This window comes from Escherichia sp. E14S1 (assembly GCF_004211995.1).
Classification (GTDB): domain Bacteria; phylum Pseudomonadota; class Gammaproteobacteria; order Enterobacterales; family Enterobacteriaceae; genus Escherichia.
Genome location: NZ_RHJQ01000003.1, coordinates 288,358 through 498,954, shown reverse-complemented (window position 1 = coordinate 498,954; position 210,597 = coordinate 288,358). Strand labels below are relative to the sequence as shown.

At 50.5% G+C, this 210,597-nt stretch carries 207 protein-coding genes, 1 tRNA gene, 4 other RNA genes and 3 pseudogenes (1 of these 215 only partly in view); 97 read left to right on the top strand and 118 right to left on the bottom strand.

Annotation, left to right across the window (positions count from 1 at the left end; all coding sequences use genetic code 11):
* The first annotated feature begins 176 nt into the window (after positions 1 to 176).
* From D9734_RS04705 to D9734_RS04690, 4 genes are all read left to right on the top strand, one after another.
* Positions 177 to 308: non-coding RNA, RtT sRNA (locus tag D9734_RS04705), on the top strand.
* Positions 309 to 355: 47 nt separating this feature from the next.
* Positions 356 to 487: non-coding RNA, RtT sRNA (locus D9734_RS04700), on the top strand.
* 47 nt (positions 488 to 534) lie between these two features.
* Positions 535 to 666, top strand: a non-coding RNA gene (locus D9734_RS04695) — RtT sRNA.
* Between the two features lie 46 nt (positions 667 to 712).
* Positions 713 to 851: non-coding RNA, RtT sRNA (locus D9734_RS04690), on the top strand.
* Between the two features lie 16 nt (positions 852 to 867).
* Here D9734_RS04690 and D9734_RS04685 read toward each other — a convergent pair.
* The 12 genes from D9734_RS04685 to narK all read right to left on the bottom strand — a co-directional run bounded on the left by D9734_RS04685 (position 868) and on the right by narK (position 16,555).
* Positions 868 to 1,959 carry an acyl-CoA desaturase gene (locus D9734_RS04685; RefSeq protein ID WP_130205705.1) on the bottom strand — a complete coding sequence of 364 codons (1,092 nt, stop codon included), beginning with the start codon at positions 1,957 to 1,959 and terminating at the stop codon, positions 868 to 870.
* The gene (locus D9734_RS04680; protein ID WP_130205703.1) at positions 1,946 to 3,070 is read right to left on the bottom strand and encodes a sterol desaturase family protein; all 1,125 of its coding nucleotides are present in this window, start codon (positions 3,068 to 3,070) and stop codon (positions 1,946 to 1,948) included. The genes D9734_RS04685 and D9734_RS04680 overlap by 14 nt, the downstream gene beginning before the upstream one ends.
* Positions 3,063 to 3,665: a phosphatase PAP2 family protein gene (locus D9734_RS04675; RefSeq protein WP_130205701.1), complete on the bottom strand. Its 603-nt coding sequence runs from the start codon at positions 3,663 to 3,665 to the stop codon at positions 3,063 to 3,065. Before D9734_RS04675 ends, D9734_RS04680 begins: the two co-directional genes overlap by 8 nt.
* Positions 3,662 to 4,948 carry a F390 synthetase-related protein gene (locus tag D9734_RS04670; protein ID WP_130205699.1) on the bottom strand — a complete coding sequence of 429 codons (1,287 nt, stop codon included), beginning with the start codon at positions 4,946 to 4,948 and terminating at the stop codon, positions 3,662 to 3,664. The genes D9734_RS04675 and D9734_RS04670 overlap by 4 nt, the downstream gene beginning before the upstream one ends.
* Complete coding sequence (locus D9734_RS04665) at positions 4,945 to 5,751, bottom strand: MBL fold metallo-hydrolase (RefSeq protein WP_130205697.1); 807 nt, start codon at positions 5,749 to 5,751, stop codon at positions 4,945 to 4,947. Before D9734_RS04665 ends, D9734_RS04670 begins: the two co-directional genes overlap by 4 nt.
* Positions 5,729 to 6,745, bottom strand: a complete 1,017-nt coding sequence (locus D9734_RS04660; RefSeq protein ID WP_130205695.1) for an NAD(P)-dependent oxidoreductase — start codon at positions 6,743 to 6,745, stop codon at positions 5,729 to 5,731. The genes D9734_RS04665 and D9734_RS04660 overlap by 23 nt, the downstream gene beginning before the upstream one ends.
* A complete protein-coding gene (locus D9734_RS04655) occupies positions 6,742 to 7,749 on the bottom strand; it encodes a 3-oxoacyl-[acyl-carrier-protein] synthase III C-terminal domain-containing protein (RefSeq protein WP_130205693.1) in 1,008 nt (335 codons plus the stop codon). Before D9734_RS04655 ends, D9734_RS04660 begins: the two co-directional genes overlap by 4 nt.
* Positions 7,750 to 7,984: 235 nt before the next feature.
* The gene (narI, locus tag D9734_RS04650) at positions 7,985 to 8,662 is read right to left on the bottom strand and encodes a respiratory nitrate reductase subunit gamma (protein WP_001160110.1); all 678 of its coding nucleotides are present in this window, start codon (positions 8,660 to 8,662) and stop codon (positions 7,985 to 7,987) included.
* The gene (gene narJ / locus D9734_RS04645; RefSeq protein WP_130205691.1) at positions 8,662 to 9,372 is read right to left on the bottom strand and encodes a nitrate reductase molybdenum cofactor assembly chaperone; all 711 of its coding nucleotides are present in this window, start codon (positions 9,370 to 9,372) and stop codon (positions 8,662 to 8,664) included. The genes narI and narJ overlap by 1 nt, the downstream gene beginning before the upstream one ends.
* Positions 9,369 to 10,907 (bottom strand): nitrate reductase subunit beta, encoded by a 1,539-nt coding sequence (gene narH / locus D9734_RS04640; RefSeq protein ID WP_046082940.1) that lies wholly within the window; start codon positions 10,905 to 10,907, stop codon positions 9,369 to 9,371. Before narH ends, narJ begins: the two co-directional genes overlap by 4 nt.
* Positions 10,904 to 14,647, bottom strand: a complete 3,744-nt coding sequence (locus D9734_RS04635) for a nitrate reductase subunit alpha (RefSeq protein ID WP_130205689.1) — start codon at positions 14,645 to 14,647, stop codon at positions 10,904 to 10,906. Before D9734_RS04635 ends, narH begins: the two co-directional genes overlap by 4 nt.
* 516 nt (positions 14,648 to 15,163) lie before the next feature.
* A complete protein-coding gene (narK, locus tag D9734_RS04630; protein ID WP_130205687.1) occupies positions 15,164 to 16,555 on the bottom strand; it encodes a nitrate transporter NarK in 1,392 nt (463 codons plus the stop codon).
* A gap of 338 nt (positions 16,556 to 16,893) precedes the next feature.
* Here narK and narX point away from each other — a divergent pair, with 338 nt between their 5' ends.
* Together narX and narL are read left to right on the top strand one after the other, a co-directional pair.
* Positions 16,894 to 18,690 carry a nitrate/nitrite two-component system sensor histidine kinase NarX gene (gene narX / locus D9734_RS04625; RefSeq protein WP_130205685.1) on the top strand — a complete coding sequence of 599 codons (1,797 nt, stop codon included), beginning with the start codon at positions 16,894 to 16,896 and terminating at the stop codon, positions 18,688 to 18,690.
* Positions 18,683 to 19,333, top strand: coding sequence for a two-component system response regulator NarL (gene narL, locus D9734_RS04620; RefSeq protein ID WP_000070491.1), 651 nt, complete (start codon positions 18,683 to 18,685; stop codon positions 19,331 to 19,333). Before narX ends, narL begins: the two co-directional genes overlap by 8 nt.
* On the opposite strand, the gene D9734_RS04615 is transcribed toward narL, so the two are convergent.
* Entirely contained in the window at positions 19,334 to 20,728 is a 1,395-nt protein-coding gene (locus D9734_RS04615) for a YchO/YchP family invasin (RefSeq protein WP_130205683.1), read from the bottom strand. It abuts the gene before it with no gap.
* Between the two features lie 184 nt (positions 20,729 to 20,912).
* Between D9734_RS04615 and ychN the strand changes: the two genes are divergently transcribed.
* Positions 20,913 to 21,266 carry a DsrE/F sulfur relay family protein YchN gene (gene ychN / locus D9734_RS04610; protein WP_064528737.1) on the top strand — a complete coding sequence of 118 codons (354 nt, stop codon included), beginning with the start codon at positions 20,913 to 20,915 and terminating at the stop codon, positions 21,264 to 21,266.
* A 51-nt stretch (positions 21,267 to 21,317) separates the two neighbouring features.
* On the opposite strand, the gene chaC is transcribed toward ychN, so the two are convergent.
* Together chaC and chaB are read right to left on the bottom strand one after the other, a co-directional pair.
* Entirely contained in the window at positions 21,318 to 22,016 is a 699-nt protein-coding gene (gene chaC / locus D9734_RS04605) for a glutathione-specific gamma-glutamylcyclotransferase (RefSeq protein ID WP_130205681.1), read from the bottom strand.
* Positions 22,017 to 22,173: 157 nt separating this feature from the next.
* Positions 22,174 to 22,404, bottom strand: coding sequence for a putative cation transport regulator ChaB (gene chaB / locus D9734_RS04600; protein WP_130205679.1), 231 nt, complete (start codon positions 22,402 to 22,404; stop codon positions 22,174 to 22,176).
* Between the two features lie 268 nt (positions 22,405 to 22,672).
* Here chaB and chaA point away from each other — a divergent pair, with 268 nt between their 5' ends.
* From chaA to D9734_RS04585, 3 genes are all read left to right on the top strand, one after another.
* Complete coding sequence (gene chaA / locus D9734_RS04595) at positions 22,673 to 23,773, top strand: sodium-potassium/proton antiporter ChaA (RefSeq protein WP_064528732.1); 1,101 nt, start codon at positions 22,673 to 22,675, stop codon at positions 23,771 to 23,773.
* Between the two features lie 408 nt (positions 23,774 to 24,181).
* Complete coding sequence (locus D9734_RS04590) at positions 24,182 to 24,289, top strand: type I toxin-antitoxin system toxin Ldr family protein (RefSeq protein ID WP_064528728.1); 108 nt, start codon at positions 24,182 to 24,184, stop codon at positions 24,287 to 24,289.
* Between the two features lie 426 nt (positions 24,290 to 24,715).
* Positions 24,716 to 24,823 (top strand): type I toxin-antitoxin system toxin Ldr family protein, encoded by a 108-nt coding sequence (locus tag D9734_RS04585; protein WP_016265910.1) that lies wholly within the window; start codon positions 24,716 to 24,718, stop codon positions 24,821 to 24,823.
* A 149-nt stretch (positions 24,824 to 24,972) separates the two neighbouring features.
* Here the strand turns inward: D9734_RS04585 and kdsA are convergent, their stop codons facing one another.
* The 6 genes from kdsA to hemA are packed head-to-tail and all read right to left on the bottom strand — an operon-like array spanning position 24,973 to position 30,277.
* Entirely contained in the window at positions 24,973 to 25,827 is an 855-nt protein-coding gene (kdsA, locus tag D9734_RS04580) for a 3-deoxy-8-phosphooctulonate synthase (protein ID WP_000811058.1), read from the bottom strand.
* 35 nt (positions 25,828 to 25,862) lie between these two features.
* A complete protein-coding gene (gene sirB1, locus D9734_RS04575; RefSeq protein ID WP_001764444.1) occupies positions 25,863 to 26,672 on the bottom strand; it encodes an invasion regulator SirB1 in 810 nt (269 codons plus the stop codon).
* Between the two features lie 3 nt (positions 26,673 to 26,675).
* The gene (gene sirB2 / locus D9734_RS04570) at positions 26,676 to 27,068 is read right to left on the bottom strand and encodes an invasion regulator SirB2 (RefSeq protein ID WP_130205677.1); all 393 of its coding nucleotides are present in this window, start codon (positions 27,066 to 27,068) and stop codon (positions 26,676 to 26,678) included.
* Positions 27,062 to 27,898 (bottom strand): peptide chain release factor N(5)-glutamine methyltransferase, encoded by an 837-nt coding sequence (gene prmC / locus D9734_RS04565; RefSeq protein WP_130205675.1) that lies wholly within the window; start codon positions 27,896 to 27,898, stop codon positions 27,062 to 27,064. The genes sirB2 and prmC overlap by 7 nt, the downstream gene beginning before the upstream one ends.
* The gene (prfA, locus tag D9734_RS04560) at positions 27,898 to 28,980 is read right to left on the bottom strand and encodes a peptide chain release factor 1 (RefSeq protein WP_130205673.1); all 1,083 of its coding nucleotides are present in this window, start codon (positions 28,978 to 28,980) and stop codon (positions 27,898 to 27,900) included. Before prfA ends, prmC begins: the two co-directional genes overlap by 1 nt.
* 40 nt (positions 28,981 to 29,020) lie before the next feature.
* Positions 29,021 to 30,277 (bottom strand): glutamyl-tRNA reductase, encoded by a 1,257-nt coding sequence (gene hemA / locus D9734_RS04555; RefSeq protein ID WP_130205671.1) that lies wholly within the window; start codon positions 30,275 to 30,277, stop codon positions 29,021 to 29,023.
* Positions 30,278 to 30,490: 213 nt separating this feature from the next.
* Between hemA and lolB the strand changes: the two genes are divergently transcribed.
* The 4 genes from lolB (at position 30,491) to dauA (ending at position 34,867) form a co-directional block, all read left to right on the top strand.
* Complete coding sequence (lolB, locus tag D9734_RS04550) at positions 30,491 to 31,114, top strand: lipoprotein insertase outer membrane protein LolB (RefSeq protein WP_130205669.1); 624 nt, start codon at positions 30,491 to 30,493, stop codon at positions 31,112 to 31,114.
* Complete coding sequence (gene ispE, locus D9734_RS04545; RefSeq protein WP_130205667.1) at positions 31,114 to 31,965, top strand: 4-(cytidine 5'-diphospho)-2-C-methyl-D-erythritol kinase; 852 nt, start codon at positions 31,114 to 31,116, stop codon at positions 31,963 to 31,965. The genes lolB and ispE overlap by 1 nt, the downstream gene beginning before the upstream one ends.
* Positions 31,966 to 32,115: 150 nt before the next feature.
* Entirely contained in the window at positions 32,116 to 33,063 is a 948-nt protein-coding gene (gene prs, locus D9734_RS04540) for a ribose-phosphate diphosphokinase (RefSeq protein WP_001298109.1), read from the top strand.
* Between the two features lie 124 nt (positions 33,064 to 33,187).
* Positions 33,188 to 34,867: a C4-dicarboxylic acid transporter DauA gene (dauA, locus tag D9734_RS04535; RefSeq protein ID WP_130205665.1), complete on the top strand. Its 1,680-nt coding sequence runs from the start codon at positions 33,188 to 33,190 to the stop codon at positions 34,865 to 34,867.
* 59 nt (positions 34,868 to 34,926) lie between these two features.
* Here the strand turns inward: dauA and ychH are convergent, their stop codons facing one another.
* The gene (gene ychH / locus D9734_RS04530; protein ID WP_064528711.1) at positions 34,927 to 35,205 is read right to left on the bottom strand and encodes a stress-induced protein YchH; all 279 of its coding nucleotides are present in this window, start codon (positions 35,203 to 35,205) and stop codon (positions 34,927 to 34,929) included.
* A gap of 277 nt (positions 35,206 to 35,482) precedes the next feature.
* Here ychH and pth point away from each other — a divergent pair, with 277 nt between their 5' ends.
* The 3 genes from pth (at position 35,483) to D9734_RS04515 (ending at position 37,641) form a co-directional block, all read left to right on the top strand.
* Positions 35,483 to 36,067, top strand: a complete 585-nt coding sequence (gene pth / locus D9734_RS04525) for an aminoacyl-tRNA hydrolase (RefSeq protein ID WP_000152933.1) — start codon at positions 35,483 to 35,485, stop codon at positions 36,065 to 36,067.
* Between the two features lie 116 nt (positions 36,068 to 36,183).
* Complete coding sequence (gene ychF, locus D9734_RS04520; protein WP_000505866.1) at positions 36,184 to 37,275, top strand: redox-regulated ATPase YchF; 1,092 nt, start codon at positions 36,184 to 36,186, stop codon at positions 37,273 to 37,275.
* 189 nt (positions 37,276 to 37,464) lie between these two features.
* Entirely contained in the window at positions 37,465 to 37,641 is a 177-nt protein-coding gene (locus D9734_RS04515; protein WP_165383448.1) for a hypothetical protein, read from the top strand.
* 37 nt (positions 37,642 to 37,678) lie between these two features.
* Here D9734_RS04515 and dhaR read toward each other — a convergent pair whose 3' ends face one another.
* Positions 37,679 to 39,598: a dihydroxyacetone kinase operon transcriptional regulator DhaR gene (dhaR, locus tag D9734_RS04510; protein WP_130205661.1), complete on the bottom strand. Its 1,920-nt coding sequence runs from the start codon at positions 39,596 to 39,598 to the stop codon at positions 37,679 to 37,681.
* A 227-nt stretch (positions 39,599 to 39,825) separates the two neighbouring features.
* Here dhaR and dhaK point away from each other — a divergent pair, with 227 nt between their 5' ends.
* The 10 genes from dhaK (at position 39,826) to D9734_RS04460 (ending at position 51,550) form a co-directional block, all read left to right on the top strand.
* Positions 39,826 to 40,896, top strand: coding sequence for a dihydroxyacetone kinase subunit DhaK (dhaK, locus tag D9734_RS04505; protein ID WP_130205659.1), 1,071 nt, complete (start codon positions 39,826 to 39,828; stop codon positions 40,894 to 40,896).
* A 10-nt stretch (positions 40,897 to 40,906) separates the two neighbouring features.
* Positions 40,907 to 41,539: a dihydroxyacetone kinase subunit DhaL gene (gene dhaL / locus D9734_RS04500; protein WP_130205657.1), complete on the top strand. Its 633-nt coding sequence runs from the start codon at positions 40,907 to 40,909 to the stop codon at positions 41,537 to 41,539.
* A gap of 10 nt (positions 41,540 to 41,549) precedes the next feature.
* Positions 41,550 to 42,968 (top strand): dihydroxyacetone kinase phosphoryl donor subunit DhaM, encoded by a 1,419-nt coding sequence (dhaM, locus tag D9734_RS04495; RefSeq protein WP_130205655.1) that lies wholly within the window; start codon positions 41,550 to 41,552, stop codon positions 42,966 to 42,968.
* A 121-nt stretch (positions 42,969 to 43,089) separates the two neighbouring features.
* Entirely contained in the window at positions 43,090 to 44,787 is a 1,698-nt protein-coding gene (locus D9734_RS04490; protein WP_130205653.1) for an alpha,alpha-trehalase, read from the top strand.
* A 336-nt stretch (positions 44,788 to 45,123) separates the two neighbouring features.
* A complete protein-coding gene (locus D9734_RS04485) occupies positions 45,124 to 46,146 on the top strand; it encodes an iron ABC transporter substrate-binding protein (RefSeq protein WP_130205651.1) in 1,023 nt (340 codons plus the stop codon).
* A complete protein-coding gene (locus tag D9734_RS04480) occupies positions 46,146 to 47,126 on the top strand; it encodes an iron ABC transporter permease (RefSeq protein ID WP_130205649.1) in 981 nt (326 codons plus the stop codon). The genes D9734_RS04485 and D9734_RS04480 overlap by 1 nt, the downstream gene beginning before the upstream one ends.
* Positions 47,123 to 47,881 (top strand): ABC transporter ATP-binding protein, encoded by a 759-nt coding sequence (locus tag D9734_RS04475; protein ID WP_130205647.1) that lies wholly within the window; start codon positions 47,123 to 47,125, stop codon positions 47,879 to 47,881. The genes D9734_RS04480 and D9734_RS04475 overlap by 4 nt, the downstream gene beginning before the upstream one ends.
* 9 nt (positions 47,882 to 47,890) lie before the next feature.
* Positions 47,891 to 48,703: a class I SAM-dependent methyltransferase gene (locus D9734_RS04470; protein ID WP_130205645.1), complete on the top strand. Its 813-nt coding sequence runs from the start codon at positions 47,891 to 47,893 to the stop codon at positions 48,701 to 48,703.
* Positions 48,700 to 49,554 (top strand): ModD protein, encoded by an 855-nt coding sequence (modD, locus tag D9734_RS04465; protein ID WP_130205643.1) that lies wholly within the window; start codon positions 48,700 to 48,702, stop codon positions 49,552 to 49,554. The genes D9734_RS04470 and modD overlap by 4 nt, the downstream gene beginning before the upstream one ends.
* Positions 49,555 to 49,579: 25 nt before the next feature.
* Positions 49,580 to 51,550 carry a TonB-dependent receptor gene (locus D9734_RS04460; protein ID WP_130205641.1) on the top strand — a complete coding sequence of 657 codons (1,971 nt, stop codon included), beginning with the start codon at positions 49,580 to 49,582 and terminating at the stop codon, positions 51,548 to 51,550.
* A gap of 49 nt (positions 51,551 to 51,599) precedes the next feature.
* On the opposite strand, the gene D9734_RS04455 is transcribed toward D9734_RS04460, so the two are convergent.
* Positions 51,600 to 51,854, bottom strand: a complete 255-nt coding sequence (locus tag D9734_RS04455) for a GlsB/YeaQ/YmgE family stress response membrane protein (RefSeq protein WP_000511315.1) — start codon at positions 51,852 to 51,854, stop codon at positions 51,600 to 51,602.
* A 198-nt stretch (positions 51,855 to 52,052) separates the two neighbouring features.
* Between D9734_RS04455 and D9734_RS04450 the strand changes: the two genes are divergently transcribed.
* On the top strand, positions 52,053 to 52,787 hold the full coding sequence (locus D9734_RS04450; RefSeq protein WP_130205639.1) for a flagellar brake protein: 735 nt from the start codon (positions 52,053 to 52,055) through the stop codon (positions 52,785 to 52,787).
* Position 52,788: 1 nt separating this feature from the next.
* On the opposite strand, the gene emtA is transcribed toward D9734_RS04450, so the two are convergent.
* Entirely contained in the window at positions 52,789 to 53,400 is a 612-nt protein-coding gene (emtA, locus tag D9734_RS04445) for a membrane-bound lytic murein transglycosylase EmtA (RefSeq protein ID WP_130205637.1), read from the bottom strand.
* Positions 53,401 to 53,499: 99 nt separating this feature from the next.
* Here emtA and ldcA point away from each other — a divergent pair, with 99 nt between their 5' ends.
* Together ldcA and D9734_RS04435 are read left to right on the top strand one after the other, a co-directional pair.
* Positions 53,500 to 54,414, top strand: a complete 915-nt coding sequence (ldcA, locus tag D9734_RS04440; protein WP_130205635.1) for a muramoyltetrapeptide carboxypeptidase — start codon at positions 53,500 to 53,502, stop codon at positions 54,412 to 54,414.
* Positions 54,415 to 54,508: 94 nt separating this feature from the next.
* Positions 54,509 to 56,245 carry a potassium/proton antiporter gene (locus tag D9734_RS04435; RefSeq protein WP_130205633.1) on the top strand — a complete coding sequence of 579 codons (1,737 nt, stop codon included), beginning with the start codon at positions 54,509 to 54,511 and terminating at the stop codon, positions 56,243 to 56,245.
* A gap of 56 nt (positions 56,246 to 56,301) precedes the next feature.
* On the opposite strand, the gene dadX is transcribed toward D9734_RS04435, so the two are convergent.
* Together dadX and dadA are read right to left on the bottom strand one after the other, a co-directional pair.
* Positions 56,302 to 57,372, bottom strand: a complete 1,071-nt coding sequence (dadX, locus tag D9734_RS04430; protein ID WP_130205631.1) for a catabolic alanine racemase DadX — start codon at positions 57,370 to 57,372, stop codon at positions 56,302 to 56,304.
* A gap of 9 nt (positions 57,373 to 57,381) precedes the next feature.
* Positions 57,382 to 58,680 (bottom strand): D-amino acid dehydrogenase, encoded by a 1,299-nt coding sequence (gene dadA / locus D9734_RS04425; protein ID WP_130205629.1) that lies wholly within the window; start codon positions 58,678 to 58,680, stop codon positions 57,382 to 57,384.
* Positions 58,681 to 59,009: 329 nt separating this feature from the next.
* On the opposite strand from dadA, the gene D9734_RS04420 reads away from it, so the two are divergent.
* Entirely contained in the window at positions 59,010 to 60,542 is a 1,533-nt protein-coding gene (locus tag D9734_RS04420; protein WP_130205627.1) for a SpoVR family protein, read from the top strand.
* 51 nt (positions 60,543 to 60,593) lie between these two features.
* Here the strand turns inward: D9734_RS04420 and fadR are convergent, their stop codons facing one another.
* Complete coding sequence (gene fadR / locus D9734_RS04415; RefSeq protein ID WP_130205625.1) at positions 60,594 to 61,313, bottom strand: fatty acid metabolism transcriptional regulator FadR; 720 nt, start codon at positions 61,311 to 61,313, stop codon at positions 60,594 to 60,596.
* Positions 61,314 to 61,534: 221 nt separating this feature from the next.
* Here fadR and nhaB point away from each other — a divergent pair, with 221 nt between their 5' ends.
* Positions 61,535 to 63,076 carry a Na(+)/H(+) antiporter NhaB gene (gene nhaB / locus D9734_RS04410; protein ID WP_130205623.1) on the top strand — a complete coding sequence of 514 codons (1,542 nt, stop codon included), beginning with the start codon at positions 61,535 to 61,537 and terminating at the stop codon, positions 63,074 to 63,076.
* Positions 63,077 to 63,221: 145 nt separating this feature from the next.
* Positions 63,222 to 63,752, top strand: coding sequence for a disulfide bond formation protein DsbB (dsbB, locus tag D9734_RS04405; RefSeq protein ID WP_130205621.1), 531 nt, complete (start codon positions 63,222 to 63,224; stop codon positions 63,750 to 63,752).
* Between the two features lie 45 nt (positions 63,753 to 63,797).
* Here the strand turns inward: dsbB and umuC are convergent, their stop codons facing one another.
* The 5 genes from umuC to D9734_RS04375 all read right to left on the bottom strand — a co-directional run bounded on the left by umuC (position 63,798) and on the right by D9734_RS04375 (position 68,756).
* On the bottom strand, positions 63,798 to 65,066 hold the full coding sequence (umuC, locus tag D9734_RS04400) for a DNA polymerase V catalytic protein (RefSeq protein ID WP_130205619.1): 1,269 nt from the start codon (positions 65,064 to 65,066) through the stop codon (positions 63,798 to 63,800).
* Positions 65,066 to 65,485 (bottom strand): translesion error-prone DNA polymerase V autoproteolytic subunit, encoded by a 420-nt coding sequence (locus D9734_RS04395; protein WP_130205617.1) that lies wholly within the window; start codon positions 65,483 to 65,485, stop codon positions 65,066 to 65,068. The genes umuC and D9734_RS04395 overlap by 1 nt, the downstream gene beginning before the upstream one ends.
* Before the next feature lie 1,709 nt (positions 65,486 to 67,194).
* Positions 67,195 to 67,641: a YcgN family cysteine cluster protein gene (locus D9734_RS04385; RefSeq protein ID WP_205712811.1), complete on the bottom strand. Its 447-nt coding sequence runs from the start codon at positions 67,639 to 67,641 to the stop codon at positions 67,195 to 67,197.
* Between the two features lie 90 nt (positions 67,642 to 67,731).
* The gene (locus tag D9734_RS04380; protein ID WP_130205613.1) at positions 67,732 to 68,391 is read right to left on the bottom strand and encodes a fumarylacetoacetate hydrolase family protein; all 660 of its coding nucleotides are present in this window, start codon (positions 68,389 to 68,391) and stop codon (positions 67,732 to 67,734) included.
* 71 nt (positions 68,392 to 68,462) lie between these two features.
* The gene (locus D9734_RS04375) at positions 68,463 to 68,756 is read right to left on the bottom strand and encodes a YcgL domain-containing protein (protein WP_130205736.1); all 294 of its coding nucleotides are present in this window, start codon (positions 68,754 to 68,756) and stop codon (positions 68,463 to 68,465) included.
* A 125-nt stretch (positions 68,757 to 68,881) separates the two neighbouring features.
* On the opposite strand from D9734_RS04375, the gene minC reads away from it, so the two are divergent.
* The 5 genes from minC (at position 68,882) to D9734_RS04350 (ending at position 71,820) form a co-directional block, all read left to right on the top strand.
* On the top strand, positions 68,882 to 69,577 hold the full coding sequence (minC, locus tag D9734_RS04370; RefSeq protein ID WP_130205612.1) for a septum site-determining protein MinC: 696 nt from the start codon (positions 68,882 to 68,884) through the stop codon (positions 69,575 to 69,577).
* A gap of 23 nt (positions 69,578 to 69,600) precedes the next feature.
* Positions 69,601 to 70,413 carry a septum site-determining protein MinD gene (gene minD, locus D9734_RS04365; RefSeq protein ID WP_000101043.1) on the top strand — a complete coding sequence of 271 codons (813 nt, stop codon included), beginning with the start codon at positions 69,601 to 69,603 and terminating at the stop codon, positions 70,411 to 70,413.
* 3 nt (positions 70,414 to 70,416) lie between these two features.
* Positions 70,417 to 70,683, top strand: coding sequence for a cell division topological specificity factor MinE (gene minE / locus D9734_RS04360; protein WP_001185664.1), 267 nt, complete (start codon positions 70,417 to 70,419; stop codon positions 70,681 to 70,683).
* Positions 70,684 to 71,136: 453 nt separating this feature from the next.
* Positions 71,137 to 71,481, top strand: coding sequence for a YMGG-like glycine zipper-containing protein (locus D9734_RS04355; protein WP_130205610.1), 345 nt, complete (start codon positions 71,137 to 71,139; stop codon positions 71,479 to 71,481).
* Between the two features lie 3 nt (positions 71,482 to 71,484).
* Entirely contained in the window at positions 71,485 to 71,820 is a 336-nt protein-coding gene (locus D9734_RS04350; RefSeq protein ID WP_074399524.1) for a YmgD family protein, read from the top strand.
* Between the two features lie 56 nt (positions 71,821 to 71,876).
* Here the strand turns inward: D9734_RS04350 and D9734_RS04345 are convergent.
* The 4 genes and pseudogenes from D9734_RS04345 to D9734_RS04330 all read right to left on the bottom strand — a co-directional run.
* A pseudogene (locus D9734_RS04345) lies at positions 71,877 to 72,020 on the bottom strand (autotransporter outer membrane beta-barrel domain-containing protein); the annotation flags it as partial.
* A 48-nt stretch (positions 72,021 to 72,068) separates the two neighbouring features.
* The gene (gene ymgF, locus D9734_RS04340; RefSeq protein ID WP_130205608.1) at positions 72,069 to 72,287 is read right to left on the bottom strand and encodes a cell division-associated protein YmgF; all 219 of its coding nucleotides are present in this window, start codon (positions 72,285 to 72,287) and stop codon (positions 72,069 to 72,071) included.
* A gap of 130 nt (positions 72,288 to 72,417) precedes the next feature.
* Positions 72,418 to 73,941 (bottom strand): cyclic diguanylate phosphodiesterase, encoded by a 1,524-nt coding sequence (locus tag D9734_RS04335; RefSeq protein WP_130205605.1) that lies wholly within the window; start codon positions 73,939 to 73,941, stop codon positions 72,418 to 72,420.
* A 253-nt stretch (positions 73,942 to 74,194) separates the two neighbouring features.
* A complete protein-coding gene (locus tag D9734_RS04330; RefSeq protein WP_130205603.1) occupies positions 74,195 to 74,596 on the bottom strand; it encodes a DUF302 domain-containing protein in 402 nt (133 codons plus the stop codon).
* Positions 74,597 to 75,050: 454 nt separating this feature from the next.
* On the opposite strand from D9734_RS04330, the gene D9734_RS04325 reads away from it, so the two are divergent.
* The gene (locus D9734_RS04325) at positions 75,051 to 75,380 is read left to right on the top strand and encodes a YkgJ family cysteine cluster protein (RefSeq protein ID WP_130205601.1); all 330 of its coding nucleotides are present in this window, start codon (positions 75,051 to 75,053) and stop codon (positions 75,378 to 75,380) included.
* Between the two features lie 405 nt (positions 75,381 to 75,785).
* Here D9734_RS04325 and D9734_RS04320 read toward each other — a convergent pair whose 3' ends face one another.
* Entirely contained in the window at positions 75,786 to 76,502 is a 717-nt protein-coding gene (locus tag D9734_RS04320) for a YebC/PmpR family DNA-binding transcriptional regulator (protein ID WP_130205599.1), read from the bottom strand.
* 331 nt (positions 76,503 to 76,833) lie between these two features.
* On the opposite strand from D9734_RS04320, the gene D9734_RS04315 reads away from it, so the two are divergent.
* A complete protein-coding gene (locus D9734_RS04315) occupies positions 76,834 to 77,175 on the top strand; it encodes a DHCW motif cupin fold protein (protein WP_130205597.1) in 342 nt (113 codons plus the stop codon).
* 188 nt (positions 77,176 to 77,363) lie between these two features.
* Here D9734_RS04315 and icd read toward each other — a convergent pair whose 3' ends face one another.
* Positions 77,364 to 78,614: an NADP-dependent isocitrate dehydrogenase gene (gene icd / locus D9734_RS04310; RefSeq protein WP_000444487.1), complete on the bottom strand. Its 1,251-nt coding sequence runs from the start codon at positions 78,612 to 78,614 to the stop codon at positions 77,364 to 77,366.
* Positions 78,615 to 78,785: 171 nt separating this feature from the next.
* Here icd and rluE point away from each other — a divergent pair, with 171 nt between their 5' ends.
* From rluE to roxA, 8 genes are all read left to right on the top strand, one after another.
* The gene (gene rluE, locus D9734_RS04305; protein ID WP_130205595.1) at positions 78,786 to 79,439 is read left to right on the top strand and encodes a 23S rRNA pseudouridine(2457) synthase RluE; all 654 of its coding nucleotides are present in this window, start codon (positions 78,786 to 78,788) and stop codon (positions 79,437 to 79,439) included.
* A gap of 9 nt (positions 79,440 to 79,448) precedes the next feature.
* Positions 79,449 to 79,910, top strand: coding sequence for a phosphatase NudJ (gene nudJ / locus D9734_RS04300; protein ID WP_130205593.1), 462 nt, complete (start codon positions 79,449 to 79,451; stop codon positions 79,908 to 79,910).
* Positions 79,911 to 79,963: 53 nt separating this feature from the next.
* Positions 79,964 to 81,070 carry a tRNA 2-thiouridine(34) synthase MnmA gene (gene mnmA, locus D9734_RS04295; RefSeq protein WP_001353282.1) on the top strand — a complete coding sequence of 369 codons (1,107 nt, stop codon included), beginning with the start codon at positions 79,964 to 79,966 and terminating at the stop codon, positions 81,068 to 81,070.
* 35 nt (positions 81,071 to 81,105) lie between these two features.
* On the top strand, positions 81,106 to 81,747 hold the full coding sequence (hflD, locus tag D9734_RS04290) for a high frequency lysogenization protein HflD (RefSeq protein ID WP_001297479.1): 642 nt from the start codon (positions 81,106 to 81,108) through the stop codon (positions 81,745 to 81,747).
* A 3-nt stretch (positions 81,748 to 81,750) separates the two neighbouring features.
* Complete coding sequence (purB, locus tag D9734_RS04285; RefSeq protein WP_130205591.1) at positions 81,751 to 83,121, top strand: adenylosuccinate lyase; 1,371 nt, start codon at positions 81,751 to 81,753, stop codon at positions 83,119 to 83,121.
* A gap of 162 nt (positions 83,122 to 83,283) precedes the next feature.
* Positions 83,284 to 83,955 carry a two-component system response regulator PhoP gene (gene phoP / locus D9734_RS04280; RefSeq protein WP_130205589.1) on the top strand — a complete coding sequence of 224 codons (672 nt, stop codon included), beginning with the start codon at positions 83,284 to 83,286 and terminating at the stop codon, positions 83,953 to 83,955.
* The gene (phoQ, locus tag D9734_RS04275; RefSeq protein ID WP_130205587.1) at positions 83,955 to 85,415 is read left to right on the top strand and encodes a two-component system sensor histidine kinase PhoQ; all 1,461 of its coding nucleotides are present in this window, start codon (positions 83,955 to 83,957) and stop codon (positions 85,413 to 85,415) included. The genes phoP and phoQ overlap by 1 nt, the downstream gene beginning before the upstream one ends.
* A 75-nt stretch (positions 85,416 to 85,490) precedes the next feature.
* On the top strand, positions 85,491 to 86,612 hold the full coding sequence (gene roxA, locus D9734_RS04270) for a [50S ribosomal protein L16]-arginine 3-hydroxylase (RefSeq protein ID WP_130205585.1): 1,122 nt from the start codon (positions 85,491 to 85,493) through the stop codon (positions 86,610 to 86,612).
* 48 nt (positions 86,613 to 86,660) lie between these two features.
* Here roxA and pepT read toward each other — a convergent pair whose 3' ends face one another.
* The gene (gene pepT / locus D9734_RS04265) at positions 86,661 to 87,887 is read right to left on the bottom strand and encodes a peptidase T (protein WP_130205583.1); all 1,227 of its coding nucleotides are present in this window, start codon (positions 87,885 to 87,887) and stop codon (positions 86,661 to 86,663) included.
* A gap of 249 nt (positions 87,888 to 88,136) precedes the next feature.
* On the opposite strand from pepT, the gene potA reads away from it, so the two are divergent.
* The 4 genes from potA to potD are packed head-to-tail and all read left to right on the top strand — an operon-like array spanning position 88,137 to position 91,948.
* Complete coding sequence (potA, locus tag D9734_RS04260; protein ID WP_130205581.1) at positions 88,137 to 89,273, top strand: spermidine/putrescine ABC transporter ATP-binding protein PotA; 1,137 nt, start codon at positions 88,137 to 88,139, stop codon at positions 89,271 to 89,273.
* On the top strand, positions 89,257 to 90,114 hold the full coding sequence (potB, locus tag D9734_RS04255; protein WP_060773672.1) for a spermidine/putrescine ABC transporter permease PotB: 858 nt from the start codon (positions 89,257 to 89,259) through the stop codon (positions 90,112 to 90,114). The genes potA and potB overlap by 17 nt, the downstream gene beginning before the upstream one ends.
* Positions 90,111 to 90,905, top strand: coding sequence for a spermidine/putrescine ABC transporter permease PotC (gene potC / locus D9734_RS04250; RefSeq protein ID WP_000580316.1), 795 nt, complete (start codon positions 90,111 to 90,113; stop codon positions 90,903 to 90,905). Before potB ends, potC begins: the two co-directional genes overlap by 4 nt.
* A complete protein-coding gene (gene potD / locus D9734_RS04245) occupies positions 90,902 to 91,948 on the top strand; it encodes a spermidine/putrescine ABC transporter substrate-binding protein PotD (RefSeq protein ID WP_130205579.1) in 1,047 nt (348 codons plus the stop codon). The genes potC and potD overlap by 4 nt, the downstream gene beginning before the upstream one ends.
* A 241-nt stretch (positions 91,949 to 92,189) precedes the next feature.
* On the opposite strand, the gene cobB is transcribed toward potD, so the two are convergent.
* The 5 genes from cobB to lolC are packed head-to-tail and all read right to left on the bottom strand — an operon-like array spanning position 92,190 to position 97,104.
* Positions 92,190 to 93,011 carry a Sir2 family NAD+-dependent deacetylase gene (gene cobB, locus D9734_RS04240; protein ID WP_096938882.1) on the bottom strand — a complete coding sequence of 274 codons (822 nt, stop codon included), beginning with the start codon at positions 93,009 to 93,011 and terminating at the stop codon, positions 92,190 to 92,192.
* 15 nt (positions 93,012 to 93,026) lie between these two features.
* The gene (gene nagK, locus D9734_RS04235) at positions 93,027 to 93,938 is read right to left on the bottom strand and encodes an N-acetylglucosamine kinase (protein ID WP_130205577.1); all 912 of its coding nucleotides are present in this window, start codon (positions 93,936 to 93,938) and stop codon (positions 93,027 to 93,029) included.
* 28 nt (positions 93,939 to 93,966) lie between these two features.
* A complete protein-coding gene (lolE, locus tag D9734_RS04230) occupies positions 93,967 to 95,211 on the bottom strand; it encodes a lipoprotein-releasing ABC transporter permease subunit LolE (protein WP_042003467.1) in 1,245 nt (414 codons plus the stop codon).
* Positions 95,211 to 95,912 carry a lipoprotein-releasing ABC transporter ATP-binding protein LolD gene (lolD, locus tag D9734_RS04225; RefSeq protein ID WP_001033695.1) on the bottom strand — a complete coding sequence of 234 codons (702 nt, stop codon included), beginning with the start codon at positions 95,910 to 95,912 and terminating at the stop codon, positions 95,211 to 95,213. Before lolD ends, lolE begins: the two co-directional genes overlap by 1 nt.
* Positions 95,905 to 97,104: a lipoprotein-releasing ABC transporter permease subunit LolC gene (lolC, locus tag D9734_RS04220; protein ID WP_130205575.1), complete on the bottom strand. Its 1,200-nt coding sequence runs from the start codon at positions 97,102 to 97,104 to the stop codon at positions 95,905 to 95,907. Before lolC ends, lolD begins: the two co-directional genes overlap by 8 nt.
* A 261-nt stretch (positions 97,105 to 97,365) precedes the next feature.
* Here lolC and D9734_RS04215 point away from each other — a divergent pair, with 261 nt between their 5' ends.
* The 3 genes from D9734_RS04215 (at position 97,366) to ldtC (ending at position 103,117) form a co-directional block, all read left to right on the top strand.
* A complete protein-coding gene (locus D9734_RS04215) occupies positions 97,366 to 98,436 on the top strand; it encodes an acyltransferase family protein (RefSeq protein WP_130205573.1) in 1,071 nt (356 codons plus the stop codon).
* A gap of 127 nt (positions 98,437 to 98,563) precedes the next feature.
* Positions 98,564 to 102,010 carry a transcription-repair coupling factor gene (mfd, locus tag D9734_RS04210; protein ID WP_130205571.1) on the top strand — a complete coding sequence of 1,149 codons (3,447 nt, stop codon included), beginning with the start codon at positions 98,564 to 98,566 and terminating at the stop codon, positions 102,008 to 102,010.
* 144 nt (positions 102,011 to 102,154) lie between these two features.
* Entirely contained in the window at positions 102,155 to 103,117 is a 963-nt protein-coding gene (gene ldtC / locus D9734_RS04205; RefSeq protein WP_165383267.1) for a L,D-transpeptidase LdtC, read from the top strand.
* An 81-nt stretch (positions 103,118 to 103,198) separates the two neighbouring features.
* Here the strand turns inward: ldtC and bhsA are convergent, their stop codons facing one another.
* Positions 103,199 to 103,456: a multiple stress resistance protein BhsA gene (bhsA, locus tag D9734_RS04200; protein WP_000800147.1), complete on the bottom strand. Its 258-nt coding sequence runs from the start codon at positions 103,454 to 103,456 to the stop codon at positions 103,199 to 103,201.
* Positions 103,457 to 103,696: 240 nt separating this feature from the next.
* Between bhsA and comR the strand changes: the two genes are divergently transcribed.
* Positions 103,697 to 104,329 (top strand): TetR family copper-responsive transcriptional repressor ComR, encoded by a 633-nt coding sequence (gene comR / locus D9734_RS04195; protein WP_130205569.1) that lies wholly within the window; start codon positions 103,697 to 103,699, stop codon positions 104,327 to 104,329.
* A gap of 62 nt (positions 104,330 to 104,391) precedes the next feature.
* Here comR and D9734_RS04190 read toward each other — a convergent pair whose 3' ends face one another.
* The 22 genes from D9734_RS04190 to yceD form a co-directional block, all read right to left on the bottom strand.
* Positions 104,392 to 104,931 carry a glycine zipper 2TM domain-containing protein gene (locus D9734_RS04190; RefSeq protein ID WP_064528599.1) on the bottom strand — a complete coding sequence of 180 codons (540 nt, stop codon included), beginning with the start codon at positions 104,929 to 104,931 and terminating at the stop codon, positions 104,392 to 104,394.
* A gap of 209 nt (positions 104,932 to 105,140) precedes the next feature.
* Positions 105,141 to 106,445, bottom strand: coding sequence for an NADH-quinone dehydrogenase (gene ndh / locus D9734_RS04185; protein WP_130205567.1), 1,305 nt, complete (start codon positions 106,443 to 106,445; stop codon positions 105,141 to 105,143).
* A 397-nt stretch (positions 106,446 to 106,842) separates the two neighbouring features.
* On the bottom strand, positions 106,843 to 107,385 hold the full coding sequence (ycfP, locus tag D9734_RS04180) for an alpha/beta hydrolase YcfP (RefSeq protein WP_130205565.1): 543 nt from the start codon (positions 107,383 to 107,385) through the stop codon (positions 106,843 to 106,845).
* Between the two features lie 22 nt (positions 107,386 to 107,407).
* A complete protein-coding gene (gene nagZ, locus D9734_RS04175) occupies positions 107,408 to 108,433 on the bottom strand; it encodes a beta-N-acetylhexosaminidase (protein WP_130205563.1) in 1,026 nt (341 codons plus the stop codon).
* 10 nt (positions 108,434 to 108,443) lie between these two features.
* Positions 108,444 to 109,268 carry a thiamine kinase gene (thiK, locus tag D9734_RS04170; RefSeq protein ID WP_130205561.1) on the bottom strand — a complete coding sequence of 275 codons (825 nt, stop codon included), beginning with the start codon at positions 109,266 to 109,268 and terminating at the stop codon, positions 108,444 to 108,446.
* Positions 109,249 to 109,890, bottom strand: coding sequence for a penicillin-binding protein activator LpoB (lpoB, locus tag D9734_RS04165; protein ID WP_130205559.1), 642 nt, complete (start codon positions 109,888 to 109,890; stop codon positions 109,249 to 109,251). Before lpoB ends, thiK begins: the two co-directional genes overlap by 20 nt.
* Before the next feature lie 13 nt (positions 109,891 to 109,903).
* Complete coding sequence (locus D9734_RS04160; RefSeq protein WP_130205557.1) at positions 109,904 to 110,281, bottom strand: YcfL family protein; 378 nt, start codon at positions 110,279 to 110,281, stop codon at positions 109,904 to 109,906.
* A 2-nt stretch (positions 110,282 to 110,283) separates the two neighbouring features.
* The gene (gene hinT, locus D9734_RS04155) at positions 110,284 to 110,643 is read right to left on the bottom strand and encodes a purine nucleoside phosphoramidase (RefSeq protein ID WP_054445830.1); all 360 of its coding nucleotides are present in this window, start codon (positions 110,641 to 110,643) and stop codon (positions 110,284 to 110,286) included.
* Positions 110,644 to 111,141: 498 nt separating this feature from the next.
* On the bottom strand, positions 111,142 to 112,575 hold the full coding sequence (ptsG, locus tag D9734_RS04150) for a PTS glucose transporter subunit IIBC (protein ID WP_000475698.1): 1,434 nt from the start codon (positions 112,573 to 112,575) through the stop codon (positions 111,142 to 111,144).
* Between the two features lie 294 nt (positions 112,576 to 112,869).
* Positions 112,870 to 113,667: a metal-dependent hydrolase gene (locus D9734_RS04145; RefSeq protein ID WP_130205555.1), complete on the bottom strand. Its 798-nt coding sequence runs from the start codon at positions 113,665 to 113,667 to the stop codon at positions 112,870 to 112,872.
* 10 nt (positions 113,668 to 113,677) lie between these two features.
* The gene (holB, locus tag D9734_RS04140) at positions 113,678 to 114,682 is read right to left on the bottom strand and encodes a DNA polymerase III subunit delta' (RefSeq protein WP_130205553.1); all 1,005 of its coding nucleotides are present in this window, start codon (positions 114,680 to 114,682) and stop codon (positions 113,678 to 113,680) included.
* A complete protein-coding gene (gene tmk / locus D9734_RS04135) occupies positions 114,679 to 115,320 on the bottom strand; it encodes a dTMP kinase (RefSeq protein WP_130205551.1) in 642 nt (213 codons plus the stop codon). Before tmk ends, holB begins: the two co-directional genes overlap by 4 nt.
* Positions 115,310 to 116,332, bottom strand: a complete 1,023-nt coding sequence (yceG, locus tag D9734_RS04130; RefSeq protein ID WP_130205549.1) for a cell division protein YceG — start codon at positions 116,330 to 116,332, stop codon at positions 115,310 to 115,312. Before yceG ends, tmk begins: the two co-directional genes overlap by 11 nt.
* Before the next feature lie 2 nt (positions 116,333 to 116,334).
* On the bottom strand, positions 116,335 to 117,144 hold the full coding sequence (gene pabC, locus D9734_RS04125; protein WP_130205547.1) for an aminodeoxychorismate lyase: 810 nt from the start codon (positions 117,142 to 117,144) through the stop codon (positions 116,335 to 116,337).
* A gap of 119 nt (positions 117,145 to 117,263) precedes the next feature.
* The gene (gene fabF / locus D9734_RS04120; protein ID WP_130205545.1) at positions 117,264 to 118,505 is read right to left on the bottom strand and encodes a beta-ketoacyl-ACP synthase II; all 1,242 of its coding nucleotides are present in this window, start codon (positions 118,503 to 118,505) and stop codon (positions 117,264 to 117,266) included.
* Positions 118,506 to 118,594: 89 nt separating this feature from the next.
* Positions 118,595 to 118,831: an acyl carrier protein gene (acpP, locus tag D9734_RS04115; RefSeq protein ID WP_000103754.1), complete on the bottom strand. Its 237-nt coding sequence runs from the start codon at positions 118,829 to 118,831 to the stop codon at positions 118,595 to 118,597.
* A gap of 210 nt (positions 118,832 to 119,041) precedes the next feature.
* The gene (gene fabG / locus D9734_RS04110) at positions 119,042 to 119,776 is read right to left on the bottom strand and encodes a 3-oxoacyl-ACP reductase FabG (RefSeq protein ID WP_001008542.1); all 735 of its coding nucleotides are present in this window, start codon (positions 119,774 to 119,776) and stop codon (positions 119,042 to 119,044) included.
* Positions 119,777 to 119,788: 12 nt separating this feature from the next.
* Positions 119,789 to 120,718 carry an ACP S-malonyltransferase gene (gene fabD / locus D9734_RS04105; protein WP_130205543.1) on the bottom strand — a complete coding sequence of 310 codons (930 nt, stop codon included), beginning with the start codon at positions 120,716 to 120,718 and terminating at the stop codon, positions 119,789 to 119,791.
* 15 nt (positions 120,719 to 120,733) lie between these two features.
* Positions 120,734 to 121,687: a beta-ketoacyl-ACP synthase III gene (fabH, locus tag D9734_RS04100; protein ID WP_130205541.1), complete on the bottom strand. Its 954-nt coding sequence runs from the start codon at positions 121,685 to 121,687 to the stop codon at positions 120,734 to 120,736.
* Positions 121,688 to 121,754: 67 nt separating this feature from the next.
* Positions 121,755 to 122,825, bottom strand: a complete 1,071-nt coding sequence (plsX, locus tag D9734_RS04095; RefSeq protein ID WP_130205539.1) for a phosphate acyltransferase PlsX — start codon at positions 122,823 to 122,825, stop codon at positions 121,755 to 121,757.
* An 80-nt stretch (positions 122,826 to 122,905) separates the two neighbouring features.
* Complete coding sequence (gene rpmF, locus D9734_RS04090; RefSeq protein ID WP_000290727.1) at positions 122,906 to 123,079, bottom strand: 50S ribosomal protein L32; 174 nt, start codon at positions 123,077 to 123,079, stop codon at positions 122,906 to 122,908.
* Positions 123,080 to 123,130: 51 nt separating this feature from the next.
* On the bottom strand, positions 123,131 to 123,652 hold the full coding sequence (yceD, locus tag D9734_RS04085) for a 23S rRNA accumulation protein YceD (protein ID WP_001174481.1): 522 nt from the start codon (positions 123,650 to 123,652) through the stop codon (positions 123,131 to 123,133).
* 198 nt (positions 123,653 to 123,850) lie between these two features.
* Here yceD and yceF point away from each other — a divergent pair, with 198 nt between their 5' ends.
* Complete coding sequence (gene yceF, locus D9734_RS04080; RefSeq protein WP_064528833.1) at positions 123,851 to 124,435, top strand: 7-methyl-GTP pyrophosphatase; 585 nt, start codon at positions 123,851 to 123,853, stop codon at positions 124,433 to 124,435.
* A gap of 111 nt (positions 124,436 to 124,546) precedes the next feature.
* On the opposite strand, the gene rluC is transcribed toward yceF, so the two are convergent.
* Positions 124,547 to 125,506 carry a 23S rRNA pseudouridine(955/2504/2580) synthase RluC gene (gene rluC, locus D9734_RS04075; protein ID WP_024191859.1) on the bottom strand — a complete coding sequence of 320 codons (960 nt, stop codon included), beginning with the start codon at positions 125,504 to 125,506 and terminating at the stop codon, positions 124,547 to 124,549.
* A 572-nt stretch (positions 125,507 to 126,078) separates the two neighbouring features.
* On the opposite strand from rluC, the gene rne reads away from it, so the two are divergent.
* From rne to D9734_RS04055, 3 genes are all read left to right on the top strand, one after another.
* Positions 126,079 to 129,264, top strand: a complete 3,186-nt coding sequence (gene rne, locus D9734_RS04065; RefSeq protein WP_130205537.1) for a ribonuclease E — start codon at positions 126,079 to 126,081, stop codon at positions 129,262 to 129,264.
* Between the two features lie 132 nt (positions 129,265 to 129,396).
* Positions 129,397 to 129,690, top strand: coding sequence for a DUF1778 domain-containing protein (locus D9734_RS04060; RefSeq protein ID WP_130205535.1), 294 nt, complete (start codon positions 129,397 to 129,399; stop codon positions 129,688 to 129,690).
* Positions 129,687 to 130,178 (top strand): GNAT family N-acetyltransferase, encoded by a 492-nt coding sequence (locus D9734_RS04055; protein ID WP_130205533.1) that lies wholly within the window; start codon positions 129,687 to 129,689, stop codon positions 130,176 to 130,178. Before D9734_RS04060 ends, D9734_RS04055 begins: the two co-directional genes overlap by 4 nt.
* Positions 130,179 to 130,276: 98 nt before the next feature.
* On the opposite strand, the gene flgL is transcribed toward D9734_RS04055, so the two are convergent.
* From flgL to flgB, 11 genes are all read right to left on the bottom strand, one after another.
* The gene (flgL, locus tag D9734_RS04050) at positions 130,277 to 131,230 is read right to left on the bottom strand and encodes a flagellar hook-associated protein FlgL (RefSeq protein ID WP_130205531.1); all 954 of its coding nucleotides are present in this window, start codon (positions 131,228 to 131,230) and stop codon (positions 130,277 to 130,279) included.
* An 11-nt stretch (positions 131,231 to 131,241) separates the two neighbouring features.
* Positions 131,242 to 132,885: a flagellar hook-associated protein FlgK gene (gene flgK / locus D9734_RS04045; RefSeq protein WP_130205529.1), complete on the bottom strand. Its 1,644-nt coding sequence runs from the start codon at positions 132,883 to 132,885 to the stop codon at positions 131,242 to 131,244.
* A 65-nt stretch (positions 132,886 to 132,950) separates the two neighbouring features.
* Positions 132,951 to 133,892: a flagellar assembly peptidoglycan hydrolase FlgJ gene (gene flgJ, locus D9734_RS04040; RefSeq protein ID WP_130205527.1), complete on the bottom strand. Its 942-nt coding sequence runs from the start codon at positions 133,890 to 133,892 to the stop codon at positions 132,951 to 132,953.
* Positions 133,892 to 134,989: a flagellar basal body P-ring protein FlgI gene (gene flgI / locus D9734_RS04035; protein WP_130205525.1), complete on the bottom strand. Its 1,098-nt coding sequence runs from the start codon at positions 134,987 to 134,989 to the stop codon at positions 133,892 to 133,894. The genes flgJ and flgI overlap by 1 nt, the downstream gene beginning before the upstream one ends.
* Before the next feature lie 11 nt (positions 134,990 to 135,000).
* Complete coding sequence (locus D9734_RS04030; protein ID WP_130205523.1) at positions 135,001 to 135,696, bottom strand: flagellar basal body L-ring protein FlgH; 696 nt, start codon at positions 135,694 to 135,696, stop codon at positions 135,001 to 135,003.
* Positions 135,697 to 135,739: 43 nt separating this feature from the next.
* Complete coding sequence (gene flgG, locus D9734_RS04025) at positions 135,740 to 136,522, bottom strand: flagellar basal-body rod protein FlgG (protein ID WP_130205521.1); 783 nt, start codon at positions 136,520 to 136,522, stop codon at positions 135,740 to 135,742.
* Positions 136,523 to 136,693: 171 nt separating this feature from the next.
* Positions 136,694 to 137,449: a flagellar basal-body rod protein FlgF gene (gene flgF, locus D9734_RS04020; RefSeq protein ID WP_130205519.1), complete on the bottom strand. Its 756-nt coding sequence runs from the start codon at positions 137,447 to 137,449 to the stop codon at positions 136,694 to 136,696.
* 19 nt (positions 137,450 to 137,468) lie between these two features.
* Complete coding sequence (gene flgE / locus D9734_RS04015) at positions 137,469 to 138,674, bottom strand: flagellar hook protein FlgE (RefSeq protein WP_130205517.1); 1,206 nt, start codon at positions 138,672 to 138,674, stop codon at positions 137,469 to 137,471.
* A 24-nt stretch (positions 138,675 to 138,698) separates the two neighbouring features.
* Entirely contained in the window at positions 138,699 to 139,394 is a 696-nt protein-coding gene (gene flgD, locus D9734_RS04010) for a flagellar hook assembly protein FlgD (RefSeq protein WP_064528545.1), read from the bottom strand.
* Between the two features lie 11 nt (positions 139,395 to 139,405).
* Positions 139,406 to 139,810 carry a flagellar basal body rod protein FlgC gene (flgC, locus tag D9734_RS04005; protein ID WP_001196460.1) on the bottom strand — a complete coding sequence of 135 codons (405 nt, stop codon included), beginning with the start codon at positions 139,808 to 139,810 and terminating at the stop codon, positions 139,406 to 139,408.
* 3 nt (positions 139,811 to 139,813) lie between these two features.
* Entirely contained in the window at positions 139,814 to 140,230 is a 417-nt protein-coding gene (gene flgB, locus D9734_RS04000) for a flagellar basal body rod protein FlgB (RefSeq protein WP_130205515.1), read from the bottom strand.
* A 153-nt stretch (positions 140,231 to 140,383) separates the two neighbouring features.
* Between flgB and flgA the strand changes: the two genes are divergently transcribed.
* From flgA to flgN, 3 genes are all read left to right on the top strand, one after another.
* The gene (gene flgA / locus D9734_RS03995) at positions 140,384 to 141,043 is read left to right on the top strand and encodes a flagellar basal body P-ring formation chaperone FlgA (RefSeq protein WP_130205513.1); all 660 of its coding nucleotides are present in this window, start codon (positions 140,384 to 140,386) and stop codon (positions 141,041 to 141,043) included.
* A 74-nt stretch (positions 141,044 to 141,117) separates the two neighbouring features.
* The gene (flgM, locus tag D9734_RS03990) at positions 141,118 to 141,411 is read left to right on the top strand and encodes a flagellar biosynthesis anti-sigma factor FlgM (RefSeq protein WP_130205511.1); all 294 of its coding nucleotides are present in this window, start codon (positions 141,118 to 141,120) and stop codon (positions 141,409 to 141,411) included.
* A gap of 4 nt (positions 141,412 to 141,415) precedes the next feature.
* On the top strand, positions 141,416 to 141,832 hold the full coding sequence (flgN, locus tag D9734_RS03985; protein ID WP_130205509.1) for a flagella biosynthesis chaperone FlgN: 417 nt from the start codon (positions 141,416 to 141,418) through the stop codon (positions 141,830 to 141,832).
* Positions 141,833 to 141,871: 39 nt separating this feature from the next.
* Here flgN and murJ read toward each other — a convergent pair whose 3' ends face one another.
* The 4 genes from murJ to rimJ form a co-directional block, all read right to left on the bottom strand.
* The gene (gene murJ, locus D9734_RS03980) at positions 141,872 to 143,407 is read right to left on the bottom strand and encodes a murein biosynthesis integral membrane protein MurJ (RefSeq protein ID WP_130205507.1); all 1,536 of its coding nucleotides are present in this window, start codon (positions 143,405 to 143,407) and stop codon (positions 141,872 to 141,874) included.
* 108 nt (positions 143,408 to 143,515) lie between these two features.
* Positions 143,516 to 144,439 carry a Gfo/Idh/MocA family oxidoreductase gene (locus D9734_RS03975; protein WP_130205505.1) on the bottom strand — a complete coding sequence of 308 codons (924 nt, stop codon included), beginning with the start codon at positions 144,437 to 144,439 and terminating at the stop codon, positions 143,516 to 143,518.
* Between the two features lies 1 nt (position 144,440).
* Positions 144,441 to 145,088 carry a YceH family protein gene (locus D9734_RS03970; protein WP_130205503.1) on the bottom strand — a complete coding sequence of 216 codons (648 nt, stop codon included), beginning with the start codon at positions 145,086 to 145,088 and terminating at the stop codon, positions 144,441 to 144,443.
* A gap of 10 nt (positions 145,089 to 145,098) precedes the next feature.
* Positions 145,099 to 145,683 carry a ribosomal protein S5-alanine N-acetyltransferase gene (gene rimJ, locus D9734_RS03965; protein ID WP_130205501.1) on the bottom strand — a complete coding sequence of 195 codons (585 nt, stop codon included), beginning with the start codon at positions 145,681 to 145,683 and terminating at the stop codon, positions 145,099 to 145,101.
* A 235-nt stretch (positions 145,684 to 145,918) separates the two neighbouring features.
* Between rimJ and mdtH the strand changes: the two genes are divergently transcribed.
* The 10 genes from mdtH to D9734_RS03915 all read left to right on the top strand — a co-directional run bounded on the left by mdtH (position 145,919) and on the right by D9734_RS03915 (position 153,343).
* Positions 145,919 to 147,127 (top strand): multidrug efflux MFS transporter MdtH, encoded by a 1,209-nt coding sequence (gene mdtH, locus D9734_RS03960; protein ID WP_130205499.1) that lies wholly within the window; start codon positions 145,919 to 145,921, stop codon positions 147,125 to 147,127.
* Between the two features lie 63 nt (positions 147,128 to 147,190).
* Positions 147,191 to 147,838, top strand: coding sequence for a glutaredoxin 2 (gene grxB / locus D9734_RS03955; RefSeq protein WP_130205497.1), 648 nt, complete (start codon positions 147,191 to 147,193; stop codon positions 147,836 to 147,838).
* Positions 147,839 to 147,971: 133 nt separating this feature from the next.
* A complete protein-coding gene (locus D9734_RS03950; protein ID WP_064528527.1) occupies positions 147,972 to 148,532 on the top strand; it encodes a lipoprotein in 561 nt (186 codons plus the stop codon).
* Between the two features lie 105 nt (positions 148,533 to 148,637).
* Entirely contained in the window at positions 148,638 to 149,684 is a 1,047-nt protein-coding gene (gene pyrC, locus D9734_RS03945) for a dihydroorotase (protein ID WP_130205495.1), read from the top strand.
* A 73-nt stretch (positions 149,685 to 149,757) separates the two neighbouring features.
* Positions 149,758 to 150,003 (top strand): DNA damage-inducible protein I, encoded by a 246-nt coding sequence (gene dinI, locus D9734_RS03940; protein WP_001217771.1) that lies wholly within the window; start codon positions 149,758 to 149,760, stop codon positions 150,001 to 150,003.
* Between the two features lie 284 nt (positions 150,004 to 150,287).
* On the top strand, positions 150,288 to 150,542 hold the full coding sequence (bssS, locus tag D9734_RS03935; RefSeq protein ID WP_000414435.1) for a biofilm formation regulator BssS: 255 nt from the start codon (positions 150,288 to 150,290) through the stop codon (positions 150,540 to 150,542).
* A gap of 114 nt (positions 150,543 to 150,656) precedes the next feature.
* Positions 150,657 to 151,775 (top strand): N-methyl-L-tryptophan oxidase, encoded by a 1,119-nt coding sequence (gene solA / locus D9734_RS03930; RefSeq protein ID WP_130205493.1) that lies wholly within the window; start codon positions 150,657 to 150,659, stop codon positions 151,773 to 151,775.
* Between the two features lie 47 nt (positions 151,776 to 151,822).
* Positions 151,823 to 151,936, top strand: a complete 114-nt coding sequence (locus D9734_RS03925; protein WP_001253741.1) for a YceO family protein — start codon at positions 151,823 to 151,825, stop codon at positions 151,934 to 151,936.
* Between the two features lie 261 nt (positions 151,937 to 152,197).
* Positions 152,198 to 152,764 carry a cytochrome b gene (locus tag D9734_RS03920; protein ID WP_130205491.1) on the top strand — a complete coding sequence of 189 codons (567 nt, stop codon included), beginning with the start codon at positions 152,198 to 152,200 and terminating at the stop codon, positions 152,762 to 152,764.
* Between the two features lie 3 nt (positions 152,765 to 152,767).
* Entirely contained in the window at positions 152,768 to 153,343 is a 576-nt protein-coding gene (locus D9734_RS03915) for a YceI family protein (protein ID WP_064528519.1), read from the top strand.
* Positions 153,344 to 153,384: 41 nt separating this feature from the next.
* Here D9734_RS03915 and D9734_RS03910 read toward each other — a convergent pair whose 3' ends face one another.
* Positions 153,385 to 154,437: a rhodanese-related sulfurtransferase gene (locus D9734_RS03910; protein WP_130205489.1), complete on the bottom strand. Its 1,053-nt coding sequence runs from the start codon at positions 154,435 to 154,437 to the stop codon at positions 153,385 to 153,387.
* A 223-nt stretch (positions 154,438 to 154,660) separates the two neighbouring features.
* Here D9734_RS03910 and lpxL point away from each other — a divergent pair, with 223 nt between their 5' ends.
* The 3 genes from lpxL (at position 154,661) to D9734_RS03895 (ending at position 157,436) form a co-directional block, all read left to right on the top strand.
* Entirely contained in the window at positions 154,661 to 155,581 is a 921-nt protein-coding gene (lpxL, locus tag D9734_RS03905; RefSeq protein WP_130205487.1) for a kdo(2)-lipid IV(A) lauroyltransferase, read from the top strand.
* A 171-nt stretch (positions 155,582 to 155,752) separates the two neighbouring features.
* Positions 155,753 to 156,979, top strand: coding sequence for a multidrug efflux MFS transporter MdtG (gene mdtG, locus D9734_RS03900; protein ID WP_130205485.1), 1,227 nt, complete (start codon positions 155,753 to 155,755; stop codon positions 156,977 to 156,979).
* Between the two features lie 82 nt (positions 156,980 to 157,061).
* Positions 157,062 to 157,436 carry a MysB family protein gene (locus D9734_RS03895; protein ID WP_130205483.1) on the top strand — a complete coding sequence of 125 codons (375 nt, stop codon included), beginning with the start codon at positions 157,062 to 157,064 and terminating at the stop codon, positions 157,434 to 157,436.
* On the opposite strand, the gene D9734_RS03890 is transcribed toward D9734_RS03895, so the two are convergent.
* From D9734_RS03890 to mdoG, 3 genes are all read right to left on the bottom strand, one after another.
* A complete protein-coding gene (locus D9734_RS03890) occupies positions 157,437 to 157,664 on the bottom strand; it encodes a YceK/YidQ family lipoprotein (protein WP_130205481.1) in 228 nt (75 codons plus the stop codon).
* Between the two features lie 172 nt (positions 157,665 to 157,836).
* Entirely contained in the window at positions 157,837 to 160,380 is a 2,544-nt protein-coding gene (gene mdoH, locus D9734_RS03885; RefSeq protein ID WP_130205479.1) for a glucans biosynthesis glucosyltransferase MdoH, read from the bottom strand.
* On the bottom strand, positions 160,373 to 161,908 hold the full coding sequence (gene mdoG, locus D9734_RS03880; RefSeq protein ID WP_130205732.1) for a glucans biosynthesis protein MdoG: 1,536 nt from the start codon (positions 161,906 to 161,908) through the stop codon (positions 160,373 to 160,375). Before mdoG ends, mdoH begins: the two co-directional genes overlap by 8 nt.
* A gap of 393 nt (positions 161,909 to 162,301) precedes the next feature.
* Here mdoG and mdoC point away from each other — a divergent pair, with 393 nt between their 5' ends.
* Positions 162,302 to 163,459, top strand: a complete 1,158-nt coding sequence (gene mdoC / locus D9734_RS03875) for a glucans biosynthesis protein MdoC (protein ID WP_130205477.1) — start codon at positions 162,302 to 162,304, stop codon at positions 163,457 to 163,459.
* Positions 163,460 to 163,466: 7 nt separating this feature from the next.
* Here mdoC and clsC read toward each other — a convergent pair whose 3' ends face one another.
* The 6 genes from clsC to csgB form a co-directional block, all read right to left on the bottom strand.
* Positions 163,467 to 164,948, bottom strand: a complete 1,482-nt coding sequence (clsC, locus tag D9734_RS03870; RefSeq protein WP_130205475.1) for a cardiolipin synthase ClsC — start codon at positions 164,946 to 164,948, stop codon at positions 163,467 to 163,469.
* On the bottom strand, positions 164,890 to 165,423 hold the full coding sequence (gene ymdB / locus D9734_RS03865) for an O-acetyl-ADP-ribose deacetylase (RefSeq protein WP_130205473.1): 534 nt from the start codon (positions 165,421 to 165,423) through the stop codon (positions 164,890 to 164,892). Before ymdB ends, clsC begins: the two co-directional genes overlap by 59 nt.
* Positions 165,424 to 165,517: 94 nt before the next feature.
* Entirely contained in the window at positions 165,518 to 165,829 is a 312-nt protein-coding gene (locus D9734_RS03860; protein WP_130205471.1) for a type 1 fimbrial protein, read from the bottom strand.
* 117 nt (positions 165,830 to 165,946) lie between these two features.
* Complete coding sequence (gene csgC / locus D9734_RS03855; RefSeq protein WP_130205469.1) at positions 165,947 to 166,279, bottom strand: curli assembly chaperone CsgC; 333 nt, start codon at positions 166,277 to 166,279, stop codon at positions 165,947 to 165,949.
* 58 nt (positions 166,280 to 166,337) lie between these two features.
* Positions 166,338 to 166,796, bottom strand: coding sequence for a curli major subunit CsgA (csgA, locus tag D9734_RS03850; RefSeq protein WP_000771421.1), 459 nt, complete (start codon positions 166,794 to 166,796; stop codon positions 166,338 to 166,340).
* A 40-nt stretch (positions 166,797 to 166,836) separates the two neighbouring features.
* Positions 166,837 to 167,292: a curli minor subunit CsgB gene (gene csgB / locus D9734_RS03845; protein ID WP_130205467.1), complete on the bottom strand. Its 456-nt coding sequence runs from the start codon at positions 167,290 to 167,292 to the stop codon at positions 166,837 to 166,839.
* A 757-nt stretch (positions 167,293 to 168,049) separates the two neighbouring features.
* Here csgB and csgD point away from each other — a divergent pair.
* Genes csgD through csgG form a run of 4 tightly spaced genes read left to right on the top strand, consistent with a single transcriptional unit; the run spans position 168,050 to position 170,392 of the window.
* A complete protein-coding gene (csgD, locus tag D9734_RS03840; protein ID WP_064528493.1) occupies positions 168,050 to 168,700 on the top strand; it encodes a biofilm master transcriptional regulator CsgD in 651 nt (216 codons plus the stop codon).
* 4 nt (positions 168,701 to 168,704) lie between these two features.
* Complete coding sequence (gene csgE, locus D9734_RS03835) at positions 168,705 to 169,094, top strand: curli production assembly/transport protein CsgE (RefSeq protein ID WP_130205465.1); 390 nt, start codon at positions 168,705 to 168,707, stop codon at positions 169,092 to 169,094.
* 22 nt (positions 169,095 to 169,116) lie between these two features.
* Entirely contained in the window at positions 169,117 to 169,533 is a 417-nt protein-coding gene (gene csgF / locus D9734_RS03830) for a curli production assembly/transport protein CsgF (RefSeq protein WP_130205464.1), read from the top strand.
* Positions 169,534 to 169,558: 25 nt separating this feature from the next.
* Complete coding sequence (csgG, locus tag D9734_RS03825) at positions 169,559 to 170,392, top strand: curli production assembly/transport protein CsgG (RefSeq protein ID WP_130205462.1); 834 nt, start codon at positions 169,559 to 169,561, stop codon at positions 170,390 to 170,392.
* A 61-nt stretch (positions 170,393 to 170,453) separates the two neighbouring features.
* On the opposite strand, the gene D9734_RS03820 is transcribed toward csgG, so the two are convergent.
* From D9734_RS03820 to ghrA, 4 genes are all read right to left on the bottom strand, one after another.
* Positions 170,454 to 170,945, bottom strand: a complete 492-nt coding sequence (locus D9734_RS03820) for a DUF1097 domain-containing protein (RefSeq protein ID WP_130205460.1) — start codon at positions 170,943 to 170,945, stop codon at positions 170,454 to 170,456.
* 101 nt (positions 170,946 to 171,046) lie between these two features.
* On the bottom strand, positions 171,047 to 171,601 hold the full coding sequence (gene ycdY, locus D9734_RS03815; RefSeq protein ID WP_130205458.1) for a molecular chaperone YcdY: 555 nt from the start codon (positions 171,599 to 171,601) through the stop codon (positions 171,047 to 171,049).
* Between the two features lie 22 nt (positions 171,602 to 171,623).
* Positions 171,624 to 172,361 (bottom strand): zinc-binding phosphatase, encoded by a 738-nt coding sequence (ycdX, locus tag D9734_RS03810; RefSeq protein ID WP_130205456.1) that lies wholly within the window; start codon positions 172,359 to 172,361, stop codon positions 171,624 to 171,626.
* Positions 172,362 to 172,415: 54 nt separating this feature from the next.
* Positions 172,416 to 173,354 (bottom strand): glyoxylate/hydroxypyruvate reductase GhrA, encoded by a 939-nt coding sequence (ghrA, locus tag D9734_RS03805; RefSeq protein ID WP_130205454.1) that lies wholly within the window; start codon positions 173,352 to 173,354, stop codon positions 172,416 to 172,418.
* Positions 173,355 to 173,587: 233 nt separating this feature from the next.
* On the opposite strand from ghrA, the gene D9734_RS03800 reads away from it, so the two are divergent.
* From D9734_RS03800 to D9734_RS03785, 3 genes are all read left to right on the top strand, one after another.
* A tRNA-Ser gene (locus D9734_RS03800) sits at positions 173,588 to 173,675 on the top strand.
* 784 nt (positions 173,676 to 174,459) lie between these two features.
* The gene (locus tag D9734_RS03790) at positions 174,460 to 174,837 is read left to right on the top strand and encodes a DUF1878 family protein (protein ID WP_130205450.1); all 378 of its coding nucleotides are present in this window, start codon (positions 174,460 to 174,462) and stop codon (positions 174,835 to 174,837) included.
* Between the two features lie 209 nt (positions 174,838 to 175,046).
* On the top strand, positions 175,047 to 175,907 hold the full coding sequence (locus D9734_RS03785) for a hypothetical protein (RefSeq protein WP_130205448.1): 861 nt from the start codon (positions 175,047 to 175,049) through the stop codon (positions 175,905 to 175,907).
* 113 nt (positions 175,908 to 176,020) lie between these two features.
* Here the strand turns inward: D9734_RS03785 and phoH are convergent, their stop codons facing one another.
* From phoH to putP, 5 genes are all read right to left on the bottom strand, one after another.
* Entirely contained in the window at positions 176,021 to 176,809 is a 789-nt protein-coding gene (gene phoH, locus D9734_RS03780; protein WP_167850467.1) for a phosphate starvation-inducible protein PhoH, read from the bottom strand.
* A gap of 631 nt (positions 176,810 to 177,440) precedes the next feature.
* Positions 177,441 to 178,712, bottom strand: coding sequence for an iron uptake transporter deferrochelatase/peroxidase subunit (gene efeB, locus D9734_RS03775; protein WP_130205444.1), 1,272 nt, complete (start codon positions 178,710 to 178,712; stop codon positions 177,441 to 177,443).
* A 5-nt stretch (positions 178,713 to 178,717) separates the two neighbouring features.
* A complete protein-coding gene (gene efeO, locus D9734_RS03770) occupies positions 178,718 to 179,845 on the bottom strand; it encodes an iron uptake system protein EfeO (RefSeq protein ID WP_130205442.1) in 1,128 nt (375 codons plus the stop codon).
* A gap of 57 nt (positions 179,846 to 179,902) precedes the next feature.
* Positions 179,903 to 180,733, bottom strand: coding sequence for an iron uptake transporter permease EfeU (gene efeU, locus D9734_RS03765; protein WP_000497942.1), 831 nt, complete (start codon positions 180,731 to 180,733; stop codon positions 179,903 to 179,905).
* Between the two features lie 312 nt (positions 180,734 to 181,045).
* Positions 181,046 to 182,554 (bottom strand): sodium/proline symporter PutP, encoded by a 1,509-nt coding sequence (putP, locus tag D9734_RS03760; RefSeq protein ID WP_113409538.1) that lies wholly within the window; start codon positions 182,552 to 182,554, stop codon positions 181,046 to 181,048.
* Positions 182,555 to 182,975: 421 nt separating this feature from the next.
* Here putP and putA point away from each other — a divergent pair, with 421 nt between their 5' ends.
* Positions 182,976 to 186,938: a trifunctional transcriptional regulator/proline dehydrogenase/L-glutamate gamma-semialdehyde dehydrogenase gene (gene putA, locus D9734_RS03755; protein WP_130205440.1), complete on the top strand. Its 3,963-nt coding sequence runs from the start codon at positions 182,976 to 182,978 to the stop codon at positions 186,936 to 186,938.
* Positions 186,939 to 186,977: 39 nt separating this feature from the next.
* Here putA and rutR read toward each other — a convergent pair whose 3' ends face one another.
* Positions 186,978 to 187,616 carry an HTH-type transcriptional regulator RutR gene (rutR, locus tag D9734_RS03750; RefSeq protein WP_000191701.1) on the bottom strand — a complete coding sequence of 213 codons (639 nt, stop codon included), beginning with the start codon at positions 187,614 to 187,616 and terminating at the stop codon, positions 186,978 to 186,980.
* Between the two features lie 260 nt (positions 187,617 to 187,876).
* On the opposite strand from rutR, the pseudogene D9734_RS23475 reads away from it, so the two are divergent.
* Positions 187,877 to 188,131: pseudogene (locus D9734_RS23475) on the top strand (solute carrier family 23 protein); the annotation flags it as partial.
* 250 nt (positions 188,132 to 188,381) lie between these two features.
* Here the strand turns inward: D9734_RS23475 and D9734_RS03740 are convergent.
* Complete coding sequence (locus D9734_RS03740) at positions 188,382 to 188,555, bottom strand: general stress protein (RefSeq protein ID WP_001273658.1); 174 nt, start codon at positions 188,553 to 188,555, stop codon at positions 188,382 to 188,384.
* Positions 188,556 to 188,931: 376 nt separating this feature from the next.
* Here D9734_RS03740 and wrbA point away from each other — a divergent pair, with 376 nt between their 5' ends.
* Together wrbA and D9734_RS03730 are read left to right on the top strand one after the other, a co-directional pair.
* Complete coding sequence (gene wrbA / locus D9734_RS03735; RefSeq protein WP_130205438.1) at positions 188,932 to 189,528, top strand: NAD(P)H:quinone oxidoreductase; 597 nt, start codon at positions 188,932 to 188,934, stop codon at positions 189,526 to 189,528.
* Between the two features lie 20 nt (positions 189,529 to 189,548).
* Complete coding sequence (locus D9734_RS03730; protein ID WP_001143120.1) at positions 189,549 to 189,776, top strand: YccJ family protein; 228 nt, start codon at positions 189,549 to 189,551, stop codon at positions 189,774 to 189,776.
* Positions 189,777 to 189,994: 218 nt separating this feature from the next.
* On the opposite strand, the gene agp is transcribed toward D9734_RS03730, so the two are convergent.
* Together agp and D9734_RS03720 are read right to left on the bottom strand one after the other, a co-directional pair.
* The gene (gene agp, locus D9734_RS03725) at positions 189,995 to 191,236 is read right to left on the bottom strand and encodes a bifunctional glucose-1-phosphatase/inositol phosphatase (RefSeq protein ID WP_130205436.1); all 1,242 of its coding nucleotides are present in this window, start codon (positions 191,234 to 191,236) and stop codon (positions 189,995 to 189,997) included.
* Between the two features lie 149 nt (positions 191,237 to 191,385).
* The gene (locus D9734_RS03720) at positions 191,386 to 192,819 is read right to left on the bottom strand and encodes a gluconate:proton symporter (protein ID WP_130205434.1); all 1,434 of its coding nucleotides are present in this window, start codon (positions 192,817 to 192,819) and stop codon (positions 191,386 to 191,388) included.
* Positions 192,820 to 193,091: 272 nt separating this feature from the next.
* Between D9734_RS03720 and D9734_RS03715 the strand changes: the two genes are divergently transcribed.
* From D9734_RS03715 to cbpM, 5 genes are all read left to right on the top strand, one after another.
* Positions 193,092 to 194,006, top strand: coding sequence for a LysR family transcriptional regulator (locus D9734_RS03715; protein WP_130205432.1), 915 nt, complete (start codon positions 193,092 to 193,094; stop codon positions 194,004 to 194,006).
* A gap of 50 nt (positions 194,007 to 194,056) precedes the next feature.
* Entirely contained in the window at positions 194,057 to 195,310 is a 1,254-nt protein-coding gene (locus D9734_RS03710; RefSeq protein WP_130205430.1) for a D-amino acid dehydrogenase, read from the top strand.
* Entirely contained in the window at positions 195,307 to 195,663 is a 357-nt protein-coding gene (locus D9734_RS03705) for a RidA family protein (protein ID WP_130205428.1), read from the top strand. The genes D9734_RS03710 and D9734_RS03705 overlap by 4 nt, the downstream gene beginning before the upstream one ends.
* Before the next feature lie 213 nt (positions 195,664 to 195,876).
* Entirely contained in the window at positions 195,877 to 196,797 is a 921-nt protein-coding gene (gene cbpA, locus D9734_RS03700) for a curved DNA-binding protein (RefSeq protein ID WP_130205426.1), read from the top strand.
* Positions 196,797 to 197,102, top strand: coding sequence for a chaperone modulator CbpM (cbpM, locus tag D9734_RS03695; protein WP_130205424.1), 306 nt, complete (start codon positions 196,797 to 196,799; stop codon positions 197,100 to 197,102). The genes cbpA and cbpM overlap by 1 nt, the downstream gene beginning before the upstream one ends.
* 163 nt (positions 197,103 to 197,265) lie before the next feature.
* Here the strand turns inward: cbpM and torD are convergent, their stop codons facing one another.
* From torD to torC, 3 genes are read right to left on the bottom strand one after another with little or no spacing between them, the layout of a single operon-like run.
* The gene (gene torD, locus D9734_RS03690; RefSeq protein ID WP_130205422.1) at positions 197,266 to 197,865 is read right to left on the bottom strand and encodes a molecular chaperone TorD; all 600 of its coding nucleotides are present in this window, start codon (positions 197,863 to 197,865) and stop codon (positions 197,266 to 197,268) included.
* On the bottom strand, positions 197,862 to 200,396 hold the full coding sequence (gene torA / locus D9734_RS03685; RefSeq protein WP_130205420.1) for a trimethylamine-N-oxide reductase TorA: 2,535 nt from the start codon (positions 200,394 to 200,396) through the stop codon (positions 197,862 to 197,864). Before torA ends, torD begins: the two co-directional genes overlap by 4 nt.
* Positions 200,396 to 201,565 carry a pentaheme c-type cytochrome TorC gene (torC, locus tag D9734_RS03680; RefSeq protein WP_130205418.1) on the bottom strand — a complete coding sequence of 390 codons (1,170 nt, stop codon included), beginning with the start codon at positions 201,563 to 201,565 and terminating at the stop codon, positions 200,396 to 200,398. The genes torA and torC overlap by 1 nt, the downstream gene beginning before the upstream one ends.
* A gap of 131 nt (positions 201,566 to 201,696) precedes the next feature.
* Between torC and torR the strand changes: the two genes are divergently transcribed.
* The 3 genes from torR to D9734_RS03665 all read left to right on the top strand — a co-directional run bounded on the left by torR (position 201,697) and on the right by D9734_RS03665 (position 206,311).
* Positions 201,697 to 202,389 carry a two-component system response regulator TorR gene (torR, locus tag D9734_RS03675; RefSeq protein ID WP_130205416.1) on the top strand — a complete coding sequence of 231 codons (693 nt, stop codon included), beginning with the start codon at positions 201,697 to 201,699 and terminating at the stop codon, positions 202,387 to 202,389.
* A gap of 32 nt (positions 202,390 to 202,421) precedes the next feature.
* Positions 202,422 to 205,166 (top strand): TMAO reductase system sensor histidine kinase/response regulator TorS, encoded by a 2,745-nt coding sequence (gene torS / locus D9734_RS03670; RefSeq protein ID WP_130205414.1) that lies wholly within the window; start codon positions 202,422 to 202,424, stop codon positions 205,164 to 205,166.
* Positions 205,167 to 205,237: 71 nt separating this feature from the next.
* Positions 205,238 to 206,311: a 4Fe-4S binding protein gene (locus D9734_RS03665; RefSeq protein WP_130205412.1), complete on the top strand. Its 1,074-nt coding sequence runs from the start codon at positions 205,238 to 205,240 to the stop codon at positions 206,309 to 206,311.
* Positions 206,312 to 206,359: 48 nt separating this feature from the next.
* On the opposite strand, the gene D9734_RS03660 is transcribed toward D9734_RS03665, so the two are convergent.
* The 4 genes and pseudogenes from D9734_RS03660 to cspG form a co-directional block, all read right to left on the bottom strand.
* Positions 206,360 to 206,533, bottom strand: a complete 174-nt coding sequence (locus tag D9734_RS03660) for an addiction module toxin, GnsA/GnsB family (protein WP_130205410.1) — start codon at positions 206,531 to 206,533, stop codon at positions 206,360 to 206,362.
* Positions 206,523 to 206,758, bottom strand: a pseudogene (locus tag D9734_RS03655) (cold-shock protein). Before D9734_RS03655 ends, D9734_RS03660 begins: the two are co-directional and overlap by 11 nt.
* Positions 206,727 to 206,915 carry a cold-shock protein gene (locus D9734_RS03650; RefSeq protein WP_130205730.1) on the bottom strand — a complete coding sequence of 63 codons (189 nt, stop codon included), beginning with the start codon at positions 206,913 to 206,915 and terminating at the stop codon, positions 206,727 to 206,729. The pseudogene D9734_RS03655 and the gene D9734_RS03650 overlap by 32 nt, the downstream one beginning before the upstream one ends.
* Positions 206,916 to 206,925: 10 nt before the next feature.
* Positions 206,926 to 207,138 (bottom strand): cold shock protein CspG, encoded by a 213-nt coding sequence (gene cspG / locus D9734_RS03645; RefSeq protein WP_000066493.1) that lies wholly within the window; start codon positions 207,136 to 207,138, stop codon positions 206,926 to 206,928.
* Positions 207,139 to 207,424: 286 nt separating this feature from the next.
* Here cspG and cspH point away from each other — a divergent pair, with 286 nt between their 5' ends.
* The gene (gene cspH, locus D9734_RS03640) at positions 207,425 to 207,637 is read left to right on the top strand and encodes a cold shock-like protein CspH (protein ID WP_130205408.1); all 213 of its coding nucleotides are present in this window, start codon (positions 207,425 to 207,427) and stop codon (positions 207,635 to 207,637) included.
* On the opposite strand, the gene D9734_RS03635 is transcribed toward cspH, so the two are convergent.
* From D9734_RS03635 to appC, 4 genes are all read right to left on the bottom strand, one after another.
* Positions 207,625 to 208,935, bottom strand: coding sequence for an AppA family phytase/histidine-type acid phosphatase (locus D9734_RS03635; protein ID WP_130205406.1), 1,311 nt, complete (start codon positions 208,933 to 208,935; stop codon positions 207,625 to 207,627). The genes cspH and D9734_RS03635 overlap by 13 nt on opposite strands.
* Before the next feature lie 81 nt (positions 208,936 to 209,016).
* Positions 209,017 to 209,109: a cytochrome bd-II oxidase subunit CbdX gene (gene cbdX, locus D9734_RS03630; protein WP_032161491.1), complete on the bottom strand. Its 93-nt coding sequence runs from the start codon at positions 209,107 to 209,109 to the stop codon at positions 209,017 to 209,019.
* A 12-nt stretch (positions 209,110 to 209,121) separates the two neighbouring features.
* Positions 209,122 to 210,258 (bottom strand): cytochrome d ubiquinol oxidase subunit II, encoded by a 1,137-nt coding sequence (appB, locus tag D9734_RS03625; RefSeq protein ID WP_130205404.1) that lies wholly within the window; start codon positions 210,256 to 210,258, stop codon positions 209,122 to 209,124.
* Between the two features lie 11 nt (positions 210,259 to 210,269).
* A protein-coding gene (appC, locus tag D9734_RS03620) for a cytochrome bd-II oxidase subunit 1 (protein WP_130205402.1) crosses the window boundary here: on the bottom strand, positions 210,270 to 210,597 show its final stretch. 1,217 nt of this gene lie beyond the right edge of the window; only the last 328 of its 1,545 coding nucleotides appear in the window; its start codon lies off the right edge, out of view; it ends in the stop codon at positions 210,270 to 210,272.

Here is a 210,597-nt window from a genome sequence, read left to right as displayed (position 1 = left end):
GAATCCTTCCCCCACCACCATTACTTTCAATAATCCCTGAATTCCCACACGAATCCGTAACTGAATATTCTGCCCATACGGGGAAGGACGAGAAGCTTCGACTAAGGTTCGAATCCTTCCCCCACCACCATTACTTTCAATAATCCCTGAATTCCCACACGAATCCGTAACTGAATATTCTGCCCATACGGGGAAGGACGAGAAGCTTCGACTAAGGTTCGACTCGAGCGCCAGCGAGAGAGCGTTGCCGCAGGCAACGACCCGAAGGGCGAAGCGTGCAGCGCTGAGTAATCCTTCCCCCACCACCATCACTTCCTGATAAAAACTCATTTCAAACATATCGATATCGTTTCATATTCTGCCCATGCGGGGAAGGATGAGAAGCTTCGACCAAGGTTCGACTCGAGCGTCAGCGAGAGAGCGTTGCCGCAGGCAACGACCCGAAGGGCGAAGCGCGCAGCGCTGAGTAATCCTTCCCCCACCACCATCACTTCCTGATAAAAACTCATTTCAAGCTTATCGATATCGTTTCATATTCTGCCCATACGGGGAAGGATGAGAACCTTCGACTAAGGTTCGACTCGAGCGTCAGCGAGAGAGCGTTGCCGCAGGCAACGACCCGAAGGGCGAAGCGCGCAGCGCTGAGTAATCCTTCCTCCACCACCATCACTTCCTGATAAAACTCATTTCAAGCTTATCGATATCGTTTCATATTCTGCCCATACGGGGAAGGATGAGAAGCTTCGACCAAGGTTCGACTCGAGCATCAGCGAGAGAGCGTTGCCGCAGGCAACGACCCGAAGGGCGAAGGGCGAAGCGCGCAGCGCTGAGTAATCCTTCCCCCACCACCATCTCTTAATTCGTTTCTCAATCTATCTGCGCCTCCCCCATTCGCCGTAAAAACTGCTGCTGTAGCCTCAGCAAATCCGCTAACGTCAATAACTGATAATCCAGACCTTGCTGGCTGGCAATTTGCGCGATAATGCGGCTTAACGCTGGATAATGGCGATGATGCCAGTGAGGAAAAAGATGATGGGTAAGATGCAAATTAATTCCGCCCAGCCAGTAGCCAAGCCATGCAGGTTGCGGCGTCCAGTCAAAGGTAGTGGCGAAGGTATGCGCCAGCCGGCCCACGGCCATTTTGCCCTCTTCTGGCGGTAACTGCGTATGCCCCTTCGCCCAGTGCGTTCCGATAATCAACATCACAAAGATCAATGACGCCAGCAGCTGGCTAAGCAGATAAGTCAGCACGATGGTCATAAAACCAAATTCAGACAGTAGCCAGGGAAGTATCAGACAGAGCGCACAATGCGCCAGTTTCCCAGCTAAGAAATATCCCCAGCCAGCAAAACCTCGCAGGGCCAGGTGCCGTGTTACCGGCGTAAACCCGGCGCGATCGAGCCAGTCCACCACCCAGATATACCAGGGAAAGGTGAGCGCGGCGACCAGCGGCCAGTAGCGATGTTGCTGGCGCATAAAAGGTCGCCACTGCTGCCACGGAGTCTGGCGAAGAATGCCATTTTCTGCAGTATCCGGATCGTAAAATTCAATATTGGTAAAGCCGTGATGAAAGCGAACGTGGCGCACCCGCCAACAGTCCGGATCAAGCCCCATAGGAATTGCAACCCACCGGTTAAGCCACGCATTGGCCTTTTTACCGCGCAAAAACGCATCATGCGACGCGTCATGCACCACATTGACCGCTAACAGCATGGCGCAAAACATCATCGCCAGATACCACAACAGATACAGCCCCCACTGGCTTTGAGACAACGCCAGTGCATAACAGCACAGACAGGCAATAATCAGTGCCGCCATTTTGGTGAATGCCCAGCCGTCGGCATAACGATGATCGCCTGCTTTTGCGAGGTACGATTTCGTGCCATTCTGCAACTGTTTCACCAGTTGCGGATCATCAGCAGGAAAAATGATTAACCTGTCGGGCTTAAACAGGTTCATAGTGTTTCCTTAGCGACTTACGTCCTACACCGATTAGGAATAACACGCAATGGGCCAGCAAAATGCCCGCTAATCCCTTCCAGAGCAGAGTGCTCCACGAACACATATATAGAATAAAATAGAGCAGTGACAACGTCACAGAGCACCACAAAATCATACCCCAACGCTGCCCGTCGCTCATGCCCCCCAGCGCAATGGAGCCTGCCACCAGTAAAACAAATAATACGGCTTGCTCACTGGTAATAAACTCGATGCCATAGCCATATTGTTGAATGTAGCCAAGCACCAGCATAAACAGCAGAATCACCCCTGCCCCCACTGCCCACGCGGAACTTTGGTAACGACGTTCAATCGCTTTGCCAAATGAGCGAAAGCCCATTAAGCGTAAAAACGGCAGGTTACTCTCGCGCATCGGGTTACAGGACAAGCGGCTATTTTTTACGCCATAGGCCACGTCATGATCCGGCCCGGCACTCCAGGAACCGAAAAGTTTATCCCACAACAAAAAGGTGCCACCGTAATTGGTATCGGCATATTGCTTTTCATTCAGATGATGGACGCGATGATGCGAAGGCGTGATCAGCACTTTTTCCAGCCAACCCAGTTTCGGCGTTAGCGCGTTATGGTTAAAAAATTGCCAACCATAGTGAATAATAGAAACCGCCAAAAAGACCTGCAATGGCACACCAAGCATCGCCAGCAGCATAAAAAACGGGATTGAGGTTAACGAGGAATACCACGAGTTCCGCACGCCTAATGACAGGTTGTAGTGTTCACCCTGATGATGCACCACATGTACCGCCCACAGCGGGCGCATTTCGTGATGCCAGCGATGCAGCCAGTAAAAGCCGAAATCCCACGCAAGGATAGTAAACAGCCACAGCAGGATCACCGGCGCATTATCAAACAGTCCAAGGCTGAAGTGATTGACCAGCAGGCCATAGCAGAGCACTTCCAGGCAGCGAAATAACCACAGCATCATATGACCGGAGTTGATATTAAAAATAACGTCCAGCCAGTCCACTTTTTGCCGCCCGGTGAATTGCAACACGCCCGCTTCGGCTAACACCAACAGCACCATCGATATGATGGGAAACAGTAAATCACTCATATTGCGTCTTCCTTTTCTCGCATGTTGCGCATATCCAACCGCAAATCGACGCCAGCAACGCGCCGCCTACTAAATCGATAAATAAATGTCTGCGTAATTGCAGAATCGAAAAGGCGATAGCTATCGCCCAAACCACGCTCATTAGTGTTAGCCAACGGCTCCCCTTTTTGGCAATTGCCCATACCGCCAACAGCGTGAGCGCGGCGTGTAAGGAGGGAAAACAGTTCTGACTTGAGTCAATGGCGATCAGCCCATTTAGAGCCCCCGCAGATATCCCCGACTGAGCAAACGCGGGATATTGCATGGTTGTGGGCCAGAGTAGATAAAACACGCCTGCCACCAGCGCCGAAAGTTGCATTGCGCGGACAAGCCAGCGCAGGTGGCAAAGTGGCGTGGATAAATAACCTAACGGCACAATTAAAAAAAACGAGAGATATAGCCACACGGCTGAGGGCGAAAACGCAATCATGTTATCAATTACTGAAGGGGTTAATTGATATCCCTCACCTTGCAGGGAGTCGCTAAAGTTGTAGATAACCCCAACGGTTCCCCAGCCAAGCAGCATCTGTTTCAGGCGTAGCGGTAGATTGCTCATTCACGCCCCCACTGACGCACAATCCGCCGCCGCTTGGCAGCAAAAGCGACGGGCACCGTTTGCGATTCCAGCGACCAAATTAATTGCCCGACTGCGATATCCTGGCGTATAAACAAGGCATTCAACGCCTCCCGGCAATGCTCCAGCATCCACAGCTCACAATCTGCTATTAGCGTCAGCCGTGCTGCCCCGGTTTGTAGCAGGCGATAATCAGCGGTTAGCGGCAGCGTCATCGCCAGCACCCGACTACAGGCATCGGCAAATACGGTCTGAATATCGCCAGATCTTGTCGGCAGTTGCAGTTGATCGTCCTGCCGCCCTTCGATACGCGCAATCGCCATTGTCGCACTGCCACAAGGGCATGGCTGTTCGCTTGCCACCAGCACATCATCAAGTCGATAACGCACCACCGGCTGCGTGGTGCGGGTAAAGTCTGTGACGATCGGCACGAAACGGTGCTCATCCAGCCATTGCGGTTCAATGTGAACAAATTCTTCGTTGAGATGTAACGTGCCACACCGGCAGGTAGAGGCGAGAAAGCCTTCTGTCGCCTGATAGATTTCGCCCACATTGTTGAACACGCTTCGCAGTAATTCCCGATCCTGCGGCTCCAGAACTTCCGCCACCGAAATCACTTTTTTGACCTTTAGCGTTAGCTCTCCGGCAATCACCGCCAGCGCCAGTGCGCGTAATACCTGAGCTGGCGCGACAATAATCGTGGGCGCTCGCTGTTCCAGTTGTTTGAGTTGCGCCTGAAATGGCGCCAGCAGATCGTAAAAGTCGAGACTTAACCAGCGGTTATTCACGCTTTGATAGAGGTTGTTGTCCGCGCGCAAAAACAGTGCCACCCGCTCTCTGGCAAATAAACCGTCGGGCAACACTTTTGCCAGCACACCGGCGGCCCAAATCTGTTGTTCGTGCGGGCTAACCACGAAAAGTCCACGACGCCCGGATGTACCTGATGAAAGCCCAACGCTAAACTTGCCCACGCTGGGTTTGAAATCACGACTCTGCTCACTGCGCATTGCACAGGCGAGAAGCTCGTCGCGCTTTAAACCCGCGGTATTCATCTCATCGAAATGCGTCATCATTAATGCTTTGTCCATCAACGGCCACTGGTTAAACGGCAACGCCAGATAACGCTGAAACCACGGGCTTTTAGATAAGACATTTTGCCGGAACGAATGCAGCCTTTTTGCCTGCCAGTATTCCAGCGCCTGGCGATCGGTGAAATGCAGCCTGCGGGTACGAAAGTAGCGCCAGAGTAAAGCCAAAGGGATCATAAATCCCCCTCGTGGCACAACCGAATGTCCACTGCGCCGTTTTGCCAAAGCTGATGTAATTGCCCAAGCGTGCGGTAGTAGGCGCGGCTGTCGGACATAACCAGATGCGCCAGTGGTGAAGGCCCGCGCAGTTCGCGGTAGTTAGCTGGTGCCCATGCCGCATCCCCAGCCAGTAAAGTCCAGCCATCGTCTGTTTGCACAAACGCACCGATATGTCCGCCAGCATGTCCGGGAAGCGGCACGAGGATAATTTCGCCATTGCTTTCTGGCAGCAAATAGCCACTCTCAAACGGTGCCAGTTCAGGAGGCATATTCACCGATGCGAAACTTTCAATAAAACGCAGTGAGGATTCAAAATTCTCCGGGATCAACCCTGGTACAAAGGCCTGACGCAGTGCGGCTATGCCACGCAGCGTTCTTACCTGCTGCCAGCCTTCACCGGAACAGATACAGGCGACTTCAGGGAAATCGCGCAGGCCAGCAATATGATCGGCGTGAAAATGCGACAGAATAATCGCATCAACATCTTTTGCCGCCAGTCCGTGTGCGGAAAGTTGCCGCACCAGCGCCTGTTGCGGATCAAAATAAACCGGCGTGACCTGGCGATAAAGACGAAATACGCCGGATTTCGTGTAATGTTCAAACCACGAAGAATAGCCGGTGTCCCACAGCCAGCGTTTCTCCCCCACTTCCAGCAGCCAGGCGCGGGCGGGGAATTTACACACTTTAAGCCCAGCCCCTTTCAGCGCAATACAGCTAATATGGGTACACCAGCCCGTTTCAAATGCGGTTATATTTGCCATGTTCCCTCAACCATTGTCCCGTGATTGCAATACCTTGCTCCATCGAAAAGCGCGGGTGATATCCCAACTCTGTAATGGCCTTTTGCGCACTCAGCGTCATATCAAAACAGAGTGTTCCGGCGCTGTAACGTGTGATAACAGGTTCCTGATTAACGCATTTCCCGTACAGCTCCAGGCCGCGCGCGACCAGAGAAAGCAATGGCCAGGGAACGGTAGCAATTCGGTAGCTCAATCCCAGTTGTTGGCGCAGCAAGGCGTCAAGCATTACAGATAATTTCTGCGGCTGATGATTGCTGATGTTGTAAATACTGCCTGAGCATAAGCCTTCAACTTGCGTTGCCAGTTGCATGGCATACACCACGTTTTGCACGAAAGTGAGATCCAATAACGCTTCCCCCCCGCGCGGCAAACGCAAGCTGCCGCGCCCCTGTTGCAGTTGCTGCATCAGACGAGGAACAATTACCTGGTCATGAGGACCAAACAAACCACGGGGACGCAAAAGAATAAACGTCGTGGCAGGATATCGAGAAACAGCGCCAGCAATAGCCTGTTCAGCGGCATATTTACTGCAGGCGTAATGACTGGAAAATGCTCGCGCAAGACAGGTTTCTTGCAGGTCATAGTGATGTTGAAAATCAAAGTAAACCGCAGGCGTGGAGATATGGATAAACCGGGGAATGTTCAGCCTGCCTGCCGCCTGTGCCAGGGTGTGGGTCGCTTTGACATTGGCAAGCCAGAACGCCGTTTTGTCGCCCCAGGGCGAAGACTTTGCCGCACAGTGCCAGACGGCATCGCAACCCTCCATCAAGCGGGCGCAGTCATCCTCAGTTGCCTCGGTTAAATCGAGAGCCACAAACTGTGCACCTGCGCTTGCGAGAACTTTGCCAATCTCACGATTTCGCCCTGTTGCTACAACCGACACACCCGATTGCAACAAATATTGCACGGCATTTCGCCCGAGGCCGCTGGTCGCCCCTGTTACGAGGATCTTCACGGTAAAAGCACCATGCCAGCCAGCGTTAACCCCGCCGCCGTGCCAATCAACAGCGCAGGTTTATCCGCAGTAAAACGACCGCTAATTACCGCTTCATGCAGCGCTGTGGGTATAGACGCAGCAACCTGATTGCCGTAGAAGCGGTAGACATCAATAAGCGCAGATTCCGGCACTCGCAGCCGTTTACGCATATGTTCAAGGGAAAGATGACTAGCCTGATGCGGAACGACCGTAACGATATCAGCCAGTTGCAGGCCGCTTTTTTGCAGTAAGCGCGAAAAATAATCTTCAATAAGTGAAGAGGCAAAACGAAACAGCGGTTTCCCCTGCATATGAAAAAGAAAGTCGCTGTCACTCACACCAGAACGAGGATTACGCCGCGTGCCGCCCGCACGAATTTCACACAGCTCGCTGCCTTCGGGATACATTTCGATCAGGCTGGCGATAATCCCGCTGCGACCATCGCCCCGCTCGACAATCGCGCACGCCGCGCCATCACCAAAAATGAGTGACGACTCTTCATGATTCCAGTCGATGCCGCGTGAAGCAATATCTGCCGAGACGATAGCAATGCGCCGATATGCTCCACAGTTTAATAATCCGGCAGCAACTTCCAGAGCGGAAATAAAGCTGACACAGCTACAGTTGATATCAAATCCGGCAACGCCTGCGGGCATAGCAGCGGCTTTAAGAATATGAATTGCGCTGCAGGGTAATGCCTGTACGGCAATGGCTGACGCACAAATTAACAGATCAATATCAGAAGGTTTTAAGGCAGCCGATGCTAACGCATTATGCAACGCTTCTGCCGCCAGTTCGGCCTGGCTGGCGTCGTTGCTGGCAAAATAGCGCCAGCAAATGCCGGAACGTCGCTCAACGTAGCCCGCAGGTTTATTTAACTGAACATCCAGTTGTTGAGAGGTAATTTTATCAGGTGGTAAGGCGATCCCCGTGGCGATTATTTTTAATGCCGCAGAGATCGTCGAGTGATTAGGTTGATCCACGGTCAGTGCTCCTTCACTGCTCCATAGGTGGGCCAATCATATAGATGAGGTTCGTTTCTCTACAATCTGAAATATCGACAATGTGTAACTGATGATTTCAGCAGGCTGACAACGTGCGTTACGTTATGCCGGATGCGGCGTGAACGCCTTATCCGGCATACATATCACGTAATATCAATGAATTGTACGACTCTGTAGGCCTGATAAGCGCAGCGCATCAGGCACTATGTCGTGCTTAGTGGCGAGCGCGCACCAGCTGATACTTACGTGTCAGATACTCCACCGGTACGCTCCAGATGTGCACCAGACGCGAGAACGGGAACAGCAGGAATAACGTCATCCCCAGCACCAGGTGCAGACGGAAGATAAACGCGACACCATCAAGATGTTGAGAAGCGCCACCGTGGAAGGTCACTACCGACTGCGCCCAGCCAACCAGTTTCATCATCTCGCTACCGTCCATATGCTGAGCGGAGAACGGAATGGTCAGCAGGCCCAGCGCGCACTGGATAACGAGCAGCGACAGGATCAGGATATCCGCTCCGGTAGTGGTTGCACGCACGCGAGGGCTGAACAGGCGGCGCTTCAGCAACAGCACGCCGCCAATCAGACACAGCACGCCGCTGGCACCACCAGCAAACATCGCCATTTTTTGTTTCACTTCGATCGGCAACCACGCTTCATACATCCAGTGCGGCGTCAGCATACCGAAGAAGTGGCCGACGAAAATCCCCAGAATGCCGATATGGAACAGGTTCGACGCCAGGTTCATTCCTTTACGGTCCAGCATCTGGCTGGATGCCGCGCGCCAGGTGTACTGCCCGTAGTCATAGCGCAGCCAACTACCAATCAGGAAGACCGCCCCGGCAATGTACGGGTAGATGTCAAAGAAGAACATATTCAGGAATTGCATTAGTGCTGTCCTCCGGTGGTGATATTCAGATATTGCGGCGCGACGGCACCGGCAAAGCGACGCTGATGAGCAGTGATTGCCGAATCACCGCAGCCTTTGTCAGCAAAGAATTTAACCTGCTCTTCTTCCCAGACAGCATCCAGCGCCTGCGGCGTATCGTCGCGCGCTTCATCGGCAATTTTTTCCGCCACTTTGTCGCTGTCGATAGCGGTATTCGCCAGTTTCAGCAGCAGATCAAACAGCACTGCATAACGGCTTTCACGCTGTTGCAGACGCGCGCTCAGCAATGCCAGAATCGGCGCGATATCTTTCAAACCTTCCACGGCTTCGCTTTGCGGCAGCTGCGCCAGATATTCCAGATACAGCGGCAGATGGTCCGGCAATTCGCGGCTGTTTAACTGCAAGCCGTGCTGCTCGTACTGCGCCAACAGGTCAACCATTGCCTGACCACGATCGCGGGATTCACCGTGAACATGTTCGAATAGCAACAGTGACGTGGCGCGACCACGGTCGAACAGTTCGCTGTACTGCGCCTGGGCATCCAGCAGATCCATCGCCGTTAAATCGCGCAGGAAAATGCCCAGCGCATGGGCATCTTCTTTCGACAAATTTTCCGACGCGGCAATCGCCTCGAACATCTCCTGTTGATGCTGCCATAAGGCAGCATCCGGATATTCAAGGAGACGCGATACAATCACGAGTTCGATCATGGATGCGGCTCCGTTTTGCTGGTCACATCGATGGCATCGATACGACGGCTGTTGAACAGATTGAATTTGGTATCTGAACCGTGGCAGCCGTCACCAAAGGTAAAGCCGCAGCCATTTTTCTCCGGGAAGGCTTCCCGCGCCAGTTCACGATGACTGCTCGGCACCACAAAGCGATCTTCGTAGTTAGCAATCGCCAGATAACGATACATTTCCTGCGCCTGGGCTTCGGTCAGACCGACCTCTTCCAGCGCACGGGTATCAACTTTACCGTCAACGGTTTCAGCACGTTTGTAATGACGCATCGCCAGCATGCGTTTCAGCGCACGCAGTACCGGTTGGGTGTCGCCTGCGGTCAGCAGGTTCGCCAGATACTGTACCGGGATACGCAGGCTTTCGACGTCTGGCAAAATGCCGTTGCTGCCCAACTCGCCAGCGTCTGCCGCAGACTGAATCGGAGACAGAGGCGGCACGTACCAGACCATCGGCAAGGTGCGATATTCCGGATGCAGCGGCAGCGCCAGTTTCCATTCCATCGCCATTTTATAAACCGGCGACTGCTGCGCAGCTTCAATAACGCTCAGCGGGATACCATCTTTAATCGCCTGCTCGATGACCTTCGGATCGTTCGGATCGAGGAACACGTCCAGCTGACGCTGGTAGAGATCTTTTTCGTTCTCGGTGCTGGCCGCACGTTCAATGGCGTCCGCATCGTACAGCAGCACGCCGAGATAACGGATACGACCGACACAGGTTTCTGAACACACCGTCGGCTGACCGGCTTCAATACGCGGATAGCAGAAGATGCACTTCTCAGACTTACCGCTCTTCCAGTTGAAGTAGATTTTTTTGTATGGGCATCCGGTGATGCACATACGCCAACCACGGCATTTGTCCTGATCGATCAGGACGATGCCATCTTCTTCACGCTTGTAAATCGCACCGCTCGGGCAGGTCGCCACACATGCCGGGTTCAGGCAGTGTTCGCACAGGCGCGGCAAATACATCATGAAGGTGTTTTCGAACTGGCTATACATCGCCTTCTGGATGTTGTCGAAGTTCTTGTCTTTCGCCAGTTTGTCAAACTCGCCGCCCAGGTCATCTTCCCAGTTCGGCCCTTTTTCGATTTTCGCCATCCGTTCGCCGGTAATCAGCGAACGCGGACGGGCAATCGGCTGCGATTTGCTGCCTTCCGGCGCGGTATGCAGGTTCTGATAGTCAAAATCAAACGGCTCGTAATAATCGTCGATACCCGGCAAATGCGGGTTAGCAAAGATTTTACCCAGCAGCATGGCGCGGTTACCCATGCGCGGTTGCAGTTTGCCGTTGATTTTACGGATCCAGCCGCCTTTGTATTTTTCCTGGTTTTCCCAGTCAGTCGGGAAGCCCTGGCCCGGCTTGGTTTCCACGTTGTTGAACCACGCGTATTCCACGCCTTCGCGGCTGGTCCAGACGTTTTTACAGGTAACTGAACAGGTGTGGCAGCCGATGCACTTATCGAGATTCAGCACCATGCCGACTTGTGAACGAATTTTCATTTTACGCTCTCCTGTACCTGGTCATTGCCTTCGCCATCTAACCAGTCAATGTTCTTCATCTTACGCACTACAACAAACTCATCGCGGTTAGAACCTACAGTGCCGTAGTAGTTAAAGCCGTATGCCAGATGGGCATAGCCTCCGATCATATGCGTCGGTTTCGGCGTGATACGGGTGACCGAGTTATGGATACCACCACGCTGTTGGGTAATTTCCGAACCAGGCAGGTTAACGATACGTTCCTGCGCGTGGTACATCATGGTCATCCCTGCCGGAACACGCTGGCTGACAACCGCACGGGCAGTCAGTGCACCGTTGCTGTTGAAGACTTCAATCCAGTCGTTATCGGCGATACCCAGATCTTTGGCATCGGCTTCACTCAGCCAGACCACCGGACCACCGCGACCTAAAGTCAGCATCAGCAGGTTGTCGCTATAGGTGGAGTGGATCCCCCACTTCTGGTGCGGCGTCAGGAAGTTGAGCGCTTTTTCCGGATTACCGTTGGATTTCTGGCCCATCACTTCTTTCACCGAACGGGTGTCAATCGGCGGACGATAAACCAGCAGGCTTTCACCGAAATCACGCATCCACTGATGATCCTGATAAAGCTGCTGACGACCAGAGAGCGTGCGCCACGGGATCAGCTCGTGAACGTTGGTGTAACCGGCGTTGTAAGAAACGTGTTCATCTTCCAGACCAGACCAGGTCGGGCTGGAGATAATTTTGCGCGGTTGTGCCTGAATATCGCGGAAGCGGATCTTCTCGTCTTCTTTATTCAGCGCCAGATGCGTATGGTCACGACCGGTAAATTCGCTCAGGGCAGCCCAGGCTTTCACGGCTACCTGACCGTTGGTTTCCGGTGCCAGCGTCAGGATCATCTCTGCCGCATCAATGGCGGTGTTCAGCATCGGCTGGCCTTTCGCCGGACCTTCCGCTTTGGTGTAGTTGAGCTTACGCAGCAGATCCATCTCGCTCTGGGTGTTCCAGGCAATCCCTTTACCACCGTTACCGATTTTCTCCATCAACGGACCGATTGAGGTAAAGCGTTCGTAAGTTGCCGGATAATCGCGCTCTACGACCATAATGTGCGGTGCAGTTTTACCGGGGATCAGGTCGCATTCGCCTTTTTTCCAGTCTTTCACATCCAGCGGCTGCGCCAGTTCAGCGGCAGAGTCGTGCTGGATCGGCAGCGTGACGATGTCGGTTTCTTTACCCAGATGACCGACGCACACTTCGGAGAATTTCTTGGCGATGGCTTTGTAGATTTCCCAGTCACTTTTCGCTTCCCAGGCCGGATCGACCGCCGCAGACAGCGGGTGAATAAACGGATGCATATCCGAAGTATTCATGTCGTCTTTTTCGTACCAGGTCGCCGTCGGCAAAATGATGTCGGAATAGAGACAGGTGCTCGACAGACGGAAGTCCAGCGTCACCACCAGATCCAGCTTGCCTTCCAGACCGTTGTCCTGCCAGTCCACTTCTTCCGGCTTCACGCCGCCCTGCTGCCCCAGATCTTTACCCTGGATACCGTGTTCTGTCCCCAGCAGGTACTTGAGCATAAACTCATGACCTTTACCGGAAGAACCGAGCAGGTTAGAACGCCAGATGAACAGGTTACGCGGGTGGTTTTTACCGTTTTCTGGTTGTTCAGCCGCAAAACGGATGGAACCGTCTTTCAGGGATTTCACGGTGTAATCCACCGGATTCATCCCGGCTTTTTCTGCTTCGCGAGCGATAGTCAGCGGGTTAGTGCCTAACTGCGGTGCAGACGGCAGCCAGCCCATGCGTTCCGCACGAACGTTGAAGTCGATCAGATGTCCGGTGTAGCGGGATTTATCCGCCATCGGCGACAGCAGCTCTTCCGCAGTCACGGTTTCATAACGCCACTGGCTGGAGTGGTTATAGAAGTAAGAGGTGCTGTTCATGTGACGCGCCGGACGCTGCCAGTCAAGGGCAAACGCCAGCGGCTGCCAGCCAGTTTGCGGACGCAGTTTTTCCTGACCTACGTAGTGCGCCCAGCCGCCGCCGCTCTGACCAATACAGCCGCAGAAAATCAGCATGTTGATCAGACCACGGTAGTTCATATCGAGGTGGTACCAGTGGTTCAGACCCGCACCGACGATAATCATCGAACGACCGTGCGTCTTGTCAGCGTTATCAGCAAATTCACGGGCAATACGGATAATCTGGCTGCGAGAAACGCCAGTGATCTGCTCGGCCCACGCCGGAGTGTAAGCTTTCACATCGTCGTAGCTGGTTGCGCAGTTAACGTCGTTCAGACCGCGTTCCAGACCGTAGTTTGCCAGCGTCAGATCATAAACGGTGGTCACCAGAGCGGTGCTACCGTCGGCCAATTGCAGGCGTTTTACCGGCAGTTTGTGCAGCAGAATGTTTTCCAGCTCCACTTTGTTGAAGTGTTCCGTGCCGTCGCCGCCAAAATACGGGAAGCCCACTTCAGCGATCTCATCCTGGCTACCCAGCAGACTCAGTTGCAGCTCGGTTTCTTCGCCGGTTTTACCGTCGCGCTGTTCAAGATTCCATTTGCCCTTCTCGCCCCAGCGGAAGCCAATAGAACCGTTCGGCGCAACCATTTCGCCATTGGTATTAAAGGCGACCGTTTTCCATTCCGGATTGTTTTCCTGGCCCAGCGCATCCACCAGATCGGCAGCGCGCAGCATACGACCCGCAGCGTAGTAACCGTCGCGCTCTTCCAGCATCACCAGCATCGGCATGTCGGTGTAGCGACGCACATAGTCGGTGAAATACTGGCTTGGATTGTCGAGGTGGAATTCACGCAGCATTACGTGGCCCATCGCCAGCGCCATTGCCGCATCGGTGCCTTGTTTCGGTGCCAGCCAAAGATCGCACAATTTGGCGATTTCAGCGTAGTCCGGCGTTACGGCAACAGTTTTGGTGCCTTTGTAACGCACTTCAGTAAAGAAGTGAGCATCCGGGGTACGCGTCTGCGGCACGTTTGAACCCCAGGCGATGATGTAGCTGGAGTTGTACCAGTCAGCGGATTCCGGAACGTCAGTTTGCTCGCCCCAGGTTTGCGGAGACGCAGGAGGCAGGTCGCAGTACCAGTCGTAGAAGCTCAAGCAAGTACCGCCAATCAGCGAGAGATAGCGCGCACCCGATGCGTAAGAAACCATCGACATTGCCGGAATTGGCGAGAAGCCAGCGACACGGTCCGGGCCGTAGTTTTTGATGGTGTAAACGTTAGAGGCGGCGATCAGTTCGTTCACTTCCTGCCAGGAGGAACGAACAAAACCACCGCGTCCACGCGCCTGCTTAAAGCTTTTCGCTTTATCGGCGTCTTCAATGATAGAAGCCCATGCCTCAACCGGATCGCTATGCAGCGCCTTCGCTTCACGCCACATTTTCATCAGGCGTTTGCGCATCATTGGGTATTTCAGGCGGTTGGCGCTATAGAGATACCAGGAGTAGCTGGCACCGCGTGGGCAACCGCGAGGTTCATGGTTTGGCAGGTCCGGACGGGTGCGCGGATAGTCAGTCTGCTGGGTTTCCCAGGTCACCAGACCGTTTTTAACGTAGATTTTCCAGCTACAGGAGCCGGTGCAGTTTACCCCGTGGGTAGAGCGGACGATTTTGTCATGCTGCCAACGCTGGCGATATCCATCCTCCCAGTCACGGTTGGTATTGAGAAGCTGGCCATGCCCATCGGCAAAGGTTTCGCCCTTCTGTTTGAAGTAGCGAAACCGGTCCAGGAATTTACTCATCGGTTTTCTCCTGTGGGAGCCTGTCGGCTCTCTGATAAATCGACATTGCTAATGTTTAAAGGCAAGGTAACGCTCTGAAACAACGTGGGAATTGATAACGATCAAGAGTGGTGGGGATGAAAAATAAAGTAAATTCCTAAGATACTCCTTAAGGGTAATTAATAATTTATATCTAACAGACTGTAAATTAATGGTTTTTATGCTATCTCACATTTATACATTTCGGATTTTTATACAGGTGGGTATTAAGGAGTATCCCCCATGGATGACATATTAATGGTGCTTAATTGACGCAATTGAAAATAATTATCGCCCTAAAAATATGTTGTAACTAAATGACAAATAAAAAAAGCGCGACATTACGCCGCGCAAAGGATAATCAAATATTTTACTCTATATAATTCGAGTTACAGGAAGGCGGCAAGTGAATGAATCCCAGGAGCTTACTAAAGTAAGTGACTGGAGTGAATGAACGCAGCCGCAGCACATGTAACCCGAAGTATGACGAGTAACGATTTATTTTTTAGAATGCCGACCGTATACCGCCCAAGTAATCACCACGCAGGCGATATAGAAAATCAAAAATACTTTCATTGCACCGACTGGCGAACCCGTTAATGCCAGTGAGCTACCGAACGCTTTCGGGATAAAGAAGCCACCGATAGCGCCAATCGCAGAGATGAAACCCAGCGCCGCCGCTGTGTCGGTTGCCGCTTCACGCATAGCACGTTCGTCAGAACCCCCTTCTGCTTTCACACGATCCATCGTCAGTTTACGGAAGATCACGGAAATCATCTGGAAAGTGGAACCACTACCCAGCCCAGCTGTCAGGAACAGCGCCAGGAAGACCGCGAAAAACGCCATGAAGCTTCCGCCCTGCCCGTCAGTCGGTAAGGTGAGGAACAGCAAGCCACTGAAAATCGCCATCAGCACGAAGTTCACCAGCGTGACACGGGTACCGCCAAGACGGTCAGACAATGCACCACCAGCAGAACGCGCCAGTGCGCCAATAAACGGTCCGAAGAAGGCGTAGTGCAGAATCTGCACGTCCGGGAACTGCGTTTTTGACAACATGGCAAAGCCCGCAGAGAAACCGATGAAGGAGCCGAAGGTTGCCAGATACAGCAGACTCATAATCCACAGATGCCCACGTTTGAGTACCGGTAACTGCTCCTTGATGGAGGCTTTCGAGGTAGCAAGGTCGTTCATGCCAAACCATGCCGCGATGGTGAAGATGGCGAGGAACGGCACCCATACCCAAGACGCGTTCGCCAGATACAGCTCGGTGCCATCAGGCTGTGTTACACCCTGGCTACCAAATGCAGCAAAAATTGACAGTGATACCACCAGCGGAGCAACCAGCTGCATGACGCTGACACCCATGTTGCCCAGACCACCATTCAGGCCCAGCGCGCCACCCTGCTTCTGCTTCGGAAAGAAGAAGCTGATGTTTGCCATACTGGAGGCGAAGTTCGCGCCAGCAAAGCCGCACAGCAGAGAGATGATGATGAAGACGCTATAAGGCGTGGAGGTATCCTGAACGGCAAAACCCAGCCAGACGCAAGGAATAATCAGAATACCGGTGCTGAATGCCGTCCAGCGACGACCACCGAAGATTGGAACCATAAAGGAGTATGGAACACGTAATAATGCGCCAGAAACTGAAGGTAGCGCAGTCAGCATAAATAGCTGATCGGTCGTAAAATTAAAGCCGACTTTCGGTAGGTTCACCGCAACGGCACTGAATAACATCCATACGCAAAACGCCAGAAGCAGGCAGGGAACGGAAATCCACAGGTTACGGCTGGCGATGCGTTGACCGCGTTGTTGCCAGAACGCAGGATCTTCCGGTCGCCAATCTGTAATGACTGCTCCAGTAGCCCTTTCGGGGGCGGATGAGTGACTCATAGACACCTCTGATACTCGTTTCGATGTCTGCCACCTTAGTGTCTGTAGCCAAAGGCAATTTGATGTAAATCAAACGACAATATAACTTTATCTATCATTGATATTTATCATTACCCATAGTGAGTACAGAGATTTCATAAAAATTTTGAGATTTTTCACGACACTGTAAAATCCCTACCCTTACTGACGTAAAGCGACTAACCACACGGCAAATAAGGAGTAACTCTTTCCGGGTATGGGTATACTTCAGCCAATAGCCGAGAATACTGCCATTCCAGAATGTATCGTCACATTCATTAAGGTTATTGCTCATTCAAAGCCTGAAGGAAGAGGTTTATATGCTTAAACGTTGTCTCTCTCCGCTCACCCTGGTTAATCAGGTTGCGCTGATTGTTTTGCTTTCTACCGCCATTGGACTGGCGGGGATGGCAGTTTCTGGCTGGCTGGTGCAAGGCGTTCAGGGCAGCGCCCATGCGATCAACAAAGCGGGATCGCTGCGCATGCAAAGTTACCGTCTGCTGGCGGCTGTGCCATTAAGCGAGAATGACAAGCCCTTAATCAAAGAGATGGAACAAACGGCATTTAGCACCGAGTTAACTCGTGCGGCAGAACGAGACGGGCAACTGGCGCAATTACAGGGGCTACAGGATTACTGGCGCAATGAATTGATTCCTGCGCTGTTGCGTGCACAAAACCGCGAAACGGTGTCGGCAGACGTCAGCCAGTTTGTTGCCGGGCTTGATAAGCTGGTTTCTGGTTTCGATCGCACCACCGAAACGCGTATTGAGACAGTTGTGCTGGTCCACCGGGTAATGGCGGTCTTTATGGCGCTTTTACTGGTGTTTACCATTATCTGGCTGCGAGCGCGTTTGCTTCAACCGTGGCGACAATTACTGGCAATGGCCAGCGCTGTCAGTCATCGCGATTTTAGTAAGAGAGCGAATATCAGCGGACGAAACGAGATGGCGATGTTGGGGACTGCACTGAACAATATGTCTGCTGAACTGGCGGAAAGTTATGCCGTGCTTGAGCAGCGGGTACAGGAGAAAACTGCCGGACTGGAGCATAAAAATCAGATTCTCTCTTTTTTGTGGCAGGCCAACCGCCGTTTGCATTCCCGCGCTCCGCTGTGTGAACGCCTGTCGCCTGTGCTTAACGGTCTGCAAAATTTAACCTTGTTGCGTGATATCGAACTACGGGTATATGACACGGAAGATGAAGAGAACCATCAGGAGTTCACCTGTCAGCCAGATATGACTTGCGATGATAAAGGCTGCCATCTCTGCCCACGCGGCGTTTTACCCGTTGGCGATCGCGGCACTACGTTGAAATGGCGGTTAGCGGATTCTCATATGCAGTATGGTATTTTGCTGGCTACCCTGCCGCAGGGGCGTCATCTTAGCCATGATCAACAACAACTGGTGGATACCCTGGTTGAACAGCTCACCGCCACGCTGGCGTTGGATCGCCATCAGGAGCGCCAGCAGCAGTTGATCGTGATGGAAGAGCGTGCCACCATTGCGCGCGAACTGCATGATTCTATTGCTCAATCGCTCTCTTGCATGAAAATGCAGGTAAGTTGTTTACAGATGCAAGGCGACGCGCTGCCAGAAAGCAGCCGCGAACTGTTAAGCCAGATCCGTAACGAACTGAATGCGTCCTGGGCGCAGTTGCGTGAGTTACTCACCACATTTCGTTTACAGCTCACCGAACCAGGATTACGTCCCGCACTGGAGGCGAGCTGCGAAGAGTACAGCGCCAAATTTGGCTTCCCGGTGAAGCTGAATTACCAATTGCCGCCACGTCTGGTGCCTTCACATCAGGCAATCCATCTGTTGCAAATTGCCCGTGAGGCATTAAGTAACGCCCTCAAACATTCGCAAGCAAGTGAGGTGATGGTTACGGTGGCGCAAAACGATAATCAGGTAAAACTGACCGTTCAGGATAATGGCTGCGGCGTGCCTGAAAATGCCATCCGCAGCAATCACTACGGCATGATAATAATGCGCGACCGTGCGCAAAGTTTACGAGGCGATTGCCGCGTCCGCCGTCGTGAATCAGGTGGCACCGAAGTGGTGGTCACCTTTATTCCCGAAAAAACTTTCACAGACGTCCAAGGAGATACCCATGAGTAATCAGGAACCGGCTACTATCCTGCTGATTGACGATCACCCGATGCTGCGAACTGGCGTAAAACAGCTTATTAGTATGGCACCAGATATCACCGTGGTTGGCGAAGCGAGTAATGGCGAACAGGGTATTGAACTGGCGGAGTCTCTTGATCCCGATCTGATCCTGTTAGATCTCAATATGCCCGGCATGAACGGTCTGGAAACGCTGGATAAACTGCGCGAAAAGTCCCTCTCCGGCCGTATTGTGGTGTTCAGCGTCTCTAACCATGAAGAGGACGTGGTAACCGCATTGAAACGCGGTGCAGATGGCTATCTGTTAAAAGATATGGAGCCAGAAGATTTACTGAAAGCATTGCATCAGGCTGCCGCTGGCGAAATGGTCTTAAGCGAAGCGTTGACCCCTGTTCTGGCCGCCAGCCTGCGCGCTAACCGCGCTACGACTGAGCGTGATGTTAACCAGTTAACACCACGTGAACGCGACATTCTAAAACTAATAGCCCAGGGCTTACCGAATAAGATGATTGCCCGTCGCCTGGACATCACTGAAAGCACGGTTAAAGTGCATGTGAAACACATGCTGAAAAAAATGAAGCTCAAATCTCGTGTAGAAGCTGCGGTATGGGTGCATCAGGAACGTATTTTCTGATTACGGTTCCCAGATCGGTTCGTCGTTCGACATTGCGTCGAAAGGTTCGGCAAGCGTTAGCGTGATCTCATTGGAGGAGACACGCTGCCCCTGGTTATCCTCCACCACTACCGACAATCGCCATTGATTGCTCGCCCCTTCCCCACTTTGCCAGTCCGGCATGATCAACGTCCAGCCATCCGCACTATTGGCTGTCGCTCCCGATGTCAGACTTAACATCTGCGTATCTCCCTGCCAGATCAATTGCCGAATACCGTAATGACTGCGAATTTGTAATTTCAGTGGCACGGTTTCACCAGGTTTAAGATCCCAGGGCGGTGTCGCCAGAAACACCGTTAAGGTTTTACGCTGCCGATACTCAATAGTCGGCAGATTATTTCGCTGCGGATTGTCATAGCGACTACCGCGTAGCGACTGGCTTTCAGCAACTTCGCCAGCAGAAAGCTGTTTGTTGAGCGGCACGCCAAAACGGTAGTTAATATTCAGTCCGAGGTTATTTTGCCTTTCTCCACTTTCCCCCTGTTTATGCAGGGCGGTTACTGTAACGAGTGGGACAGGTGTGTAATTTAGTCCAAGACTCAAGGCGACGGGATTGTGATAACCCGTGCCGGTGTTAAACAAATCAACACTCTGACCAAAATATTGTTCGAGGCTAACGCTGGTGTTGATATGCTGGTAAAACGGCATCCGCATCCGGGCCGTCAAGTCGTAACCACGCGCCATTCGTTGCTCGAGCGTGGCGGTCTGTTCACGCCAGGAGGCAAAAGGCTGGTAATAGTTTGCTGACAACCGCAAATATTCCCCCCACGCTTCGGCACCGAAACCTGCTCGCTGGAGATTTTGATCCAGCAAGTTGTCATAAAAAGTGTTATATCCCACCAGCCAGTTGCCACGCGCCCAGCGTTGGCCTGCGCCAAGGTTACTGACCAGACCATCATCCTGCTGAGTGAGCCCAATCTGGCTCCATGTAAGATAACGTTCGTTATCCTGTAGCGGTACAAACCAGCTCCCCCGGCTACCTGTAAAATGTCCTTCGTTATCCACTTTGACGTCGACACTGGCGTTCCCCCACGGCGATAGCCAGGATTCCACGTGCTGATTGACCTGCTGGCTAAGCGCATCGCGGACTTTTCCCAACGCAAAAGCTCTCGCCTGCTCGCCAGTGTCCTGGCCTTTATCAGTCATACTGGTTTCACCAAAATCTTTCACAATTTCAGCAAAATGTTTTTCACCGTCATGATTTTCCGCTGCCATTCCTAAGTCAGGAAGACCGTCACTGTCGTTATCAAAAGGATTTGCCGCTTGCTGTTTAAAAGAGGACTGTGCGCTAGCTATACCGCCTGCCAGCAGCAAGAGTAAACAAATTGCGATAATGCGGGGGACGAAACGGCTCAAAACGTCAGTAATTTCCAATAAAAATGAACAGCTACAGCTTTATAGAATAACGATTACTGGTAATTTTTCTTGTACTTTTGCATGCTTTATGACAAATCCTAAAAAATGTGTCGGATTGGTCAGACAGCACACAAGCTGTAAGATAGAAACTGAACATCTAATTCCCTGAATACAGGAGTAAATAATGCAAAGAATCGTGATCGTTGCCAATGGCGCCCCCTACGGGAGCGAATCCTTATTTAACAGCCTGCGGCTGGCCATTGCGCTACGAGAGCAGGAAAGCTACCTGGATCTGCGTCTATTCCTGATGTCTGATGCGGTCACTGCCGGATTGCGCGGACAAAAACCTGGGGAAGGCTATAACATTCAGCAAATGCTGGAGATCCTCACGGCGCAAAATGTGCCAGTGAAATTGTGCAAAACCTGCACCGATGGTCGTGGCATCAGCACACTTCCACTGATTGATGGAGTGGAAATTGGTACTCTGGTAGAACTGGCGCAATGGACGCTGCTTGCCGATAAAGTGCTCACATTTTAACGTAAGTATGGGGCGCTCAAGATAATAGAGATGCCCCACTGCTAAAATGTTTTATCGGGCAAACCCGGGCCGTAACACACCATCCGGGAAATTTTCCGCCAGAAGTTTTTTCACCGACACCAGTAAATCACTCAGCCCGTCATCCTGCATCCCCAGTTTGTTAAGCGCTTGTTCCAGGGAAAACAAGTACTGTGCGTTGGTTCCCAATGGCCCACTCGCCGCAGCAATCAACGGGGCAATCACCTGAGCGCGGGTATCGGATTCATACTCAGGATGACGCGGGTCCATAATGAACACCAGCGCATTGACGGTGCGGCCATCGTCAAGATGAAGCTGACACCAGGACGGCAGATAGCAGCCAGTAATCATCTCACGCTTCCACAGTAAGGTCAGCTCCTGCTCCAGGGACTCTTCCGGCAGACGATACGCAACGCCCGTGGTACGCCCGCCCTCTTTCAGTGCAAGCATCCTCCCCGGCTGGTGCGCAGTTCCCCGCCCGGCAGTAAGCCGCAAACAGAAAGCGCGATGCCACCCAACCAGCGTACCGGTGCACGACTCGGTAAACTCCAGCGCCGGATTCCACATTAATGATCCATAGCCGAAGATCCACACCGGCCCCTCATCAGGTCGACAAGCCAGCGTCGCCGCCAGCGAGGCCGCCCGTTGTTCTGCCGACCATAAGAGTGATTCTTCAATGGCACCAAATGCCGTTTTACAATCGGCATTCATCAAGAAATCACGCGTTATCACCTTACACCTCCGCCACTGCATACTTCCCTGCGACAACTTTTTGGTGTCTTCCGGACATTTTTACTGCTCATTTTGAAACCACTATTGGGACAATATGCAATCCACAGACCACTTGCAAGGCAACACCGCACGAATAGCTTTAACTTGCCGCTGAGTTTTACGATGTTTTATGCCATTTATCATCATCGCCTTTGGCATATTCATGTTTCACCGCAGCCCAAGTTACTTTATGTGCGGTCTCTTCGCGACTGGCATCATCACGCCGGTCTTCTTTATCTTTATATTGCTCCCAGGCGCTGTTGAATGCTTCTTTATAGATATCCTGGGCATGAGTGGGTAAAACGTGTTTTACGCTTTCCGGCAGGTCGCTTTTCGTTTTATACGGCATTGTTGACTCCTTTATTAAAATTGAACATTAAGTGTGGTCAACAATATCCCCTCTTGCCAAAACATAAGAATTCTCAGGTCAGACTCTTCTTAAGAGACGCGAATACAAACATTGTCTAAACACGTAGCTTATTTTTATGCTCCGAAGAGTAAAAAAACGACTACGGGGTAAAATTTCGTAAAATGTTACCGACATCCTGACACTTTCTGTTATTTTTCCTGCCTATTTATTACATTTCCGACAAATTCATCTGCAAAGGATAACCATAATGACAAATGCTCACGAGGCGGTAAAAACCCGCCACAAGGAGACTTCGCTTATTTTCCCGGTTCTGGCGCTGGTAGTGCTGTCCCTGTGGGGAAGCAGTCAAACACTACCAGTGGTTATTGGCATCAATCTTCTTGCTCTTATTGGTATTTTAAGCAGTGCTTTTAGTGTTGTCCGTCATGCGGACGTACTAGCCCATCGTCTGGGTGAACCTTACGGTTCGCTTATTCTTAGCCTTTCCGTCGTTATTCTTGAAGTCAGTTTGATTTCAGCATTAATGGCGACCGGCGATGCAGCGCCGACGTTAATGCGAGATACGCTCTATTCAATCATTATGATTGTTACCGGCGGACTGGTTGGTTTTTCATTACTGCTGGGTGGCCGTAAATTTGCTACCCAATATATGAATCTGTTTGGTATTAAACAGTATTTAATTGCTCTGTTCCCATTAGCCATAATCGTGCTGGTATTTCCGATGGCGCTGCCTGCGGCGAATTTTTCGACCGGTCAGGCGTTACTTGTGGCATTAATTTCCGCAGCGATGTACGGCGTATTTTTGCTGATTCAGACCAAAACGCATCAAAGCCTGTTTGTCTATGAACATGAAGATGACAGCGATGATGACGATCCGCATCATGGCAAACCGTCTGCTCATAGCAGCCTGTGGCATGCCATCTGGTTAATTATCCATCTAATTGCCGTTATTGCGGTCACCAAAATGAACGCCAGCCCGCTAGAAACATTGCTCACCAGCATGAATGCGCCGGTGGCCTTTACCGGTTTCCTGGTAGCGCTATTGATTCTGTCGCCGGAAGGTTTAGGCGCGTTAAAAGCAGTTTTAAGCAACCAGGTCCAGCGCGCGATGAATCTGTTCTTTGGCTCGGTATTAGCGACTATTTCGCTTACCGTACCTGTTGTAACGCTTATCGCCTTTATGACGGGTAATGAATTGCAGTTTGCTCTGGGCGCACCAGAGATGGTGGTAATGGTAGCCTCTTTGGTACTGTGCCATATTTCATTTTCAACTGGCCGTACCAACGTGCTCAACGGCGCGGCGCATCTGGCACTGTTTGCAGCTTATTTAATGACAATATTTGCCTGACATTTATATCTCCTCCGATGGCGGAAATCGGAGGAGATAATAAAAATTATCTGCTTATAGTATTTCTTCATACTACCTGAACAGATCGTTAATCAGATTTGCGAGCCTGTACCACAACCTGCACGAAACCACTGCAACAGCTGATGAAAAGCCGGAACGCGTACAGCATTGCGCACATTTCAGGGATGAAGTGAATATAAATTGAGCCGTAGTATCCACACCAAGCCGGAGTTATCCGGTGAGGCGCAATGTTGTGGGGGCTTTATCCCTGGCGGCATTGGTTGCTGGAAAGAGAAAACCCCCGCACGTTGAGAGGTCAAACCTGACAACAGAACGGGGGCTAATCTTGAACCAGAACAATTCAAGAATAGCCGCGAAATGTTGTCATTACAACAAAAAGGCGGTTATATGACGCTCGCGCAGTTTGCCGTGATTTTCTGGCACGACCTGGCAGCACCGATCCTTGCGGGAATTATTACCGCAGCGATTGTCAGCTGGTGGCGTAGCCGGAAGTAAGGTGAAAACGGGCGTCAGGCTGCCGTAATGGCAATATGCGCCCGAAACCGGCCACAGGGTTAACAGCCTGCGGCCTTTTTTGTATTTATCTCTTCCACAAGTAGACACTGGCAACCAGATCTGGAAGCTCATCCAGTGCACTCATGAAACGACTGCAACAGCTGATGAAAAGCCGGAACGCGAACAGCATTGCGCACATTTCAGGGATGAAGTGAAGATGAATTGAGACGTAGTATCGACACCAAGCCGGAGTTATCCGGTGAGGCGCAATGTTGCGGGGGCTTTATCCCTGGTGGCATTGGTTGCTGGAAAGAGAAAACCCCCGCACGTTGAGAGGTCAAACCTGACAACAGAACGGGGGCTAATCTTGAAACCAGACACTTCAAGAATAGCCGCAAAATGTTGTCATTACAACAAGGCGGCTATATGACGCTCGCGCAGTTTGCCGTGATTTTCTGGCACGACCTGGCAGCACCGATCCTGGCGGGAATTATTACCGCAGCGATTGTTGGCTGGTGGCGTAGCCGGAAGTAAGGTGAAAACGGGCGTCAGGCTGCCGTGATGGCAATGTGCGCCCGAAACCGGTCGCAGGGGTAACAGCCTGCGGCCTTTTTTGTCTTCTTTGACCATGAAAAAAGCCCTATCGTATAACGATAAGGCTTTTGTTTTCAAAGCAGAAAAGATTACTTGCTGGTATCCAGTTCTTCGAAACCTTTAACCAGATCATCAATCGCTTTCATCTGCTTGAGGAACGGCTCCAGTTTAGCCAGCGGCAGCGCGGATGGACCGTCACATTTCGCATGTTCCGGATCCGGATGCGCTTCAATAAACAGACCAGCCAAACCTACAGCCATACCGGCACGTGCCAGTTCGGCAACCTGGGCGCGGCGACCACCAGAAGCTGCACCAAACGGATCGCGGCATTGCAGTGCGTGGGTAACGTCGAAAATTACCGGGGAGTTGCCAGAGACTTTCTTCATTATGCTGAAGCCCAGCATATCAACGACCAGGTTGTCGTAACCGAAGTTAGCGCCACGGTCACAAAGAATCACTTTATCGTTGCCGCCTTCTTTGAATTTATCAACGATATTACCCATTTGGCCTGGGCTCACGAACTGTGGTTTCTTGACGTTAATTACCGCGCCAGTCTTCGCCATTGCTTCCACCAGGTCAGTCTGGCGAGCAAGAAACGCTGGCAACTGAATAACATCTACCACATCAGCAACAGGCTGTGCCTGGCTTGGCTCGTGAACGTCAGTGATAATTTTTACGCCAAATGTCTGTTTCAGTTCCTGGAAGATTTTCATCCCTTCTTCCAGTCCTGGTCCACGATAAGAGTGGATGGAGGAACGGTTGGCTTTGTCAAAAGAGGCTTTGAACACGTAAGGGATACCCAGTTTCTGGGTTACGGTTACGTAGTGTTCGCAAATGCGCATCGCCAGATCGCGAGATTCCAGCACGTTCATACCACCAAACAGCACGAACGGCAGGTCATTTGCTACGTTGATGTCGCCAATGCTAACCACTTTTTGTTTCATAGGATCGCCTTAATCTTAAGTAAAGTGTCGATTAATTAATGCAGCACAATATGTTTATGCGCGATGTTGTTAATTTGCGCACGTATCATTTCGCTGATCGGGTCTTCCGGACACTGTTCAACGAAATAATTTAAATCATTCAACGCAACGTGTTCGCAATCCAGTTGCGCGTAAATCAACCCACGATCGCGAATTTCATACGGATCTTCTGGGTTAAATTGTAATAAGGCCTCGCTGGTGCGTAATGCCAGTTCCATCTGATTTTCTTCCATCAGCGACGCTTTCAGCGTATCCAACAGTTTACGGATAACCTCAATGTTATCGGCTTCATCCAGGTCTTCATAAAACAGTTCCGCAGACGGGCTGATATTTCCCTTTAACCACACATCCAGCATATGTTCGCTTAATGATTCACCGTTAAAAGGGTTAATCAGCCAGATTTCTCCGTCCGGGCATTCTATGCGCAATATAAGCTGCGTTGGGAATATCACCGGCAATAGTGGCAAATCGAGACGATTAGCAACCCACAATAAAACGGCGCCTAACGATACCGCACTGCCCTGCCGATTTTTTAGCACTTGATCAAGCCATAATGCATCGGAAAGACGATAAACACCACGTGAGGCTTTAAACCCCCATTCGCCGTAAAACAGCGCGATTAATTTTTCCAGCTGCTCTTCTAATGGCAGAAGCTGGCTAATTTCTTCCTTCGCCAGACTAACGAGACGCTCCAGTTCGTCGTAGACATCTTGCGAGGGAAAATCGCGGCGGATTGCTTCGCAAGCCAGGATCATGCCTTCGCACAATGGTGCTTTATTAAATTCGAAATCAGCTAACGATCTCATGACTTACCCCAGTAACGGTACTTTTGTGGTGGCGAGTTTAATGATGATGTACAGCACCACCAGCGCCAGCGGGAAGGCAATAATGCGCGCCTGCTGACTGTGCATCCGACGATAATCGAGTGCAATAAAACCCAAAACGATATAAATGATAACTCCAAACAGCTTTTCAGTCAGCCATTCAGCCTGCCCGGAAAATGGCAGGATGTGCGCTTTAGCCATCAGCGCGATGCCGCTAAGCAATAACACCGTGTCGACAACCGGCGGCACAATGCGCGTCCAACGAGCGAATGCCAGCGGACGCTCCTGGTAACGTAGCCAGAATCGTAGGGTTAAGAGCCCAACAGAAAGCGCAATGCTAATGAGATGAACGCTAAGCAGCGTAGTAAAACTTAACATCGATAATAGCGACCGAGCGTTACACGCTCGTTATCACCATAGTCCCGACAGGTTTCGACTTCATGATATCCCGCGTGGATAAATGCCTGTCGCACAGCTTCGCCCTGCTGCCAGCCATGTTCCAGAAGCAGAAAACCGCCGGATGCCAGCGCGTTACGCGACTGTTCGATGATATGCACGATGTCTGCCATTCCGCTGTCTGCCGCAACCAGCGCAGTGAGTGGCTCAAAGCGAACATCGCCTTGTTGAAGATGTGGATCCTGCTCGTCGATATACGGCGGATTGCTGACAATCATCGTAAACTGCTGCCCGGCTAGCGCGCTAAACCAGTCGCTTTGCAGGATGTGGATATTTTTGATTGCCAGATTTTGCGCATTGCGCTTCGCAAGAGCGATAGCGTCAGGCATTCGGTCAACCGCCGTAACATCGCAATCCGGGCGTTCGCTGGCCAATGCCAGTGCAATTGCCCCTGTGCCAGTTCCAAGATCGAGAATGCGGCAAGGTTGTTCAGGCAATCGCGCCAGTGCCTGTTCCACCAGACATTCCGTATCCGGGCGCGGAATTAAGGTCGCTGGCGAAACAAATAACGGCAACGACCAGAACTCACGCACACCGGTTAAATGAGCAATAGGTTCACCGGCACGGCGACGGGCTAAAAGCGCGTCGAGTTGCTCACATTGCTCTTCAGTCAACTGCGTTTCACCAAAGGCGAGAATATAAGTGCGCCCCTTGCCGGTAACATGCTCCAGCAGGATTTCAGCATCGCGCCGCGGGCTTTCGCTCGCCTGAAGTTGGCTTATTGCTTCACGTAACCAGTGTTGATATTCCATTATTCCTGCTCGGACAACGCCGCCAGTTGGTCGGCCTGATGTTCCTGGACGATCGGTTCTATCAGCATATCCAGTTTACCTTCCATTACTTCATCCAGACGGTAGAGCGTCAGGTTGATGCGGTGATCGGTAACACGCCCCTGCGGGAAGTTATAGGTACGGTTACGATCGCTGCGATCGCCGCTACCCAGCAAGTTGCGACGGGTGGAAGCCTCTGCCTGCTGGCGTTTTGCCATTTCCGCCGCATGGATACGAGCACCGAGCACTGAAAGCGCCTTCGCTTTGTTTTTATGCTGCGAACGTTCGTCCTGACATTCAACAACAATACCGGTCGGCAAGTGAGTAATACGAATTGCCGAATCGGTGGTGTTGACGTGCTGACCACCTGCGCCTGAGGAACGGAAAGTATCGATACGCAAATCTGCCGGGTTGATATCCGGTAGTTCCGCTTCCGGCAGCTCTGGCATTACCGCTACGGTACAAGCAGAAGTATGAATACGCCCTTGCGATTCCGTCGCAGGAACACGCTGCACGCGATGGCCGCCAGATTCGAATTTCAAACGTCCATACACACCATCACCGCTAATTTTGGCGATGATCTCTTTATAACCGCCATGTTCACCCTCGCTGGCGCTCATGATTTCTACACGCCAGCGGCGGGCTTCGGCGTAGCGGCTGTACATACGGAACAGATCGCCAGCGAACAGCGCCGCTTCATCACCACCAGTTCCGGCACGCACTTCAAGGAAGGCGTTACGTTCGTCATCGGGATCTTTTGGCAGCAAAAGAACCTGTAACTGTTGCTCCAGTTGCTCGCTTTTTTCTTTAGCTTCACGCAGCTCATCCTGCGCCATCTCGCGCATTTCCGGATCGTCAAGCATCATCTGCGCGGTTTCAATATCTTCCTGAACCTGTTGCCAGTCGGTGAAACAGCGCGAAACATCACTTAACTGCGCATATTCACGTGATAATGCGCGAAAACGTTCCTGGTCGGCGATGGTTTGCGCATCACCCAGCAGTGCCTGAACTTCTTCATGGCGTTCATGCAGGGCTTCCAGTTTGGCAACGATAGAAGGCTTCATAGGCGTAAATGCACCCTGTAAAAAAGAAAATGATGTACTGCTACTCCAGCCCGAGGCTGTCGCGCAGAATATTCAGGCGTTCGTTATCCCCGTCACGGGCGGCCTGTTGAAGTGATTTCGTTGGCGCATGGATCAGGCGGTTAGTCAGTTTCCATGCCAGATCCTGCATTATGGCTTGCGCGTCGCCGCCCTGTTCCAGGGCAGCTAACGCTTTGGCGGTTAACTCATCGCGAACTTGTTCAGCCTGGCTGCGATAATCGCGAATGGTTTCGCTGGCGCTTTGTGCGCGTAGCCACGCCATAAATTCGCTGGTTTCCTGAGCAACGATAGTTTCCGCCTCAACTGCGGCGGCTTTACGTTGCGCCAGGTTGTGCGAAATAATGCTTTGCAGATCATCAACGCTGTAAAGGTAGGCATTCGCCAGTTTGCCAACTTCTGGCTCAACATCGCGTGGAACGGCAATATCGACCAGCAGCATCGGTTGGTTGCGACGACTTTTTAATGCGCGCTCCACCATGCCTTTACCGATAATCGGCAACGGGCTAGCGGTGGAACTGATGATGATATCGGCTTCACACAGACGCTCGTCGATATCGCTCAGGGCAATCACTTCCGCGCCGACTTCATCTGCCAGAATTTGGGCACGTTCGCGAGTACGGTTGGCGATAATCATCTTCTGTACTTTGTGTTCGCGCAGATGACGTGCCACCAGCTCGATGGTTTCGCCCGCGCCAACCAGCAATACGGTCACCGTAGAGAGCGATTCAAAGATCTGCCGCGCCAGCGTACAAGCCGCAAATGCAACAGATACTGCACTGGCGCCAATATCCGTTTCAGTGCGAACGCGTTTCGCCACGGAGAAAGATTTCTGGAACATACGCTCCAGTTCGCTGGCCTTCATATGGCCTTTTTGCGAATCGGCAAAGGCTTTTTTTACCTGGCCGAGGATTTGCGGCTCGCCCAATACCAATGAGTCCAGGCCACTGGCAACACGCATTAAATGGCTGACTGCGTCGTTATCCTGATGCCAATAGAGGCTATTACGCAGATCTTCTTCGTTGAGATTATGGTAATCGCACAACCAGCGAATGAGCGCCTCTTGCAGGTTATCCTGCTCTTCAACGCTAAGATAAAGTTCTGTGCGGTTACACGTCGACAGCACCACGCCGCCCTGCACCATCGGCTGCGCAAGCAGGCTGTCCAGCGCCTGATCGAGCTTATCCGGCGAAAACGATACACGTTCTCGCAGCGATACAGGTGCCGTTTTATGGTTGATACCGAGTGCTAAAAGGGTCATGTCTGCGGGAAATAATACCAACGTTGATATGGTTAGTCTACTCGCATCATACAGGATGCGCGGGATCAATAAAAGAGAGCGCCCCCTTTTGGAGTAATTGCCTAAACCCGTTAGATTCTGGCAATTAAGACAACTTGAACATAGACGATGGCTGACGGTAACGCTAGCATTAAGGGTTATAACTGCAACGTATCTCAAGGACTTGTCATTATTATGCCCCTGCCCGATTTTCGCTTTATCCGCCTGCTACCGCTGGCTGCTCTCGTGCTCACGGCCTGTTCCGTTACGACGCCGAAAGGTCCGGGCAAAAGCCCGGATTCGCCACAGTGGCGTCAGCATCAGCAAGACGTGCGCAACCTGAATCAGTACCAGACACGCGGTGCGTTTGCCTATATTTCTGACCAACAAAAAGTGTATGCCCGTTTCTTCTGGCAGCAAACTGGCCAGGATCGCTACCGTCTGCTGCTGACTAACCCATTGGGCAGCACTGAGCTGGAGTTGAATGCCCAGCCGGGTAATGTGCAGTTAGTGGACAATAAAGGCCAGCGTTACACCGCCGATGACGCCGAAGAGATGATTGGCAAATTGACCGGAATGCCGATTCCGCTCAACAGTTTGCGCCAGTGGATTTTAGGTTTGCCAGGTGATGCAACCGACTACAAACTGGACGACCAGTACCGCCTGAGCGAAATTACCTATAGTCAGAACGGTAAAAAATGGAAAGTGGTATACGGCGGTTATGACACTAAAACGCAACCTGCGATGCCTGCCAATATGGAACTCACCGAAGGCGGTCAGCGCATCAAGTTAAAAATGGATAACTGGATAGTGAAATAATGCGGACTCAGTGGCCCTCTCCGGCAAAGCTTAATCTGTTTTTATACATTACCGGTCAGCGTGCGGACGGCTACCACACGCTGCAAACGCTGTTTCAGTTTCTGGATTACGGCGACACTATCAGCATTGAACTTCGCAACGATGGGGAAATCCGCCTGTTAACGCCAGTTGAAGGTGTGGAACACGAAGATAACCTGATTGTTCGCGCGGCACGGTTGTTGATGAAAGCAGCCGCCGCCAGTGGGCGTCTTCCGAAAGGAAGTGGTGCAGATATCAGCATTGACAAGCGTTTGCCTATGGGTGGTGGTCTGGGCGGTGGTTCATCCAATGCCGCAACAGTTCTGGTAGCTTTAAATCATCTGTGGCAATGCGGACTGAGTGTTGATGAGTTGGCAGAAATCGGTCTGACGCTGGGCGCAGATGTTCCGGTTTTTGTCCGTGGTCATGCTGCTTTTGCCGAAGGGGTCGGCGAAATATTAACGCCGGTGAATCCACCAGAGAAATGGTATCTGATTGCGCACCCTGGCGTGAGTATTCCTACACCAATGATTTTTAAAGATCCCGAACTCCCGCGCAACACGGCGAAAAGGTCAATAGAAACGTTGCTAAAATGTGAATTCAGCAATGATTGCGAGGTTATCGCAAGAAAACGTTTTCGCGAGGTTGATGCGGTGCTTTCCTGGCTGTTAGAATACGCCCCGTCGCGCCTGACTGGGACAGGGGCCTGTGTCTTTGCTGAATTTGATACAGAGTCTGAAGCCCGCCAGGTGCTAGAGCAAGCCCCGGAATGGCTCAATGGCTTTGTGGCGAAAGGTGTCAATCTTTCCCCATTGCACAGAGCCATGCTTTAAGCCGGGCAAGCTGAGTTTCGGTGACAACGTCACCTTGTTCCAGACGTTGCATCGCGCTCTTTAATACACCGCCTGGAAAGAATATTGCCTGGCCCGCACAGTTTTCGGCAGATTCTTTCCACCAATGGACGCATGCCTGAGGTTCTTCTCGTGCCTGATATGAAGCTTTTTGCTGGTAACGCCACCCCGGAACTAGCACAACGTATTGCCAACCGCCTGTACACTTCACTCGGCGACGCCGCTGTAGGTCGCTTTAGCGACGGCGAAGTCAGCGTACAAATTAACGAAAATGTACGCGGTGGTGATATTTTCATCATCCAGTCCACTTGTGCCCCTACTAACGACAACCTGATGGAATTAGTCGTGATGGTTGATGCCCTGCGTCGTGCTTCCGCAGGTCGTATCACCGCTGTTATCCCCTACTTTGGCTATGCGCGCCAGGACCGTCGCGTCCGTTCCGCTCGTGTACCAATCACTGCGAAAGTGGTTGCAGACTTCCTCTCCAGCGTCGGTGTTGACCGTGTGCTGACAGTGGATCTGCACGCTGAACAGATTCAGGGTTTCTTCGACGTTCCGGTTGATAACGTATTTGGTAGCCCGATCCTGCTGGAAGACATGCTGCAGCTGAATCTGGATAACCCGATTGTGGTTTCCCCGGACATCGGCGGCGTTGTGCGTGCCCGCGCTATCGCTAAGCTGCTGAACGATACCGATATGGCAATCATCGACAAACGTCGTCCGCGTGCGAACGTTTCCCAGGTGATGCATATCATCGGTGACGTTGCAGGTCGTGACTGCGTACTGGTCGATGATATGATCGACACTGGCGGTACGCTGTGTAAAGCTGCTGAAGCTCTGAAAGAACGTGGTGCTAAGCGTGTATTTGCGTACGCGACTCACCCGATCTTCTCTGGCAACGCGGCGAACAACCTGCGTAACTCTGTAATTGATGAAGTCGTTGTCTGCGATACCATTCCGCTGAGCGATGAAATCAAATCACTGCCGAACGTGCGTACTCTGACCCTGTCAGGTATGCTGGCCGAAGCGATTCGTCGTATCAGCAACGAAGAATCGATCTCTGCCATGTTCGAACATTAATCGAACCCGGCTCAAAGACCCGCTGCGGCGGGTTTTTTTGTCTGTAATATCCATTTGTATGACCTATGCCTCCTTCACCTGCCATTTAGTTGACAGATGATGCGCTCACGGATGAAACATTATTGTGAACAAAATATTTTCCTCACATGTGATGCCTTTCCGCGCTCTGATCGACGCTTGCTGGAAAGAAAAATACACTGCCGCACGGTTTACCCGTGACCTGATTGCCGGGATAACCGTTGGGATTATTGCTATTCCTCTGGCGATGGCGTTGGCAATTGGCAGTGGTGTGGCTCCTCAATACGGTTTATATACCGCTGCCGTTGCGGGGATTGTCATAGCTCTGACGGGTGGGTCGCGCTTTAGCGTTTCCGGTCCGACTGCAGCATTTGTAGTAATTCTCTATCCCGTTTCGCAACAGTTTGGACTGGCAGGCCTGCTGGTTGCGACGTTGTTGTCGGGGATCTTTTTGATCCTGATGGGTCTGGCGCGCTTTGGTCGTCTGATTGAATATATTCCGGTTTCCGTCACCTTAGGTTTTACCTCGGGTATCGGGATCACCATCGGTACCATGCAGATTAAAGATTTTCTCGGTCTGCAAATGGCTCATGTCCCGGAACATTATCTACAAAAAGTCGGCGCATTATTTATGGCGCTGCCGACCATTAATGTGGGTGATGCTGCGATTGGTATCGTGACACTGGGCATTCTGATTTTCTGGCCACGTTTGGGTATTCGTTTACCTGGTCACCTTCCGGCCTTGCTGGCTGGTTGCGCGGTGATGGGGATTGTTAACCTGCTTGGCGGACATGTTGCTACCATCGGGTCGCAATTCCACTACGTTCTGGCCGATGGTTCTCAGGGTAACGGTATTCCGCAACTGCTGCCGCAACTGGTGCTGCCGTGGGACCTGCCTAATTCAGAATTCACACTAACCTGGGATTCTATTCGCACTCTGCTGCCTGCGGCATTCTCAATGGCAATGCTCGGGGCAATCGAATCTCTGCTCTGCGCCGTCGTACTGGATGGTATGACCGGGACTAAGCACAAGGCGAATAGTGAACTGGTCGGTCAGGGGCTGGGGAATATCATCGCTCCATTCTTTGGTGGTATTACCGCTACTGCTGCCATCGCACGTTCTGCCGCTAACGTCCGTGCTGGGGCAACTTCCCCTATCTCGGCGGTGATCCACTCTATTCTGGTTATTCTCGCCCTGCTGGTACTGGCACCACTGCTCTCCTGGCTGCCGCTTTCCGCCATGGCGGCCCTGCTGTTGATGGTGGCGTGGAACATGAGTGAAGCGCACAAAGTGGTCGACTTGCTGCGTCATGCGCCGAAAGATGACATCATCGTCATGCTGCTGTGTATGTCACTGACCGTGCTGTTTGATATGGTTATTGCCATCAGCGTGGGGATTGTTCTGGCATCGTTGCTGTTTATGCGCCGTATCGCCCGTATGACTCGTCTGGCGCCGGTGGCAGTAGACGTTCCTGATGATGTGCTGGTCTTGCGTGTTATTGGCCCGCTGTTTTTCGCGGCGGCTGAAGGTCTGTTCACCGACCTGGAATCACGTCTGGAAGGAAAACGGATTGTTATTCTGAAGTGGGATGCCGTTCCGGTGCTTGATGCCGGTGGTCTTGATGCGTTCCAGCGTTTTGTGAAGCGCCTGCCTGAAGGGTGTGAACTGCGCGTGTGTAACGTGGAATTCCAGCCTCTGCGTACAATGGCCCGATCCGGTATTCAACCGATTCCGGGACGTCTGGCGTTCTTCCCGAATCGCAGCGCAGCGATGGCTGATCTGTAAGAAAGGCATTAAATTGACCAGTCAGCGCAAACTGACTGGTCAGCAAACTACTTTAGTTGTTAGCTATGACGGCGATTATCGCTACGGCGGCAACGTTTGTCATAGTGGCGAACCCACCAGTAACGGTCGCACACCTGTTCATGCCCGCCAACACGGGCTCCCGCCAGCCAGAGAATGGCACCGACGAAAATACTCAGCACTGCACCGTGTGCGAAATACTGGGGCATATCAAACTGTGGTAATTGGTTGAGGATTGAATACCCCACGCCGACCACCATCACCACCAGACCCAACCCCATAAGCACGTTACCGAGTAACGAAGCGTTTTTGCGTTTCATGTGTCACCTCCGGAACTTTCTGGGTTGTAACAGGGAATACCCCTCTTCCTTATGTGTAAAGTATAGACAACACCCTGTGGCTTATGTGCGGGCGTGATCACAATTACAACCCTTATTTCAACAAAACTTTACAAATAACCGTCTGAACACCTTGACTTTCTAATAGTCGATACTGGCAATTATTATGTTATCTGCGTTTAACACGCTGTTTTTTGTCAAGCGGGGCCGCAACCAGTAAACTACGCGCCAGTTATGTACTCACTCAGGACAAAAAAACGTGACGATTAAATTGATTGTCGGCCTGGCGAACCCCGGCGCTGAATACGCCGCAACGCGACATAATGCTGGCGCCTGGTTCGTTGACTTACTGGCGGAGCGTTTACGCGCTCCCCTGCGCGAAGAGGCTAAATTCTTTGGTTATACCTCGCGAGTTACCCTCGGAGGCGAAGATGTCCGCCTGTTAGTCCCGACTACATTTATGAATCTCAGCGGCAAAGCCGTCGCAGCGATGGCCAGTTTTTTCCGCATTAATCCGGACGAAATTCTGGTTGCTCACGACGAACTGGATCTGCCTCCGGGCGTCGCCAAATTTAAATTGGGCGGTGGCCACGGTGGTCACAATGGACTGAAAGACATCATCAGTAAATTGGGTAATAACCCTAACTTTCACCGTTTACGCATAGGAATCGGTCATCCGGGCGATAAAAACAAAGTTGTCGGGTTTGTGTTAGGCAAACCACCTGTTAGTGAACAGAAGTTAATTGATGAAGCCATCGACGAAGCGGCGCGTTGTACTGAAATGTGGTTTACAGATGGTTTGACCAAAGCAACGAACCGATTGCACGCCTTTAAAGCGCAATAAGTCGTTGTCTGCGGCATTTTTGCCGAGTGCCGTGTATAATAGGCAAAGTTATTTCCATTTCTGCAATCTGTTTGTGATAACAGGTTGATTATTAAGATATTAAGGTGATTTAAATCATGGGATTCAAATGCGGTATCGTCGGTTTGCCCAACGTCGGGAAATCTACCCTGTTCAACGCGCTGACCAAAGCCGGTATTGAAGCGGCCAACTTTCCATTCTGTACCATCGAGCCGAACACGGGCGTCGTACCAATGCCTGACCCTCGCCTGGATCAACTGGCTGAAATCGTAAAACCGCAGCGTACGCTTCCCACGACCATGGAATTTGTCGATATCGCCGGTCTGGTAAAAGGCGCGTCGAAAGGTGAAGGTCTGGGTAACCAGTTCCTGACCAACATTCGTGAAACCGAAGCGATCGGCCACGTTGTTCGCTGCTTTGAGAATGACAATATCATTCACGTTTCCGGCAAAGTTAACCCGGCGGACGATATTGAAGTTATCAATACCGAACTGGCGCTGGCGGATCTCGACACCTGCGAACGTGCGATTCACCGCGTACAGAAGAAAGCCAAAGGTGGCGATAAAGACGCGAAAGCCGAGCTGGCGGTACTGGAAAAATGCCTGCCACAGCTGGAAAACGCAGGCATGCTGCGCGCGCTGGATTTAAGCGCTGAAGAGAAAGCGGCGATTCGTTACCTGAGCTTCCTGACGCTGAAACCAACGATGTACATCGCCAACGTCAACGAAGACGGTTTTGAAAACAACCCGTATCTTGACCAGGTGCGTGAAATCGCGGCGAAAGAAGGTTCTGTTGTGGTTCCGGTTTGTGCTGCTGTTGAAGCTGACATTGCCGAACTGGACGACGAAGAACGTGACGAGTTTATGCAGGAACTGGGGCTGGAAGAACCGGGCCTGAACCGTGTGATCCGTGCCGGTTATAAACTGCTGAACCTGCAAACTTACTTCACCGCTGGGGTGAAAGAAGTGCGCGCATGGACCATTCCGGTTGGTGCAACTGCACCACAGGCTGCTGGCAAAATCCACACCGATTTTGAAAAAGGCTTTATCCGCGCACAAACCATCTCGTTTGAGGACTTCATCACTTACAAAGGTGAACAAGGTGCGAAAGAAGCGGGCAAAATGCGTGCAGAAGGTAAAGACTACATCGTTAAAGATGGCGATGTGATGAACTTCCTGTTCAACGTCTAATTCCGCGTAATATCCTGGCGGTTAATAACGAGCCATTATGTGAGTCGCACATAATGGCTTTTTTACGCCTGCTACGCTGCTTCTTTCAATTCTGAGTTACCGAAACCCATAATCAGACTCCTGGCAATATTAACAATGCGGCTTTTATGTGATAACAATCACAGTGCATTAACCGTTCAAGAGTTTGTCATGAAAAAAACATTTACCTTCAGTCTGTTAGCAATTGTCTTTGCGAGCCTGTTAAGTGCTTGTGTTCCTCACCATCATCACCGCCACAACGATGGCCCGCGAGGTCCTGCGGCTTCCGGTAAGCCAATGCCACCTTCAAATGGTGGGCCAAATCATGGCAGTCATGGTCGCTATTAATTAGCAAGTCATACGCGGGAGAGTGCCTACTTTCCCGCTATCCACGGCGCTTAAACTGACTCGCATCAATGCCGTATTGCTTCATTTTTCGCCACAGCGTAGTGCGACCAATCCCGAGTAAAACCGACATTTCCTGAATACGTCCGCCAGTAACCTGGGCCGCGTTAATAATCGCTTCTTTTTCAACTTCCGCGAATGACAGACTGGTAGAAAGGCGTGTAGCGCTGGCATCATCTGTCGCCTGTTCAGTAAACAGGTGTTCCGGCAAATCACTGACACGAATGCGTCCGTTTTCGCTACTCAGCGCAAGATTCTCGATGACGCTGTAAAGTTCAAAATCATTGCCAGGCCATGCGCAAGAAACCAGGCGAGTAAGCGCATCGTCATCAATTTTCAGACGCGTAGAGAAGCGTTTTTCAAGACTGCGTAATTTGTTATTCACCAGCGCCGGAATACTGTCGCGCCGCATCCGCAAAGGAGGGATGGTAATTTCAAATGCATGAAGCGCGTAATAAAGCTGGCGACTAAAGCGATTCTGCTCCACCAGCATCGCCAGATCCGCTGTTGTAGTGGCAATCACTTTGACATCAATGGGTATTAAACGCCGCGCATCCAGTCTTGTGATGACGCCTTGTTTGATGACCTGGAGCAACGCAGACTGTAACTCTGCCGCCAGATATTCAATCTTTTCAAGGAACAACGTGCCGCCATGTGCCAGTTCCAGCCGACTCAGACGACCATTTTCATTCTCCGTGCGATCGCCACCAATAAATTCTTCCGCCAGCGCCGCATCGCCATATAACTCGCAATTAACCGCGATATAGGGACCCGCCGCACGCTCGCTTTCATTGTGAATGGCCTGGCTTAACAGTGCTTTGCCAACGCCTTCTTCTCCACAGAGTAGCACCGGGAAACTGCTGCGCGCCGCCTGGCGGCCAAAATGGATCAACCGGCGGGTTTGCGGATCGTCCTGTGGCATATGAGCAAAGGTATGGCTGACTTTTCCTAATTGACTGGTCATCAACTGCCGCATCTGTTCTACCGGATGGAGCAACAGAATAAAGCTGGTCCCTTGCGTTTCAATTATCGGTTTAAGGGTAATGACCGCATCAATAAACTGGTGCTGACTTTCAAAAGTCGCTTCCACATGTTTGAGGGGATGAGCTTGCTTTATTGCCTGTTGCAATACGGTTGGTAGCGTTAATAGCTCAGTGATCGCCCTTCCCTGACTTGCCGTCGCGTCCAGACACAAAACACGCGCCGCCTGGGCATTGATAAATTGCAAATTACCCTGCTCATCCCAGCTAATCACGCCATCGTCCATACTTTCCAGCAAGGCGTTAAGCTGATTTAAATGCCGGTTTGTTTCAGCCAGTAAACTGTCTGTCAGCAGTAAATTTCCTACCTCGCGCGCAATTGCCAGCGTCAACGGCAAATCGGCTGCGGTGGTTTGCTCAACCGGACATGCCAGCGCTATCGTTCCCGTTAATCGGCCCTTGCTGTCAAACAGTGGCGTTGCGCAAAATGCCCAATCCCATAGCGCCTGCTTGAAATGTTGATCGGCCATCGTTTTCACTGCCTGACCGGAGATAGCCGCTAACGATAGCGCACAAGTACCAATAATTCCCTCTGCGCAATACGTGCCGTCATTGAATCCCAGGACACTAAGCTGGTGCAACGTTTGCGGATCGCCATAACGACTAAGGATGCAGGCGGTTTCATCAAGGATGAACAGTCCGCACGCCCGCGATTCCATATATTCCCAGGCATCTTCCAGTGCCGCTTGCCCGAGAGCAAGCATCGCTTCCTTACGCCGATAGATAGAAGCAAATGTCACGCCCCGAGCCTGATGCGGTACGCTCCATGACTCCCGTTTCATCAGCTTGCGGCATCGCTCCCAGGATGCTGCTATCAAGGGAGATACGCTCTGTTGCTGGTTGTTAAAACCGTCATTCATATTTGCTGCCCTTATGACAAAAAGGTGTTCCGCATCGCAAATTTACTTATCCAGATTCGGCATTGTTCCGTTATGGAACATTTATTAAAGCATATGTTTCATTATGAAACATAATTTGGGTTAATTTTCTTTTCCCTTCCCTGATGCACAATGGATTTACCGGCAGTCAGTGGTCGCCGTGTCGTTGAACATCATCCATGCCCTACCCTAATTGCTGGAGCAAAATAATGAAAAAATTGATCAATGATGTGCAAGACGTACTGAACGAACAACTGGCGGGACTGGCGAAAGCGTATCCTTCGCTGGCACTGCATCAGGATCCGGTGTATGTCACCCGAGTCGATGCGCCAATTGCAGGAAAAGTGGCGTTATTGTCGGGCGGCGGCAGCGGACACGAACCCATGCACTGTGGTTATATTGGCCAAGGTATGCTCTCGGGGGCGTGTCCGGGCGAAATTTTCACCTCACCGACGCCCGATAAAATTTTTGAATGTGCCATGCAAATCGATGGTGGCGAAGGTGTACTGCTGATTATCAAAAATTATACCGGCGATATTCTTAACTTCGAGACAGCGACCGAATTACTGCACGATAGTGGCGTAAAAGTGACCACCGTGGTCATTGATGACGACGTTGCAGTAAAAGACAGTCTTTATACCGCCGGGCGGCGCGGCGTTGCCAATACAGTATTAATTGAAAAAATTGTTGGCGCAGCGGCAGAACGCGGCGACTCGCTGGAGGCTTGTGCACAACTGGGGCGTAAGTTGAACAATCAGGGCCACTCTATTGGTATCGCCCTCGGTGCCTGTACCGTTCCTGCTGCAGGCAAACCTTCTTTTACGCTGGCAGATAATGAAATGGAATTTGGTGTCGGCATTCATGGTGAGCCGGGTATTGACCGCCGCCCCTTCTCCTCTCTTGATCAAACTGTCGATGAAATGTTCGACACGCTGCTGCAAAATGGCACATACCACCGCACGCTGCGCTTCTGGGATTATCGACAAGGTAGCTGGCAGGAAGAGACGCAAACTAAACAACCGCTTCAGTCTGGCGATCGAGTGATTGCGCTGGTCAACAATCTTGGCGCGACACCGCTTTCTGAACTGTATGGCGTCTATAACCGCCTGACCACGCGTTGCCAGCAAGCTGGCTTGACTATCGAGCGCAATTTAATCGGCGCGTACTGCACCTCACTGGACATGACCGGTTTTTCCATCACCTTACTGAAAGTTGATGACGAAACGCTGGCGTTATGGGACGCCCCGGTCCACACCCCGGCGCTTAACTGGGGTAAATAAGGAGATAACCATGTCACTGAGCAGAACTCAAATTGTTACCTGGCTCACTCGCTGTGGAGAAATTTTCAGCAAAGAGAGCGATTATCTTACCGGGCTGGATCGTGAAATCGGCGACGCTGACCACGGGCTAAATATGAATCGTGGCTTTAGCAAAGTGGTGGAAAAACTCCCTGCCATCGCGGATAAAGACATCGGTTTCATTCTCAAGAATACCGGCATGACGTTGCTTTCCAGCGTCGGCGGTGCCAGCGGCCCACTGTTCGGTACGTTCTTTATCCGTGCGGCACAGGCAACTCAGGCACGTCAAAGCCTGACGTTGATAGAGCTTTATCAGATGTTCCGTGATGGCGCAGACGGCGTAATCAGCCGGGGGAAAGCAGAACCCGGCGATAAAACCATGTGCGATGTCTGGGGGCCGGTGGTTGAGTCGTTACGCCAGTCCAGTGAGCAAAACCTTTCTGTTCCGGCGGCGCTCGAAGCCGCCAGTAGCGTCGCGGAATCCGCCGCACAAAGCACGATTACGATGCAAGCCCGCAAAGGCCGCGCCAGTTATCTCGGTGAACGCAGTATTGGTCACCAGGATCCTGGTGCAACCTCCGTGATGTTTATGATGCAAATGTTGGCGTTAGCCGCAAAAGAGTAAGGAATTGGTGATGGTAAACCTGGTCATAGTTTCACATAGCGCCCGACTGGGAGAAGGTGTCGGTGAATTAGCTCGCCAGATGTTAATGGGCGATAGTTGTAAAATCGCCATTGCCGCAGGAATTGACGATCCGCAGAATCCCATCGGTACAGATGCCGTCAAAGTGATGGAAGCCATCGAATCCGTTGCCGATGCCGACCATGTGTTGGTCATGATGGATATGGGTAGTGCGTTATTGAGTGCAGAAACCGCACTGGAATTGCTGGCGCCAGAGATCGCCGCGAGAGTACGTTTGTGCGCTGCACCGTTGGTCGAAGGAACGTTAGCAGCCGCCGTTAGCGCAGCCTCGGGAGCGGATATCGACAAAGTCATCCATGACGCCATGCATGCGCTGGAAGCCAAACGAGAACAACTGGGTTTACCATCATCCGCTACTGAAATCTCCGACATATGCCCCTCGCACGATGAAGAAGCCCGTTCTCTGGCAGTGGTGATTAAAAACCGTAACGGACTCCACGTCCGTCCAGCCTCCCGACTGGTCTATACCTTATCGACATTTAATGCAGACATGTTGTTGGAGAAAAACGGTAAGTGCGTAACACCGGAGAGTATTAACCAGATTGCGCTGTTACAAGTCCGCTGTAACGATACGCTGCGCCTGATTGCAAAAGGGCCAGAGGCTGAAGAGGCGTTAGCCGCTTTTCGCCAGTTGGCTGAAGATAACTTTGGTGAAATGGAAGAGATAGCACCGCCAACTCTGCGTCCAGTTCCGCCTGTCACAGGCAAAGCCTTTTATTATCAACCTGTTTTATGCACAGTACAGGCAAAATCATCACTGAGCGTGGAAGAAGAACAGGAACGGTTACGCCAGGCAATTGACTTCACGTTGTTAGATCTGATGACGTTAACGGCAAAGGCAGAAGCAAGCGGGCTCGACGATATCGCAGCAATTTTTTCCGGCCACCATACACTATTAGACGATCCTGAACTGCGGGTAGCGGCAAGCGAACTCCTTCAGCATGAACATTGCACGGCGGAGTATGCCTGGCAGCAGGTTCTTAAAGAACTTAGCCAGCAATACCAGCAGATTGATGATGAATATTTGCAGGCTCGCTATATTGATGTGGACGATCTTCTGCATCGCACCCTGCTCCACCTGACACAGACAAAAGAAGAACTCCCTCAGTTTAGCGCGCCGACCATTTTACTGGCGGAGAACATTTATCCCTCCACGGTACTTCAACTGGATCCGACAGTCGTTAAGGGCATCTGCCTTAGTGCCGGAAGTCCGGTATCCCACAGCGCTCTAATTGCCCGTGAACTGGGTATTGGCTGGATTTGTCAGCAGGGAGAGAAGCTGTATTCGATTCAACCTGAAGAGACGCTAACGCTGGATGTAAAAGCACAATGCTTCAGGCATCAGAGTTAAATTAGATTTGTCTGTCAGTTCGCAGAAAAAGATTTCAATCATGCTCTTACGGCGATCCTGAACTAAGGTTTTCTGATACTTGAATACCGTTTTGTTCGGTATCGCCAAAGGAGAATGATTGATGAAACCACTTGTCCCTCGTCGCTCGCAGAAAGTGGCGTTAATACCTGCTGCCGTATTATTGTGTGCCACCGCGCTATCTGCACAGGCAGAAGAAACACCGGTGACGCCACAATCGCCTGATATTTTGTTAGGCCCTCTGTTTAACGATGTGCAAAACGCCAAACTTTTTCCTGATCAAAAAACTTTTGCCGATGCCATTCCTAACAGCGATCCATTAATGATCCTCGCAGACTACCGGATGCAGCAGAATCAGAGCGGGTTCGATCTGCGCCATTTCGTTAACGTCAATTTCACCCTGCCGAAAGAGGGAGAAAAATATGTGCCTCCAAAGGGGCAGTCACTGCGCGAACACATTGACGGACTTTGGCCGGTGTTAACCCGTTCTACCGAAAGTACCGAACAATGGGATTCTCTGTTGCCGTTGCCGAAGCCCTATGTCGTGCCGGGAGGTCGTTTTCGCGAAGTGTATTACTGGGACAGTTACTTCACCATGCTGGGGCTTGCCGAAAGCGGTCACTGGGATAAAGTGGCGGACATGGTGGCAAACTTTGGTCATGAAATAGATACTTATGGGCATATTCCAAACGGTAACCGCAGCTATTATTTGAGCCGATCGCAGCCGCCCTTTTTTGCCTTGATGGTAGAGTTACTCGCGCAACATGAAGGTGACGACGCGTTGAAACAATATCTGCCGCAACTGCAAAAAGAGTACGCGTACTGGATGGACGGTATTGAAAACCTGCAGGCCGGGCAACAGGAAAAACGCGTTGTTAAACTCAAGGATGGCACTATTCTTAACCGCTATTGGGATGACCACGATACGCCACGTCCGGAGTCGTGGGTAGAAGATATTGCCACCGCCAAAAGTAATCCGAACCGCCCTGCCACTGAAATTTACCGCGATCTGCGTTCTGCCGCCGCGTCTGGCTGGGATTTCAGTTCACGCTGGATGGACAACCCGCAGCAGTTAAATACGTTACGCACCACCAGCATCGTACCGGTCGATCTCAATAGTCTGATGTATAAGATGGAGAAAATTCTCTCCCGCGCCAGTAAAGTCGCCGGGGATAACGCGATGGCCAGCCAATATGAAACGCTCGCCGATGCCCGTCAGAAAGGGATCGAAAAATACCTGTGGAACGATCAACATGGCTGGTATGCCGACTACGATCTGAAGAGCGATAAAGTACGCAATCAGTTAACTGCCGCCGCCCTGTTCCCGCTTTATGTCAATGCAGCGGCAAAAGATCGCGCGACCAAAATGGCTGCTGCCACTAAAACACATCTGTTGCAACCAGGCGGACTGAACACCACATCGGTTAAAAGTGGACAGCAATGGGATGCGCCAAATGGTTGGGCTCCCCTGCAATGGGTCGCGACAGAAGGGTTGCAAAACTACGGGCAGAACGAGGTGGCGATGGACATTAGCTGGCACTTCCTGACCAATGTTCAGCACACTTATGACCGGGAGAAGAAGCTGGTCGAGAAATATGATGTCAGTACCACCGGAACAGGTGGCGGCGGTGGCGAATACCCGTTGCAGGATGGCTTTGGCTGGACCAATGGCGTCACGCTGAAAATGCTCGATTTGATCTGCCCGAAAGAACAACCGTGTGACAACGTTCCGGCAACGCGTCCGACCGGTAAATCAACCACACAGCCGGTTAAACAAAAAGAAGCGGAACCTACGTCTTAACTTTGCTGTATATCGGGCAATGCCATTGCGCGCATAAAATTGGCATTGCTCTTTTTTTCCACGAAAAACCAAACATCGATTATTATACGATCTATGTCTTAATTTTCTTATATCAGAGAAGATATTAATTTTACATTATCAATTTATTAATCATTACTCTTCTATTTATATTTTTCGCCACTCACGCATTCTCCCTGACAATTTTCTTGTTGAACAAAGCGTTGTTTAGCAAATAAGCAGATCATTCTGTTTCTTTAGACAAATCTTGACATCAAACATGATCTTTATCGATATATATGTAAATATATAGCGGTTTTAATTGTCAGGATATTACTTATGTCACTAACCAGACGGATGTTTACGCAGGCTCTTGCGTCTACCTTGTTCCTGCATCATCTGCCGTCCTTTGCACAATCAGTTAAATTCTGGGCCTCATTGACGCTTCCTGAAGCCAAAAAAATTACGCGTATTGTCAGTGCCGGTGCGCCTGCCGATCTGCTTTTGCTGGCTGTCGCGCCAGAAAAACTGGTCGGTTTTTCTTCTTTTGACTTTGCTCGCGAGGCGGCAATTCCATTAACTCCGGCAATACGTCATTTACCTAAACTTGGACGACTCGCCGGGCGTGCCAGTTCGCTTTCAATGGAAGGGCTTATGGCATTGCAGCCCGATTTGGTCGTTGATTGCGGCAATACGGATGAAACCTGGCTCTCCCAGGCACGGCAGGTTAGCGAACAGACACAAATCCCCTGGTTATTGCTTAATGGGAAACTGGAGCAATCGGCAGAACAGTTAACAACGCTGGGCAAAACATTAGGCGAAGAGCACCGCACCGCAGAACAAGCCAATCTCGCCAGCCGCTTCGTCGGTGAAGCTCAGGCATTCTCCACCTCACCCGCAGCTAACCTCCGCTTTTATGCTGCGCGCGGTCCCCGAGGGCTGGAAACGGGCTTACAGGGTTCGTTGCATACCGAGGCGGCGGAATTATTAGGTTTGCACAACGTCGCGCAAATCGCCGATCGCCACGGCCTGGCACAGGTTTCCATGGAAAATCTACTGCGCTGGCAGCCGGATATTATTCTGGTTCAGGATGCTGTGACTGCAAACTTTATCCGTAACGATCCTCTCTGGCAGGGCGTAAAAGCCGTTGCGGAACATCGCATCTTGTTTTTGAGTGGCTTGCCTTTCGGCTGGCTGGATGCCCCGCCGGGAATCAACCGTCTTCTGGGATTGCGCAGACTCCACGCCTGGCTGGATCCCGCAGTCAACAGCCAGTTTAAAAACGATATGCAACGTTACGCTCAACTGTTCTGGCATTGCCCATTAAGTGACGCCGACTATCAAAAAATGGTGGCGAGCTAATGAGAACCGCGAACGGATGTATTCTGCTGCTGGCAGCTATCAGTATCACTTTTGCCGCTGTAAATGGGGCTTATCATCTCGATATGCAGCAACTGCTGGCGCTAATTCTTCGTCAAGAAGATATTCCTGTGCAGGAACAAATTGTCTTCTGGCAAATCCGCGTGCCGCGCATTCTGGCGGCGTTGTTACTGGGCGCTGCGCTGGCAGGCGCCGGAACCACCTATCAGGGGATGTTTCGTAATCCCTTAGTTTCACCGGATATTTTAGGCGTCTCCGCCGGTGCCGGACTTGGTGCCTGCGCTGCAATCCTGTGGGGATTATCGATAGCTTACATCCAACTCTATGCATTTTTCGGCGGTCTGCTGGTGGTCGCAGGCGTCTGGCTGATTACATGTCGGGTGACTCGTCACGATCCGGTGCTCACGCTGGTGCTGGTCGGCATTGCGTTAGGAACGCTGTGTGGAGCGGGGATATCGCTAATTAAAACGCTGGCCGATCCCTATACCCAGTTGCCCTCGATTACCTTCTGGCTACTCGGTGGCCTGTCTACGGTGACCTTACGCGACCTTTACTACGCGGCACCGCTCATTCTGGCTGGCTCTGTTCCTCTGCTATTCCTCCGCTGGCGCATGAATTTACTCACGCTTTCTGATGACGAAGCCCGCTCGCTGGGGCTGAATGTTGCACGTCTGCGATTAGGATTGATTGTCTGCGCCACACTAATCACCGCCAGCACGGTAGCAATAGCGGGCATTATTGGTTGGGTTGGTCTGGTCGTTCCGCACATTGCTCGCTTGTTGACCGGTCATAACCATCAGCAACAGTTGCCCATGGCAATGTGTACTGGCGCGATTCTGCTCCTGCTTACCGATACGCTGGCGCGCAGCATTGGGACAACAGAAATCCCGCTCGGCATTCTGACCGCTTTTGTTGGCGCACCGTTTTTCCTGCTTTTGTTGTTACGCGGAGGTCGCCAGTGACTTTGCTTGCCGTCCGTCATGCGTCTCTGGGTTACTCCCGCCATCCGGTGCTAAGTGACGTTTCCTTCGCCCTGTCACAAGGAACAATTTGTTGTCTGCTTGGCGCCAATGGTTGCGGCAAAACCACACTCATGCGCTCCATTCTTGGCGTTATTCCGTTATTAAAGGGCGAGATCTTACTGGATAGCATCCCTGTTCATACACTTAGCCATCGCCAGCGCGCGCAAGCAATTGCCTGGGTACCGCAGGCGCACGACGGTATTTTTGCTTTCAGTGTGCTGGATATGGTGTTGATGGGCCTGGCCCCCACCATGGGCGCTTTTTCCGTTCCCGGTAGGCAAGAACGCCTGAAAGCAACGGAACAACTGGAAAAGCTGGGTATTTTGCATCTGGCGACAAGACGCTGGAATACCCTTAGCGGTGGTGAACGCCAGCTGGCTTTAATCGCCCGTGCACTCGTCCAACAACCGCGCTTGTTGTTACTGGATGAGCCCGCCTCCAGCCTCGATTTCGGTCATCAGATCCAACTTCTGGACACGCTGGCGCAGCTAAAAAATAACGGCATGACAATGTTAATGTCGACTCACCATCCGCTCCATGCCAACGCCATTGCCGACAGCATTATCCAGGTAGAGCCAGATGGACGAGTAACACAAGGCTTACCGACCGAACAGTTAACAACGAACAAACTGGCGGCCCTGTATCGGGTTTCTGCCGACCAAATTCATCATCACCTCTCTGCAATTAGCCGCTAAGGAACAATCATGCTCATTGATGATATTGATTTTGCAGACCTTTATCTGCAGCAACTCAAACTAGCTCACCGCACAGAAAAAACGCCCGATCACTGGGATCAACGGGCGGAGAAAATGGCTGAAAATTGTGCCTCGCCAACGGACAGCTACCTGCAACAACTGATCGCTAAAATTGACCTGCAAGGCGCGCAGACCTTATTCGATATGGGCTGCGGACCAGGCACCGTATCGCTGGCGCTGGCTGACAAACTCACTACGATTTATGGCGTTGATTACAGTCAGGGGATGCTGAACGTTGCCGCCCGCCGCGCCGCCGCGCTGAAGGCAGACAATGTCCACTGGATCCAGCGCGCCTGGGAAGAGGACTGGAGTGACCTGCCACGCTGCGATATTGCCGTGGCTTCCCGATCCACACTGGTGGCTGATATGCGCCAGGCAATGAGCAAACTGAATAATCAGGCACGGCTGCGCGTCTACACCACCCATCTGGTCAGCACCTCGTTCGTCTCCCCGGCCATTCAGCGGGCGGCAGGTCGGGAAGTGATCGAATTACCCAACTATATCTTTGCGCTCAACGTCCTGTATCAAATGGGAATTTATGCTCACGTCGATTTTATCCGTGGACAAAATTGCCAACAGGATAACAGCACCTGGGAACGTTTTGAGCAGAACGTCAGCTGGAGTCTTGGCGCGCTTAACGACGATGAGCGTGAACGGTTATATCGCTGGTATCAACAACAAGATGCTCGTGCCCTCGCCCCTGCCAGCCGCGACTGGGCGCTCATCTGGTGGGATAGCGTGCCGCCGGAGGCACTGCGATGATCTTCATTTCTCAGGCACAAATCGATGCGTTACTTCTGGAAGATATCCAGGGCGGTGACCTGACCACGCGGGCATTAAATATTGGACACCAGCCTGGCTATATTGCGTTTTTTCACCGCCAGGGCGGCTGCGTCAGCGGCGTTTCTGTCGCGTGTAAGATGTTAACCACGCTGGGGTTAACCATTGATGACGCGGTCAGCGACGGTTCACAAGCGGATGCAGGTCAGCGGCTGATCCATGCCCACGGCGACGCTGCTGCGCTTCATCAGGGATGGAAAGCGGTCCAGAACGTACTGGAGTGGAGTTGCGGCGTCTCAGATTATCTCGCTCAAATGCTGGCGTTGCTTCGTGAACGTTATCCTGACGGCAATATCGCCTGCACCCGAAAAGCTATCCCTGGAACCCGGTTGCTGGCAACACAAGCTGTCATTGCCGCTGGCGGGCTGATTCACCGTGCCGGATGTGCGGAAACTATATTATTGTTCGCCAACCACCGTCATTTTCTTGCTGACAATCAGGACTGGTCGGGCGCAATCGCCCAGTTACGTCGCCACGCCCCCGAGAAGAAAATTGTTGTTGAAGCCGACACGTCTGAAGAGGCTATCGCCGCGTTACGTGCGCAACCAGACGAACTTCAGCTCGACAAATTTAGTCCGCAGCAGGCAACTGAAATTGCGCAAATAGCGCCGTCGCTGGCTCCCCACTGCACGCTGGCTCTGACCGGCGGAATTAATCTGACGACACTCAAAAATTACCTCGACTGCGGCATTCGCCTTTTTATTACTTCCGCGCCTTATTACGCGGCACCGGCTGACATCAAAGTCAGTCTGCAACCCGCAGCCTCTTTTTAATTCTTTGTTAAACGGAATTTATTCTATGAGACTCAAAAAACGTTATCTCTGCACAGCACTATCACTTGCCTTTACCCAGCAGGCCGTAGCGGCTCAGGAGAGCGACACGCTGACCGTATGGTCCAGTCCGGTATCATCGACGACGACCACCGTTCTCGATCACCCCACCATGAAGGCCCTGGATAAGCAGAATGTCGCTCAGGCATTAAGCGTCGTCCCTGGCGTAGTGCTGCAAAAGTCAGGCAGCCGCAACGAAGAACAGGTCAAAGTTCGTGGTTTTGATAGCCGTCAGGTACCGGTCTATTTCGACGGCGTGCCGATTTATGTTCCCTATGACGGCAACCTCGATCTGGCGCGGATTCTGACCAACAATCTGGGCGCGGTCGAAGTTTCCAAAGGGTATTCGTCGCTGCTTCAGGGGCCTAATCAGATGGGCGGTGCCATTAATATCACCACCCAGAAGCCAACGAAACCTCTGGAAGCAAATCTGGGATATCGCCAGGGATGGAGCCGTAGCCAGGACAATGCCTACGATATGCATGCTTCATTTGCCGCCAGCAGCGATCTGGGGTATTTGCAAGTCAGCGGTAGCCAGCTAAAGCAGGATTTTCTCGGCCTGCCGCATGGTGTAAATAACGATATTGCAGGCAAACACGGCAAGATGATTAACTCATCGGCTGATGATAAACGCGGCATTGTGAAGCTCGGTTTTACACCGCGTGAAAACGATGAATACACACTGACTTACATTAAGCAGGATGGTGAAAAAGATAACCCGCCATACAGCGGAAACAGTGGTCAGAAATCACGCTACTGGCAGTGGCCGGAGTATGATAAAGAAAGTTTTTACTATCAGGGAACGACCCAGCTAAACGAGCGTTTTACTTTGAAAAGTCGGCTGTATCGCGACACCTTTGAAAATACGCTAATGATGTACAACTCGCTGGCTGATTTGAAAAATAAAAAAGGCAGCTACAGCCATTATTCCGATTACAGCGACGGTGCCGGGTTACAACTGGCAGCCGATGTGCGTGAAAACGATCTGCTGTCGTTTGCCGTTAACTGGAAAGATGACGTACACCGGGAAAAAGGTGCGCCGCACGCCGCTTACGATCGCTATGAAGATCGCACCTGGTCGCTCGCCAGTGAATATCAATGGGCTGCCGCCGATAATGTCGATGTCGTGGCTGGAATCAGCTATGACTGGCGCGATAGCGTAGAAGCGAAAAAACATGAGAACGATGGCAGCATCACCCATTATGACGACAACAATCAGTCAGCTTTTAACTGGCAGGTGATGGGGAAATACCACTTTGCCAATGAAGACACGCTGGCGCTTTCGTACTATGACCGCACACGCTTTCCGACGCTGAAAGAACGCTATACCACGTCCAAACCAGCGTATAACCAGATAGCGATTGTTAACCCGCAGCTCAAACCGGAACGCGCGCGCGGGGTAGATTTAACCTGGAATGGTGCCTTCACGCGCGACTGGGGATTTGAGGTCAGCGTTTACTATAATCGGGTGAGTGATGCCATCCTCTCGCACAATATCGATGCCGATACCATTCAAAACCAGAACAGCGGCACGGTGGATTACAGCGGTCTGGACGCCGGTATTAAGGGGAAAATCAGCAATATACTGGATGTAGGGTTGAGCTACGCCCTGATCCACGCTGACGCTAAACGCAAAGACATCGGCAAGATAACCGATCTGCCAACGCAGACAATGACCGCATGGATGACTCTCAAACCGTGGGAGCCGTTAAGCGTAACACTGTCGGAAGAGGCGCGTTCCTCCAGCTACAGCAACAGTGACGGTTCACAAAAAGCCGCCGGTTTTGCGGTGACCCACATTCGAGCCGATTACGCCTTAGGTCATGGCTTCAGCGTCAATGCGTCGGTCAATAACCTGTTTGATACCCAATATGCCTACAGTGAAGGGTTTATTGAAGAAGGTCGCAATTTCTGGGCAGGTGTCGAGTATACGTTCTGATGTGAAAGCGGATAGCGGCATCTGTATCGCTATCCGCCTTATGAAAATCTTATTCTCTTCGCAGGAGGCGGAATACGCCCAGAACGAGAATAGCTCCCACTACCGCCACCAGGAAGCTGTGCAGATTAAAACCGCTGATGGAGCCGCCAATGCCAAACATGGTCGCCAGCCAGCCGCCGACCACCGCACCGACTATCCCGAGAATACAGGTCAGGAAAAATCCACCACCATCACGCCCCGGCATGATTAGCTTGGCGATAATGCCGGCTATCAGGCCAAAAATAATCCAGGCAATAATTCCCATGTTCAGGCCCTCGTTTCTATGAACAGGACGCAAGAAATGCTTACGTCAACGCTCTAAGTATAGGCAAGGGTAAGTTTGATGTTGGGCGTCTGGCGGTTGATTTGCAGCCAATATGTAAAAAAAATTCTCATTTGTATAAAGTTTTGTTAATCGCTACCGATAAACCAAAGACAGTTTGTCGGTCAGGAGTTTTTCCGCGTGAGTCACTACCATGAGCAGTTCCTGAAACAAAATCCTTTAGCAGTGTTGGGCGTTTTACGCGATTTGCATAAAGCCGCAATTCCCTTGCGTATCAGTTGGAGTGACGGTCAATTGATCAGCAAAATACTGGCAATAACCCCGGATAAACTGGTGCTGGATTACGGCAGTCAAGCAGAAGACAACAATGCAGTGCTTAAGGCGCAGCACATTACCATAACCGCCGAAACTCAGGGTGCGAAAGTCGAGTTTAGTGTTGAACAATTACAGCAAAGTGAATACCTGCAGCTTCCGGCCTTTATTACCGCACCACCTCCCGCGCTATGGTTTGTGCAGCGACGCAGATATTTCCGCATCTCCGCCCCGCTCCATCCGCCTTATTTTTGCCAGACCAAACTGGCGGATAACAGCACGTTACGTTTTCGCCTGTATGATTTGTCGTTAGGCGGCATGGGCGCATTACTGGAAACGGCAAAGCCTGCCGGATTGCAAGAAGGCATGCGCTTCGCACAGATTGAAGTCAACATGGGACAATGGGGCATTTTTCACTTTGATGCCCAGTTACTGACGATCAGCGAGCGTAAATTGATTGATGGTAAAAATGAAACCGTCTCCACTCCCCGTCTGAGCTTTCGTTTTCTTAACGTCAGCCCGACGGTGGAGCGGCAATTACAGCGAATTATTTTCTCACTGGAGCGGGAAGCCCGTGAGAAAGCGGACAAAGTACGCGACTGAGTTACATTGCGTCCAGAGCCTGCTCGAGTTTATAGATATAGCGTGGAGCCTGCGGCGCGGGGTGATTTCTCGCGACGTGATCGAGGAACTCGTCAGCGTCCAGATCGTTGATTTTGCTGATCGCCTTTTTCCGATCTGAGGAGAAAGTCCGTAGCAGTGCGCCTGCCCCGTTAGCGTATGACACTACCAGCGCATATTGCAGTACTTTCGGATCTTCAATACCTGCCAGCGGGCCGGTTTCCAGAATATTCAGGTAAGCTGCCCCCATTGAGATATTACGCTCTGGATTTTTCAGCTCACTGGTCGTCGGCTCACCACTCCAGCCCATACGGCGATAAACATCGCGTCCGGACGTGGAGGCTTTTAACTGCATCAAACCAATGGCATTCGATTTACTCACCGCGTTCGGGTTACCGCCCGACTCGATAGCGATAATCGCCGTGATCAATTGTGGATCGACACCCCAGGCAGCACCGGCTTTCTGACTTATTGGCATCCACTTCATTGCACGTTGTACCGGAACTTTCGCGTTCCACGGAGGATTCGTATAGTCATGTTTTGATGAACAACCCGCTAATAACACAATCAAAAAGGCAAACCATCTCAATTTCACTTCATCTATCCTTATAGCCTGGAATCGCCGTTGAGGTGACAACGGCACACCTAAGCGGCATGATATACAATTCGTTTCTGTTGTCAGCAAGGAATTGCCATGTCTCAGTTTCACTTAATCGCCCCGTCGGGTTACTGCATTAATCAGCACGCCGCGCAGCGCGGTATTCAACGCCTGATGGATGCGGGTCATCAGGTCAATAACGTAGAGGTCATTGCCCGTCGCTGTGAGCGGTTTGCAGGTACGGAAACGGAGCGTCTGGCGGATATTAATTCCCTTGCAGGGCTGACATCACCCAACACTATCGTACTGGCGGTTCGCGGCGGTTACGGCGCCAGCCGCTTACTGGCGGATATTGACTGGCAGGCGCTGGTTGCTCGCCAACAACATAATCCGTTGCTGATCTGCGGGCATAGCGATTTCACAGCCATCCAGTGTGGACTGCTGACCCAGGGTAATGTCATCACCTTTAGCGGCCCGATGCTGGTGGCGAATTTTGGCGCGGAAGAGCTGAACGCCTTTACCGAGCACCATTTCTGGCTGGCATTACGCAATGAAACATTCACCATTGAATGGCAAGGGGAAGGCCCGACGTGTCGGACCGAAGGCACGTTGTGGGGAGGCAATCTCGCGATGCTGATTTCGCTGATTGGTACGCCGTGGATGCCGCAAATTGAGAACGGTATTCTGGTGCTGGAAGATATTAACGAGCACCCTTTCCGCGTCGAACGTATGCTGTTACAGCTCTATCATGCCGGAATTTTACCGCGTCAGAAGGCGATTATCCTCGGTAGCTTCAGTGGTAGCACGCCCAATAATTATGACGCGGGTTACAACCTGGAGTCGGTGTACGCGTTCTTGCGTTCCCGCCTGTCTATTCCACTCATAACTGGCCTCGATTTTGGTCATGAACAACGCACAGTTACGCTGCCGTTGGGCGCACATGCCATCCTTAATCACACCCAGGAAGGCACACAGTTGACGATTAGTGGTCATCCTGTTCTTAAAGTGTAAAAAAATCACGTTTCAGGGCTAAGTAAAACGCTGTTTCTGCCGCTAATATGGTAGGGTTTATATAAGAGACAGCGTAATCAGGAGTAACCGACCGTTGGATGCCACAACAATAATTAGCCTTTTCATCTTAGGATCCATCCTTGTCACCAGCAGTATTTTACTTAGTTCATTTTCTTCCCGTCTTGGCATTCCCATTCTGGTTATTTTTCTGGCGATCGGCATGCTGGCGGGGGTTGATGGCGTCGGCGGCATCCCGTTTGATAATTATCCTTTTGCTTACATGGTAAGTAACCTCGCGCTGGCGATTATTTTGCTCGACGGCGGGATGCGTACCCAGGCCAGTTCATTTCGCGTGGCGTTAGGTCCGGCGCTGTCACTGGCGACGGTGGGCGTGCTGATTACTTCTGGTTTAACCGGCATGATGGCGGCGTGGCTGTTTAATCTCAATTTGATTGAAGGCTTATTAATCGGCGCCATTGTCGGTTCCACGGATGCCGCTGCGGTATTTTCTCTGCTTGGCGGCAAGGGGCTTAACGAACGTGTTGGCTCGACGCTGGAAATTGAATCCGGCAGTAATGATCCAATGGCGGTCTTTCTGACCATTACCCTGATTGCGATGATCCAGCATCATGAGAGCAATATTAGCTGGATGTTCATTGTCGATATTCTGCAACAATTTGGTCTGGGCATTGTAATAGGTCTTGGTGGCGGTTATTTACTGCTGCAAATGATCAACCGCATCGCCCTGCCCGCCGGATTATATCCATTGCTGGCATTAAGCGGCGGTATTCTGATTTTCTCATTAACCACTGCGCTGGAAGGTAGCGGTATTCTGGCGGTGTATCTGTGCGGTTTTCTGCTGGGTAATCGCCCTATTCGCAACCGCTACGGCATTCTGCAGAATTTCGACGGCCTCGCCTGGCTGGCGCAGATCGCCATGTTCCTGGTGCTTGGGCTGTTGGTTAACCCAAGCGACTTACTGTCTATTGCCATTCCAGCGCTCATTTTGTCCGCATGGATGATTTTCTTCGCTCGTCCCCTTTCGGTATTTGCCGGATTGCTGCCGTTCCGTGGCTTCAATTTGCGCGAGCGCGTATTTATCAGTTGGGTCGGGCTGCGCGGCGCGGTGCCAATTATCCTGGCGGTGTTCCCGATGATGGCGGGCCTGGAGAATGCACGGCTGTTCTTTAATGTCGCCTTCTTCGTGGTTCTGGTTTCGCTGTTGTTACAGGGAACGTCGCTCTCGTGGGCGGCGAAAAAAGCCAAAGTGGTGGTTCCGCCCGTCGGACGCCCGGTATCACGCGTTGGCCTTGATATTCATCCGGAAAACCCGTGGGAACAGTTTGTTTATCAGTTGAGTGCCGATAAATGGTGCGTGGGCGCGGCGCTGCGCGATCTGCATATGCCAAAAGAGACGCGTATTGCGGCACTATTTCGTGATAACCAATTGCTTCATCCCACTGGCAGCACCCGACTGCGTGAAGGCGACGTCTTGTGCGTGATTGGTCGGGAACGCGATCTCCCGGCGCTCGGTAAACTGTTCAGCCAGTCACCGCCAGTCGCGCTGGATCAACGCTTCTTTGGTGACTTCATTCTTGAAGCCAGTGCCAAATATGCCGATGTGGCGCTGATATATGGTCTGGAAGACGGTCGGGAGTATCGCGATAAACAGCAAACGCTGGGGGAAATTGTCCAGCAATTGTTAGGCGCGGCTCCGGTTGTCGGTGATCAGGTGGAGTTTGCCGGGATGATCTGGACGGTGGCCGAGAAAGAAGATAATGAAGTGCTGAAGATTGGCGTTCGGGTAGCGGAGGAAGAAGCCGAATCTTAAGTTTGATCCGTCTTGTATCGCCGGATACGACGCTGGTCGCATCCGGCTACAACAAGTTACACCGTCACAACAGGCACACGTAACGCCAGCGCGCACATCAACTCATAGCCAACGGTTCCGGCAGCGGCGGCGACATCATCAATTTTGATCTCTCTGCCCCACAGCTCAACCGGTGTACCAATACCCGCCTGCGGGCAAGGCGTTAAATCGACCGCCAGCATATCCATCGAGACAGTCCCTACCGTCATGGTGCGTACGCCGTCGACTAAAACCGGCGTACCGGTTGGCGCATGACGCGGATAACCGTCAGCGTATCCGGCGGCAACAATGCCAATTCGCTGTTCATCGCGCGCGGTATAGCGACCGCCATAGCCCACACGATCTCCCGCTTTTAGCGTCTGGATACCAATAATCTCGCTGCTTAACGTCATTACCGGACGTAATCCGGTATTGGCGATATCGCGCCACTGACCGGACGGCGATGCACCATACAAAACAATCCCCGGACGCACCCAGTCAAAATGCGCTTCCGGATGCCACAGCGTCGCCGCCGAGTTAGACAACGAGCGTCGACACTCAAGCCCTTCCGCCGCCTGGTCAACACGCGCCATCGCCTCGGTAATCCCATCAGGATGCTCGGCCTCGGCAAAATGCGACATCAGGGTCATTTCGCCAACATTCGCCATCGCCCGCAGTTGCTGCCAGACGGTGGACACGCGATCGGGCAGGAAGCCCAGCCGATTCATTCCACTGTTCACTTTAAGATAAATATCCAGTGGTGCTTTTAGTCGCGCGTTTTGCAACGCTTTGAGCTGCCAGTTACTGTGAACGCAGGTAGTCAGGCGATACTGGTCATAAATCTCCAGATCCTGGGCGTGGAAAAAACCTTCCAACATGAGGATCGGCCCTTTCCAGCCGCGCTCACGTAGGGTAATGGCCTCTTCCAGATTAAGTAAGGCAAAGCCATCAGTCGCCCCGAGCGCACTCCAGATACGTTCAATACCATGCCCATACGCGTTCGCTTTTACCACCGACCAGACGCGCGCATGCGGCGCGGCCTGGCGGACAATGTTCAGATTCTGTTTTAATGCCTGTAGATCGAGGCTGGCCTGTATCGGTCTGGTCATCTCGATTCCTTAGCTGTGCGCGCCATGTAAATGGCCCGGGCGTGATGGCGTAAATCCACGGCTGTAGCGCGCTACGCTTAAATCCTCATACGGGATAGCGGGCGTGCGCCCCGAGAGCAGATCGCTTAACAGCTGACCGGAACCGCAAGCCATCGTCCAGCCGAGCGTACCGTGACCGGTATTCAGCCACAGATTTTTAAAGCGTGAACGACCAACAATCGGCGTGCCGTCTGGCGTCATCGGGCGCAGACCGGTCCAGAAAGTAGCCTGCTCGACATGACCACCGCGCGGATAGAGATCGCGAACGACCATTTCCAGCGTTTCACGACGCGGCTGTAACAGTTCAGTGTTAAAGCCAACAATTTCCGCCATTCCGCCAACGCGGATGCGGTTATCGAAACGGGTAATGGCGATTTTGTAGGTTTCATCCAGAATGGTGGATACCGGCGCGCCATCTTCCTGCGCTATCGGAATGGTCAGGGAATACCCCTTCAGCGGATATACAGGAATATCAACAATGCCTTTAAGCATCGCCGTCGAGTAAGAACCAAACGCCATCACATACGCATCGGCCTTAATCACTTCATCACCACACTTCACGCCATAGATTTGTTCGCCGTCACAAAGCAGCTGATCAACTGGCGTATTAAAGCGGAATTTAACCCCTGCCTGCTCCGCCATCCGCGCCAGATTCTGGGTAAACAGCTGGCAGTCTCCGGTTTCGTCATTGGGTAACTGCAGACCGCCAGTCAGTTTGTGCGCCACTTCTGCCAGCGCGGGCTCCACCTCCGCCAGGCGGCTGGATTCCAGTAATTTGTACGGCACACCAGCATCTTCCAGTACGGCGATATCGCGAGTGGCATTTTCATACTGTTGTTCGGTACGGAACAGTTGCAGCGTCCCGCCCTGCCGACCTTCATACTGGATATTTGTCTCTGCGCGTAATGCTTTCAGGCAATCACGGCTGTATTCCGCCAGGCGCACCATCCGCCCTTTATTTTCCATATAGTGGCTGGTGTCGCAGTTACGTAACATTTGCCACATCCATTTCAACTGGAACTGCGTACCGTCGAGACGAACGGCCAGCGGCGCATGGCGCTGAAACATCCATTTAATCGCTTTTAAAGGCACGCCTGGTGCTGCCCACGGCGCGGCATAGCCGGGGGAGATTTGCCCGGCATTCGCTGCGCTGGTTTCAAGAGCCGCCCCCGGTTCCCGATCAATGACGGTGACCTCATGTCCTGCCTGATTCAGATACCAGGCGCTGGCAACGCCTACCACACCACTTCCCAGTATGACAACTCGCATAGCCACTCCGATAACGGTAGATACAGTAAAAGAATAATAATCTAATTACATCTTGATAACTCAGTTGAAAATATTATTCAACATATGGGTTTTTTATGGTGAGCCAGCTCACATCTCCCTGACACAGCGGGAATATGCTGTCTTTGGCATCTCCTGCTGAACGTGCTTTTTATCCAGCAGAAAATTCCGTTGAGAAGCTAATTATTGGCACTCCGATAATAAGAAATCGCAAAGAAAAAAATTCTCCGGCGACGCGGTTTTTAACAGGTGTTCTATGCTTGAAATGAGGAGCTCCACACAGAGAGCGCCGACAACAATGAGGTGCGCGTATGGCGACGATCGATTCTATGAATAAGGACACCACACGTTTGAGCGATGGACCCGACTGGACGTTCGACCTGCTGGATGTTTACCTTGCAGAGATAGACCGGGTGGCGAAACTCTATCGGCTGGATACCTACCCGCACCAGATTGAAGTGATCACTTCGGAACAGATGATGGATGCCTACTCCAGCGTCGGCATGCCGATTAACTATCCGCACTGGTCATTCGGTAAAAAGTTTATCGAAACCGAACGTCTGTATAAGCACGGTCAGCAAGGGCTGGCCTATGAAATTGTCATTAACTCTAACCCGTGCATCGCTTACCTGATGGAAGAGAACACCATTACCATGCAGGCGCTGGTGATGGCACACGCCTGCTATGGTCACAACTCTTTCTTCAAAAACAATTACCTGTTTCGCAGCTGGACCGACGCCAGCTCCATTGTCGATTACCTGATTTTTGCCCGTAAATATATTACCGAGTGCGAAGAGCGTTATGGCGTTGATGAAGTAGAAAAGCTGCTGGACTCCTGTCATGCCCTGATGAACTACGGTGTAGACCGTTACAAACGTCCGCAAAAAATCTCTCTCCAGGAGGAGAAAGCCCGGCAGAAAAGCCGCGAGGAGTATCTGCAAAGTCAGGTCAACATGCTGTGGCGTACCCTGCCGAAGCGCGAAGAAGAGAAAACAGTCGCCGAAGCGCGCCGCTATCCTTCCGAGCCGCAAGAAAACCTGCTTTATTTTATGGAGAAAAATGCCCCACTGCTGGAATCATGGCAGCGTGAAATCCTGCGCATCGTGCGAAAGGTGAGCCAGTATTTTTATCCGCAAAAACAGACCCAGGTGATGAATGAAGGCTGGGCGACCTTCTGGCACTATACCATCCTTAACCATCTGTACGATGAAGGAAAAGTGACCGAACGCTTTATGCTGGAGTTTTTGCACAGCCACACCAATGTGGTTTTCCAGCCGCCCTATAACAGCCCGTGGTACAGCGGAATAAATCCGTATGCGCTTGGTTTCGCCATGTTCCAGGATATTAAACGAATTTGTCAGTCGCCAACGGAAGAAGACAAATACTGGTTCCCGGATATCGCCGGTTCTGACTGGCTGGAAACATTGCATTTTGCGATGCGTGATTTCAAAGATGAGAGTTTTATTAGCCAGTTCCTGTCACCGAAAGTGATGCGTGATTTCCGCTTCTTCACCGTGCTGGATGACGATCGCCATAATTATCTGGAGATTTCCGCTATTCATAATGAAGAAGGTTATCGGGAGATCCGTAACCGGTTATCGTCGCAATATAACTTAAGTAATCTGGAGCCGAATATTCAGATCTGGAACGTGGATTTACGCGGCGACCGTTCACTGACGCTGCGCTACATTCCGCATAACCGCGCTCCGCTGGACCGGGGGCGTAAAGAGGTGCTGAAGCATGTGCATCGCCTGTGGGGATTTGATGTGATGCTCGAACAGCAAAACGAAGACGGCAGCGTCGAGTTGCTGGAACGTTGCCCGCCGAGAATGGGTAATCTGTAAAAACAACAAAAAACCCCTCGTTTGAGGGGTTTGCTTTTTAAACGGAAGGGATTATCGCCCCTGAATGGCTAAATCACCTGGCAGATTTTTCTGCATCCGGTGCCATATCTCGCCACTCTCATGCCCATAGCGGCGCACTGTTTCGTAAACCTGATCATGCGCGCCTTCAGTGCACAATGCCGATAGCTTGTGATAGAAGCCCAGTGCCAGACTGCGCGCCTCCGGATTAGCGAAATAGTGACGACCAATTCGCGTATACAGCCCTTTCATCCCGTTAATGATCAGACCGTAAATTGGGTTACCGGAAGCAAACGCCAGACCGCGGAAAATGTTGTAATCCAGATCAGCAAAGGCGTCGGCGTGATCGGCCACTTCATTGGCGGTTGCCAACACTTCTTGCGCTTTATCAGGATGCTGACGAAACGCGGTGCGAATAAAAATGGTTGAAATATTGGTACGCACCGACAGCAAATTATCGATGAGTTGCGGCACACTTTCGTGATCCAGTCGCGCCAGCGTCTCAAGAATATTCAACCCGGAGGTTTCCCAGAAATTATTCACCTTCGTCGGTTTGCCGTGTTGAATAGTCAGCCAGCCGTCTCGCGCCAGGCGCTGCAACACTTCGCGTAACGTAGTACGCGTTACGCCAATTAATTCTGAAAGTTCACGTTCTGCGGGCAAAATAGTCCCGGGAGGGAAGCGGTTATTCCAGATACTTTCAATAATGTACTCTTCCGCGAAACCCGCCGGGCTTTGCGCCTTAATGACCATAGTGAGATTTCCATAACACAGCAAAACAAAGTTGCACTCATCATACCAGAGGGCTAATCACGCTGATAGCAGACAAAAAGAAGAAAAAAGGGATCAAGGCTTCATTTTCTGCATCTCTTTCTCCTTGATCATCAATACTTGCCTCACTCCTGCCCGACCGTTAAGCTTTGCGCTTAAACATAAAAACATCATTGATTATTACTAAGGTAAGGGAAACCATCATGGAAATCTCCTGGGGCCGCGCGTTATGGCGCAATTTTTTAGGCCAGTCACCCGACTGGTACAAACTTGCCCTCATCATTTTTTTAATTATTAACCCGCTCATTTTTCTCATCAGTCCTTTTGTTGCTGGCTGGCTGCTGGTAGCGGAATTTATTTTCACGCTGGCAATGGCCCTGAAGTGCTATCCGCTACTGCCAGGTGGTCTGTTGGCTATCGAAGCCGTATTTATTGGCATGACCAGCGCAGGACATGTTCGGGAAGAGGTGGCTGCAAACCTTGAGGTTTTGCTGCTACTGATGTTTATGGTTGCGGGGATCTATTTTATGAAACAGCTATTGCTGTTCATTTTTACCCGCTTGCTGTTAAGCATTCGCTCCAAAATGCTGTTGTCGCTCTCTTTTTGCATTGCGGCAGCATTTCTCTCCGCGTTCCTTGATGCCTTAACCGTCGTGGCGGTGGTGATCAGCGTCGCTGTCGGTTTTTATGGTATTTATCACCGCGTAGCCTCTTCCCGCACGGAAGATACCGACCTGCAAGACGACAGCCATATCGACAAACATTACAAGGTGGTGCTGGAGCAGTTCCGTGCTTTTCTACGTAGCCTGATGATGCACGCGGGCGTCGGTACCGCATTAGGCGGCGTGATGACTATGGTAGGCGAACCGCAAAACCTGATTATCGCCAAAGCCGCTGGCTGGCATTTTGGCGATTTCTTTCTGCGCATGTCGCCGGTAACCGTTCCGGTCCTGATCGGCGGCATGTTAACCTGCCTGCTGGTGGAAAAAATGCGTTGGTTTGGCTACGGTGAAACACTGCCGGAGAAAGTCCGCGAAGTGCTGCAGCAGTTTGACGATCAAAGCCGCCAACAGCGTACCCGCCAGGATAAAGTTCGCCTGATTGTCCAGGCCGCCATCGGCGTCTGGCTGGTTATCGCGCTGGCACTACATCTGGCAGAAGTTGGCTTAATTGGTTTGTCTGTGATCATTCTGGCGACATCACTGACCGGTGTGACTGATGAACACGCTATCGGCAAAGCCTTCACCGAATCACTTCCGTTTACCGCATTGTTGACGGTCTTTTTCTCGGTAGTTGCGGTGATTATCGACCAGCAATTGTTCTCGCCAATTATTCATTTTGTCCTACAGGCATCGGAACACGCCCAGTTGTCACTGTTCTATATTTTCAACGGCCTGCTGTCATCCATTTCGGATAACGTCTTCGTGGGGACGATTTATATCAACGAAGCGAAGGCAGCTATGGAGAGTGGCGTTATCACCCTGAAGCAATACGAGCTGCTGGCGGTCGCTATTAACACCGGGACCAACCTGCCCTCCGTCGCCACGCCGAACGGCCAGGCAGCATTCTTGTTCCTGCTGACCTCCGCACTCGCGCCATTGATTCGTCTCTCTTATGGTCGCATGGTGTGGATGGCCCTGCCTTATACCCTCGTACTGACTCTCGTCGGACTGCTCTGCGTCGAGTTTACTCTTGCCCCTGTAACCGAATGGTTTATGCAAATGGGGTGGATAGCAACGCTTTGATAACAACTTACCGGGCATATTTATGCCCGGTTTGCCTTTTCGCCCGATAATTGTTCAATTACATCCTATTTTTGCTCCCTCCTGGTGGCGCAACGAATGAATTGGTTTAAACTGCGCATTCGATGCATATTGCAGGGAAATTATTATGTTGCGATTTTTGAACCAATGTTCACAAGGCCGGGGGGCGTGGTTGTTAATGGCGTTAACCGCTCTGGCACTGGAACTGACGGCGCTGTGGTTCCAGCATGTGATGTTACTAAAACCTTGCGTGCTCTGTATTTATGAACGTTGTGCGTTATTTGGCGTTCTGGGCGCTGCACTCATTGGCGCCATCGCCCCGAAAACTCCGCTACGTTATGTAGCAATGATTATCTGGTTATACAGTGCGTTCCGCGGTGTACAGTTAACTTACGAACACACTATGCTTCAACTCTATCCCTCACCGTTTGCGACCTGTGATTTTATGGTTCGCTTCCCGGACTGGCTGCCGCTGGATAAATGGGTGCCACAAGTGTTTGTCGCCTCTGGCGATTGTGCCGAGCGTCAGTGGGAATTTTTAGGTCTGGAAATGCCACAGTGGTTGCTCGGTATTTTTATCGCTTACCTGATTGTCGCTGTGCTGGTGGTGATTTCCCAGCCGTTTAAAGCGAAAAAACGTGATCTGTTTGGTCGCTAATCAATTCGGCGCTCCTGCGGGAGCGTCTTTTTCCTGCCGCTATGTTTATTTGACCCGCAGTAAATCAGAACTTCGCGTTGTATAACGTGGTGAAAGCATGGCTCGCTTCATCTGCCATTGTTGCTGGATCCCCTGCCCGGCAAAATAGAGTGTTCCCCTGCCATCCTTAGCATTCAGCATATCCATTACCGCCATCAATTGTTCACTACCGGGACGCGGTGCGTTGTCATCGAACAAATTTAGCTGCGACACTCCCTGACTGAAAAAATCGCCCAGCATCACGCCCGCTTTTTGGTAGCGATGGCCCGCTTGCCAGATGGTGTCCAGAGATCGCGTAGCCGCGTTAATAATGTCTCTGCTGTCCTGGGTAGGCGTCAGCAGTTTTACCGACGCACTATTACCGTAATAGGATTCATTGAGCGCAAATGGCGACGTTTTAATAAACGTGGAGATAAACCGACAATATTGATGTTCACTGCGGAGTTTTTCTGCCGCCCGGGCGGCGTAACTACAAATGGCCTGCCGCATCGATTCATAATCCGTGATACGTTCGCCAAACGAGCGGGAACAGATAATTTCCTGCTTCGTCGGTGCAAACTCTTCCAGCTGCAAACAGGGTTCGCCGCGCAGTTCACGCACCGTTCTTTCGAGCACGACATTAAAATGTTTACGGATAAACCGGATATCAGTATCCGCCAAATCCAGAACGGTTTTGATACCCATCGCGTTCAATTTTTTGCTGATGCGCCGTCCAATTCCCCAGACTTCATCTACGGGTAAAGCGGCCATTAATTTACGCTGGCGTTCCAGATTAGATAAATCCACCACCCCACCGGTCTGCCGCTGCCATTTTTTTGCCGCATGATTGGCAAGTTTTGCCAGCGTTTTGGTCTGAGCGATACCCACCCCCACGGTGAGATGCGTTCGTTGCAGTACCGTTGCGCGAATTTCTCTGCCAAAGTCAGTGAGATCGCGGCAGTTACGTACCCCCGTCAAATCGCAGAACGCTTCATCAATACTGTAAATCTCCACGCGAGGAGATAGCTCTTCCAGCGTCGACATCACCCGATTGCTCATGTCTGCGTAAAGCTCATAATTGCTGCTAAAGCAGACAACGCCACAGCGACGAAACAGCTCTTTTTGTTTGAACCAGGGATCGCCCATTTTAACGCCCAGCGCCTTTGCCTCAGCGTTTCGGGCAATAACGCAACCGTCATTATTCGATAGCACAACCACCGGTTTACCCCATAAGTCAGGGCGAAACACCGCTTCACAACTGGCATAAAACGAGTTCACATCGCAAAGGGCAAACATCAGCGCATCGCCTTTATTACATGGACAACTACGCCAAAGACATCCAGCGTATCCTCGCTGCCGAGGGTAATCGGCGAGTACGCGCTATTCATGGGAATAAGCTGTACCGTCGGGCGCAACTGCAATTTTTTCACCGTAAACTCGCCATCGACAGCAGCGATGACGATATCACCGTGGCTGGCGGTAATAGCGCTATCGACAATCAATAAATCACCGTCACTAATCCCACCGTCAATCATGGAGTCTCCGCTCGCTTTGACGAAGTAAGTCGCGCTGGGATGCTGAATAAGCAATTGATTCAGATCGATACGCTGTTCAACGTAATCCGCTGCCGGTGAAGGAAAGCCACACTGAACAAGATCGCTAAATAGCGGAAAAGTCACAATTTCGCGGAGATCCGCAGGCTTGATAAACAACATAATAATCTGCCTGAAGTTATACTGTTTTTATATACAGTAGTCTGTTCTTACCAGCAGATCAATACTGATTCAGGCTATCAATACCTGTCGCTGCGTAGGCTGATCCTTAAGGATTGCCGCCCCACTGTTAACCGTCTGAACGCGGTATGGATATGTCGGTAAGCATTACCTAAAAATACGGTTAATTTTATAGTTTAAACCTTTTTTAGTTATTAGTAAGATACCTGTGCTTCCAAAAAAGCTGGGAAATTCAACGACTCTTGGAAATTTTTGGACCTTGTCCCGCGGCTACAATCCGACAGCCGCGTTTCTTTTTACTATCTAACCCACCGTAAACCTACGGGCCTTGCTCTACGGCTCATCCTGTACCCGTGTGATCCTGGCCACGTAATGAATGGACAGCAGTGAGTTATCCGGTTACGACATCAACCAGTTCTTTGGTTTCATCACTTTGGACTCTGCCCACCACAATAAATCTGAGAAGATGGACAACGAGAGCAATAACACAGACCATAAATAAGCCTCAAAAAAAATAATAAAAGAAGCCATTTGTTTTATTAACAACGAGGATTTAATGATCAATAGAATTACAGATGTTTTAGTTAATGGGATATCTTCGATATTAAAATGATATAAAGAGTAGTTATTATTTTCCTGACACATTGTTCCCGGTGGCTGCCTTCAAGATGGTCATTGATAATGATCAAGTCAATAATATCTTCCGATATTTATATTTTTATCGTGAAGCGTTTTTACTATAGCCCTAAAGTTTATCGATCAGCTAAAGATACGTTACCATGGATTAACAGTATGAATAGAGTTTTTTCAGCACGGCGTGATATTAATCACGCCAGAGTTGGATAATGAAAGCAATATGACAGACAAAAAATTAATGCAGGACTTTTCCATGAGTGGGGGGGAGTTGCGTAACGTTGGGTATTTACGCTCAGGAAGATGGGGGTATTTATTATGTTGAAAATCATAGGGTAGATCAGGATCTTGCTGTGGCCTATCCTGCTCAGGCAGTAGCATTCTACGGCGAATCCATCGCCTGATGGCGCTTCTTTGTCCACTGTCATTTGCATTATTGTAGAGTAAACATAGACTGGAATTGAACAATCTCACGTAATCAGAATCACCCATTCTCAGTTTCAACCTCCAGTGCATAGCGCTAAATAAAGCTAACAATATAAAAGGACTTTATGAATTTTTCACATATTCTACAAGCATATTCACGAGTATTTTTCTATCAACTACCTGTAGCTCGGATATATAACGACGTCGTTTGATGTCCGAATTTACCGTCTTTCATTTTATACCCACCAGAACACCTGAGTAGAATAAGCATGCATGTTCAGGCAGTCTAATGAATGTGTCCATTGGTTACGGCATTTAAATTATTGTCATACCGTAGATTATCTTTTTTCGCGTGCTGCAATTTACTTAGAAACAGCGATGACGCTCTCACTTTTTAGCTCGAAAATTTTTTGCAGGATTCAGGATTAATACGTCAGCCCACCAGTACAAAATATTTCATACTTCCAATATACCGCCAGCCCAAACTTCATCGTGGCACTCTGGCGACACGTCTGGGAAATCGGTTCATTTCGTCCCGGGTAGCAAATCGCTAATACACTGTGCGCCAGACCTTGTTATTGATGACCAGAAAACCGCAAGGACCATTTTCGCGGCGGTTTGACTGATGCGGATTATTGCGCCCAGTCAGGTTTATTTAAGATATGGTCCTGCCAGTCAATCACTTCCGACTCTTTCACCGCGATATGGCGCACTGAAATGCGTTCGCCATGCATGGCTGCTTTTGAACCGGTAAGTAGCGGATGCCACGCAGGTAAATCTTTACCCTCCGCCAACAAGCGATAAGCACAAGTCATCGGTAGCCATTCGAACGTGGGCAGATTTTCACGAGTTAATTTAATGCAGTCGGGTTCAAACTCGAAGCGGCGTTCGTAGTTCCGACATTGACAAGTTTTAATATTGAGCTGACGGCAGGCAACGTTAGTGAAGTAGATTTCGTCGGTGTCTTCATCCATCAGTTTATGCAGGCAGCACTGACCACAACCATCACACAACGACTCCCATTCTGCATCGCTCATTTCGTCCAGGGTTTTACTTTGCCAGAAAGGTATATCGCTCATCAGGTGTTCCACCATTACGTTAAAACGCACCTTATAACCAGTCTGGCACGGCGATGCAAGCTTTGCCGCCCCTTTCAGGCGGCAAAAGTATTACAAAACGCGAGTTGTCAAAGAATGACCGCCGAAAGTAACCGTCAATTCATCGCCACTGTGCAGCGGACCAACACCATCAGGCGTGCCTGTCAGCACAACGTCACCGGCCTTAAGGGTAAAAAACTTGCTCATATAAGCAATCAGTGGAACGATTTTGTGGATCATGTCCGCAGTCGTACCTTGTTGGCGTTGTTCGCCGTTTACACTTAGACCCAGCGACGTATTTTGTGGATCACCGCTGAACTCTGCTGCAGGAATAAACCCGGAAAGTGGACACGAGTTATCAAACCCTTTGGCCTTTTCCCACGGCTGTCCGGCTTTCTTCATTTTTCCCTGAACATCACGTAATGTCAGATCGAGCGCCACACCGTAACCTGCAATAGCTTTGCGCACATGCTCTTCCGTGGCCTGACGTAGCGTCGCGCCAATCAACACCGCCAGTTCAACTTCATGATGAACCGAGCCGAAATTAGAGGGGATAGCCAGGGGCTGGCGCAGATCACACAGTGCCGTTTCAGGTTTAATAAACAACACGGGCTCTTCGGGCACTTCACTCCCCATCTCTTTAATATGTTTGGCATAGTTACTGCCAACACAGACGACCTTACTCACCGGATAATCCAGCAGCGCACCTTGCCAGTTGTGATGTTGATACATAACGTTCCTCTCACTTCATCGTGGTTCTTAAAACCCGCTCCAACGAATATGATGCCACCGCCGGATATCGGTTATTTGTCAGTACTGTCTGTATTTTTCGCCATCACAGAAAGATGTTGTTTAAGCAAATCCTCAGGTGGTGGTGGTAACTGGAGATAATAACCTTGCTCGGCTAATGCCTGTTTAACTTTCTCAATATCGGCATTTACCAGTTTTTTCCGCCCATCCAATGGCAGAATCATCGCGAGTTGAGGTTGGCCAAACCCTTTCATCAGCTCCTCTGGAACACGCGAAAAATCGTCTTTTTTTTCGACATATAAATAGGTCTGGTCACGTTTGCTACTTCGATAGATCACACAAAACATAATTTTACTCTGAATAAATGTGGGGGTGACTTGCCTCAATATAATCCAGACTATAACATGCCTGATAGTCTTCGTAATATCATCGCTCGCTGATGATGATAATTAGCTAATTGAGTAAGGCCAGGATGTCAAACACGCCAATCGAGCTTAAAGGTAGCAACTTCACCTTATCCGTGGTTCATCTGCATGAGGCAGAGCCTAAGATTATTCATCAAGCGCTGGAAGACAAAATCGCTCAGGCCCCGGCATTTTTAAAACATGCACCCGTCGTACTCAATGTCAGTGGCCTCGAAGAACGGGTCAACTGGTCAGCAATGCACAAAGCTATCTCAGCAACTGGCTTGCGGATAATTGGCGTCAGCGGTTGCAAAAATGCGAAACTGAAAGCTGAAATAGAAAAGATGGGGCTACCAATCCTGACTGAAGGAAAGGAAAAAGCGCCACGTTCAGCTCCCGTTCCCCAGGCTCCAGCGCAAAATACGATCCCGGACACAAAAACACGTTTAATAGATACTCCTGTACGTTCCGGTCAGCGCATTTATGCTCCACAATGTGATTTGATTGTTACAAGTAATGTAAGTGCAGGAGCAGAATTGATCGCAGATGGTAACATTCATATCTATGGCATGATGCGCGGTCGTGCGCTGGCCGGGGCAAGTGGTGACCGGGAAGCGCAAATATTTTGTACTAACCTGATGGCCGAACTAGTATCTATTGCTGGTGAATACTGGCTGAGTGATAAAATCCCAGTAGAATTTTATGGCAAAGCGGCACGGCTGCAATTAGTCGAAAACGCTTTGACCGTTCAATCGTTAAATTGATCCCTTTTTAACAAGGAATTTTTATGGCACGCATTATTGTTGTTACTTCGGGGAAAGGGGGCGTTGGAAAGACCACCTCCAGCGCGGCCATCGCCACTGGTTTGGCCCAGAAGGGAAAGAAAACTGTCGTGATCGATTTTGATATCGGCTTGCGTAACCTCGACCTGATTATGGGTTGTGAGCGTCGGGTCGTGTACGATTTCGTCAACGTCATTCAGGGCGATGCAACTCTAAATCAGGCGCTAATTAAGGATAAGCGTACTGATAACCTCTACATTCTCCCGGCATCGCAAACTCGCGATAAAGATGCCCTCACCCGCGAAGGGGTGGCCAAAGTTCTTGATGACCTAAAAGCGATGGACTTTGAGTTTATCGTTTGTGACTCACCGGCGGGTATTGAAACCGGTGCATTAATGGCTCTTTATTTCGCTGATGAAGCCATTATTACCACGAACCCGGAAGTCTCATCAGTTCGTGACTCTGACCGTATTTTAGGTATTCTGGCGTCGAAATCACGTCGCGCAGAAAACGGCGAAGAACCCATTAAAGAGCACCTGCTGTTAACGCGCTATAACCCTGGTCGCGTGCACAAAGGAGACATGCTGAGTATGGAAGACGTGCTGGAAATCCTGCGCATCAAACTCGTCGGTGTGATCCCAGAGGATCAATCCGTATTGCGCGCCTCTAACCAGGGTGAACCGGTCATTCTCGACATCAATGCCGATGCGGGTAAAGCCTACGCAGATACCGTAGAACGCCTGTTGGGTGAAGAACGCCCTTTCCGCTTCATTGAAGAAGAGAAGAAAGGCTTCCTCAAACGCTTGTTCGGAGGATAAGTTATGGCATTACTCGATTTCTTTCTCTCACGGAAGAAAAACACGGCCAACATTGCAAAAGAACGGCTGCAGATTATTGTTGCTGAACGTCGTCGCAGCGATGCAGAACCACACTATCTGCCGCAGTTGCGTAAAGATATTCTTGATGTCATTTGTAAATACGTACAAATTGATCCCGAGATGGTAACCGTACAACTCGAGCAAAAGGATGGCGATATTTCCATTCTTGAGCTTAACGTGACCTTACCAGAAGCAGAAGAGCTGAAATAAGCTGTATTAGCTCAAACCTGATCTGACAGTTACCGGTTGTTTATACTGGTATCTGTCAGATTGCATTTGGTCTAAATTTTGTTCTCCCCTTCTATTGTCAGCTCAAATCGCCGCTAATTCACACTATTGCCACCAGAGCGAAATTACTTATCCTGCCTTTTTTGATAAATATTTTTTACATTTAAATCACACAACAATATTGATATTTCAGATCGCATAACCTTTACAATACCATGTTAACACCTGATGACATTTCTTGAAGAAAATATTTCAAATCAATGAGTTAATCCTTATTTAAGATTATTCCCATTCAAGCATAAAACACAATTACTATTATACCATTCGCGCTCATTTTGAATTATCTGAATAATAGCGAGCGTTCTTTAGTTAAGTGAATATTAATTAAAGACGAAATTATTGTGTGTGCAACTTACTTAATACCGGACATCTAAGTTGAAGAAAAAAATACTCGCCTTCGGGCTTATCTCAGCATTGTTCTGCTCCGCACCAGCAATGGCGGATATGAATCGCACCACGAAAGGTGCGCTGTTAGGTGCAGGCGTAGGTTTACTGACTGGCAATGGCGTTAATGGTGTGCTGAAAGGCGCTGCTGTGGGCGCTGGTGTTGGTGCAGTAACTGAAAAAGGTCGTGACGGTAAAAATGCCCGCAAAGGTGCGAAAGTGGGTGCTGCCGTTGGTGCAGTCACTGGCGTGTTGACCGGCAATGGTCTGGAAGGCGCGATTAAAGGTGCTGTAGTTGGCGGCACAGGTGGTGCCATTCTGGGTAAAATGAAATAAGGAATGATGATGAAAAAATTTGCATTATTGGCTGGTCTGTTTGTTTTCGCACCAATGAGCTGGGCGCAGGACTACAATATTAAGAACGGTTTGCCAGCAGAAACCTATATTACTTGTGCTGAAGCCAACGAAATGGCAAAAACTGACAGCGCACAGGTTGCAGAAATTGTGGCTGTAATGGGTAACGCCAGCGTTACGAGCCGTGATTTAAAGATCGAGCAATCTCCGGAACTCAGTGCCAAAGTGGTAGAAAAACTGAACCAGGTTTGTGCTAAAGATCCGCAAATGCTGTTAATTACCGCCATTGATGACACCATGCGTGCCATTGGCAAAAAATAATCATTAATGCAGTACCGCGCCGATTGATTCGGCGCGTTTTTTAGCAGGCGAAGGAATCAGAACTTATATTTAAATCCCACCATAACTGCGGTGTCATTGTAGCCATTATCACCGAGTTGAACGCCAACATTTCCCCAGACGCTGGCCGCTGGATTCAGATTGCCATTTACGCCAAGTTTAATTTCCCCCAGATTACGCGCACTGCCAGCAACTCATTTAGCCGTTTTCTGACAGTGATAACAGAAGGATTAATGCTGATCCCTATGGCTAACGAGTTTTTCCCTTAACCGATTAACCACATTGATCGCCAACCAAACCAACGCATTTAGCAAATTTATAGTAACAAGCACTTCTCCCAGCCAGGTGCTGGGTTTGGCAAAAAGGATAACCAGGAAAGTGATTAGCATAAATGCAATGGAGAAAATGATATATAAAGTAAAATAATCCAGATTATTACTCTTGTTCATGCTACTGATGGTAATCCTGTCAAAAATTTCAGACAATTATAGCAAACAAAATAATGAACAATAGTAACAAGACGAAACGAGCTAATTAGCTGTCTATAATTACGTCACCTCACGCTCAGGCGATCATTTTTCACTCAACCACCACTTTCACCTTCGGTTTTGAGAGAATAATTTTGACCAGCTCAATATATGTCACCGGTTTATAGAAATAGTATCCCTGTTGGAACGTGATGTTGTTTTGGTTCAGGTAATCGAGCTGCTCCTTCGTCTCAACACCTTCAGCGACAATACTGATAGAAAGTTTGCGCGCCAGATCCAGCACGCAGTCCAGAATCCGGGTGGAATCGGGATCTGCGTTGACCCGCCCGACGAAGCTGTGATCAATCTTAATATAATCAATATGTAGATCATGGAGATAAGAAAGCCCCGAGTATCCAGTACCAAAATCATCCAGTGCGATGACAAAACCATTTTCATGCAAAATGTTTAGTCGCTGGACCAGACTTTCATCAACATGCAAAGGCTCACGCTCAGTGACTTCAAGCACGAGATTCAAATCACGGCGCGTGAAGCTGTCCTTGTATTTCAGGCATTCTTCAACAAATGTCGGCGAAATAATATGCGAGGCGCTGAAATTTATCCCAACGTGAAAACCTTCTGGCAGTTTACTTTCGATCGCATTCATTTGTTTGGCGACCTGGCTCATCAAACTTTGGGTGAGCGGAACTATCAACCCTGATTTTTCAGCAAGAGGAATGAAAGCCGCAGGAGAGATATATCCTCCCCGAGGGTGTTTCCAGCGGGCAAGGACTTCCACGCCACGTAACGTCCCTTCCAGCCCATTTACCACTGGTTGATAAAAAGGCACAATTTCACCGTTATGTATTGCCCGCCGCAGGATCTCTTCCGGTGTTGCGCTTTTGTTGAAATATTTATCAAGCAGGAAGACAACGGCGCAGGAAATCAACAAAATGAATATCAAAATCCCCAGACCTTTATCGATAAGTCTGCTAAAGCTAAATAGAGGCGGCTGGTTATAAATAATACTGAAATGATATTTTGTGGAACTGACTCGCCCAGAAAAATGATTTTTACCATTGAGAGCTGTCACATCTCCCGACGGGCCAATAATGCTACCGCCAACGAGTAAAGTATATTTCGCCCCCTTCAACGGCACATTGAGCGCGCCACGAATATGTTGATCGCTAATAGTCACCAAAACTCGGGTATCTGCGAACTGATTCTGATAAAGCAAAATGGGCATTTTATTAACAGTATCGATTGCCGGAGCTAGCAGTAAATTGCTTTCAGGAATCACGGGTATACGTGATAGCAGTACGCGGTTCCCCGGCAGTGAAGTACACCAGACCGCATCTTGTTTGAGAATGATGATCGTACGCAGATGTGGCTTGAGCGCTGCTTCTGTACCTAGTTGATATTGTTCATCCAGATCACACCCTTTTCTGGCTATTTCCCGTACCGTTTGAATCGCCTGTGACGCTTCCTCAAGTATATAATTGATATTGTTTGCGGCATATCTCGCCCCTGCCAGGCTCTCCGCTTTTGCGGAATACCAGAGCTGGATGTTCAAAATAGAGACGCCGGTAATAAACAGGCAAACCGCAGCGAGGATAGGGATAAGTGTATTGCGCATCTGCGTGTCCCTGACAACAGGTTAATAGAGGGGGTTGACATTCATTCGCTCAATCTGGCGTCTACAGAGAGCATGGTCGAGAGAATCAGAAATATCCACGCATCAGATGAAATTTTGCCCAACATGCCGCAAGTCTTTCAATGACTGATGAAAAACTAATGTCCGCGCTGATCAATGGGTCTTTAAGCAGACAAGAGGCATGGGGTAATAATTCGGGAACAAAAATATAGGTTGAGCACGTTTCTGTTTAGCTTTAACCTTCGCCTTTATACATATGTGAATCAATAGGTTGAATGCATTTCTGTACCAGCAATTCCAGCTTTTTCAGCGTTTGTATCGCCGTTGAGTCAAGTCCATAACATTTCAATTCTTCTGCCGAATGAAATCTAACGTTGACCTGACCTCCGGGCAGCTGGCGAAGGAGTACCCTGAAAGGTAAATCCAGAGCGAGGTCTGGATGTTCCAACATCAAAGGCGTTCCCTTTTCAGGATTACCAAATACCAGAACAGTCGTTGGCGGCATTACAAGACCTGCATTACTGGCAGCTTTCGCGTGGTCAAACTCGCCAAATAAAACCAGACCATTATTTGATACCGCCTTAAGAAGACGTGTTCTGGTATGCTCGAAGTCAAATGCACTATTGAATTGAATCATAACGTTTTTACCATTAACACAATAATCAATGTGAACGATGAGACAACCGTAATATAAATACAAAATATTATAACCTGAGCTTGCTCATATTTTTGAACATCAGAGAAATAACATTTTCTGATGAGTCCCTTTAATCAACCAGAATTAAAACAATCACAATATCCACTATGCTTATAAAATCATCCTATAGTAACAAGATAATGTAGACTCTGATTCCATAAAGCACTCCCTTCCTAAACCCTGTAGTTACAAATTGTAAAGATTAATTTACTCTGTTTATATTTTGACTATCTGGTTATATCTCAGTGGATATGTAAAATTAATAACAGCTGGTGATCATTCAGTAGTTGACTATAGAAAATTCACCAGCCGGTCACAGACACGCATCTTTACAGGGCGTGTCTGCATTTTTTGTTATGATGTATTGTGATGTATATAGTAGTACTGGTGAATTATGAGCAATCTGAATCCATGCCTGGCGTGTGGTGCCTGTTGTGCATTTTTCCGCGTCTCTTTTTACTGGGCCGAAGCAGATGATGCAGGCGGCACTATCCCGGCTCATCTTACTGAGCAAATATCCCCTTACCACCGATGTATGAGCGGTACTAACCAGAAGGATCCACGTTGTGTCGCCCTGGCAGGAACGCCTGGAAAAAACGCATGTTGCACCATATACAAGAATCGCTCATCGACATGTCGAGAATTCGCCATGTCTGGCGAGGATGGGAAGATTAATGAGGCATGTAATCGCGCCCGCGCAAAATATGGGCTGCCTCCAATTTAAAAAGCACTTTTCATTTTTAATGGGCGCTATAAAACTGCGTATCCATGATTATATTCTGATGTAACATGCCCATTGCCCGAGTATCAAGAATACCATGCCATATGTTCCTGGTACCGGGCAACGTTTTGGTGAAAACTGCCATTTTAAAAATTCAGTTCTTGATGATCATTCTTGATATTTTACGTAACAATCAACAGGCATTACATTCTGATATTTCGACTGTAAACCATTATGTTTTTCGCGCAATTCCCACCCATCGAATGATCCTTTGCCGTTAATCATTAGATAGTTAAAATCAGTAATTTCGATTAGTCTTATTTTTTAGATGAGAGTCTTTTTATATGCTTTTAAACATTCTTTAAGAATAAGAAATCTGCCATAAAGACAGATTTCTTTAATTTATAATTAGAGATTTGCAACGTTATGATATACTTTTTGAACATCGTCGTCATCTTCGAGGGCATCAATAAGTCCTTCAAAGATTTCTAAATCTTCTGGTGAAAGCTCAACTTCTGATTGAGCAATCATTTCTAATTCTGTTGTTGAGAACTCAGTAATTCCAGCTGCTTTTAGAGCTGCAATTCCTTTATGAAGGTCTGTAGGCTCAGTATAAATAACGATGTTTCCTTCTTCTTCGGTCACATCACGGACATCCACTTCAGCTTCAAGCAAAATTTCAAAAATACGGTCAGGGTCAGTTCCTTTAAATACAATCACGCCAGTATTGTCAAACATATAGCTGACAGAACCTGCCGCGCCAATGTTACCGCCTTTTTTATTGAAAATTGTACGAACGTTAGCAATCGTACGGTTAACGTTTGAAGTCAACGTTTCAGCGATAATCATTGAACCATTGGGTCCAAAGCCTTCATAACGTCCTTGTACGAACGTTTCGTCTCCGCCACCTTTGGCTTTATCAATAGCTTTATCAATAACGTGTTTTGGAACTTGCGCCTGCTTCGCGCGTTCAATAACGAACTTTAAAGAAGTGTTTAATTCTGGGTCTGGTTCACCTTGTTTAGCCGCAGCATAGATTTCCACACCGAATTTTGCATATACTTTAGACGTTGCCCCGTCTTTAGCCGTTTTTTTAGCTACGATATTGGCCCATTTACGTCCCACTGGAATAATCTCCTCGAAATTTATTTACATCAATAACAGGTTGATAACCTGCGATTTTCGTCATATTATATCATAACATGAAAAAATTCGTCTATGAGAATTAGAAATAAGATAAATGTATAGCGACAGTTTAATTCTCCATTATTTAAATAATGTTACCAGATTATTTTTCGGATTTAGTTTTAGCTTTTTACCCTTAATTATTGAAACGCTATAATAATACCTAAGGCAAAAATAATGTGTTGATATATAAATTATTTTTTCTTATGTTAATGTTAATTCATTCCAACCTAGGCTCAAGCACTCTTTCTTAACAACGAAAGGCCATAAAATGAATATCGAAGCATTTGCTTTTGGCACCACCAACTGGGGTGAAGTCGAAAAAACAGAACATCCCGGGGAAACAGGCATGGCCTACTGGCGCACACAATTTTTTGGTCACAAGCCGAACCAAATCCGTGTGCGAATGGTTGAATATACCCCAGGTTACCTGGCGGATCATTGGTGCAGTAAAGGTCATATCCTTTTATGCTTGGAGGGAGAACTCGAAACACTGCTCGCAGATGGCCGCAAATTCACTTTAACTGCGGGGATGAGTTATCAGGTTGGTGATAACGCAGAGCCACATCAGTCCAGAACGGAGACAGGAGCAAAACTCTTTATTGTGGACTAAAGGATTCGTCGTTGTTGCGATTGCGACGTCCGATTCTGGCACAGAATTGGAACCTGGCAGTAGAACAACCATCTGACCATCCCCCAACTACCTGGGGGTTTTGATAACTTATTTTGATAACCGTTAGCATCCTGGCAAAAATAACGGGAGCGTTACGCTCCCGTTAATGAATTTAATAAATTACCGAATTACATGTTCTTGATGATCGCATCACCAAACTCTGAACATTTCAGCAGCTTAGCGCCTTCCATCAGACGTTCGAAGTCATATGTTACGGTCTTCGCGTTGATTGCGCCTTCCATACCTTTAACAATCAGGTCTGCGGCTTCAGTCCAGCCCATATGGCGCAGCATCATCTCAGCGGAGAGGATGATAGAGCCTGGGTTAACTTTGTCCTGACCGGCATATTTCGGCGCAGTACCGTGGGTGGCTTCAAACAGGGCGCATTCGTCACCGATGTTTGCACCAGGGGCGATACCGATACCGCCAACCTGCGCTGCCAGGGCGTCAGAAATGTAGTCACCGTTCAGGTTCATACAGGCGATAACATCATATTCAGCCGGACGCAGCAGGATCTGTTGCAGGAATGCATCAGCAATCACGTCTTTAATGACGATCTCTTTGCCGGTATTCGGGTTTTTAACTTTCAGCCACGGGCCGCCGTCGATCAGTTCACCGCCAAACTCTTCACGCGCCAGCTGGTAGCCCCAGTCTTTAAACGCGCCTTCGGTGAACTTCATGATGTTGCCTTTGTGCACCAGGGTCACAGAGTCACGATCGTTAGCAATTGCGTATTCGATTGCGGCACGAACAAGACGTTTGGTGCCTTCTTCAGAACATGGCTTAATACCGATACCGCAGTGTTCCGGGAAGCGAATTTTCTTCACGCCCATCTCTTCACGCAGGAATTTAATTACTTTCTCAGCGTCGGCAGAGTCTGCTTTCCATTCGATACCTGCATAAATGTCTTCCGAGTTTTCACGGAAGATAACCATATCGGTCAGTTCAGGGTGTTTAACCGGGCTTGGGGTGCCCTGATAGTAACGTACCGGACGCAGGCAGATGTAGAGATCAAGTTCCTGGCGCAGGGCAACGTTGAGAGAACGAATACCGCCACCAACCGGAGTGGTCAGCGGGCCTTTAATAGCAACGCGATATTCACGAATCAGATCAAGGGTTTCAGCAGGCAGCCAGACATCCTGACCATAAACCTGTGTGGATTTTTCACCGGTGTAAATTTCCATCCAGGAGATTTTACGCTCGCCTTTATAGGCTTTCTCGACTGCAGCGTCGACCACTTTCAGCATGGCTGGGGTTACATCTACACCGATTCCATCACCTTCAATGTAAGGGATAATCGGATTTTCAGGAACGTTGAGTTTGCCGTTTTGCAGGGTGATCTTCTTGCCTTGTGCCGGAACAACTACTTTACTTTCCATTCACCTCTCCTTCGAGCGCTACTGGTTTGCTCGTCTGCCACCACGTTGCATATGCGTTTGCGTCCTGCGATACGGATGCTTTAGAGCAATTTTTTGTTAATGATTTGTAATTGGCTTGTCAATACTACCCTATTGTTTGCCGTCATGAAAGATGCGCGTTATTAGGCTATAATGCGGCAATTCATAATCTCTGAAAATACCATGCAAAAAACTTCTTTTAGAAATCACCAGGTTAAGCGATTCAGCTCGCAACGCACTAACAAACGCAAACCAGAAAACCAGCCCACGCGCGTGATCCTGTTTAATAAACCTTACGATGTCCTGCCACAGTTCACCGATGAAGCTGGGCGCAAAACATTAAAAGAATTCATCCCGGTTCAGGGTGTTTATGCGGCGGGTCGTCTCGACCGCGATAGCGAAGGGTTATTGGTGCTGACCAATAATGGTGCACTACAGGCTCGTTTAACTCAGCCGGGCAAACGCACCGGGAAAATCTATTATGTGCAGGTGGAAGGCATTCCCACACAAGACGCTCTTGAAGCCTTACGCAATGGCGTAACCTTAAATGATGGTCCTACCCTGCCCGCAGGCGTGGAGCTGGTTGAAGAACCAGAGTGGTTATGGCCACGTAATCCGCCAATTCGTGAACGTAAAAGTATTCCCACCAGCTGGCTGAAGATTACTTTATATGAAGGACGTAATCGCCAGGTGCGCCGCATGACCGCCCATGTCGGTTTCCCTACGCTGCGACTGATTCGTTATGCCATGGGCAATTACACACTGGATAATCTCGCTAACGGCGAATGGCGAGAAGCAACAGAATAAGGATGCACAATGTTTAAACCGCACGTTACCGTCGCCTGCGTGGTACACGCAGAGGACAAATTTTTAGTTGTTGAAGAGACGATTAACGGTAAAGCGTTATGGAACCAACCGGCGGGACATCTGGAGGCGGATGAGACGCTAGTAGAAGCGGCTGCGCGTGAGCTGTGGGAAGAAACCGGCATCAGCGCGCGACCGCAACACTTCATCCGCATGCATCAGTGGATTGCGCCAGATAAAACGCCGTTTTTGCGTTTCCTGTTTGCCATTGAGCTTGAGCAAATATGCCCGACCCAGCCTCATGACAGCGATATCGACTGCTGCCGTTGGGTCAGCGCCGAAGAAATTTTACAGGCGTCAAATTTGCGTTCGCCGTTGGTGGCGGAAAGTATTCGTTGTTATCAAAGCGGGCAACGCTATCCGCTGGAGATGATTGGCGATTTTAACTGGCCTTTTACAAAGGGTGTCATCTAAAAGGCTGCGTGATAGAATACGCCGCCTTGAAGTTCAATGTCGTGAGTAATCCAATGTCTGAAACCGCAAAAAAAGTGATCGTCGGCATGTCCGGCGGTGTCGATTCCTCCGTTTCTGCCTGGCTGTTGCAACAACAGGGATATCAGGTCGAAGGCCTGTTTATGAAGAACTGGGAAGAAGACGACGGTGAGGAATATTGCACAGCGGCAGCGGATCTGGCTGATGCCCAGGCGGTCTGCGACAAGCTCGGCATTGAACTGCACACCGTCAACTTTGCTGCCGAATACTGGGACAACGTCTTCGAACTGTTCCTTGCCGAATATAAAGCCGGTCGCACGCCGAATCCGGATATTCTGTGCAACAAAGAGATCAAATTTAAAGCCTTCCTCGAATTTGCCGCCGAAGATTTAGGTGCCGATTATATCGCTACCGGTCATTACGTTCGTCGGGCAGATGTCGATGGCAAGAGCCGCCTGCTGCGTGGTCTGGACAGCAATAAAGACCAGAGCTACTTCCTTTATACGCTCAGCCATGAGCAAATTGCGCAAAGCCTGTTCCCGGTCGGCGAACTGGAAAAACCGCAGGTGCGTAAGATTGCTGAAGATCTTGGTCTGGTCACCGCGAAGAAAAAAGACTCTACCGGCATTTGCTTCATTGGCGAACGTAAATTCCGCGAGTTCCTGGGCCGTTATCTCCCGGCGCAACCGGGCAAAATCATTACCGTCGATGGCGATGAAATTGGTGAGCACCAGGGGCTGATGTATCACACCCTCGGTCAGCGTAAAGGTCTGGGTATCGGTGGCACTAAAGAAGGCACCGAAGAACCGTGGTATGTGGTCGATAAAGACGTCGAAAACAACATTCTGATTGTTGCGCAGGGCCATGAACACCCGCGTCTGATGTCTGTCGGTCTGATTGCCCAGCAGCTACACTGGGTCGATCGCGAACCGTTCACCGGCACTATGCGTTGCACGGTAAAAACCCGCTATCGCCAGACCGACATTCCGTGCACCGTCAAGGCGCTGGACGACGATCGCATTGAAGTGATTTTCGATGAGCCAGTTGCCGCCGTGACGCCGGGCCAGTCTGCCGTCTTCTATAACGGTGAAGTGTGCCTCGGTGGCGGTATCATTGAGCAGCGTCTGCCGCTGCCGGTCTGATTATTGTCTTTAATTACAACAAGGAAGCAGTGAACGTGGCAAAGAATTACTATGACATCACCCTCGCCCTGGCCGGTATTTGTCAGTCGGCACGCCTGGTGCAACAACTCGCTCACCAGGGGCATTGTGATGCCGATGCGCTACACGTCTCACTCAACAGTATTATTGATATGAACCCCAGCTCGACGCTGGCGGTTTTTGGCGGTAGCGAAGCCAACCTGCGCGTCGGGCTGGAAACCCTGCTCGGCGTGCTCAATGCCAGCAGTCGTCAGGGCTTAAACGCTGAGCTAACCCGCTACACGCTAAGCCTGATGGTGCTTGAGCGCAAACTTTCCTCAGCGAAAGGTGCGCTCGACACTCTGGGCAACCGGATCAACGGCCTGCAACGCCAACTCGAACACTTCGATTTACAGTCCGAAACGCTGATGAGCGCGATGGCCGCCATCTATGTTGATGTGATAAGCCCGCTTGGCCCGCGCATTCAGGTCACCGGCTCCCCTGCCGTACTGCAAAGCCCACAGGTGCAGGCGAAAGTTCGCGCAACCCTGCTGGCAGGCATTCGCGCCGCCGTGCTCTGGCACCAGGTTGGCGGCGGACGTCTGCAACTGATGTTTTCTCGTAATCGCCTGACCACTCAGGCAAAACAAATTCTTGCTCATTTAACCCCGGAGTTGTGATCTATGGAATTATCCTCACTGACCGCCGTTTCCCCTGTCGATGGACGCTACGGCGATAAAGTCAGCGCGCTGCGCGGGATTTTCAGCGAATACGGTTTGCTGAAATTCCGTGTACAAGTTGAAGTACGTTGGCTGCAAAAACTGGCCGCGCACGCAGCGATCAAGGAAGTTCCTGCTTTTGCTGCCGACGCAATCGGTTACCTTGATGCAATCGTCGCTAATTTCAGTGAAGAAGATGCATCGCGAATCAAAACCATCGAGCGTACCACTAACCACGACGTTAAAGCGGTTGAGTATTTCCTGAAAGAAAAAGTGGCGGAGATCCCGGAACTGCACGCGGTTTCTGAATTCATTCACTTTGCCTGTACTTCGGAAGATATCAATAACCTCTCCCACGCGTTGATGCTGAAAACTGCGCGTGATGAAGTGATCCTGCCATACTGGCGTCAACTGATTGACGGCATTAAAGATCTCGCCGTTCAGTATCGCGATATCCCGCTGCTGTCCCGTACCCACGGTCAGCCAGCCACGCCGTCAACCATCGGTAAAGAGATGGCTAACGTCGCCTACCGTATGGAGCGCCAGTACCGCCAGCTTAACCAGGTGGAGATTCTCGGCAAAATCAACGGCGCGGTCGGTAACTATAACGCCCACATCGCCGCTTACCCGGAAGTTGACTGGCATCAGTTCAGCGAAGAGTTCGTCACCTCGCTGGGTATTCAGTGGAACCCGTACACAACCCAGATCGAACCGCACGACTACATCGCCGAGCTGTTTGATTGCGTTGCGCGCTTTAACACCATTCTGATCGACTTTGACCGTGACGTCTGGGGTTATATCGCCCTTAACCACTTCAAACAGAAAACCATCGCTGGTGAGATTGGTTCTTCCACCATGCCGCATAAAGTTAACCCGATCGACTTCGAAAACTCCGAAGGGAATCTGGGCCTTTCCAACGCGGTATTGCAGCACCTGGCAAGCAAACTGCCGGTTTCCCGCTGGCAGCGTGACCTGACCGACTCCACCGTGCTGCGTAACCTCGGCGTGGGTATCGGTTATGCGCTGATTGCTTACCAGTCCACCCTGAAAGGTGTGAGCAAACTGGAAGTGAACCGTGATCATCTGCTGGATGAACTGGATCACAACTGGGAAGTGTTGGCTGAACCGATCCAGACGGTAATGCGCCGTTACGGGATTGAGAAGCCATACGAGAAGCTGAAAGAGCTGACTCGCGGTAAACGCGTTGACGCCGAAGGCATGAAGCAATTTATCGACGGTCTGGCGCTGCCAGAAGAAGAAAAAACACGCCTGAAAGCGATGACGCCGGCGAACTATATTGGTCGCGCCATCACTATGGTTGATGAGCTGAAATAAGCCTCGTATCAGTGCCGGATGGTGATGCCGTCCGGCCTGTTTATTAAGATAATCCGCTTTTCTATTTACACCTCCCTTCCCCACTGGTTTATTTAATGTTTACCCCCACAACCACATAATCGCGTTACACTATTTTTATAATTAAGACAGGGAGAAATAAAAATGCGCGTACTGGTTGTCGAAGACAATGCGTTGTTACGTCACCATCTTAAAGTTCAGATTCAGGACGCGGGTCATCAGGTCGATGACGCAGAAGATGCCAAAGAAGCCGATTATTATCTCAACGAACATTTACCGGATATTGCGATTGTCGATCTCGGTTTGCCTGACGAAGATGGTTTGTCGCTGATCCGTCGCTGGCGTAGTAATGATGTTTCACTGCCAATTCTGGTTTTAACCGCCCGTGAAAGCTGGCAGGACAAAGTTGAAGTATTAAGCGCCGGTGCTGATGATTACGTGACTAAACCCTTTCATATTGAAGAGGTGATGGCACGAATGCAGGCATTAATGCGGCGTAATAGCGGCCTGGCTTCACAGGTTATTTCGCTGCCGCCGTTTCAGGTTGATCTCTCCCGTCGCGAATTATCCATTAGTGACGAAGTCATCAAACTGACCGCATTTGAATACACCATTATGGAAACCTTGATCCGTAACAACGGCAAAGTGGTCAGTAAAGATTCATTGATGCTACAGCTCTACCCGGATGCCGAACTGCGGGAAAGTCATACCATTGATGTTCTGATGGGCAGACTGCGCAAAAAAATTCAGGCGCAATACCCGCACGAGGTGATTACCACTGTTCGCGGCCAGGGTTATCTTTTCGAATTGCGCTGATGAAAAAATTACTGCGTGTTTTTTTCCCGCTCTCGCTGCGGGTACGTTTTCTGTTGGCGACGGCCGCGGTAGTACTAGTGCTTTCACTTTCCTACGGTATGGTTGCCCTGATCGGTTATAGCGTTAGTTTCGATAAAACGACGTTTCGTCTGTTACGCGGCGAGAGCAATTTATTCTATACACTGGCGAAATGGGAAAACAATAAGCTACACGTTGAACTGCCGGAAAATATTGACAAGCAAAGTCCCACGATGTCTCTGATTTATGACGAGAACGGCAAACTATTGTGGGCGCAGCGTGACGTTCCCTGGCTGATGAAAATGATCCAGCCTGACTGGCTGAAATCCAATGGTTTTCACGAAATAGAGGCTGACGTGAACGATACCAGCCTGCTACTGAGTAACGATCTCTCTATTCAGCAGCAGTTGCAGGAAGTTCGGGAAGACGACGACGATGCAGAAATGACCCACTCGGTAGCCGTTAATGTCTATCCGGCAACGGCGCGAATGCCAAAACTCACCATTGTGGTGGTCGATACCATTCCCGTAGAGCTTAAAAGTTCCTATACGGTATGGAGCTGGTTTCTCTATGTACTCCTGGCCAACCTGTTGTTAGTGATCCCGTTACTGTGGATCGCCGCCTGGTGGAGCTTACGCCCTATTGAAGCCCTGGCGCGAGAAGTCCGCGAACTGGAAGAACACCACCGTGAACTGCTCAACCCTACAACAACGAGAGAACTGACCAGCCTGGTGGGTAACCTGAACCGACTTTTAAAAAGCGAGCGTGAGCGTTACGACAAATACCGCACTACGCTCACTGACCTGACTCACAGCCTGAAAACGCCTCTGGCGGTGCTACAAAGTACGCTACGTTCTTTGCGAAGTGAAAAGATGAACGTCAGTGAGGCGGAACCGGTGATGCTGGAACAAATTAGCCGTATCTCGCAACAAATTGGTTACTACCTACACCGAGCCAGTATGCGTGGAGGGACATTACTTAGCCGCGAACTACATCCAGTGGCCCCGTTGTTGGACAATCTCACATCGGCACTGAATAAAGTTTATCAGCGTAAAGGCGTCAATATTTCCCTCGATATCTCGCCAGAAATTAGCTTTGTCGGTGAGCAGAACGATTTTGTTGAGGTAATGGGCAATGTACTGGATAACGCCTGTAAGTATTGTCTCGAATTTGTCGAAATCTCCGCAAGGCAAACTGACAAACATCTCTACATCGTGGTCGAAGATGATGGACCGGGGATCCCGCAAAGCAAGCGTGAGGTGATTTTCGACCGTGGTCAGCGTGTTGATACCTTACGCCCCGGGCAAGGCTTGGGGCTGGCGGTCGCTCGTGAAATTACTGAACAGTACGACGGAAGAATCATCGCCGGAGAGAGCATGCTCGGCGGTGCGCGAATGGAGGTGATTTTTGGTCGCCAGCATTCCTTGTCGAAAGATGAATAAATATGTCCTTTGTTCGCGCATTACAGTATGCATCCGTTATAATCGGTTGCAGATACCCGCCTATGGACGCTTAACATGGAATACCAACTCACCCTTAATTGGCCCGATTTTCTTGAACGCCACTGGCAGAAACGTCCCGTGGTGTTAAAACGCGGCTTTAATAATTTTATTGACCCTATTTCTCCCGACGAGCTGGCGGGCCTGGCGATGGAAAGTGAAGTCGACAGTCGGCTGGTCAGTCATCAGGATGGCAAATGGCAGGTCAGTCACGGGCCATTCGAAAGCTACGACCATCTGGGCGAAACCAACTGGTCATTGCTGGTCCAGGCGGTTGATCACTGGCATGAACCGGCCGCCGCGCTGATGCGTCCGTTCCGTGAATTACCGGACTGGCGCATTGACGATCTGATGATCTCGTTTTCCGTGCCTGGCGGCGGCGTCGGTCCGCATCTCGATCAGTACGATGTATTTATTATTCAGGGTACAGGTCGCCGTCGCTGGCGGGTAGGTGAAAAACTGCACATGAGGCAGCACTGCCCTCACCCGGATCTGTTACAGGTTGATCCGTTTGAAGCGATTATTGATGAAGAGCTGGAGCCAGGCGATATTCTTTATATTCCGCCAGGGTTCCCGCACGAAGGCTACGCGCTGGAAAATGCGATGAACTATTCCGTTGGTTTTCGTGCGCCGAATACGCGGGAACTGATCAGCGGATTTGCCGATTACGTGCTGCAACGTGAGCTGGGCGGTAATTACTACAGCGATCCGGATGTCCCTCCTCGCGATCATCCGGCAGACGTTCTGCCGCAGGAGATGGATAAACTGCGTGAGATGATGCTTGAGTTGATCAACCAGCCAGAACACTTTAAGCAGTGGTTTGGCGAGTTTATTTCGCAGTCACGTCATGAACTGGATATCGCTCCGCCAGAGCCACCGTATCAACCGGATGAAATCTACGACGCGCTGAAACAAGGTGATGTACTGGTGCGTCTGGGTGGTCTGCGCGTCTTGCGCATTGGCGACGATGTTTATGCTAATGGTGAGAAAATTGATTCCCCGCACCGTCCGGCGCTGGAGGCACTCGCCAGCAACATTGCACTGACCGCCGAGAATTTTGGCGACGCACTGGAAGATCCGTCATTCCTCGCGATGCTCGCGGCGCTGGTCAATAGCGGGTATTGGTTCTTCGAAGGGTAAATTTGAATTGAAGCCGGATGCGGCATCATATGCCGCATCCAATTTCGCTTACTTCCGTTTCGCCGTTAACTCGGCAATACGCACAATCACTTGCACCGCTTTTTCCATTCCTTCCAGAGTGACAAACTCATGTTTACCATGATAGTTATAACCGCCGGTAAACAGATTCGGACACGGTAATCCCATAAATGACAACTGCGCACCGTCAGTACCACCACGGATCGGTTTCAGGTCTGGTTCAATATCGCAATCGCGCATCGCCTGCTGGGCAATATCAAGAATATGCGGATGCTCAACGACTTTCTCGCGCATGTTGTAGTAACTGTCTTCAATCACCAGTTCAATGTAGCAATCCGGGTGTAACCCTTTGCCCACTTTCTTGGCAATTTCCATCATTTTACGTTTACGCGCTTCAAACTGTTTACGGTCGAAATCACGGATGATGTAGTGCATATCGGCGCGCTCAACAGTGCCTTTCATGCTTGTCAGGTGATAGAAGCCTTCATAACCTTCCGTAGCTTCCGGGCTTTCATCTGCCGGTACTTCCGCATGAATGCGTGCCGCCAGCGACAGCGCATTCACCATCACACCTTTTGCCGTACCTGGGTGAACATTGTTGCCGACGATTTTGATATTCACCGAAGCAGCGTTGAAGTTTTCAAACTCCAGTTCACCTACGCCACCACCATCTACGGTGTAAGCCCAGCGGGCATCAAAGGCTTCAACATCAAAATGTTTCGCCCCTTTGCCCACTTCTTCATCTGGCGTAAAGGCAACACGAATATCGCCATGCGGAATATTTTTCTGCTGCAATACCGCCAGCGCGGTCATGATTTCTGCAATACCTGCTTTGTCGTCAGCACCCAACAATGTTTTACCGTCAGTGGTGATCAGCGTCTGTCCCAGCAGTTGATGCAGTACCGGGAACATGACCGGTGACAGGACTTCGTCGCCGACGCCCAACGCAATGTCGCCGCCACGATAGTTTTCAACAATCTGCGGATTCACATTTTTACCGCTGCAATCCGGTGAGGTATCCACATGAGAAATAAAGCCAATCGCCGGAATATCGCCAGGAACGTTAGCCGGTAGCGTCGCCATCAACGTTCCTTTCTCACTTAAGGTCACATTGATAAGACCCATTTCTTCCAGCTGATCTTTCAGCAGATGCAATAATTTCCACTGGCCTTCCGTGCTGGGAACTTGTCTCACCCCCGCTTTTGATTGGGTATCGAGAGACACGTAGTTCAAAAAACGCTCAAGTAGTTTATCCATGTAGTCACCCTCACTTTTCGTGACAACATTATTAAGAAGCAGGAAAAGACAAATATTGCGTCAGGTCACTTTTACCCCTGCAATCGGGAATATTTATCAACATTACCTTAATGAATATAAAGCTAAGCCAGTAATTCACAACAAGGATTGGCGATCCAAGTAGTTTGCCGTAGAATTACGGCCCTCTTTAAGAGTCACCAAGGTGGTTAACCACAAACCCCGCTTCGGTAAGCCATCCGTTGCGTTTACATGGGACAGAGTAAAAAATTGAATAAACAACCGAGTTCGCTTTCACCGCTGGTGCAATTGGCGGGAATTCGCAAATGCTTTGATGGTAAAGAGGTCATTCCCCAGCTGGATCTGACTATCAACAATGGCGAGTTCCTCACGCTGCTTGGCCCTTCTGGCTGCGGTAAAACAACCGTTCTTCGCCTGATTGCGGGTCTGGAAACTGTTGATTCTGGACGCATCATGCTGGATAACGAGGACATCACCCACGTTCCGGCGGAAAACCGCTATGTGAACACCGTTTTCCAAAGCTACGCGCTATTCCCCCACATGACCGTATTCGAAAATGTGGCCTTTGGTTTGCGTATGCAAAAAACCCCTGCTGCTGAAATTACGCCTCGCGTGATGGAAGCTTTGCGGATGGTGCAACTGGAAAGCTTCGCTCAACGCAAACCGCATCAGCTCTCAGGCGGCCAACAGCAACGCGTCGCCATTGCCCGTGCGGTGGTTAACAAGCCTCGCCTGCTGCTGCTTGATGAGTCGCTCTCGGCGCTGGATTACAAACTGCGCAAGCAAATGCAGAACGAGTTGAAAGCGTTACAGCGTAAGCTTGGCATTACCTTCGTCTTTGTCACTCACGATCAGGAAGAAGCACTCACCATGTCAGACAGGATTGTGGTGATGCGCGAGGGTCGTATTGAGCAAGACGGTACACCGCGCGAAATTTACGAAGAGCCGAAGAATTTATTTGTTGCCGGATTCATTGGCGAAATCAATATGTTCAACGCCACTGTCATCGAACGTCTCGACGAGCAGCGCGTGCGGGCTAACGTTGAAGGTCGCGAGTGTAATATCTACGTTAACTTCGCCGTTGAACCGGGGCAAAAACTGCATGTTCTGCTGCGCCCGGAAGACTTACGTGTTGAAGAGATTAACGACGACAACCATGCTGAAGGGCTGATTGGATACGTTCGTGAGCGTAACTACAAAGGCATGACGCTGGAGTCGGTTGTTGAACTGGAAAATGGCAAGATGGTGATGGTCAGCGAATTCTTCAATGAAGACGATCCTGACTTTGACCACTCTCTCGACCAAAAAATGGCCATTAATTGGGTAGAAAGCTGGGAGGTCGTACTGGCTGATGAAGAACACAAGTAAGTTCCAGAATGTAGTGATTGTCACTATTGTCGGTTGGCTTGTGTTGTTTGTCTTTCTGCCCAACCTGATGATCATTGGCACCAGCTTTTTGACCCGCGACGACGCCAGTTTCGTCAAAATGGTCTTTACGCTGGAAAACTACGCACGTCTGCTCGATCCGCTCTATTTTGAAGTGCTATTGCACTCGCTGAATATGGCGCTGATCGCCACCCTCGCCTGCCTGGTTCTGGGCTATCCGTTTGCCTGGTTTCTGGCGAAGCTGCCGCACAAGGTGCGTCCGCTGCTGCTGTTTCTGCTGATTGTTCCCTTCTGGACCAACTCACTGATTCGCATCTACGGGCTGAAAATTTTCCTCAGCACCAAAGGCTATCTCAACGAGTTTTTGCTCTGGCTGGGCGTTATCGACACACCAATTCGTATCATGTTCACGCCCAGTGCGGTGATTATCGGTCTGGTTTACATTCTGCTGCCGTTTATGGTGATGCCGCTGTACTCCAGTATCGAAAAACTGGATAAGCCGTTGCTGGAGGCGGCGCGCGATCTCGGTGCCAGCAAGTTGCAGACTTTTATCCGCATCATTATTCCACTGACGATGCCGGGGATTATTGCCGGATGTCTGCTGGTGATGCTGCCAGCGATGGGCCTGTTCTATGTGTCCGACCTGATGGGCGGTGCGAAAAACCTGCTGATCGGTAACGTCATCAAGGTCCAGTTCCTTAATATTCGTGACTGGCCGTTTGGTGCAGCCACCAGCATTACGCTGACTATCGTAATGGGCCTGATGTTGCTGGTTTACTGGCGCGCTTCTCGTTTGCTGAATAAGAAGGTGGAACTCGAATGATCGGTCGACTGCTTCGCGGCGGTTTTATGACCGCTATCTACGCGTACCTGTATATCCCAATCATTATTTTGATTGTGAACTCCTTCAACAGCTCGCGCTTTGGCATCAACTGGCAGGGTTTTACCACCAAATGGTATAGCCTGCTGATGAACAACGACAGTCTGTTACAGGCAGCGCAGCATTCACTGACGATGGCGGTGTTTTCGGCGACGTTTGCCACGCTTATCGGTTCACTGACGGCCGTTGCGCTGTACCGCTATCGCTTTCGCGGTAAGCCGTTCGTTAGCGGAATGCTGTTTGTGGTGATGATGTCGCCAGATATCGTGATGGCGATTTCTCTGCTGGTGCTGTTTATGCTGCTGGGTATTCAGCTTGGCTTCTGGTCGCTGCTGTTCTCGCATATCACCTTCTGCCTACCGTTTGTGGTGGTGACGGTGTATTCGCGCCTGAAAGGTTTTGACGTGCGAATGCTGGAAGCGGCGAAAGATCTCGGTGCCAGTGAATTTACCATTCTGCGAAAAATCATCCTGCCACTGGCAATGCCAGCGGTGGCGGCGGGCTGGGTGTTAAGCTTTACCCTGTCGATGGACGATGTGGTAGTTTCTTCTTTCGTCACCGGCCCAAGCTATGAAATTCTGCCGTTAAAAATTTATTCGATGGTCAAAGTCGGCGTATCGCCGGAAGTTAACGCGCTGGCAACCATATTACTGGTGCTGTCGCTGGTGATGGTAATTGCCAGCCAGCTTATTGCTCGTGATAAAACGAAAGGTAACACAGGGGACGTTAAATGAAAAAATGGTCACGCCACCTGCTCGCGGCGGGTGCTCTGGCACTGGGCATGAGCGCCGCTCACGCTGATGACAACAACACACTGTATTTCTACAACTGGACCGAGTACGTGCCGCCTGGACTGCTCGAACAGTTCACCAAAGAAACCGGTATTAAGGTTATCTATTCGACTTACGAGTCGAACGAAACCATGTACGCCAAGCTGAAAACGTACAAAGACGGTGCCTATGACCTGGTGGTTCCTTCAACCTATTACGTTGATAAAATGCGTAAAGAAGGGATGATCCAGAAGATCGACAAGTCGAAGTTAACAAACTTTGGCAACCTCGACCCAGAAATGCTCAACAAGCCGTTTGATCCGAATAACGACTACTCCATTCCGTATATCTGGGGTGCGACGGCGATTGGCGTTAACGGTGATGCGGTGGATCCGAAATCTGTCACCAGCTGGGCCGATCTGTGGAAGCCTGAGTACAAAGGCAGCCTGCTGCTGACCGACGATGCCCGTGAAGTATTCCAGATGGCGCTGCGTAAGCTGGGCTACTCCGGTAACACCACCGATCCGAAAGAGATTGAAGCTGCGTATAACGAGCTGAAAAAACTGATGCCAAACGTCGCGGCGTTTAACTCCGATAACCCGGCAAACCCGTACATGGAAGGCGAAGTTAACCTCGGCATGATCTGGAACGGCTCTGCTTTCGTTGCTCGCCAGGCGGGTACGCCAATTGACGTGGTGTGGCCGAAAGAAGGCGGCATTTTCTGGATGGACAGCCTGGCGATTCCGGCAAATGCCAAAAACAAAGAAGGCGCGCTGAAACTGATCAACTTCCTGCTGCGCCCGGATGTGGCAAAACAGGTTGCCGAAACTATCGGTTATCCAACGCCAAACCTCGCCGCGCGCAAACTGTTAAGCCCGGAAATAGCAAACGACAAGACGCTCTACCCGGATGCTGAAACCATTAAAAATGGCGAATGGCAGAGTGACGTTGGCCCAGCCAGTAGCATTTATGAAGAGTATTATCAGAAGCTGAAAGCAGGACGTTAATTCAGCAAGCGGGCGGTGGTATTACCGCCCGTTTTTTATTTAGCAAGGAAGTAACTAATGAGTCAGGAATAATGTATCGCTGCTATAGACGAGTTAAAGGAAAAGAGGCCGGAAAAGTGCGCGTGTATTGTGCCGAATGCGGTGAGAACGCCTTATCTGGCCTACAAACCCCACAAATTCAATTAATTGTGGTCCGCTCGTAGGCCTGATAAGCGTAGCGCATCAGGCAATTACTCCTGATTTATAATCCCTTCAGCAACTTCTCAACAAACTCTGGTACCACCTGGCTTGCCGGGCCGTAATATTTCTCGGCAAATTCATTACCGACCTGACTCGGTTCGAGATTGAGTTCAACCGTATGCGCGCCATGCAGCTTCGCTTCGTGAACAAACCCAGCCGCCGGATAAACATGCCCGGATGTGCCAATAGCAATGAAAATGTCGGCCATCGACAACGCCATATAAATTTCATCCATGCCGAGTGGCATTTCGCCAAACCACACTACGTGTGGGCGCAGCGGAGCCGGGAACTGGCAGCAATGACATTTGTCTTCTGGCGTGACGTCTCCGGTCCAGTCGAGAACCTGACCGCTTTGCGAACAACGTACTTTCAGCAATTCCCCATGCATATGAATCACATTGGTATTACCTGCGCGTTCATGCAGATTATCGATATTCTGCGTCACCAGCAAAAAGCGATCGCCGAGGGCGTCTTGCAGTTTAGCCAGAGCAAGATGCGCAGCGTTAGGCTGAATTTCTGGCTGCTGTAGTTGACGGCGACGAGCGTTATAAAACGCTTGCACCAGTTCAGGATCGCGATCAAAACCTTCCGGTGTAGCCACATCTTCAACCCGATGTTCTTCCCACAGGCCATCTGCTGCGCGAAAGGTACGAATACCTGATTCCGCAGAAATTCCTGCCCCTGTCAGTACGAGTACTCTTGGTTTTTCCATTGCTTCCGGCACCACTTTATCTCTGAAAAAAATACGCTGACGCAAACGCTCGTGCAGGCGGCGTTTATTTTTACGAAAACGACTTAACCGATGACCCCGACGCGACAACATAGCAACCTCTGTTGATTAATCGGTTAGATGTAGGAAGGCCGCACCACGCATTCCTCCTGCATCCCCGTGACGCGCGCGTTCAATGCGCGGAACACGAGCTACAGGTAAGAGATGACGAGGCAGCCTGTCCGCCAGTTGCGTTGTGATTGCCGGGAAATTCGATAAGCCACCGCCAATGACCAGCAAATCAGGGTCAACAATGGTCAGGATATTTCCCAGACAAACCGCTAATAAATCCAGATAACGCTCAACGTGCGCCCTTGCCTGCTCATCGCCTTGCTCATAAAGCGCAATAATTTCGGGAGCCTGCAACGGTTGATGATAATAGTGTTGATACAGCCACGCAAAACCGCGACCAGACAGATAATTTTCAATGCAACCGTGCTGACCACAGCCGCAGCGACGTAACGGGAAATCCAGCCCCATCATGGTTAATGCATCGACGGGAAGGCGCATATGCCCAAATTCACCCGTAATATAGCTTTTACCCGTTACCGGTTTACCGTTGAATACCAGTCCACCGCCAACGCCAGTCCCCAGGATCAGTCCCATCACCAGTGGATATTGGGTAAATTCATCGTCCCAGGCTTCAGAAAGGGCAAAGCAGTTGGCGTCGTTATTAAGGCGCACATCGCGTTCAAGGCGTGCGCTCAGATCGGCACGCAGCGGTTTACCACTTGCGGCGGGGACATTGGCGGCATACAGCGTGCCATCTTCTGTTTCCGGCATTCCCGGAATACCGATGCCGACAGAACCTTTACAGCCAAAACGTTGATCGGCTTCGGCCACCAGCTCGCACACTGCATCTAAAAATGCGTCATAGCTGTCACGCGGTGTCGGCACCCGCTTTTCCCACTGCAACTGCCGACCGCTATCAAACACGCCTAGCGCAATTTTCGTTCCACCAATATCAAACCCGTAATACATTGCCGCTCCTTGTTTTAATGTACTGCCTTTACTGGCCGCTAAGGACTCGCGCAGGGTCAATATTACTGGCGCGTCGCGCCGGATACCAACTTGCCAAAAGACTCAGCAACAATGCTGTGACCAGTACGTAGAAGACGTCCAGCCAGTGCAATTCCGATGGCAGGAAGTCAATAAAATAGATATCACTGGAGAGGAACTGATGACCAATCAGCTTTTCAATCCACTCAATAATCGGGGTAAGTTGCAGTGAAACCACTACGCCGATAATCACACCACAGAGGCTGCCGAACAGCCCTGCCAGCAATCCATACCAGACAAAGATGGCGCGAATTAAACCGTCTTTCGCCCCCAGCGTTCTTAATACTGCGATATCGCCACTCTTATCTTTCACCGCCATCACTAACGTGGAGACGATGTTGAAACAGGCCACGCCAATCACCAGTACCATCGCCAGATACATAATGGCGCGGATCATCTGGATATCGCGATACATATAGCCATAAGTACCAATCCAGCTTTTAATATAAACGTAGCTGTTGGTTACTTCACCCGCGTCACGTACCAGTTTGTTAGCGTTAAAAACATCCGTCATTTTAAGGGCAATGCCTGACACACTGGAACCCATATCAAGATATTGTTGGGCATCCGCCAGCGGGATCATGGCAAAACTGTGATCGAGTTGGCCACTCAACTGCAAAATACCCGCAACGTGCAAACGCACACGTTTCGGCTGCATCAGCTTATGCTCGGGATTCGAGTTTGGGATCATAATCGACACCCAATCGCCCTGCTTCACTTTCAGCGCATCCGCCACGCCTTTGCCGATGATAATTTGCTGTTCGCCCGCTTTAAAATTGTTCCAGGCATCGCCCTGGACAAATGATGGCAGCGCGCTCAGACGCTGTTCCTGTTGCGGATCAACGCCTTTAACCTGCAGAGCGCGCAGATTCGCGCCACTCTCCACCAGCCCGGTGAAATTGATATACGGCGCAGCGGCGGCAATACCCGGCACTTTCTGCACTTTATCCAGTGCTTCCTGCCAGTTAGTCCACGGCTGATCTACCGCCTCAATTTCACCGTGCGGTACCACAGCAAGAATGCGGTTGTTCAGTTCGCGTTCAAAGCCATTCATCGCGCTTAAGCCGACGATCAATACCGCCACGCCAAGTGCAATGCCAATGGTAGAAATGACGGAGATCAGCGACACCATGCCGCCGCGCCGCCGTCCGCGACTAAAACGCAGGCCAATTAATAACGATAAAGGCATCGCCATTACTCCGCCCCCATCAGGCTTAGTTCCGCCGTCAGACGACCATCACGCATCTCCAGTTGGCGGCTCATGCGTTTCGCCAGTTGCAGGTCGTGAGTAACCACCAGGAACGCGGTGCCCTGCAAGCGATTCAACTCCCCAAGCAACTGGAAGATGCTGTCTGCGTTACGCGCGTCAAGGTTACCGGTAGGTTCATCCGCCAGCACCAGGCGCGGGTTATTGACCAGCGCACGGGCAATCGCCACACGCTGACGCTCACCGCCGGAAAGCTCTGACGGGCGGTGATTCGCACGATGCTCCAGCCCCACCGCTTTTAACATTTCCAACGCTCGACTGTTGATTTCAGCGGGCTTTTTCTTGCCAATCAGCAGCGGCATAGCCACGTTTTCCAGGGCGGTAAAATCCGGCAGCAAGTGGTGAAACTGATAAATAAAGCCCAGCTTCTGGTTGCGCAGTTCTGCTTTCGCCGCCGAAGACAGTTTGCTCATTGGCTGACCATTAAAAATCACATCGCCGGAGGTTGGCGTATCCAGCCCGCCTAACAGGTGCAGCAAGGTACTTTTACCAGAACCAGAGCTACCGACGATCGCCATCATTTCACCTTCGCCCACGCTGAAACTGACATTGTGCAGCACATCGGTTTGCACACTGCCTTCCTGATAGCGTTTGCACAGGTTGTCGCATTGCAACAGGATCTTATTCATAACGTAAAGCCTCAGCGGGTTGAGTGGCGGCAGCGCGCCAGGAAGGGTAAAGCGTAGACAACAGCGCGATAGCCATCGCCACCAGCGCAATAACAATGACCTGTAAAGGTTCGATAGCCACCGGCAGCGCTGCGCCATCAAGCAGGACGCCGATTATCGGCATCAGATTATTCAACTGGCTGGCAAGCAGTGCGCCAAGCGCTGCTCCGAGGATTGCACCGATAATCCCGGCGCTGGCCCCTTGCACCATAAAGACCATCATGATTTGTCGCGGAGTTAAGCCTTGCGTTTGCAGGATCGCTACTTCGCCCTGCTTCTCCATCACCATTAGCCCCAGCGAGGTAATAATGTTAAACGCCGCAACGGCGACAATCAGGCTCAGCAGCAAGCCCATCATATTTTTTTCCATGCGTACGGCCTGGAACAGCTCGCCTTTGCGATCGCGCCAGTCCTGCCATTTGCTGCCTTCTGGCAGTTTTTGCTGACTTAATGAGTCGACTTTCAGTGGTTCATCCAGCCACAAGCGCCAGCCGGTAATATTGCCTGCCGGATAGCGCATCAGACGCGAGGCATCTTGAATGTTCACCAACATTTCATAGCCATCGACTTCACTGTTGGCGGCGAAAGTGCCAATCACATTGAACAGGCGCTGGCTTGGAATACGCCCCATTGGCGTGAACTGGCTGGCAGATGGCACCATCACGCGGATTTGATCACCGCGATTAACGCCCAACTGTGAGGCCAGCTGTTCACCGAGGATGACATTATATTTCCCCGGCTCGAGGTCAGTTTGTTTCACATTGACCAGATACGGCGTTAGTGGATCTTTTTGCGCCGGGTCGATACCCAGCATCACCCCGACCGCCACGCTGCGCGCGCTTTGCAGTACCACATCACCGGTAGTGATAGGTGCGACGCGATTAACGCCGTCCAGTTTGACTGCCGTTTCCGGGAGTTGCTGCGGGTTAAGAGAGCCATGCTCAGAAGAGAGAATTGCCTGTGGCATCAGGCCAAGTATGTTGTTTTGCAGCTCGCGCTCAAAGCCGTTCATCACTGACAATACTGTGACCAGCGCCATCACCCCGAGGGTAATGCCGATGGTAGAAAGCCAGGAGACGAAACGACCGAAGCGATCCGCTGCACGCCCACGCATGTAACGCAGGCCAATAAATAGAGCGACAGGTTGGTACATGAAATCCGTCTGGTTGCTGTTAGCAAAGACACGAGTATATAAGCGAAAGCGGGATGGGTAAACGTCTGAACTGTAAGTGATCGTCAGGGCTAATCTGAAAAGTACCAGCAAATCAATCGGCTAAAGGGCCTCATTTTCTCATCGGCCTTGTGGCCTGATCTTTATCTGAAAAATAACCAAATACAGACAGATACGCATTACACCACGCGACTCGCCCCGCAGGATCAACAGCATGTTAAATAAAAAGAGCGTGTTGTCCTGATGAAACAAAAAGAGCTATGGATTAACCAGATCAAAGGGTTATGTATTTGTCTGGTGGTGATTTATCACTCGGTCATTACCTTTTATCCGCATCTGACCACTTTCCAGCATCCGTTATCGGAAGTCCTGAGCAAATGCTGGATCTATTTCAATCTTTACCTTGCGCCCTTTCGTATGCCGGTTTTTTTCTTTATTTCCGGCTACTTGATTCGCCGCTATATCGACAGCGTACCCTGGGGAAATTGTCTCGATAAACGCATCTGGAACATCTTCTGGGTGCTGGCGCTTTGGGGCGTGGTGCAGTGGATGGCGTTAAGTGCGCTGAACCCGTGGCTGGCGCCTGAGCGCGATTTAAGCAATGCCTCCAATGCCGCGTATGCCGATTCCACCGGTGAGTTCCTGCACGGGATGATCACCGCCAGCACCAGCTTGTGGTATCTGTATGCTTTAATTGTCTATTTCGTGATATGTAAAATTTTTAACCGCCTGGCACTGCCGTTATTCGTTCTGTTTGTGCTGATGAGTGTGGCGGTTAATTTCGTTCCCACGCCATGGTGGGGAATGAACAGTGTGATCCGCAATTTGCCTTATTACAGCCTTGGTGCATGGTTTGGCGCAACATTAATGACCTGTGTTAAAGAGGTGCCGTTGCGCCGCCATCTGCTGATGGCTTCTTTGCTGGCTGTTCTGGCGGTTGCTGCCTGGTTGTTTAATATCTCGCTGCTGTTGTCGCTGGTATCGATTGTAGTGATCATGAAACTGTTTTATCAGTACGAGCAGCGTTTCGGTATGCGTTCCTCCAGCCTGCTGAATGTGATTGGTTCTAACACCATTGCCATCTACACCACTCATCGCATTCTGGTAGAGATATTCAGCTTAAGTCTGATTCCGCAAATGAATGCAGCCCGCTGGTCGCCGCAACTCGAACTGACGCTCCTGCTGGTTTATCCCTTTGTCAGTTTGTTGATTTGTACTGTTGCTGGATTACTGGTGCGAAAATTTTCACAACGCGCATTCAGCGACCTGTTGTTCTCCCCGCCTTCTCTGCCTGCCACCAGTTACTCTCGTTAAGCCATCGCCCCAGCCGGGGCGATTCAATTTGCTAAACCATCTCGATTACGGATAATGAACAGCATTGCTTATCAGAGATAGGCCCCCATATGTTGGGGCATATCCTAACGAGACTCTGACAACCGTTATGCCTGAACAATATCGTTATACGCTGCCCGTCAAAGCGGGTGAGCAGCGTCTGCTGGGCGAGTTAACTGGCGCTGCCTGCGCGACGCTGGTGGCGGAAATTGCCGAACGTCACGCCGGTCCGGTGGTACTCATTGCACCAGATATGCAAAATGCTCTGCGTTTGCATGATGAAATCAGCCAGTTCACCGATCAGATGGTGATGAATCTGGCGGACTGGGAAACACTCCCTTACGACAGTTTTTCGCCTCATCAGGACATCATCTCCTCGCGCCTTTCCACCCTTTACCAGCTACCGACGATGCAGCGTGGCGTACTGATTGTTCCGGTGAATACGCTTATGCAGCGCGTTTGCCCGCACAGTTTTCTCCACGGTCATGCGCTGGTGATGAAAAAAGGTCAGCGCCTGTCACGAGATGCATTACGAACCCAATTGGACAGCGCAGGTTATCGCCATGTTGATCAGGTGATGGAGCACGGCGAATACGCCACGCGCGGCGCGTTGTTGGATCTCTTCCCTATGGGCAGCGAACTGCCTTATCGTCTTGATTTCTTTGATGATGAAATCGACAGCCTGCGTGTATTTGACGTCGATAGCCAGCGCACGCTGGAAGAAGTTGAAGCCATCAACCTGCTGCCCGCACACGAATTCCCGACCGATAAAGCGGCAATTGAACTGTTCCGCAGCCAGTGGCGCGATACCTTCGAAGTGAAGCGCGATCCGGAACATATTTACCAGCAAGTGAGTAAAGGCACATTGCCTGCCGGGATCGAGTACTGGCAGCCGCTATTCTTCAGCGAACCGCTGCCGCCACTGTTCAGTTATTTCCCTGCCAATACATTGCTGGTGAATACTGGCGATCTGGAAAACAGTGCTGAACGTTTCCAGGCTGACACGCTGGCGCGTTTTGAAAGCCGTGGCGTCGATCCAATGCGACCGCTGTTGCCGCCACAATCGCTCTGGCTGCGGGTGGACGAGCTCTTCTCAGAGCTGAAAAACTGGCCCCGCGTGCAGCTAAAAGCAGAACATTTACCGACAAAAGCAGCGAATGCCAATTTAGGCTTCGAGAAGCTGCCAGACCTGGCCGTTCAGGCGCAACAAAAAGCGCCGCTGGATGCGCTGCGTAAGTTCCTCGAGTCTTTCGACGGTCCGGTGGTGTTCTCGGTAGAAAGTGAAGGTCGCCGTGAAGCGCTGGGTGAACTGCTCGCGCGAATTAAAATTGCCCCGCAACGCATTATGCGTCTTGATGAAGCCAGCGACCGTGGGCGTTATTTGATGATTGGCGCTGCCGAACATGGTTTTGTCGATACGGTACGTAATCTGGCGCTGATTTGCGAAAGCGATCTGCTCGGTGAACGTGTTGCCCGCCGTCGTCAGGATTCACGGCGAGCCATCAACCCCGATACACTGATCCGTAACCTCGCTGAGCTGCACATTGGTCAGCCGGTGGTCCATCTGGAGCACGGCGTCGGGCGCTATGCCGGAATGACCACACTGGAAGCTGGCGGCATTACTGGCGAGTATTTGATGCTCACCTATGCCAACGATGCCAAACTGTATGTTCCGGTGTCGTCACTGCATCTGATTAGCCGTTACGCGGGTGGCGCGGAAGAAAACGCCCCGCTGCATAAACTTGGCGGCGATGCATGGTCACGCGCGCGGCAGAAAGCGGCGGAAAAAGTGCGTGATGTGGCGGCGGAATTGCTGGATATCTACGCGCAACGCGCCGCCAAAGAGGGCTTCGCGTTTAAACACGATCGCGAGCAATATCAATTGTTCTGCGATAGCTTCCCGTTTGAAACCACGCCGGATCAGGCGCAAGCCATTAATGCTGTGCTTAGCGACATGTGTCAGCCACTGGCAATGGATCGTCTGGTGTGCGGCGATGTTGGCTTTGGTAAAACAGAAGTCGCGATGCGCGCCGCTTTCCTGGCGGTAGAGAATCACAAGCAGGTGGCGGTGTTGGTGCCAACCACCCTTCTCGCGCAACAGCATTACGACAACTTCCGCGACCGTTTCGCCAACTGGCCGGTACGTATCGAAATGATCTCCCGTTTCCGCAGCGCCAAAGAGCAGACGCAAATCCTTGCGGAAGTGGCGGAAGGGAAAATCGATATTCTGATCGGTACGCACAAACTGCTGCAAAATGACGTCAAGTTTAAAGATTTAGGCTTGCTGATTGTCGATGAAGAACACCGCTTCGGGGTGCGTCATAAAGAGCGCATTAAAGCGATGCGGGCGAACGTGGATATTCTGACGCTTACCGCTACGCCAATCCCACGTACGCTGAATATGGCAATGAGCGGAATGCGTGACCTGTCGATTATCGCCACGCCACCCGCCCGTCGTCTGGCTGTTAAAACGTTTGTCCGCGAGTATGACAGTCTGGTGGTCAGAGAGGCGATCCTGCGCGAAGTTCTGCGTGGCGGTCAGGTTTACTATCTCTACAATGATGTGGAAAACATCCAGAAAGCCGCCGAACGGCTGGCGGAACTGGTGCCTGAAGCGCGGATTGCCATCGGTCACGGGCAGATGCGTGAGCGCGAACTGGAACGGGTGATGAATGATTTCCATCATCAACGTTTCAACGTGCTGGTTTGTACCACCATTATCGAAACCGGAATCGACATCCCGACTGCCAACACCATTATCATTGAACGCGCGGATCACTTCGGTCTGGCGCAGCTGCACCAGTTGCGCGGTCGCGTCGGACGTTCGCATCATCAGGCATATGCATGGCTGCTGACGCCGCATCCGAAAGCGATGACTACCGATGCGCAAAAACGTCTTGAAGCGATTGCCTCGCTGGAAGATCTCGGGGCAGGCTTTGCGCTGGCAACGCACGATCTGGAGATCCGCGGCGCGGGTGAATTGCTTGGCGAAGAACAGAGCGGCTCGATGGAAACCATCGGTTTCTCGCTGTATATGGAGTTGCTGGAAAACGCCGTCGATGCACTGAAAGCCGGACGCGAGCCGTCGCTGGAAGATCTCACCAGCCAGCAAACAGAAGTCGAGCTGCGGATGCCGTCGCTATTGCCAGATGATTTCATCCCTGACGTGAATACGCGTTTGTCGTTCTATAAACGTATTGCCAGCGCCAAAACGGAAAACGAGCTGGAAGAGATCAAAGTCGAGCTTATCGATCGCTTCGGCCTGCTGCCGGATCCGGCGCGTACCCTGCTGGATATTGCCCGTCTGCGTCAGCAAGCGCAGAAACTGGGGATCAGGAAGCTGGAAGGTAATGAGAAAGGCGGCGTGATCGAATTTGCCGAGAAGAATCACGTGAATCCAGCCTGGCTGATTGGTTTGCTGCAAAAACAGCCGCAGCATTATCGCCTTGATGGCCCGACGCGCCTGAAGTTTATTCAGGATTTGAGCGAGCGGAAAACGCGTATCGAATGGGTTCGCCAGTTTATGCGTGAACTGGAAGAGAACGCGATCGCTTAATGGTGATATCGGGGGCGTTTCTGCGCCCCCATCTGTAACATTTACAAATTCTTTGCACTTCCCTGCACTATCCGACACTGTCACCATCCATAATTCAGGCTTATCTTTTTATTACAATAACCTTATATTTATTATGGATTTTTGGTGATGATCAAAACGCGTTTTTCTCGCTGGCTAACTTTTTTTACGTTCGCCGCAGCCGTGGCGCTGACGCTACCGGCAAAAGCCAATACCTGGCCGCTGCCGCCAGCGGGCAGTCGTCTGGTTGGCGAAAATAAATTTCATGTGGTGGAAAATGACGGTGGTTCGCTGGAAGCCATCGCCAAAAAATATAACGTCGGCTTTCTCGCTCTGTTACAGGCTAACCCCGGCGTTGATCCTTACGTGCCACGCGCGGGTAGCGTGTTAACGATCCCATTGCAAACTCTACTACCAGACGCGCCGCGCGAAGGCATTGTGATCAACATTGCGGAGCTGCGTCTCTATTACTACCCGCCGGGTAAAAATTCGGTAACCGTGTATCCAATAGGTATTGGTCAGTTAGGTGGTGACACGCTGACACCGACAATGGTGACCACCGTTTCAGACAAACGTGCAAACCCAACCTGGACGCCTACAGCGAATATTCGCGCCCGTTATAAAGCACAGGGAATTGAGTTGCCTGCGGTAGTTCCGGCTGGGCCGGATAACCCAATGGGCCATCATGCGATTCGTCTGGCGGCCTATGGCGGCGTTTATTTGCTTCACGGTACGAACGCCGATTTCGGCATTGGCATGCGGGTAAGTTCTGGCTGTATTCGTCTACGGGATGACGATATCAAAACACTCTTTAGCCAGGTCACCCCAGGCACCAAAGTGAATATCATCAACACGCCGATAAAAGTCTCTGCCGAACCAAACGGTGCGCGTCTGGTTGAAGTGCATCAGCCGCTGTCAGAGAAGATTGATGACGATCCGCAGCTATTGCCGATTACGCTGAATAGCGCAATGCAATCATTTAAAGATGCAGCACAAACTGATGCTGAAGTGATGCAGCATGTGATGGATGTCCGTTCCGGAATGCCGGTAGATGTGCGCCGCCATCAACTGAGCCCACAATCGCTGTAACTCCCGGATAAAAAAATCCCCGCGGCACAGTATGTCGCGGGGAAAAAAGCAGCAATAGCGGGCATTAATGAGGGTTAATGCTTATTTATAAATGACTGCCGTTCCGTGGAGGGTATTCGGACCGGTTACTGAAGTAATACGGAAAGATTTTGCGCCCATCTCATCCGCTTTTTGTGCCAGCTGTTCTTCCAGCGATCCCAGATTTGTCCCCGCGTTAGCACTAATTGTACCCACTTTTTGTTGGCCTTCTGGTGTTGCCTGAACTTCGACAGCAGCAAAGCTGGCAAATGACATGGAACTTAAAATCGCCGCAGCGATGAGGGTTTTTACGTTTTTCATAATAGTGGCCTTATGCAGGTGAATGGCGTCGCAAGAAATTACTTAACGATCGATAACTAAATGATAGATGTGATCTTGATCACATACAAGAGGTTTTTTATAACAATCATTAATTAAATTAAAAAACTTTAAATTTCAGTTAAATAGAGAGTTTTTATTTTTCTATTTTCTGGACTGGTGAAGGGAGGTGATTATTTTTATAATAACCATTCATTCACAGCCACCAGGTACAATGGCATCATGGCAACAGACTCAACACATTGTGTAAAAAAAAGCCGTGGCCGCCCAAAAGTGTTCGACAGGGACGCCGCGCTTGATAAGGCCATGAAATTGTTCTGGCAGCACGGTTATGAAGCGACTTCCCTTGCGGACCTCGTTGAAGCGACCGGAGCCAAAGCGCCAACGCTCTACGCGGAATTTACCAACAAAGAGGGGTTATTTCGCGCCGTACTCGACCGTTATATCGATCGCTTTGCCGCTAAGCATGAAGCGCAGTTGTTTTGTGAAGAAAAAAGCGTGGAGTCTGCACTGGCGGACTATTTCGCTGCCGTCGCCAGCTGCTTTACCAGCAAAGACACCCCCGCGGGTTGCTTTATGATTAACAACTGCACCACGCTTTCAGCGGATTCGGGCGATATTGCTCATACGGTGAAATCACGTCACGCAATGCAAGAACGCACCTTGCAGCAGTTTTTAAGTCAACGCCAGGCACGCGGGGAAATTCCCGCCCACTGTGACGTAACGCATCTTGCGGAATTTCTTAATTGTATTATTCAGGGGATGTCGATAAGCGCCCGTGAAGGCGCATCGCTGGAAAAACTGATGCTGATTGCCCGGACAACGCTGCGTTTATGGCCTGAACTGGTGAAGTAAGACGCAAAAAAAAGCCCCTCAGCCTGAGCGAATGAGGGGCTAAATTGCAGAGTACAGCCTTGTTATACTTTGTTATTCAGAACCAGTTGCCCATTGTTATCTAATGGGATTTGCGTACCCGGATCGCTGTTCATCCGAATTTTGCCCTGCTGATCGCCAATCTTATAGGTCACATCATAACCGAGCATTTTTTCTGACTTGTCATACACCGTTTTACAACGCTGCTGCGTGGTAGTGTAAGTATCGCTTTCCTGGAGAGAGCCCTGGATCTGGTTACCGGCATATCCACCGCCCAGCGCCCCCACAACAGTGGCGACATCTTTACCGCGACCACCACCAAACTGATGCCCTATCACCCCGCCAGCGACGGCCCCGAGGACCGAACCAGCAATGCGGTTTTCATCCTGTACCGGTCGGCGATGGGTCACCGTGACATTGCGGCACTCCTGGCGCGGTGTTTTAACCGTTTCCTTGATTGGGGTTGCAGAAACAACCTGAGCGTATTGCGGGCCACGTTCAAACACGTTCAGACTGGCCACTGCCGCTACGCCAAGCGCAGCCGCTACACCAATCCCGATACCCGCCAACATTGATTTATTCACGGGAACACCTCCTTCTTTGCAGTTATGACAATCATGCAAGCGAAGGGGGAAAGCAGCTATCAGACAGAAGATGAAAAGCGTGGGAATAGCAGGAAAAGCTGAAGGATTCAGAGAAGTCTGAAAGGATACCTGATACGACGCGGCTACCGATCGCACTGTTCCTCAAGGGCGGATGAGGCGTTTACGCCACATCCGCCAGTGTACGCCGATTAATGCAACTTCAAACGCGGACGGATAACGCGGTTGATACTGCCCACCAGCATCATTAATCCGGTTTTAAAGTAGCCATGCAGCGCAATCTGATGCATTCGGTATAGCGAGATGTACACAAAGCGCGCAATTCGTCCTTCAATCATCATTGAACCGCGCGTCAGGTTACCCATCAGGCTACCGACGGTGGAGAAGTTGGACAGCGATACCAACGAACCGTGATCCTTATACTGATAATTTTTCAGCGGTTTACCGTTCATCTGCGCCAGAATGTTGTTCATTGCGCAGGTCGCCATCTGATGTGCGGCCTGAGCACGCGGCGGTACAAAGCCCCCTTCCGGACGCGGGCATGACGCACAGTCACCAATAGCGTAAATGTCTGGATCGCGCGTGGTTTGCAGCGTCGGTTCCACCACCAGTTGGTTGATACGGTTGGTTTCAAGACCACCAATATCTTTCAGGAAATCTGGTGCTTTTATCCCGGCAGCCCACACCATCAGATCGGCCTGAATATATTCACCATCTTTAGTGTGCAAACCGCCTTCATCGGCACTGGTAACCATAGTTTGCGTCAGCACGCGAACGCCCAGTTTCGTTAACTCATTGTGAGCCGCAGCAGAGATACGCGGCGGTAACGCTGGCAAAATTCGCTCTCCCGCTTCCACCAGAGTAACGTTCAGGGCTTCGTTGGTCAGCCCTTTGTAACCGTAACTGTGCAGTTGTTTCACGGCATTGTGCAATTCGGCAGAGAGCTCTACGCCGGTCGCGCCGCCGCCAACAATCGCAATATTCACTTTGCCATTGGCGCCCAGGTTAGCAGAAAACTTCAGGAACAGATTCAGCATCTCCTGATGGAAACGACGTGCCTGATGCGGGTTATCAAGGAAAATGCAGTTCTCTTTTACGCCCGGCGTGTTGAAATCGTTAGAGGTGCTACCCAGCGCCATCACCAGCTTGTCGTAAGCAATTTTCCGCTCTGGAACTAACAATTCACCTTTTTCGTCGCGCAGTTCAGCAATGGTGATTGTTTTCGCTTCACGATCGATATCAACCACAGACCCCAGCTGAAACTGGAAACCATGATTACGCGCATGGGCCAGATAGCTCAGCGCATCAACGCCTTCATCGAGCGATCCGGTCGCCACTTCGTGCAGCAACGGTTTCCACAGGTGACTGTGGTTACGATCGACCAATGTAATTTTGGCTTTTTTCTTGCGCCCCAGCTTATCTCCAAGCTGTGTTGCCATTTCCAGCCCACCAGCACCGCCGCCGACAATCACAATTTTTTTCAATGGCGTAGTCAACGTGACCCCCTTAAATTTATTAACCAATTGTTAACTAATGGTTATTAACATAGCTCTTAATTAACAACAGGTTACAGCAATGAAAATGTTCTTCGCTATTGAGAATAACATGAATGGTGCATTGGTCATACCAAAATTGATGTTAATCAAGTTTTGTTGCTGAAAAGATAGGCGGTTTTACCTGTTGAGATCAAAAAACAGAGTTTATTGTTTATTATTCGAGCTAATTCAGGAGAGTGATGCGTATATGGAGGGCGTTTGGGAGGCCTGATAAGATGCGAACGGCGTCGCATCAGGCACATTGCCAGTGTCGGATGCGGCGTGAACGCCTTATCCGACCTACAGAATCCGGGGCCGCATCAGGTACCGACAAGGTTACCTGATGCGACGATGCCAATTAACCGAGGGTTTTGAATGCTTTAATGCGCTGCAAATGCGGAGAGATATTTTTGAATTTGTGTGTCTGCTCTTCGTCCCAGACAATCTCGTAATAATGATGCAACTCTTCAGATGTCCGCTGACTGTTAAGCGCTTCATCGTGACGCGACAAAATCACCAGGCAACGATCGCGATTCTTCTCACGGAAGTTGGTCACACACTTGGTGGCAATATCGGCATACTCTTCCGGGCGATCAATCTTCCCTTCCATGTTCTCATAAGGGAACAAATTGGGATTGAAGATCACCTGGCGAATATCACAGAGAAAACCAATCCGCTCTGCCCAATAACCGCCCAGACCAACACCACAAATGAGCGGGCGCTCGTCGCCGTTCAGTTGCAGCATTTTGTCCACTTCTTTGAGCAAATGCTGCATATCATGTTTCGGATGCCGCGTACTGTAGCTTATTAGCCGTACATCCGGGTCAATAAACTGCAATTGTAAGACTTTCTCGTGGTTACCCGGACTGTTAGAGTCAAAACCGTGCAAATAGATAATCATCGCTTCCTCACATAAGCCAGGGTTAATGACCTGCCTTCTCTTCCTGCCAGCGTTCATGTAACTGATTCAGACGGGCGCTGATCTCTTTCCAGCGAGCCGAGTCCATCAGTTCCTGTCGCGAAAATGAACCTTTATGATACAAACGTGTAACACGTTCTGCCTTGATCGGTGACAGATTATCTAACACGCTGACGGCCCCTTTACGATTATTGCAGACCAGGATCATATCGCAACCTGCATCCAGTGATGCCTGTCCACGCTCGGCATAACTGCCCATAATCGCGGCACCTTCCATCGATAAATCGTCAGAGAAAATCACGCCGTCAAACCCCAGCTCCTGACGTAAAACAGTTTTCAGCCAGTGGGGAGAACCGCTCGCCGGACGCGGATCAACATCGCTGTAGATCACATGCGCGGGCATAATGGCATCGAGTTTATTTTCGCAAATTAACGTACTGAAAACCGACATATCTTTGGCACGAATTTCCGCTTGCGGGCGGGGGTCGCACGGCGTCTCTTTGTGTGAATCTGCAGTTACGGCACCGTGACCAGGAAAATGTTTACCGGTGGTTTTCATTCCGGCTTCATGCATCCCATCAATAAACCGACTGGCGATTGCCAGGGCTTTTTCTGGGTCGGCATGATAAGAACGTTCACCAATCGCCGCGCTGATATGTCCTACGTCCAGCACTGGCGCAAAGCTGATATCAATATCCATAGCTATCATTTCGCTGGCCATCAGCCAACCTGCCTCTTGCGCCAGTTTGCCCCCCTCTTCCATTCCTAACAGCGCAGCGAATGATTGCGCTGCCGGTAAGCGGGTAAAACCGTCACGAAAACGCTGCACACGTCCACCTTCCTGATCCACCGCCACCACCAGGTGATTGCGTGAAGCTGCGCGGATCTGGCGTACCAGTTCGCGCAACTGTGCTGGATCATGATAGTTACGTGTAAAGAGAATCAGCCCTCCCACCAGCGGATGCGCTAGTATTTCGCGCTCTTCCGCGTCCAGTTCATAACCTTCAACATCCAACATTACTGGACCCACACTGCTCTCCTTATTGTTTTATTGATAGCTGCCGCCAGGTGTCATTGGCCAGCCTGATAAATTGTTGATCGCCGGTTTGTTGCCAGCGGTACTCAAACCACCCTGCTTTCAGCATCAGTAACCAGGGAAACCAGCGCCTGACCTGATGCCACAAATGCGCCGAATTAATATTCGCCCGCACGGCATAGTCATTAACTAATTGCCGGTGCTGCTCACTATTTTCCACCCACACCGCCGCCAGTTCCAGAGCGATATCGCCATCACCGGCATACTCCCAGTCGATGAGTTTTAGCCCTGACGAGGTATAGACTAAGTTCCCTGCATGAACATCCATATGCAACGGACTTAATCGTAACGGTTGTGGTTCGCGCGCTTTACGCAGACGTTTTAACAGTCGCAACCATCCCGCTGTTCGCCGCGCCGGATCGCTTCGCTGCCAGTACCGTTCCAGTAACGGCAGCAGGGTTATTCGCCAGCCAAAACGCGGTTGTTGATGCAGATAATACAGCAAGCCTGCCAGTTCGTCGGTATCCGGCAATTGCGTTTTTACCTCGCCGGGCAAATAGTCGACCGCCATCCAGCCACGGAGATAGAGACGTGGCTTCGGTGCAAGGTATGCCGGTAATCTTGATAACGCCCGGTACTGGCGCAGAAACACGGACTGCGGCGCATCAGGATCGTGAGTCTGACGCACAACAAAACGCTGATCCTGATGTTCAATGAGAAAACTCCCGCCGCTAAGTCCACTGTTAAACGTCGCGACGGGGTGATACTGCGGGAAATAGCGCGACAATAACTCGTCGCGCGTGATGGGATTATTGTTGCTGAACGGCACCTTTACCTGACCAGATAATTTCGCCCGTCTGCACCAGCATCAACTGCATTTGCAGGGTCGGAGCGTTAACGTTGCCAGAGGCGCTGGAGTACAGCACGTAATGAGCCCCCACGTTGCGAGCAATACCAATGGCTTTACTACGGGTGCCTAAGCTATCCTGCGGCGACAAACCTAACTGCTGCTTGGCCATCGAAAGCTGCTGGGCGGAAACGAGGGTAAATTTACCGTTATTAGCCAGTGCATTGCGCAGCGTTTCTGTCGCTTCCCCGGTATTCAAAGAACCATTGGTGCGGTTATTGACGCTATCAACCAGCAAGACGCTGCCTGCGGTCACGCCATCGGCCCCAAGCATCTTACCGACCATCGGCTGCATTGCGCCATTCCAGTCATAATGACGAATATGCGGCGCAGGCGGTGCGGTTTGGTCTTCGTGCTCAATTGGCCCTGGCTGCTCCGGGATCGTCGGCACTGATGGCACTGTGGGTACTGGCTGTTGCGGCTCAGCCGGTTGCTCCGGCGCAGGTTTTACCTCTTCTACCGGTGCGGGTTCACGTGGCCCCACACACCCGGCGAGAAACATCGCCAGCGCGGTGATTAAGGCGTAGCGACTCATTTTTGTCATCAAGATTCACCCCTTACAAATAAAGATAAAGTCTGACTTTGTGCGCTCCAAGAAAATTGGCGCTGCCGTACAGAGTCACCGCTGAACGTGCGGGAATGGTGACGCTGCGCGGCGTTTCCAGAGGGTGCATCTCAAGCCCCCTGGCGTCATACCAGTAAAAACGATAATGAACGGTAACGGGTTCTTGCCTTTCGTTATAAAGCGTCGAGGATGCTGAAGGCTGAATATCAGACGTTGAAAGAACGGGCTTTTCTGCGCTAATGCCCGCTGCCAGCAAAGATGACTCCATCACCAGTGACTGTTCATCATTCACCGGGATTTCCGGATGTGAACGACAACCGACCAGCAATAGCAACGCCAAAGACGCCAGTCCAAAGCATCCTTTTCTCATCGTTACAGGCCTTTATGCGCCAGCATTGGCCCCAACGGACGGCCACCCAGCAGGTGCATATGAATGTGATAGACCTCTTGTCCGCCATGACGGTTGGTGTTCATGATCAAACGATAGCCGTCTTCGGCAATACCCTCTTGCTCGGCGATTTTTGCCGCTACGGTGATCATACGCCCCAACGCCTGCTCATGCTCGGCAGACACGTCGTTCACGGTAGGGATAAGGATATTTGGAATGATCAGAATATGCGTTGGCGCTTGCGGCGAAATATCGCGAAACGCCGTTACCAGCTCATCCTGGTAGACGATATCGGAGGGGATCTCACGACGAATAATTTTGCTGAAAATAGTTTCTTCTGCCACGACATTTTCCTTTTTCAAATTGCCATGCGTTGCGCCATGCTACGCCGCGCTACACTGCGAGTATAGAGTATGGTCGAGTTAAACCTGCTCTTTCAACCTTAAGCCACGATTTATAAGCAAAAAATCGTTTTACTGCCGTATACATCGCCATTATTCCCATTTTTGCCTATGAATGGGCCGAAAACACCTTTTCTCTTTGGTTTAGATAATAACAGGGATATCGGCGACAAGGCCCTTCCTGCTACCACCAGCATTGCTTTGACAGTTTCCTTCCACTGCCGGGCAAAATTGCTATGCGCAAGTGGAACTGTTCGCCTGTTATCAGGCAACCCCAAACGTCTCATTGCTGGAAATAATCTGCTCGACAAAACCTACGATATCAACGTGAAAGGAACTATCGCCCCGGGCGCAACACGCAATTTAATGATGACCGGTCTGATTAGCGGCTGTAAAAAAGGCAGCCATTCGGCTGCCTCAGTCTCCCCAACGTCTTACGGATTAGTTGTTGCGGATGTACTCATCCATTTCGGTTTTCAGGTTATCGGATTTCGTACCGAAAATCGCCTGAACACCGGAACCAGCAACCACTACGCCCGCTGCGCCCAGTTTCTTCAGGCCAGCCTGATCCACTTTGGACACATCAGCGACGCTAACACGCAGACGGGTAATACATGCGTCAAGGTTAGTGATGTTTTCTTTACCACCAAATGCAGCAACCAGAGCCGGTGCCATTTCGCTGGTGCCGGTAGCTTTCGCATCTTCAGTTGCGTCTTCACGGCCCGGGGTTTTCAGATCCAGAGCTTTAATCAGCACGCGGAAGATGGTGTAGTAAACAATCGCATAACCGATACCGACAATCGGGAACAGCCACAGCTTGCTGCTGTTACCAGACAGGACGATGAAGTCGATCAGACCGTGCGAGAACGATGTACCATCGCGCATACCCAGCAGGATACAGATCGGGAATGCCAGACCTGCCAGAATCGCGTGGATGATGTACAGGATCGGCGCTACGAACATGAAGGAGAACTCGATTGGCTCGGTAATACCGGTCAGGAACGAGGTCAACGCCGCGGAGATCATGATACCGCCCACTTTAGCGCGGTTTTCTGGTTTAGCAGAGTGCCAGATAGCAATCGCGGCAGCCGGCAGACCGTACATTTTGAACAGGAAGCCGCCAGACAGTTTACCCGCAGTCGGGTCACCCGCCATATAACGCGGAATGTCACCGTGGAATACCTGACCTGCGGCGTTGGTGTATTCACCAATCTGCATCTGGAAAGGTACGTTCCAGATGTGGTGCAGACCAAACGGTACCAGGCAGCGTTCGATGAAGCCGTAGATACCAAACGCAACTACCGGGTTCTGGTAAGCAGCCCACTGGGAGAAGGTCTGAATGGCGGAACCAATTGGCGGCCAAATAAAGGACAGCACAACGCCAGTAAAGATGGCAGCCAGGCCAGAAATGATCGGCACAAAGCGTTTACCGGCAAAGAAGCCAAGATACTCAGGCAGCTTAATACGGTAGAAACGGTTAAACATGTACGCTGCGATCGCACCGGAGATGATCCCCCCGAGTACGCCCGTATCCGCCAGGTGTTTAGCGGCAATTTCTTCAGCAGGTAAATGCAGTACCAGCGGCGCAACCACGGCCATGGTTTTTACCATGATGCCGTAGGCAACAACTGCGGCCAGCGCGGATACGCCATCGTTATTGGTAAAGCCGAGGGCGACACCAATTGCAAAAATCAGTGGCATGTTTGCAAAAACGGAACCGCCCGCTTCTGCCATAACATGCGATACAACGGCGGGCAGCCAGCTGAAATTCGCGGAACCGACGCCAAGCAGAATACCTGCGATAGGCAGTACGGATACCGGCAGCATCAGCGATTTACCGACCTTTTGCAGGTTAGCAAATGCATTCTTAAACATAATTGAGAGTGCTCCTGAGTATGGGTGCTTTTAACGTTCTCACGCGTGGCAAGGGGGGGAGAACCTTGCCGTGTACAGGGCGTCTAAGCGCCCTTTATTTATTACACAGAGTAAAATAATTCATTATCGATTTGTTTGACGGCTATCACGTTTCAACTTCGGACCTTTAGCGAAGTTGCACATATTGACAAAATAAATGCCATAATGCATCAAACATGGTTATTCACCGCCCAATTTGCGGCGGTGAACTTTACTCGTTTTAGTAATTAATTACGAGCCTTAAAATAAATTCATTTAACGGATGGATTGAAGGCGGGAAGCGTCGATGTGAAACAGGCGGGCGAAGTTATCGGTGGTTACCTGCGCCAGCTCTTCAACGGCAACACCTTTCAACACAGCCATGTATTCAGCAACATCACGAACCATTGCAGGTTGATTCTCTTTTCCTCGATGCGGCACAGGTGCCAGATAAGGCGCGTCAGTTTCGACCAGTAACCGATCGAGCGGCACATAACGCGCGGCATCACGTAGTTGTTCTGCATTACGGAAGGTCACAATGCCGGAGAAGGAGATGTAAAATCCAAGATCCAGTAATTTGCCTGCCGTTTCTCTGTCCTCTGTAAAACAGTGTAGTACGCCACCGCAATCCGTCACCTTTTCTTCGCGCAGAATTGCCAGCGTATCGGCGCGGGCGTCACGCGTATGGACGATAACCGGCTTGTTCAGTTCACGACCAATCTGGATATGGTGGATGAAAGACTCTTGCTGACGCACTTTAGTTTCCGGCGTGTAATAATAATCCAGCCCGGTTTCCCCGAGAGCAACAACGCCCTCTTCCGCCGCCAGGCGGCGCAAATCTTCCACATCATAGGGATCGTTCTGGTTGAGCGGATGCACGCCGCAAGAAAATACGACATTGTCTCGTTCGCCTACCAGATCCCGCATATGCAGATAACCCGGTAATGTCGTGGCGACCGCCAGACAAAATTTCACATCGCGCGCAGCGGCTTTCGCCAGAACGTCATCCACGTCCTTATGCAAAGATTCATAATCCAGACCATCGAGATGGCAGTGTGAGTCGACTAAAAACATGATGTCTCTCTTAAAGATGAGGAACCGGTAGCACAACGCCCGGTTGCAGGTAATGCTCAATACGCAGTAAAAGATCGGTGATGAGAAGCTCGCGGTTTACGCCAGTGACAGAAATTAACTGCTCACGGGTGTGACAAACATCCCCCAGTATAGCCTGCAGGCGCGCGGGAGAAAGCTGGTTTGCCAGCGCAGCAACAACGCCCGGCACATCAACATTGGTAACCTGCGAAGCGCCATACTTGCGCTTGAGCGCGTCCATCATCAGGGTTGCCAGCCAGTGCAGACGCGCCGGAGCTTGTTCATGATTAAGTGTCGGCAACAGGGAATACCAGTCGCCAGATTGCACACTGTGAGCCAACGCCTGGCAAAGTGTTTCGCGGGCCTGCCAGGTATCTCCCTGAAACAACGCCAACGCCGCTCCTGGCGAACCGGCGCTTAAGCGCAGTGCGGCAAGTAACGCGTCCTGTGACATTGTCACTTCACGTGAAAGCCAGGTCACGGCGTACTGTTCTGGCGGTGGTGCGAGGTAATGTAGCCGACAACGACTACGTAATGTCGCCAGTAAACGTTCAAGCTCCCGGGTAGCAAGGAAAAACCAGGTTTCTGCCGGCGGCTCTTCCAGTGTTTTTAGCAAAGCGTTCGCCGCAGCGTCGGTCAGCAAGGCGGCATCGGTTATCCAGACAACTTTAGCACCGCCTAAACGCGCGTGTTCATTCAGTTTTTCAGTGACTTCACGCACCGCATCAATGCCCAGCGCGTTCTTCCCTTTTTCGGGAGCAAGGGTGTAATAGTCGGGATGCGTTCCCGCCTGCATCAACTGACATCCACGACAGTGGCCGCAGCTTTTATGCCCCTCTGGTTGTTGGCACAGGAGGTAACGGCTTAAAGCGTAGATTAAGGCGTCATCGCCCATGCCAGGTAACGCCTGAATGAGTAGCGCATGGTGACCCCTTCCGGCCTGATAGCTGGCTACCAGTCTCTCGAAATCGGGTCTTAACCACGGATACCATCTCATGCGTTATGTTCCTTAACCCAGTGAGTCACGGTGGTGCGAATCGCCTCCATTACTGATTCCAGTGGCTGAGTGGCATCTATGGTGTAAATGCTTTTATCCTGTGCCGCCAGTTCAAGATAGCGAGCGCGAGTACGATTAAAGAAATCGAATGACTCTTGCTCAATGCGATCCAGTTCGCCACGCGCACGGGCGCGTTTTAGCCCCACTTCTGGGGTCACATCAAGATAAAGCGTCAAGTCAGGGCGAAAATCCCCCAGAACAGCATCACGCAGCGTTGCCAGCATATGCTGGTCAATGCCACGACCGCCGCCCTGATACGCCTGAGTGGAGAGATCGTGCCGATCGCCAATCACCCAAGTGCCTTTCGCCAGCGCCGGTTTGATGACAGTTTCCACCAGCTGAACGCGCGCGGCATAAAACATCAGTACTTCGGCTTTATCGGTAATGACTTCATCGCCTACCGATTTGATATCCAGCACCAGGCTTCTTAATTTTTCCGCCAGCTGCGTACCGCCGGGTTCTCGAGTGAAAACCATGTCGCGGATCCCCAGTTGCTCAAGCGTCTCAACCACCACGTTTCGCGCGGTGGTTTTGCCTGCGCCTTCCAGCCCTTCAATGACGATATACTTACTGCGCATTTTTTTCCTTAAGCACTTTCAGGTAATCCTGCACAGACTTGTTATGACTGGCAAGATTGGTATTAAACGTGTGACCGCCTTTACCATCGGCCACAAAATAGAGATACGGCGTTTTCGCCGGATGCGCAGCAGCCTTCAGCGAATCCGCCCCCGGCGTAGCAATCGCGCCTGGCGGCAGACCAGTAATGGTGTAGGTGTTATACGCTGTCGGCGTTTCCAGATCTGCACGAGAAAGTTTGCCATTATAACGCTCTCCCATCCCGTAAATCACCGTCGGGTCGGTTTGCAGGCGCATGCCGATACGTAAACGGTTGATAAATACTGAGGCAACCTGATCGCGCTCACTGGCAACGGCGGTTTCTTTTTCGATTATCGACGCCATCGTTACCAACTGGTTTTTATCTTTATACGGCAGACCATCCGCTCGTCCATCCCAGGCGCTATCGACCGCTTTCACCATTTTCTTGTGCGCTCGTTTGAGTAACGCGACATCAGTGGTATTAGCGGTATACATCCAGGTGTCTGGCCAAAACCAGCCTTCAATCCACTCTGGATTTTCAAGTTCCAGGGCCTGCGCCACGGTAGCGTATTTATCGTCGCTTAACGTGTGCGTGATATAGGGTGCCTCACGCAATTGTTTGAGGTAGTCGCTCAGACGCATCCCTTCTACCAGGCGTAGCGGAAACTGCGCTTCTTTCCCGCTTTTCAGCAATTGCAGCATTTCGCGCACGGTCATCTGCGGCGTAAAGCGATAAGTCCCGGCTTTGAAATGGGAAAGGTCCGGCTCAATACGCAGCAACCACTGAAAGACGCGGGGGCGATTGATGATTTTATCGGCATACAATTGTTCACCGAGAGCCATTCTTCCGGTTCCAGGTTTCAGGGTGAATATCGTCTCTTCTTTAATAAGTAATTTGCTGTCGGCAAGATGGTGAACCTTCCAGACGCCCACACCAGCGGCGATACCCAGTACCATCAGCAATAACAGGATAATCAAAAACACTTTTTTCATGACTAATTCGGGTGCTCACAAAGTGGGGCTAAATATTCATATAGCGTTGTTGACGAAAAGAAGACATCATCACAGGCACGCACAGGTATAACTGGCATCAGCGCATTACAAACCATCACTTCATCTGCCTGCATCACGTCTTCCAACGAGGCTTGCACTTCGGCAATCTGATAGGAGGATTGTGCCAGTAAACGGATACAGAATTGTCGCATAATACCGTTAACTCCAGCCTGATCCAGACGCGGCGTGTAGACCACGTTGCCTTTACGCCAGAACAAATTAGCTGCACAGCATTCCGTAACCCACCCTTCACTGTCAAGAACCAGCGCCTCGTCGGCGTTTGTCTGCTCAAGATGAGAGCGAATCAACACTTGCTCAAGACGATTAAGATGTTTAATTCCCGCAAGATGAGGATTGCGTCCCAGGCGTACCGGGCTTAGTGCCAGCAGCATTCCCTCTTTGCGTAAGCGGTCGTAATGCGTTGGGTAAGCCATAACTGAGAGCATGCGCGTTGCCGGTCCGCTGTTTAACGTACTGTAACCTCGCCCACCACTGCCACGACTGATCACCACTTTCAGCACGCCATTTTGCTGCTCTGCCGCCAGAGTCGCCATCTCGTGCTCAAGCTGCGTCCAGAAGTCACAAACGATCATTAATCGCTGACAGGCTTCCTGTAGTCGCGTCATGTGCGCGGATAATAAGCTGACTTTACCGTCGATAATTCTGGCTGTCGTGAAACAGCCATCGCCAAACTGTATGGCCCGATCGTTTGCTGCCAGCGAATCCTGTTTATGACCGTTAATTAAGAACATACCGGCTCCTTATAATAGGATTGTAAGTGTGGCAGCATGTTCACTGCGGAACAAGCCTGAATAAAATCTAAGAAAAAAGGCCCGCAAGCGGACCTTTTATGTAGGTGGAAAATGGCGACTTAGATCTTTTTGAAGATCAAAGAACCATTGGTGCCACCAAAGCCGAAGGAGTTACACAGGGTGTATTCCATTCCGCTGACCTGACGCGCTTCATGCGGCACAAAATCCAGATCGCAACCTTCATCCGGGTTATCCAGGTTGATGGTCGGCGGAACAGCCTGATCGCGCAGCGCCAGGATGGAGTAGATGGACTCTACTGCACCTGCTGCACCTAACAGGTGACCGGTCATGGATTTCGTGGAGCTTACCAGCACACGGCTTGCAGCTTCACCGAAGATAGTTTTCACGGCCTGCGCTTCAGCTTTATCGCCAGCTGGCGTAGAAGTACCGTGCGCGTTCACGTAGCCAATCTGGCCAGGCTCAATTCCTGCGTCACGCAGAGCATTTGCCATCGCCAGAGCTGCGCCTGCGCCGTTTTCCGGCGGCGACGTCATATGGTAGGCATCGCTGCTCATACCAAAGCCGACGAGTTCAGCGTAAATTTTCGCACCGCGTTTTTTCGCGTGTTCGTACTCTTCAAGTACCAGCATACCGGCGCCATCGCCCAGTACGAAACCATCACGTTCTTTATCCCACGGACGGCTAGCCGCTTGCGGGTTATCATTGCGGGTAGATAATGCACGTGCCGCGCCAAAACCACCAACGCCTAGCGGCGTACTGGCTTTCTCTGCGCCACCTGCAACCATCACGTCAGCATCGCCATACGCGATAATACGCGCAGCTTGACCGATGTTGTGCACGCCAGAAGTACAGGCGGTCGCGATAGAGATGCTTGGGCCACGCAGGCCATACATGATAGTCAGGTGACCTGCCACCATGTTCACAATCGTTGACGGAACGAAGAATGGGCTGATCTTACGCGGACCACCGTTCATCAGAGATGTGTGGTTTTCTTCGATCAGTCCGAGGCCGCCAATCCCGGAGCCAATTGCGGCACCAATGCGGGTTGCGTTCTCTTCCGTTATTTCAAGGCCAGAATCCTGCATGGCCTGAACGCCAGCGACAATTCCATATTGAATGAAGGCATCCATCTTGCGCTGTTCTTTGCGCGAGATAATGTCCTCACAGTTAAAATCCTTTACTAAGCCAGCAAATTTCGTTGCATAGGCGCTAGTATCGAAATGGTCGATTAGGCTGATGCCACTCTGACCGGCAAGCAGAGCTTTCCAGGTAGACTCTACGGTATTGCCGACAGGAGACAACATGCCCAGTCCGGTCACAACTACACGACGCTTAGACACGTTTGTCCTCCAGGGAGGGAAAAAAATGATTCTAGTGGGACAAAAAAGAAAAAACTCAGGCGGTCGAACGACCGCCTGGAGATGTTCACTTACGCCTGGTGGCCGTTGATGTAATCAATGGCAGCCTGAACGGTGGTGATTTTCTCAGCTTCTTCGTCCGGAATCTCAGTATCAAACTCTTCTTCCAGAGCCATTACCAGCTCAACGGTGTCAAGAGAATCCGCGCCCAGGTCTTCAACGAAAGAAGCATTGTTGGTAACTTCTTCCTGCTTAACGCCCAGCTGTTCGCCGATAATTTTCTTAACGCGTTCTTCGATAGTGCTCATACTCTTAAATTTCCTATCAAAACTCGCTTTCGCGATGGTTTTCGTAGTGTATAAAATGTTGAAAAATTTGCAACTAAATCCCGGCAGGTCTTACCACGATTTTACGTTATTTTGAGGCCATACCCCCCAACAACGCAAATCATTTTGCACTTATTATTACTCATAACCACGCAGACTGCGCGCAACATGAGCATTTTGTGCAAATCGCGGTCAGACCATGTACATCCCGCCGTTCACATGCAAAGTTTCACCCGTGATGTAAGCTGCTTCGTCGGATGCCAGGAATGCAACCGCGTTGGCGATTTCCTGTGCGCCGCCGAGGCGACCCGCAGGAACCTGCGCCAGGATACCCGCACGCTGGTCATCGCTCAGCGCACGTGTCATGTCCGTTTCAATAAAGCCCGGAGCAACAACGTTTACAGTAATACCGCGTGACGCAACTTCGCGCGCCAGTGATTTACTGAAGCCGATCAAACCCGCTTTCGCCGCAGCGTAGTTGGCCTGACCGCCATTTCCCATGGTACCAACCACAGAACCGATAGTGATAATACGACCATGACGCTTTTTCATCATAGCGCGCATTACCGCTTTTGACAGACGGAAAACAGATGAAAGGTTGGTTTCGATAATATCGTTCCACTCATCATCTTTCATTCGCATTAACAGGTTATCACGAGTGATACCGGCATTATTGACCAGGATATCGACTTCACCAAATTCTGCGCGAATTTTTTCCAGAACAGATTCGATAGATGCCGGGTCGGTCACATTCAACATCAGACCTTTACCGTTGGCGCCTAAATAATCACTGATCGCCTGAGCGCCGCTTTCACTGGTCGCAGTACCGATAACTTTCGCGCCACGAGCCGCGAGCGTTTCAGCGATTGCACGGCCAATTCCGCGGCTAGCACCGGTTACCAGTGCGATTTTTCCTTCAAAATTCATGTTGTTCCTCTTTTAAAGCTCGAGCGCCGCTGCCATCGCTGAAGGTTCGTTCAGCGCCGAGGCGGTCAGGGTGTCGACAATACGTTTCGTCAGGCCAGTAAGCACTTTGCCCGGTCCCACTTCATAAAGATGCTCAACGCCTTGCGCTGCCATGTATTCAACGGATTTCGTCCATTGAACCGGGTTATACAACTGACGTACCAGTGCATCACGAATGGCATCGCCATTGGTTTCGCATTTGACATCAACGTTATTGACAACCGGAACGGTCGGCGCGTTAAAGGTGATTTTCGCTAATTCAACCGCCAGTTTGTCGGCAGCGGGTTTCATCAGCGCACAGTGAGAAGGTACGCTCACCGGCAACGGCAGCGCACGTTTCGCGCCCGCAGCTTTACAGGCAGCGCCAGCACGTTCAACCGCTTCTTTGTGACCAGCAATAACCACCTGGCCCGGAGAGTTGAAGTTTACCGGAGAAACGACCTGACCTTCTGCTGCATCTTCACAAGCTTTCGCAATAGACGCATCATCCAGACCGATGATTGCCGCCATTGCGCCAGTCCCTTCCGGCACAGCTTCCTGCATAAACTTGCCGCGCATCTCAACCAGACGTACCGCATCAGCAAAATCAATCACACCAGCGCAAACCAGCGCGGAGTATTCACCCAAGCTGTGACCGGCCATCATCGCCGGTGCTTTACCGCCCTGCTGCTGCCATATACGGTACAGTGCAACAGAGGCAGTTAACAGTGCAGGCTGAGTTTGCCAGGTTTTATTCAGTTCTTCGGCTGGCCCCTGCTGGGTCAGCGCCCACAGGTCATAGCCCAGCGCCGCAGAAGCTTCAGCAAAGGTTTCTTCGACAATTGGATAGCTCGCCGCCATATCAGCCAGCATGCCAACGGTTTGAGAACCCTGACCAGGGAACACAAATGCAAATTGCGTCATGTTTAAATCCTTATCCTAGAAACGAACCAGCGCGGAGCCCCAGGTGAATCCACCGCCAAAGGCTTCAAGCAGAACCAACTGCCCCGGCTTAATACGCCCGTCGCGTACGGCTTCATCCAGCGCACACGGTACAGAAGCGGCAGAGGTATTACCATGGCGGTCCAGCGTCACGACGACATTGTCCATTGACATGCCGAGTTTTTTCGCCGTTGCGCTGATGATACGCAGGTTCGCCTGATGTGGAACCAGCCAGTCCAGTTGGGAACGGTCAAGATTATTTGCTTCCAGCGTCTCATCAACGATGTGCGCCAGCTCTGTTACCGCAACCTTGAAGACTTCGTTGCCCGCCATGGTCAGATGAATTGAATTCTCTGGATTCACGCGGTCGGCGTTTGGCAGCGTCAGCAATTCACCATAACTACCGTCGGCATGCAGATGGGTAGAGATGATTCCCGGCTCTTCAGAGGCAGCCAACACCGCAGCGCCCGCGCCATCGCCAAAAATGATAATGGTCCCGCGATCTGTGGGATCGCAGGTACGCGCCAGTACATCGGAACCGACGACCAGAGCATACTTCACCGCGCCAGATTTCACGTATTGATCGGCCACGCTCAATGCATAGGTGAAACCTGCGCAGGCTGCGGCAACGTCAAACGCCGGGCAGCCTTTGATGCCCAGCATGCTTTGGATCTGACATGCTGCGCTCGGGAAGGCGTGGGTGGCAGAAGTCGTTGCCACAACAATCAGGCCAATCTGGTCTTTATCGATGCCTGCCATTTCAATTGCACGCGTTGCCGCTTCAAAACCCATGGTTGAAACGGTTTCGTTTGGCGCAGCAATATGGCGTTCGCGAATACCGGTACGAGTAACAATCCACTCGTCAGAAGTATCCACCATTTTTTCCAGATCGGCGTTTGTCCGCACTTGTTCGGGCAGATAGCTGCCAGTACCAATAATCTTCGTATACATGTACGCTCAGTCACTTTTCGGTTATATACCGTCACTTGCAAACTGCGAGTTCGCTGGCAGCGCCCTGCTACCGCAGAGTTCCGCTTTTGCCATCGTCCAGCAGCTCAAAACCAGCTGGGTATACAGATTTCAGGCGAGCGGCAATTCGCTGAGGAACTTGTCGCTGCACCGCCTGCACTGCCTGTTCAATCGCGACCGCAAAAGCTCGCTGATTGGCCGCACCATGACTTTTTATCACCGTGCCGCGCAATCCTAACAGACAGGCGCCGTTATACTGGTCGGGGTTGAGGTGACTGAATCGCCTCGTCAGGCTCTTTTGTAGCCAACGCTTTAATAACAGTAGCCACCACGACCGTTTTTTTCCTTCACCCTGAGATTTCAGCAGAGAAAGGAACATCCTGACAACACCTTCCATCGTCTTTAATGTGACATTTCCTGTAAAGCCGTCACAGACCAGCACATCTGTCTTGCCAGTTAATAACTCATTGGCTTCAAGATAGCCGATGTAATTGATAGAAGGGATTGTTTTCAGCACAGCTGAGGCATCCTGAATGCTGTCAAGACCCTTCACTTCTTCTTCACCAATATTGAGCAACGCCACGCGAGGATTGGGAATTTCCACCACCTCTTCAGCCAAAACAGAGCCCATAATGGCGAATTGCACCAACATTGTACTATCACAATCGACGTTGGCCCCTAAATCAAGGACCACCGTTTTGCCCTTTTGTTGATGCGGCAGCACCGTCACCAACGCCGGACGCTCAATCCCCTCAAGGGGCTTGAGTAATAATTTTGCCAGTCCCATCAACGCTCCGGTATTACCAGCGCTGACGCAGGCTTGTGCTCTACCTTCTTTAACCAAATCCAGCGCCACGCGCATTGAGCTACCGCGACTGGCGCGAATAGCTTGCGAAGGCCGGGCATCACTGGCGATAACTGACTGCGCAGGGATAATCTGCAGACGCGAACGTTGTTCAAAGTCAGCTTTAGCAAGTAATGGCGTGATGGCGTCGGGATTACCGACTAAAAGAAGAGTGAGTTGCGAATTAGAATTCAGTGCCTGCAAAGCTGCAGGCACTGTCACGGAAGGACCGAAATCCCCTCCCATGACATCTAACGCCAGGGTTAGACGTGTCAAGGTATCGTCGCCGCCCGGTTTGGTCTTTCCCCAGTTGCCTGGGGAAAATCCTCACTAAGCTTCATCACGCAGACGCGTGATTACTTAGCGATGACCTTGCGGCCGCGGTAGTAACCGTCGGCAGTGATGTGGTGACGCAGGTGTTTTTCACCAGAAGTTTTGTCTACAGACAGGCTGGTGACTGCGGTCAGCGCGTCATGGGAACGACGCATGCCACGTTTGGAACGGGTTGGTTTATTCTGTTGTACGGCCATGGACCTTACTCCTCAATTACGGTTTATCCCCGATCCAACGGGGAGCACCAATTACTTACGCTTTAAGCTGGCTAATACGGCAAATGGGTTTGGCTTTTGCGCTTCTTCAGGCAGTTCACCAAAGACCATGTCCGCTTCGGACACTTCACAGTGTTCAGAATCATGCACCGGAACTACCGGCAAGGCGAGGATGATTTCATCTTCAACCATTGCAAGCAGATCGATTTCACCGAATTCGTTAACCTCAATCGGTTCATACGCTTCCGGCAGTGCTTCAGCCTGTTCGTCTGAACGCACAGGACTAAAACAATACGTTGTGTAGACCTGATGAGTAAACGGCTTCCCGCAACGCTGACACTCGAGCGTTACCGTCACCTTCGCATCGCCGTTTAACACCGCGAGACGTTGGTTATCGATAGCGAACGACATGGAGCATTCCACATCACTGTCCACACTGACCACAGATTCGGCGACGCGCTCAACCTGATCAGGAGTATAAATACCCTGGTAATCAAGGCGTTTTTGAGCCGTACGAACCGGATCGAGAGTCAGGGGTAATTTTACCTTTTGCATAGGGCGCGCATATTAACTTTGTAACGTCATAGAGTCAAAGAAAAAGGCAGCCTGTGGTTGCCTTTTGCCAATAATTCGCACACATTGCGGGTTACTGCTTTATTTTCGTTCAGTGCTGACCACGAACATCAACCTGCAAAACGAAGCGCATAGTTTAAAATGGCTATCATCAATACGCTATATCTGATGGAAAAAAATATGCCTAAACTTATTTTAGCCTCCACATCGCCCTGGCGCCGCGTCCTACTGGAAAAACTGCAAATCTCTTTCGAATGTGCCGCGCCGGAGGTCGACGAAACCCCGCGCAGCGATGAATCACCGCGCCAGTTGGTGCTTCGACTGGCGCAGGAAAAAGCGCAATCTCTGGCGTCACGTTATCCGGATCATTTAATTATTGGTTCTGATCAGGTGTGTGTACTGGACGGTGAAATCACTGGCAAACCGTTAACGGAAGAAAATGCCCGTCTGCAATTACGTAAAGCCAGTGGCAATATTGTCACCTTCTATACCGGGCTGGCGCTGTTTAATTCGGCGAATGGGCATCTGCAAACAGAAGTTGAACCTTTTGACGTCCATTTCCGTCACCTGAGCGAGGCGGAGATTGATAATTACGTGCGTAAAGAGCATCCTCTGCACTGCGCAGGCAGCTTTAAGAGTGAAGGGTTTGGTATTACGCTGTTTGAGCGCTTAGAGGGGCGTGACCCTAACACGCTGGTTGGTTTGCCGCTTATCGCGCTCTGTCAGATGTTGCGCCGGGAAGGGCAAAACCCGCTGATGGGATAATTTTATGGGCCGGACGCGTTTACGCCGCATCCGGCAATTGGTGCTGACTGCCTGATGCGGCGTAAACGCCTTATCAGGCCAACCGCCTACTAGCAGGTTTATATGCTCGCATTAACGCGTGTTACGCAGTTTCTGCAAACAACGCTTCAAACCATCATCCATTGGCGCTTCGATACGCATCACCTCACCGGTCCCCGGATGGGTAAACTTCAGCGCCGCCGCATGCAGGAACAAGCGATTTAACCCCGTTCCCGCTTCAGTCAGTTGTTTATCGAATTCACGGTCGCCGTAACGATCGTCAAACGCTATAGGATGACCGGCATACTGAGTATGCACTCGGATCTGATGAGTACGTCCGGTAACCGGGCTACAACGCACCAGAGTGGCAAACGCATAGCGTTCCTCCACTTTAAAACGCGTTTCGGATGGTTTACCTTCCTGGCTCACACGCACAATACGCTCACCGCTTTGCAAAATATTCTTCAGCAACGGCGCTTGTACACTCTTCACGTGTGACTGCCACTGACCACGCACCAGCGCCAGGTAATCTTTCTGCATGCCTTTTTCACGTAACTGCTCATGCAGCGAACGTAACGCCGAGCGTTTTTTCGCCACCAGCAGCACGCCTGAAGTGTCCCTGTCGAGTCGATGCACCAGTTCGAGGAACCGCGCTTCAGGGCGCAACGCCCGCAAACCTTCAATAACGCCGAAACTTAAACCACTGCCGCCATGTACCGCCGTGCCGGACGGTTTATTCAGCACCAGAATATGATCATCTTCATATAAGATGACATCCGCCAGCGCCGCCACTTTTTGCAGATGTGGCGACACCGCATCTTCTTCCCGTTCGGCAACGCGAACTGGCGGAATACGCACTTCGTCGCCAGCTTCGAGTTTATATTCAGGTTTAATACGTTTTTTGTTCACCCGTACTTCACCTTTACGCAAAATACGGTAGATCATACTTTTTGGTACGCCTTTCAGTTGGGTACGCAAAAAATTATCGATACGTTGCCCTGCTTCGTCAGCAGTGATAGCAACGATTTTTACGGATGGAGTCTCTGTTTTCATGGTGGGCGATTCTAAATAGCCAGCAGGATTCGCGCCACTCATTTTTCTATGCTTATATTTAGTTTTGCACCTTATTACTTCGCAGGGTGATCACCTGATTGGTGGTTATTAAACCAATCGCCAGCAAGAAGTGAAAAAACTGTGAGTAAGTGGGTGATAAATGGTAAAAGTCATCTTGCTATAACAAGGCTTGCAATGGAATAATGAGAACGTTTCCGTGTCCAACCTTGTTAAAACAAGAAATTTTACGGAATAACCCATTTTGCCCGACCGATCATCAACGCAGCAATGGCGTAAGACGTATTGATCTTTCAGGCAGTTAGCGGGCTGCGGGTTGCAGTCCTTACCGGTAGATGGAAATATTTCTGGAGAGTAATACCCAGTCTGTTTCTCTGATAATTGCGCTGTTTTTCCGCATGAAAAACGGGCAACCGACACTCTGCGCCTCTTTGAGCTGACGATAACCGTGAGGTTGGCGACGCGACTAGACACGAGGCCATCGGTTCACACCCGGCAAGGCGTTACTTTGCCCGCAGCTTAGTCGTCAATGTAAGAATAATGAGTAAGTTACGATGAAAAGAATGTTAATTAACGCAACTCAGCAGGAAGAGTTGCGCGTTGCCCTTGTAGATGGGCAGCGTCTGTATGACCTGGATATCGAAAGCCCGGGGCATGAGCAGAAAAAAGCTAACATCTACAAAGGTAAAATCACCCGCATTGAACCGAGTCTGGAAGCTGCTTTTGTTGATTACGGCGCTGAACGTCACGGTTTCCTCCCTCTTAAAGAAATTGCCCGCGAATATTTCCCAGCTAACTATAGTGCTCATGGTCGTCCCAACATTAAAGATGTGTTGCGTGAAGGCCAGGAAGTTATTGTTCAGATTGATAAAGAAGAGCGCGGCAACAAAGGCGCGGCATTAACTACCTTTATCAGCCTGGCGGGTAGCTATCTGGTTCTGATGCCGAACAACCCGCGCGCGGGTGGCATTTCTCGCCGTATCGAAGGCGACGACCGTACCGAATTAAAAGAAGCACTGGCAAGCCTGGAACTGCCGGAAGGCATGGGGCTTATCGTGCGCACCGCAGGCGTCGGTAAATCTGCTGAGGCGCTGCAATGGGATTTAAGCTTCCGTCTGAAGCACTGGGAAGCCATCAAAAAAGCGGCTGAAAGTCGCCCTGCTCCGTTCCTGATTCACCAGGAGAGCAACGTAATCGTTCGCGCATTCCGCGATTACTTGCGCCAGGACATCGGCGAAATTCTTATCGATAATCCGAAAGTGCTCGAACTGGCACGTCAGCATATCGCTGCATTAGGTCGCCCGGACTTCAGTAGCAAAATCAAACTGTACACCGGTGAAATTCCGCTGTTCAGCCACTACCAGATTGAATCGCAGATTGAGTCCGCCTTCCAGCGTGAAGTCCGTCTGCCGTCTGGTGGCTCTATTGTTATCGACAGCACCGAAGCGTTAACCGCCATCGACATCAACTCCGCACGTGCAACTCGCGGCGGCGATATCGAAGAAACTGCGTTTAACACCAACCTGGAAGCTGCTGATGAAATTGCTCGTCAGCTGCGTCTGCGTGACCTCGGTGGTCTGATTGTTATCGACTTCATCGACATGACGCCTGTACGCCACCAGCGTGCGGTAGAAAACCGTCTGCGCGAAGCGGTGCGTCAGGACCGTGCTCGTATTCAAATCAGCCATATTTCTCGCTTCGGCCTTCTGGAGATGTCCCGTCAGCGCCTGAGCCCGTCGCTGGGTGAATCCAGTCATCACGTTTGTCCGCGTTGTTCTGGTACTGGCACCGTGCGTGACAATGAATCCCTGTCACTCTCTATTTTGCGTCTGATTGAAGAAGAAGCGCTGAAAGAGAACACTCAGGAAGTTCACGCCATTGTTCCTGTACCAATCGCTTCTTACCTGCTGAACGAAAAACGTTCTGCGGTAAATGCCATTGAAACTCGTCAGGACGGCGTGCGCTGTGTGATTGTACCAAACGATCAGATGGAAACTCCGCACTACCACGTGCTGCGCGTGCGTAAAGGGGAAGAAACGCCGACCTTAAGCTACATGCTGCCAAAACTGCATGAAGAAGCGATGGCGTTGCCGTCTGAAGAAGAGTTCGCTGAACGTAAGCGTCCTGAACAACCTGCACTGGCAACCTTTGCTATGCCGGATGTGCCACCAGCGCCAGCTCCGGCTGAACCTGTAGCGCCTGCAGCAGCCCCGGCACCTAAAGCTGCACCAGCAACGCCTGCAGCTCCGGCACAACCGGGTCTGTTGAGCCGCCTTTTCAGTGTACTGAAATCGCTGTTCAGTGGCGGTGAAGAAACCAAATCGGTCGAGCAACCTGCACCAAAAGAGGAAGCGAAACCGGAACGTCAACAGGATCGCCGTAAGCCTCGTCAGAACAACCGCCGTGACCGTAATGAACGCCGCGACACGCGTAGCGAACGTACGGAAGGTAGCGATAATCGCGAAGAAAACCGTCGTAATCGTCGCCAGGCGCAGCAGCAAACGGCTGAGACGCGTGATAGCCGTCAGCAGGCTGATGTAACGGAAAAAGCGCGTACCACTGACGAACAGCAAGCGCCGCGTCGTGAGCGTAGCCGCCGCCGTAACGATGATAAACGTCAGGCGCAACAAGAAGTGAAGGCGCTGAATGTTGAAGAGCAATCTGTTCAGGAAACCGAACAGGAAGAACGTGTACGTCCGGTTCAGCCGCGTCGTAAACAACGTCAGCTGAATCAGAAAGTGCGCTATGAACAAAGCGTTGCAGAAGAAGTGGTAGCCGCACCGGTGGTTGAAGAAACTGTCGCTGCCGAGCCTGTTACTCAGGAAGCACAAGCCCCGAGCACTGAACTGGTGAAAGTACCGCTGCCAGTCGTAGCGCAAACTGCGCCGGAACAGCAAGAAGAGAACAACGCCGATAACCGTGACAACGGTGGCATGCCGCGTCGTTCTCGCCGTTCGCCTCGTCACCTGCGCGTGAGTGGTCAGCGTCGTCGTCGCTATCGTGACGAGCGTTATCCGTCCCAGTCACCGATGCCGTTAACCGTAGCGTGCGCATCTCCGGAACTGGCCTCTGGCAAAGTATGGATCCGTTATCCGGTTGTACGTCCGCAAGATGTACAGGTTGAGGAGCAACGCGAACAGGAAGAAGTGCAGGTGCAGCCGATGGTGACAGAAGTCCCTGTTGCTGCCTCTGTCGAACCGGTTGTTGCTGCGCCGGTTGTTGAAGAGGTGGCTGAAGTTGTAGAAACACCTGTTCAGGTTGCAGAACCGCAACCAGAAGTTGTTGAAACAACGCATCCTGAAGTGATTGCCGCAGCGGTAACAGAACAGCCTCAGGTGATTGCCGAGGCCGATGTTGCCGTAGCGCAGGACGTTGCAGAGCACGCAGAACCGGTAGTTGAACCGCAGGAAGAGACGGCAGACATTGAAGAAGTTGCCGAAACTGCCGAGGTTGTGGTTGCCGAACCTGAAGTTGTCGCTCAACCTGCCGCCCCGGTCGTCGCTGAAGTCGCAGCTGAAGTTGAAGCGGTAGCTCCTGTTATATCCGAGGCAATCGTTGAACATAACCACGCCACTGCGCCGATGACACGCGCTCCGGCACCGGAATATGTTCCGGAAGCACCGCGTCACAGTGACTGGCAGCGCCCAAGCTTTGCCTTTGAAGGTAAAGGTGCCGCAGGTGGTCATGCAGCAACACATCATGCATCTGCTGGCCCTGCGCGTCCGCAACCTGTTGAGTAAAACTTAACTCAAAGTGATCAAGCCCTGGCAATCGCCGGGGCTTTTTATTTCAGGGGCAGTGCCTTTGCTGTAATGACATTAGCGTTACATATGTTGTATAATTATTATCCATATAAAGCTGAAGGATTTTTTATGCCAGCCGCCAACAACATTCCAGCCAGGCGCGAATCTTTAAATCTGCGCATAAAACCCGCGGAACGCGATCTTATCGACCGGGCCGCTAAAGCCCGAGGAAAAAATCGCACCGAATTTGTCCTTGAGGCCGCCAGAGCCGCCGCTGAAGAGGCGCTCATTGAGCAGCGAATTTTCAGGATGGATTCTGATGATTATCAGCTATTTTTGAATCGGCTGGATCAGCCACCCGCGCCCAATTCTGCATTACGCAAAACCATGCAAACACCCGCGCCGTGGGAACAGAAAAAATGATTCAGGCCCCCGAACCACTCCAGGCAAAGCATCAATTCACTTCTTTTTGCTCGGGGGTAGAAACGATGGATAACTGGCTAAAGCAGAGGGCCCTAAAAAATCAGCTTGCAGGTGCATCACGTACATTTGTTGGCTGTGATACTCATAGCAACGTTTTGGCTTATTATTCGCTTGCCTCAAGCGCCGTCGAAATGCATGTCGCAACAGGACGATTTCGCCGTAATATGCCAGAACCGATCCCTGTTGTAGTACTTGGTCGTTTGGCAATAGATAAATCATTACAGGGTCAGGGTATCGGTCGCGCGATGGTCAGAGATGCCGGTCTACGAGTACTACAGGCAGCTGAAGTCATTGGTATTCGCGGAATGTTGGTCCATGCGTTATCAGACCAGGCCCGCGAATTTTATCTGCGAGTGGGTTTTGAGCCGTCACCTGTCGATTCTATGATACTGATGGCAACATTGGCTGATTTGCAGGCATGTCTGTAATAGTTCTTTATGCCTCATAGCAAAAAAATGCCCGCCCCGGCGATCCCAGAGCAGGCAGACAAAACATACCCAGTTTCAAGATATGCTTAAAAACGAGCTTATTTGTTGAGCTGGAAAAGCGACAATCCTTGCATATCTGTAAACGCTTTGTACGACGCCTGCAACGCCGTTTGCTGCATGATGTAAGATGAAATAGTCGCATTCCAGTCCACATCAACCAGATCGCTCATCTGCTGCGTTTGCCCTAAAGCGCGATCGCTACCTAATGAATCCAGCGACTCCAGTTCATTCAGTTGCGTGCCGAGTTCCGCGCGTACGGTCAGGACATTATTCAGTGAGTTTTTCAGACCACGGTTGGTTTTATCCAATGCCGCTGCGGCGGTTTCTTTATCCGCTTCGCTATCTGCAACTGGCTTTTTTAGCGCCGCGATGGCGCTATCCAGCATAGCAAACAGGTTAGTTTCAGAATCGCTACCGTCAGGTTCCGCTACCGCGTTGCTGGTGATACTGTTGAAAATTTTGTCACCTGTATGCCCTATCACCATTGAGCGAGAGGCATCGACCTGCTGCTTAATACTCTCTGTTCCGCCGACATAATCACCGTCAGCCTCACTAAACGGCGCGGATTCTGTTTTATAACCGGCAAAAATGTAACGCCCGTTCCCATCCGTGGTATTCGCCAGGTTTAACAACTGGTCGCGAATCCCCTGAATATCCGTTGCCAACGATGCCCGGTCATCATCACTTAACGTGCCGTTGCTGGCATAAACAATTTTTTCCTGGGCATTCTGGATTGCCGTCGTCACCTGGCCAAGCACGCTTTCTTCCAGCGACACCTTTTGGGTCGCGAAAGTCCGCGCCAGTGTGTACTGGCTGTTTTGCGCCTGCGCCTGGGAGAGAACCACGGCTTGTGATGCTGCAATAGGATCGTCAGAAGGGTTAACGACTCGCTTACCCGTCGACATCTGTTCGCCGTACTTCATCCATTCCGCCTGAGAATTGGTGATACCGCGCATATTTTGCTGGTACATCATCTGGGTACTGAAACGCATCTTATCTCCCCTTAGCGAATGTTAATCAGCGCATCAAAAATGGCATTCGCCGTCTGCAGAACCTGGGCATTGGCCAGATAATACTGCTGAAAACGTTGCAGATTGCCGTACTCTTCGTCGAGATTGACGCCAGAGATAGACTGCTGCTGATTAGAAAGTTGCGTCACCACATTACTTTGAGTAGTGCTGCTGGTTTTCAACGTGGCGGTTTTATTCCCGATATCGCTAACCAACGAGGCATAGGCATCGTTAAAGGATTTCCCCCCGCCGACCGTTTTGCCATTAGTTTGCAAATCCAGCAGCGCCTGACCATTGCGGTTGTCGCTTTCACCGGCAGTTTCGTCGCTGGCCATGGCGATTTTCGCTTCGTCAGTGATTAGTACATCCATATTGACGATGGCATCGCTTACCGGTTTCAACGTGAAGCTGTCGTTTGGTTTTGGCGTTCCGGTGAAGGTCAGTTCCAGACCATCAAATGAGACTTTACCGTCGGCATCCGGCACCACCGTAAAAGTGGTATTGCTTGCCAGACGGGTGACCTGCCACTGATTATCTTGGAACGTGATTTTGTAATCTGTCGCCAGTACAGCGGAACTATCGGTCACCGTAGCACCGATCGCGGAGCTTCCTTTGTTTTTGCTATTTTCCAGAACAGCGGGCTTACCAATAGCAAAGAAATCCTCCCCTTCTTTACCATTGGCATCATACCCCTTGTTATGTTGGGCATTGAAAGCCTCAGCAAATGCCAGCGCCAGTTGCCCGAGCGTATTACGCGTCTGGTCCAGGTCCTGAGAACGAAATGTCAGAATGCCGCCCAGCGACCCCGTATTCAGCAATTTCTCTGGGATCTCAATATGTTCCGCCGTCCCATCAACATAAGCGACTGTCGTACGAGAAGGATCGGCACTGGATGGGACTGCTGCAAGCTGACGTGCCGAACTGCCTTGAACCAGCGAATACCCATTGGCCATGGTGATATTGTAAGTACCGCCATCCTGAACGCTGACCTCAACACCAACGATCTGGTTTAATTCACTCACCAGTTGATCGCGTTGATCAAGGAGATCATTGGGTGATGCCCCTGCTCCCACACCTGTTAAACGGGAGATCTGATCGTTCAGGCTGGCGATTTGTTTGGCATAATTATTGATCTGGTCAACGCTGGCACCTATAGCGATATTGACCTGTTTGTCCTGGTCGCGCAGATACTGGTCAGTGGTTTTAAACTGATTTACCAGACCTTCTGCCTTGCCAATCAGCGCCTGCCGTGCAGCAGGATCTTCTGCGTTACTGACCAGCGTTTGCAAACTGGTAAAGAAGTCCTGCATTTGCGTTGCCAGCGACGTGGTGCTGCCAGAGAGCATATTGTCGATTTTCGACATTTGCTCATAACGGGAAGTCAGGCCGCTACTCTGGGTCTGGGCCGCACGTAACTGATTGGTAATAAACGCATCGTATTCACGTTGCACGCCAGAAACATAAACGCCATTGCCTCCCCAACCGCCCGCACCTAACGTACTGTTAGCCTGCGCCATAATGGTGGTTTGTCGGGTATATCCGGCAACGTTATAGCTGGAAATATTATTACTCGCCGTATTTAACGCCGCCTGGGCAGCGTTAAGTCCGCTCATGGCGTTATTAATCAAGCTGGACATGGAGGTTCCTTGTAAGCCTTCAATTACAGAGCATTATCGGCAGACACCCGCCGGACTTGAATTATTCAGAACAGATTATCGATACTCATACTGTAGGTTTTGCTCACCTTGTCGCTTACCGATTTCAATTGCTGAATCATATTGGTGAGTTTGCGGGCATACTCAGGATCGGTGGCATAACCTGCATCCTGTAATGCCTGCGCCCCCTGCTCGGCGCTGGCAGCGCGAGTCACGGCGGCGTAGCGTGGATTACGGGTTAACAGCCCAACGTAATCTGACAATGCTTCGAAATAAGAACTGTAAACACGAAACTTCGCCTTTACTTTCTTCGCTTCGCCGTTTTCATATTCGGTGGTTGTGATTTCAGTAACTGGCCCTTTCCAGTTACCTGACGCTTTTACGCCAAACACGTTGTAACTCGGCTCGCCATTTTCGCGACGAATTTGTCGTTGTCCCCAGCCGGATTCCAGCGCAGCCTGGGCGAGGATCAGGTGATGTGGCACACCGCTTTGCTGACTTGCCAATTGAGCTGGCTGCGAGAGCTGTGCAAGGAACGCTTTGCTGTCACCAGGCAGCAAAGCATCGAAATTGTGCGGTAAGGCTTTTTGCACCATCTGCTTGAGCGCTTTATTTTGAAAACTCATCACCGTTTCAAGTGGGAATTTCATCGGTCCGGCAGGCATTTCTTCTGCTGGCAATGGCTGCTCTGGCGTCATCTGTTTTACCATCATCTCCGCAAGTCCCAGACCTTTGCCTGCTGTCATCTGTTGGGCTATCTGCTGGTCATACATGCTGGTGTAGAGCCGGGTATTCTCGCTGCTGAACAGGCCATCTTTCGGTAAGGCTTCACGCATGCTTTTTAGCATCATCTGCACAAACATCCCTTCCACCTGGCGAGCTACCGGGCGAATATTTGCAGCTGGATCTTCGCCCGCTTTCGCTTTCAGATCGTTAAGTGATTGAGCATCCCAGGCGGCGCTCGCCAGCAGCTTGCTGTCGCTAATCATCAGATGATTTCCAGTTTTGCCCGCAGACATCCCGCGCTTTGCATAGATTGCAGTATGGACATTAAATCCATCGGGGTGGCTCCCAAGGCGTTGAGCGCGCGCACCACGTTATTGAGGCTGGCGCTGGAACGCACGCTTTGCAGCGAACCGCCGCTCTGGCGTAAGTCGATCTGCGTTTGTGGCGTTACCACGGTCTGTCCGCCGCCAAACGGTGTATCTGGTTGGCTGACATTGGCCTGACGATTTACCGTAACCGAGAGATTGCCCTGCGCCACCGCGCAACTGTCGAGGGTCACTTCACGATTCATCACCACCGAACCGGTGCGCGAGTTAATCACGACTTTGGCGTCCTGCGGGGTGACATTGACCTGCATATTCTGGATATCGGCAAGGAAACGCACCTGGGAACTATTACCGCTCGGCACACGTACCTGAATAGTTCGGGCATCTAACGCCGTGGCACTGCCGAATCCTCGGGTGCGGTTGATGGTATCGGCGATCTGCTGCGCCATCGCGAAGTCTTCGTCATTTAGCTGCAAATTGAGGGTATTGCCAGTGCCGAATTGGCTGGGCAATTCGCGCTCAATAATCGCACCGTTGGTGATCCGCCCGCCATTCAGTTGGTTTACCTGAACGCTGCTACCTCCCGCTGATGCCCCCGCGCCACCGACCAGAATATTGCCCTGCGCCAGCGCATAAACCTGGCTGTCGACGCCCTTAAGTGGTGTCATCAACAACGTACCGCCACGCAAGCTTTTGGCATTGCCCATGGAAGAAACCACCACATCGATGGTTTGCCCCTGGCGTCCAAACGGCGGAAGTGACGCTGTCACCATCACCGCCGCGACGTTTTTTAGCTGCATATTGGTGCCAGTCGGAACGGTAATTCCCAACTGTGAGAGCATGTTATTAAGCGTTTGAGTGGTAAACGGCGTCTGGGTCGTCTGGTCGCCCGTACCGTCAAGGCCAACAACAAGGCCATAACCAATCAGCGAGTTTTGCCGTACGCCCTGTACGCTGGTGAGATCGCGAATGCGGTCAGCCTGTGCAACGGTCGCTACCAGCAGAAGAATGAATACAGAGAGAAATTTAATCACCACAGCCTCACTTACATTGGCGACAGGTTAAGGAAGAAACGCTGTAACCAGCCCATGTTTTGTGCTTCGTTAATGTAGCCATTGCCAACGTACTCAATGCGCGCGTCTGCCACCTGGGTTGACGGTACAGTGTTGCTGCCACTGATGGTGCGTGGATTGACCACGCCGGAGAAAAGAATAAATTCCGTACCCTGATTAATGGCGATCTGTTTTTCGCCCACCACATGCAGGTTGCCGTTGACCAGCACCTGATCAACCGTCACGGTCAAGGTGCCGCTAAAGGTATTGCTGGCATTTGCCCCACCTTTACCATTGAAGCTATTACCGCCAGAGGCATCGACGTCGGCACGGGCATTACCAAACAGCCCCTGCAAATAGCGCGGCACAGTATCAAACCCGAAGTTGGTTTTTCCGTCGCGGCTGGCATTAGCAGACGAACTCTTGCTGGCGCTGACGTTTTCCTGCAACACAATAGTCAGCGTATCGCCGATATTGCGTGGTCGGCGATCTTCAAATAACGGCTGATAGCCATAATTAATCGGCTGGGCAGACTGAAAAATGGAACCATTGGCGACGGGCGTCGGGCCGGGTACAGGTTGTGCCGTGGTCACCCCCTGCACCAGCGGGGTAGACGGGATCCAGGCGCAGCCGGTCAGTGAAAGCACCAACAAGGTGGAAATGCCGTATTTTTTTCGCATGGCTATCATCTTCAAAAATCAATAAACCGGTAAGTTGCCCTACCGGTATGCTTTAGAGTTGCGTCAGTTTTTGCAGCATCTGGTCGGTGGTGGATACCGCTTTACTGTTGATTTCGTAGGCGCGCTGTACCTGAATCATGTTGACCAGTTCCTCCGCCACGTTGACGTTAGACGTTTCAACATATCCTTGATACAACAGCCCAGCGCCGTTCAGACCTGGCGTGCTTTCGTTCGGTGCGCCGGAGGATTGTGTTTCGGTGTAGAGGTTTTCGCCAATGCTCTCCAGGCCAGTGTCGTTCATAAACGTGGTGAGATTGAGTTGTCCAACCTGAACCGGAGCGGCCTGTCCTTGCTGGGTAACGCTGACCACGCCATCACGACCAATGGTAATGCTTAACGCATTCGCCGGAATGGTGATTGCTGGCTGCACCTGAAAACCGCCCGCCGTCACCAGTTGCCCGTTCTGATCCACCTGGAAAGAGCCGTCGCGGGTATACGCTGATGAGCCATCCGGCAGCATGACCTGGAAAAAGCCCTGCCCTTTAATCGCCACATCTTTGCTGTTATTGGTTTGCGACAGGTTGCCCTGGCAGTGTAAGCGTTCAGTGGCGACCGGACGTACTCCCGTACCGATTTGTAACCCGGATGGCAAGGTAGTTTGTTCGGAAGACTGTGCGCCAGGCTGGCGAATGGTTTGATAAAGCAGATCTTCAAACACCGCCCGCTGGCGCTTGAAACCATTGGTACTGACGTTTGCCAGGTTGTTGGCAATGACGTCCATATTGGTTTGCTGGGCATCGAGGCCCGTTTTGGCGATCCATAATGAACTGATCATAAAATGTCCTGTAGTGGATTGCTGACAAATCGCATATGTCTTCTCGCCGGATGCGGCGTAAACGCTTTATCCGGCCTACAAGAGCTCGCAAAATCAATAAATTGCGATTTATCCCGTAGGCCCGATAAGCTTGCGCTTCGGGCAACTTATGCTTGTCATTTATCCTTTCAATTAACTCATCGACAGCAGTTGGTTGGCGCGACCAGCGTTATCATCGACGCTGCTTATTACCTTCATCTGCATTTCAAAACGCCGCGCACTGGCAATCATGTCGCTCATTGCCGAAATGGCATTGACGTTGCTACCTTCCAGCACGCCCGACATCACCCGTAACGTTGGGTCAGCCTGTAACACCGGACCACGCGAGGCCTGACTTTCTGCACTCAAACGAAAGATCCCATCATCACCACGCTGCACTTCACTACCCATGGCTTTCACCAGTTTCAACCGTCCTACTGGCGCAATGGTATTTGCCGGATCGCCCGGATTGAGCGCCGAAATGGTGCCATCGGCGGCGATAGTAATTTCCGCCCCTTCCGGCACGGCAATCGGCCCCGCCTCGCCAATCACCGGATACCCCTGAATCGTTAGTTGTCCACCGGGATCAACCTGAATGCTGCCATTACGCGTATACCCCTCGCTGCCGTCAGCGGTCTGCACGGCCAGCCAGCCATCCTGCTGCAACGCAACATCCAGGGGGCGCGAGGTGTAATCCATCTTGCCGGACGTCATATCTGCACCCGGCGTAGATGCCGTCACGAGTGTGCGCGTGGGCAGAGAAAGCCCTTCAACCGGCACCGCACGTAAGGCGTTTAATTGCGCGCGAAAACCGGGCGTGGAGGCATTCGCCAGATTGCTGGCGGTCACCGCCTGTTGATTCAGCGTCTGACTGGCGGCGCCCATTGCGGTATAGATTGCGTGATCCATCGAGCTATCCCGTCAGCAATTAGCGTAAGTTAACCAGCGTGTTGAGGATCTGGTCCTGAGTTTTGATGGTCTGGGCGTTAGACTGATAGTTACGCTGGGCGACAATCATATTGACCAATTCTTTGCTGAGATCGACGTTAGACGCTTCCAGGGCACCGTTGGTCAGTGCGCCAAAATTGCCGGTCCCGGCGATTCCCAGCAGCGCGACACCAGAAGATTGCGTTGCAGACCAGACGTTGTCCCCCTCTGATGCCAGCCCTTCGTTGTTGGCAAAGTTGGCCAGCACAATCTGCCCCAGCAATTGGGTTTGTTCGTTCGAATAGTTCCCGACTACCGTGCCGTCATCGTTGATTTGATAACTCACCAGATCGCCCGGTTTGTAACCGTTCTGGGTGGTTGCCACAATATTGTTAGCGCCGGTGTTTTGCTGCATAGAGTTGAGGAAGCTGAGGGAGAATGTCGCAGGTTCCGCGCCGTTAATCGCGCCAGTGGTAATATCCTTTGTTGGATCCGACGTCAGAACACCATTGGCATCAAATTCCAGTGTTGTCGCTATCGTTGCAATGCTGTTTGGAGCACTACTATCCTGGGTGTAGACATCCCAGGTATTATCTTGCGTCTTCACAAAGTAGACGCTCATGTCATGGGCATTACCCTGACTGTCATACACCGTTACCGAACCTTTTTTGTTATAGCTATCGGCATCACTGGCGCTGAATGGCGTAACGGTAGGAAGCGTATCACTGGAGTTAAGGTTAATCTGCATAAACGCCGTGGTCGTGGACTTCGCCGCCATCAAGGTATTTGGAATCGAAATACTGCCTGGATTCGCCCCTTGCTGAATGGTCGGAGGCGTACCGGTTGCCGGATACCCGGTCAACTGTAAACCTTGCATATTCACAAGATTACGGTTTTCATCCAGTTTGAATTGCCCGTTACGGCTGTAAAACACCGAACCGTTACTGTCTACCAGACGGAAAAAACCGTTCTGGCTGATAGCGACGTCCAGGCCACGGCCAGTATTTGTGGTCGTGCCATCGGTAAAATCCTGAGTGATGCCAGCAACTTTTACCCCCAGTCCCACTTTCGAACCAGCAAACATATCAGCAAAAGAGGCCGTGCCGGATTTAAAGCCATAGGTGGCGGAGTTGGCGATATTGTTGCCAATGACATCGAGATTGGTGGCGGCAGCGTTTAATCCGCTAACCGCTTGAGAAAAGGCCATGACTGACTCCTGAAATGTGAAGGCTTAAATTATCTGCCGTACTTCGTCGAGGGTGGTGGTGCCGTAAGTGCCGAGATCCAGCGTGTTACCGTTATTGCCGCGAATCACGCCCTGTACCAGCGCAAACTGCAATGGCTGGGCAACCAACTGCGTACCGCCGTTGCTGGCACTAATTGCCACGTTATAAGAACCGTTCGGCGCGGTCGTACCATCAGTCAACGTGCCGTCCCAGGTGAAACTGTGGACTCCGGCGCTGAGCTCACCAATATCAATGGTGCGCACAACCGCGCCATTTTTATCGGTTATGGTTGCGGTCACTTTGTCTGCGGCCTGTTGCAGCTCAACACCAAACGGCGTGGTGGTGGTCACCGCCCCTTCTTCACTGCCAGTACCGGCAAGAATGGTGGTGCCGGGGATCATCACGCCGTGACCAATCAGGTTGCTGGCCTGTAGCGACTGGCTGTTATCAATCTGCCCGGAAATCGAGCCGAGTGTGGTGTTGAGCTTTTCAATCCCGCTGACCGTGCTGATTTGCGCCAGTTGTGACGTCAGCTCGTTGTTTTCCATTGGATTGGTCGGATCCTGGTTTTTCAGTTGCGCCACCAGCAACGTCAGAAAGCTGCTCTGTAAATCGGCGGCGTTACTGCCCGTAATCGAACTACTGCTGGTAGTGCTGACGCCGGTATTTGTCGGATCGGTGGTGGTTACCGCAATGGACATGACTTTCTCCTTTATTGACCGAGCGTGAGGGTTTTCAGCATCATGCTTTTCACCGTATTGAGTACTTCAACGTTGGCCTGATAGCTGCGCGACGCCGACATGGTGTTAACCATCTCGCCTACCACATCGACGTTTGGCATTTTCACGTAGCCCTTCGCGTCCGCCAGCGGATTACCCGGTTCATAGACCAGTTTGTCCGGGGCCTGGCTTTCAATCACGTCAGCCACTTTGACTCCGCCCGTCGCTGCCCCTGGCGCGGCGTTCACCTGGAACACCACCTGTTTTGCCCGATACGGCTGACCATCTGGCCCCGTCACGCTGTCGGCGTTGGCCAGGTTGCTGGCAGCCACGTTCAGACGCTGAGACTGAGCGGTTAACGCCGATCCGGCGATATCAAAAATATTCAGCAGTGCCATCCGTTAATTTCCGCTTTGTAATACGTTCATCATGCCTTTGATTTGTCCGCTCAACGCGCTAAGGCTCATCTGGTATTGCAGGCTGTTATCGGCAAACTGGGTGCGTTCGCGATCCATATCCACGGTATTGCCGTCCAGTGAAGGCTGGTCCGGAATACGGTATTGCAATTCTGTGACAGGAGGTGACAACGCCTGTGCTGGAATATGCTGCGACGAGGTCAACGTCAGCGCGACCACGCTGGTTTCATCTCTCCCGCGCTGCATCACTTTTTTAAGTTCACTGGCAAAATCCATATCGCGTGCCTGATAACCAGGGGTATCGGCATTGGCGATATTTGCCGCCAGCACTTCCTGACGCTGGGCGCGCAGATTGAGTGCCTCTTGTTGAAAACGTAAGGCGGCGTCGAGCTTATCGAGCATATCTCCTCCGCAGATATCAAAATTCTGCCGTCAGCTTAAAGACTTTACGCGCGCGTTATCGGCGGAATAAAAGCAAAATGGGTTGCTATTTATGCCGTTGATGGTCATTGCGTACGGGTACAATTCAGGCTGTGAAAATGGCCGGGGGCAAAAATGCTGACAATAATGCGCTGTGTGGCGATCATCACGATGTTGTTCAGTCCACTTAGTGCGGCTGGCGATTTCCCCTCACAATTGCAAACCTTTTTCGTTGCACAACTTGCAGGGCTAAGTGATGAGGTCCACGTTTCTATTCGTACTGCACCCAATTTATTGCCGCCATGCGAACAGCCGCTGCTTTCCATGACTAATAACGCCCGCCTGTGGGGCAATGTGAATGTGCTGGCACGTTGTGGCAACGATAAGCATTACGTGCAAGTGAATGTACAGGCGACAGGGAATTATGTTGTTGCAGCAATACCGGTTGTGCGTGGGGGAAAGCTTGACGCTGGCAGTGTAAAACTTAAACGCGGTAGACTGGATACACTACCGCCGCGTACCGTGCTGGATGCTAATCAACTGGTTGATGCGGTTAGCCTGCGCGATTTGGTCCCCGAACAACCTATACAGCTGACTATGCTGCGTCAGGCCTGGCGGGTAAAAGCAGGACAACGCGTTAACGTGATTGCCAGTGGCGATGGGTTCAGTGCAAATGCTGAAGGTCTGGCGCTGAATAACGCTTCCGTCGCGCAAAAAGCCCGCGTGAGAATGATATCGGGTCAGGTAGTCAGTGGCGTAGTGGATGCCGATGGGAATATTCTTATAAACCTGTAAGCTATTAAAGATTGCCCGTCCATTGCCGATAAATAAGCAACAAATGATAAAGCGCCCTCAATGAGGAATAAACCATGAGTATTGACCGCACTTCCCCCCTGAAGCCTGTAAGCACCGTTCAGCCACGTGAAACCAGTGACGCTCCGGTAGCCAATACCCGCGCAGCAAAAACGACGGCTACCGCCAGTACTAACGTCAAGTTAAGCGATGCGCAGGCAACACTGATGCAACCGGGCAGCAGTGATATCAATCTTGAACGCGTTGAAGCATTAAAATTGGCGATTCGTAATGGTGAACTAAAAATGGATGTCGGCAAAATTGCCGATGCGCTGATCAACGAAGTGCAACAAGATTTAATGAGTAAATAATCAGATGCCGCGTCTTGCTGAGATTCTCAACCAGATGTCTGTGGTGCTTAACGAGCTTAATATAGTGATGGTCCAGGAGCAGCAACATCTCTCTATGGGGCAGTTCACCGGTAGCCAGTTGCAACATATTACAGAACAAAAAAGCTCAATGCTGGCGACTCTGGATTACCTGGAACAGCTGCGTCGACAGGCACCGGATACAGAAATAAGTGAAGATATTGCGCAATGCTGGCAGGAAATCACCGAGAAAACGCAGCAATTGCGCCAGTTAAATCAGCATAACGGCTGGCTACTGGAAGGGCAGATTGAGCGCAATCAACAGGCACTGGAAATGCTGAAACCGCATCAGGAGCCGACACTGTACGGGGCGAACGGTCAGACCTCAACACCCTGGCGCGGTGGTAAAAAGATTTCTATTTGAAGATTTTCTCCGGCCTGCGATGCAGGCCGGAATTCTACGTTAAGCAGTACGACGAGCAAATTCTTTTACTTTGAAGCCCAACACCGCCAGTGCGGCAAAGTATGCTGCAATTCCCGCGACAACGACCGCCATCAAACGCAGTAAACGCCAGGGCATAGTGCCCAACGACCAGTCCGGCATAATATGCAACATGCCTAAAAGCACACCAGACATCACCAGTACCGCCACGAGTAAACGCAGCAGAAACGCAGTCCAGCCGGGTTGTGGGGTAAAGATTTTCTGCTTACGCAACTGCCAGTAAAGCAGCGAAGCATTCAGACACGCCGCCAGACCAATGGAAAGCGACAGTCCGGCATGTTTCAACGGGCCGATAAATGCAAGGTTCATCAATTGCGTCAAAATCAGCGTGACGATGGCAATTTTCACCGGCGTTTTAATGTCCTGCCGTGAATAAAATCCCGGAGCCAGCACTTTCACCACAATCAGGCCAATCAAACCTACCGAGTAGGCAATTAACGCCCGCTGGGTCATCAGCGCATCAAAGGCGGTAAATTTACCGTACTGGAACAGCGAAACAGTTAACGGACCGGAGAGGATGCCCAGCGCCACCGCACTTGGCAGCGCCAGCAGGAAACAAAGACGCAGCCCCCAGTCCATCAGACGGTTGTATTCATCGTGATTACCACTGGCAAAACTTTTCGACAGCGACGGCAGCAAAATGGTCCCCAGCGCCACGCCCAGTACACCGGACGGAAACTCCATCAAACGGTCGGCATAATACATCCATGACACCGAGCCGGAGGCAAGAAATGAGGCAAAAATAGTGTTGATGATTAAGGAAATCTGGCTAACAGAGACGCCAAGAATCGCCGGCCCCATCTGTTTCACTACGCGCATCGCCCCTGCATCGTGGAAGTTAATGCGCGGCAATACCAACATACCAATCTTCTTCAGATGCGGTAGCTGATAAACCAGTTGCAGGATGCCGCCCACCGTAACTGCCCACGCCAGCGCCAGGACAGGTGGATTAAAGTACGGCGCAGCAAACAGCGCAAAGCCAATCATGCTGATGTTGAGTAACGTTGGGGCAAATGCCGGAATCGAGAAACGGTTCCAGGTATTCAGAATTGCCCCCACCAGCGATGCCAGTGAAATCAATAAGATATAAGGAAATGTAATCTGTAATAACTGGCTGGTAAGTGCGAATTTATCGGCAGTATCCGCAAAGCCCGGCGCGGTTACCATGATCACCCACGGCGCGGCGAGCATGCCGGCGACCGTCACAACCGCCAGCGCCAGTGTCAGCAGACCAGAGACATAAGAGACAAAGACCCGCGTGGCATCTTCACCCTGCTTGCTTTTATATTCCGCCAGAATCGGCACGAAAGCCTGGGAGAATGCCCCTTCAGCAAAGATACGGCGTAACAAGTTAGGAAGTTTGAACGCGACAAAAAAGGCGTCGGTTGCCATCCCTGCGCCAAAGATTCTGGCGACAATAGCGTCGCGTGCGAAGCCAAGCACACGCGAAAACATGGTCATCGAGCTGACGGCGGCCAGCGATTTTAATAAATTCATCGGTGTTCTAATCCAGACCCACGGCAAAACGCCTGCAAGGCAGGCGCTGAAAGAGGCGAATAGTCTACCTGGATTATGGTGAATTGCTACCGCCAGATGTTACAGGGTTTATTCACTCATCGCATCGCGCCAGATCTTATCAACGATGCGCTGCGCCAGCACCGCCTGTTCACCCGCGGTTTGCGGAACTGTCTGATTTTGCACGCATTCAATGAAATGGCGCGCACAACCGACAAATCCACGCTGCTCGAGGGTACTTTGCCAGCCAGGAATCGGTTTATGCACCACGCCCTGCCCACGCTCCTCACGCCATTCACGCATATCGGTGATGTCGATTAATGCCCCTTCAGTCACTGCCAGCACCGCTTCACGCTGACTTCCGGCACGACGATGCATAGAGGTGGTGATTTGTAACTGACCTGCCGAAAAATGGTGCTCGGCAAACAGCATTTCGCCGGACTCATTGGTCAGCAACGTACCGCTTTCGAGAGTTGCATTGCCGCCAGACAACCACAGCGCGGTATCAACCACATGCAAATAATCATCCAGCAAGGTGAAATAAAGATCGTGTGGCCCGACGCTATTGGTACGATGTTTATCCATTCTTAGCGAGGCTGCGCTGGCAAGCTGCGTTTTTAACTCACTGTACAGCGGCGCGAAACGACGGTTAAAGCCGACCATCAGTGTCAGTTTTTTGCGCGCTGCAAGTTCAACCAGTCGCTCGGCATCGCGCAGATTTTCCGCCAGCGGTTTATCGACACAGACATGTACACCTGCATTTAATAACGCACTGACCACCTCAAAATGACTGGCGGTGCTGGAGTGGACAAATACCGCATCGCAACTGGCGGCAAGGTTAGATAACGAATCGGCGTAAGGAATGCGCCAGCTTTCACAAATTGAGATGGCTTTCTCACGCGTTGGCGACCACGCCCCCTGTAGCGTCCAGTCAGACGCTGCTGCCAGCACTGGCAGCCACGCTTTTTGCGCGATGCCGCCTAAACCCACTACGCCGATACGTAATTTTTTCACGTTAATCTCCCAGATGGGCCAGCAACGAATCAAGACGCTGTTTCAGTTCTGCCACCTCGATTTCCAGGGCTTCGACGCGGGATTGTAAATCACCACCAACCGCGTTCGACGTTTCTGTAAGCACAGGCTGATCATCCACCTCGCCACTGAAAAGATGCATATAGCGGCTTTCGCGTTTACCCGGTTCGCAAGCCAGACGAACGACAAAAGGCCCATCTTCGCGATTAGCCAGTTGTTCCAGCGTCGTTTCTACTTCCGTCATATCGCTGAATTCATACATCCGCGCCGCGCGACTGCGCAGTTCACCTGGCGTCTGAGCACCGCGCAACAACAAGGTGGTAATTAATGCGACTTCCGCGGCGCTAAGTTTCAGGTCACCAAACTCAGAGTTGCAGAAACGTTGTTCATATTTGGTGACTCGATTACCAAAGCCACTCACCGTGCGCAGATAATGGCGTTTTACCAGATTATCCAGTTGCTCCTGTACCTCGGATTCGCTCAGATTCATTACCGGTTCACGGTTTGTTTTCTGGTTACAGGCCGTTACCACGCCATTCACGGAAAGCGGGTATTGCTCTGGCGTCGTCACCTGTTTTTCCAGCAAACAGCCAATCACACGGGCTTCCAGTACGGTAAGTTGATACTTCATGAAATTCTCCTTAGCGGCCGGGCGTCCAGTCCGGGGTGGTTAATGCCGTCAGTACGTGATCGCGCCATTTTCCATCAATCAACAAATAATCTTTCGCATAGCCTTCTTTTTCAAACCCCAACCGCGCCAGCAAATCACCGCTGCGTTTATTGTGCGGCATATAGTTGGCCATAATACGATGAATATGTTGGGTGCGTTGCATATAGCGAATGGCGGCGGTCAGAGCTTCAAACATCAGTCCTTTACCCTGCCATTTTTGTCCGATCGAATAACCGAGATAACAGGCGTGAAAAGAGCCGCGTACCACATTGGAAAAATTGGCTACGCCAATAATCTCTTTCTCATCTGGATCAAATAATCCAAAGTAAAAGGCTGAGCCCTGTTTATGAAATTCGTTAATCATGCTTAACCTGGCCTGCCAGCCTGAAGGATAGCAGTGGCTTTCATCGCGCACCGGCTCCCAGGGCTTCAGGAAATGGCGATTCTCTGCGTAATAATCCGCCAGTCGCCAGGCATCACGTTCATGCACCAGACGCACGACCAGTCGGTCGGTGGTTAAGCGCACTTTTGGCACGTTACTGCGATAGCCAAACATTCTATACCTACTCCTTCCCGTAACGTCTTTAATACGCTGTAAGTATTACTATACCTGCGCAACCAGAGCCTGTGAAAAGTCCAAAATACCATTTTCTGCATTATTCACATATTTGATAAAAACTCTCTATCAAAGCGACGTTTTGATAAAAAAATATTGTCCCCGATATGATGGGAAAAATCTTAGCAGCAATGCAGAATAGAAAGTGCTCATCTTTTATTTCCCGGGAGGGGAAATGTCGCGCGTATCGCAGGCGAGGAACCTGGGTAAATATTTCCTTCTCGTCGATAATATGCTGGTCGTGCTGGGGTTCTTTGTTGTCTTCCCGCTGATCTCTATCCGCTTCGTTGATCAAATGGGCTGGGCCGCCGTAATGGTCGGTATTGCCCTCGGTCTGCGTCAGTTCATTCAGCAAGGATTAGGCATTTTCGGCGGTGCTATTGCCGACCGTTTTGGCGCTAAACCGATGATCGTTACCGGTATGCTGATGCGCGCCGCCGGATTCGCCACCATGGGCATCGCCCATGAACCCTGGATGCTGTGGTTTTCTTGTTTGCTCTCGGGCCTCGGCGGTACGTTATTTGATCCGCCGCGTTCGGCGCTGGTGGTGAAATTAATTCGTCCGGAACAACGGGGCCGTTTTTTCTCCCTGTTGATGATGCAGGACAGTGCCGGTGCGGTCATTGGCGCGCTGTTGGGGAGTTGGTTATTGCAATACAATTTTCGCCTGGTCTGCGCCACGGGGGCAATTCTGTTTGTATTGTGTGCAGCGTTTAACGCCTGGTTGTTGCCCGCATGGAAACTCTCTACCGTGCGTACGCCAGTCCGCGAAGGCATGACCCGCGTGATGCGCGATAAACGTTTTGTCACCTATGTCCTGACACTCGCGGGCTACTACATGCTGGCTGTGCAGGTGATGTTGATGCTGCCGATTATGGTCAACGACGTAGCCGGAGCGCCCTCTGCCGTTAAATGGATGTATGCCATCGAAGCGTGTCTGTCGTTAACGTTGCTCTACCCTATCGCCCGCTGGAGCGAAAAGCGTTTTCGTCTGGAACACCGGTTGATGGCGGGGCTACTGGTGATGTCATTAAGCATGATACCCGTGGGCATGGTCAGTGGCCTGCAACAACTTTTCACCCTGATTTGTCTGTTTTATATTGGCTCGATCATTGCCGAACCTGCGCGTGAAACTCTTAGCGCCTCGTTAGCGGATGCACGAGCGCGCGGCAGTTATATGGGGTTTAGTCGGCTGGGCCTGGCGATAGGCGGCGCTATTGGCTATATCGGCGGCGGCTGGCTGTTTGACCTGGGTAAATCCACGCAACAACCGGAGTTGCCGTGGATGATGTTGGGCGTTATTGGCCTCATCACCTTCCTTGCATTGGGCTGGCAATTTAGCCATAAACGTGCCGCGCGTCGGTTGCTGGAACACGACGCCTGATTTGATACTCCCCCCTGACTCCTCCATACTGAAAGTGAACTGACAGCCAAATGGAGGAGTCACGTGAAGCTATATATTTACGATCACTGCCCTTACTGCCTCAAAGCCCGCATGATTTTCGGCCTGAAAAATATCCCCGTCGAATTACACGTTCTGCTCAACGACGATGCAGAAACACCCACCCGGATGGTCGGTCAAAAACAGGTTCCCATTCTGCAAAAAGATGACAGCCGCTATATGCCAGAAAGCATGGACATTGTTCACTATGTTGATAAGCTCGACGGCAAACCGTTACTGACTGGTAAACGCTCCGCCGCCATTGAAGAGTGGCTGCGCAAGGTCAACGGCTATGCCAATAAACTGCTGTTGCCGCGTTTTGCCAAATCGGCTTTTGATGAGTTTTCTACTACCGCCGCACGCAAATACTTCATCGACAAGAAAGAGGCCAGCGCGGGTAATTTTGCCGAGCTTCTCTCTCATTCTGATGGGTTAATTAAAAATATCAGCGATGATTTACGTGCACTGGATAAACTCATCGTCAAGCCAAACGCCGTGAATGGCGAGCTTTCGGAAGATGACATTCAACTTTTTCCGCTGCTGCGTAATCTGACGCTGGTTGCAGGAATAAACTGGCCAAGCCGCGTCGCTGATTACCGCGATAACATGGCTAAACAGACGCAAATCAATTTACTATCATCAATGGCGATTTAATCCTGACCTGCCGCGGCAGCCTGTATTCGCGGGTTGCCGCTGTTTTCAGTTTTTTCTGCTGGCGAGTTTATCGCTGGTGACACATGCTGCGTTATGTCAGGATATTGACGCAGATTTCATGTCGAGGACTACCATGAACAAGTTTTTATTTGCCGCTGCATTAATCGTCAGTGGCCTGCTCGTTGGCTGTAATCAACTCACCCAATACACCATCACCGAACAAGAGATTAACCAGTCGCTTGCGAAACATAATAATTTCTCAAAAGATATCGGTTTGCCCGGCGTGGCTGACGCCCATATAGTGCTGACAAACCTGACCAGCCAAATTGGTCGTGAAGAACCTAATAAGGTTACCCTAACCGGGGACGCCAATCTGGATATGAACTCTCTGTTCGGCAGCCAAAAAGCAACCATGAAACTGAAGCTGAAAGCGCTGCCTGTGTTTGATAAAGAGAAAGGCGCTATCTTCCTGAAAGAGATGGAAGTGGTCGACGCGACCGTGCAGCCGGAAAAAATGCAAACCGTGATGCAAACGTTACTTCCCTATTTGAATCAGGCATTACGCAATTACTTTAACCAGCAGCCGGCTTACATCCTGCGCGAAGATGGCAGCAAAGGCGAAGCAATGGCTAAAAAACTGGCAAAAGGTATTGAAGTGAAACCAGGTGAAATAGTCATTCCGTTCACTGATTAATTACGAGGGCGTATTTGCGCCCTTTATTTTTCGTGCAAAGGAAAACGTTTCCGCTTATCCTTTGTGTCCGGCAAAAACATCCCTTCAGCCGGAGCATAGAAATTAATGACTGCACCATCCCAGGTATTAAAGATCCGCCGCCCAGACGACTGGCACCTTCACCTCCGCGATGGCGACATGTTAAAAACTGTCGTGCCGTATACCAGCGAAACCTATGGTCGGGCCATCGTTATGCCCAATCTGGCACCGCCTGTAACAACAGTTGAGGCTGCTGTGGCTTATCGCCAACGTATCCTTGACGCCGTACCGGACGGACACGATTTCACCCCGCTGATGACCTGTTATTTAACAGACTCGCTGGACCCCAATGAGCTGGAGCGTGGATTTAACGAAGGCGTGTTCACCGCCGCAAAACTTTACCCTGCAAACGCCACCACCAACTCCAGCCACGGCGTGACGTCGGTTGACGCAATCATGCCAGTACTTGAGCGCATGGAAAAAATCGGTATGCCGCTGCTGGTACATGGTGAAGTGACCCATGCTGACATCGACATTTTTGACCGTGAAGCGCGTTTTATTGAGACGGTCATGGAGCCACTACGCCAGCGCCTGACCGCGCTGAAAGTCGTTTTCGAGCACATCACCACCAAAGATGCTGCTGACTATGTTCGTGACGGAAATGAACTATTGGCCGCCACCATTACTCCCCAGCATCTGATGTTTAACCGTAACCATATGCTGGTTGGCGGTGTGCGTCCGCATCTCTACTGTCTGCCGATCCTCAAACGCAATATTCACCAACAGGCGCTGCGTGAGCTGGTCGCCAGTGGTTTTGATCGCGTTTTTCTGGGTACCGATTCCGCGCCACATGCCCGTCATCGTAAAGAGAGTAGCTGCGGCTGTGCAGGTTGCTTTAATGCGCCATCGGCGCTGGGTAGCTATGCAACCGTATTTGAAGAGATGAATGCACTACAGCATTTTGAAGCATTCTGTTCTTTAAACGGGCCGAAATTCTATGGATTACCGGTCAATGAATCGTTTATTGAGCTGATACGCGAAGAACAGCAAATTGCTGATAGCATCGCTCTGACAGACGACACGCTTGTTCCTTTCCTGGCAGGGGAAACTGTACGTTGGTCTTTTAAGCAATAAAAAACGTAGCCACCTGTTGTCTTTAGCTTATTTTGCCTGTATAAATAACCAGTATATTCAACAGGGGGCTATTATGCGAATTGAAGTCACCATAGCGAAAACTTCTCCACTACCCACTGGGGCCATTGACGCTCTGGCGGGTGAACTTTCTCGTCGTATTCAGTATGCGTTTCCGGACAATGAAGGTCACGTATCGGTACGATATGCTGCGGCAAATAATTTATCGGTTATTGGCGCAACAAAAGAAGATAAACAGCGCATTAGCGAAATTCTACAAGAAACGTGGGAAAGCGCCGATGACTGGTTTGTTAGCGAATAATATGCAGTGATGTTTGTTTTTGCCGGGTCGCCCCGGCTTTTTTATATTTTAAGATTGTTTGTACAAATTTTACACTCCCTCAAAATAATTGCACAATATGCTAAAAAAATATGAACGACATGCTGTTTTATTGTTCATATAAATCTTAAAAGCAAAAAAATATCTCACTACCCCTTTAAAATTTCGGTGAATACCCATATTTATTGATATACTGAAGTTGCTTCAGATAAAAACGCATTGAACCTCGAATAACGTTGTCTAGTAACACGAATTAGGGGGCCATGATGGAAAAAAACAATGAAGTCATTCAGACTCATCCGCTCGTAGGGTGGGACATCAGCACCGTTGATAGCTATGATGCGCTGATGTTGCGTTTGCACTACCAGACCCCAAATAAGTCCGAGCAGGAAGGGACTGAAGTTGGTCAGACACTCTGGTTAACTACTGATGTTGCCAGACAATTTATTTCGATATTAGAAGCAGGAATCGCCAAAATTGAATCTGGTGATTTCCATGTCAATGAGTATCGGCGTCATTAACATGACATGACCATCCACCCAAAAGGCACCTTAACGGTGCCTTTACCATTTCTGGGTTGTATATCGTTTGTTACTTATTTACTCTGCTTAAACCATGAGAGCAGAGAGAAAAAAATGAAATACGATCTCATCATTATTGGCAGCGGTTCCGTAGGCGCTGCAGCCGGGTATTATGCCACCCAGGCCGGTTTGAAAGTGCTGATGACCGACAGCCATATGCCGCCACATCAACACGGCAGCCACCACGGAGATACGCGATTAATTCGCCATGCTTATGGCGAAGGCGAAAAGTATGTCCCGCTAGTACTCCGTGCGCAAACCCTGTGGGAAGAACTCTCCCGTCACAACGAAGAAGACCCCGTTTTTGTGCGCTCCGGCGTCATCAACCTCGGCCCTGCCGACTCCGAGTTTCTCGCCAATGTCGCCCACAGCGCGGAACAATGGCAACTCAACGTCGAAAAACTGGATGCACAGACAATTATGGCCCGCTGGCCGGAAATACGCGTCCCTGACAACTATATCGGGCTATTTGAGGCCGATTCCGGTTTTTTACGCAGCGAACTGGCGATTAAAACCTGGATCAAACTGGCGAATGAAGCTGGCTGCGCACAACTGTTTAACTGTCCGGTCACCGCAATTCGTCATGACGATAACGGCGTAACTATTGAAACGGCGGACGGCGAGTACCAGGCGAAGAAAGCGATCGTCTGTGCAGGTACCTGGGTAAAAGAGCTGCTACCAGAACTGCCCATCCAGCCCGTACGTAAAGTATTCGCCTGGTATCAGGCCGATGGCCGCTATAGCGTGAAGAATAAATTCCCGGCCTTTACCGGTGAATTGCCCAATGGCGATCAATACTACGGTTTTCCGGCGGAAAACGATGCTCTGAAGATTGGGAAACATAACGGTGGTCAGGTCATTCATTCAGCGGATGAACGTGTTCCGTTTACGGAAATCGACAGTGACGGTTCCGAAGCTTTCCCATTCTTACGTAGTGTGTTGCCAGGTATCGGCTGCTGCCTGTATGGCGCTGCTTGCACCTATGATAATTCGCCTGACGAAGATTTTATTATCGATACCCTACCAGGACACGCTAATACGCTACTGATTACCGGCCTGAGTGGGCATGGCTTTAAATTTGCTTCGGTATTAGGGGAAATAGCCGCTGATTTTGCGCAAGACAAAAAAATCGATTTTGATTTAACGCCATTCCGGCTTTCCCGCTTCCAATAATCATCATCACGGCCTCTAAGTTGAGGCCGTTTTTACAGGAGCTTTTAATGCGTCGCCTGGTGAACTATCTCATCAATAATATTCGCGAACATCTCATGCTTTATCTTTTTCTCTGGGGGGTATTGGCGATTATGGATCTGATCTATGTGTTTTATTTTTAATCACCAGGCGCTGACACAAACTGACAAAAATTTAATTTCCCTTTCATTTGGCGTGAAAATTTGAATAAGCTTATTCCAGTCGCAACAGCATTCACCAGACATCCCTCAGCCTGGAACCACTAAACTTATGAAGATTCTTTCATTATTAAATCAAAATTATTGAAATAAAAATAAATATCATTCGGATTGTTGTTTTTAAGTTGCAATTCATCTCATGACAGGCCATTTTCATTACCTCGTGAATATGTTCTGGATGCAGTTATGCAATTCATAAATTCCCCTCAACGCTATGGTGTTATTTCTGCCGCTTTGCATTGGCTAACGGCAATTATTGTCTATGGCATGTTTGCTTTAGGTTTGTGGATGGTAACGTTAAGTTATTACGACGGTTGGTATCATAAGGCGCCAGAGTTGCATAAAAGCATCGGTATTCTATTAATGATGGGGCTGGTTATTCGCGTTCTCTGGCGTTTAATTTCTCCTCCGCCTGGCCCACTGAAAAGCTATTCCCCCGGTATACGTTACGGAGCGAAAGCAGGCCATCTGGCACTTTATCTTTTGCTCTTTGCTATTGGCTTGAGCGGCTACCTTATTTCGACCGCCGATGGCAAACCCATCAGCATCTTTGGTTGGTTTGAAATCCCCGCAACGCTTGCCGACGCAGGCACGCAAGCTGACTTAGCAGGCGCTCTACATTTCTGGTTTGCCTGGAGTGTCGTCGTCCTGTCAGTTATGCACGGATTTATGGCGCTGAAACATCATTTCATCGATAAAGACGACACCCTGAAGCGCATTCTGGGAAAGTCGTCATCTGACTATGGAGTATAAAAAATGAAAAAAAGCCTGCTTGGTTTAACCTTCGCTTCCCTGTTGTTCTCTGCCGGTTCAGCTATCGCTGCCGATTACAAAATTGACAAAGAAGGCCAGCACGCCTTTGTCAATTTCCGCATTCAACATCTGGGCTACAGCTGGGTTTACGGCACTTTTAAAGATTTCGACGGTACTTTTACGTTTGATGAAAAGAATCCGGCTGCCGATAAAGTCAATGTCACCATTAACACCACCAGCGTAGATACCAACCATGCCGAGCGCGATAAACATCTGCGCAGCGCGGATTTCCTCAACACAGCAAAATATCCGCAGGCAACCTTTACGTCCACTAGCGTAAAAAAAGACGGTGACGAGCTGGATATCACAGGTGATCTGACACTGAATGGCGTAACTAAACCAGTAACGCTAGAAGCGAAGTTGATTGGTCAGGGCGACGACCCATGGGGTGGTAAACGTGCAGGCTTCGAAGCTGAAGGTAAAATTAAGCTGAAAGACTTCAATATCAAGTCAGATTTAGGTCCGGCCTCTCAGGAAGTTGATCTGATTATTTCGGTGGAAGGTGTACAGCAGAAATAATGCTGAAATGTTGCCGGATGACGCGCATCCGGCAATGATGTTTATTCCGCAGGATCAGGTATGCCCAGTGTCGTATTCAGGCGTCCCCGCGACTTATTGAAGATTTTATTGCCATTTTCTCGTCCGGCTCGACGGCGTCGTTGTTCTTCTGGCGGTAATGCGCTCTCTTCGCAGCAAATCTCACTACAACACCCCTTGAATTTCTCAGCACACGTCGGACACTGGATAAACAGCAAGTGACAGCCATCATTTTTACAGTTGGTATGGCTGTCGCATGGCGTGCCGCACTGATGGCAATGTGCAATAATTTCATCAGAGATGCGCTCGCCCATCCGTTCGTCAAAAACGAAATTTTTGCCAACAAAACGCACTGGTAAGCCTTGTTCACGCGCCTTACGGGCGTATTCAATAATGCCGCCTTCAATATGCCAGACTTTATTAAAGCCGTTATGCTTCATCCAGGCACTGGCCTTTTCGCAACGAATGCCACCAGTGCAGTACATGACGATTTTTTTATCTTTATGCGTCTGCATCATCTCAACCGCTTTCGGCAGTTGTTCACGAAAGGTATCAGCCGGAATTTCCAACGCATTTTCGAAATGGCCGACTTCATATTCATAGTGGTTGCGCATGTCGATAAACAGCGTATCGGGATCATCAAGCATGGCATTCACTTCCGCCGCTTGCAGGTATTCCCCGACATTAGTGGCATCAAATTGAGGATCGTCAATCCCGTCGGCGACAATCCGCTCGCGGACCTTCATGCGCAGCACCCAAAAGGATTTCCCATCATCATCCAACGCGATATTCAGGCGTAAACCATCTAAAGCAGGATCAAAAGCATAAAGCTGTGCACGAAATGTCTCGACGTTGCTCGCTGGTACACTAATTTGCGCGTTGATCCCCTCATGTGCCAGATAGACCCGGCCAAAAACATTCAACGAAGCAAATAGCTGATATAAAGCATCGCGGGTCACTTTAGGATCGGCAATATGGAAATATTTATAAAACGAAATGGTGGTGCGCGGTTCACTCTCGGCCAGCATTTTGGCTTTCAGTGCGTCGTTGGAAATTCGGTTGTGTAACACTGGCATGGTGTACGGTTCCTGCGAGGTGGGAAAGTAAAATCCGGCGCATGATATAGCAATAATCGCAAATTAACATCCACACATTTTACGCTACATTTGCGCATTAAAAATTATTAATAGTTTACATGCGCGGCATTTTCGCCCAGTCTTCAGCCTCAAATTTTGGTTGAGGGCGAAAAAATGCGACAATACATACAATTGCCCGTATAGGTTGAAAGACAGGATTGATATGACGAATCTACCCAAGTTCTCCACCGCACTGCTTCATCCGCGTTATTGGTTAACCTGGTTGGGTATTGGCGTACTTTGGTTAGTCGTTCAGTTACCCTACCCAATCATCTACCGCCTTGGCATTGCGACGGGGCGACTGGCGTTACGTTTAATGAAACGACGCGCCAAAATTGTGCATCGCAACCTGGAACTGTGCTTCCCGGAAATGAGCGAACAAGAGCGCCAGCAGATGGTGATTAAGAATTTTGAATCCGTTGGCATGGGACTGATGGAAACCGGCATGGCATGGTTCTGGCCAGAAAGTCGGGTTGCCCGCTGGACGGAAGTTATCGGCATGGAGCATGTCCGTGACGTGCAGGCGCAAAAGCGTGGCATCCTGTTAGTTGGCATCCATTTTCTGACGCTGGAACTCGGTGCACGACAATTTGGAATGCAGGAGCCGGGGATCGGGGTTTATCGCCCGAATGACAATCCATTGATCGACTGGCTGCAAACCTGGGGCCGCCTGCGTTCGAATAAATCGATGCTCGATCGCAAAGATTTAAAAGGGATGATTAAAGCCCTGAAAAAAGGTGAAGTCGTCTGGTATGCGCCGGATCACGATTACGGTCCGCGCTCGAGCGTTTTTGTGCCATTGTTCGCTGTTGAGCAGGCGGCAACCACTAGCGGCACCTGGATGTTGGCACGAATGTCCGGCGCATGTCTGGTGCCATTTGTCCCTCGTCGTAAGCCGGACGGCAAAGGTTATCAATTGATCATGCTGCCGCCAGAGTGTTCACCGCCTCTGGATAACGCTGAAACCACCGCCGCGTGGATGAACAAAGTGGTCGAAAAATGCATCATGATGGCGCCAGAACAATACATGTGGTTGCATCGCCGCTTCAAAACGCGCCCGGAAGGCGTTCCTTCACGTTACTAACCTTCTTTATGCCGGATGCGCAGCATCGCATCCGGCACATCAGCATCAAATTCCCTGATTTAGCGATAAAAGCTCTCTGCATTGCGTCACTTATAAGTCAGGCGCATAATTAGTGTGCTTATCTTTTATTCTCTTGTTCACCGCGCCCTGGCGCACCAACAGCGGATTGCTATGTCACCCTGTGAAAATGACACTCCCATAAACTGGAAACAAAACCTGCTCGTTGCCTGGCTTGGCTGTTTTCTTACCGGCGCCGCCTTCAGTCTGGTAATGCCGTTCTTACCCCTCTACGTTGAGCAACTCGGCGTTACGGGCCACTCGGCGCTAAATATGTGGTCAGGGATTGTCTTCAGTATTACCTTTCTATTTTCTGCCATTGCTTCTCCGTTCTGGGGAGGATTAGCTGACCGCAAAGGTCGAAAAATTATGCTCCTGCGCTCTGCCCTCGGGATGGGTATCGTGATGGTGCTGATGGGGGTAGTGCAAAATATCTGGCAATTTCTGATCCTGCGAGCATTGCTGGGTCTGCTCGGTGGATTTGTCCCTAATGCCAACGCACTAATCGCCACTCAGGTCCCACGCAATAAAAGCGGCTGGGCGCTGGGTACGCTCTCTACCGGTGGGGTTAGCGGCGCGCTGCTCGGCCCCATGGCTGGCGGCTTGCTCGCCGATAACTACGGCTTACGCCCGGTATTTTTTATTACCGCCAGTGTGCTAATACTCTGCTTTTTCGTCACCCTATTTTGTATCAAAGAGAAATTCCAGCCAGTCAGCAAAAAAGAGATGCTGCACATGCGGGATGTCGTGACATCGCTTAAAAACCCGAAGCTGGTACTTAGCCTGTTTGTCACAACATTAATCATCCAGGTCGCCACCGGTTCAATCGCGCCAATCCTGACACTCTATGTCCGCGAACTGGCGGGGAATGTCAGTAATGTTGCTTTTATCAGCGGCATGATTGCCTCGGTCCCCGGTGTGGCTGCGCTACTTAGCGCGCCACGACTTGGCAAACTGGGGGATCGTATCGGGCCAGAGAAGATCCTGATAACGGCGCTGCTCTTTTCTGTGCTGCTGTTAATCCCTATGTCTTACGTCCAGACACCATTCCAACTGGGGGTTTTACGCTTTTTACTCGGGGCCGCCGATGGTGCGTTACTCCCCGCAGTACAAACGCTACTGGTCTATAACTCAACAAACCAAATCGCCGGACGAATTTTCAGCTACAACCAGTCATTTCGTGATATTGGCAACGTTACGGGACCATTGATGGGCGCGGCTATCTCGGCAAACTATGGTTTCCGCGCAGTGTTTCTGGTCACCGCAGGAGTTGTGTTGTTTAACGCGGTTTATTCCTGGAACAGTTTGCGTCGCCGCCGATTGCCCCAAGTGACAGGCTGATTTTTCGCCTTTCATACTTGCAAAAGCGCATAATCAGCTATTCTTTCCCTGAATACATCATCAAATCAAAGGGAGAATCGTGATGACTATGTACGCAACGCTTGAAGAAGCCATTGATGCCGCACGGGAAGAATTTCTTGCTGACAACCCCGGAATCGATGCAGATGAAGCAAATGTGCAACAGTTCAATGTCCAGAAATATATTCTGCAAGATGGCGACATTATGTGGCAGGTTGAGTTTTTTGCTGATGAAGGCGAAGAAGGTGAATGTCTGCCAATGTTCAGCGGTGAAGCTGCACAAAGCGTCTTTGACGGCGATTATGATGAAATTGAAATCCGCCAGGAATGGCAGGATGAAAATACGCTGCATGAATGGGACGAAGGCGAATTTCAGCTTGAGCCGCCTCTGGATACTGAAGAAGGACGCGCTGCCGCCGATGAATGGGATGAGCGTTAATTACTCATATGGCCCATGTTGAATATCAATAGGCAGTAGTAAGGTATCAAAGACGAGGGAGAACGGCAGATCGAGGATCGTAACATAGCGCCATGCGGAGTCACGAACATCCCATTGCACCCCGGGATAATATTGGTTGCCATGCCCCTGCCCCGGTAAAGTGCGGCTAATGATGCTGCCACAGCCACTCAGTAAGGTAACCATGATGCCTACCACAATGAAACGCATTTGATACCTCTTTCCTAAAAAAATACCGGCATTACGCCGGTATTTTTATTGGCTCGTTGTTTTTGCCGGATGCGGCGTGAACGCCTTATCCGACCTACAAAATCTTGCAAACTCAATATATCGCAGGAACAATGTAGGCCTGATAAGCGTAGCGCATCAGGCAACTACGTTTTTATTGCGAAGCCGCATCCGGGTTACGCAATGCCTGTGGATTCAGCTTTATCCCTTCATAGTAACTCACCCATGAAGAATATTTCTCCGGAGAGTTCCATACGCGGAAATGCAAACGTGCCATCGTTACCGGATCGCTCAAAAGCACCAGACGACGATCGCGGTTCAGCTTCTCTGGCGTCTCGTTCAGCGCCTGTTCAACGTGGCGGTCACGGGCGATTTCCAGCACCTTACTGGCGCGGTGACGAGCGGTCGCCATTGCCGTTGCCAGGGCGTTAAACGACGGGTTAAATACCGCGTGCATAAAGCCATCGTCGAGAGAACGTTGACGGTTCATCTCAAGGAAACGATCGGTATCTACCAGCACCTGCGGCGGTGAATACTCTTCCGGGATCAGGAACAGTTTCCAGCGTTTAGCACGCAGCCCCACGGTCGCACGACTGGAGATCACCGAAACAAACGGTGACAGGATCAGCGAGAAGACAATCGGCGCCAGCCAGAACAGGAATCTCAGATCCAGCCATGCCATGCCAACCGCCCACACCAGGCCCAGTAACAGTTGCGAACCGTGACGTTTAAAGGCTTCTCCCCAGGAAGTGGAGTCATCATCACGTTGCGGTGAATTCCACACCACCTCCCAGCCGAGGAAGGCACTGACCACGAATACCGTATGAAACAGCATGCGCACCGGCGCCAGCAGTACGGAGAACAGCACTTCCAGTAGCAACGACAAGGTGACGCGCCAGAAGCCACCATACTCTTTAGTCCCTTTGCACCAGATGAGCAAAATACTCAACAATTTTGGCAGGAACAGCAGCACCATTGTTGAGGCAAACAGTGCAATCGCCAGTTCAGGACGCCATTGCGGCCACACCGGGAACAACTGCCGTGGTTGCAGGAAGTATTGCGGTTCGGTCAACGCATGCACTACCTGCAATGCGGTCGAGAGTGCGAGGAACATAAACCACAGCGGCGCAGAGAGATAAGACATTACCCCCGTCAGGAACACCGCACGGTGTACCGGGTGCATCCCTTTAACCAGGAACAGGCGGAAGTTCATCAGGTTGCCGTGACACCAGCGACGGTCACGCTTTAGCTCGTCCAGCAAGTTTGGTGGCAACTCTTCATAAGAGCCCGGGAGATCGTACGCAATCCATACTCCCCAACCTGCACGGCGCATCAGTGCCGCTTCTACAAAGTCGTGCGACAGGATTGAACCGGCAAAAGAGCCTTCACCCGGCAACGGCGCCAGCGCGCAGTGCTCGATAAAGGGTTTCACGCGGATAATCGCGTTATGCCCCCAATAGTGCGACTCGCCAAGTTGCCAGAAGTGCAGACCGGCAGTGAACAATGGCCCATAAACACGGGTCGCAAACTGCTGGCAGCGCGCGTACAGCGTATCCATACCAGATGCTTTCGGCGAAGACTGGATAATCCCGGCGTTCGGGTTGGCTTCCATCAGGCGCACCAGGCCGCACAAGCAATCACCGGTCATCACTGAATCGGCATCCAGCACTACCATGTAGCTGTACTGACTGCCCCAGCGACGGCAGAAGTCATCGATATTACCGCTTTTACGCTTTACACGACGGCGGCGGCGGCGATAGAAAATCTGCCCTTCGCCGCCGACTTCAGCGATAAGCTCCATCCAGGCTTTTTGCTCTGCGACGCAGATATCCGGGTTGTAACTATCACTCAGAATGTAGACATCAAAGTGTTTAGCATTGCCGGTGGCTTTTACCGATTCCCACGTTGCGCGCAAGCCTGCAAAGACGCGATTCACGTCTTCATTACAGATGGGCATGATCAATGCCGTACGATGCTCCGGGTTTAGCGGTTCATCGCCAACGGTCGACGCAGAAATACTGTATTTATCGCGACCAATGAGCAGTTGCAGGAACCCCATCAACGCGGTCCAGAAACCGGCAGACACCCAGCAGAAAAGAACAGCAAAGAGGATCAGAATGCCGGTTTGCAGCATATAGGGCAGGAGCTGCATAAAGGAAACCCACAGATCCTGATCGACCATATCAACCGGATTAATAAACGCCCACCCCTGGTACGGCAGAATCGTCTTCATGTACCAGGTAGCGACAACGGTTTGCGCCAGTGTCAGGATAAGCAGGATATAACGACGGATTGTCCCGACGGTACGCCACTTTTGCTCGCTTTCCTGTTCTTCTTTGGTTAACCGAGCCAGATAGCGCGGTGTCACATCGCGGCCGCGCAGACGATCCCAGAATCGCCCTACCGGGTTAGTTCGCCACGGATCGGGAAACATAGAGGAGCGTTTTGCTTTCGGCATTGCCTGAAGCTGATCGCGTCCTTCGTCGTCCTTAATTAACTGCCCATCAGCCAGCGAATCCGGCCAGGCTTGTTCAAGACGTGCCTTCACCGACCCTTGCGGGGAGTCATCCTCCCGCGCATAGATGCGGTGTTCGGCATCCAGCGCCTGATGAACGGCGCGGATATCGGTCTTCGGCAATGCCGCTTTCTCACTGGCGGAGATGGGCATTGCGTCAATGTACTCAGTTGTTTTATTCATTGGCAGGTAACTGGTAGCTCCAGGTTTCACTCAACGTCTGATCGGCATTCACCAGCGCAGCACGCATTTCAGTGGTTTTCTTGGCATCTTTCACTTTCACGCGCATTACCAGACGCCAGCCTTTGGTGACCGGGTTATAACGCACTGTACTCTCTACAATCTCACCATTATCGCCAATACTGGTTTGTGCGGTGACTGGCGTATCCGCTGGCAGTTTTTTCATTTCTGCACCAGTAAAATCGACCACAAAGGCGATAGTACCGTCAGGTTGACGAATCAGGTTTGATTGTTTCACATCCCCCGTTGAACGACGCGTCTGCTGTACCCAGGCGTTATCTGGCGCATGCAATTTGTCTTCGTCCCGGCTGAAGGTGATGGTGTATTTAAAGTTCATCTCTTTACCCGGTTCCGGCAGCTGGTCCGGCGTCCAGTAAGCGACGATGTTATCGTTAGTTTCATCGTTAGTCGGGATTTCTACCAACTCAACGCTACCTTTGCCCCACTCCCCTTTCGGTGTTACCCAGGCGCTTGGACGCAGATCGTAACGGTCGTCGAGATCTTCAAAACGAGAGAAGTTGCGGCCACGCTGTAACAGACCAAACCCTTGCGGATTCTCCATAGAGAAGCTGCTAACTGCCAGATGTTTCGGGTTATTCAGCGGACGCCAGATCCACTCGCCGTTACCGGCATGGATAGACAAGCCGTTTGAGTCGTGCAATTCCGGACGATAGTTATTCGCCGGAGACGGCTGGTTCGGTCCGAACAGGAACATACTGGTTAGCGGCGCAACACCCAGTTTGCCGACTTTGTCGCGCAGATAAATTTTAGACTGCACATCAACAACCGTGTCACGTCCTGGCATAACCACAAACTTGTAAGCGCCTGTCGCTCGCGGTGAGTCAAGCAATGCATAAATGGTTAAACGTTTATCAGTCGGTTTTGGTCGCTCGATCCAAAACTCTTTAAAGCGCGGAAATTCTTCACCGGATGGCAACGCGGTATCAATTGCCAGGCCGCGGGCAGAAAGGCCATAAACCTGACCTGAACCAATCACGCGGAAATAGCTGGCCCCGAGCATGCTGACGATTTCATCGTTTTTATCTTTGCTGTTGATCGGGTAAAGCACTTTAAAACCGGCAAAACCAAGGTCTTTTACCGTGTCTTTGTCATGCTGAACATCGCCGAATGTAAAATAATCCGGACTGTATTTGATTCTTTTTACTGCCGTTGCAGTAACTTCATTGATTTTGACCGGCGTGTCGAAGTACATACCCTGATGGTAGAACTCGAGCTTGAATGGGGTCTTCAGATTGTTCCAGTAGGCTTTGTCATGATTAAACTGGATCTGCTGATAGTCCGCGTATTTCATGTCGCGGAAAACGGAGGGCAAGTTGCTTTTAGGCGCCTCATAGCCTTTTCCGGCTAAGGATTGAGCTTGCTTTGCAACATCGTCAATGCTGAACGCCCAGCTTGAAGATGTATACAGGGTTAACATTACTGCAGCACTCAACCAACGCATTTTCATCATTTGTAGTTTATGTTTCATAATAAGTAAGCACTTCCCCCTTTGTGTGCTTATATCGATCCGATCTATTTTAATGGATAACCAGCCATTACGACAACAGAATCCCGGCGTTATTCAGCATGCTGGCTCATGGATTAAGCACTTGATTGCGGCCGTTTTCACTTTCCGTGCTTCTCCTAAAGACAGAAGCAGCGAGTTCGTGTAGGGTTTGCCAGCAAATTTATTTATCAACAGTCTTACAGACGCTTCCATTTTGGTTAGTGGTAGTGACTATGCCGCGCAAAAACACCCGCGAAGCCTGTGCCAGATGCGGTCGGGTCGATGTTGTTATGGCAAAAGCCTAAAGGCATTACCCGGCAGGGATAAGACGAAAAATCCGAGATTAGTTAATCATATATGAATCCAGTACCCGCGCAGCGTGAATATTTCCTCGACTCCATCCGCGCCTGGTTGATGTTGTTAGGGATCCCTTTTCATATTTCTTTAATCTATTCAAGCCACACCTGGCATGTGAATAGCGCAGAGCCGTCCTGGTGGCTGACACTTTTTAACGATTTCATCCACTCGTTCCGCATGCAGGTATTTTTCGTTATTTCTGGTTATTTTTCCTACATGCTTTTTTTGCGCTACCCATTGAAAAAATGGTGGAAAGTTCGTGTCGAACGCGTGGGGATCCCGATGTTAACGGCCATTCCTCTGCTGACCTTGCCGCAATTCATTATGCTGCAGTATGTCAAAGGCAAAGCAGAAAGCTGGCCTGGCCTGTCATTGTATGACAAATATAATACACTGGCCTGGGAATTAATTTCGCACCTGTGGTTTTTACTGGTATTGGTGGTCATGACGACACTTTGCATATGGATATTTAAGCGCATCAAAGATAATTTAGATAATTCCGATAACAAAAATAAAAAATTCTCAATGGCTAAACTATCGGTGATCTTCTTATGCCTCGGCATCGGCTATGCGGCAATAAGAAGAACGCTCTTTATCGTTTATCCGCCTATTTTAAGCGATGGCATGTTCAATTTTATTTTCATGCAGACGCTGTTTTATATGCCGTTTTTTATCCTTGGTGCATTAACTTTTATTTTCCCTAATCTTAAAGCCTTGTTTACCACACCTTCTCGTGGTTGCACACTCGCTGCAGCAATGGCATTTGTCGCATATTTGCTCAATCAACGTTACGGTAGCGGCGATGCCTGGATGTATGAAACCGAGTCGGTGATCACGATGGTACTCGGCTTGTGGATGGTGAATGTGGTTTTCTCCTTTGGTCACCGTTTGCTCAATTTTCAGTCGGCGCGGGTGACCTATTTTGTAAACGCATCGCTGTTTATCTACCTGGTTCACCACCCGTTAACGCTGTTTTTCGGCGCATACATCACCCCGCATATCACCTCAAATTGGCTTGGTTTTCTCTGCGGTCTGATATTTGTGATAGGGATTGCGATAATTCTGTATGAAATTCATTTACGCATTCCGTTGTTGAAGTTTTTGTTCTCCGGAAAACCGGCCATTAAGCGCGAGAATGATAAAGCGCCAGCCCGCTGAGCCACACTTACAATAACCATTCAACGGGTAATATTGACGCCAGTCTGACCAAAACCCGCTTCCAGAAACTGGTTGCGGGTTCTTTTTTGAGAATAATTTCTTCCTTCCCGTGACGATCGACCCAGTTAATCCGCCCCCACCGATCCAAACGCAACTGCCAGGCCGCATCATACTGACTCTGAATAAAGCGTTTATCGATCAGTTGCGCCAGCATTTTGCTCTCTATTACCAGGCCCATTTCAGTGTTGAGTAATGTTGAACGCGGGTCGAAATTGAATGAACCAATAAATACGGTTTTGCCATCGACACTGAAGGTCTTGGCATGCAGACTGGCACCGGAATTCCCGGTTATTCCGCGGTCGTGCAGTGTACCGGGTTGTTCCTGCATCGGCTTCAGTTCATAGAGTTCCACGCCATAACGGAGCAATTTTTTGCGCCAGCGTGCGTAGCCAGCATGCACCACAGCGACATCATTGGCGGCAAGTGAGTTGGTTAAGATTGCTATCTTTACCCCTTTTCTTACCATCCGTAACAGTTGCGCTACACCTGCACGCGTCGGCACAAAATAGGAAGAGATAATATCAATCCGCTCGCCGGGTGACCCCATGATATCGAACAGTCGCTGCGGCAGAAGGGAATGGCGTTTTGCTTTGCCCTCCCCTTTCGCAGGATCATCACTTAATAAACGCGTTTTTGCCCAAATAAGCGGTAACGCCCCCTCAACGAGTTGATTCATAAAAGGGCTTGATTCCAGTTTACGCAAATAGCGATGCGTGATGCTGTCATTATGCCAGGATGCGGGTAGTTCAATACGATCAGCCATTTCACCTTCTGGCACATCCAGAACATGCTGCAAGGGTGAAACTGATTTGCAATACCAGTAGCGGGCGAAATCATCAGCGACGTCCTCCACAACCGGCCCCATTGCCATCACATCTAAATCTGAAAAAAGCGGTTCTTCTCCTGCACCAAAATATGCATCGCCAATGTTTCTCCCCCCCACCAGCGTCACCACGCCATCGACGGTAAAACTCTTATTGTGCATACGTCGATTGAGACGGGAAAAATCGGTGATATAGCCAAGCGGACGCAATAAGCGAAATGAGAAAGGATTGAAAAGTCGAACTTCAATCCGCGGGTGGCTATCGAGCAAGCGTAAAATGTCATCAAGTCCGGGGGTATTGTTGTCATCAAGCAACAAACGAACGCGAACGCCACGCTTCGCGGCGGCTAACAGAGCGGAAAACAGTAACCGCCCCGACATATCGTCCTGCCAGATGTAATACTGAACATCCAGCGTATGTTCCGCCATTTCTGCCAGGCGATAACGTGCGGCAAACGCATCCAGACCTTTATCAAGGGGGAAAATGCCGCACAGTCCTGGATGTTGCGAACACAAGTGCAACACCGCGCTCGCCAGCCGAGGCAAATCATTCATCTCCTTGTTGGGTAAGGAGTCTTTCGTAGAGATGGGCGTTTTCTTCATCATAACAGACAAAGTATACCTGCTCGGGTAAAGCGTGACGGATAATAAATTCCCAAACGGTTTTTACTGCTATTTCAGCTGCTGCTGCACGTGGGTATCCATAAACACCAGTACTAATGGCAGGGAAAGCTACCGATGTATAACTGTTCGCCGCCACCAGTCGCAGACTATTGAGATAGGCATCCTGCAATAGCTGATCTTCATTTTGTTCTCCGCCGCGCCACACGGGTCCAACAGTATGTACAACAGCTTTGGCGGGGAGATCGCCTGCGAGGGTAATTACTGCGTGTCCCGTAGGGCAATCGCCCTGTTGTTGTCTGACTTTTAAACAGGCATCCAGCAGCGCCGGACCGGCAGCGCGATGTATAGCGCCATCGACGCCGCCTCCCCCCATCAACGATGGATTTGCCGCATTAACAATCACATCAACAGCCAGTTTGGTAATATCGCCCTGTACAACATGAATACGCGATTTCATAACGCCTCCTTACACCATCTTGTTTCTTAAGTGTACAGCAGGGTTTTTAGAGAAATCGCATTTTTCTTGTCGGCGACGTGAGTGGTTCAGAAACTTAGTTATATTCGATATTCATCACAGCCAGCTTTTTCTGCTCATCAAGATACTGCACTTTTACTGAGGCAATTTGCGCATTTTTAACTTTGCCGCTCATTAGCTCTTTGCTGGAATACGTTTTGCTCTGTACAGGACCATTTTGCATACAGGTCATTTCAACTGGCGCTTGTAGGGAGCTCACGTCACACGCCGGTTCCACAATTTGACCATAAAAATGAATCACGCCACCTTGCGCATTGCTTTCCGCTGTTGCAAAAAAAGGAAAAACCAGGCTGCCAAGCATAAGGGAGTTTAATAACGGTCTGAACATCTCTTCTATTTCCTCAATGATTAATCATCCTTGAGGGTGTGTTATCCATGCTTTCAGGTGGTCGATTCGTATCAGACCATTCTCTTCCGGCTCATTTTATGCTCAACTATCAATACATTAAGACTTTCCTGAAGAGGGCGGCCATTGTTGTGATAAATGAAGTGACTGTCCATCAGAAACAGTAACAACTATTTTCACCCGATCGTCCGGGGAAATATTTAAACTCAACTTCGTCAAGGCAATGGGTTGATTAGCGGGTAATGAAAGGGTCTTTTCTTGCTTCGTATGACTTTGTCCCGAACTGCCTTCACGCAGAGATAATATTTGCACCCGGCACAAGCATGATTGCGTCAGAGTAACCTCAGGAATAATGGTGTACATGTCACCTTGCTGGGTTGTATTAAAGGTTATCTGGCTGGAAAGCGCCGCGAGAAGTAATAACGCGTTCATACTATTCTCCCGAAAAAAAACAGGGCTTGCGCCCTGTTTCTGTAATACAAATTCTATATTAGTACTGATGAGCGGTCGCGTTGTTACCAAAGCCAACCTGAGTTACGTTGACGCTGGAGTTAGATGCAGTCTGGTCAACTGCTGCACCGTTGCCGCCACCGAACTGTTTAACAGTCATTTCAGAGTTTTTACCGTTCCACTGATCCAGTGTCGCGCTGTTACCAAAGCCACGTTGGGTCAGTTCAATTGAGCTGTCATCAGAACCTTGTCCCACGTCTGCGCCGTTACCGCCGCCGTGCTGGGTAATAGTCAGATCAGAGTTGCGGGCATCAGCCTGCAATGCAACAGCAGAGTTACCGCCACCGTATTGGTAAATATTCAGTTCAGAATTCGGGCCGCTGTTATTACCGCCACCACCGTGGTTGCCGCCGCCACCGCCGTACTGAGGAATAGAACCTGCCAGAGCGCTACCGGAGAATACGATTGCTGCAATTGCTGCTACTTTTAAAAGTTTCATGTAAAACCCCCATCGGATTGATTTAAAAGTCGAATGGAAATTAACGCTGTGTTACGCGAATAGCCATTTGCGACTGTCTCTGCACTACAATTGCCGTTTTTTGAGTACCATACTGCGTAATATTTGCTTTATTACCAGAACCTTTCTGGATAATCATTGCAGTATTACCATATGCGCCCTGCGAAATACTGGCATCGTTGGCATTGCCCGCCTGATCAATATACGCAAGGTTATAATCTCCTGTCTGGTCAATCTTTGCCCGGTTGTTATTACCATCTTGCGAAACAACCGACAAAAGTTTAGAGCCTCCCTGCCGTAACTGTGCACTATTATTAGCACCAGCTTGACCAATTATGGCTGCCTGATTAAATGAAGACTTACTCAATTCATTTACCGCAAAGTTATACTCTGAATTAGCTAAATCATAACCTGCCGCGGCTGCAATCCCAGGCGCACCCAGTACTGTTAACATCATAAATAACAATCTGTTTTTCATGTTGTCACCCTGGACCTGGTCGTACATTTAAGAAATTTAAATCATTTCAACTTGGTTGTTAACGCAAACCGTTTTTTGTTAACGCTGCGTTACGATGGAAAGTATGTCTGCGGAAATATTTTTAATAACTCACCCGCGCGTTGTATTTTTCTTTTTTTACTCATGCCAAAGTATTAAAACTCGCGTAAATACGCTGTTATTTACGCAAAAATTATTTTGTTTACTTTTAAACCGTCGTTTTTTGACCGCGAAAATTCGACAAACTATCTCTCCTCATGATTCACGAAGATTCTGTCGATATGTTTGCCTGACAAGCCGTCACAAACATCGTTTTTTTGCAGCCAAAAATTGTCCATGAAGAGAATCTGAAAATGCAGACAATTTTAGCGCAACAAAAGGACCAGAGATAAATAACATTTATTAAAATAATCATGTAGTTACGTGTATTTGTATGACTTTTCAAAATTGTGCAATAAAAGCCATATGTACAACTTTTCTATCATTACCAAACTTAATAATCCCTTAATGTTAACAAATTTAATTACCAGATTACATTTTGTTACATGTTTAACACTTGATTTAAGATTTGTAATGGCTAGATTGAAATCAGATGTAATCCATTAGTTTTATTTTTTACCCATTTAGGGTTGATTTATTACTACACACAGCAGTGCAACATCTGTCAGTACTTCTGGTGCCTTTATTGAATAAAGGCAGCTGTCAGGTGTGCGATTAATAAAAAGAGCGGGGTTTCATCATGTTTAATGAAGTCCATAGTATTCATGGTCATACATTACTGTTAATCACTAAACCTTCCTTGCAAGCGACTGCGTTATTGCAGCATTTAAAACAATCGCTGGCAATCACAGGAAAACTACATAACATTCAACGTTCTCTGGACGATATATCTTCTGGCTGCATTATTTTGTTGGATATGATGGAAGCAGATAAAAAACTCATCCATTACTGGCAAGATACATTAAGCAGAAAACACAACAACATCAAAACACTGTTGTTAAATACTCCAGACGATTACCCGTACCGCGACATTGAAAACTGGCCTCATATCAACGGTGTTTTTTACGCCCTGGAGGATCAAGAACGCGTCATCAATGGGTTGCAAGGCGTCTTACGCGGGGAATGCTACTTTACGCAAAAACTTGCCAGCTATCTGATCACACATTCAGGTAACTATCGTTATAACAGCACGGAATCTGCCCTCCTTACTCATAGGGAAAAAGAGATCCTTAATAAACTGCGTATCGGCGCCTCCAATAACGAGATTGCTCGCTCGCTGTTCATCAGCGAAAATACGGTTAAAACGCATCTTTATAATCTTTTCAAGAAGATAGCAGTCAAAAACCGGACTCAAGCAGTCTCATGGGCAAACGATAACCTCAGGCGATAAAGCCATGAAACGTTATTTATGCTGGATTGTAGCAGCGAATATTTTCTTCGCTGCGGGGAATGTTCACGCCGTAGAGGTAGAAGTACCGGGATTGTTAACTGACCATACTGTTTCATCCATTGGACATGATTTTTATCGTGCCTTTAGTGATAAATGGGAAAGTAGCTATACCGGGAACTTGACGATTAATGAAAGGCCCAGTGCACGATGGGGAAGCTGGATCACCATAACGGTAAATCAGGACGTTATTTTCCAGACTTTTTTATTCCCATTGAAAAGAGACTTCGAGAAAACTGTTGTCTTTGCACTGGCACAAACTGAAGAAGCACTGAACCGTCGACAGATTAGTCAGGCTTTACTGAGTACGGGCGATTTAGCGCCTGATGAATTTTAAATTAAATTGTCCGGAGGCTGCAATGCGTGTCAAACATGCAGTAATTCTACTCATGCTAATTTCGCCAATAAGTTGGGCCGGGAATATGACCTTCCAGTTCCGCAATCCTAATTTTGGTGGCAACCCCAATAATGGTGCTTTTTTACTAAACAGCGCCCAGGCACAGAACTCGTATAAAGACCCTAGCTATAATGATGACTTTGGTATTGAAACACCCTCGGCGTTAGATAACTTCACCCAGGCCATTCAGTCACAAATATTAGGTGGGCTGCTGACAAATATTAATACGGGTCAGCCAGGACGAATGGTGACTAACGAATATATCGTCGATATTGCCAACCGGGATGGTCAGCTGCAACTGAACGTAACCGATCGTAAAACGGGTCAAACGTCCACGATTCAGGTTTCGGGATTACAAAATAACTCAACCGATTTTTAAGCCCCAGCTTTGTAAGGAAAATAATATGCAGCGCTTATTTGTTTTGGTTGCAGTCATGTTGCTGAGTGGATGCTTAACCGCACCACCAAAAGAAGCCGCCAAGCCGACATTAATGCCTCGAGCTCAAAGCTACAAAGATTTAACCCATTTGCCTTCGCCAACGGGCAAAATCTTTGTCTCGGTATACAACATCCAGGATGAAACTGGACAATTTAAACCCTATCCGGCAAGTAACTTCTCCACCGCAGTTCCGCAAAGCGCGACCGCTATGTTGGTCACCGCATTGAAAGATTCGCGTTGGTTTGTACCGCTGGAGCGTCAGGGCCTACAAAACTTACTGAACGAACGTAAGATTATTCGTGCGGCACAGGAAAATGGCACCGTTGCGCTCAATAACCGGATCCCGCTACAGTCGCTGACGGCAGCCAATATCATGGTTGAAGGGTCGATTATTGGTTATGAAAGTAACGTGAAATCGGGCGGTGCCGGGGCGAGATACTTCGGTATTGGCGCCGATACGCAGTACCAACTTGACCAAATCGCGGTGAACTTGCGTGTCGTTAATGTCAGCACCGGTGAAATCCTGTCATCAGTGAACACCAGTAAGACCATTCTTTCCTATGAAGTCCAGGCCGGCGTCTTCCGCTTTATCGACTACCAGCGGTTACTGGAAGGGGAAGTAGGATATACCTCAAACGAACCCGTTATGCTATGCCTGATGTCGGCGATTGAAACCGGTGTTATCTTCCTGATTAATGATGGTATCGACCGCGGTCTGTGGGATTTGCAGAATAAAGCAGATCTGCAGAATGACATTCTGGTGAAATACCGCCATCTGTCAGTACCGCCGGAATCCTGATCCATAAAAAAGCCGGAGTATTAATCCGGCTTTTACGTATTCAATATAAAGCGTGATTCTCTCACGCTTTATTTTTTACTTGTTGCTCATGGTTAGCGGTCTTAGCACTGCGCGCCGCCAACCAAAGCCCACTGTTTTTCATCGCGTAACCAAACACCAGCCCAAGCGCCAGAGATGGCAATACCAGTTTCCAGTTTCCCTGCGCGGCAAACGTCGCACACGCACCGATAAATGTACCCGGAACAAATGACAGCAATAGCTGTTTGGCCTGAATACACATCAGGAAAGCGACAATGCCAGTCATGACATAGCCAACTATTTCCAGATGGGGTGCCAGCGCACTACCGTAAATAATGACCATTGCCCACACCACACCGCTAAGCAGCGTCGCAGCGGAGATCGCCAACCCTTTCAGGCCGCCTTGCGGACAGGCAAAGTAGGCCGTGCAGCCAAGGAAACCCGCCCAGCTGAGTAAACCAAGGGAAACAGCCACCCATCCCCAGATACCGGAGAGAATGCCTGTTGTGATTGCAATAGAGAGAAGTATGTTCATGCCGCGAATGATAGCAGAAAACGCGGCCATGAATGAGATCGAGCACACATTTTATGCAACGTAGAGTTTGATGTTGCATTCATTAGTGACCACGATCACACTTATTCTTCTTTTTCTTCCTCAAGTTCATCCCACATTGCGCCGATAGCATCGCGGGTCAGTGGTGCCATAGTGCGCCAGAACGGCGTGGTTGCATGGGCCTCAATTTTACCGAGAAATGCGCCACACCACGGCAACAGATACTCGCTGAACAACGTTTCCAGAGCTTCGCTTTCATCTTCCGTTGACTGATCCTCCAGCCAGGAAGCCGCAAGCAGTAACGTGCCGATGTGATCGGCTGGCGTATCTGCTAACGGCATCCCGCGTTCTGAAAGAAAAGCACGCACTTCCGCTTCCGTCGCGCCCTCAACCCAGGCACTGCGGTAAGGCGGTACTGCACATTCATCGCCGATAAACAGCGCATTGTAATCGGCAGATACTTGCGCCATATCACAACTTTTCTGCAAGCGTGCCAGCAACTCATCCTGCTCCAGAGGCCAGCTCGCTGCCAATTTTCCCTCACGAATCAGGGTAAACAGCGGAACCAGTAAAGGGTCCTGCGGTTGGCGGTAATAAAGTGACCCCAGTACACGACACAGGATAGAAAACTCGTTCATTTATTTATTTCCATAAAAGCAATTAAAGTTCAGCAAATTCCGCAATCGGCGCCATACCGCGGGATTCCAGGAAGTTGAGTAAACGGCGCGGTGAAACATTCAAAATGCGTTCTTCTGGAAAATCAACCGCGTCAAGAATTTTACGACACTCTTCAAAATCACCCATAGTAAACGCAGTATGAGAATCCGAGCCTAATGCCACCCAACCGCCAGCATCGCGCACCGCAGCGGCAACTGCACGGCAGTTATCTTCACTGCCTTTGCGCGAGTGTAGGAAGGACGAATTATTGATTTCCAGCGCGACCTGGTGTTTCGCGGCTGCTTCCGCAACTGCTTTGAAATCAATGGAATATTTCGGATTGCCCGGATGGCTTATTATGTGCACATTGCCGCTGGCGATAGTCGCGATCATCGCTTGCGTATTGGTCGCTTCATCATGTGGTGCAAAAACCGGTTCATGAAAACCAGCAATGATTAAATCCAGCGACTCAAACATTTTGCCGCTACAGTCAATTTCACCGTCAACATTTTTAATGTTGGCTTCAATGCCGCGCAGGATCCCTACCCCATCAACCACTCGTGGCCAAATACGCATATTAATGAAATGCCAGTGATGCGGCGCATCTTCCATATCCGGGCCGTGATCGGTAATTGCAAAAAGCTTGATTCCCTTCTGTTTAGCCTGGGCAATGTAGTCACTTAATGTGCTGTATGCATGCGTGCTGGCAACGGTATGCATATGTAGGTCGACGGGATACATAACTCTCTCCTGTATTCAATTCTTGCCAAGGATAGCAGGAATCCTGGCGCTTTATTAGTAGCCTCGAACTCGGTCGACTTGCCCGCTGACAGCCTCACCTCTTTCTAGCTGGGAAATGGTGCGCGAAATATACTCCACTGCTTCGACGGGGCGAGTAATAGCTGCCACATGTGGCGTTATCGTGACGCGTGGATGTTGCCAGAGCGGGCTTTCCGGCGGTAAAGGTTCACGATTAAAAACATCCAGCATTGCTCCTTTAATCTTGCCACTTTCCAGCGCCGCGAGCAGGTCATCTTCCACCACATGGACGCCACGCGCCAGATTGAGAAGATACGCGCCATCTGGTAATTGATTGAATAATTGTTGATTAATAATGCCGACGGTTTCGGGCGTATTCGGTAACAGATTAATCAGTACCCGGCATTGACTCAGAAATGCCTTCAGCTCTTCGCCTCCAGCAAAGCTTTGTACATCTGGCCAGGATTTACGACTGCGACTCCAGCAACGCAGCGGAAAGCGCCATGTTTGTAGACTCTGTGCGACTTTACTGCCCAACACGCCAGCGCCCAGGATGCCAATTGTAAAATCTTCCCGATGATATTCAGGCAGCGGTTGCCAGTGTGAAGCATTTTGCTGGATTCGATAATCGTCAAAACGTCGGAACCAATGTAGCACCTGGCTGACAGCATATTCCTGCATTTGCTCGCCCATACCGGTATCTTCCAGGCGGAAAAGCGGAATGGAGGGTTTAAGCATTTCAGGGTGTGCCTGTAGTTTACTCAATATAGAATCCACACCGGCGCCTAGTGCAAACACAGCTTTAAGATCGCGTCCTGCCAGCATTTCAACTGGAGGATGCCAGACTAACGCATAATCCGCGCCCTGGTTATCTCCGTTTTTCCAGGCTCTGACCCTGGCATGAGGTATCGCTTTACTCAGCGCCTCAATCCACCATTTTGAGTCAAAGGTTGGGTGATAAAAGATGATATCCATATTGGCTCCCGAAAAGAGTTGAGCGGAATTTATTCGCGCTTATTGTTATGATCTGCAAGGAACATCAGAATAGCAAATCTGCTGTCGGTGGCAAAAAAAGCGAAACTTGCTTATTTAAGCCGCAAATTGATTGAAGTTTGAATAAACGCACTTTTTTTTAAAAAAGTTTGTTGACCCGAGGCGACTATTTCCCTAAATTAGCGCCCGTTCCAGCAAGACAGGAACAACAATTTGGTGAGGTGTCCGAGTGGCTGAAGGAGCACGCCTGGAAAGTGTGTATACGGCAACGTATCCGGGGTTCGAATCCCCGCCTCACCGCCATATTTAAAGAAGAGCTCGTACGAAAGTACGGGCTTTTTTTTCGCATATTGCACAACCTGGCGGGGATGAGAAGCCCGGACCGGGTTCGACAACTGGCGACAGCCAGTTGGACAGACCGCGAACGTAGTGAGCGGGCTGCCCGCAGGGCGAGCGAAGCGAGTCAATCCCCGCCTCACCGCCATATTCTGAGAAGAGCTCGTACGAAAGTACGGGCTTTTTTTTCGCATGTGACCCGTCCTGGCGGGGTGAGAAGCCCGGACCCGGGTTCGACAACTGCGGCAGCCAGTTGGACAGACCGCGAACGCAGTGAACGGGCTGCCCGCAGGGCGACGAGGAATTTCCCAACATAGTCTCCTGTTGCGTTCAGAAAGGATGCGGTAAGCGATACCTTGTTTTGCAAAATCATTTTTGCATTAGATAATACCGAAATAACATTTATTATTTACCAAAGCAAAAGCTGAATATAAATGTACAAAGTGATTCAATTCTAACTATTGCGGGTAAATGGATGGGAGTATCCTTTAATAACAGACAGCATGACTATGCTCTTCTGAAGCGAGCACAAGACAAAAGAGTTTCCGATATTGCTTTAGGAACTCTTGATACAAAAGATCCTGATGCTGATACTCACCTGCTTCTTGTTGAAGCAAAATAAATCTTAACTCTTACGAAACAGGTTGGCATTCAGGCACTCCAGACTCGCATATGTTCATGATCTACAAACCAAGACTCAAGATGTCATATCTGCGATGAATTCTACAAATTCTAAAATGGAGGATAAAGCATGAACTTAACTGAAATTTCAAAAGAAATTGAAAAATTGAAATACCATATAAGTATCCTTGGTGACATAATCGATTACCATAATCATCCTGTGGAGTCATTAACTATTTCAATGGATTGGAATGAAAAAAACATTAATCGTACACATGATATATTTGAAAAATACGATGAAAAATTAAGCAACAATGAAAAATTAAAATGGTATGAATTTGAAAACGACTTAAAAGATGAACTCGATATTGAATACCAAATGGTAAAACAAGTTATTCTTGCTTTTTACAAAAACCATCAGTGGACAGATGTTTGTTATCAATATGCGCTGAGTTTTGGCCCCAACATACCTGCCGAGTTTTACCAAATTATTCGCCACAATAACTGATTGTTTATCTGGTAGTAGGCTAAATCTATTACCAGATAAATGCTTTTGTTCATAATCATTTATTTATCAACTAATCTAATGCACAAACTGATATGGCATTGATTCGGGCGATGAGGCAGTAAATTACATACGATATTAATAATAATCTTGCGCATGTATTAATATCAATAAGTATAGTTTTCATAATAAATAAATTTAAGGATAGAACCATGTATAATACAAAGCGGATTGCCTGGCGTGCATATAAAAAAGGGTATCATACAGGGGAGAGTATAAAATGGTTTTCATATTTTCACTCAATTCTTACTGGAGCCTGCTTTACCTTTTTTATTGGGCTTTTTAGTGTACCCCCTGTTAATATCTCCAATAGTTTTCCGCTATGGTGGGCTACGTTAGGTTTCGCAATATCAACATTACTGAACACAGGCTTCTCATTATTTTACATATTCGCAAGTGACGAAAGGGAATTCATTTTTGAGCTACACTCATATAGTAAAGTCGGTAATTTATTGATTATTACTTCATTAGCACTACCAGTAATTTCATTTATCATGTTACTTTTTTATTACTCCACACATATTGGCGTAATTATTTTATTTGTCACGGCCATCATTTTATTGATAATAAAAAGAATGTTTTCAGAGATAAAATCAACAAAGGATAAAATAGAAAAGAGAAAATTATGGTCAATTGAAAATGATAAGTTTGATGATTATGATACAATATGTGAACATTATGACTTTCCAATTTTCACACCAGAAGAACAAACCCAGAGAAATATTGAGTTTTATTTCCTTATCAAGATAAATAAAATTATTAAAAATTTTCAAGACAGCAACCCTCAAATCGACAACATGGATAATATTGATTTTTTCAATAACGAATTACTCAGCATTATTCAAGAAATGTATAACAGCAGAAATTTTCACCCGGGAATTTTATCAAAAAAAACAAAGGAATTGATTTTATTAACCATGACCGACAACAATGAATTAAACAAGGAAAAAATCGCAGAAGAGCTGACAAAACTGAATGAATATATTGAGAACAGACTTTATAATTTAAAATAGCTATCCTGCATTGCAACTAAACCGGCTGTAGGTAGTTTCAGATAAATTTGCACTCCGGGCATACACATCAAAAACAAAGCCCGGTTAGCCCGGGCTCTGCGTTTGTAATGCGCTTAACTATAGGCATGTAGCGTACGTTGGCAAAGTGCCGAACGTACGCAATCATTTTTGCCGAACCGGACGATCCCGACCATTTCATCTTCTTCGAAACGTTCCAGCGCATCACTTAATCCGGAGCGCACGCCGCGAGGCAGATCGCATTGCGTGATATCACCATTGACGATAACCGTTACGTTTTCCCCGAGGCGGGTTAAAAACATTTTCATTTGCGCGGCAGTCACATTCTGCGCCTCGTCAAGAATGACAACTGCATTTTCAAAGGTACGTCCACGCATATAGGCGAACGGCGCGATTTCCACCTTCCCTATTTCCGGTCGCAGGCAATACTGCATAAAGGAAGCCCCCAGGCGCCGGACCAGCACGTCATAGACCGGACGAAAATAGGGAGCAAACTTTTCTGCGATATCTCCAGGTAAGAAGCCAAGGTCTTCATCGGCTTGCAAAACTGGACGGGTGACGATGATCCTGTCGACATCCTTATGTATCAGGGCCTCAGCCGCTTTTGCCGCACTGATCCAGGTTTTACCGCACCCGGCTTCGCCCGTAGCGAATATCAGCTGCTTACTCTCAATAGCCTTCAGATAGTGCAATTGCGCTTCATTTCGCGCCACGATTGGCGAAGTATCGCGACTGTCGCGGGCCATACCAATGGCTTCTACGCCGCTCATCTGCACAAGCGAGGTGACCGATTCTTCTTCACGCTGTTTATGGCTGCGTGAATCCCGTCTCAGCACACGTTTTGCTTCGCGACGAGCTTTGATCACTGCTTTTTGTCTTCCCATGGAGAGCACCTTGAGTTGTTTGTATTCATCACACGCGCCGTTGGCAGCGCGATTATGCGCACGAACATCAGAGGGTTGGCTTCCTTGTAAGCCATAGTTTGCTTTTGGAAATAACACCGAAAACGGCTACGCGCACCGTTCACGGCGTCGGTAACACAAGAAAAGGGAGGAAGTGAGTAAAAATACAGAGTGACGAAGTTGCTACCGGAGGAGAAATCTCCGCGTTTGGTCGAGCGTTGATTGTCAAAAACATGTCCAGTGCAGGACGTTACCATCCGCGATCTCCATAGTGACTGACTATCACTGCCGGGAACTACCGCTGTTACTTAATAAGTACAACAGTTTTCGCATTTATTGCAACAATATTTTTACTTGAATTTAACCATAAAACACCATTTCAGTGACATCACTTTCTACTGGAAAGATGACAGAGTGATGACAGTGATGAAAAAAGCTGTGTGCTTTCAGCAGGATTCGCAGTACTGGTAAGATGTACCTTGTGTTTGCCGGATGCGGCGTAAACGCCTTATTCGGCCTACCGAGCCAGCACCGATTGTAGGCCTGATAAGATGCGCCAGCATCGCATCAGGCATCAGTGCACGAACGCCGGATGCGCCGCCGCCTAAAAACATTAAACCTGCAATAGCGCCCTTCCCAGGTAATCATTCGCCTCCTTCACCCCCGGCAACGCAAAAAAATAACCGCCGCCGATAGGTTTGACGTATTCCTCCAGCGCTTCGCCATTGAGCCTTTTTTGTACTGTCAGGAAGCCCTTTTCCAGATCGTGTTGGTAGCAGACAAACAATAACCCCATATCCAGTTGCCCGGAGTTGGTGACGCCCAACGAATAACTGTAGCCACGACGCAGCATCAGACTGGACTCACTCTCCGCCGTGCGGGGATTCGCCAGACGAATATGGCTGTCCAGCGCAATCACCTTCCCTTCCGGATCGCTGGCGTAATCCGGCACATCGTGCTCATGCTTCATCCCCAGCGGCGCACCGGTTTGCTTATCACGACCAAAAATCGTCTGCTGTTCTTTCAGCGGCGTTCTGTCCCAAAATTCCACCCGAAACTGAATCAAGCGCACCGCCTGGTAGCTGCCGCCGATAGCCCACGTAGGCTCCTGCTGATCTGCCGTGACCCACACCACTTTTTGCATCAACTTATCATTCTGGCTATCGGGATTGGCAGTGCCGTCTTTAAAGCCCAACAAATTTATCGGCGTCTCTTTGCCTTTACTACGCGCCGCGTGATCGGAAATAAACCCTTCCCGCTTCCAGCGCACACTGAGCAAATCCGGCGTGTGTTTGATGATATCGCGCAGCGCATGGATCACCGTGTCCTGGGTGTTGGCGCAAATTTGTAGCAACACATCACCATGACATAACGCCGCATCAAGCGAGTCGTTGGGGAAACGCGTCATCTTCTGCAACTTTTTCGGCATCTGCGGCGCAAGCCCAAACCGTTCATCAAACAATGAGTGGCCCACCGATAACGTGATGGTGAGATTATCGGGCGCAATGTAGTCGCCAAGAATGCCGGAATCGAGTGGTGGCAGGCGCGGATTTGGTGTTTCTGGTGCCGCTCCGCCCTTAGTCAGAAAAGCAAAACGCTGAGTCAACAAGCGAAACAATCGTTCAAGATCGGCTTTATCGCTGGCAAGCACATCAAACGCCACCAGCATCATTGCGGCCTGTTGTGGCGTCAGGATCCCTGCCTGATGCTCACCGTAAAACGGCTGTTTCTCATTACGTGCATCCGGTGAAAGCGTACCCGGCGCACTTTGCGTTTTTTGTGCATGAGCGACCGGACAACTTCCCGCCAGCGCCAGCGCACCAATCCCTTTCAATAAACGTCGGCGTGACAGTTCATTCACGCCGTTTTCATCTTCATACTGCATAACGCTTAGTCCAGCCCCAGCACACCGCGAAGTTGCGCCAGATCTTCCGCCAGCGCAGTAATCGGCCCTTTCAGCGCGTTACGGTCGGCGTCGGTCAGCTTGTCGTAGGTTTCAAAACCGTCTTTGGTACGGTATTTCGCCAGAATGGTATCGACCTTTTTGAAGTTAGCATCGACTTTTGCCAGCAGCTCCGGGTTGGCTTTTTGCAGTTGTGGACGCAGCAGATCGACAATTTTCTGCGAGCCTTCAACGTTAGCCTGGAAGTCCCACAGATCGGTGTGGCTATAGCGATCTTCTTCACCGCTGATTTTGCTGGCTGCCACTTCCTCAATCAGTCCGGCTGCGCCGCCGACCACTTTTGAAGGTGGGAAAGCCAGTTCACTGATGCGTTTTTGCAAATCGACCACATCGGTATAAAGCTGGTCAGCGTACGTATCCATCCCTTTGGTGGTGTTGTCGCCAAACAATGCTTTTTCCAGACGGTGGAAACCGGTGAATTTTGGATCGGCGGCTTTTTGCTCGTAATCATCTTCACGGGCGTCAATGCTGCCATCCAGATCGGAGAACAGTTCAGCAATCGGTTCGATGCGCTCATAGTGCTGACGCGTCGGCGCATACAGTGCTTTCGCTTTTTCGATATCGCCTGCTTTGATGGCGTCGGTAAAGGCTTTAGTGTCGGTCACCAGCTGCGTGGTTTCTGCCATGACATACGCTTTATATGCAGTAATTGCACCACCAAGACTTAACAGCGCATCACTTTGCGCCGCATCCGCCGTTGCCTCACCTTTAACGATCAACTTCCCTTTCGGGTTAGTGAGCAGACCGCAGGTCATATCGTATTCGCCAGGCTGTAAATTCGCCGTCATTTTCTGGCTAAAGCCAGGGGCGATATTTTCCCGCTCTTCCACTACCATTACGCCTTTAAGGATCTCCCACTCCAGCGCCTTCTGGCTGTGGTTCTGAATGATAAATTGCGTTTTCCCGGCGTTAACCGTAATGGACATCGGTTCGCACTGCTTATCCGTCACGGTCACTTTGACCTGCGGCACATCAGCGGCGTTAGCCATAAAAGCAGAAGAAAACAGCGCAGCCACGCTCAACTGCAATGCGTTACGGCGAAAGTTAATGGTCATGACGAGACTATCCCTTTAAAGTATGTTGTAACTAAGCAAGAGTTTGCGTCGTATTCGTTATGCGGAGCGAGACGCTGTCGCCCCTGCACGTGGTGGCAGAGCAAATGCCACCAGCGCCGGGATGAGATAAATAAACCAGACGGCGACTTCGCTGACGCTCGGCGCTTCCTGATAGCCAAAAATCCCTTCCATTAGCGTGCCAAATAGCGAGTGAGTTGAGAGCACCGCGCTCATATCGAAGGCGATTTCCTGAAAGTGGTTCCACAGGCCAGCTTCATGAAATGCGCGAATGGCACCAGCTGCCAGCCCTGCGGCGACGAAGAGAATAAACAGGCTGGTCCATTTGAAAAATGCGCCGAGATTAAGACGAATACCGCCCCAGTAGAGCAGGAAGCCGAGCACCACGGCAGTAGCAAGACCGAGCATTGCACCCAGCGGCGGCCAAATCCCGACATCTTGTTGAAATGCCGCCAGCAGGAAAAAGACCGACTCCAGCCCTTCCCTTGCAACAGCAAAAAAGACCATCATCACCAGCGCCCAGCCATGATGATTTCCACGCTGCAATGCGCTATCGACTGCTTGTTCCAGTTGCACTTTGACGTTGCGCGACACTTTGCGCATCCAGAAAACCATCCAGGTGAGGATCACCACAGCGATCACTGCCACGATACCTTCAAACAGTTCCTGTTCTTTTTGCGGGAATTCGCCGGTAGTTTCGTTAATGAAGATACCCAAGCCCAGGCACAACGCAGCGGCAAGCAACACGCCAATCCACATGACACCAATCCACCGGCCTCGCTGGGTACGCTTAAGATAGCTGGCAATCAAACTGACAATCAGCGCGGCTTCAAGTCCTTCGCGCAACATAATGAGAAACGGAACAAACATGCCACCACCCTTAAACGTTTTTCTGAGTCAATCTATGCAAAGAAAAGTAAATCGCAGTGATAGCGATTATCATTACGATGAAGAAAAATACAAGCGGAATGTTTATAAAATGATGTTGGAATGTAAACAAAGAGAGATAATGCCCGGGATATAAACGATTATTCCAGGGTAGAAAGATGGGATTGTTTACAACGAGCCATGTGTTCTTGCCAGATGCCGCGTAAACGCCTTATCCGGCAAGAACCACACAACTATTTTAATGCTGCGCAACACGCTGCTGAAGCCAAACAAAACCGCCGCAGGCTAAGTCCCTTAGCTTTCCTGCAACCGTGACGGCGGCGCTGAATGATAGTGCGCATCGGCCTCGGCAAAGCGTTTTTGCATCGCCGCTGACGGCGCTTTACCCAGCAAACTGAACACCACAATTCCAATGCTACCAAAGATAAAGCCCGGAATAATTTCGTACAGACCCAGCCAGCCGAACTGCTTCCAGACGATAACCGTCAGCGCACCGATGATCATCCCCGCCAGCGCACCGTTGCGCGTCATGCGTGACCACATCACCGAGAACAGCACCACCGGACCAAACGCCGCGCCAAAGCCTGCCCACGCGTAGCTCACTAAGCCCAGCACGCGGTTTTCCGGGTTTGCCGCCAGCGCAATCGCCACCAGCGCCACTACCAGCACCATCACACGCCCTACCCACACCAGCTCTTTCTGGCTGGCATGTTTACGCAGAAACGCTTTGTATAAATCTTCGGTAATCGCACTGGAGCACACCAGCAACTGGCAGCTTAAGGTTGACATCACCGCCGCCAGAATCGCCGACAGCAGAATCCCGGCAATCCACGGGTTAAACAGAATTTGCGCCAGTTCGATAAACACACGCTCGGCGTTCTGATTTACCGCACCCGCCAACGCCGGATGATCGTTAAAGTAAGCAATCCCAAAGAAGCCAACAGCCACCGCCCCTGCCAGGCAGAGGATCATCCAGGTCATACTGATACGACGCGCATGGACAATGCTGTGGTGAGAATCCGCCGCCATAAAACGCGCCAGAATGTGCGGCTGACCGAAATAACCCAGCCCCCAGCCCATCAGCGAGATAATGGCAACAAAGTTCAGCCCTTTGAGCATATCCACGTTTTCGATGCTCTTTTGTTTGATCACTTCCAGCGAGTCGCCAAAGCCACCGACACTGATAATGACGATAACCGGCGTCAGGATCAGGGCAAAAATCATCAGGCTGGCCTGTACAGTGTCAGTCCAGCTCACCGCCAGGAAACCGCCAATAAAGGTGTAAAGGATCGTCGCCACAGCTCCCGCCCACAGAGCCGTTTCGTAGCTCATGCCGAAGGTGCTTTCAAACAGGCGCGCGCCTGCCACAATGCCCGAAGCGCAATAAATGGTGAAGAACAGCAAAATAACCAGCGCGGAGATAATGCGCAAAATGCGGCTTTTATCTTCAAAGCGCCCGGTGAAATAATCCGGCAGAGTTAAGGCGTTATTATTGTATTCGGTATGAACACGCAACCGCCCGGCCACCAGCTTCCAGTTGATCCACGCGCCTAATGTCAGGCCGATGGCGATCCAGCTTTCGGAAATCCCGGAAAGAAAGACTGCGCCCGGCAACCCCATTAACAGCCAGCCGCTCATATCCGACGCACCCGCCGATAATGCCGTCACGAATGGCCCAAGGCTACGACCGCCCAGAATATAGTCGTCAAAGTTTTTGGTTGATCGCCAGGCGATAAACCCGATCAATATCATGCCAAAGATATAGACACAAAATGTCACCAACATCGGTGTGCTAATAGCCATCTAAAGTCTCCAAAAATTATTATCGGCAATGTCGAAACTTGCCGTTATATCTGCCACCGGAACGGGGTAACAGAGTTTATGTTTTACCAGGGCGACCGTATCCTGCCGGAAGTGCTGGTTATTCACAATCGATTTAACACATCATTTACATCAAATTTTATTACCCAGCGATACTATTTTTCATCAGGTTGCACTTCCTCACATTTTTTACGGTTGCACCTTTCAAAAATGTTAACTGCCGCAGAGAAAAAGTCTGCATTACTTTTTTAATCCCTGTCATATCGATTTCTTTTATTAACATTTCATTCATTTTTAAGCTTGCTACGTAAGTCACATTTAACGTGGTTGCACAAAGTTGCAACATAATAGATATTTCACGATAACGTTAAGTTGCACTTTTCAGAACAACAGGAGCAATGGCATGGGAACCACCACCATGGGGGTTAAGCTGGACGACGCGACGCGTGAGCGTATTAAGTCTGCCGCGACACGTATCGATCGCACACCGCACTGGTTAATTAAGCAGGCGATTTTTTCTTATCTTGAACAACTGGAAAATAGCGATACCTTGCCGGAGCTGCCTGCACTGCTTTCTGGCGCAGCCAATGAGAGCGATGAAGCGCCGAATCCGGCAGAGGAACCACACCAGCCTTTCCTCGACTTTGCCGAGCAAATTTTGCCCCAGTCGGTTTCCCGCGCCGCTATCACCGCGGCCTATCGCCGCCCGGAAACCGAAGCGGTTTCTATGCTGCTGGAACAAGCTCGCCTGCCGCAGTCAGTTGCCGAACAGGCGCACAAACTGGCGTATCAACTGGCCGATAAACTGCGTAATCAAAAAAACGCCAGTGGTCGCGCAGGTATGGTTCAGGGGTTATTGCAGGAGTTTTCGCTGTCATCGCAGGAAGGCGTGGCGCTGATGTGTTTAGCGGAAGCGTTGTTACGTATTCCCGACAAAGCCACCCGTGATGCGTTAATTCGCGACAAAATCAGCAACGGTAACTGGCAGTCACACATTGGTCGTAGCCCGTCTTTGTTTGTTAATGCCGCCACCTGGGGGCTGCTGTTTACCGGCAAACTTGTTTCCACCCATAACGAAGCCAGCCTCTCCCGCTCGCTGAATCGCATTATCGGTAAAAGCGGTGAGCCGCTGATCCGCAAAGGTGTGGATATGGCGATGCGCCTGATGGGCGAGCAGTTCGTCACTGGAGAGACTATTGCGGAAGCGTTAGCCAATGCCCGCAAGCTGGAAGAGAAAGGTTTCCGTTACTCTTACGATATGCTGGGCGAAGCCGCGCTGACTGCCGCGGACGCGCAAGCGTATATGGTTTCCTATCAGCAGGCGATTCACGCCATTGGTAAAGCATCCAATGGTCGTGGCATCTATGAAGGTCCGGGCATTTCAATCAAGCTGTCGGCGCTGCATCCGCGTTACAGCCGCGCCCAGTATGACCGCGTAATGGAAGAGCTGTACCCACGTCTGAAATCACTCACCCTGCTGGCGCGTCAGTACGATATTGGTATTAACATCGATGCCGAAGAGGCCGATCGTCTGGAGATCTCCCTCGATCTGCTGGAAAAACTCTGTTTCGAGCCGGAACTGGCAGGCTGGAACGGTATCGGTTTTGTTATTCAGGCTTATCAGAAACGCTGCCCGCTGGTGATTGATTACCTGATTGATCTCGCAACCCGCAGCCGTCGCCGTCTGATGATTCGCCTGGTGAAAGGCGCGTACTGGGATAGTGAAATCAAGCGTGCGCAGATGGACGGCCTTGAAGGTTATCCGGTTTATACCCGCAAGGTGTATACCGACGTTTCTTATCTCGCCTGTGCGAAAAAGCTGCTGGCGGTGCCGAATTTAATCTACCCGCAGTTCGCGACGCACAACGCCCATACGCTGGCGGCGATTTATCAACTGGCGGGTCAAAACTACTACCCGGGTCAGTACGAGTTCCAGTGCCTGCACGGTATGGGCGAGCCACTGTATGAGCAGGTCACCGGGAAAGCTGCCGACGGCAAACTTAACCGTCCGTGTCGTATTTATGCTCCGGTTGGCACACATGAAACGCTGTTGGCGTATCTGGTGCGCCGCCTGCTGGAAAACGGTGCTAACACCTCGTTTGTTAACCGTATTGCCGACACCTCTTTGCCACTGGATGAACTGGTCGCCGATCCGGTCACTGCGGTAGAAAAACTGGCGCAACAGGAAGGGCAAACTGGATTACCGCATCCGAAAATTCCCCTGCCGCGCGATCTTTACGGTCACGGACGCGACAACTCGGCAGGGCTGGATCTCGCCAATGAACACCGTCTGGCCTCGCTCTCTTCTGCCCTGCTCAATAGTGCACTGCAAAAATGGCAGGCCTTGCCAATGCTGGAACAACCGGCCACGGCTGGTGAGATGTCGCCCGTTATTAACCCTGCGGAACCGAAAGATATTGTGGGCTATGTGCGTGAAGCCACACCGCGTGAAGTAGAACTGGCGCTTGAAAGTGCGGTTAATAACGCGCCAATCTGGTTTGCCACTCCTCCGGCTGAACGCGCGGCGATTTTGCATCGCGCTGCCGTGCTAATGGAAAGCCAGATGCAGCAACTGATTGGTATTCTGGTGCGTGAAGCCGGAAAAACCTTCAGCAACGCCATTGCCGAAGTGCGCGAAGCGGTCGATTTTCTCCACTACTACGCCGGACAGGTGCGGGATGATTTCGCTAACGAAACCCACCGTCCATTAGGGCCTGTAGTGTGTATCAGTCCGTGGAACTTCCCGCTGGCTATTTTCACCGGGCAGATTGCTGCCGCACTGGCGGCAGGTAACAGCGTACTGGCAAAACCGGCAGAACAAACGCCGCTGATTGCCGCGCAAGGGATCGCCATTTTGCTGGAAGCGGGTGTACCGCCAGGCGTAGTGCAATTGCTGCCAGGTCAGGGGGAAACCGTGGGTGCGCAACTGACGGGTGATGATCGCGTGCGCGGGGTGATGTTTACCGGTTCAACCGAAGTCGCTACGTTACTGCAACGCAATATCGCCAGCCGCCTGGACGCTCAGGGGCGCCCTATTCCGCTCATCGCTGAAACCGGCGGCATGAACGCGATGATTGTCGATTCCTCCGCCCTGACCGAACAAGTAGTAATAGATGTGCTGGCCTCGGCCTTCGACAGTGCGGGTCAGCGTTGTTCGGCACTGCGCGTGCTGTGCCTGCAAGATGAGATTGCCGACCACACGTTGAAAATGCTGCGCGGCGCAATGGCCGAGTGTCGAATGGGTGATCCTGGTCGCCTGACCACGGATATCGGTCCGGTGATTGATAGCGAAGCGAAAGGCAATATCGAGCGTCATATTCAGACCATGCGTAGCAAAGGCCGTCCGGTGTTCCAGGCGGTGCGGGAAAACAGTGAAGATGCCCGAGAATGGCAAAGCGGCACCTTTGTCGCCCCGACGCTTATCGAACTGGATGACTTTGCCGAATTGCAAAAAGAGGTCTTTGGTCCGGTGCTGCATGTGGTGCGTTATAACCGTAACCAGCTGCCGGAACTGATCGAGCAGATTAACGCTTCCGGCTATGGCCTGACGCTTGGCGTCCATACGCGTATTGATGAAACCATCGCCCAGGTCACTGGCTCGGCCCATGTCGGCAACTTGTATGTTAACCGTAATATGGTTGGCGCGGTGGTTGGGGTGCAACCGTTCGGCGGCGAAGGGTTGTCCGGCACCGGGCCGAAAGCTGGCGGTCCGCTCTATCTCTACCGTCTGCTGGCGAATCGCCCGGAAAGCGCGCTGGCGGTGACGCTCGCCCGTCAGGATGCGGAGTATCCTGTCGATGCGCAGTTGAAAGCCGCATTGACTCAACCGCTGAATGCACTGCGGGAATGGGCAGCAAATCGTCCAGAATTACAGGCGTTATGTACACAATATGGCGAGCTGGCGCAGGCAGGAACACAACGATTGCTGCCAGGGCCGACGGGTGAACGCAACACCTGGACGCTGCTGCCCCGTGAGCGCGTATTGTGTATCGCGGATGATGAACAGGATGCGCTGACTCAGCTTGCCGCCGTGCTGGCGGTGGGCAGCCAGGTGCTGTGGCCGGATGACGCGCTGCATCGTCAGTTAGTGAAGGCATTGCCATCGGCAGTCAGCGAACGTATTCAACTGGCGAAAGCGGAAAATATAACCGCTCAACCGTTTGATGCGGTGATCTTCCACGGTGATTCGGATCAGCTTCGCGCATTGTGTGAAGCGGTTGCCGCGCGGGATGGCGCAATTGTTTCGGTGCAGGGTTTTGCCCGTGGCGAAAGCAATATCCTGCTGGAACGGCTGTATATCGAACGTTCGCTGAGTGTGAATACCGCTGCTGCCGGGGGTAACGCCAGTTTAATGACGATCGGTTAAACAGGTAGCCGGAGGATGTTGCAACCTCCTCCGGCATCTTTAACGTGGTCGAATCCCTTCAATAATAATCCGCTGCACGTTTTCAACCGTTTGATTGAAAAACACCTCATCGCGCAACGTCGCGCCTGTCACCGCCTCCACCTGAGGGGCAAAATCGGCGTAATGTTGAGTGGAAGCCCAGATCATAAAAATCAAATGCTGCGGGTCAATCGGCGCGAGTTTGCCACTCTTGACCCAGCCTGCAATCAGCGCTGATTTCTCATCAATTAACGCCTTCAAATCGCCCGTCAGTTCATCCATTAACAGCGGCGCACCTGCCAGCATCTCCATACAGAACAGGCGCGAAGCCTGCGGATAATCGCGGGAGACTTCCAGCTTCAGACGAATGTACTCTTTGATCGCCGCCAGCGGGGCGAAATCTTCACGAAACGCCTTTAACGGCGCCAACCAGATATCGAGAATTTGCCGCAGCACGGCAATATACAGTGCCTCTTTCGACGGGAAGTAATACAGCAGATTGGTTTTAGAAACGCCCGCCAACTCTGCAATTTGCTCCAGCCTTGTGCCGTGAAAACCGAATTGCGAAAAAGTGTCCAGTGCCGCGCTAAGAATCGCTTTTTTCTTCGCGCTCACTGCGCGCGAACGTTTACCCGTTGTTTTCACTGCGCCTTGCGTCATGCGCTCTCCCCTCTTGTAGATTAGCAACAGGATAGCAAAACCCCCGTCTGGCCTCGACCTTCTGCACTCTCATCGCGCACGAACGCATGATTTATGTGCAACTGTTTTGACCGTTTAGTCCACTTTTTACCAGTCATTTCCAACAACTAAACATTAACACATTAATAACATTGAATTTTTAAAAACTGGCATCCGCTTTGCAAACAAGCCATTACGCGGCTGAAAAGGATATGCAGGATGCAGCGCCCCGTCTGACTTTCACTTTATTGTTTTTCTTTATTACCGGCGGACGCGTCCCCAGTTATCTCGGTTCCAGCGCGGCTTTTGTTGGCGTGGTGATCGCCGCGACGGGCTTTAACGGTCAGGGCATTAACCCGAATATCAGCATCGCGCTGGGCGGTTTTACGTTGGGAGGGATCGGTACAGCAACTTTTGGCGCGATTTTACTCAATGCGTTGTTAAGCAGAAAGTTGGTTGACGTTCCACCGCCAGAAGTTGTTCATCAGGAGCCATAAACAGAAAACCGCCGGGATTACCCGGCGGTGCAGATTGTTGACAACGTACGCATTGTTCATGCCGGATGCGACGTAAACGCCTTATCCGGCCTACAAAACAGTGCAAATTCAATATATTGCAATCTTCTGGTAGGCCTGATAAGCATCAGGCAATCGTGCATTTGTCATCAGTATCAACCGCCGGGTAACCGGCGGTGGTGGCTTTTTGACGAGCTACAGTCAAAAATGCATTCGTCATTGATTAGCCCGGCTAGTTGTCGCTTTTGCCGTGACTGCTCTTCCCACCTTTTTTACCTGCTTCAGATGCGCGCTGCGGGTCATTCTTGAAATTACCCCCGCTGTGCTGTCCACCTTTTTTACCTGCTTCTGATGCTCTTTCGCGGTCTTCTGCAAAATTACCTGAACCGCCTCGATGGTTTGCCATTACTGACCTCCGTCTTGATGTAGACATCATATTGCATTGCATAGGATTAACGCGGCGTATGGCGGTGCCATATTTTCGCTACGTGGGACTAAGCTTAGTGAACTGACGCGGGTGGACCCGCGTTTGGTAATATCCTGCAACAGGTTCTGAGCGAGAATAGATATCATTTCCAATAATTATCCATAAGCCTCTCTTATGATTAAAAAAACGCTATGGGATAAAAATGTATCATTTTGCGACAAATTTACGCGCTTGTGAAAGTTGTTATAAATCAAATAAGTGGTTGTGAAATTTGCACTCTGAAAAGGACGTCTTATCTTTAAAAGAGTGGTAGCGAATCGCTACGGAATAGAGATAACACGAGGAGTGGTTAGAAATGGCTAAAGTTCTGGTGCTTTATTATTCCATGTACGGACATATCGAAACGATGGCGCGCGCAGTCGCTGAAGGCGCAAGCAAAGTCGATGGCGCAGAAGTTGTTGTTAAGCGTGTACCGGAAACCATGCAGCCGCAATTATTCGAAAAAGCAGGCGGTAAAACGCAAACTGCACCCGTTGCAACTCCGCAAGAACTGGCCGATTACGACGCCATTATTTTTGGTACGCCAACCCGCTTTGGCAATATGTCCGGGCAAATGCGTACCTTCCTCGACCAGACTGGCGGCCTGTGGGCTTCTGGCGCATTGTACGGAAAACTGGCGAGCGTCTTTAGCTCTACCGGCACCGGCGGCGGTCAGGAACAAACCATCACATCCACCTGGACGACACTTGCGCACCACGGCATGGTGATTGTCCCTATTGGCTACGCAGCGCAGGAACTTTTTGACGTCTCGCAGGTTCGCGGCGGAACGCCGTACGGCGCAACCACCATTGCAGGCGGTGACGGTTCACGCCAACCCAGCCTGGAAGAGTTGTCTATCGCACGTTATCAGGGGGAATATGTCGCTGGTCTGGCAGTTAAACTTAACGGCTAATCTTCAACAGGAGGATACGCATGCCAACTCAAGAAGCGAAAGCTCATCACGTGGGTGAATGGGCATCTCTGCGCAATACGTCGCCGGAAATAGCCGAGGCCATTTTCGAAGTCGCCGGGTACGACGAAAAAATGGCGGAAAAGATTTGGGAAGAAGGTAGCGATGAAGTGTTAGTCAAAGCCTTTGCTAAGACCGATAAAGATTCGCTTTTTTGGGGCGAACAGACCATCGAACGTAAAAACGTTTAATCAGTAACTCCCCCGCGTCTCGCGGGGGAGCTTTCAAATTGTTGACAAAGTGCGCTTTGTTCATGCCGGATGCGGCGTGAACGCCTTATCCGGCCTACGCGATCGTGCAAATTCGATATAGTGCAATTCTCGGGTAGGCCTGATAAGCGTAGCGCATCAGGCAATCTCACGTTTGTCATCAGTCTCATATTCCCCGCTTCTCGCGGGGGAGCTTTCTGTTATTTCACCGCTTCATTCAACACGCTATCAAACTTATCCATCGGGCAAAAACCGTTGGCATCTATCGGGCAGCCGGTAAGTTCAAGCGTCACGCGTTGAGCCGGAGCCTGCAACGTTAACGCGTCGGCATTACGCAACTGTTCCGAACTCTGGTACACATACTCGATTTTCATCAGGTCGCGGTTGGCTTTGCTGTCATGCCAACGCTGGAAAACGATTTTGCCGCCAATCGGCGTGCGTTCGTTCTGGTCATGCAGTTGATACGGTTTGAAATCCAGCGCCGTTAACAGAGAGGCAATGTTTGAGTCGTGCCCAACCAGCACTGTGATTTTCGGCGCACTGGCACGATCGGTAACCAGGGCTTTGTCGATATAACTGACCAGCGGTTTCGCGACATTGCGCGCCACTTCCGGTGAAGTAAACAGGCTATCCTGGTAACCGTTTTTCAGCTTCGACAACACTTTCCATTGTTGATCTGATTTGATCTCCCCCCAGGCCACCTGATCCATTGGGAAACCTTCGTAGTATTGCAGGGTGAACGCATCTACCAGCGAGTTGCCCACTTTTAGCGGCCCGGAAACGCCTGGTTCTTGTTGATACTTCGCGCTAAAGGTATTTTTACCGTCCACCAACGAGCACTGCTGTTTCTCTTTGCAGGCAGGAGAATCTTTATAGTTAACGATTTTTTCCAGTAACTGGTAGCTGTCAGTAAGCTGAAGTTTACCGAGCTCTTTTTCCATTGCCGCCACCGCCTGCTCACTGAATGCGGCGGAATCATCGGTGATCACCGGATTAAAGGTTGGGTCCATAGTGCCCATTTTTTCCTGGTGATGAACAGGAATATCACACCCTGGGAATGCGCCGGTAATAAAGAACTGCGCAGTGGCGACAGTGCGTTGCAAACTATTGGCATAGGCATAAACGGTGTCCGGCGGCGGGCATTCACCCGTTTTCACTATTCCCTGCTCTGCCAGCCACTCACGCATGTAATGGCCCATATACACTTCCAGCACGCCGCCTTTGGTCGTGAGTTGTCCACCAGGAACATCCCACTCCGGCCATTTATTCGGCGTCGACTGCTCAAGCACACTGCCATTATTTGCCAATGGCGCACGTAAATTATGACGGCTCATCAGCAACACTTGTTGTAACTGATAGCCTTCCGGTGTGATCTGTGCCTGCGCATTCGAAGAGAGTAAAACCATTCCAGCCACGGCCGCAGCGATTAGCGTTTTTTTCATTCCCATCACCTCTTTAGTTATCAATCAATTAAGAGTGTGACAGAAATATGGCATTTTTCCGGGAACAGGTTCGCAATTTAGCAGATGACGAGGCGGGAAACCGTCAGGCGATAACGGACAGTAGTCGCGCTATCGCCTGGTTTGTATCGTTAAACTAATACCTGAAACAGCAAGGCAAAAAGAATGATATTGGCAATGACAATGGCCCAACCGTTATAAAGCATATATTTCAGGTGAGTAGATTGTGCCAGCCCCATTTGACCGAACATATCCGATGAAGGGAAAGGCCCAAACCAGTCCACTTGCGATGAGGCTAATAATACTGCCGTTGTACCCTGTGGCGGCACTCCCGCAGCCATCAACATCGGACCAAATATTTTATGCGTGAAGGTCATCTGAGCAACAGCAGCACCTGGCACATGACCGATAATGTTAAAGGCAAAAATACAGAAGCAAAGCCATGCCGGAGATATCCCGGTTAACAGTGGTTGTGTGTATTCGAGCAATCCCTGATACGCCTGCAGGCTATCCATAAGTTCCAGAATCGGGTTATACAGCCAGTAGAGCAGAAACATCCACACCAGTCTGCCACAGCCTTTATACAGCGCTTGCAGGATCCCGGTTGGGCTTAATCCGCCCACCAGCCCGGTGATCAACGCCACCAACAGCATAACGATAATGGCAAAACTAAAACCTGCTTTTATCACTACGCCAATAACCGCCATCACAATAATGGTTGCAGCAAATGCCAGGGCGCTGAGTTTGCGACGACGATCGCGGGCAGGATCCTCTTCTTCCTGAGTTTTCTCTGAGAGATCCACTTCGTAGTGTAATTTTCCTTCCGTCATCTTCTGAATTCGCCCGGCCATTATCCAGCCAGCAAATAACGTCACGGCGCTCATTGGCAGCCCGACGTACATCAGGTATTGCGGATAAGTCAGGCCGCCGAGTTGTAAAATCGTCACGGTACTGGGAGTAAATGGCCCGGTAAACAATCCCACTGACCCCGCCGTCATCATCAGTGCAGCCACTGTAGGCGGTGTCAGCCGTACTGCAGCCGCCACGGGAATAATCACCGCAACAATAATGGCATTACCGCCTGCCATAGTACCCAGCGCGCCACAGATAAGAATGGATGAGACAACGATGCCAAATTTGACCCGTGTCTGGCTGGAAAGCCCGATACGATGCACCACAAATTTGACCAGTTCAACGGCGGCTCCGGTACGTGTTGCCACTTCACCTACGCCTGCGCCAAGCATAATGATCAAACCAACAGTGGCGATAAACGATCCCGTCGATTTTGCCAGCATGGCACCCATTTCAGGTAAGCCGGTGGAAGTCATTATCATCGCAATAATAATCGATGAAATAACCGCCAGAACAATATCGACGCCTATCAACGAGAGCACCGCTAACGCCACCAGTGGTGTAAAACCAAGCAGTCCGAGTTCATTACCTGGACGCCCCTGGCACCAGAACGCTATCAGTAAAAATGCAATCAATAACAAACCAATAATGACATTCTTTTTGGTGATATTTTGTCTGGTTAGTAAACCACCAGCGAGCATTGAGTCACTCATATAACTCCTTAACCCCATCGAATCGACTTTCAATATCAGCCGATGTATTTGGACAGCTCAGAAAATATCCCCCCTCGTTATTATTGTTAGCAAAATGCACTGAGGGTTTGTCCGGGTACTACAGGTATTATTCTGAGTTCGTAATTAACCCCTTTAGGTGGGCAAATAACGCATTGTTACCAGAACAGACGTTACAGATTAAATTTATGTTAACTCGGTGTTACCATGAAATGACTTTTTATCTATCGTCTATAACTCTGGGTTAACTCTTAATGAAACTGCGCCACCTGGAAATCTTCTATGCTGTGATGACATGCGGGACACTTTCACGGGCAGCGGAATCGCTGAATATTTCCCAACCGGCCGCCAGTAAAGCGTTAAAAAACGCTGAGCAAAAACTCGGTTTTCAGCTCTTTCAGCGAGTTCGTGGCAAGCTTCTTCCAACCAGCGAAGCGATCACACTTTTTGAAAAAGCGCAGTCGATTTATCACGAACTCGACAACCTGCGACTGCTGGCCGATAACCTGACGCGAGATCCGCGAGCCAGAATAGCCCTGGGATGCCTGCCAAGCCTGGGATTAAGTCTGGTGCCGGAAATAGTCACGGCGTTTTACCAGCAGAATGCGAATCTGGTCATGACACTGACGACAGAGCACACTGAAACGTTGGTTAAAAAGCTTGATCTGCGTGAGATTGATCTGGCCCTGACGCTACAGCCGATTCAACAGGGGGAAATTATGACGACGCTGATAGCCGAAGTTCCGCTGGTTTATATCGACCGGGACTATCGCCTGGGCGCAGTAGAAATAGACAAGATTGACCAACAACGCTGGATTTCTCCCGGCCCTCATTCCCTTTCCGATGCAATAGCTAAACGACGTGATTTTTTGACGACGCGCCTGAATGTCCAGACCTATTACATGGCCACGGAATTTGTAAAACGCGGAATGGGATGCAGTATTACCGATATTTTCTCTGCCCGTCATAACCTTCCGGCAGAGACGATTCACCCCATCGAACCCCCAATGAAAATAGACCTTTGTTTGCTACGCCGTGCCGACGTTTCACTTAGTCCCATTACACAAAAATTTGTCGATTTCCTTTGCCAGCAATTACGCCAGCAACTGCGAGCCATTAACCTTGAGTTATACCCTGAAAATAAAAAGTCAATTGCTCCTCAGGCCTAAATGCTTTGACATACCCCCAACGCATTTATTAGCGGTGGATATCTCAGGTGATGAAAAAACGCATTGTAATTATTGGCGGCGGGGTAATTGGTCTGGCAACAGCATGGGTGCTGGTAAAACAGGGCCATCAGGTACAATTGTTAGAACGCAACAGTCAGGCAGGTATCGCCACCAGTTTCGCTAATGGTGGTCAACTCAGTTATCGCTACGTTGCTCCTCTGGCGGATAAAGGCGTACCGATGCAGGGGCTTAAATGGATGGGGAAAAGCAACTCTCCCCTGAATATGCGTTTGCGCATGTCATTTAGCCAGTGGCGCTGGTTGCTGGAATTTTTATTGGCCTGCAATAGCCGGACAAATAAACTCAATGGCGACCATATTTTACGCTTATCACTGTTAAGCCGTCAGGTCATGGAAGAGTGGCTGCTGGAAGATAATCTTGATGATTTTCACTGGCGCCGTTCTGGCAAACTGATTATTCATCGCCGCCCGCAAGATTTAGCCAAAGCGGCAAAAGGTATTAATCCGCAATTTCAACAGGCTTTATCACGCGAAGAGTGCGTTCATCTTGAACCAGCACTAAAACATATTGGTCATTCATTGTATGGCGGTATTTACTCTCCCGGAGATGAAACGGCGGACTGCTATAAGTTCTGCCAGGCATTACTTGCCAAACTTAATGCCAGCGCAAATTTTTCGCTACAAACCGATTGTGAAGTTTTGCAGTTGAATAAAAAAGGCGAGCGCATTGACTCCATTACCACCAGCACAGGAACGCTGGTTGCGGATGATTATGTCGTTGCCGCGGGTAATGGTAGTAAGCATTTACTTGCCGAAACCGGGACTCACGTACCGATCTGCGGTCTGAAAGGTTACAGTCTGACGCTCCCCTTCCCACAAGAAATGGGGATCGCACCGCAAATCAGTGTCACCGACTACGGTCATAAAATTGTCTATGCCCGACTCGGTGAGCGGTTGCGTATCGCCGCTATGGTCGATATTGGCTATGACGGAAATGAATTGCGCCCTGAACGAATCAATGCCTTAAAGCAGATCGTAGCTAGCAGTTTTCCACAACTGCAAGGCATCGATGATGCCGAATTATGGACAGGTATGCGTCCATCCACCCCTGCGGGTCCGCCACTATTAGGACGGGCGAAGTATCAAAATCTGTGGATGAATCTTGGTCAGGGCAGTCTGGGTTTTACGCTGGCGGCAGGTAGTGCCGTAGTGTTAGGCGCGCTGCTGTCGGGCGAAGATCCCGCAATTTCCCTTGATGGACTGACATGGAGCCAATCAGCTTGAATATCAAACGTAATAACCCACAACCTCGTCTTGCCGCCAGTGTGGAATATGGCAATCTTGTATTTCTCTCCGGTCAGACACCGAAGAGCAATACGCCTGACATCGCGCAACAAACGCGCGAAGTGCTGGAGAAAATCGACGCATTACTTGCTGAAGCTGGCAGTGATAAATTTCATCTCTTGTCCGCTCAGGTATGGCTGAAAGATATCAGCCGCGATTTTGCCGATTTCAACGACGTATGGGTTAGCTGGCTGCCAGAAGGACATAGCCCGGCTCGCGCTACCGTACAGGCTGAGATGGCCCGCCCGGAGATTCTGGTTGAAGTGATGGTCACTGCGGTAAAAGCAGGATAAGTCACCATTTTCAGCCCCCTGACAACGTCGTCATGGGGCATCTGTGAAGGTTAAACGTCCCCTCTTTTACCTGCCAAAATTCAGGCTGAAAATATCATTTTTAGTTATGTTTTTATCACTGGCCTACGATTTTTTCTGATTTCCCCTACACTTAACTCTGATACCTTGTCAGGGGTTTCCCTTTGTCTGTATTGATTTACGCGAGATAACGCTATGGAATTAAAGGATTATTACGCCATCATGGGCGTGAAACCGACGGACGATCTCAAGACAATCAAGACCGCCTATCGTCGACTGGCCCGCAAATACCATCCTGATGTCAGCAAAGAGCCCGATGCCGAAGCCCGCTTCAAAGAGGTTGCTGAAGCCTGGGAAGTGCTAAGTGATGAACAGCGTCGCGCTGAATATGATCAGATGTGGCAGCATCGCAACGATCCGCAATTCAACCGCCAGTTCCAGCATGGCGACGGTCAGAGTTTCAATGCCGAAGATTTTGACGATATCTTCTCGTCAATTTTCGGTCAACATGCCCGCCAGAGCCGTCAACGCCCCGCCACACGTGGCCACGATATTGAAATTGAAGTTGCGGTATTCCTGGAAGAAACGCTTACTGAGCACAAACGTACCATCAGCTATAACCTGCCGGTTTATAACGCCTTTGGCATGATCGAACAGGAAATCCCGAAAACGCTGAATGTGAAGATCCCGGCGGGCGTCGGCAATGGTCAACGTATCCGCCTGAAAGGCCAGGGGACGCCAGGCGAAAACGGTGGTCCAAATGGCGACCTGTGGCTGGTGATTCATATAGCCCCGCATCCGTTGTTTGATATTGTCGGTCAGGATCTGGAAATTGTGGTGCCGGTTAGCCCGTGGGAAGCGGCTCTGGGTAGCAAAGTCACTGTACCAACGCTGAAAGAAAGCATTTTGTTGACCATTCCGCCAGGCAGTCAGGCCGGGCAACGATTGCGCATTAAAGGCAAAGGTCTGGTAAGCAAAAAACAGACTGGTGACTTGTATGCTGTGCTGAAAATCGTCATGCCGCCGAAACCGGATGAAAATACTGCCGCGCTGTGGCAACAACTGGCAGACGCCCAGTCGTCTTTTGATCCACGTAAAGATTGGGGGAAAGCATAATGGCTCATGTTACGGTGACTTTTACCATTACCGAGTTTTGCCTGCATACCGGCATTTCTGAAGAGGAGTTGAATGAAATTGTCGGTTTGGGGGTGGTTGAACCGAGAGAGATCCAGGAAACAACCTGGGTATTTGATGACCATGCCGCCATTGTGGTGCAACGCGCGGTACGTCTGCGTCAGGAACTGGCGCTGGACTGGCCGGGGATCGCGGTGGCGCTAACGTTAATGGATGATATTGCACATCTGAAACAGGAAAACCGCCTGCTACGCCAGCGGCTTTCCCGGTTTGTGGCTCACCCGTGAGTGTGGCTGCCGGAACTGGCTGCCATAATGCCTGATGCGACGCTTGACGCGTCTTATCAGGCCTACAAAAATCCCCCTTTCCGTAGGCCGGATAAGGCATTTACGCCGCATCCGGCGGCTCTGCCATAATGCCTGATGCGACGCTTAACGCGTCTTATCAGGCCTACCAATCGGCATTATCTCTATTGGTTATTGCAAGCAATAACTGGCTTAGTGCCGCGTAAAAACCAAAGCTGTCATACTGATGGCAACGCACAGCAAACTCTGGTAACCATTGCCGCAGCGCCGTCAGTGTTTTTTGCCGCAGATTGTCAACTTCCTGTGCAGGTACAATCCCCTCTCCCCGGGCAAAATGCAGATAACTTAACAATTCAAGAAAAATCGCCAGATGATCTGCCGGTTCGTTGAAATTGCCACTGGTGTCCATCCCTGCCTCAGCCAGTAAGCCTTTGATCACCTGTGGGTCCTGCTGATACGCCGATGCATACGGCAGTGCCGCCTGCTTGTCAGTCATCAAAAACAGGCTGCAAAAGTCAGCGGCAAGTTCCAGACGGGCGTCGTCACGTACCGTCAAGGCGGCGATTTTAGCTTCCAGCTCATTCACCGCCGCAGTCAGCGGCGGCTCGCGTTTCAGCAAAGAAAACCATTCAGCCATCTGTGCACTGGCGATTTGCGTCAGTTGTTCATCGTCCAGTTCACGGGAGAACAACTGCGCCAGCCAGGCGTAGATACAGGCATTCTGTTCCACCGTTAGTGAAGTCATGATTTCACCTGCGGTGCCGGAACATATTCGCACTGCGCCACCATCTCAATCGGACCGCTAAACGCCGTTACCTTCTCTATTGGACCGGTGAATTTTTCAATTTCCACAATGGTCGTGTGTGAGCTGGTGGCCTGCGCCAGTTGCGAAGTCCCGATGTCGGGCGTTAGCACATTAGGGTTACCGTATTTACACAGCGCATTGAGCTCACCGCCTTTATCCGGATCATACCAGGCGCCTTCATGGATCCGGATCACGCCTGGTGCATAGAGATCAGAAACCACCGCGCCCACCAGAACCTGCCCCCGATCGTTAAAGACACGCACCACATCACCGTTAGCAATCCCGCGCGCACGGGCATCCTGTGGGCTGATATATACCGGCTCTTTGCCCGCTACGCTGTAATGCTGACGCAGTGTTTCAGATTCACACAGTTGCGAGTGGACGCGATAATCGGGATGCACCGATTGCAGATGCAGTGGATACTTCTGCGAACCAGGTCCACCGTGGGAACGTTCAATTTTCTCAAACCACATTGGATGCCCCTGACAATCGTCATAGTGCATGTCGGCGATAGTTTGCGAGTAGATCTCAATCAACCCGCTCGGCGTCCCCAGCGGTTCGAGGTCGGGATCTTCGCGGAATGCCTGATGACGCACGAACATCTGCGGATGGTCATAGACCACGTATTCTTTACTGTTCCACAACTCATCAAAGGTCGGTAAATGGATGCCGAGTCCTTTGGCCTGCTGGAGCGCGTCCTGCCAGATGCGCTTGAGCCAGCCCATCTCGTCCAGCCCTTCAGTAAAGGCTTCCTCACGGTCAAAGCGGCGGCACAACTCGCGAAAAATATCAAAGTCGTTGCGCGCCTCAAATTGCGGCTGCACCACCTGTTTAGTGGTGATAAGCCCATGGCTGGCATAGTCACCAAACTGGTCGAGATCGTTACGCTCAAACTGTGTGGTTGCGGGTAATACAATGTCGGAAAAGCGGCAACTGGAGGTCCACTGGTTATCAATGGAAATCACCGTCTCCAACTTGCGCCAGCCTTCGATTATGCGGTTGATCTGCTGATGGCGGTGGAACGGATTGGTCCCGGCGAAAACACACATTTTCAGCGGCGGCAACTTAACTGTTTTGCCGTCCCAGTTGATCTCTTTCCCCGGTTCCAGAATGGCGTCGATATAACGGGCCGTTGGGATGGTGCTGCTGTAACCTTTGTAATCGTTGTTGTTATGAACTGGCGGAATTTTCGTGGCACCGGGAAAACCGCTCAGGATAATCCCTTTACGACCTGGCACGCCTGAGCCGCTGCTGTGCCAACTAAAACCAAAACCGCCACCTGGCAGGCCAATCTGCCCGAGCATTGCCGCCAGCACCACAATCATCCATGACCACTGCTCGCCGTGCTGCATACGTTGGGCGCACCAGCCAGCCATAATTTGCGTTCTTGTGCCCGCCATTTTCCGCGCCAGCATGCGGATCGTTTCGGCGTCAATGCCACACAGTTTTTCTGCCCAGACGGCATCCTTCGGCTGGCCATCTTTCTCACCCAGCAAATACGGCAGAAATTGCTCGAAACCGACGCAATAATCAGCAATGAATTGTTTGTCGTACAGATTTTCGCTGTACAGGGTATGGGCCATCGCCAGTTGTAGCGGTACATCGGTTTGCGGGTTAACAACAATATGTTTAACGTGCTCGCGCCCCAGATATTCATGCGTTGAACTGACCACCGGGTCGATGCTGATGACTTCGATTTCGCCCGCCGCCACCTTTTCTTTCAGTTGCTCGTAATATTCATAAACATCGTGAGACGGGCAGCGGAAATTAACCTGCTGATTCTTCACCAAATCGGTGCCCCACATGACGATGATTTTGCTGTTTTGCAACACTAACGGCCAGGATGTTTGTTGTTCGTAAACTTCCATTGATCCCACCACCCGCGGCAGGATCACCTGCGCTGCCCCGGTGGAATAGTCACCGCCGGTACTCACTTTATTGCCATGTAGTGCGATGGCTTTCGACAGCATTCCCCCGGCGCTATGAAATTTACCTGATGATTGCCCGCCGCTGGCGGTCAGTAACGCACTGGGGCCATAGTTTTTTTGCACCCGTTCCAGTTCTTCATAGAACATGTCCAGGGCTTCATCCCAAGTGACGCGGACAAAACGGTTATCGCCGCGCTGAGTGGTGTCACTCAGATGGCGCTTACGCAGCCAGTCGACTCGTACCATTGGGTAGCGAATACGCGCCGGATTGTGGACGTGATCCGGCAGCCCGGCGATAATTTTCGTCGGGTACTTATCCAGTTCAAACGGTTTCACCGCCACAAAGCGCCCGTCTTTCACCGTCGCGCGAATGGCGCCAAACCGCGAACCGGTCAGGATACCCTCTTTCGACGTAACAGCTTGCGCTGCGTTAACGCGGCGTGGAGTTAACAGCGATGGCCCCAGCATCCCTGCCAGCGTTAAGCCGCCAAGCTGGGTAAGAAAGCGTCGACGTGATGCCTGAAAAATGTCTTTATTTTTCATTATTTTCCTTCCTTATCGCTGTGAGACTTCCCTGCGGTATCCGACGCATGCATTTGCAGATATTTCAGCATGGTGCGTTCTTCCCGTTTATCCAGGCTGGTAAAACCAATCATGCCGTTGATTTGGCCGATCCAACCGTTGGCGTCGTAATGGGTCGTTGCTGACGCGCCGTGACACTGTTTACAGGCACTGCTGTACAGCGTATCGCCATAGGCCCAGATTGGTTTGATGTCGTCGACCATATCGCCCTTCTTCAACCATGCGGTGGCCTGCATCTTACTCCACTCGGTTTTGGTGTCAGCAACGGTGGTTTTCTCCAGCATTTTCGCCTGCTGCTGGATATCGCCGCGAATAGAGGCGACAAAAATCCGTTTGCCGGGCAACTCGGTCAGAACCCGTTGAGTTCCAGCGCTTTCCGTCCAGCCGATGATAGCCACCTGCAACCAGTCGCCGTCACGTTTAAGCACTTTCACTTCAGAGGCTGGCAGCAGTGAACCCGTCGCTTCTTTATCATCCTTTGCTGCATAAAGCGGCTTTATATCTATAGAATAAAGGATGTCTTTATCATCTCTGCCGCTGGCGCGTAGCTCTTCGAACTGTTTACGCGAGCCGCTGCTCATATCCGGCAGCTGGTGGGCAATGCCTTTATGGCAGTCGATACAGGTCTGATTATCTTTCGCTGCGGCGGCCATTTGACGTGCGGCTTCCGGATGCTGCTTTGCATGATCCATCGCGTCGTAGTTATGGCAGGAACGGCAGGTCGCTGAATTGTTCTCTTTCATCCGCGCCCATTCGCGCTCGGCGAGTTCTGCGCGTTTAGCGTTGAATTTCTCAGGGGTATCGATGGAGTGACCAATAACGGTCTGATACACCTCATTACTCGCTTCCAGTTTCCGCTTCAGCATTCCCGGTAAATCTGACGGGACGTGGCAGTCATGACACTCGGCGCGTACGCCGGAAGCATTCTGGAAATGCGCCGACTTTTTATATTCTTCATACACCGGCGTCATACTGTGGCAACTGACGCAAAACTCAGTGCTGCTGGTGGCCTTGATCCCGAAGTGAGGTAACACAATCAAGGCAATACCGATCACGATCCCCATCAGCACCAGCGCTAACACCGACCAACGCGCACTTGGCCGACGCAGCGCACTCCATAGTCGTCTCATAATAACTCCTGTAAAAATATAATTTGGCAACTGTGATCTTAATAAGCAAATATGAATAGCGGCACTCGTCAGGATGAATGGCTTATGACAGCATATGAATGGATATGAACAGGAAGATCGGGAAAGCAGGGATGTCACACCATATTGTCATTGTTGAAGATGAGCCTGTGACGCAGGCACGTTTGCAAAGCTACTTCATCCAGGAAGGGTATCTCGTGTCGGTCACGGCAAGCGGCGACGGACTACGGGAAATTATGGAAAACCAGCCTGTTGATCTCATTTTGCTGGATATTAACCTGCCCGATGAAAACGGCTTAATGCTCACCCGAGCCCTGCGCGAACGCTCAACGGTGGGGATTATTCTGGTGACCGGGCGCAGCGATCCTATTGATCGAATTGTCGGGCTTGAGATGGGCGCCGATGATTATGTCATCAAACCGCTGGAGCTGCGTGAACTCGTGGTACGGGTAAAAAATCTGCTCTGGCGTATCGATCTGGCCCGTCAGGCCAACGCTCTCTCTCAGGATAACTGCTATCGTTTTGCCGGATATTGTCTGAATATCTCACGCCACACGTTGGATCAGGACGACCGACCTATCAAACTCACCCGCGCGGAATACGAAATGCTGGTGGCCTTTGTCACTAATCCTGGCGAGATCCTCAGCCGCGAACGACTGCTGCGTATGCTCTCCGCCCGGCGGGTAGAAAACCCCGATTTGCGCACTGTGGACGTACTGATCCGCCGTTTGCGTCATAAACTCAGCGCCAACCTGTTAGTTACGCAGCATGGCGAAGGGTATTTCTTAGCCGCTGATGTCTATTAATCCACCGATTCAGGTAATGTGGTGCACCAAGGATGATTTTCACTCTGGCCAAAAGATTGTGGATGGCGTTTGCCCTGATGGCATTGCTGACTCTGGTAAGTATCTTTGTAGGTTGGTATAACCTGCGCGTTTTAACTCAAAGCGCTCAGACCAATACTCTGGCCCTGATCCCAACCATGAATATGGCCCGTCAGTTGAGTGAGGCCAGCGCGTGGGAACTCTTTACCGCCCAAAATCTGAACAACACGGATAGCGCAGAGATGTGGCAATCCCAGGGGAGAACGTTATCGGCGCAGAAGCTGAAAATTGACTCCCTGTTGCAGGGGCTGCGCGAGAAAGGGTTTGAAACGATAGCTATTGAACGGCAAGCCTATGAGATTGACCACTCGCTACGTCAACAGGGCGATCTGGTCGGTCAGCGGCTGAAACTCCACGATCAACAGCAACAACTCAGCCAGCAAATCGTCGCCGCGGCCGGAGAAATCGCCAACATCGCGCAATCCCAGACCCATTACATAGCCATCGCCACCGCATCACCGCAGTCTGGCCCGCAAAGTGTGTTTGGCTACAATCATAACAGGTCGGCGGAGAGCGCCGTCGAACAGTGGGTTGCTGGCGATCGTGAGTACGTCAGGCAGATGCACGAAATGCGCTTTAGCGCTCTGCAAATACAGCATTTCGTTATGAAACTGGAGCTGGAGGAGAGTGAAAAAAATAAGAACAGGCTACCTGTTCAACTGAAAAACGCGCTTAACAGGGTACAGCTTCAACAAAGACGTATTAAAGCTCCGCCGGTTCGCGCGCAGGCGGAAAAGGCACTGGAGACAGTACAACGATATGTCGAGTTACTGGCGCTGTACCAACGTGAAAAAGCACTCAATACTCACCTGCAGACGCTGACGCAAAATAATATTGTGCAGTTTGCACAGTTCAGCAACGAAGTTAATCAGTTGGTCGCAACCATTGAGCAGCGTAATCGTGCTGGACTTACACATCTGGAAAGCGCCAGTGAACATGTACGGTTTAACCTGCTACTGCTGGGCGTCGTTTCACTTTGCTCATTGATTCTGATCCTCTGGCGCGTGGTTTATCGCTCAGTCACGCGTCCACTTGCCGAACAAACGCAGGCTCTGCAACGGCTGCTGGACGGTGATATCGACTCCCCTTTCCCGGAAACCGCTGGCGTGCGGGAGCTGGACACCATCGGGCGGCTGATGGATGCTTTTCGCAGCAGTGTTCATGCGCTTAATCGCCACCGCGAACAGCTGGCGGCGCAGGTCAAAGCGCGTACAGCTGAATTGCAGGAACTGGTGATAGAACACCGACAGGCACGGGCGGAAGCAGAAAAAGCCAGCCAGGCAAAATCTGCGTTTCTGGCTGCGATGAGCCATGAGATCCGCACTCCGCTGTACGGAATTCTCGGCACCGCGCAGTTGCTGGCAGATAACCCGGCGCTTAACGCCCAGCGTGATGATTTGCGGGCGATTACTGACTCTGGCGAATCATTACTGACCATCCTCAACGATATTCTCGATTATTCGGCTATCGAAGCAGGCGGCAAGAATGTTTCGGTCAGCGATGAGCCCTTTGAACCGCGCCCACTGCTGGAAAGTACCCTGCAATTAATGAGCGGACGGGTGAAAGGTCGCCCGATTCGCCTGGTAACGGAAATTGCCGACGATGTCCCAACCGCGTTAATGGGCGATCCGCGCCGTATTCGCCAGGTTATTACCAATTTGTTGAGCAACGCCCTGCGTTTCACCGACGAAGGGCACATTATTCTGCGTAGTCGCACTGATGGCGAGCAATGGCTTGTCGAAGTGGAAGACAGCGGCTGTGGTATTGATCCCGCGAAACTGGCTGATATCTTTCAGCCGTTTGTTCAGGTGAGCGGCAAACGCGGCGGCAGCGGCCTGGGGCTGACTATCAGTACCAGTCTGGCTCAGGCGATGGGCGGCGAACTGACCGCCACCAGCAAGCCGGGAGTAGGAAGCTGTTTTGGCTTACGGTTACCGTTACGTGTTGCCACTGCGCCCGCACCAAAAACAGTCAATCAGGCGGTGCGTCTGGACGGTTTACGATTACTGTTGATTGAAGATAACCCGCTAACGCAGCGTATTACCATCGAGATACTTAACACCAGTGGCGCTCAGGTCGCGGCCGTAGGAAATGCCGCGCAGGCTTTAGAGACGCTGCAAAATAGTGAACCGTTTGCTGCCGCGCTGGTGGATTTTGATCTGCCGGATATCGACGGCATTACACTTGCCCGGCAACTTTCGCTGCTATATCCGTCGCTGGTTTTGATTGGCTTTAGCGCCCATGTCATCGACGAAACGCTGCGCCAGCGTACCAGTTCGCTATTTCGCGGAATTATCCCTAAACCGGTGTCGCGTGAAGTGCTTGGTCAGTTACTGGCTCACTATCTGCACCTGCAAACACATAACCATCAACCACTGGATGTATCGCAGCTCAATGAAGATGCGCAGTTAATGGGGGTGGAGAAAATCCACGAATGGCTAGCATTATTTAAACAACATGCCCTGCCCCTTCTCGATGAAATGGACACTGCCCGCGCCAGTCACGACAGCGACAAAATCAAACGTGCCGCGCACCAGTTGAAAAGCAGCTGTGCCAGTCTGGGCATGCGCAGTGCCAGTCAGTTGTGCGGACAACTTGAGCTGGAACCATTAACCGCGGCCCTGCCGCGTGAAGAAATTACGCGTAGCATCGCGGCCCTAGAACAGTGGCTGAATAAGAACGCCCCAAACCCGATGTGAATCAATATCATCCCGTTGAGAAAACTTAGAATAGTGGTATTTAGTATGCAACTTAACGGGCGGGCAAAATTATGACAGAGAAAAAAAGAATCCGCTGGCAGCGACGGCCAGGCACGACGGGCGGTAAATTACCGTGGAATGACTGGCGCAATGCCACGACCTGGCGTAAAGCGACGCAATTATTACTGTTGGCAATCAATATTTATATTGCCGTCACCTTTTGGTACTGGGTGCGCTATTACGAAACGGCAGGTAATACGGCATTTGTCGCCAGACCGGGGGGCATTGAAGGTTGGCTGCCGATTGCTGGTCTGATGAATCTGAAATACAGCCTTGCAACAGGTCAGTTACCTTCCGTGCACGCCGCCGCGATGCTGTTATTGGCCGCTTTTATCATTATTAGCTTACTGCTGAAAAAAGCCTTTTGTTCGTGGCTATGCCCTGTTGGTACGCTCTCTGAATTAATTGGCGATCTCGGGAAAAAACTGTTTGGTCGACAATTCGCCCCTCCCCGCTGGCTGGATATTCCTCTACGCGCGGTGAAATATTTGCTATTAAGCTTTTTTCTTTATATCGCGTTATTCATGCCCGCCCAGGCGATTCACTATTTTATGCTATCGCCTTATAGCGTGGTGATGGACGTTAAAATGCTCGATTTCTTTCGCCATATGGGGAAAGCGACATTAATCAGCGTGACGGTTTTGCTGATTGCCAGCCTGTTTATTCGCCATGCCTGGTGTCGTTATCTCTGCCCATATGGTGCGCTGATGGGACTGGTTTCGCTATTATCGCCGTTTAAGATTCGTCGCAATGCCGAAAGCTGTATCGACTGCGGTAAATGTGCGAAAAATTGCCCATCACGGATCCCAGTCGATAAATTAATTCAGGTCAGAACGGTGGAATGTACCGGTTGTATGACCTGCGTGGAGTCATGCCCGGTGGCCTCAACATTGACCTTTTCGCTGCAAAAACCTGCGGCAAATAAAAAGGTCTTTGCCTTGTCTGGCTGGCTCATGGCACTACTGGTATTGGGAATTATGTTCGCGGTGATTGCTTATGCGATGTATGCGGGAGTATGGCAGAGCCCGGTGCCAGAAGAGTTGTACCGACGCTTAATTCCACAAGCGCCAATGATTGGTCACTAAATTAGCAACAAGCGGAACATCACCTCGCACGGGGTGATGTTCACAAAATCACATTATTTTGATTTTGACATCATAACTTTCAAGCCCGGTCATTTTCTCCCGCGCGGTGAAGCGAATTTCAGAGACTTCTTTCCCTGTGTTCTTGTTAAATTCGGCGATTTTTTGCGCGATAAAATCTGAGATTTCCGTTTCGGCTTGTTTTTTTAGCTCTTCAATATTCACTGTTAACCTCTTCTGGTCTTAAAAGACAGCAACACGCCAGTAAGGTGTTGGTTCCCGGTACCTGGTCAGGCAAGAAATGTTATAAGCCATCTCCCTGAAAGATTCAATAATCAACAGGTTATCGCTTATTATACATACAGAATTGAGGAAAAATAAGCCAGATATAAAAAAGGCTCCACGAGGGAGCCTGATATTATTTGGTGAAATCCAGTGGTGTCTGGTCAGTGCGTATTTGCAATGCGATGTTATCAAAGGTGATCATCATCGATTTACAGAAAATACACTTTGCACCTAAAGGGTTTCGCTCCGTCACATCGAATGCCGATGTGCGGTACTGTGAACCATGACAACATGGACAGCGGAAATGGAGATGCTGAGTAATAGCGGCAACCTTAGAGCGTAACAACGTTCGCTGCCGAGGGACCACGTTGCCCCTGCTCAATAGAAAATTCGACTTTCTGATTTTCGTTCAGCGTGCGGAATTCATTGCTCTGGATGGCGGTGAAATGGACGAAAACGTCCTTGCTGCCATCATCAGGAGTGATAAAGCCGAAACCTTTATCTGCGTTAAACCATTTTACTAAACCAGTCATTTTATTAGACATATTATTACTTCCTTCATTTTGGGCCTTTCGGCAAACAGGGCTTTAATACAGAAACTACTTAGTGTTCAGGAGAGAGACTCAAAAGAAGGGGATAATGCCTGATAATGAGAACTGCTTTAGTAAACTACTTTGTATGATGTCTGTCTTTCAAACCGACGCAGCTATTAACGCATGATAAATAAGATTAAGCAAACTTTATTTTGGCCGTCCAGCGGTCTTAAATAAAACTGGCTTTATTTTATTTAGACCGTATAGTGCAGCGCAGATTTATCAGTAAGGAATTTGTTTGTCCCGTAAAATGACAGGAATTGTCAAAACCTTTGATCGCAAAAGTGGCAAAGGATTCATCATCCCCTCCGACGGTCGTAAAGAAGTCCAGGTCCATATTTCCGCATTCACCCCCCGCGACGCAGAAGTGCTCACCCCAGGGTTACGCGTGGAATTTTGCCGCGTCAATGGCCTGCGTGGCCCCTCAGCGGCAAATGTTTATTTGTCCTGATGGAGAGTGCATGCCGGAATGCGTGCTTCATTCACGATTTGCGTAAAACCAGCCAACGAACACATGCCCTGCGCGTTTCTTTCGCCACACTCAGCCAACGTTAACGCCACTTCGCCTGGCGGAGTTTTTAGCGACAACGGAGTTTTGTCACGCATCTGCTGTAGGGTCTGGAATACCAGCGATACCTGAATCCACTGGCTGTTATCACTAAGTCGCCGCCAACGTTCAAAAACCAGTTCGCCCCCCGGTGGGGTATTATCCGGCTGGCCTGGTAGCGTCCAGTTAAGCTCTAGCGCGCCCCCCAGATTCGCCAGATTAGTGTCGTGTCCGGCAATAAATAGCAGCGAAGTGGGTAATGTCACGCCATAAACCTGTTGTTGCGTGTTATTTGGCGTCAGCGCCGTCAGCACTAAATCCAGCAACGGCGTGGCGCGACTACGGGCAACCTCTGGTGTCCGTTGCAGCAAATAAAACTGCGCGTTATGCAGACTTAGCAAGGTGTTCCACTGGTGTGAATCAGTAATTCGCCCCCAGCCAGGCTCCGGCATTCCCTGTGCCTGTTGCAGGAGAAATATCTCCGTCAGCATTGAAGCCAGACTTGCCGCACCGGTCAGAGATACATTGTCATCCCTCACTTTGAGTTCGGACGGCAATGCCTGGGTCAACGTACAACTTTCGTCCTGATTGTCTCGTTTAAGGCACAGATTTGATTGCTGGAAATTGAGAACCTGCTCCAGTTCGCGAAATGCGGTTTGCCGATGCTCGGTAAACTCCGCTATCGATCCCCCTGCTCTACTGAGAATAGTCGCGGTAACGTTGGTCTTATCCAGTTGGCAAACGCCAGTTTTAAGGGGATTAAACAGGGGATCGGGCCGGGAAGTATCTGGCTGGGTATGGACTGTAATCGTACAGTTGGGTGCCAGCCCGGCAGCAAAGGCTTCACCTGTTTTACTCGTACGTTCATCGACATCCGCAATAATCGCAACCTGATCAGGTTTCGGGCAGCCATTTTTTGCCAGTAAACCGTCAGCGACCAGGCGTTGGCGTTGATAATGTCCAAGATAAGTGACCAGTTCGCCGCCACGCGGGGTCAACCAGCCCAATTTCACCGGCCACTCAGGCCATGTGTCTGGAGTGACATCCTGCATGAGTGGCGTGGCTTTGGTGGGCGCACGCACGCCATGACGGCTGACAATCACCACCCGCTCCAGCTTCAGTTCCGGCTCACTCTGAGCGAATGCAGGTGACGAGGTTAACGGAATCAGAAGAGATAAAAATGGGATCAAAATCGCTTTCATCGATATGTTTCCGTTTTTCATATCCGACATGACTGCCTGATGCGACGCGTCGTATCAGGCCTAAGTTCGTTGTGCGCCCAGTCATCCCTTCAGGCGCGGATCCAGCCATACCAACACGACGGTAGAAAGCGAACACATCAACAAAATGCCGACGAACCACAATAGATACCACATTGTTCATGCTCCTTAGTACAGCTCATGATCGTGACGGCGCAGAGTTTCAGTCGTCATACGACCCCACATTTTGTAGTAGCTCCATAGAGTGTAGAGCAACACTATTGGCAAAAATATCAGTACAATTACTAACATAATGCTAAGTGTCAGTTGGCTGGAGGTACTGTCCCACACGGTCAGGCTGGATATCGGACTGATACTCGAAGGCATAACAAAGGGAAATAACGTAACGCCAGCGGTGAAAATCACACCAAATTGCATCAATGACGCCATCAGAAATCCCCAACCGGGGCGACCACGATAAATTGCCATCGCCGTCAGTAACGGGCAGAAGAAACCGAGCAGTGGGAAGATCCACAAAACTGGCGATTCGATGAAGTTATTCATCCAGGCGCCTGGCAGTACCGTCACCATTTTCATCAGTGGATTGGACGGACCGTTGACATCCTGAGCGAGTAACACAAAGCCATCAATACCGACCCACAGCCAGTATCCCGCCAGCAGGAAGCAGAGCATCACCAGCAGCGCGGCGCGTTTGGTCGCCAGTTGTGAACGCAGATGAATAGCGCCAACGGTTTTCAGCTGCAACCAGACGCCCCCTTGCAAAATCACCATACCCAGACTGAGCAAGCCGCACAGCAAAGGGAATGGCGTCAGCAACTGCCAGAAGCTACCGAGATACTCCACGCGTAATTGTGGTGTGAAGCTAAACGGCACGCCAAGTAACAAGTTACCAAACGCAATACCAAAGACCACAGGCGGGACCAGACTACCAATGACCAGACCGGCATCCCACATTTTGCGCCAGCGGGCATCCGCTATTTTGCCGCGATAATCAAAAGCTAACGGGCGGAAGAACAGCGAGCACAGCACCAGGATCATCGCCACATAAAAGCCAGAAAACGCCGCTGCGTAGACTCTGGGCCAGGCGGCAAATAATGCCCCACCTGCGAGGATCAGCCAGACCTGGTTACCCTCCCAGTGAGCGCCAACGCTGTTGATCACTATCCGGCGTTCATCATCGTCACGCGCCACCAGTGGCAGCAGACAACCGATCCCCATATCAAATCCGTCGGTGACCATAAAGACCACCAGGATGACGCCCATCAGCAGCCACCAGATGAACCGTAATGTTTCATAATCAAACATGACTCTCTCCTTTACCCCTGTTGCTGCGCTGGTTGTTCACTCTGCATCGCACTCGGCCCCAGGCGGGCATATTTCTGCATCAGGTAGACTTCGGCGATTAAGAACAGGGTGTAAAGTCCTACGATCATGATCAGAGAGAAGGCCAGTTGGCCCGTGGTTAATGCAGAGTGCGCGGAGTATGTCGGTAAGATGTCCTGAATCGCCCACGGCTGACGACCAAACTCGGTCATAAACCACCCGGCCTCAATGGCAATCCACGGCAGTGGCAAACTCCAGAGCGCCATTTTCAGCACCCAGCGATGTTGATCGATTTTGCCGCGCAGCGTCTGGACGAGCGCA

Coding starts and splice junctions, on each gene's coding strand:
- dadA (WP_130205629.1), bottom strand. CDS start 58,680: ATGCGAGTTGTCATACTGGGAAGTGGTGTGGTAGGCGTTGCCAGCGCC.
- pepT (WP_130205583.1), bottom strand. CDS start 87,887: ATGGATAAACTACTTGAGCGTTTTTTGAACTACGTGTCTCTCGATACC.
- rimJ (WP_130205501.1), bottom strand. CDS start 145,683: ATGTTTGGCTATCGCAGTAACGTGCCAAAAGTGCGCTTAACCACCGAC.
- ycdY (WP_130205458.1), bottom strand. CDS start 171,601: ATGAACGAGTTTTCTATCCTGTGTCGTGTACTGGGGTCACTTTATTAC.
- D9734_RS03790 (WP_130205450.1), top strand. CDS start 174,460: ATGAACTTAACTGAAATTTCAAAAGAAATTGAAAAATTGAAATACCAT.
- fabH (WP_130205541.1), bottom strand. CDS start 121,687: ATGTATACGAAGATTATTGGTACTGGCAGCTATCTGCCCGAACAAGTG.
- D9734_RS03665 (WP_130205412.1), top strand. CDS start 205,238: ATGACAGAGAAAAAAAGAATCCGCTGGCAGCGACGGCCAGGCACGACG.
- fabD (WP_130205543.1), bottom strand. CDS start 120,718: ATGACGCAATTTGCATTTGTGTTCCCTGGTCAGGGTTCTCAAACCGTT.
- rluC (WP_024191859.1), bottom strand. CDS start 125,506: ATGAAAACAGAGACTCCATCCGTAAAAATCGTTGCTATCACTGCTGAC.
- narL (WP_000070491.1), top strand. CDS start 18,683: ATGAGTAATCAGGAACCGGCTACTATCCTGCTGATTGACGATCACCCG.
- D9734_RS03860 (WP_130205471.1), bottom strand. CDS start 165,829: ATGTTCAGACCGTTATTAAACTCCCTTATGCTTGGCAGCCTGGTTTTT.
- dadX (WP_130205631.1), bottom strand. CDS start 57,372: ATGACCAGACCGATACAGGCCAGCCTCGATCTACAGGCATTAAAACAG.
- dhaL (WP_130205657.1), top strand. CDS start 40,907: ATGTCACTGAGCAGAACTCAAATTGTTACCTGGCTCACTCGCTGTGGA.
- roxA (WP_130205585.1), top strand. CDS start 85,491: ATGGAATACCAACTCACCCTTAATTGGCCCGATTTTCTTGAACGCCAC.
- D9734_RS04325 (WP_130205601.1), top strand. CDS start 75,051: ATGAGCAATCTGAATCCATGCCTGGCGTGTGGTGCCTGTTGTGCATTT.
- fadR (WP_130205625.1), bottom strand. CDS start 61,313: ATGGTCATTAAGGCGCAAAGCCCGGCGGGTTTCGCGGAAGAGTACATT.
- acpP (WP_000103754.1), bottom strand. CDS start 118,831: ATGAGCACTATCGAAGAACGCGTTAAGAAAATTATCGGCGAACAGCTG.
- flgJ (WP_130205527.1), bottom strand. CDS start 133,892: ATGATTAGCGACAGCAAGCTGCTGGCGAGCGCCGCCTGGGATGCTCAA.
- dhaR (WP_130205661.1), bottom strand. CDS start 39,598: ATGAATGACGGTTTTAACAACCAGCAACAGAGCGTATCTCCCTTGATA.
- prfA (WP_130205673.1), bottom strand. CDS start 28,980: ATGAAGCCTTCTATCGTTGCCAAACTGGAAGCCCTGCATGAACGCCAT.
- csgF (WP_130205464.1), top strand. CDS start 169,117: ATGCGTGTCAAACATGCAGTAATTCTACTCATGCTAATTTCGCCAATA.
- torS (WP_130205414.1), top strand. CDS start 202,422: ATGATTTTCACTCTGGCCAAAAGATTGTGGATGGCGTTTGCCCTGATG.
- cbpA (WP_130205426.1), top strand. CDS start 195,877: ATGGAATTAAAGGATTATTACGCCATCATGGGCGTGAAACCGACGGAC.
- dinI (WP_001217771.1), top strand. CDS start 149,758: ATGCGAATTGAAGTCACCATAGCGAAAACTTCTCCACTACCCACTGGG.
- solA (WP_130205493.1), top strand. CDS start 150,657: ATGAAATACGATCTCATCATTATTGGCAGCGGTTCCGTAGGCGCTGCA.
- D9734_RS04665 (WP_130205697.1), bottom strand. CDS start 5,751: ATGGCAAATATAACCGCATTTGAAACGGGCTGGTGTACCCATATTAGC.
- D9734_RS04055 (WP_130205533.1), top strand. CDS start 129,687: ATGATTCAGGCCCCCGAACCACTCCAGGCAAAGCATCAATTCACTTCT.
- D9734_RS04145 (WP_130205555.1), bottom strand. CDS start 113,667: ATGTTTTTAGTCGACTCACACTGCCATCTCGATGGTCTGGATTATGAA.
- agp (WP_130205436.1), bottom strand. CDS start 191,236: ATGAAAAAAACGCTAATCGCTGCGGCCGTGGCTGGAATGGTTTTACTC.
- chaA (WP_064528732.1), top strand. CDS start 22,673: ATGACAAATGCTCACGAGGCGGTAAAAACCCGCCACAAGGAGACTTCG.
- efeU (WP_000497942.1), bottom strand. CDS start 180,733: ATGTTTGTTCCGTTTCTCATTATGTTGCGCGAAGGACTTGAAGCCGCG.
- csgA (WP_000771421.1), bottom strand. CDS start 166,796: ATGAAACTTTTAAAAGTAGCAGCAATTGCAGCAATCGTATTCTCCGGT.
- D9734_RS04315 (WP_130205597.1), top strand. CDS start 76,834: ATGAATATCGAAGCATTTGCTTTTGGCACCACCAACTGGGGTGAAGTC.
- D9734_RS03970 (WP_130205503.1), bottom strand. CDS start 145,088: ATGAAGTATCAACTTACCGTACTGGAAGCCCGTGTGATTGGCTGTTTG.
- kdsA (WP_000811058.1), bottom strand. CDS start 25,827: ATGAAACAAAAAGTGGTTAGCATTGGCGACATCAACGTAGCAAATGAC.
- mdoC (WP_130205477.1), top strand. CDS start 162,302: ATGAATCCAGTACCCGCGCAGCGTGAATATTTCCTCGACTCCATCCGC.
- fabG (WP_001008542.1), bottom strand. CDS start 119,776: ATGAATTTTGAAGGAAAAATCGCACTGGTAACCGGTGCTAGCCGCGGA.
- D9734_RS04455 (WP_000511315.1), bottom strand. CDS start 51,854: ATGGGAATTATTGCCTGGATTATTTTTGGCCTGATAGCCGGCATTATC.
- D9734_RS04635 (WP_130205689.1), bottom strand. CDS start 14,647: ATGAGTAAATTCCTGGACCGGTTTCGCTACTTCAAACAGAAGGGCGAA.
- nhaB (WP_130205623.1), top strand. CDS start 61,535: ATGGAAATCTCCTGGGGCCGCGCGTTATGGCGCAATTTTTTAGGCCAG.
- flgG (WP_130205521.1), bottom strand. CDS start 136,522: ATGATCAGTTCATTATGGATCGCCAAAACGGGCCTCGATGCCCAGCAA.
- D9734_RS03915 (WP_064528519.1), top strand. CDS start 152,768: ATGAAAAAAAGCCTGCTTGGTTTAACCTTCGCTTCCCTGTTGTTCTCT.
- mnmA (WP_001353282.1), top strand. CDS start 79,964: ATGTCTGAAACCGCAAAAAAAGTGATCGTCGGCATGTCCGGCGGTGTC.
- D9734_RS03730 (WP_001143120.1), top strand. CDS start 189,549: ATGCCAACTCAAGAAGCGAAAGCTCATCACGTGGGTGAATGGGCATCT.
- sirB1 (WP_001764444.1), bottom strand. CDS start 26,672: ATGAGATCGTTAGCTGATTTCGAATTTAATAAAGCACCATTGTGCGAA.
- D9734_RS04060 (WP_130205535.1), top strand. CDS start 129,397: ATGCCAGCCGCCAACAACATTCCAGCCAGGCGCGAATCTTTAAATCTG.
- potC (WP_000580316.1), top strand. CDS start 90,111: ATGATCGGTCGACTGCTTCGCGGCGGTTTTATGACCGCTATCTACGCG.
- mdoH (WP_130205479.1), bottom strand. CDS start 160,380: ATGAATAAAACAACTGAGTACATTGACGCAATGCCCATCTCCGCCAGT.
- mfd (WP_130205571.1), top strand. CDS start 98,564: ATGCCTGAACAATATCGTTATACGCTGCCCGTCAAAGCGGGTGAGCAG.
- rpmF (WP_000290727.1), bottom strand. CDS start 123,079: ATGGCCGTACAACAGAATAAACCAACCCGTTCCAAACGTGGCATGCGT.
- D9734_RS03820 (WP_130205460.1), bottom strand. CDS start 170,945: ATGAACATACTTCTCTCTATTGCAATCACAACAGGCATTCTCTCCGGT.
- wrbA (WP_130205438.1), top strand. CDS start 188,932: ATGGCTAAAGTTCTGGTGCTTTATTATTCCATGTACGGACATATCGAA.
- D9734_RS04335 (WP_130205605.1), bottom strand. CDS start 73,941: ATGCGCAATACACTTATCCCTATCCTCGCTGCGGTTTGCCTGTTTATT.
- D9734_RS04380 (WP_130205613.1), bottom strand. CDS start 68,391: ATGTATCAACATCACAACTGGCAAGGTGCGCTGCTGGATTATCCGGTG.
- D9734_RS03910 (WP_130205489.1), bottom strand. CDS start 154,437: ATGCCAGTGTTACACAACCGAATTTCCAACGACGCACTGAAAGCCAAA.
- flgC (WP_001196460.1), bottom strand. CDS start 139,810: ATGGCACTGCTGAATATTTTTGATATCGCCGGATCGGCGTTAACCGCT.
- narI (WP_001160110.1), bottom strand. CDS start 8,662: ATGCAATTCCTGAATATGTTCTTCTTTGACATCTACCCGTACATTGCC.
- sirB2 (WP_130205677.1), bottom strand. CDS start 27,068: ATGTTAAGTTTTACTACGCTGCTTAGCGTTCATCTCATTAGCATTGCG.
- D9734_RS03890 (WP_130205481.1), bottom strand. CDS start 157,664: ATGCGTTTCATTGTGGTAGGCATCATGGTTACCTTACTGAGTGGCTGT.
- D9734_RS04590 (WP_064528728.1), top strand. CDS start 24,182: ATGACGCTCGCGCAGTTTGCCGTGATTTTCTGGCACGACCTGGCAGCA.
- D9734_RS03720 (WP_130205434.1), bottom strand. CDS start 192,819: ATGAGTGACTCAATGCTCGCTGGTGGTTTACTAACCAGACAAAATATC.
- D9734_RS03710 (WP_130205430.1), top strand. CDS start 194,057: ATGAAAAAACGCATTGTAATTATTGGCGGCGGGGTAATTGGTCTGGCA.
- prmC (WP_130205675.1), bottom strand. CDS start 27,898: ATGGAATATCAACACTGGTTACGTGAAGCAATAAGCCAACTTCAGGCG.
- yceF (WP_064528833.1), top strand. CDS start 123,851: ATGCCTAAACTTATTTTAGCCTCCACATCGCCCTGGCGCCGCGTCCTA.
- yceD (WP_001174481.1), bottom strand. CDS start 123,652: ATGCAAAAGGTAAAATTACCCCTGACTCTCGATCCGGTTCGTACGGCT.
- D9734_RS04350 (WP_074399524.1), top strand. CDS start 71,485: ATGATGATGAAAAAATTTGCATTATTGGCTGGTCTGTTTGTTTTCGCA.
- D9734_RS04680 (WP_130205703.1), bottom strand. CDS start 3,070: ATGAGTGATTTACTGTTTCCCATCATATCGATGGTGCTGTTGGTGTTA.
- yceG (WP_130205549.1), bottom strand. CDS start 116,332: ATGAAAAAAGTGTTTTTGATTATCCTGTTATTGCTGATGGTACTGGGT.
- murJ (WP_130205507.1), bottom strand. CDS start 143,407: ATGAATTTATTAAAATCGCTGGCCGCCGTCAGCTCGATGACCATGTTT.
- efeB (WP_130205444.1), bottom strand. CDS start 178,712: ATGCAGTATGAAGATGAAAACGGCGTGAATGAACTGTCACGCCGACGT.
- D9734_RS04330 (WP_130205603.1), bottom strand. CDS start 74,596: ATGATTCAATTCAATAGTGCATTTGACTTCGAGCATACCAGAACACGT.
- ptsG (WP_000475698.1), bottom strand. CDS start 112,575: ATGTTTAAGAATGCATTTGCTAACCTGCAAAAGGTCGGTAAATCGCTG.
- D9734_RS03715 (WP_130205432.1), top strand. CDS start 193,092: ATGAAACTGCGCCACCTGGAAATCTTCTATGCTGTGATGACATGCGGG.
- D9734_RS04670 (WP_130205699.1), bottom strand. CDS start 4,948: ATGATCCCTTTGGCTTTACTCTGGCGCTACTTTCGTACCCGCAGGCTG.
- mdtH (WP_130205499.1), top strand. CDS start 145,919: ATGTCGCGCGTATCGCAGGCGAGGAACCTGGGTAAATATTTCCTTCTC.
- D9734_RS04375 (WP_130205736.1), bottom strand. CDS start 68,756: ATGTTTTGTGTGATCTATCGAAGTAGCAAACGTGACCAGACCTATTTA.
- torC (WP_130205418.1), bottom strand. CDS start 201,565: ATGAGACGACTATGGAGTGCGCTGCGTCGGCCAAGTGCGCGTTGGTCG.
- D9734_RS04685 (WP_130205705.1), bottom strand. CDS start 1,959: ATGAACCTGTTTAAGCCCGACAGGTTAATCATTTTTCCTGCTGATGAT.
- ychN (WP_064528737.1), top strand. CDS start 20,913: ATGCAAAGAATCGTGATCGTTGCCAATGGCGCCCCCTACGGGAGCGAA.
- torA (WP_130205420.1), bottom strand. CDS start 200,396: ATGAAAAATAAAGACATTTTTCAGGCATCACGTCGACGCTTTCTTACC.
- potA (WP_130205581.1), top strand. CDS start 88,137: ATGGGACAGAGTAAAAAATTGAATAAACAACCGAGTTCGCTTTCACCG.
- mdoG (WP_130205732.1), bottom strand. CDS start 161,908: ATGATGAAAATGCGTTGGTTGAGTGCTGCAGTAATGTTAACCCTGTAT.
- narH (WP_046082940.1), bottom strand. CDS start 10,907: ATGAAAATTCGTTCACAAGTCGGCATGGTGCTGAATCTCGATAAGTGC.
- rne (WP_130205537.1), top strand. CDS start 126,079: ATGAAAAGAATGTTAATTAACGCAACTCAGCAGGAAGAGTTGCGCGTT.
- bhsA (WP_000800147.1), bottom strand. CDS start 103,456: ATGAAAAACGTAAAAACCCTCATCGCTGCGGCGATTTTAAGTTCCATG.
- D9734_RS03785 (WP_130205448.1), top strand. CDS start 175,047: ATGTATAATACAAAGCGGATTGCCTGGCGTGCATATAAAAAAGGGTAT.
- icd (WP_000444487.1), bottom strand. CDS start 78,614: ATGGAAAGTAAAGTAGTTGTTCCGGCACAAGGCAAGAAGATCACCCTG.
- potD (WP_130205579.1), top strand. CDS start 90,902: ATGAAAAAATGGTCACGCCACCTGCTCGCGGCGGGTGCTCTGGCACTG.
- putP (WP_113409538.1), bottom strand. CDS start 182,554: ATGGCTATTAGCACACCGATGTTGGTGACATTTTGTGTCTATATCTTT.
- D9734_RS04160 (WP_130205557.1), bottom strand. CDS start 110,281: ATGAGAAAAGGATGCTTTGGACTGGCGTCTTTGGCGTTGCTATTGCTG.
- pyrC (WP_130205495.1), top strand. CDS start 148,638: ATGACTGCACCATCCCAGGTATTAAAGATCCGCCGCCCAGACGACTGG.
- D9734_RS03895 (WP_130205483.1), top strand. CDS start 157,062: ATGACTATGTACGCAACGCTTGAAGAAGCCATTGATGCCGCACGGGAA.
- cobB (WP_096938882.1), bottom strand. CDS start 93,011: ATGTTGTCGCGTCGGGGTCATCGGTTAAGTCGTTTTCGTAAAAATAAA.
- flgE (WP_130205517.1), bottom strand. CDS start 138,674: ATGGCCTTTTCTCAAGCGGTTAGCGGATTAAACGCTGCCGCCACCAAT.
- D9734_RS04515 (WP_165383448.1), top strand. CDS start 37,465: ATGAAAAAAACATTTACCTTCAGTCTGTTAGCAATTGTCTTTGCGAGC.
- efeO (WP_130205442.1), bottom strand. CDS start 179,845: ATGACCATTAACTTTCGCCGTAACGCATTGCAGTTGAGCGTGGCTGCG.
- ghrA (WP_130205454.1), bottom strand. CDS start 173,354: ATGGATATCATCTTTTATCACCCAACCTTTGACTCAAAATGGTGGATT.
- tmk (WP_130205551.1), bottom strand. CDS start 115,320: ATGCGCAGTAAGTATATCGTCATTGAAGGGCTGGAAGGCGCAGGCAAA.
- chaB (WP_130205679.1), bottom strand. CDS start 22,404: ATGCCGTATAAAACGAAAAGCGACCTGCCGGAAAGCGTAAAACACGTT.
- nagK (WP_130205577.1), bottom strand. CDS start 93,938: ATGTATTACGGGTTTGATATTGGTGGAACGAAAATTGCGCTAGGCGTG.
- lpoB (WP_130205559.1), bottom strand. CDS start 109,890: ATGACAAAAATGAGTCGCTACGCCTTAATCACCGCGCTGGCGATGTTT.
- dhaK (WP_130205659.1), top strand. CDS start 39,826: ATGAAAAAATTGATCAATGATGTGCAAGACGTACTGAACGAACAACTG.
- lpxL (WP_130205487.1), top strand. CDS start 154,661: ATGACGAATCTACCCAAGTTCTCCACCGCACTGCTTCATCCGCGTTAT.
- D9734_RS04480 (WP_130205649.1), top strand. CDS start 46,146: ATGAGAACCGCGAACGGATGTATTCTGCTGCTGGCAGCTATCAGTATC.
- bssS (WP_000414435.1), top strand. CDS start 150,288: ATGGAAAAAAACAATGAAGTCATTCAGACTCATCCGCTCGTAGGGTGG.
- flgD (WP_064528545.1), bottom strand. CDS start 139,394: ATGTCCATTGCGGTAACCACCACCGATCCGACAAATACCGGCGTCAGC.
- phoP (WP_130205589.1), top strand. CDS start 83,284: ATGCGCGTACTGGTTGTCGAAGACAATGCGTTGTTACGTCACCATCTT.
- cbdX (WP_032161491.1), bottom strand. CDS start 209,109: ATGTGGTATCTATTGTGGTTCGTCGGCATTTTGTTGATGTGTTCGCTT.
- narK (WP_130205687.1), bottom strand. CDS start 16,555: ATGAGTCACTCATCCGCCCCCGAAAGGGCTACTGGAGCAGTCATTACA.
- D9734_RS03635 (WP_130205406.1), bottom strand. CDS start 208,935: ATGAAAGCGATTTTGATCCCATTTTTATCTCTTCTGATTCCGTTAACC.
- D9734_RS03740 (WP_001273658.1), bottom strand. CDS start 188,555: ATGGCAAACCATCGAGGCGGTTCAGGTAATTTTGCAGAAGACCGCGAA.
- dsbB (WP_130205621.1), top strand. CDS start 63,222: ATGTTGCGATTTTTGAACCAATGTTCACAAGGCCGGGGGGCGTGGTTG.
- csgB (WP_130205467.1), bottom strand. CDS start 167,292: ATGAAAAACAGATTGTTATTTATGATGTTAACAGTACTGGGTGCGCCT.
- D9734_RS04675 (WP_130205701.1), bottom strand. CDS start 3,665: ATGAGCAATCTACCGCTACGCCTGAAACAGATGCTGCTTGGCTGGGGA.
- nudJ (WP_130205593.1), top strand. CDS start 79,449: ATGTTTAAACCGCACGTTACCGTCGCCTGCGTGGTACACGCAGAGGAC.
- csgE (WP_130205465.1), top strand. CDS start 168,705: ATGAAACGTTATTTATGCTGGATTGTAGCAGCGAATATTTTCTTCGCT.
- ymgF (WP_130205608.1), bottom strand. CDS start 72,287: ATGAACAAGAGTAATAATCTGGATTATTTTACTTTATATATCATTTTC.
- D9734_RS04470 (WP_130205645.1), top strand. CDS start 47,891: ATGCTCATTGATGATATTGATTTTGCAGACCTTTATCTGCAGCAACTC.
- potB (WP_060773672.1), top strand. CDS start 89,257: ATGAAGAACACAAGTAAGTTCCAGAATGTAGTGATTGTCACTATTGTC.
- appB (WP_130205404.1), bottom strand. CDS start 210,258: ATGTTTGATTATGAAACATTACGGTTCATCTGGTGGCTGCTGATGGGC.
- lolC (WP_130205575.1), bottom strand. CDS start 97,104: ATGTACCAACCTGTCGCTCTATTTATTGGCCTGCGTTACATGCGTGGG.
- flgK (WP_130205529.1), bottom strand. CDS start 132,885: ATGTCCAGCTTGATTAATAACGCCATGAGCGGACTTAACGCTGCCCAG.
- phoQ (WP_130205587.1), top strand. CDS start 83,955: ATGAAAAAATTACTGCGTGTTTTTTTCCCGCTCTCGCTGCGGGTACGT.
- ycdX (WP_130205456.1), bottom strand. CDS start 172,361: ATGTATCCCGTCGACCTACATATGCATACCGTTGCCAGCACGCATGCA.
- holB (WP_130205553.1), bottom strand. CDS start 114,682: ATGAGATGGTATCCGTGGTTAAGACCCGATTTCGAGAGACTGGTAGCC.
- dhaM (WP_130205655.1), top strand. CDS start 41,550: ATGGTAAACCTGGTCATAGTTTCACATAGCGCCCGACTGGGAGAAGGT.
- flgM (WP_130205511.1), top strand. CDS start 141,118: ATGAGTATTGACCGCACTTCCCCCCTGAAGCCTGTAAGCACCGTTCAG.
- rutR (WP_000191701.1), bottom strand. CDS start 187,616: ATGACGCAAGGCGCAGTGAAAACAACGGGTAAACGTTCGCGCGCAGTG.
- mdtG (WP_130205485.1), top strand. CDS start 155,753: ATGTCACCCTGTGAAAATGACACTCCCATAAACTGGAAACAAAACCTG.
- flgF (WP_130205519.1), bottom strand. CDS start 137,449: ATGGATCACGCAATCTATACCGCAATGGGCGCCGCCAGTCAGACGCTG.
- ychF (WP_000505866.1), top strand. CDS start 36,184: ATGGGATTCAAATGCGGTATCGTCGGTTTGCCCAACGTCGGGAAATCT.
- ymdB (WP_130205473.1), bottom strand. CDS start 165,423: ATGAAATCGCGTATTCATGTTGTACAGGGCGATATTACCAAACTGGCT.
- cspG (WP_000066493.1), bottom strand. CDS start 207,138: ATGTCTAATAAAATGACTGGTTTAGTAAAATGGTTTAACGCAGATAAA.
- flgA (WP_130205513.1), top strand. CDS start 140,384: ATGCTGACAATAATGCGCTGTGTGGCGATCATCACGATGTTGTTCAGT.
- csgD (WP_064528493.1), top strand. CDS start 168,050: ATGTTTAATGAAGTCCATAGTATTCATGGTCATACATTACTGTTAATC.
- clsC (WP_130205475.1), bottom strand. CDS start 164,948: ATGATGAAGAAAACGCCCATCTCTACGAAAGACTCCTTACCCAACAAG.
- torD (WP_130205422.1), bottom strand. CDS start 197,865: ATGACTTCACTAACGGTGGAACAGAATGCCTGTATCTACGCCTGGCTG.
- D9734_RS04490 (WP_130205653.1), top strand. CDS start 43,090: ATGAAACCACTTGTCCCTCGTCGCTCGCAGAAAGTGGCGTTAATACCT.
- purB (WP_130205591.1), top strand. CDS start 81,751: ATGGAATTATCCTCACTGACCGCCGTTTCCCCTGTCGATGGACGCTAC.
- torR (WP_130205416.1), top strand. CDS start 201,697: ATGTCACACCATATTGTCATTGTTGAAGATGAGCCTGTGACGCAGGCA.
- rluE (WP_130205595.1), top strand. CDS start 78,786: ATGCGGCAATTCATAATCTCTGAAAATACCATGCAAAAAACTTCTTTT.
- D9734_RS04215 (WP_130205573.1), top strand. CDS start 97,366: ATGAAACAAAAAGAGCTATGGATTAACCAGATCAAAGGGTTATGTATT.
- narX (WP_130205685.1), top strand. CDS start 16,894: ATGCTTAAACGTTGTCTCTCTCCGCTCACCCTGGTTAATCAGGTTGCG.
- minC (WP_130205612.1), top strand. CDS start 68,882: ATGTCAAACACGCCAATCGAGCTTAAAGGTAGCAACTTCACCTTATCC.
- D9734_RS04395 (WP_130205617.1), bottom strand. CDS start 65,485: ATGTTGTTTATCAAGCCTGCGGATCTCCGCGAAATTGTGACTTTTCCG.
- putA (WP_130205440.1), top strand. CDS start 182,976: ATGGGAACCACCACCATGGGGGTTAAGCTGGACGACGCGACGCGTGAG.
- D9734_RS04585 (WP_016265910.1), top strand. CDS start 24,716: ATGACGCTCGCGCAGTTTGCCGTGATTTTCTGGCACGACCTGGCAGCA.
- lolB (WP_130205669.1), top strand. CDS start 30,491: ATGCCCCTGCCCGATTTTCGCTTTATCCGCCTGCTACCGCTGGCTGCT.
- D9734_RS04030 (WP_130205523.1), bottom strand. CDS start 135,696: ATGATAGCCATGCGAAAAAAATACGGCATTTCCACCTTGTTGGTGCTT.
- minD (WP_000101043.1), top strand. CDS start 69,601: ATGGCACGCATTATTGTTGTTACTTCGGGGAAAGGGGGCGTTGGAAAG.
- csgC (WP_130205469.1), bottom strand. CDS start 166,279: ATGAACGCGTTATTACTTCTCGCGGCGCTTTCCAGCCAGATAACCTTT.
- flgN (WP_130205509.1), top strand. CDS start 141,416: ATGCCGCGTCTTGCTGAGATTCTCAACCAGATGTCTGTGGTGCTTAAC.
- comR (WP_130205569.1), top strand. CDS start 103,697: ATGGCAACAGACTCAACACATTGTGTAAAAAAAAGCCGTGGCCGCCCA.
- pabC (WP_130205547.1), bottom strand. CDS start 117,144: ATGTTCTTAATTAACGGTCATAAACAGGATTCGCTGGCAGCAAACGAT.
- ycfP (WP_130205565.1), bottom strand. CDS start 107,385: ATGATTATCTATTTGCACGGTTTTGACTCTAACAGTCCGGGTAACCAC.
- ychH (WP_064528711.1), bottom strand. CDS start 35,205: ATGAAACGCAAAAACGCTTCGTTACTCGGTAACGTGCTTATGGGGTTG.
- umuC (WP_130205619.1), bottom strand. CDS start 65,066: ATGTTTGCCCTTTGCGATGTGAACTCGTTTTATGCCAGTTGTGAAGCG.
- narJ (WP_130205691.1), bottom strand. CDS start 9,372: ATGATCGAACTCGTGATTGTATCGCGTCTCCTTGAATATCCGGATGCT.
- hemA (WP_130205671.1), bottom strand. CDS start 30,277: ATGACCCTTTTAGCACTCGGTATCAACCATAAAACGGCACCTGTATCG.
- D9734_RS03920 (WP_130205491.1), top strand. CDS start 152,198: ATGCAATTCATAAATTCCCCTCAACGCTATGGTGTTATTTCTGCCGCT.
- D9734_RS03925 (WP_001253741.1), top strand. CDS start 151,823: ATGCGTCGCCTGGTGAACTATCTCATCAATAATATTCGCGAACATCTC.
- lolD (WP_001033695.1), bottom strand. CDS start 95,912: ATGAATAAGATCCTGTTGCAATGCGACAACCTGTGCAAACGCTATCAG.
- D9734_RS04460 (WP_130205641.1), top strand. CDS start 49,580: ATGAGACTCAAAAAACGTTATCTCTGCACAGCACTATCACTTGCCTTT.
- lolE (WP_042003467.1), bottom strand. CDS start 95,211: ATGGCGATGCCTTTATCGTTATTAATTGGCCTGCGTTTTAGTCGCGGA.
- D9734_RS04420 (WP_130205627.1), top strand. CDS start 59,010: ATGGCGACGATCGATTCTATGAATAAGGACACCACACGTTTGAGCGAT.
- D9734_RS04485 (WP_130205651.1), top strand. CDS start 45,124: ATGTCACTAACCAGACGGATGTTTACGCAGGCTCTTGCGTCTACCTTG.
- cbpM (WP_130205424.1), top strand. CDS start 196,797: ATGGCTCATGTTACGGTGACTTTTACCATTACCGAGTTTTGCCTGCAT.
- ldcA (WP_130205635.1), top strand. CDS start 53,500: ATGTCTCAGTTTCACTTAATCGCCCCGTCGGGTTACTGCATTAATCAG.
- D9734_RS04385 (WP_205712811.1), bottom strand. CDS start 67,641: ATGAGCGATATACCTTTCTGGCAAAGTAAAACCCTGGACGAAATGAGC.
- ispE (WP_130205667.1), top strand. CDS start 31,114: ATGCGGACTCAGTGGCCCTCTCCGGCAAAGCTTAATCTGTTTTTATAC.
- phoH (WP_167850467.1), bottom strand. CDS start 176,809: ATGGGAAGACAAAAAGCAGTGATCAAAGCTCGTCGCGAAGCAAAACGT.
- D9734_RS03950 (WP_064528527.1), top strand. CDS start 147,972: ATGAACAAGTTTTTATTTGCCGCTGCATTAATCGTCAGTGGCCTGCTC.
- flgB (WP_130205515.1), bottom strand. CDS start 140,230: ATGCTCGATAAGCTCGACGCCGCCTTACGTTTTCAACAAGAGGCACTC.
- flgL (WP_130205531.1), bottom strand. CDS start 131,230: ATGCGTTTCAGTACCCAGATGATGTACCAGCAAAATATGCGCGGTATC.
- csgG (WP_130205462.1), top strand. CDS start 169,559: ATGCAGCGCTTATTTGTTTTGGTTGCAGTCATGTTGCTGAGTGGATGC.
- modD (WP_130205643.1), top strand. CDS start 48,700: ATGATCTTCATTTCTCAGGCACAAATCGATGCGTTACTTCTGGAAGAT.
- minE (WP_001185664.1), top strand. CDS start 70,417: ATGGCATTACTCGATTTCTTTCTCTCACGGAAGAAAAACACGGCCAAC.